The organism is Paucibacter sp. B51 (assembly GCF_027863535.1).
Taxonomy (GTDB): domain Bacteria; phylum Pseudomonadota; class Gammaproteobacteria; order Burkholderiales; family Burkholderiaceae_C; genus Paucibacter_A; species Paucibacter_A aquatilis.
Genome location: NZ_JAPIVN010000001.1, coordinates 1307384 through 1532671 on the forward strand (window position 1 = coordinate 1307384; position 225288 = coordinate 1532671).

The 225288-nt window shown below is 67.3% G+C and carries 197 protein-coding genes (2 of these 197 only partly in view); 98 read left to right on the plus strand and 99 right to left on the minus strand.

Features of this window, described 5'->3' with window-relative positions:
• The 9 genes from OOB33_RS05535 to OOB33_RS05575 all read left to right on the plus strand — a co-directional run.
• Positions 1-852: the 3' portion of a type II secretion system F family protein gene (locus OOB33_RS05535; RefSeq protein ID WP_271007965.1), read on the plus strand. The gene continues 351 nt to the left of window position 1, outside the view; 852 of the gene's 1203 nt are visible here — the last part of the coding sequence; its start codon lies off the left edge, out of view; its stop codon occupies positions 850-852.
• Positions 853-937: 85 nt separating this feature from the next.
• Positions 938-2479 carry a GspE/PulE family protein gene (locus OOB33_RS05540; RefSeq protein WP_271007966.1) on the plus strand — a complete coding sequence of 514 codons (1542 nt, stop codon included), beginning with the start codon at positions 938-940 and terminating at the stop codon, positions 2477-2479.
• Positions 2472-3959 (plus strand): hypothetical protein, encoded by a 1488-nt coding sequence (locus OOB33_RS05545; RefSeq protein WP_271007967.1) that lies wholly within the window; start codon positions 2472-2474, stop codon positions 3957-3959. The genes OOB33_RS05540 and OOB33_RS05545 overlap by 8 nt, the downstream gene beginning before the upstream one ends.
• Positions 3956-4528 carry a GspMb/PilO family protein gene (locus OOB33_RS05550; RefSeq protein WP_271007968.1) on the plus strand — a complete coding sequence of 191 codons (573 nt, stop codon included), beginning with the start codon at positions 3956-3958 and terminating at the stop codon, positions 4526-4528. The genes OOB33_RS05545 and OOB33_RS05550 overlap by 4 nt, the downstream gene beginning before the upstream one ends.
• Positions 4525-5115 (plus strand): hypothetical protein, encoded by a 591-nt coding sequence (locus OOB33_RS05555; RefSeq protein WP_271007969.1) that lies wholly within the window; start codon positions 4525-4527, stop codon positions 5113-5115. Before OOB33_RS05550 ends, OOB33_RS05555 begins: the two co-directional genes overlap by 4 nt.
• The gene (locus OOB33_RS05560; RefSeq protein ID WP_171827250.1) at positions 5112-7358 is read left to right on the plus strand and encodes a secretin N-terminal domain-containing protein; all 2247 of its coding nucleotides are present in this window, start codon (positions 5112-5114) and stop codon (positions 7356-7358) included. Before OOB33_RS05555 ends, OOB33_RS05560 begins: the two co-directional genes overlap by 4 nt.
• Positions 7359-7390: 32 nt before the next feature.
• Positions 7391-7879 carry a type II secretion system protein gene (locus OOB33_RS05565; RefSeq protein WP_271007970.1) on the plus strand — a complete coding sequence of 163 codons (489 nt, stop codon included), beginning with the start codon at positions 7391-7393 and terminating at the stop codon, positions 7877-7879.
• A gap of 12 nt (positions 7880-7891) precedes the next feature.
• Positions 7892-8299 (plus strand): type II secretion system protein, encoded by a 408-nt coding sequence (locus OOB33_RS05570; protein ID WP_102768553.1) that lies wholly within the window; start codon positions 7892-7894, stop codon positions 8297-8299.
• A gap of 31 nt (positions 8300-8330) precedes the next feature.
• Complete coding sequence (locus OOB33_RS05575; RefSeq protein WP_271007971.1) at positions 8331-8867, plus strand: type II secretion system protein; 537 nt, start codon at positions 8331-8333, stop codon at positions 8865-8867.
• Positions 8868-8892: 25 nt separating this feature from the next.
• On the opposite strand, the gene OOB33_RS05580 is transcribed toward OOB33_RS05575, so the two are convergent.
• Positions 8893-9345, minus strand: a complete 453-nt coding sequence (locus tag OOB33_RS05580) for a hypothetical protein (RefSeq protein ID WP_223696687.1) — start codon at positions 9343-9345, stop codon at positions 8893-8895.
• 75 nt (positions 9346-9420) lie between these two features.
• Here OOB33_RS05580 and OOB33_RS05585 point away from each other — a divergent pair, with 75 nt between their 5' ends.
• The gene (locus OOB33_RS05585; RefSeq protein WP_271007972.1) at positions 9421-9987 is read left to right on the plus strand and encodes a CAP domain-containing protein; all 567 of its coding nucleotides are present in this window, start codon (positions 9421-9423) and stop codon (positions 9985-9987) included.
• 16 nt (positions 9988-10003) lie between these two features.
• Here OOB33_RS05585 and OOB33_RS05590 read toward each other — a convergent pair whose 3' ends face one another.
• From OOB33_RS05590 to mnmA, 3 genes are all read right to left on the minus strand, one after another.
• Positions 10004-10723, minus strand: coding sequence for a response regulator (locus OOB33_RS05590; protein WP_102768551.1), 720 nt, complete (start codon positions 10721-10723; stop codon positions 10004-10006).
• The gene (locus tag OOB33_RS05595) at positions 10720-12030 is read right to left on the minus strand and encodes a sensor histidine kinase (RefSeq protein WP_102768550.1); all 1311 of its coding nucleotides are present in this window, start codon (positions 12028-12030) and stop codon (positions 10720-10722) included. Before OOB33_RS05595 ends, OOB33_RS05590 begins: the two co-directional genes overlap by 4 nt.
• Before the next feature lie 113 nt (positions 12031-12143).
• Entirely contained in the window at positions 12144-13271 is a 1128-nt protein-coding gene (gene mnmA / locus OOB33_RS05600; RefSeq protein WP_271007973.1) for a tRNA 2-thiouridine(34) synthase MnmA, read from the minus strand.
• A 189-nt stretch (positions 13272-13460) separates the two neighbouring features.
• Here mnmA and OOB33_RS05605 point away from each other — a divergent pair, with 189 nt between their 5' ends.
• Complete coding sequence (locus tag OOB33_RS05605; protein WP_171827248.1) at positions 13461-14336, plus strand: DUF535 family protein; 876 nt, start codon at positions 13461-13463, stop codon at positions 14334-14336.
• Positions 14337-14371: 35 nt separating this feature from the next.
• On the opposite strand, the gene OOB33_RS05610 is transcribed toward OOB33_RS05605, so the two are convergent.
• Positions 14372-14776 (minus strand): hypothetical protein, encoded by a 405-nt coding sequence (locus OOB33_RS05610; protein WP_102768547.1) that lies wholly within the window; start codon positions 14774-14776, stop codon positions 14372-14374.
• A gap of 16 nt (positions 14777-14792) precedes the next feature.
• Positions 14793-15290 (minus strand): NUDIX hydrolase, encoded by a 498-nt coding sequence (locus OOB33_RS05615; protein ID WP_102768546.1) that lies wholly within the window; start codon positions 15288-15290, stop codon positions 14793-14795.
• 115 nt (positions 15291-15405) lie between these two features.
• Here OOB33_RS05615 and OOB33_RS05620 point away from each other — a divergent pair, with 115 nt between their 5' ends.
• The 13 genes from OOB33_RS05620 to OOB33_RS05680 all read left to right on the plus strand — a co-directional run bounded on the left by OOB33_RS05620 (position 15406) and on the right by OOB33_RS05680 (position 26886).
• Entirely contained in the window at positions 15406-16536 is a 1131-nt protein-coding gene (locus OOB33_RS05620; RefSeq protein ID WP_271007974.1) for a Re/Si-specific NAD(P)(+) transhydrogenase subunit alpha, read from the plus strand.
• Between the two features lie 12 nt (positions 16537-16548).
• A complete protein-coding gene (locus OOB33_RS05625; protein WP_271007975.1) occupies positions 16549-16884 on the plus strand; it encodes an NAD(P) transhydrogenase subunit alpha in 336 nt (111 codons plus the stop codon).
• A complete protein-coding gene (locus OOB33_RS05630) occupies positions 16881-18305 on the plus strand; it encodes an NAD(P)(+) transhydrogenase (Re/Si-specific) subunit beta (RefSeq protein ID WP_271007976.1) in 1425 nt (474 codons plus the stop codon). Before OOB33_RS05625 ends, OOB33_RS05630 begins: the two co-directional genes overlap by 4 nt.
• 50 nt (positions 18306-18355) lie before the next feature.
• Entirely contained in the window at positions 18356-18841 is a 486-nt protein-coding gene (locus OOB33_RS05635) for a hypothetical protein (protein WP_271007977.1), read from the plus strand.
• Complete coding sequence (locus OOB33_RS05640) at positions 18838-19116, plus strand: hypothetical protein (protein ID WP_271007978.1); 279 nt, start codon at positions 18838-18840, stop codon at positions 19114-19116. Before OOB33_RS05635 ends, OOB33_RS05640 begins: the two co-directional genes overlap by 4 nt.
• A complete protein-coding gene (locus OOB33_RS05645; protein WP_271007979.1) occupies positions 19100-19240 on the plus strand; it encodes a hypothetical protein in 141 nt (46 codons plus the stop codon). Before OOB33_RS05640 ends, OOB33_RS05645 begins: the two co-directional genes overlap by 17 nt.
• 359 nt (positions 19241-19599) lie before the next feature.
• Positions 19600-20040 (plus strand): DUF3592 domain-containing protein, encoded by a 441-nt coding sequence (locus OOB33_RS05650; protein ID WP_271007980.1) that lies wholly within the window; start codon positions 19600-19602, stop codon positions 20038-20040.
• Positions 20041-20092: 52 nt separating this feature from the next.
• Entirely contained in the window at positions 20093-20335 is a 243-nt protein-coding gene (locus OOB33_RS05655) for a hypothetical protein (RefSeq protein ID WP_271007981.1), read from the plus strand.
• 136 nt (positions 20336-20471) lie between these two features.
• Entirely contained in the window at positions 20472-22154 is a 1683-nt protein-coding gene (locus OOB33_RS05660) for a long-chain-fatty-acid--CoA ligase (RefSeq protein ID WP_271007982.1), read from the plus strand.
• Between the two features lie 75 nt (positions 22155-22229).
• On the plus strand, positions 22230-22703 hold the full coding sequence (locus tag OOB33_RS05665; RefSeq protein ID WP_394341030.1) for a hypothetical protein: 474 nt from the start codon (positions 22230-22232) through the stop codon (positions 22701-22703).
• A 155-nt stretch (positions 22704-22858) separates the two neighbouring features.
• On the plus strand, positions 22859-25189 hold the full coding sequence (locus tag OOB33_RS05670; protein ID WP_271007983.1) for a M1 family metallopeptidase: 2331 nt from the start codon (positions 22859-22861) through the stop codon (positions 25187-25189).
• Positions 25186-26067: a hypothetical protein gene (locus tag OOB33_RS05675; protein ID WP_271007984.1), complete on the plus strand. Its 882-nt coding sequence runs from the start codon at positions 25186-25188 to the stop codon at positions 26065-26067. Before OOB33_RS05670 ends, OOB33_RS05675 begins: the two co-directional genes overlap by 4 nt.
• Before the next feature lie 69 nt (positions 26068-26136).
• Complete coding sequence (locus tag OOB33_RS05680) at positions 26137-26886, plus strand: 16S rRNA (uracil(1498)-N(3))-methyltransferase (protein ID WP_271007985.1); 750 nt, start codon at positions 26137-26139, stop codon at positions 26884-26886.
• Between the two features lie 44 nt (positions 26887-26930).
• On the opposite strand, the gene OOB33_RS05685 is transcribed toward OOB33_RS05680, so the two are convergent.
• On the minus strand, positions 26931-28451 hold the full coding sequence (locus tag OOB33_RS05685) for a hypothetical protein (RefSeq protein WP_271007986.1): 1521 nt from the start codon (positions 28449-28451) through the stop codon (positions 26931-26933).
• A 640-nt stretch (positions 28452-29091) separates the two neighbouring features.
• Here OOB33_RS05685 and OOB33_RS05690 point away from each other — a divergent pair.
• Positions 29092-30249 (plus strand): helix-turn-helix transcriptional regulator, encoded by a 1158-nt coding sequence (locus OOB33_RS05690; RefSeq protein ID WP_271007987.1) that lies wholly within the window; start codon positions 29092-29094, stop codon positions 30247-30249.
• Here OOB33_RS05690 and OOB33_RS05695 read toward each other — a convergent pair.
• The gene (locus tag OOB33_RS05695) at positions 30209-31489 is read right to left on the minus strand and encodes a THUMP domain-containing class I SAM-dependent RNA methyltransferase (protein WP_271007988.1); all 1281 of its coding nucleotides are present in this window, start codon (positions 31487-31489) and stop codon (positions 30209-30211) included. The two genes, OOB33_RS05690 and OOB33_RS05695, sit on opposite strands and share 41 nt — an antisense overlap.
• Positions 31490-31882: 393 nt before the next feature.
• Between OOB33_RS05695 and OOB33_RS05700 the strand changes: the two genes are divergently transcribed.
• Entirely contained in the window at positions 31883-32959 is a 1077-nt protein-coding gene (locus tag OOB33_RS05700; RefSeq protein WP_271007989.1) for a pre-peptidase C-terminal domain-containing protein, read from the plus strand.
• 62 nt (positions 32960-33021) lie between these two features.
• Here OOB33_RS05700 and OOB33_RS05705 read toward each other — a convergent pair whose 3' ends face one another.
• From OOB33_RS05705 to argS, 8 genes are all read right to left on the minus strand, one after another.
• Entirely contained in the window at positions 33022-34035 is a 1014-nt protein-coding gene (locus OOB33_RS05705; protein WP_271007990.1) for an SGNH/GDSL hydrolase family protein, read from the minus strand.
• Positions 34036-34273: 238 nt separating this feature from the next.
• Positions 34274-35803 (minus strand): RNA polymerase factor sigma-54, encoded by a 1530-nt coding sequence (locus OOB33_RS05710; protein ID WP_171827226.1) that lies wholly within the window; start codon positions 35801-35803, stop codon positions 34274-34276.
• Between the two features lie 98 nt (positions 35804-35901).
• Positions 35902-36711, minus strand: a complete 810-nt coding sequence (lptB, locus tag OOB33_RS05715; RefSeq protein ID WP_102768523.1) for an LPS export ABC transporter ATP-binding protein — start codon at positions 36709-36711, stop codon at positions 35902-35904.
• Positions 36708-37346: a lipopolysaccharide transport periplasmic protein LptA gene (lptA, locus tag OOB33_RS05720; protein WP_102768522.1), complete on the minus strand. Its 639-nt coding sequence runs from the start codon at positions 37344-37346 to the stop codon at positions 36708-36710. Before lptA ends, lptB begins: the two co-directional genes overlap by 4 nt.
• 188 nt (positions 37347-37534) lie before the next feature.
• A complete protein-coding gene (locus OOB33_RS05725) occupies positions 37535-38209 on the minus strand; it encodes a thiol:disulfide interchange protein DsbA/DsbL (RefSeq protein WP_271007991.1) in 675 nt (224 codons plus the stop codon).
• Between the two features lie 65 nt (positions 38210-38274).
• Positions 38275-38967: a thiol:disulfide interchange protein DsbA/DsbL gene (locus OOB33_RS05730; protein WP_271007992.1), complete on the minus strand. Its 693-nt coding sequence runs from the start codon at positions 38965-38967 to the stop codon at positions 38275-38277.
• Positions 38968-39028: 61 nt separating this feature from the next.
• Positions 39029-39778, minus strand: coding sequence for an SPOR domain-containing protein (locus OOB33_RS05735; RefSeq protein ID WP_271007993.1), 750 nt, complete (start codon positions 39776-39778; stop codon positions 39029-39031).
• On the minus strand, positions 39775-41493 hold the full coding sequence (gene argS / locus OOB33_RS05740) for an arginine--tRNA ligase (RefSeq protein WP_271007994.1): 1719 nt from the start codon (positions 41491-41493) through the stop codon (positions 39775-39777). The genes OOB33_RS05735 and argS overlap by 4 nt, the downstream gene beginning before the upstream one ends.
• Before the next feature lie 40 nt (positions 41494-41533).
• Here argS and OOB33_RS05745 point away from each other — a divergent pair, with 40 nt between their 5' ends.
• Together OOB33_RS05745 and OOB33_RS05750 are read left to right on the plus strand one after the other, a co-directional pair.
• Positions 41534-42895, plus strand: a complete 1362-nt coding sequence (locus OOB33_RS05745) for a serine/threonine-protein kinase (RefSeq protein WP_171827220.1) — start codon at positions 41534-41536, stop codon at positions 42893-42895.
• A gap of 114 nt (positions 42896-43009) precedes the next feature.
• A complete protein-coding gene (locus OOB33_RS05750) occupies positions 43010-43411 on the plus strand; it encodes a hypothetical protein (RefSeq protein WP_333780316.1) in 402 nt (133 codons plus the stop codon).
• Positions 43412-43496: 85 nt separating this feature from the next.
• Here OOB33_RS05750 and OOB33_RS05755 read toward each other — a convergent pair whose 3' ends face one another.
• The gene (locus OOB33_RS05755) at positions 43497-44408 is read right to left on the minus strand and encodes a LysR family transcriptional regulator (protein ID WP_171827219.1); all 912 of its coding nucleotides are present in this window, start codon (positions 44406-44408) and stop codon (positions 43497-43499) included.
• Between the two features lie 310 nt (positions 44409-44718).
• Between OOB33_RS05755 and OOB33_RS05760 the strand changes: the two genes are divergently transcribed.
• Entirely contained in the window at positions 44719-47490 is a 2772-nt protein-coding gene (locus OOB33_RS05760; RefSeq protein WP_171827218.1) for a TonB-dependent receptor plug domain-containing protein, read from the plus strand.
• Between the two features lie 53 nt (positions 47491-47543).
• Here the strand turns inward: OOB33_RS05760 and OOB33_RS05765 are convergent, their stop codons facing one another.
• Complete coding sequence (locus OOB33_RS05765) at positions 47544-47714, minus strand: hypothetical protein (protein WP_271007995.1); 171 nt, start codon at positions 47712-47714, stop codon at positions 47544-47546.
• On the opposite strand from OOB33_RS05765, the gene OOB33_RS05770 reads away from it, so the two are divergent.
• Positions 47713-49935 (plus strand): malate synthase G, encoded by a 2223-nt coding sequence (locus tag OOB33_RS05770; RefSeq protein ID WP_271007996.1) that lies wholly within the window; start codon positions 47713-47715, stop codon positions 49933-49935. The genes OOB33_RS05765 and OOB33_RS05770 overlap by 2 nt on opposite strands.
• A 434-nt stretch (positions 49936-50369) precedes the next feature.
• On the opposite strand, the gene OOB33_RS05775 is transcribed toward OOB33_RS05770, so the two are convergent.
• Positions 50370-53336 (minus strand): TonB-dependent receptor, encoded by a 2967-nt coding sequence (locus tag OOB33_RS05775; RefSeq protein WP_271007997.1) that lies wholly within the window; start codon positions 53334-53336, stop codon positions 50370-50372.
• A gap of 608 nt (positions 53337-53944) precedes the next feature.
• On the opposite strand from OOB33_RS05775, the gene OOB33_RS05780 reads away from it, so the two are divergent.
• The 11 genes from OOB33_RS05780 (at position 53945) to OOB33_RS05830 (ending at position 67897) form a co-directional block, all read left to right on the plus strand.
• Positions 53945-57028: a TonB-dependent receptor gene (locus OOB33_RS05780; RefSeq protein WP_271007998.1), complete on the plus strand. Its 3084-nt coding sequence runs from the start codon at positions 53945-53947 to the stop codon at positions 57026-57028.
• Positions 57029-57228: 200 nt separating this feature from the next.
• Positions 57229-58470, plus strand: coding sequence for an NAD(P)/FAD-dependent oxidoreductase (locus OOB33_RS05785; protein WP_271007999.1), 1242 nt, complete (start codon positions 57229-57231; stop codon positions 58468-58470).
• A 90-nt stretch (positions 58471-58560) separates the two neighbouring features.
• The gene (locus OOB33_RS05790; protein ID WP_171827212.1) at positions 58561-59316 is read left to right on the plus strand and encodes a class II glutamine amidotransferase; all 756 of its coding nucleotides are present in this window, start codon (positions 58561-58563) and stop codon (positions 59314-59316) included.
• 99 nt (positions 59317-59415) lie between these two features.
• Complete coding sequence (locus OOB33_RS05795; protein ID WP_271008000.1) at positions 59416-60561, plus strand: sensor histidine kinase; 1146 nt, start codon at positions 59416-59418, stop codon at positions 60559-60561.
• Complete coding sequence (locus OOB33_RS05800; protein WP_271008001.1) at positions 60558-61691, plus strand: histidine kinase; 1134 nt, start codon at positions 60558-60560, stop codon at positions 61689-61691. The genes OOB33_RS05795 and OOB33_RS05800 overlap by 4 nt, the downstream gene beginning before the upstream one ends.
• Before the next feature lie 27 nt (positions 61692-61718).
• On the plus strand, positions 61719-62873 hold the full coding sequence (locus OOB33_RS05805; RefSeq protein ID WP_271008002.1) for a sensor histidine kinase: 1155 nt from the start codon (positions 61719-61721) through the stop codon (positions 62871-62873).
• Positions 62870-64045 (plus strand): sensor histidine kinase, encoded by a 1176-nt coding sequence (locus OOB33_RS05810; RefSeq protein ID WP_271008003.1) that lies wholly within the window; start codon positions 62870-62872, stop codon positions 64043-64045. Before OOB33_RS05805 ends, OOB33_RS05810 begins: the two co-directional genes overlap by 4 nt.
• A gap of 22 nt (positions 64046-64067) precedes the next feature.
• Positions 64068-64844, plus strand: a complete 777-nt coding sequence (locus OOB33_RS05815) for a LytR/AlgR family response regulator transcription factor (RefSeq protein ID WP_271008004.1) — start codon at positions 64068-64070, stop codon at positions 64842-64844.
• A 100-nt stretch (positions 64845-64944) separates the two neighbouring features.
• Positions 64945-66648 carry a M14 family zinc carboxypeptidase gene (locus OOB33_RS05820; RefSeq protein WP_271008005.1) on the plus strand — a complete coding sequence of 568 codons (1704 nt, stop codon included), beginning with the start codon at positions 64945-64947 and terminating at the stop codon, positions 66646-66648.
• Between the two features lie 195 nt (positions 66649-66843).
• Positions 66844-67470, plus strand: coding sequence for a hypothetical protein (locus OOB33_RS05825; protein ID WP_271008006.1), 627 nt, complete (start codon positions 66844-66846; stop codon positions 67468-67470).
• Entirely contained in the window at positions 67463-67897 is a 435-nt protein-coding gene (locus OOB33_RS05830) for a GNAT family N-acetyltransferase (protein WP_333780317.1), read from the plus strand. Before OOB33_RS05825 ends, OOB33_RS05830 begins: the two co-directional genes overlap by 8 nt.
• Before the next feature lie 12 nt (positions 67898-67909).
• Here the strand turns inward: OOB33_RS05830 and OOB33_RS05835 are convergent, their stop codons facing one another.
• From OOB33_RS05835 to pyrF, 5 genes are all read right to left on the minus strand, one after another.
• A complete protein-coding gene (locus OOB33_RS05835) occupies positions 67910-68155 on the minus strand; it encodes a hypothetical protein (protein ID WP_271008007.1) in 246 nt (81 codons plus the stop codon).
• Positions 68156-68317: 162 nt separating this feature from the next.
• On the minus strand, positions 68318-68647 hold the full coding sequence (locus OOB33_RS05840) for a hypothetical protein (protein ID WP_271008008.1): 330 nt from the start codon (positions 68645-68647) through the stop codon (positions 68318-68320).
• A 210-nt stretch (positions 68648-68857) separates the two neighbouring features.
• Positions 68858-69583, minus strand: a complete 726-nt coding sequence (gene ypfH / locus OOB33_RS05845; RefSeq protein ID WP_102768502.1) for an esterase — start codon at positions 69581-69583, stop codon at positions 68858-68860.
• Positions 69584-69626: 43 nt separating this feature from the next.
• Positions 69627-72923 (minus strand): PAS domain S-box protein, encoded by a 3297-nt coding sequence (locus OOB33_RS05850; RefSeq protein ID WP_271008009.1) that lies wholly within the window; start codon positions 72921-72923, stop codon positions 69627-69629.
• 185 nt (positions 72924-73108) lie between these two features.
• A complete protein-coding gene (pyrF, locus tag OOB33_RS05855; RefSeq protein ID WP_102768500.1) occupies positions 73109-73957 on the minus strand; it encodes an orotidine-5'-phosphate decarboxylase in 849 nt (282 codons plus the stop codon).
• 73 nt (positions 73958-74030) lie between these two features.
• Between pyrF and OOB33_RS05860 the strand changes: the two genes are divergently transcribed.
• From OOB33_RS05860 to OOB33_RS05875, 4 genes are all read left to right on the plus strand, one after another.
• Positions 74031-74966, plus strand: coding sequence for a GNAT family N-acetyltransferase (locus tag OOB33_RS05860; RefSeq protein WP_271008010.1), 936 nt, complete (start codon positions 74031-74033; stop codon positions 74964-74966).
• Positions 74967-75040: 74 nt separating this feature from the next.
• Positions 75041-75733: a response regulator transcription factor gene (locus tag OOB33_RS05865; RefSeq protein WP_102768499.1), complete on the plus strand. Its 693-nt coding sequence runs from the start codon at positions 75041-75043 to the stop codon at positions 75731-75733.
• A 66-nt stretch (positions 75734-75799) separates the two neighbouring features.
• A complete protein-coding gene (locus OOB33_RS05870; RefSeq protein ID WP_171827193.1) occupies positions 75800-77137 on the plus strand; it encodes an ATP-binding protein in 1338 nt (445 codons plus the stop codon).
• 66 nt (positions 77138-77203) lie between these two features.
• Positions 77204-77851 (plus strand): Crp/Fnr family transcriptional regulator, encoded by a 648-nt coding sequence (locus OOB33_RS05875; protein ID WP_271008011.1) that lies wholly within the window; start codon positions 77204-77206, stop codon positions 77849-77851.
• A gap of 162 nt (positions 77852-78013) precedes the next feature.
• Here the strand turns inward: OOB33_RS05875 and OOB33_RS05880 are convergent, their stop codons facing one another.
• Complete coding sequence (locus OOB33_RS05880) at positions 78014-78715, minus strand: glycine zipper 2TM domain-containing protein (RefSeq protein WP_271008012.1); 702 nt, start codon at positions 78713-78715, stop codon at positions 78014-78016.
• 208 nt (positions 78716-78923) lie between these two features.
• Between OOB33_RS05880 and OOB33_RS05885 the strand changes: the two genes are divergently transcribed.
• A complete protein-coding gene (locus OOB33_RS05885; protein ID WP_271008013.1) occupies positions 78924-79826 on the plus strand; it encodes an alpha/beta fold hydrolase in 903 nt (300 codons plus the stop codon).
• Positions 79827-79853: 27 nt separating this feature from the next.
• Here OOB33_RS05885 and OOB33_RS05890 read toward each other — a convergent pair whose 3' ends face one another.
• The gene (locus OOB33_RS05890) at positions 79854-80690 is read right to left on the minus strand and encodes a ChaN family lipoprotein (protein WP_271008014.1); all 837 of its coding nucleotides are present in this window, start codon (positions 80688-80690) and stop codon (positions 79854-79856) included.
• Positions 80691-81084: 394 nt separating this feature from the next.
• On the opposite strand from OOB33_RS05890, the gene OOB33_RS05895 reads away from it, so the two are divergent.
• Together OOB33_RS05895 and OOB33_RS05900 are read left to right on the plus strand one after the other, a co-directional pair.
• Positions 81085-81408, plus strand: a complete 324-nt coding sequence (locus tag OOB33_RS05895; RefSeq protein WP_271008015.1) for a hypothetical protein — start codon at positions 81085-81087, stop codon at positions 81406-81408.
• A gap of 55 nt (positions 81409-81463) precedes the next feature.
• Entirely contained in the window at positions 81464-81994 is a 531-nt protein-coding gene (locus OOB33_RS05900; RefSeq protein WP_271008016.1) for a GNAT family N-acetyltransferase, read from the plus strand.
• A 27-nt stretch (positions 81995-82021) separates the two neighbouring features.
• On the opposite strand, the gene OOB33_RS05905 is transcribed toward OOB33_RS05900, so the two are convergent.
• The 3 genes from OOB33_RS05905 to OOB33_RS05915 form a co-directional block, all read right to left on the minus strand.
• Positions 82022-82234 (minus strand): hypothetical protein, encoded by a 213-nt coding sequence (locus tag OOB33_RS05905; protein ID WP_271008017.1) that lies wholly within the window; start codon positions 82232-82234, stop codon positions 82022-82024.
• A gap of 161 nt (positions 82235-82395) precedes the next feature.
• On the minus strand, positions 82396-82953 hold the full coding sequence (locus OOB33_RS05910; protein ID WP_271008018.1) for a GNAT family N-acetyltransferase: 558 nt from the start codon (positions 82951-82953) through the stop codon (positions 82396-82398).
• A gap of 111 nt (positions 82954-83064) precedes the next feature.
• Positions 83065-83283 carry a hypothetical protein gene (locus tag OOB33_RS05915; protein ID WP_165794611.1) on the minus strand — a complete coding sequence of 73 codons (219 nt, stop codon included), beginning with the start codon at positions 83281-83283 and terminating at the stop codon, positions 83065-83067.
• Positions 83284-83574: 291 nt separating this feature from the next.
• Here OOB33_RS05915 and OOB33_RS05920 point away from each other — a divergent pair, with 291 nt between their 5' ends.
• Complete coding sequence (locus tag OOB33_RS05920) at positions 83575-84504, plus strand: tetratricopeptide repeat protein (RefSeq protein ID WP_271008019.1); 930 nt, start codon at positions 83575-83577, stop codon at positions 84502-84504.
• 102 nt (positions 84505-84606) lie between these two features.
• Here the strand turns inward: OOB33_RS05920 and OOB33_RS05925 are convergent, their stop codons facing one another.
• Genes OOB33_RS05925 through OOB33_RS05945 form a run of 5 tightly spaced genes read right to left on the minus strand, consistent with a single transcriptional unit; the run spans position 84607 to position 90688 of the window.
• Positions 84607-84834: a formate dehydrogenase subunit delta gene (locus OOB33_RS05925; protein ID WP_271008020.1), complete on the minus strand. Its 228-nt coding sequence runs from the start codon at positions 84832-84834 to the stop codon at positions 84607-84609.
• The gene (gene fdhD, locus OOB33_RS05930) at positions 84824-85747 is read right to left on the minus strand and encodes a formate dehydrogenase accessory sulfurtransferase FdhD (RefSeq protein ID WP_442952991.1); all 924 of its coding nucleotides are present in this window, start codon (positions 85745-85747) and stop codon (positions 84824-84826) included. Before fdhD ends, OOB33_RS05925 begins: the two co-directional genes overlap by 11 nt.
• Positions 85737-88649, minus strand: coding sequence for a formate dehydrogenase subunit alpha (fdhF, locus tag OOB33_RS05935; protein WP_271008022.1), 2913 nt, complete (start codon positions 88647-88649; stop codon positions 85737-85739). The genes fdhD and fdhF overlap by 11 nt, the downstream gene beginning before the upstream one ends.
• 18 nt (positions 88650-88667) lie before the next feature.
• Positions 88668-90233, minus strand: a complete 1566-nt coding sequence (locus tag OOB33_RS05940; protein ID WP_271008023.1) for a formate dehydrogenase beta subunit — start codon at positions 90231-90233, stop codon at positions 88668-88670.
• Complete coding sequence (locus tag OOB33_RS05945) at positions 90233-90688, minus strand: formate dehydrogenase subunit gamma (protein WP_102768484.1); 456 nt, start codon at positions 90686-90688, stop codon at positions 90233-90235. Before OOB33_RS05945 ends, OOB33_RS05940 begins: the two co-directional genes overlap by 1 nt.
• Positions 90689-90951: 263 nt before the next feature.
• On the opposite strand from OOB33_RS05945, the gene OOB33_RS05950 reads away from it, so the two are divergent.
• Entirely contained in the window at positions 90952-91305 is a 354-nt protein-coding gene (locus OOB33_RS05950) for a hypothetical protein (RefSeq protein ID WP_271008024.1), read from the plus strand.
• Between the two features lie 261 nt (positions 91306-91566).
• Here the strand turns inward: OOB33_RS05950 and OOB33_RS05955 are convergent, their stop codons facing one another.
• From OOB33_RS05955 to modB, 3 genes are read right to left on the minus strand one after another with little or no spacing between them, the layout of a single operon-like run.
• A complete protein-coding gene (locus tag OOB33_RS05955; RefSeq protein WP_271008025.1) occupies positions 91567-92538 on the minus strand; it encodes a LysR family transcriptional regulator in 972 nt (323 codons plus the stop codon).
• Entirely contained in the window at positions 92535-93284 is a 750-nt protein-coding gene (locus OOB33_RS05960; RefSeq protein ID WP_271008026.1) for an ABC transporter ATP-binding protein, read from the minus strand. The genes OOB33_RS05955 and OOB33_RS05960 overlap by 4 nt, the downstream gene beginning before the upstream one ends.
• Positions 93281-93952 carry a molybdate ABC transporter permease subunit gene (modB, locus tag OOB33_RS05965; RefSeq protein ID WP_102768481.1) on the minus strand — a complete coding sequence of 224 codons (672 nt, stop codon included), beginning with the start codon at positions 93950-93952 and terminating at the stop codon, positions 93281-93283. The genes OOB33_RS05960 and modB overlap by 4 nt, the downstream gene beginning before the upstream one ends.
• A 251-nt stretch (positions 93953-94203) precedes the next feature.
• Here modB and OOB33_RS05970 point away from each other — a divergent pair, with 251 nt between their 5' ends.
• The 4 genes from OOB33_RS05970 (at position 94204) to OOB33_RS05985 (ending at position 99223) form a co-directional block, all read left to right on the plus strand.
• Positions 94204-96783: a patatin-like phospholipase family protein gene (locus OOB33_RS05970; RefSeq protein ID WP_271008027.1), complete on the plus strand. Its 2580-nt coding sequence runs from the start codon at positions 94204-94206 to the stop codon at positions 96781-96783.
• Between the two features lie 5 nt (positions 96784-96788).
• Entirely contained in the window at positions 96789-97265 is a 477-nt protein-coding gene (locus OOB33_RS05975) for a GNAT family N-acetyltransferase (RefSeq protein WP_271008028.1), read from the plus strand.
• Positions 97266-97416: 151 nt separating this feature from the next.
• Positions 97417-97995, plus strand: a complete 579-nt coding sequence (locus OOB33_RS05980) for a hypothetical protein (RefSeq protein ID WP_271008029.1) — start codon at positions 97417-97419, stop codon at positions 97993-97995.
• 289 nt (positions 97996-98284) lie between these two features.
• Entirely contained in the window at positions 98285-99223 is a 939-nt protein-coding gene (locus OOB33_RS05985; RefSeq protein WP_271008030.1) for a sensor domain-containing diguanylate cyclase, read from the plus strand.
• A gap of 16 nt (positions 99224-99239) precedes the next feature.
• On the opposite strand, the gene OOB33_RS05990 is transcribed toward OOB33_RS05985, so the two are convergent.
• The gene (locus tag OOB33_RS05990; RefSeq protein WP_271008031.1) at positions 99240-99647 is read right to left on the minus strand and encodes a hypothetical protein; all 408 of its coding nucleotides are present in this window, start codon (positions 99645-99647) and stop codon (positions 99240-99242) included.
• 26 nt (positions 99648-99673) lie between these two features.
• A complete protein-coding gene (locus OOB33_RS05995) occupies positions 99674-102520 on the minus strand; it encodes a DUF3857 domain-containing protein (RefSeq protein WP_271008032.1) in 2847 nt (948 codons plus the stop codon).
• 273 nt (positions 102521-102793) lie between these two features.
• Here OOB33_RS05995 and pepF point away from each other — a divergent pair, with 273 nt between their 5' ends.
• Entirely contained in the window at positions 102794-104692 is a 1899-nt protein-coding gene (gene pepF / locus OOB33_RS06000) for an oligoendopeptidase F (RefSeq protein ID WP_271008033.1), read from the plus strand.
• Positions 104693-105047: 355 nt separating this feature from the next.
• On the opposite strand, the gene OOB33_RS06005 is transcribed toward pepF, so the two are convergent.
• The 6 genes from OOB33_RS06005 to purB all read right to left on the minus strand — a co-directional run bounded on the left by OOB33_RS06005 (position 105048) and on the right by purB (position 110180).
• Entirely contained in the window at positions 105048-105707 is a 660-nt protein-coding gene (locus tag OOB33_RS06005; RefSeq protein WP_271008034.1) for a flavin reductase family protein, read from the minus strand.
• Between the two features lie 70 nt (positions 105708-105777).
• Positions 105778-106326 carry a GNAT family N-acetyltransferase gene (locus OOB33_RS06010; RefSeq protein WP_271008035.1) on the minus strand — a complete coding sequence of 183 codons (549 nt, stop codon included), beginning with the start codon at positions 106324-106326 and terminating at the stop codon, positions 105778-105780.
• Positions 106323-106838, minus strand: a complete 516-nt coding sequence (locus OOB33_RS06015) for a GNAT family N-acetyltransferase (RefSeq protein WP_271008036.1) — start codon at positions 106836-106838, stop codon at positions 106323-106325. Before OOB33_RS06015 ends, OOB33_RS06010 begins: the two co-directional genes overlap by 4 nt.
• A gap of 4 nt (positions 106839-106842) precedes the next feature.
• Positions 106843-107208 (minus strand): DUF1801 domain-containing protein, encoded by a 366-nt coding sequence (locus OOB33_RS06020; protein ID WP_102768469.1) that lies wholly within the window; start codon positions 107206-107208, stop codon positions 106843-106845.
• Between the two features lie 709 nt (positions 107209-107917).
• Positions 107918-108628: a VPLPA-CTERM sorting domain-containing protein gene (locus tag OOB33_RS06025; RefSeq protein ID WP_271008037.1), complete on the minus strand. Its 711-nt coding sequence runs from the start codon at positions 108626-108628 to the stop codon at positions 107918-107920.
• Between the two features lie 166 nt (positions 108629-108794).
• Entirely contained in the window at positions 108795-110180 is a 1386-nt protein-coding gene (gene purB, locus OOB33_RS06030; protein ID WP_102768467.1) for an adenylosuccinate lyase, read from the minus strand.
• Between the two features lie 454 nt (positions 110181-110634).
• On the opposite strand from purB, the gene OOB33_RS06035 reads away from it, so the two are divergent.
• Entirely contained in the window at positions 110635-114291 is a 3657-nt protein-coding gene (locus OOB33_RS06035; protein WP_271008038.1) for an alpha-1,6-glucosidase domain-containing protein, read from the plus strand.
• Between the two features lie 27 nt (positions 114292-114318).
• On the opposite strand, the gene OOB33_RS06040 is transcribed toward OOB33_RS06035, so the two are convergent.
• The 6 genes from OOB33_RS06040 to OOB33_RS06065 all read right to left on the minus strand — a co-directional run bounded on the left by OOB33_RS06040 (position 114319) and on the right by OOB33_RS06065 (position 119878).
• The gene (locus tag OOB33_RS06040; RefSeq protein ID WP_271008039.1) at positions 114319-115455 is read right to left on the minus strand and encodes a M48 family metallopeptidase; all 1137 of its coding nucleotides are present in this window, start codon (positions 115453-115455) and stop codon (positions 114319-114321) included.
• Positions 115449-116624, minus strand: a complete 1176-nt coding sequence (locus OOB33_RS06045; protein ID WP_271008040.1) for a YjgN family protein — start codon at positions 116622-116624, stop codon at positions 115449-115451. Before OOB33_RS06045 ends, OOB33_RS06040 begins: the two co-directional genes overlap by 7 nt.
• A gap of 161 nt (positions 116625-116785) precedes the next feature.
• Positions 116786-117346, minus strand: a complete 561-nt coding sequence (locus tag OOB33_RS06050; protein ID WP_165794608.1) for a GNAT family N-acetyltransferase — start codon at positions 117344-117346, stop codon at positions 116786-116788.
• Between the two features lie 28 nt (positions 117347-117374).
• Positions 117375-118265, minus strand: a complete 891-nt coding sequence (locus OOB33_RS06055) for a serine hydrolase (protein WP_102768463.1) — start codon at positions 118263-118265, stop codon at positions 117375-117377.
• Positions 118266-118346: 81 nt separating this feature from the next.
• Entirely contained in the window at positions 118347-118925 is a 579-nt protein-coding gene (locus OOB33_RS06060; RefSeq protein ID WP_271008041.1) for a cytochrome b, read from the minus strand.
• A 62-nt stretch (positions 118926-118987) separates the two neighbouring features.
• Positions 118988-119878, minus strand: coding sequence for a class I SAM-dependent methyltransferase (locus OOB33_RS06065; protein ID WP_271008042.1), 891 nt, complete (start codon positions 119876-119878; stop codon positions 118988-118990).
• A 196-nt stretch (positions 119879-120074) separates the two neighbouring features.
• Here OOB33_RS06065 and OOB33_RS06070 point away from each other — a divergent pair, with 196 nt between their 5' ends.
• Positions 120075-120704, plus strand: a complete 630-nt coding sequence (locus tag OOB33_RS06070; RefSeq protein WP_271008043.1) for a glutathione S-transferase family protein — start codon at positions 120075-120077, stop codon at positions 120702-120704.
• Between the two features lie 200 nt (positions 120705-120904).
• Here OOB33_RS06070 and OOB33_RS06075 read toward each other — a convergent pair whose 3' ends face one another.
• A complete protein-coding gene (locus tag OOB33_RS06075) occupies positions 120905-123895 on the minus strand; it encodes a M12 family metallo-peptidase (protein ID WP_271008044.1) in 2991 nt (996 codons plus the stop codon).
• Between the two features lie 330 nt (positions 123896-124225).
• Here OOB33_RS06075 and OOB33_RS06080 point away from each other — a divergent pair, with 330 nt between their 5' ends.
• The 3 genes from OOB33_RS06080 to OOB33_RS06090 all read left to right on the plus strand — a co-directional run bounded on the left by OOB33_RS06080 (position 124226) and on the right by OOB33_RS06090 (position 126982).
• On the plus strand, positions 124226-124579 hold the full coding sequence (locus OOB33_RS06080; protein ID WP_271008045.1) for a hypothetical protein: 354 nt from the start codon (positions 124226-124228) through the stop codon (positions 124577-124579).
• 207 nt (positions 124580-124786) lie between these two features.
• Positions 124787-125368 carry a cohesin domain-containing protein gene (locus tag OOB33_RS06085; RefSeq protein WP_223696683.1) on the plus strand — a complete coding sequence of 194 codons (582 nt, stop codon included), beginning with the start codon at positions 124787-124789 and terminating at the stop codon, positions 125366-125368.
• A 138-nt stretch (positions 125369-125506) separates the two neighbouring features.
• Positions 125507-126982, plus strand: a complete 1476-nt coding sequence (locus OOB33_RS06090) for a M20 family metallopeptidase (RefSeq protein WP_271008046.1) — start codon at positions 125507-125509, stop codon at positions 126980-126982.
• An 85-nt stretch (positions 126983-127067) separates the two neighbouring features.
• On the opposite strand, the gene OOB33_RS06095 is transcribed toward OOB33_RS06090, so the two are convergent.
• Positions 127068-128123: an aminoglycoside phosphotransferase family protein gene (locus tag OOB33_RS06095; RefSeq protein WP_271008047.1), complete on the minus strand. Its 1056-nt coding sequence runs from the start codon at positions 128121-128123 to the stop codon at positions 127068-127070.
• A gap of 266 nt (positions 128124-128389) precedes the next feature.
• On the opposite strand from OOB33_RS06095, the gene OOB33_RS06100 reads away from it, so the two are divergent.
• From OOB33_RS06100 to OOB33_RS06115, 4 genes are all read left to right on the plus strand, one after another.
• Positions 128390-130840 (plus strand): LPS-assembly protein LptD, encoded by a 2451-nt coding sequence (locus OOB33_RS06100; RefSeq protein ID WP_243392798.1) that lies wholly within the window; start codon positions 128390-128392, stop codon positions 130838-130840.
• Positions 130833-132152, plus strand: a complete 1320-nt coding sequence (locus tag OOB33_RS06105; RefSeq protein WP_102768454.1) for a peptidylprolyl isomerase — start codon at positions 130833-130835, stop codon at positions 132150-132152. Before OOB33_RS06100 ends, OOB33_RS06105 begins: the two co-directional genes overlap by 8 nt.
• A 67-nt stretch (positions 132153-132219) precedes the next feature.
• The gene (gene rsmA, locus OOB33_RS06110) at positions 132220-132990 is read left to right on the plus strand and encodes a 16S rRNA (adenine(1518)-N(6)/adenine(1519)-N(6))-dimethyltransferase RsmA (protein WP_102768453.1); all 771 of its coding nucleotides are present in this window, start codon (positions 132220-132222) and stop codon (positions 132988-132990) included.
• A gap of 73 nt (positions 132991-133063) precedes the next feature.
• Positions 133064-133294, plus strand: coding sequence for a hypothetical protein (locus tag OOB33_RS06115; protein ID WP_133155221.1), 231 nt, complete (start codon positions 133064-133066; stop codon positions 133292-133294).
• On the opposite strand, the gene OOB33_RS06120 is transcribed toward OOB33_RS06115, so the two are convergent.
• The 3 genes from OOB33_RS06120 to OOB33_RS06130 form a co-directional block, all read right to left on the minus strand.
• Complete coding sequence (locus OOB33_RS06120) at positions 133269-133664, minus strand: barstar family protein (protein WP_102768452.1); 396 nt, start codon at positions 133662-133664, stop codon at positions 133269-133271. The genes OOB33_RS06115 and OOB33_RS06120 overlap by 26 nt on opposite strands.
• A 60-nt stretch (positions 133665-133724) precedes the next feature.
• On the minus strand, positions 133725-134054 hold the full coding sequence (locus OOB33_RS06125; RefSeq protein ID WP_394341028.1) for a ribonuclease domain-containing protein: 330 nt from the start codon (positions 134052-134054) through the stop codon (positions 133725-133727).
• Between the two features lie 490 nt (positions 134055-134544).
• Positions 134545-136863, minus strand: a complete 2319-nt coding sequence (locus tag OOB33_RS06130) for an NADP-dependent malic enzyme (protein ID WP_207796019.1) — start codon at positions 136861-136863, stop codon at positions 134545-134547.
• Positions 136864-137191: 328 nt separating this feature from the next.
• Here OOB33_RS06130 and OOB33_RS06135 point away from each other — a divergent pair, with 328 nt between their 5' ends.
• Both OOB33_RS06135 and OOB33_RS06140 read left to right on the plus strand, forming a co-directional pair.
• Positions 137192-139285, plus strand: a complete 2094-nt coding sequence (locus OOB33_RS06135; RefSeq protein ID WP_442953037.1) for a sensor histidine kinase — start codon at positions 137192-137194, stop codon at positions 139283-139285.
• Between the two features lie 2 nt (positions 139286-139287).
• Positions 139288-139974 carry a response regulator transcription factor gene (locus tag OOB33_RS06140; protein ID WP_102768449.1) on the plus strand — a complete coding sequence of 229 codons (687 nt, stop codon included), beginning with the start codon at positions 139288-139290 and terminating at the stop codon, positions 139972-139974.
• A gap of 15 nt (positions 139975-139989) precedes the next feature.
• On the opposite strand, the gene OOB33_RS06145 is transcribed toward OOB33_RS06140, so the two are convergent.
• The 5 genes from OOB33_RS06145 to OOB33_RS06165 all read right to left on the minus strand — a co-directional run bounded on the left by OOB33_RS06145 (position 139990) and on the right by OOB33_RS06165 (position 144997).
• On the minus strand, positions 139990-141048 hold the full coding sequence (locus OOB33_RS06145) for a Kelch repeat-containing protein (RefSeq protein ID WP_271008049.1): 1059 nt from the start codon (positions 141046-141048) through the stop codon (positions 139990-139992).
• 110 nt (positions 141049-141158) lie between these two features.
• A complete protein-coding gene (locus tag OOB33_RS06150) occupies positions 141159-142484 on the minus strand; it encodes a M16 family metallopeptidase (RefSeq protein WP_271008050.1) in 1326 nt (441 codons plus the stop codon).
• 97 nt (positions 142485-142581) lie between these two features.
• Positions 142582-143748, minus strand: coding sequence for a methyltransferase (locus tag OOB33_RS06155; RefSeq protein ID WP_271008051.1), 1167 nt, complete (start codon positions 143746-143748; stop codon positions 142582-142584).
• The gene (locus OOB33_RS06160; protein ID WP_271008052.1) at positions 143745-144422 is read right to left on the minus strand and encodes a TetR/AcrR family transcriptional regulator; all 678 of its coding nucleotides are present in this window, start codon (positions 144420-144422) and stop codon (positions 143745-143747) included. The genes OOB33_RS06155 and OOB33_RS06160 overlap by 4 nt, the downstream gene beginning before the upstream one ends.
• A 44-nt stretch (positions 144423-144466) precedes the next feature.
• On the minus strand, positions 144467-144997 hold the full coding sequence (locus OOB33_RS06165) for a VOC family protein (RefSeq protein ID WP_271008053.1): 531 nt from the start codon (positions 144995-144997) through the stop codon (positions 144467-144469).
• A gap of 218 nt (positions 144998-145215) precedes the next feature.
• Between OOB33_RS06165 and OOB33_RS06170 the strand changes: the two genes are divergently transcribed.
• The 9 genes from OOB33_RS06170 to OOB33_RS06210 all read left to right on the plus strand — a co-directional run bounded on the left by OOB33_RS06170 (position 145216) and on the right by OOB33_RS06210 (position 156466).
• On the plus strand, positions 145216-148467 hold the full coding sequence (locus OOB33_RS06170) for a ligand-binding sensor domain-containing diguanylate cyclase (protein WP_271008054.1): 3252 nt from the start codon (positions 145216-145218) through the stop codon (positions 148465-148467).
• Between the two features lie 167 nt (positions 148468-148634).
• Positions 148635-149264 (plus strand): hypothetical protein, encoded by a 630-nt coding sequence (locus tag OOB33_RS06175; protein WP_102768443.1) that lies wholly within the window; start codon positions 148635-148637, stop codon positions 149262-149264.
• A gap of 3 nt (positions 149265-149267) precedes the next feature.
• Positions 149268-149501, plus strand: a complete 234-nt coding sequence (locus OOB33_RS06180) for a helix-turn-helix transcriptional regulator (RefSeq protein ID WP_102768442.1) — start codon at positions 149268-149270, stop codon at positions 149499-149501.
• 107 nt (positions 149502-149608) lie between these two features.
• Positions 149609-150553, plus strand: coding sequence for an acyl-CoA thioester hydrolase/BAAT C-terminal domain-containing protein (locus OOB33_RS06185; RefSeq protein WP_271008055.1), 945 nt, complete (start codon positions 149609-149611; stop codon positions 150551-150553).
• Positions 150554-150587: 34 nt separating this feature from the next.
• Complete coding sequence (gene thiL / locus OOB33_RS06190; protein ID WP_271008056.1) at positions 150588-151571, plus strand: thiamine-phosphate kinase; 984 nt, start codon at positions 150588-150590, stop codon at positions 151569-151571.
• Positions 151568-152122 (plus strand): phosphatidylglycerophosphatase A family protein, encoded by a 555-nt coding sequence (locus tag OOB33_RS06195; RefSeq protein WP_271008057.1) that lies wholly within the window; start codon positions 151568-151570, stop codon positions 152120-152122. The genes thiL and OOB33_RS06195 overlap by 4 nt, the downstream gene beginning before the upstream one ends.
• Positions 152123-152173: 51 nt before the next feature.
• The gene (locus OOB33_RS06200) at positions 152174-152674 is read left to right on the plus strand and encodes a CinA family protein (protein WP_271008058.1); all 501 of its coding nucleotides are present in this window, start codon (positions 152174-152176) and stop codon (positions 152672-152674) included.
• The gene (locus tag OOB33_RS06205) at positions 152671-153618 is read left to right on the plus strand and encodes a 2-hydroxyacid dehydrogenase (protein WP_271008059.1); all 948 of its coding nucleotides are present in this window, start codon (positions 152671-152673) and stop codon (positions 153616-153618) included. The genes OOB33_RS06200 and OOB33_RS06205 overlap by 4 nt, the downstream gene beginning before the upstream one ends.
• A gap of 46 nt (positions 153619-153664) precedes the next feature.
• Positions 153665-156466: an ATP-binding protein gene (locus OOB33_RS06210; RefSeq protein ID WP_271008060.1), complete on the plus strand. Its 2802-nt coding sequence runs from the start codon at positions 153665-153667 to the stop codon at positions 156464-156466.
• A gap of 15 nt (positions 156467-156481) precedes the next feature.
• On the opposite strand, the gene OOB33_RS06215 is transcribed toward OOB33_RS06210, so the two are convergent.
• The 9 genes from OOB33_RS06215 to OOB33_RS06255 all read right to left on the minus strand — a co-directional run bounded on the left by OOB33_RS06215 (position 156482) and on the right by OOB33_RS06255 (position 166594).
• Positions 156482-158920, minus strand: a complete 2439-nt coding sequence (locus OOB33_RS06215) for a putative bifunctional diguanylate cyclase/phosphodiesterase (RefSeq protein ID WP_271008061.1) — start codon at positions 158918-158920, stop codon at positions 156482-156484.
• Between the two features lie 6 nt (positions 158921-158926).
• Entirely contained in the window at positions 158927-159484 is a 558-nt protein-coding gene (locus OOB33_RS06220; RefSeq protein WP_133155219.1) for a methylamine utilization protein, read from the minus strand.
• A gap of 264 nt (positions 159485-159748) precedes the next feature.
• Positions 159749-160819: a DNA polymerase III subunit delta gene (holA, locus tag OOB33_RS06225; protein WP_102768433.1), complete on the minus strand. Its 1071-nt coding sequence runs from the start codon at positions 160817-160819 to the stop codon at positions 159749-159751.
• A 24-nt stretch (positions 160820-160843) separates the two neighbouring features.
• Positions 160844-161347 carry an LPS-assembly lipoprotein LptE gene (locus OOB33_RS06230; protein ID WP_271008062.1) on the minus strand — a complete coding sequence of 168 codons (504 nt, stop codon included), beginning with the start codon at positions 161345-161347 and terminating at the stop codon, positions 160844-160846.
• A 2-nt stretch (positions 161348-161349) separates the two neighbouring features.
• Positions 161350-163995 (minus strand): leucine--tRNA ligase, encoded by a 2646-nt coding sequence (gene leuS / locus OOB33_RS06235; RefSeq protein ID WP_271008063.1) that lies wholly within the window; start codon positions 163993-163995, stop codon positions 161350-161352.
• Positions 163996-164049: 54 nt separating this feature from the next.
• Entirely contained in the window at positions 164050-164493 is a 444-nt protein-coding gene (locus OOB33_RS06240) for an ExbD/TolR family protein (protein ID WP_102768430.1), read from the minus strand.
• 36 nt (positions 164494-164529) lie between these two features.
• The gene (locus tag OOB33_RS06245; RefSeq protein WP_102768429.1) at positions 164530-165186 is read right to left on the minus strand and encodes a MotA/TolQ/ExbB proton channel family protein; all 657 of its coding nucleotides are present in this window, start codon (positions 165184-165186) and stop codon (positions 164530-164532) included.
• On the minus strand, positions 165186-166010 hold the full coding sequence (gene dapB, locus OOB33_RS06250) for a 4-hydroxy-tetrahydrodipicolinate reductase (protein ID WP_102768428.1): 825 nt from the start codon (positions 166008-166010) through the stop codon (positions 165186-165188). Before dapB ends, OOB33_RS06245 begins: the two co-directional genes overlap by 1 nt.
• 2 nt (positions 166011-166012) lie before the next feature.
• A complete protein-coding gene (locus tag OOB33_RS06255; RefSeq protein ID WP_271008064.1) occupies positions 166013-166594 on the minus strand; it encodes an outer membrane protein assembly factor BamE in 582 nt (193 codons plus the stop codon).
• Between the two features lie 105 nt (positions 166595-166699).
• On the opposite strand from OOB33_RS06255, the gene fur reads away from it, so the two are divergent.
• Positions 166700-167128 (plus strand): ferric iron uptake transcriptional regulator, encoded by a 429-nt coding sequence (fur, locus tag OOB33_RS06260; RefSeq protein WP_171827135.1) that lies wholly within the window; start codon positions 166700-166702, stop codon positions 167126-167128.
• Between the two features lie 33 nt (positions 167129-167161).
• Here the strand turns inward: fur and hprK are convergent, their stop codons facing one another.
• The 3 genes from hprK to hpf all read right to left on the minus strand — a co-directional run bounded on the left by hprK (position 167162) and on the right by hpf (position 169311).
• Positions 167162-168124 carry an HPr(Ser) kinase/phosphatase gene (hprK, locus tag OOB33_RS06265; RefSeq protein WP_102768426.1) on the minus strand — a complete coding sequence of 321 codons (963 nt, stop codon included), beginning with the start codon at positions 168122-168124 and terminating at the stop codon, positions 167162-167164.
• 52 nt (positions 168125-168176) lie between these two features.
• Positions 168177-168647 carry a PTS IIA-like nitrogen regulatory protein PtsN gene (gene ptsN, locus OOB33_RS06270; protein WP_102768425.1) on the minus strand — a complete coding sequence of 157 codons (471 nt, stop codon included), beginning with the start codon at positions 168645-168647 and terminating at the stop codon, positions 168177-168179.
• A gap of 319 nt (positions 168648-168966) precedes the next feature.
• Complete coding sequence (hpf, locus tag OOB33_RS06275) at positions 168967-169311, minus strand: ribosome hibernation-promoting factor, HPF/YfiA family (RefSeq protein WP_102768423.1); 345 nt, start codon at positions 169309-169311, stop codon at positions 168967-168969.
• Positions 169312-169778: 467 nt separating this feature from the next.
• On the opposite strand from hpf, the gene corA reads away from it, so the two are divergent.
• Complete coding sequence (gene corA / locus OOB33_RS06280) at positions 169779-170753, plus strand: magnesium/cobalt transporter CorA (RefSeq protein ID WP_102768422.1); 975 nt, start codon at positions 169779-169781, stop codon at positions 170751-170753.
• A 19-nt stretch (positions 170754-170772) separates the two neighbouring features.
• Here corA and OOB33_RS06285 read toward each other — a convergent pair whose 3' ends face one another.
• The 9 genes from OOB33_RS06285 to OOB33_RS06325 form a co-directional block, all read right to left on the minus strand.
• Entirely contained in the window at positions 170773-171213 is a 441-nt protein-coding gene (locus OOB33_RS06285) for a nuclear transport factor 2 family protein (protein WP_102768421.1), read from the minus strand.
• Positions 171210-171995, minus strand: a complete 786-nt coding sequence (locus OOB33_RS06290; protein ID WP_271008065.1) for an SDR family NAD(P)-dependent oxidoreductase — start codon at positions 171993-171995, stop codon at positions 171210-171212. The genes OOB33_RS06285 and OOB33_RS06290 overlap by 4 nt, the downstream gene beginning before the upstream one ends.
• Positions 171996-172008: 13 nt before the next feature.
• Entirely contained in the window at positions 172009-172572 is a 564-nt protein-coding gene (locus OOB33_RS06295) for a DUF3833 domain-containing protein (RefSeq protein ID WP_271008066.1), read from the minus strand.
• Positions 172569-173870 (minus strand): MFS transporter, encoded by a 1302-nt coding sequence (locus OOB33_RS06300; RefSeq protein WP_333780318.1) that lies wholly within the window; start codon positions 173868-173870, stop codon positions 172569-172571. The genes OOB33_RS06295 and OOB33_RS06300 overlap by 4 nt, the downstream gene beginning before the upstream one ends.
• Positions 173836-174414 carry a chalcone isomerase family protein gene (locus tag OOB33_RS06305; RefSeq protein WP_271008067.1) on the minus strand — a complete coding sequence of 193 codons (579 nt, stop codon included), beginning with the start codon at positions 174412-174414 and terminating at the stop codon, positions 173836-173838. Before OOB33_RS06305 ends, OOB33_RS06300 begins: the two co-directional genes overlap by 35 nt.
• A gap of 4 nt (positions 174415-174418) precedes the next feature.
• Positions 174419-175645: an SAM-dependent methyltransferase gene (locus OOB33_RS06310; protein WP_102768417.1), complete on the minus strand. Its 1227-nt coding sequence runs from the start codon at positions 175643-175645 to the stop codon at positions 174419-174421.
• 16 nt (positions 175646-175661) lie between these two features.
• Positions 175662-176453 (minus strand): DUF1365 domain-containing protein, encoded by a 792-nt coding sequence (locus OOB33_RS06315; protein ID WP_271008068.1) that lies wholly within the window; start codon positions 176451-176453, stop codon positions 175662-175664.
• Entirely contained in the window at positions 176450-177742 is a 1293-nt protein-coding gene (locus tag OOB33_RS06320) for an NAD(P)/FAD-dependent oxidoreductase (RefSeq protein ID WP_223696700.1), read from the minus strand. The genes OOB33_RS06315 and OOB33_RS06320 overlap by 4 nt, the downstream gene beginning before the upstream one ends.
• Positions 177743-178198: 456 nt before the next feature.
• Positions 178199-178855: a glutathione peroxidase gene (locus OOB33_RS06325; protein ID WP_271008069.1), complete on the minus strand. Its 657-nt coding sequence runs from the start codon at positions 178853-178855 to the stop codon at positions 178199-178201.
• A gap of 114 nt (positions 178856-178969) precedes the next feature.
• Between OOB33_RS06325 and OOB33_RS06330 the strand changes: the two genes are divergently transcribed.
• Positions 178970-179968, plus strand: coding sequence for a MerR family transcriptional regulator (locus tag OOB33_RS06330; protein WP_271008070.1), 999 nt, complete (start codon positions 178970-178972; stop codon positions 179966-179968).
• 172 nt (positions 179969-180140) lie between these two features.
• Positions 180141-181022: an acyl-ACP desaturase gene (locus tag OOB33_RS06335; RefSeq protein ID WP_102768412.1), complete on the plus strand. Its 882-nt coding sequence runs from the start codon at positions 180141-180143 to the stop codon at positions 181020-181022.
• Positions 181023-181107: 85 nt separating this feature from the next.
• Here OOB33_RS06335 and OOB33_RS06340 read toward each other — a convergent pair whose 3' ends face one another.
• Genes OOB33_RS06340 through OOB33_RS06350 form a run of 3 tightly spaced genes read right to left on the minus strand, consistent with a single transcriptional unit; the run spans position 181108 to position 183333 of the window.
• Positions 181108-182013 carry a hypothetical protein gene (locus OOB33_RS06340; protein WP_271008071.1) on the minus strand — a complete coding sequence of 302 codons (906 nt, stop codon included), beginning with the start codon at positions 182011-182013 and terminating at the stop codon, positions 181108-181110.
• Between the two features lie 37 nt (positions 182014-182050).
• Positions 182051-182923 (minus strand): ABC transporter ATP-binding protein, encoded by an 873-nt coding sequence (locus OOB33_RS06345; RefSeq protein ID WP_271008072.1) that lies wholly within the window; start codon positions 182921-182923, stop codon positions 182051-182053.
• A 59-nt stretch (positions 182924-182982) separates the two neighbouring features.
• The gene (locus tag OOB33_RS06350; RefSeq protein WP_171827125.1) at positions 182983-183333 is read right to left on the minus strand and encodes a GntR family transcriptional regulator; all 351 of its coding nucleotides are present in this window, start codon (positions 183331-183333) and stop codon (positions 182983-182985) included.
• A gap of 248 nt (positions 183334-183581) precedes the next feature.
• Between OOB33_RS06350 and OOB33_RS06355 the strand changes: the two genes are divergently transcribed.
• Together OOB33_RS06355 and OOB33_RS06360 are read left to right on the plus strand one after the other, a co-directional pair.
• The gene (locus OOB33_RS06355; RefSeq protein ID WP_271008073.1) at positions 183582-184775 is read left to right on the plus strand and encodes an esterase-like activity of phytase family protein; all 1194 of its coding nucleotides are present in this window, start codon (positions 183582-183584) and stop codon (positions 184773-184775) included.
• A 311-nt stretch (positions 184776-185086) separates the two neighbouring features.
• Positions 185087-185479, plus strand: a complete 393-nt coding sequence (locus tag OOB33_RS06360) for a hypothetical protein (RefSeq protein WP_271008074.1) — start codon at positions 185087-185089, stop codon at positions 185477-185479.
• A gap of 322 nt (positions 185480-185801) precedes the next feature.
• Here OOB33_RS06360 and OOB33_RS06365 read toward each other — a convergent pair whose 3' ends face one another.
• Entirely contained in the window at positions 185802-186224 is a 423-nt protein-coding gene (locus OOB33_RS06365; protein WP_271008075.1) for a VOC family protein, read from the minus strand.
• 439 nt (positions 186225-186663) lie between these two features.
• On the opposite strand from OOB33_RS06365, the gene OOB33_RS06370 reads away from it, so the two are divergent.
• The 6 genes from OOB33_RS06370 (at position 186664) to OOB33_RS06395 (ending at position 193621) form a co-directional block, all read left to right on the plus strand.
• Entirely contained in the window at positions 186664-187899 is a 1236-nt protein-coding gene (locus OOB33_RS06370; protein WP_243392795.1) for a glycosyl hydrolase, read from the plus strand.
• Positions 187896-188180: a MoaD/ThiS family protein gene (locus tag OOB33_RS06375; RefSeq protein ID WP_102768388.1), complete on the plus strand. Its 285-nt coding sequence runs from the start codon at positions 187896-187898 to the stop codon at positions 188178-188180. The genes OOB33_RS06370 and OOB33_RS06375 overlap by 4 nt, the downstream gene beginning before the upstream one ends.
• Before the next feature lie 118 nt (positions 188181-188298).
• A complete protein-coding gene (locus OOB33_RS06380) occupies positions 188299-189135 on the plus strand; it encodes a GDSL-type esterase/lipase family protein (protein ID WP_102768387.1) in 837 nt (278 codons plus the stop codon).
• Positions 189136-189219: 84 nt separating this feature from the next.
• Entirely contained in the window at positions 189220-190812 is a 1593-nt protein-coding gene (locus OOB33_RS06385; protein ID WP_102769644.1) for an AbgT family transporter, read from the plus strand.
• A gap of 103 nt (positions 190813-190915) precedes the next feature.
• On the plus strand, positions 190916-192436 hold the full coding sequence (locus OOB33_RS06390; RefSeq protein ID WP_271008076.1) for an FAD-binding domain-containing protein: 1521 nt from the start codon (positions 190916-190918) through the stop codon (positions 192434-192436).
• 27 nt (positions 192437-192463) lie between these two features.
• Positions 192464-193621, plus strand: a complete 1158-nt coding sequence (locus tag OOB33_RS06395) for a serine hydrolase domain-containing protein (protein ID WP_271008077.1) — start codon at positions 192464-192466, stop codon at positions 193619-193621.
• Positions 193622-193634: 13 nt separating this feature from the next.
• Here the strand turns inward: OOB33_RS06395 and OOB33_RS06400 are convergent, their stop codons facing one another.
• The 4 genes from OOB33_RS06400 to glnE all read right to left on the minus strand — a co-directional run bounded on the left by OOB33_RS06400 (position 193635) and on the right by glnE (position 200352).
• The gene (locus OOB33_RS06400) at positions 193635-195602 is read right to left on the minus strand and encodes a methyl-accepting chemotaxis protein (protein ID WP_271008078.1); all 1968 of its coding nucleotides are present in this window, start codon (positions 195600-195602) and stop codon (positions 193635-193637) included.
• 270 nt (positions 195603-195872) lie between these two features.
• Entirely contained in the window at positions 195873-196853 is a 981-nt protein-coding gene (locus tag OOB33_RS06405; protein WP_271008079.1) for a DMT family transporter, read from the minus strand.
• A gap of 125 nt (positions 196854-196978) precedes the next feature.
• On the minus strand, positions 196979-197587 hold the full coding sequence (locus OOB33_RS06410) for a rhomboid family intramembrane serine protease (RefSeq protein ID WP_271008080.1): 609 nt from the start codon (positions 197585-197587) through the stop codon (positions 196979-196981).
• Positions 197584-200352 (minus strand): bifunctional [glutamate--ammonia ligase]-adenylyl-L-tyrosine phosphorylase/[glutamate--ammonia-ligase] adenylyltransferase, encoded by a 2769-nt coding sequence (gene glnE, locus OOB33_RS06415; RefSeq protein ID WP_271008081.1) that lies wholly within the window; start codon positions 200350-200352, stop codon positions 197584-197586. The genes OOB33_RS06410 and glnE overlap by 4 nt, the downstream gene beginning before the upstream one ends.
• 265 nt (positions 200353-200617) lie before the next feature.
• Here glnE and OOB33_RS06420 point away from each other — a divergent pair, with 265 nt between their 5' ends.
• The 3 genes from OOB33_RS06420 (at position 200618) to OOB33_RS06430 (ending at position 206938) form a co-directional block, all read left to right on the plus strand.
• Positions 200618-204829 carry a YhdP family protein gene (locus OOB33_RS06420; protein ID WP_271008082.1) on the plus strand — a complete coding sequence of 1404 codons (4212 nt, stop codon included), beginning with the start codon at positions 200618-200620 and terminating at the stop codon, positions 204827-204829.
• A 654-nt stretch (positions 204830-205483) separates the two neighbouring features.
• Complete coding sequence (locus OOB33_RS06425; protein WP_102768380.1) at positions 205484-206302, plus strand: carbon-nitrogen hydrolase family protein; 819 nt, start codon at positions 205484-205486, stop codon at positions 206300-206302.
• Between the two features lie 54 nt (positions 206303-206356).
• Entirely contained in the window at positions 206357-206938 is a 582-nt protein-coding gene (locus OOB33_RS06430; protein ID WP_271008083.1) for a hypothetical protein, read from the plus strand.
• A 62-nt stretch (positions 206939-207000) separates the two neighbouring features.
• Here OOB33_RS06430 and OOB33_RS06435 read toward each other — a convergent pair whose 3' ends face one another.
• Positions 207001-208221, minus strand: coding sequence for a M24 family metallopeptidase (locus OOB33_RS06435; RefSeq protein ID WP_271008084.1), 1221 nt, complete (start codon positions 208219-208221; stop codon positions 207001-207003).
• Positions 208222-208370: 149 nt separating this feature from the next.
• Between OOB33_RS06435 and OOB33_RS06440 the strand changes: the two genes are divergently transcribed.
• Positions 208371-208949, plus strand: a complete 579-nt coding sequence (locus tag OOB33_RS06440; RefSeq protein ID WP_271008085.1) for an NnrU family protein — start codon at positions 208371-208373, stop codon at positions 208947-208949.
• 27 nt (positions 208950-208976) lie between these two features.
• Here OOB33_RS06440 and OOB33_RS06445 read toward each other — a convergent pair whose 3' ends face one another.
• Complete coding sequence (locus OOB33_RS06445) at positions 208977-209714, minus strand: hypothetical protein (RefSeq protein WP_271008086.1); 738 nt, start codon at positions 209712-209714, stop codon at positions 208977-208979.
• A 144-nt stretch (positions 209715-209858) separates the two neighbouring features.
• On the opposite strand from OOB33_RS06445, the gene OOB33_RS06450 reads away from it, so the two are divergent.
• From OOB33_RS06450 to OOB33_RS06460, 3 genes are all read left to right on the plus strand, one after another.
• Positions 209859-210701 carry a hypothetical protein gene (locus OOB33_RS06450; RefSeq protein ID WP_271008087.1) on the plus strand — a complete coding sequence of 281 codons (843 nt, stop codon included), beginning with the start codon at positions 209859-209861 and terminating at the stop codon, positions 210699-210701.
• A gap of 224 nt (positions 210702-210925) precedes the next feature.
• The gene (locus tag OOB33_RS06455) at positions 210926-211588 is read left to right on the plus strand and encodes a cold shock domain-containing protein (protein ID WP_271008088.1); all 663 of its coding nucleotides are present in this window, start codon (positions 210926-210928) and stop codon (positions 211586-211588) included.
• Positions 211589-211662: 74 nt separating this feature from the next.
• A complete protein-coding gene (locus OOB33_RS06460) occupies positions 211663-212550 on the plus strand; it encodes a DMT family transporter (protein ID WP_271008089.1) in 888 nt (295 codons plus the stop codon).
• A gap of 19 nt (positions 212551-212569) precedes the next feature.
• Here OOB33_RS06460 and OOB33_RS06465 read toward each other — a convergent pair whose 3' ends face one another.
• Positions 212570-213682, minus strand: a complete 1113-nt coding sequence (locus OOB33_RS06465; protein WP_442952992.1) for an ABC transporter substrate-binding protein — start codon at positions 213680-213682, stop codon at positions 212570-212572.
• Between the two features lie 240 nt (positions 213683-213922).
• Between OOB33_RS06465 and OOB33_RS06470 the strand changes: the two genes are divergently transcribed.
• Together OOB33_RS06470 and OOB33_RS06475 are read left to right on the plus strand one after the other, a co-directional pair.
• Complete coding sequence (locus OOB33_RS06470; protein WP_271008090.1) at positions 213923-215230, plus strand: acyltransferase family protein; 1308 nt, start codon at positions 213923-213925, stop codon at positions 215228-215230.
• Positions 215231-215244: 14 nt separating this feature from the next.
• Positions 215245-215691, plus strand: a complete 447-nt coding sequence (locus tag OOB33_RS06475) for a lactoylglutathione lyase (RefSeq protein WP_102768370.1) — start codon at positions 215245-215247, stop codon at positions 215689-215691.
• Positions 215692-215700: 9 nt separating this feature from the next.
• On the opposite strand, the gene OOB33_RS06480 is transcribed toward OOB33_RS06475, so the two are convergent.
• From OOB33_RS06480 to OOB33_RS06505, 6 genes are all read right to left on the minus strand, one after another.
• A complete protein-coding gene (locus OOB33_RS06480; protein WP_171828112.1) occupies positions 215701-216510 on the minus strand; it encodes a hypothetical protein in 810 nt (269 codons plus the stop codon).
• A gap of 11 nt (positions 216511-216521) precedes the next feature.
• Positions 216522-217082 carry a hypothetical protein gene (locus tag OOB33_RS06485; RefSeq protein WP_207795953.1) on the minus strand — a complete coding sequence of 187 codons (561 nt, stop codon included), beginning with the start codon at positions 217080-217082 and terminating at the stop codon, positions 216522-216524.
• A 208-nt stretch (positions 217083-217290) separates the two neighbouring features.
• Positions 217291-217944: a hypothetical protein gene (locus OOB33_RS06490; RefSeq protein WP_207795952.1), complete on the minus strand. Its 654-nt coding sequence runs from the start codon at positions 217942-217944 to the stop codon at positions 217291-217293.
• 47 nt (positions 217945-217991) lie between these two features.
• Positions 217992-219260 (minus strand): FAD-dependent monooxygenase, encoded by a 1269-nt coding sequence (locus tag OOB33_RS06495; RefSeq protein ID WP_271008091.1) that lies wholly within the window; start codon positions 219258-219260, stop codon positions 217992-217994.
• Between the two features lie 89 nt (positions 219261-219349).
• Positions 219350-220834 carry a hypothetical protein gene (locus tag OOB33_RS06500; RefSeq protein ID WP_271008092.1) on the minus strand — a complete coding sequence of 495 codons (1485 nt, stop codon included), beginning with the start codon at positions 220832-220834 and terminating at the stop codon, positions 219350-219352.
• Positions 220835-220948: 114 nt separating this feature from the next.
• A complete protein-coding gene (locus OOB33_RS06505) occupies positions 220949-222730 on the minus strand; it encodes an alkaline phosphatase D family protein (protein ID WP_271008093.1) in 1782 nt (593 codons plus the stop codon).
• Between the two features lie 203 nt (positions 222731-222933).
• Here OOB33_RS06505 and OOB33_RS06510 point away from each other — a divergent pair, with 203 nt between their 5' ends.
• A complete protein-coding gene (locus tag OOB33_RS06510) occupies positions 222934-223917 on the plus strand; it encodes a potassium channel beta subunit family protein (protein WP_271008094.1) in 984 nt (327 codons plus the stop codon).
• Between the two features lie 199 nt (positions 223918-224116).
• A protein-coding gene (locus OOB33_RS06515) for a ligand-binding sensor domain-containing diguanylate cyclase (protein WP_271008095.1) crosses the window boundary here: on the plus strand, positions 224117-225288 show its start. The gene runs 2014 nt beyond the window's last position; only the first 1172 of its 3186 coding nucleotides appear in the window; it begins with the start codon at positions 224117-224119; its stop codon lies beyond the right edge, outside the window.

Below are 225288 nucleotides of genomic sequence, written 5' to 3' on the forward strand. Positions count from 1 at the left end.
CTGCGCCAGCAGCCGCAGGCTTTTGACGAGCTGATCTGCGCCATCGTCGCCGCCAACGAGCGCACCGGCCAGCTCAGCACGGCCCTGGCTCAGCATGCCAAGTACCTGGCCTGGGTGGACAACCTGCGCTCGCGCCTGATCGCCGCCTGCGTCTACCCGGTCATGCTGCTGGCCGTCGGCAGCGCTGTGATCCTGTTCCTGCTGCTGTTTGTGCTGCCGCGCTTTGCCGGCATCCTCGATGGCCTGGGCAATGAGCTGCCCTGGGCTTCGATGGTCTTGATGCGTTTTGGCCAGACGGCCGGCGCTCACCCGATGTGGGTGCTCGGCGGGCTGGGCGCGCTGGCGCTGGGCGCCGTGGGCCTGTGGCGCCACCCGGGCCTGCGCGAGCGGGTGCAGGCCTCGCTCTGGGCCCTGCCGGGCCTGGGCCCGCGCCTGCGTGTGCTGGCCCTGGCGCGTCTCTACCGCAGCCTGTCCATGCTGCTGGCCTCGGGTGTGCCGGTGCTGGCCAGCTTGCGCATCGTCGAGGATGTGGTGGCCTTGCCCTGGCGGCCTGCCGTGGCTGCCGCGGCTCAGCAGATCGAGCGTGGCGAGCGCCTGTCCGAAGCCCTCGAATCGCAGGATCTGGCCACGCCTGTCGCGCGCCGCATGGTGCGCGTGGGTGAGCGCAGCGGCGAGGTCGCCGCCATGCTGGAACGTGCCGCCGCTTTTCACGACGAAGAAGCCGTGCGCCTGACCGAGCTGCTGACCCGGGCCATCAACCCCGCCCTGATGCTGGTGATGGGCGTGCTCATCGGCGGCATCATCGTGCTGATGTACATGCCCATCTTCCAACTGGTGGAACAAGTCCAATGAAGAAGTTGGCCCCCACGCTCACCTTGTTCGCTGCCCCCCGCGGGGGCGCCGGCCTTCCTTGGGGCGGCCCGGCGGAAGGCCAATCATGACCTTGTCCACCTCTGTGTTCTCTCTGGCCGATGTGCTGCCCCCCGAGCACGGCCCCTGGACCCTCGATTTCGAGCATTGGCCGCAGGCCCAGGCGCAGCGCTGGCGTGCGGTGCTGGCCGTGGGCGCCGGTGGCCGCAAGATGCTGCTGGGCGAGCGGGCGGCCGATGAGCTGCTGCTGCAAAGCGTCGAGTCCCGCCTTCAGGCCCCCGTTCGCTGGTTGCAGTGCGAGCCGGCCGCCATCAGCCATTGGCTGGGCGCCGGTGAGGCCGATTTCCGCGCGCTCAGCGATGTCGAGGAGTCGGTCATCGACGCCGAGGCCGGCGGCGCCACCGAGGAGCTCAGCGCCCTGGTCATGTCCGAGCAGGCCAGCCCGGTGGTGCGCCTGCTCAATGCCACGCTGTATGACGCGCTGCAGGACGGCGCCAGCGATGTGCACATCGAATGCACGGCGCGCGGCGCGGTGATCCGCTTCCGCGTCGACGGCGTCATGTCCATGGTGCGCAGTGTGGACGGTGCGGCCACGGCCGAGCAGCTGGTGTCGCGGCTCAAGGTCATGTCCGAGCTGGACATCGGCGAGCGCCGCCTGCCGCAGGACGGCCGTTTCAAGCTGCGCGTGCAGGGCCGCGAGGTCGACTTCCGCCTGTCCATCATGCCCAGCGTCTTCGGAGAAGACGCCGTGGTGCGGGTGCTGGACCGCGCCCGCATCGAGCAGACCGGCGGCAGCCTGACGCTCGATGCGCTCGGCTTCGACGCCGAGGAGCGCGCCGCCATCCGCCACCAGGCACGCCAGCCCCACGGCATGTTGCTGGTCACCGGCCCCACCGGCAGCGGCAAGACCACCACGCTCTATGCCACCCTGGCCGAGATCCACACCGGCGACGACAAGATCATCACCATCGAAGACCCGGTCGAGTACCAGCTGCCCGGCGTGGTGCAGATCCCGGTCAACGAGAAAAAAGGCCTGACCTTCTCGCGCGGCCTGCGCTCCATCCTGCGCCATGACCCCGACCGGGTGATGGTCGGCGAAATCCGTGACGCCGAAACGGCGCAGATCGCGGTGCAGGCGGCCTTGACCGGCCATCTGGTCTTCTCGACCGTGCACGCCAACAACGCCTTTGACGTGATCGGCCGCTTCATGCACATGGGCTTGGACCTTTACAACGTGGTCTCGGCCCTGAACGCCGTGCTGGCCCAGCGCCTGGTGCGCCTGACCTGCAAGCATTGCGCGCGCCCCTTCGAGCCCGATGCCGCCACCTTGGCGCGTTATGGCTTGCGCGCGGGCGAACACAGTTTCATGAAAGGCGAGGGCTGCGGCCATTGCCGTGGCACCGGCTACCGTGGCCGCCGCGCCGTGGCCGAGCTGCTCAAGCTCGACGATGGCCTGCGCGACCTGATTGCCGCGCGTTCGCCCATGTCGCAGATCAAGGAGGCCGCCCGTGCTCGCGGCATGAAGCCGCTGCGCGCCCTGGCCCTGCAGGCCGTGTGCCGTGGCGACACCACCTTTGAAGAGCTGGAACGAGTGACTCTGGATGAATAGCAGCCCTTCGCCCTCTTGGCTGGGCCGCCTGCAGCGGCGCTTGCGCGCCCGCCTGGCCCGGCCCCAGCCCCTGTTCCTCGGCGTCGACGGTGTGCAGGGCGCCGCGCTGAGCCGGCCCGAGGCCTGGGCCGACTGGTGCCGCGCCCATGCCGGCAGCGCCGTGCGCTTGAGCCTGTCCAGCCGCTTGCTGCATGAGCTGGTCTGCCAGCCGGGCCTGCCGCTGGACGACGAAGCCGCCTTGCTGGGCTACGCGCGCCAGCAGTTCGGGCAGTACTTCGGCGCCGCGGCCAAGACCTGGTCGTTGGCCAGCTGGCGCCTGGAGGCCGAGCCGCAAGCCGGCCTGGGCGAGCAATGCGGCGCCATCGCCCTGCATGGCTCGGCTGCCCAAGGCTGGCGCGAATTCGCGGCCGAGCACGGCGTGCGCCTGACCCAGGTGCAGCCGGCCTGGGCGCTGGCCTTGCAGCGTCTGGCTCAAGATGAACCGGAATGGCGCTCGGCCGAGCAGGCCGCCCTGGCCTGGCTGGAGGGTCAGGTCTTGACTTGGCTGACTTTGTCCTCGGGCCGTTTGGCCGGCCTGCGCCAGCTGCGCTTGCGTGAGGCCACCCCTGAGGCACTGGCTGAGCTGCTGCAAGAGTTGTTGCAAGCCCAGCCCGGCCTGCCCGCCGCCCAGGTGCACGTGATGGGCTACGGTCTGCAGGGCACCGGCACGGCGCTGAACCTGGGCCCGGCCCTGCGTCTGCAGGGCCGCCTCGATGCCGCGGCGCCCGATCTCGCGCAGTTGGAGCCCGGTGCCGCCGCGCCTTCGCGCCGCCTGCCCCGCCCCGATTTCCTCGGCGCGCCGCGCGAGCGCTCGCCCCTGGCCTGGCCGCTGGCCGCCACGGCCGCCCTAGTGCTGGCCACGGCCGGTTGGAGCGCCTGGCAGGCTTACACCGATCGCCTTCAGCAGCAAACCCAGCTGGCCCGGCTGAAGGCCACGCAAGCGGCGGCGCCGCGTGCCAAACCACAAACGACCCCTGTGGCCGCAGTGGCCGTGCCGGCGCGCGGCCGCGATGCCGGCAAGACCGCGCCCGATGCCAGCCGCCCGGCCCAGGAGGTGCAGGCCTTGCTGCGCCAGCCCTGGGAGGCCGTGCTGGTGCAGGTGGAGCAGGCCGGCGCGGCGCTCAAGCCAGCGCCCCTGGCCTGGCTGTCCATGGATGTGAACGGCTCGCGCCAGGAGCTGCGCCTGGAAGGCCTGGCCAGCGACAAGCTGCTGCCCCTGCAGCTGGTGGATCGCTTGGCGGCCGAGGCCGGCTGGCGCGATGTCATGCTCAGCCGCCTGCAGAACGCCGAACAAGGGCTGACGGGCCAGCGTTTCGAGCTGACGGCCAAGTTCCGCGGGGATCTGCTGCGCCGCCCTGTGGCGGCAGCGCCCGAATCGCCCGATGCCGCCGCCTCGGCAACGGCCCCGGCCAAGCGCAAGGCTGGGGAGGCCCGCCGATGAAGTACTCTGCCCTGAAATCACAGCTGCGCGCTCTCGGCGCGCCCGGCCTGTTCGCCGCGCTGGCGCTTGTGCTGGCCGCCGGCCTGGCCTGGCAGGGCCAGCGCTGGGAGCGCGAAGCCGCGGCCGACGCCGCCCGGGGTGACCGCCTGCGTGCCGAGCTTCGCCTGCAGCGCGCCTTGGCCCCGGCCAGCGCGGCCTCGGCTGCCGAACTGCCCAGCACGCCCGAGCAATGGCGCGAGACCCTGCCGGCCGCCAGCCAGCGGCAGCAGCGCCTGGCTGATCTGCTGGAGATGGGTTTGCGCCTGGGCCTGGTCAGCACTCGCACCGAGCACCGGCTGACGGTGGACGCGGCCAGCGGCCTGGAGCGCCTGCGCATCACCATGCCCCTGAGCGGCGGCTATGCCCAGCTGCGCCAGTACATCGAAGCGGCGCTGCGCCACGATCCGGCGCTGAGCCTGGACAGCCTCAAGCTGCGCCGCGCCAACCCGCAGGCGGCCGAGTTGGAGGCGGAACTGCAGTGGTCGCTGCACGGCCGTATGGAAACCAGCCCGGGAGGGGTCACCCGATGAGCCGCAGCCCTGTTGTCAGCGCAGCCAGCAAACCGGCGCTGAGCCCGCGTCACTATGTCCTGGCCGCGGGCCTGGCGCTGAGCATCGCGGCCGCCCTCTGGGCCGCACAGATCGAGCCCGAGGCGGCCGATCTGGCCCAGCCGGTGGCGTCGCAGCGCCGCGCGCCCGTCGCCTTGGGTACGGTCGCCTCGGCCGCCAAGCCGGGCATGGCTGCTGCGCCGCTGCCTGCGCCTCTCCCCGTCCCCAACTGGGCCCCCGCCGAACGCGGGGCCTGGGCCCCGGCGGCCGAGAGCCAGTTCGCCGCCTGGGCGCCGCCCGCCCCGCCGCCTCCACCGCCCGCGCCGCCGCCATCGCCCCCGGCCGAGCCGGTGGCGCCACCGTTTCCTTACCAATTGATTGGCCGCCTGGTCGAGGCCGAGGGCGCCGTGGCCCTGCTGTCCAGCCCGGCCAAGACCCTGGCCGTCAAGACCGGCGAGGTGATCGATGGCCAGTGGCGCGTCGATCAAATCCATGAACGCGGGCTGAACCTGACCTGGCTGCCCGCCAAGCTCACGCAGAGCGTCAACTTCCGAGCCGCAACCCCATGAAGCTGCAAGTCTCCACCTCTTCTCTGCCGTTCACGCGCCGCGCGTGGCCGCAGCCGGCGCTCCTGGCCTTGGGCGTGGCCCTGCTGCTCGCGGGCTGCGCCCACCCGGCTCTGCGCGAGGCCGATGAGCTCAGCCGCGCCAACCAGCTGACCCAGGCTTATGCCGTGCTCGACGCCGCCGCGCAGAAGGAGCCGAAGGACCACGCCCTGCGTGCGGCCCAGATCCGCGTCCGTACCCAGCTGAGCAACCGGCTGCTGATGCAGATCGAGGGCCTGCGTGCCAGCAGCCGCTGGGCCGAGGCGCAGACGGCCATGCAGAGCCTGCGCGAGATCGACCCCAAGCACCCGCGTCTGGCCTTTTTCGAAAGCGAGCTGCAACGCGGCCAGAAGCAGGAGGCCACCTTGCTGACCGCGCGCAGCCTGCTGCGCGAGGGCAAGCTGGAGCGAGTGGAAGCGATGGCGCGCGAGATCCTGTCTGAATCACCCCAGCACCCCGGCGCTCGCCTGCTGCTCAGCCAGGTCGCGCAGGCGCGGCCGCTGGAGCAGGGCAGCCTGGAACTGGGGCCGGGCTTTCAGAAGCCCGTCACGCTGGAGTTCCGCGATGCGCCCCTGCGCCAGGTCTTCGAAGCGCTGTCGCGCAGCTCCAATATCAATTTTGTGTTCGACAAGGATGTGCGCTCGGACAGCCGCATCACCATCTTCCTGCGCAATGTGACCCTGGACGAGGCCATGCGCGTGGTGCTCAACACCCAGCAGCTGGATCGCAAGCTGCTCAACGACAGCTCGGTGCTGATCTTCCCCAACACCAGCGCCAAGCAGCGTGAGCACCAGGAGCTGATCACCCGCACGCTTTATCTGGCTAACGCCGATGTCAAGCAGGTGCAGGCCATGGTGCGCACCATCGCCAAGGTGCGTGACATCCATGTCGACGAGCGCCTGAACCTGATGGTGGTGCGTGACACGCCCGAGGTGTTGCGCCTGGTGGAGCGACTGATTGCCTCGGTCGATCTGCCCGAGCCCGAGGTCATGCTCGATGTCGAGGTGATGGAACTGGCCACCGACCGTGTCGATGAGCTGGGCCTCAAATGGCCCGAGCAGCTCAGCTTCGGCCTGCCGGGCGCGACCGGCGGCCTGGCCACCGGCCAGGTGCCGATCGGCCAGCACAACGAGTTCCGCGGCTTCGTCGCCAACCCCGGCGTGGTGGCCAATCTGCGCGGCAGCAGCGGCAATGTGAACCTGCTGGCCAATCCGAAGATCCGTGTGCGCAACCGCGAGAAGGCCAAGGTCCACATCGGCCAGAAGCTGCCGGTCTTCACCACCACCACCAACTTCACCGGACAGACCTCGGTGGCGGCCTCGGTGTCCTATCTGGACATCGGCCTGAAGCTGGATGTCGAGCCCACCATCCAGCTCGACAACGATGTGGTCATCAAGGTCGGCCTGGAGGTCAGCAACTTGATCCGTCAGGTCACCGGCCCGGGTGGCACCACGGCCTACGAGATCGGCCAGCGCACCACCTCCACCACCTTGCGCCTGAACGATGGCGAGACCCAGGTGCTGGCCGGTCTGATCAATGACGAAGACCGGCGCACGGCCAGCGGCATTCCGGGTCTTTCGGGCATCCCGGTGCTGGGCAGCCTGTTCGGCTCGCGCAATGACACACGTGCCAAGACCGAGGTCGTGCTCCTGATCACGCCGCGCATCGTGCGCAATCTGGCCCTGCCCGAGGCCAGCCTGACCCGCACGCCCGGCGGCACCGATGCCTCGCCGGGTGCCTTCAGCGGCCTGTTGCGCTCCAGCGCCAAGGTCGGGGTCGGCCCCAGCGGTGGTGGCGGTGCCGCGCCCGCCTTGGCCGCACCGCGCGATGTCCAGGCTGCGGCAGCGGCGCCGGCGGCAGCTCCTTCGGCCGAAGCCACGGTGCGGCTGGAGGTCACGCCCCAGGTCACGCCCGGCGGCACCATCTCGGTGACGCTGCGCAATGAGTCGGGCTTCAGCATCCGTGGCGAGATCGAGTACGACGCCAATCTGCTGCAGTCCATGCAGGGTGGCATGACGCCGGGTCGGGTGCCGGTGGAGCTGCCCGCGCGCGGCGACAAGGTGCTGGTGATGCGCGCGCTGCCCGCTTCGACCGGCAAGGTCGTCTCCATCGAACTGGGCAGCGTGCAAGCCACCGGCCCGAATGGCGAGAGCAGCTCGGTGCGCCTGGAAGGCTCAGGCCTGGTGACGGTGGAGGCCGCGCGCTGAGCGTGCGAGCCTCGTTGACTCGAGTCCCTGCGGTGAACACTTTGCGCACATGCCCAAACGCTCGCGGCTTCACGCTGATCGAGATGCTGGTGGTGCTGGCCATGCTGGCCGTGCTGGCCACGGCGGCGCGGCCTCTGCTGGAGATGTCGGTGCAGCGCGCACGCGAGCATGAGTTGCGTTCCGGCCTGCGCCAGCTGCGCGGCGCGCTCGATGCCTACAAGAAGGCAGTCGAAGGCGGGCAGATCCGCAGCAGCCCTGAGGACAGCGGCTATCCGCCTGACCTGGAGTCCTTGGTCAAGGGCGTGGTGGATGTCAAAACCCCGGACAGCCGCAAGCTCTACTTTTTGCGCCGTCTGCCGCGTGATCCCTTTGCCGACCCAGCCCTGCCTGCCGCCGACACCTGGGGCTTGCGCGCCGCCGACAGCCCGCCCGACGAACCGCGCTCGGGCAAGGATGTGTTCGATGTCTATTCCCGCTCCGACCGTCGCGCACTCGACGGCACGCGCTTGCGTGATTGGTGAGGAGCCGCCGAGATGAACGCCCCCCGTCACACCTCCGCCCGAGGCCGCCCCCGTGGCTTCACCCTGATCGAGCTGATCGTGGTCATGGCCATCGTCGCCCTGCTGGCTTCCATCGCAGCACCGCGTTACTTCAACAGCTTGCAGAAGTCGCGCGAGACGGCGCTGCGCAGCTCGCTCCATGTGATGCGCGATGCCATCGACCAGTTTGCCGCCGACAAAGGGCGTTATCCCGATTCGCTGGAAGAGCTGGCCACGGCCCGCTACATCCGCGAGATCCCCGAAGACCCGCTAACCGGCAGCCGCGATGCCTGGGTCACCCTGCCGCCGCCCGGCGATATGCAGGCCAATGGCCAACTCTACGATGTGCGCAGCGGTGCCGCCGGCCGAGCCAGCGATGGCCGGCTGTTTGCGGATTGGTGAACCGGGTGGCTGGCTGGGAAGGATCTTGCTGATGCGTCGCCTCGCTCGCCAGCGCGCTTCGTGCGGCTTCACCTACCTGGGGCTGCTGTTCTTTGTTGCTCTGACAGCGGCGGCCCTGGCCGCTTTGGGTCAGGCCTGGAGCACGGCGGCACAGCGCGAACGCGAGCGCGAGCTTCAGTTCCGCGGCGAGGAGATTGCGCGCGCCATCCAGAGCTACCTCAAGGTCACGGGCGGCAACTCGCCGCAGTACCCGCGCACGATCGAGGATCTGCTGGTCGACCGGCGCGGCGTCAAACCTCTCCATCATCTGCGTCGCGCCTATGCGGACCCCTTCACCGGCAAGCCCGATTGGGTGCTGGTGCCCGAGCCCAGCCAGCCCGAGCGCTTCCATGCGGTGCACAGCCGTTCGGAGCGCGCCTTGTTGAAGGAGAGTCGGCCCGACGGCATGCCTCTGGACAAGGCCAGCGATTGGCTCTTTGTGGGGCGCCCACAAGGGGCGGCAGCGTCCAGTCCGGATCCGGCGGCCAGCGAGCCCCCGGTGGATCGCAACGGCCTGCCTTTGCGCTGACTGCCTGCGGGCCGGCCGGGTGCGTTTACCGGGCGCTTGCTCCGGCCGCCGCGCGCGGGCGCAGGGTGCAGCGCCCGGCCTGGCAGCGCGCGCCCGGGTCAGCTTCGAGGGCGCAGTTGGACATCATGCCGCTCTGACTTTGTTCGGCCCGGCGCGCCGCGGCCTGTTGATCGGCCAGGGCCTGGAGCTTCTTGCCGTCGCCGCTGTGCTGGCTGGACCAGGCGAGGTAGCCCTCGGGCCCGCCGCAGGCCTTGGCGCCCACGGCCAGGCTGTGGCATTGGGCATCGCTGCTGCAGCGCGCCTCGCCGATCTCGGCCTCCAGCGATTTCAGCAGGCGCTGGCTTTCAGGCGTGTTGCTGGCGGGCGCGCTGCTGCAGGCGCCGGCCAGCAGCGCCAGGGGCAGGGCGATCAGCAGGGCCAGCGGCCGGGCGCGCGGCCAGCTAGGGGTGAGGGGGGCGAACGACCGAGGGTGTTTCATCGCGGGCTCCGAGCTGAGGAGCTTCCAGCTTAGTCCTTCGAGGCGGCCCTGGGATTGGGTAGGATGCGCTCGCCCATGAAACGCCCGCATTTTTTCTTTTCCCGCGCACGCAGCGCCTGGCGCTTGCTGGGGCGATGGAGCTTGGCCCTGCCAATGGCAGGCCTGGGCTTGGCCTTGGCCCAGGCGGCCGAAGCGGGGGCGGCGAAATCCTGCCCCAGCGAGGCCGAGCTTCGCGCCGAGCTGGCGCGGCTCAATGCCTTCCGCGCCCTGCCTCAGTCCTGCGGCAGCCACCGCCTGCCGGCTGCGCCGGCCCTGCGTTGGGATGCCCGGCTGGAGGCTTCGGCCCTGGCCTTTGCCAGCGAGCTCTCGCACGGCGACCAGATCAGCCATCGCGGGCTCAAGGGCAGCAGCCTGCGCCAGCGCTTTCATCAAAGCGGTTATGTGATGCGCCGCGCCGGTGAAAACCTGGCCGCCGGCCAGGAAAGCTTGGATGAGGTGCTGGCCACCTGGACCCTGAGCGCCAGCCACTGCGAAAACCTGATGCAGGCCGAGTTCATCGACGCCGGCCTGGCCTGTGTGGTCGGCCCGGGGCGGTATGACCGCTACTGGGTCCTCCACCTCGGCCGGCCTGTCGAGCCTTAGCGGCAGGCCCGGCGCTTCAGATCCAACCCAGGTCGATCGCCCGCAACACCGCCTGCGTGCGGTCGCGCACGCCCATCTTGGAGAAGATGGCCGAGCAGTGGTTCTTGATCACGCCCTCGCTATTGCCCAGCAGGGCGGCGATCTCGGTGTTGCTGCGGCCGCTGGCGACCAAGCGCAGCACCTGCAGCTCCTTGGGCGAGAGCGGGTCGGGCTGTTCGGTGGCCAGGAAGGCGCGTTCGGCCGTGCTGGCCGGGCGCTCCATGCGGGTGGTCAGCGAGGGGCGCAGGGCGGTGCCGCCTTCGGCCACATCGCGCAGGGCCTGCACCAGGGTGTCGGTGCTGATGGCCTTGAGCAGAAAACCGCGGGCGCCGGCGCGCACGGCCTCGTCGAACACGGCCGCGTCGTCAAAAGTGGTGAGCAACACCACGGGGATGCTGAGCGCCCGCGCGGCCAGGGCGCGGATCAGGCCCAGGCCGTCCAGGCGCGGCATGCGCATGTCGGAGAGGATCAGGTCCGGCGGCTCGCCGCCCAGGCGGGCGATCTGTTCCAAGGCATCGGCGCCGTCGTTGGCTTCACCGACGATCTGGATGTCCTCATGCAGGGCAAGCAGGCCTTTGAGGCCATCGCGCACCAGCTGCTGGTCTTCCACCAGCAAGAGGCGAATGCTGCCCTTGGCCGCGGCTTGGGCGGCGCTGCTGGGCTTGAGTTGAGGAAGAGGGGGGATGGGGTTGTTCATGCTGTCCTTGGACACCGCAATTCAATTCGGAAACCGGGCTGGCTGCGCTGCACCTCCATGCGCCCGCCCAGCTCGCTCATGCGCTCGGCCATGCCTTGCAGACCGTTGCCCGGCTTGAGGTGGGTGGCACCCAGGCCGTTGTCGTCAATGCTGACGCGGACTTCCCCTTGTGGCAAGACGTCCGTGCCAAGACTCGTTTCGTGGGACTCAATGGCCACTTCGATGCTCACCCGCGAGGCGCGGGCGTGACGAACACTGTTGGTCACCGCCTCCTGCACGCAGCGCAGCAGGGCATGGGCCACGCGCGGGCTCAGGTCGCGAGCGGTGGGGGCGATGGTCAGTTCGATGTGTGTGCTGGCAATGCCGTCGACCAGAGCCTGCAAGGCGGTGCTGAGGTCGATGCGCTGCGAGCTGCGCTGCTGGCTGACGGCCTGGCGCACATCGGCCAGCAGATTGGCCGCACTCTGCCTCGCCTTGTCCACGGCCAGGGCTGCGCCTTCGCCATCGGCGCGCTGCAGCAGGGCGCTGCTCAGCTGCAGCTGCAGGTTCAGCGCGGTCAGGTGGTGGCCGACCACATCGTGCAGCTCGCGTGCCATCAGGGTGCGCTCGTTGTAGCGCAGCTGCTCGGCCTGCAACTGCTCGGCACTCAGGCGCTCGGCCAGCATGGCTTGCAGCCAGCGGCGTTTCTCGGATTCGGCGGCGGCCATGCGGCCCAGCCCGAAGGCCATGCCATGCAGGGCCACCATGGCCATCAGCAAGCCCATATTGTCCAGCCAGTTGGGCACGCCGCTGCTGCCCGGCGTCACCACCTCGGCCAGGGGCAGCAGCCAGTTCATGGCCAGGTTGATGCCGATCTGGGCCAGAGCGAAGAGGAAGGCGGTGCGCGCGCGCAGCAAGACAGCGGCCAGGGCCGTGACCAAAAAGGGCAGGCCCGGCGTCACGGCGATGGCCAGCAGATCGATCAGCACCAGGCGCAGCAGGGTGTTTGGGGGCGGCTGGTCGGCGCGGCCTTCACGGGCCAATCGCCAATAACCCCAGGCGAACAGCAGCACCAGGCTGAAGCAGCCGATCAGGAGGATGGGGTCGTTGCTGCTGCCGCCCCAACGCAGGTAGAGGGCCGGCACGGCGCCATCGTAGGCGTCGGTGCGGTAGCCCAGCAGGCCGGCGATGGCCGCAGCCAGCTCCAGCAGGCAGATCGACAGGGCGGCCACCCGCAGCACCACATTGGGTTGCGCCACGCGGGCCAGGATGCGGTCCAGTTGCTGGTCCAGCAAGCGCAGCGGAGAGGTGTTCAGCGGATTCTGCAAGGGGGCACTTTGTTCAGCGAGTCGGCAGGGTGCCACAGCGGGGTCGCTTCTGGCATGTGTGTTTGGTCATGCAGCCGCCCCGGGGCACCGAAGCAGGGGGCGGGAGGGGCGGCTCAGCCTGCGGCTGGCGCGGCGATGGCCTCGGCAATCACGCCGCCGCCCAGGCAGACCTCCCCGTCGTAGAGCACCAGGCTCTGGCCCGGGGTGACGGCCCATTGCGGCTGGGCAAAGTCCACGCGGCAGTGGCCTGCGGCCGGCGTATCGGGGTGGAAGGCGCAGGCGGCATCAGCCTGCCGATAGCGGGTCTTGGCGCCGAAACCGCCAAAAGCGGGCTGGGCATCGGTCCAGGACAGGTCGTCGGCGACCAGGGCCTGGCTCAGCAGCAGCGGGTGCTGGTGGCCTTGCACGACGATCAAGGTGTTTTTTTCCATGTCCTTGCGCGCCACGAACCAGGGCTCATGTTCGCCACCGCCGCGCGGCGTCCCTTTCTCCTTCACGCCGCCGATGCCCAGGCCCTGGCGCTGGCCCAGGGTGTAGAAGGACAGGCCGACATGCTCGCCCAGCTTGCGGCCGCGCTCGTCCTTGATCGGGCCGGGCTGGTGCGCCAGGTAGCGGTTCAGGAACTCACGGAAGGGCCGCTCGCCGATGAAGCAGATGCCGGTCGAGTCCTTCTTCTTGGCGTTCGGCAGGCCGATCTCCTCGGCGATGCGGCGCACCTCGGTCTTGTGCAGTTCGCCGACTGGGAACAGGGTCTTGGCCAGCTGGGCCTGGTTCAGGCGGTGCAGGAAGTAGCTCTGGTCCTTGCTGTTGTCCACGCCCTTGAGCAATTCCGTCCGGCCGTCGCGTTGGCGCACGCGAGCGTAATGGCCGGTGGCGATTTTCTCGGCGCCCAGGCGCATGGCGTGGTCGAGAAAGGCCTTGAACTTGATCTCGGCATTGCACAGCACATCGGGGTTGGGCGTGCGGCCGGCCTGGTACTCGCGCAGGAAGGCGGCGAAGACGCGATCCTTGTAGTCGGCGGCGAAGTTGACATGCTCGATCTCGATGCCGATCACATCGGCCACCGCGGCCGCGTCGACGAAGTCGATGTTGGAGGAACAGTACTCGCTGTCGTCATCGTCCTCCCAGTTCTTCATGAAGATGCCCACGACTTCGTGGCCGGCTTTTTTCAGCAGGTAGGCGGTGACGGCGGAATCGACGCCGCCGGACAGGCCGACGACGATGCGTTGCTTGGAGTTCATGGCCGCGATTGTCCCGCAAGGTCCGCGCACCCCGCCCTGGTGCCGGCTTTCGCACCGGCTTGGGGCGGTGCTTGACACCCGCAAATGCGGGGCAAATCGTTGTTAACAGAACTTTACAATCCGCGCCGATCTGTGGTTTCCCTGTTTTTCCTTGAATCGGCGGCGTTCTGCGCCCCGCGAGCGCCGGCCATGAAGCTGCATCCCTTTCGAATCACCCCTCACTGCGAACGCATCAGCGCCAAAGATCGCTTCAAGATCTATCTGGGCGCTCTGCTGCACCCGACCCAAACGCAACGCTGGCTGAACTTTGTCAGCGCCCACCCGGTGCTGATGGGGGCAGTGCGCGAGCACCCCAAGCTGCTGAGCAAGATCTACCGCCCGTATTTTTCGCGTCGCCTCGGTTGCGCACGCCGGGTGGAGCTGCTGATGGATCACTACGGTTTCATGCTCGAGCAGGGCCTGGAGCCGGTTCTGGCCCGGGCGGCACGCGAGAACCTGGTGCTCTGTGAGCTGAGTGGCAAGTCGGGCGCGACCTTCCAGGTCGAGCTCTCGGCCGTTCACGAAGGCCATCGCGAAGGGGATCTCTGCCTGCGTCTGATGCTGGACGGCGAGATGGTGTTCAGCGCCTCCTTTGTCTTCATGCGCCGCCAGGGCAAGCCTTGCGTGGCCATCGGCCGCCTGCAGGGCGGGCGCTGCGAGGGCTCGCGTGAGCTGGTGCGCCGCGCCACCAAGGACTTCTACGGCTGCCGCCCCGGCGTGGTGCTGGTGCAGGCGGTGCGGCAGATCGGCGCCTCGCTCGGCTGCGAGCGCCTGATCTTGATCAGCAACCGCGATCGTGTGGCGCTCAACCCCTGGCGCCGCCGCAAGATCAGCTCCAACTACGACGCCTTGTGGGGCGAGATCGGTGCGCGACCCAGTGAGTGCGGCAGTTTCGAGCTGCGCTGCGACGAGGTGCCTCAGCCGGCTCTGGAAGAGGTGCCTTCGCGCAAGCGTACCGAGGTCAAGCGCAAGTTCGCCATGCTGGATGCCATGTACGCGGGCTTGCGGCTGCAGCCGCCGGCCTGAGCTGGTACACCGCCTTGCTCGGAGCCGAAGGTCTCTCAGGCGAGGTTCAGTTGCTGGTGCAGCCAGGCGCGCGCCTCAGCGTCCTGTTTGTGCAAGGACAGCGGCAAGCCGGTGGAGGCGAACACACGGCGAAATTGCGCCTCCACGATCCACAGCGAGCTCGGGTCTGGCCCACTCAGGGCCAGAGCGCACAGGCCGCTTTGCAGCAGGCCCGGCGCAGCGGCCTGCAAGGCCAGCTCGGCCTCCGGCGTCATCAAGGCGTCGTCGCGAGCCAGTTGCACCAGGGCGGTCCAGGATCGGCCCTGGAGTGGGGCCACATGCCCGGCCAGTTCGCGCATCACCCGGTTGATCTCCTCGACATTGGCCGTGGCTTGCGGCGCAAAAACAAGCAAGCGGTCGTCGCGGCTGATGCGGGTGTCGCCGTGGGGTTTGAAGTGCATGGCGGAAGGGTCCAGCTCAGAGTTTCTGCAAGGGTGCAAACAGTGAGGCATCGTTGTACACCGCTTCCAGCGGCAGGCGCCGGCCCGCGGCATGGTCCTCGCAGCAGCGCAGCACCAGGGGGCTGCGGTGGCGAGCGGCAGTCGCGCGCAGCTCGTCCAGGCTGAGCCAGAGCGTGCGCACGATGCCTTGGTCGAGGGCGTGGCCCGCGATCTCTTCCCCGACGCTGCCGCTGAAGGCCAGGCGCAGATAGGTGACATCCTCCTGCCGCGCTGGCCGCTGGAAGCGGGCCAGGTAGCAGCCCAGGAAGGACTCGGGTGTGAAGGCTCGCGCCGTTTCCTCCAGCGCCTCGCGCACCACCGCCTGCAGCGGCGTCTCGCCCGGGTCGAGATGGCCGGCCGGGTTGTTCAGCATCAGGCCCTCGGGCGTCTCTTCCTCGACCAGCAGGTAGCGGCCATCGCGCTCAACCACGGCTGCGACCGTGACCGAAGGCTTCCAGCGTTCGTGATTTGTCATCTGTCGTTTGCTCCGCGCTTCCAGGGGTGTCTACGGGGGTGGAGTGTCACCTCGATTGTGTAAGCTCGACGCAAGCTGAACAGTCATATGGTTTGTTTGACCCGAGGAGGGACTCATGCAGATAGGTGTTCCGCGCGAGCGCGCGGCCGGAGAGACGCGGGTGGCTGCCACCCCGGAGACGGTCAAGAAGCTGAAGGCGCAAGGCCACAGCGTGCTGGTCGAGCGCGAGGCTGGCCTGGCCGCCAGCATCACCGATGAGGCCTACCTCGCGGCCGGCGCCGACATCGTCGAGCAGGCCGCCGCGCTGGGCGCCGACCTGGTGCTCAAGGTGCGCCGGCCCGAGGCCGAGGAGCTGGCTTTGATGAAATCGGGCGCCACCTTGGTTGGCATGCTGGACCCCTTCGACCGCGCCGGCCTGCAGGCCCTGGCCGCGGCCGGCCTGACCAGCTTTGCGCTGGAAGCCGCACCGCGCACCTCGCGCGCCCAGAGCATGGACGTGCTCTCCAGCCAGGCCAATATCGCCGGCTACAAGGCGGTGATGATGGCGGCCGAGCGCTATCAGCGCTTCTTCCCCATGCTGATGACGGCGGCTGGCACGGTCAAGGCGGCGCGCGTGGTCATCCTCGGCGTCGGCGTGGCCGGCCTGCAGGCGATTGCCACGGCCAAGCGACTGGGCGCGGTGATCGAGGCCTCAGATGTGCGGCCTGCCGTCAAGGAACAGGTCGAGTCGCTCGGCGCCAAGTTCATCGACGTGCCCTACGAAACCCAGGAAGAGCGTGAAGCGGCCGAGGGCGTGGGCGGTTATGCCCGGCCCATGCCGCCGAGCTGGCTGGACCGCCAGCGCGCCGAGGTGGCCAAGCGCGTGGCGCAGGCCGATGTGGTGATCAGCACCGCCCTGATCCCGGGCCGCGCCGCGCCGCAGCTGATCAGCGAGGACATGGTGCGCAGCATGAAGCCGGGCTCGGTCATCGTCGACCTGGCCGCCGGCCGTGGCGCCGATGGCATCGGCGGCAACTGCCCGCTGACCGAAGCCGGACGCACGGTCGTCAAGCATGGCGTCACCCTGGTCGGCGAGACCAATCTGCCGGCCCTGGTGGCGGCCGATGCCTCGGCCCTCTACGCCCGCAATGTGCTGGACTTCCTCAAGCTCGTCCTCGCCAAGGACGGCACGCTCAGCGTGCCCCTCGATGACGACATCGTCGCCGCCTGCCTGGTCAGCCAGGGCGGCGAGGTCAAGCGCAGCTAACCCGAGATTGCCATGGAACTCGTCAGTCCCACCCTCACCAATCTGATCATCTTCGTGCTGGCCATCTACGTGGGCTACCACGTGGTCTGGACGGTCACGCCGGCTCTGCACACGCCGTTGATGGCGGTCACCAACGCGATCTCGGCCATCGTCATCGTCGGCGCCATGCTGGCGGCGGCCCTGACCGAGACGGACGCCGGCAAGCTCATGGGCACCCTGGCTGTGGCCCTGGCGGCGGTCAATGTCTTCGGCGGCTTCCTGGTCACACGCCGGATGCTGGAGATGTTCAAGAAGAAGGCGCCCAAGCCCGCCGACAAAAACGCCAAGGCCGCGGAGGGCCGGTCATGAGTCTGAACCTCGTCACCCTGCTCTACCTGATCGCCAGCGTCTGCTTCATTCAGGCGCTCAAGGGGCTTTCGCACCCGACCACCTCGATCCGCGGCAATCTCTTCGGCATGGTCGGCATGGCGATTGCTGCGCTGACCACGGTGGCCCTGATCCTCAAGCTGGCCGGCGGCCAGAGCCTGGGCCTGGCCTATGTGCTGGCCGGTCTGGTGGTCGGCGGCGGCATCGGCGCCTACATGGCGCAGAAGGTCGAGATGACCAAGATGCCCGAACTGGTCGCCTTCATGCACAGCATGATCGGCCTGGCCGCGGTCTTCATCGCCGCCACTGCGGTGCTGGAGCCCTGGGCCTTTGCCATCACGGCCAAGGGCGAGCCGATCCCGGGCGGCAACCGCATCGAGCTGGCGCTGGGCGCCTTCATCGGCGCGGTGACCTTCAGCGGCTCGGTCATTGCCTTCGGCAAGCTCTCGGGCAAGTACAAGTTCCGCCTCTTCCAGGGCGCGCCGGTGTCCTTCCCGGGTCAGCACAAGCTCAACCTGGCCTTGGGCCTGGCGGCGCTGTTCTTCTGCTTCGGCTTCTGGCATTCGCAGAGCTGGCTGGACTTCGGCCTGATCCTGGCCCTGGGCTTTGCGCTGGGCGTGCTGCTCATCATCCCGATCGGCGGTGCCGACATGCCGGTGGTGGTGTCCATGCTGAACAGCTATTCGGGTTGGGCGGCAGCCGGCATCGGTTTCAGCCTGAACAACAGCATGCTGATCATCGCCGGCTCGCTGGTGGGCAGCTCGGGGGCCATCCTGAGCTACATCATGTGCAAGGCCATGAACCGCAGCTTCTTCAATGTGATCCTGGGCGGCTTTGGTGGGGATACGTCCAGCGCAGCGGCCGGGGCCGCCGTGCAGCGCACGGTCAAGAGCGGCAGCGCCGACGATGCCGCCTTCATCCTCGGCAATGCCGAGACGGTGGTGATCGTGCCCGGCTATGGCCTGGCGGTGGCGCGCGCCCAGCATGCGGTCAAGGAACTGGCCGAGAAGCTCACGCACAAAGGCATCACGGTCAAGTACGCCATCCACCCGGTGGCCGGCCGCATGCCCGGCCATATGAATGTGCTGCTGGCCGAGGCCGAAGTGCCCTACGACCAGGTCTTCGAGATGGAAGACATCAACGGCGAGTTCGGCCAGGTCGATGTCGCCATCGTGCTGGGTGCCAACGATGTGGTGAACCCGGCCGCGCTGACCAAAGGCAGCCCCATCTACGGCATGCCCATCCTCGAGGCCTACAAAGCCAAGACCATCATCGTCAACAAGCGCTCGATGGCCGCCGGCTACGCCGGCCTGGACAACGAGCTCTTCTATATGGACAAGACCATGATGGTCTTCGGAGACGCCAAGAAGGTGGTGGAGGACATGGTCAAGGCCGTGGAATAGCGCCCCGGGTGTGCGCTGGGCCGGGTACGTTCAAGGTCCCGTTCTGAACCATGAGCAAGCTGTTTGTTCGGTTCCTGCTGACCGCCTTCTGCTTTTGCGCAGCAGCGGTCAGCCTGACTATGCTGTTGCGTGACCAGCTCTTCCACCCCGTGCCGGCACGCTGCCTGGAGGGCGACTGGGAGGCGGGAGCCGCTTCGCGCCGCGGCTTCGCTTACCTGCGCATGCAGTACGAATGGCAAGGCCAGATTCACGAGGTTCTCCGCACCTTTGGCCCACTTGATGACTCGCCCCGCAAGCGTGAGTGGCCCGAGGATGTTGAGCGCGGTCGAGCCTGGATTGCCGCCAACTGCCGTGACCAGCCAGCCCTGGTGATGCATGGGCTGCCCGGCATCGCCTGGTTTGGCGACCAGCGGGGCTGGAACTCCGTGATCGTCGCCGGCGCCTTGCGGGCCATCGCCCTGGCCGCCCTGGTTGTGGTGGCCTGGACATTCATACGGCGGGCCTGGCCCACTACACAAGGAACGCGTACGTCATGAAACCCATCGCCCTTCTGAGCCTGCTGCTCACCCTCGCGCCCGCCTGCATGGCGCAGGGCTTTCCCACCAGCGCGCCGAGCCAGATCACGGTGATTGAGGAGCTGGTGCACCCGGTCAATGTCTACCAGTACCAGCCGCCGGTGGACGTGGGCCGGGCCGATCTGCCGGCCGCGCCTACGCCCGAGGCGGCGGTGATCCGCTACCTCAGAGCCATGCCTGCAGGCGACGAAGAGGCCGCGTTTGCCGGAGTCGGTGCGCATGATCGAAGAGAATGAGAAGCGAATGGGCCGGAACAAGGCCCAACGCCTTGCGCAGTGGGTCACGTTGTTCAAGGACCGCGCGATGCAGCTGCAACGCAAGGCCGAGTACCGCGATCTGACTTTTTCGAGTTCACACTGACCGCGAACGGCAAGGTCGCACTGACCGATTCCGTGGCGGTGACGAAGACGCCAAACGGCTATCAACTCACCATGAAGCCCGTCGAATCGGCTGTGATGCAGGGCTGGTGCAACGAGACGAAGCGCGTGCAGAGGCTGGTCAAGTAAGTCGACCGAAGCTGATAGGCGCCGAGCTGCTCAGTCACCGATACGGATCGGGAGGAGAAACATGAGAACGAGTTTGGTCAGTATGTTTGCAAGGCAGTTCGGCAGCATGCGATGAGCGGCAATTCGCAGCCCTTGTGGGGACCGCGCCAGAGACATCGCCCGGGCAGCGTGGCCTTTCAATGCGGTGCGATCTTGTTTTCTATGGGACTGACGGTGTTCGAATGGGACCGCCGCTTGATCGAAGGGCCCCCGGAAGAGCAATTGCGGCCGGTTCAGGCCACCTTGCTGATGGTCGACTGTGAAGTGAAGCGCGGCAGCTCTCAAGGGGCTGCTCACTCAAGCGAGTACGGTCGGCCAGCTGTGAGTTTTGAGTACCTGTATGAGGGTCAGCGTTATCAAAGTCAGCGCTTTCACCGTCAGCCCAACACGGAAGTGGGCAGCATGGCGGAATGTCGGGCGCTGGTCGAAGGCTTGCGAGCGCAGCCGTCGGTTCAGGCTTGGATCGATCCGGCGCGGCCTGAGTTTGCGGTCCTCAGCAAGAACTTGCGCGACCAATCCCTAAACCATACCGTCATGGGCATCGGCATCTCGCTTGGTGCTCTTGGGGTGTATCGCTTGCTGCGCTCGCGTGGCTGGACAAGAGACAACGATTGAAGGATGTGAGAAGACTTTTGCGAAACCACTGCTTCTCTGTGGCGCGCTGCTGATGGCTGGTGTTGCCTTGGCGCAAGATCGCCAGCGGCCGCGCGCGTCGGCCAAGGCGCCCGGTGTCAGCTACATCGTCAGCGCCCAGAATCGCAGCACGCCGCTCACCGCCAGTGGCGGCTACGTGCTTGAGAACCTGCCCGGCGGCGGCATCGCCCCTTTCGGCGTTGGAGCTTATGGACAACCCTTCCGTGTGAGGGTCACTTGTGTCGACGGTTTCGATGGCGAGTCATTTCCAGTCTGAGAAACGCAGGGTTCCGTTCGCCAACCCTGAGCGAAGGGGCCCGCGCGCGTCGCTCTAGAGTCTCGTATCGAATCCCCTGATGAGACCAGGGGTCTCCATCGGTCAGAATCCGGGGCATCGAATGGAGACAAAGAAGATGGACAAGACCTGGCTCAAGAGCTACCCCGAGGGAGTTCCTGCCGAGATCCATGCCGAGCAATATCCGTCCCTGGTGGACCTGATGGACTCGGCCTTCAAGAAGTACCCGCAGCTGGCGGCCTACACCATGATGGGCCGCACCATGAAGTTCGCTCAGGTGGACGAGGCCTCGCGTGCCCTGGCCGCCTATCTGCAGAGCCTGGGTCTGGAAAAAGGCGACCGGGTCGCCGTGATGATGCCCAATGTGCTGCAGTACCCGGTGGCCGTGGCCGCCATCCTGCGCGCCGGCTATGTGGTGGTGAACGTCAACCCGCTCTACACCCCGCGTGAACTGGAACATCAGCTCAAGGATGCCGGCGCCAAGGCCATCGTCATCCTCGAGAACTTCGCGGCCACCTTGCAGCAGGTGATCAAGCAGGTGCCGACCCAGCATGTGATTCTTGCGTCCATGGGCGAGATGCTGGGCTTCCCCAAGAGCCTGATCGTCAACTACGTGGTGCGCCGGGTGAAGAAGATGGTGCCGGCCTTTGAGCTGCCCGGCGCGGTCGAGTTTGGCGAGGCGCTGGCGCGCGGCCGCGGCCTGGCGTACAAGGCGCCCAAGGTCGGCCCCAACGACATCGCCGTGCTGCAGTACACCGGCGGCACCACCGGCGTGTCCAAGGGCGCTGTGCTCTTGCACCGCAATCTGGTCGCCAATGTGATGCAGGCCGAGGCCTGGTACATGCCGGCGCTGAAGAAGGTGCCGGCCGGCGAGCAGGTGGTGGGCATCGCCGCCCTGCCGCTGTATCACATCTTCGGTTTCACTACCAATATGATGCTGGCCATGCACATGGGCGGCTGCAATGTGCTGATCCCCAACCCGCGTGACTTGCCGGCCATGTTCAAGGAACTGGCCAAGCACCGTTTCCATTGCTTCCCGGCCGTCAATACCTTGTTCATGGCTATGGCCAACCACAAGGACTTCAACACCGTGGACTGGAGCCATCTGGTCATCTCGGTCGGTGGCGGCATGGCGGTGCAGCAGGCCACGGCCAAGCTCTGGCTGGAGAAAACCGGTTGTTCCATCTGCGAGGGCTATGGCCTGAGCGAGACCTCGCCCGTGGCCAGCTGTAACCCGACCGACAGCACGCAGTACACCGGCTCCATCGGCCTGCCCCTGCCCAGCACCGAGCTGCGTCTGCTCGATGACGCCGGCAACCCGGCCGCGCCCGGCGCCACCGGCGAAATCGCCATCCGCGGCCCTCAGGTCATGGCGGGCTACTGGCAGCGCCCGGACGAAACCGCCCAGGTCATGACGGCCGACGGCTTCTTCCGCACCGGCGACATCGGCACCGTGGACGAAAAAGGTTACTTCCGCGTCGTCGATCGCAAGAAAGACATGATTCTGGTCAGCGGCTTCAACGTCTACCCCAACGAGGTGGAAGACGTGATCACGATGATGGACGGCGTGCTCGAATGCGCGGCCGTCGGCATCGCCGATGCGAAAGCGGGCGAGGCGGTCAAGGTGGCCATCGTGCGCAAGCCCGGCGCCGCCAAGGAAGTCAGCGAAGCCGATGTGCGCGCCTACTGCGAGGCCCACCTGACCGGCTACAAGCGCCCCAAGGTCATCGAGTTCCGCACTGAACTGCCCAAGACTCCGGTCGGCAAGATCCTGCGGCGTGAACTGCGCGACAAAACCTGAGCGTGTTGCGGGCGGGGTTTCTGCCTCTCGAGGCCCACTCTCCACTAGAGTCGGGCCCCTGAGGAAGGAAAAACCGTGATGCTGGAACAGGCCTACACCAAGACCGAACAAGGCCGCGCCGAGATCAAGAACCGGGCGCTGCCGCTGTCGCGCAGCCTGCGCAACCTCCTGCTGGTCATCGATGACAGCAAGAGTGCCCAGCAATGGCTGGGCCTGGTGCAGGGCATCACGGCGGCGGACATCGCCTTTCTGATCGACCAGGGCTTGATTGCGCCCACGGCCCGGGCCGGATCCGCAGCCGGGCTGGCGCCTGCCGCCCCGCAAGCCCCTGCGCTGCCGAGCCTGGACTACCAGGCCCTGTACGCCTACCTCACCGGTGCCGCGCGTGAGCACCTGGGCCTGATCAAGGGCTACCGCTGGGTGCTGGATGTGGAGCGCTGTGGCGACCTCCCGGCCCTGCAGCAGCTGGCCCTGCGCTTTGTGGATGAAGTGCGCCAGGCTCAGGGCGATGCGGTGGCGTTCAAGGTCCGCCAGTCTCTGGGCCTGTAGCGGCCATGCAGCGGGCTGGCGATGTTCGCCCGTCTGGATGGCCGGGCTGTCCCTGGCTGGCACGCCGCCCGGCGGCCTGACTCGGTGATTCCACGGGCTGGCGCCGCGCCAGCACCCGCCTACCATCGCGCGTTCGCCACTTCCGAGCGCCAGCCATGCTTGCACGTCTTTCGCGCCGATCCGGCGCTTCGCTTGCCTTGTGGGCCGGGGTCCTGGCTTCATTGCTGGCATTGAGTGCCTGCCAGAAGGGCGGGGCCAGCGACGGCGCCGCCGCGTCGGCGAGCGGGGCTTCTTCGGCCGCGTCCAGTCCTGCCGTGGCGGCCGCCGCCTCGGCCGTACCGCCCTCGCTGGACGGCATCGCCCTGGCCGCGCCCGACGCCGCCGCGGTGCGCCAGCCCAGCAGCCCGCAGGCCTGGGGCGGCCCGCGCAGCGGCCAGGAGCCGACGCTGTCCGACCGGGTGGTGGACTACCAGATCGAAGCCCGGCTCGACCCCGAGGCCCACACCATCGAGGGCAAGCAGCGCCTGAGCTGGCGCAACCGCAGCGCCGTGCCGGTGCGCTCCGTCTACCTGCACCTCTACCTCAATGCCTTTGAAGGTGAGGGCAGCACCTTCATGAGCGAGCAGCGCCGCCTGGGCTTTGCCTTCCGCAGCGATGTGCCGATCAAGAAGGGCGACTGGGGCTATATCGAGCTGAAGAAGGTGCAGCAGGCCGGCGTGGCCGTGCCCTGGTACTTTGTGCAGCCCGATGGCGGCCCGGCCACCGACCGCACCGTGGTGCGCCTGGACCTGCCGCAGGCGGTGGCACCCGGTGGCAGCACCACGCTGGACATCGATTTCTTCGACCAGCTGCCGCGCGTGCTGGCCCGCACCGGTTATTTCGGCAGCTTCCATCTGGTGGGTCAGTGGTTCCCCAAGATTGCCGTGCTGGAGCTGCCCGGCGAGCGGGGCGCGACAGCGCCGCGCTGGAACGCGCATGAGTTCCATCTGCACAGCGAGTTCTACGCCGATTTCGGGCGTTATGAGGTGCGCATCGACGTGCCCGAGGGCTACACGGTCGGCGCCACCGGCGAGCTGCAGGGCGAGCCCAAGAAGCAAGGCGGCCGTGTCATCCATCATTACGTGCAAGGCGATGTGCACGACTTCGCCTGGACGGCCGACAAGCGCTTTGCCCCGCCGCTGAAAGCGGTCTACGAAGGCGAGGGCAGCCCCAAGGTGCAGGTCCAGGTGCTGTACCCGCCCGAGTACGCCCACAACGCGCCGGTGGTGCTCAAGGCCACGCTGGATGCGCTGGCCTGGTTCTCCAAGACCTTGGGGCCTTACCCCTACCGCACGGTCACGGCCGTGGTGCCGCCCTTCAATGCCAAGGAAGCAGGCGGCATGGAGTACCCGACCTTTTTCACCGCCGACAGCTATGCCGACCAGACCCCAGGCACCCTGGCCCATTTCGGCCAGGAGTTCGTCACCATTCACGAGTTCGGCCATGGCTACTTCTACGGCATCCTGGCCTCCAACGAGTTCGAGGAGCCCTTTCTCGACGAGGGCCTGAACGAGTTCTGGGACCAGCGCATGATTCAGGCTCGCGGCCAGCGGGCGCCCATGACCACGGCTGCGCTCAAGCGTCTGGGCGTGGGCACCACGGTCGATGTGTTCGAGGGCGAGCGCCTGGGCGCCGGTCTCAAGGACCCGCCGGACGGCCTGGGCCAGAACAGCTGGCACCGCCATTCCAGCGGCAGCTATGGCACGGTGTACTCCCGCACCGCTACCGCCTTGCGCGACCTGGAAGCGCAGATCGGCCGCGAGAAGCTGGAGCTGGCCTTCAAGACCTACTACCAGCGCTGGAAGTTCCGCCACCCGAGCACGGCTGATTTGCGCGAGGTGCTGGCCGAGGTCAGCGGCCAGCCGGCCCTGGTGCAACGCCTGTTCGAGCAGCACATCTACGCCAGCCGCTCGGTCGATGACCGGGTGGAGAGCTTCAAGAGCGTGGAAGAGCTGCCCCTGCTGGGACGGCATATCTGCCCCGACGGCCGGCGCAGCGAGCTGGACAAGGACGCACAGGAAGACCTGGTCGAGAAGCTGCGCAAGCAGTGGAAGAAGGATCACCCGGCCTTGTCGTCCAAAGCCGAGGCCAAGAAGGACCCGCAGACCGGCGAGGTGCTGGCCGAGCCCGGACCCTTCCCCTACCGCACCACGGTGGTGTTGCGCCGGCGCGGCGCGGCGGTGCCGCAAACCCTGCGCGTGCGTTTTGCCGATGGCAGTGTGGAGACGGTGCGCTGGGACGACCAGCAGTCCTGGGCTCGCTTCAGCTGGGTCAAGCCGGTCAAGGCCGTGTCCGCCGAGCTGGACCCCGAACGCCTGCATTACCTGGATCAGAACCGGCTCGACAACAGCCGCGCTCTCAAGAGCGACGGCCGGGCCGCCCGCCGCATCGCCAGCGATGCCGGCAGCTTGTTGCAAACCCTTCTCGCCCTGGTGGCCACGCTATGAACATGCCGGCGCTCTTGACCCCCGCTCCCGATCTGCGCGGCCAGCTGCGCACCGGTGCCCGCCTGGCCTCGCAATGGCGCTTGCTGCTGCTCTGGCTGCTGGCCCTGGCCTTGCCCTGGTTGCTGGCCTTGGTGCCGCTCTGGCGTGCCCTGGCGGCTCAGCTGGACCAATCGCTGGCTGCAAAGCGCCTGGTGGACGGCTTTGAGCTGCCGGTGCTGGCCGAGGCCGTGACCGGCCTGGGCCCCAACGGCTTTGGCGCCTCGGCCCTGCTCAGCAGCGTGCTGCTCTTGGCCTTGCTGTTGCCCTGGCTCAGCGGCTGCCTGATTGCCGTGGTTCGCTCGCCCCAGCCGCTGGGCTTCATGGCCTTGCTGCAGGGCGGCCTGCGCGAGTACGGCCGCATGACGCGGCTCTGGCTCTGGGCGCTGTGCCTGCTGGGCGCGGTGGCAGCGCTGGGCGGCGGGTTGATGCACTGGGTGGGCGAGAAAGCGACGCTGATGCAGCTGGAGGCCGAGGCCGATCGCTGGAGCCAGGCGGTGATGCTGTTCACCGGCCTGCTGTTCCTGTTGGTGCATGCCAGCCTGGATGCGGCGCGCGCCCGCCTGGCCCTGGAGCCGCAGCGCCGCTCGGTGTTCAAGGTCTGGCGCCTGGCCACGCGTGACCTCTGGCGCCAGCCGCGCCGCATCGGCGTCTATTTGCTGATCACGGCCCTGGGCTTGCTGGCGGCGGCGCTGATCGGGCTCTTGCGGGTGCAGCTGGCGCCGGTGGGGGCGGGCAGCCAGCTGCTGGCCTTGGCGATGGGTCAGCTGCTGGTGCTGGCCCTGGTGTGGATGCGCTGCGCGCGCGTCTTTGCACTGGCGGCCGCCGGACGCCTGGACTGAATGAATGAATGAAAAAAGGCGGGCCTGAAGGCTGGCACACTGGCGACTTCTTGTCCGTCTTTGCCTGCCATGCCGCCGCGTTTTTTTGTCGACCAGCCCCTGGGCACCTCGTCCAGTGAGCCCAGCGAGCTCAGCCTGCCGCCCAGCGCGGCCCGCCATGTGCAGGTGCTGCGCCTGCAGCCGGGCAGCCCGCTGACCCTGTTCGATGGCAGCGGCGCCGAGTGGCAGGCGGAAGTGCTGGCCATGGGCCGCAGCGAGGTGCGCGTGCACGTGCAGGCTCGCCAGCTGGTGCAGCGTGAGCTGCGTCAGCACATCACCCTGGCCCTGGCCATGCCGGCCAATGACCGCATGGACGGCGTGGTCGAGAAGGCCACCGAGCTCGGCGGCAGCGCCATCCAGCCCTTGATGAGCGAGCGCTCCGTGCTGCGCCTCAGCGGCGAGCGCGCCGAGAAGAAGCAGGCGCATTGGCGCGGTGTGGCCATCGCCGCGGCCGAGCAATGCGGCCGCACCTGCATCCCCGAGATCGGCGCGGTGCAGTCCCTGGCTTCATGGTTGGCCCAGCTGGGCCCGCAGCCAGCCACGCAGCGCCGCTGGCTGCTCAGCCCCACGGCCGCCCAGCCCCTGCAAGCCCTGGCGGCCGCGCAGGCGGAGGCCAGCCACACCCTGGTGCTCAGCGGCCCGGAGGGCGGCCTCAGCCCCTCTGAAGAAGAGGCGGCCCGCGCCCAGGGTTTCGTCGCCGTTCAGCTGGGCCCGCGCATCCTGCGCGCCGACACGGCGCCGTTGGCGGTGCTGGGCTGGCTGGCGCTGTCAGCGATTTGATTGAAGCCGATGCCAGGCGGGCCTCCCGTATGCCGCCAGTCAAGTCAAGCAGCGCACAATTGTTTGAGGGTCTTGACCCCTGGCTCATTGGCAAATCGCGGCGCGTTTTCCAAGCCCCGCTTTAGCCCCTCCGCTGCAGCAGGCTGTTTGTCCTTCACGGCTTGGCTGAACAGGATGTGCCAGGACGCAATGGCGGTGTTGACACGTTGCAGAAAGCTTTGACTCGCAGCCCTTGAGGCTGTGGCCACATCCATAGCTTGGCGATCAGCTTGGTCGGCTTCGGCGCTTAGCTTGCTTTGCTCCGACGCGTCAGTCTTGATGCTGGCTAGCGTCCGCTTCTCCAATGCCTCGATCTCAAAGCGAGCAGTGCGTTCGCGGCAGGTTTTCGCCAGCTCGTCGTCGATGCCGTGACCTGCAAAATCCCGGGTCAGCCCCAGTTGCCCTGCTGTGTGACCAGCGGGCAGCATGCCCAACATGGTCGTTTGTGCTGTGCGTAGTGCTGTCACAGTCTTCGTGATCACCTCCAAAGACTCTTGCAGTTCCGTCAAGGGGCGTGTTGGCTGGCCGTTGTCTGAGTTGACCGCCAACCGTGATCCTGCGAGCAGTGGCGTAGCCGAGCTCAAGGCTGCGCTTTGCTTCAGCAGGGTCTCGCTGGACACGTTCGTGCCGTTCATCATCTGATTGGCCAGCTTCACCCGCGCGATCATGTTCACGGCTGTACCAAAGCCGGGGTCGTCATAGCTTCGGATGGCATTGGCAGCTTGTTCAAGGCCAGCAACTACGGAGCACTGGCCATGAAAGTACAGGGCATCCTTGATGGCGGCTTCGACGGGGTAGTGGCTGTATGCCTTGGTCTGACCTTCCTTTTGAATTTGGTCGTAGACATCGCGACGTCGTTTGTCTACCCCTTCTATGACCACATGCGCGGCCAGGTTCGCGAAGAAGGCTTGGTTGTACTCGGCACGCGTGCCGCTGCTGATGGCTGCGGTGCCAGCCCAGTTCTGGGCAGCTGCAGGTGAGTTGACCAAGGCGCCCGCTGTCGCGGCGACGGTGGTCAGCAAGCCCAGGCCAAAGTTGGTTCTGGAAAAATCTCTCTGCAAGCCAATCTTGAAGGCTGTGCAGCGTTGGGTCGATGACACCAGAAGCCTTTCTTGCAGGGCATTGCGGGCTAGGCGACGCGAAGCCTCATCGGATTGTGCGGCGCGGCAAGCAAAGTACTGAACCGAGCGATCGAGTCGAGTCTGATCTTTCTGGATTGCCTCACCCTCGTCCCCGCCCTTTGGATCATGGGCGACGCCTGGCGTGCCCCAACGAGGTGTGTGCTGAGATAGCGCTTCGCAGTCGTCGCGCCCCGCCATTGCGCCTGGGGCATAGCGCATCAGCAAGAAAGCCAGATCCACGGGTTCCACTACATCACGGTCGGTGATTTGGTATGCGCCACTCAGATCAAAACCCTTGTTCTCACGCCATGACAGACCCAAGGTTTGACACCCGCTCAAAGTGATGCAGGCTCCGGTGATCAGCAACTGGCGCAGCGGCATTCGGGAGGTCACGTTGAGGTTCATGAGCGAGCCTCCTGACTTTGCTCGGTATGACCTTTGAGCGAGCGAGGTGGTACGACCAGAAGGTCGAGTGAGTCCACGCTGGCGAGGGCTTCACTGCACAGCTCATCGGTGTCACGCTGTGCCAGTAAGGTGAGGTTTAGGCGCAGCACGCTGTCTGTATGGATGCGCAGCAAGGTCGAGGCGCATACAGGCTCGTCGGGACCGTCTGGCAGGAGATGGAGGCGTCGGCCATTCGCCCATGCCAGAACATGAGCGAAGGCTCGAACTCCCTGTTTGAGGCATGCGCCGCGAAGATCAACCTTGACCCAACCTGATCCACGACATAGAACTTCGCCGTCGACCCTCAGTACTTGGGGGGCTGGGTCAACGTCTGCTGAGCCACTCCGCACGGCGAGGTCGTCGAAAAGCACGGTCATTGCATTGCCGCTTTCTGTCCGTGTACCGCTGATGGTCTGTTGGCTACCTTCGAAACGGGCTGATTCCAAACTTAGAGCATGCACAGTGAACTCCTGTTTTCCAAAAGGAGCGTCCAGTGTGCAGATAGATGGAAGAGCAAGCACCCTAAGGCAGTGGGGCAGTTGGCGCTGTGATCCTCAACAGGCTTGTGGAGGCAGGGTGGTAGCAGGTCTGCGCAGAATCAATGATGAAAACAATCTCGGTCTCGAAGCGAAAGATGGCTCAGGTTCGAGAGCTCTGTCTTGCCGGCCTGTCCCCGTGTGAACTCATGCCCGCCTTGCTGGAAGCCTTGCATGAGGTACTAGGCAGCTCGCGCAATCTTTTCGACTGGACTGATACCGCGGGGCGCTTGCTTCGTTACGACATCGAAGGTCCCGTCGATCCCCAGATTGCCCGCCTGTACTTCGAGCGATTCCACAACCGACAAGAAGTTGAATGCATGCCCGCATTTGCTTCGATTCGGCATGCTCCTGCAGGCGTGCGAGGCGCGCTGGAATTGAAGACCGAGGCTTTTTTCAACTCGGCGCTGTATCACGAAGTTTGGAAGCCGCAGCATTTTCACAGCCGCATCGAGGGCGTGGTGCGTGGCTCAGCTGGTCAATTGCTCGGAAGCTTGGTTCTTTATCGAAGTGCCAAGGATAGCGATTTCGACAGCGAGGACGAGCAGGCTCTTGCGACCCTGCTGCCTTGGGTCGCACGAGGGTTGGAGAGCACAAAGATTAGCCGAGATGACGAACATTTCTTGCCTTCGCCAGAGCGCACAGAGACTCTACTGGTCGGCCCTGACGCCGAGCTTCGTCATGCTACAGCCGGAGCCTTTCGCCTGTTGCTGCAGATGGATTGCGGCCTGACCCCAGTTACGGTCTCCCGCCCATCGGACACATGGTCGTGCCTCTTGCGAAAGCTGTTCGGCTCAGCGCTGGAAGAACTGCGTGCGGGTGGTGGCGGCAGGGCCATGACGTTGATCAATGCTGCGGGGTGCTTTCTGGTCGAATTCAGTCGCTTGCATCCATGGGCGGTAGGAGACGGGTTGGTTCAGATTCAGGTGCGGCGCCTTGAGGCACACGAAGTGGCCTTGCATCGGGTGTTGCGAGAGCAGGGATTGAGCGCTGCCCAGATACGTGTCTGTGCGGCAACGTATGCGGGACGAACCAGTGTGGAATTGGCTCAGGAACTGGGTGTGGCAATCAGCACTGTGGTGGATCACTTGCGCAAGGCATACCGCGCATTGAATGTGCGCGATGGCGCCGGAATGCGCCGTGATGTGGATCGCCGCGTCGCGCAGTTGAACCTTTGCGGTGTCAGTTCGCGCTGGGCTTCTCTTTGCGCGCCGAACCCTTGATCAGATCGAAGCGGAACAGCCGGCATTCGATCGGGCCGTTCCACATCGGGAACTTGCGCGATTCCTTCAGGCGCATCTTGCTGGGCAGCTTCATGTCCGGGCAGAGCAGCCAGGCGGTCCAGCCGGCCGGGTTCTGGGTGTAGGCGCGCTTCCAGTGCGCAGCCAGGCGGGGGAAGAAGTCGTCGCCGGCGTCGCGCGCTTCGGAGCCGCCGGCATCGCGGCTCATCTGCACATTGCCGGCCTTGCCGCGCACCTCGATGCGCTCGCCGTAGGGCGGGTTCATCAGGATGGTGCCGGGCATGCCCTCGGGCAGCTCGGGGGCGGGGCGCTCGAGCGCATCACCGCCGTTGAACTGGATGTACTGGGCGACACCGGCGCGCTCGGCATTGCGGCGCGCGAAGTCGACCATGCGGAAGGCCACATCGCTGCAGAAGATGGGCACGGCGGGCGCGTGCTCGCGGTCCTTGGCGGCCTGCTTGATGGCCTGCCAGCGGCCGCGCAGGGGCACAAAGGGCAGCTGGCGCTCGAAGGCAAAGCGGCGCTGCATGCCGGCGGCCATGCCGCAGGCGATCTGCGCGGCCTCGACGGCGATGGTGCCCGAGCCGCAGCAGGGGTCGTGCAGAGCGCCGCCGGTCTCGGGCGTGCCCTTCCAGCCAGCGGCGGCCAGCATGGCGGCGGCCAGGGTTTCCTTCAGCGGGGCGTCGCCCTTGTCCTCGCGCCAGCCGCGCTTGAACAGCGGTTCGCCCGAGGTGTCGATGTAGAGGGTGGCATCGGTTTCGCTGAGGTGCAGCATCACCGGCAGGTCGGGGAAGCGGGTGTCGACGCTGGGGCGCTCGCCGGTGGCATCGCGCAGCACATCGCAGATGGCGTCTTTCACGCGCAGGGTGGCGAAGTTGAGGCTGCGCAGCGGTGAGCGCTGGGCCACGGTGTCGACGCGGATGGTCTCGGCCGGGGTGATCCACTCGTTCCAGTCGACCCGGCGGGCCAGGGCGTAGATGTCGTCCTCGTGGCGGTAGCCGCCCGAGACCAGCTCGATCAGCACGCGCTGGGCCAGCCGGCATTCGAGGTTGAGCTTCATCACGCCCTCGAGATCGCTCTTCAGCGCGATGCCGCCGCGCAGCACCTCGATATGGGTCTTGGGCAGGATGGCCCGCACTTCCTCGTCGAGCAGGCGCTCCACGCCCGAGGGGCAGGAGACGAAGAGGTGGTACAGGTCTTTGGGGGGTTCTTTGGCGGCCATGGGCCGATTGTCCCAGGAATGGCGAGGGAGGGCCGCAGCCCTCGGCTGCAGCACTTGGGCGGAATCCGGCGCGAAGTCTGTCGCCAAGTCACCCTGTCAACTCTGACAGCTCCGCCCAGAAATTCGAGATAACCCTGTATTCAGGCGGCGCGGCTGCGGTCAATCTTGTGCTGCGGGCGCTGAATAACGTGCATCTCCGACGTCAAGGACCGAAGCTGGACCTGGTCGCGGCGCATGAAGGACGTGGCCCGCGGGCGGCCGGGATCGATCTGCCGGCTCGCCTTCGGCGTTCTCCATCCACCACCCCGGCTCTCAGCGCCGGTGCGGCGCCGCACTTCACAAGAGTCCGCGCCGCTCGGCCGGAGTCACTCTGTGAAAGAAAGCCTCATCACCATGTCTCAGCACACACCCTCTCCGCGCCGCCAGGCGCTCAAGCTCATGGGCGTGGCCTCGGTGGCCGCGCTCGGCAGCAAGGAAGCCAGCAGTCAGTCGCAGACGCCCTACGGTGCCGCCGCGGCCGCCTGCAAGGCAGACACGGAATCGACCGCCGGGCCCTACCCGAACATCAGCGCCGCCGAGCGCCGCGATCTGCGCGCCAACACCAGCGGCAACACCACGCCCAAGTCCGGCGCTCCGCTGACCCTGCGCCTGCGCGTGCTCGATCTGGAGAACAACTGCGCGCCGATTCCGGGTGCCGTGGTCGACATCTGGAGCTGCGAGGCCACGGGCCTCTACTCCAGCTATGCCCCTTTCGGCACCCAGGGGCAGAACTTCTGCCGCGGCTACCAGAAGACCGGTGCCGACGGCGTGGCCGAGTTCCTGACCCTGTTTCCAGGCAGCTACAGCGGCCGGGCCCTGCACATCCATTTCTCCATCCAGAGCGCGGCGCGCAACATCCGGCCCAACGACGATGGCCGCAATCTGCCCGATGTCTTCGTGGCCCAGCTCTACTTCAACGCCGCCACGGCGGATGAGGTGTTCCGCAGCTTTCCCATCTACCAGCAAGGCGCGCCACGCACCCGCAACGAGGCCGACAGCATCTACGCCAGTGATGGCGGCGCCGGCTATATCGTGCAGGTCAGCAAGAGTGGCAATGCCTACACCGGCACCATCGATGTGGGGGTGAGGCGCTCAGCCATCGGCATGGGCAACAGCCAGAACGTCACGCCCCTGGTCAGCGGCCAGGCTCAGACCGTCAGCCTGGGCCTGCGTCAGTCGCGGCTGTACAGCATCCAGGTGCCGCCGGGCCGTCGGCAGCTCAAGTTTCAGCTTTCCGGGGGCACGGGCGATGGCGATCTCTATGCCCGCCTGGCATCGGCGCCGAGCACCACGGTGTATGACAAGAAATCCGATGGCTCGAGCAATGCAGAAACCATCACCTTCGCCTCACCCGTGGCGGGCACCTACTATCTGCTGCTCAATGCCTACGCCCCGGTCCACAACGCGCGCCTGCTGGCGACCTTGAGCTGAAGCCAGGCGGCGCTGGCCGCCAGCTTCGGGGCCGGTGCTCCAGGCGACCGGCCCTTGCCTTTTCAGCTGCGGCGCTGGCGACCGGCGCGCAGACCCAGGGCTGCCAGGCCCAGGCCCATCAGCAGCCAGGTCTGCGGTTCCGGCACGGCGGCCAGCATGCCCTGGCCGAGGTAGCTGTGGGTCAGCGTGGTCGGGTGGATGCGGTCCCAGTACATATAACTCTCGGGGCTGCTGCAGGTGCTGCCGTCGGGCTGGCCGACATAGCCGGTGAAGCAGGCTTGCGTGACATTGCTGAAGCCGTAGAGCGCCGCGTTGTCGACCAGGGTTTGCTGCGTGCCCAGGACGTCGAAATAGCGGATGTCAATGCCGGGCAGGGCCCGCAGCTGGCCGATGGCCTGATTCAGGCCAAAGTTGAAGCCCAGGGAGAGCTGGTGCAGCTGGCCCGAGAGGCCGGAGGACAGGCCGGCCGGTGTCTGGCCCAGGTCCGGCAGGCCTGGCATCAGGAAGTTGCGCGCACCCAGGCCGTAGAGGGTCTGCACCGCGCTGCTGAGGTTCTGGATGGCCGCTTGCGCCGTGGCCTGCGAGAAACCCAGGTACTGGAAATCATTGGCCCCGCCCCAGAGCACGTAAAGGGCCTGGCTGTCGGCGGCCGAGCCGGCCAGGCCGGACTGGAAGGCGCCCACTTGCGAGAGCATGCCGGTGTTTTGCAAGGCGGCTGGGGCACCTGCGGCCACCGCCGCGCCGTTGAGCCAGCCGGTTTGGGCACCGCCCCAGGCGTAATCCTGCAGGCTCACGCCCAGGCCTTGGGCGAGGTGCTCGACGGCCACCTGGCCGTTGGAAAAACGACCCTGGAAATAGTTGCCCGGCTGGGGCACGGCGCCGCTGGTGGCGCGGTAGAAATTGCCGTTGTCCGACAGGCTGTCGCCGAAGGCGATCACGCGGCTGTAGCTGGTGGCGGCACTGCTGCTTGTGGCCTGAGCCTGAGCTTGGGTGGGGGCGGCCCAGGCCAGGTTGGCGGCGAGTATCAGCAGCGCGGGCAGGCGTGCGCCGGCCGGGGAGCGGAGGGTGGTGTTCACGGCAGACCTTTCAAGTAACGATCCAAGTCAGCGGCATGATGGCATGTCTCGAAATGGGAATCACCTGAAATCGGTGTGCGTGTTCACGTTTGGGGGTGAACGGGTGAACGGGTGAACAGGTGAACAGGTGAACAGGTGAATGGTGAATGGTGAATGGTGAATGGTGAATGGTGAATCGTGGGGTGTGGTTCACCAGTTCACTGATTCACCCGTTCACTCAAGCTTCAAGCTTCAAGCTTCAAACCACCCGCCGCATCGTCGTCGTCCCGATGTGCATGCCTTCGCGGTATTTGGCGACGGTGCGGCGCGCGACCTGGATGCCTTGCTCTTCCAGCATGCTGGCCAGGGCGCTGTCGGACAGGGGTTTGGCCGGGTTCTCGGCGGCGATGAACTGCTTGATCAGCTCGCGCACGGCGGTGCTGGAGGCCTCGCCGCCAGCCTCGGTGGACAGGCCCGAGCCGAAGAAATACTTGAGCTCGAAGGTGCCGAAGGGCGTGGCCATGTACTTGGCCGTGGTCACGCGCGAGATGGTCGATTCGTGCAGGCCCAGCTCATCGGCGATCTCGCGCAGCACCAGGGGCTTCATGGCCACGGCGCCGTGGCTGAAGAAACCTTTTTGCCGCTCGACGATGGCGGTGGAGACGCGCAGGATGGTGTCGAAGCGCTGTTGGATGTTCTTGATGAACCAGCGTGCCTCCTGCAGCTGGCCGCCCAGGGCGCTGTTGCTGATGCCGCCGCGCGTCTGGCGCAGGGCGTTGGCGTAGAGCTCGTTGATGCGCAGCTTGGGCGCGACCTCGGGGTTGATGATGACGCGCAGCTCGCGGCCGACCTTGCGCACGATCACGTCCGGGATCACCGCCGGCGCCTGGCCGCGGGCAAAGCGCCGGCCGGGCTTGGGCTCCAGGGCCACGATCAGGGCTTGCGCTTCACGCAGCAAGGCATCGTCGGCGCCGGTCAGCAGCATCAGGCGGCGGCTGTCGCGCTTGGCCAGCAGGTCCAAGTGCTTTTTGCAGATCATGATGGCGATCACCTGCGGCGCGCTACGCGGCAGCTGGCGCAGCTGCAGCTCCAGGCATTCCGTCAGCTCGCGGGCACCGACGCCGGGCGGGTCCATGTGGTGCAGCCATTTGAGGGCGATGCGCAGGTGGTCGAGCAGCTCCTCGCGCTCGGCGGCGCTGTCCTCGTCACCGTCCGGCACCAGGGCCTCGGCGATGGCTTCCAGGCTGTCCTCGAGATAGCCGTCCTCGTTGAGCGAATCGATCAGCAGGCGCAGCGCCAGCTGGTCGGTATCGCTGAGGTGCATGCCGGCCATCTGCTGGACCAGATGCTCTTGCAGGCTGATCTCGGCCGATTCCTGGTCGCTGCGTTCGCCGTCTTCATCGTTGCTGCCCGAGCCGCTGCCGTTGTTGCTGGGCAGTTCGCGGATGCCGTCGAAATCGTCGCCCTCGGTGCCGTTCTCCCAGTCCTCGCGTTCGGTGCTGCCGAAGTCTTCGGCCTGCAGCTCGGGCGTGGCCTCGGCCTCGGCGCCGCCGCCCAGCTCACGGTCGGCGCCGCTGTCCTCGGCGGCGCTGGCCGGGCGCAGCTCGGGCAGCTCGGGCGTGGCGACGGAGAAGTCTTCTTCGGTTTCGAGCAGCGGGTTCTGCGCCAGCATCTGCTCGACTTCCTGATTCAGCTCCAGCGTGGACAGTTGCAGCAGGCGGATCGATTGCTGCAGCTGCGGCGTCAAGGCCAGATGCTGGCTCAGTCGAACCTGGAGTGACTGCTTCATGGCGCGGGCTCAGGGGCAGTCGTGAGATGCAGGAATCCCAGCATCAGCCCCGCGCGGGGCTGCCGTGGCAGCGGGCGTGTAGGCATCCATGGCCGGCTCTACATGCGGAAATGTTCGCCGAGATAGACCTTGCGCACATCGGCGTTGGCCACGATCTCGTCCGGCGTGCCCTCGGCCAGCACCGAGCCCTCGCTGATGATGTAGGCCCGGTCGCAGATGCCCAGGGTCTCGCGCACATTGTGGTCGGTGATCAGCACGCCGATCTGGCGCGCTTTCAGGAAACCGATGATGCGCTGGATCTCCAGCACCGCGATCGGGTCCACGCCGGCGAAGGGTTCGTCCAGCAGGATGAAGCGCGGTTGCGTGGCCAGGGCGCGGGCGATCTCGACGCGGCGGCGTTCGCCGCCCGAGAGCGCCGGCGCCGGGCTGTCGCGCAGCTTCTCGATGCTGAGGTCGTGCAGCAGCGCTTCCAGCAGCTCCTTGATGCGCGGCTCTTTCAGCGCGCGGCCCTGCTCGTCGCGCTGCAGCTCCAGCACGGCGCGGATGTTCTGTTCCACCGTGAGCTTGCGGAAGATCGAGGCCTCCTGCGGCAGATAGCTCAGTCCCAGGCGGGCGCGCTGGTGGATGGGCAGGTGCTCGACCGATTGGCCGTCGATGTGGATCTCGCCGGCGTCGGCGCGCACCAGGCCCACGATCATGTAGAAGCTGGTGGTCTTGCCGGCGCCGTTGGGGCCCAGCAGGCCGACCACCTCGCCGCTGTTGACGCCCAGATGCACGTTCTTGACCACGCGGCGCACGCCGTAGCTCTTGGCCAGGCCCTCGGCTTCCAGGCGGCTGCGCGGGCCGGATTCGAGGGCGGCCACGGGCGCGTGATGGGGGCTGGCGACGCTGCTGTTGCTGCTGCTCATGGCGCTTTGCGGGGGCTCAGGCTGGTGCTGGGCTTGAGTTGCACGCCGGAGGCCGCGGCCGCGGGTGCCGAGGCGGCCTCGGGCGCGCCGCCGCGCGGCATCATCACCACACGGACCCGGCCGCTCGGGTGGGGCGAGGTCTGGCCGCCCTCGAGGGTGAAGACCTCGCTGCGGTTGTCGAACAGGATGACTGCGCCGGTCACCTCGTCGGCCACCGTCGTGCCCTGCAGGCGGCGCACCACGGCATTGCCGATGAAGCGCACGGTGTCGCTGCGGGTGTCGTATTCGAGCTGGTCGGCCAGGCCTTCGATGGCCTCGCCCGGCACATCGCGCGCCTGGCGGAAGCTGACCTGCTTGCCGGTCTGGCCATTGGCATAGACCTGGTAGTAGCCGTCGCCGGTTTCGCGCACATCGAGCTTCTCGGCGCGCAGCACCAGGCTGCCCTTGCTCAGCACCACATCACCGTTGAATTCGGTGCGCTGCTTGGCGATCTCGACGCTGCCGCCGTTTTTGGAGCTGATGTTCAGCGGCTTGGCGCGGTCGCCTTTTTCCGCCCAGCCCGAAGTCGAGGCCCCGCCCAGCAGCAAGGCCGCCAGCAAGCCGGGCAAGACGGAAAAGCGCGGTGACAGCTTCATGGGCAGCAGCAGGAGGGATGGAGGAGGGGGCAGGCCGGGCAATCGAATCAAGCGAGCACGCGTTCGCCGCCCGTGAAGGCGGCACAAAACTTGCAGGCCATTCTAGTACGGGCCTGGGTCAGCCCGGAGCGCCCGCCGTGCGTGAAGCGTGAGCATCACGCCGCGGTGCGTCCGGTGCCATCCATTCATCAGGCCTTGCCGCCGCGCAGCTGTTGGATCAGCTGGTTGCTCAGGGCGAGGGCGGCCTGGTGGCCCACCGCGGCGCTCTGCCCCGGGCCAGCGGCCAGGCTGGGGCTGGTCAGGAAACGGCCGCCGATGCCCAGGGCTGGCACCGTCTCCGCACGGTAGGCAGCGGCCAGCTGGGCCGATTGCGCCATCCGGCTGTTGGCGGTGAAGGAGTTGAAGGCCGCCTTGAACTTGGCCTCTTCCAGGCCGAGGCTGACGGCGAATTGGGTGATGGCCTTCTCATCGCTGAGGTCCAGACGCTGGACATGGATGGCCTTGAACACGGATTCGTGGAAATCGCCCAGGCGGCCGAGACTTTCCAGCGCGAACATCAGGCGCTGGTGCAGCTTGTGCATGGCGCCCACACCCACATGGACCCGGCGGAAGCTCACATCGGCCGGCAACTGCTTGGCCCAGGCGCTGACATGAGGGTCGAAGGCGAAGCAGTGCTGGCAGGTGTAGAGGAAGAACTCGATCACCTCAATCTTGCCCGGTGTGCTCGGCAGCGGCTGAGCCAGGCGCAGATAGTGTTTGCCTTCCACCGGCGCCGCCCCCTGAGCCAGGCTCAGGGTCGGCAGGGCGGCCACGGCCAGCCCGAGGGTCGAAGAGAACTCACGGCGAGAGATCAAGGTCTTCATATCGGGGCGGGCGCTGGCGCGGTTCAGGGTTCAATGAGGTGAGGACAGCAGAACAGGAAGAACGATCAGGCCTTGCTGGCGCGGGCCAGCTGGATCAGGTGGTCGGCCACGGCCAGGGCGCGGCGGCCGTTGGCCTGCTCGTTGTCGCCACGCAGGCCGGCGATCGAGGGCGAGGTCAGGTAGCGGCCGCCAATGCCCAGGGCGGGCACGCCGTCGATGCGGTAGGCCTCGGACAGCTTGGTGCCCTGGCCGGCCTTGGTGACCACGCCGAAGGCGTTGTAGGCGTCCTTGAACTTGGCGCCGTCCACGCCCAGCTTCACCACCAGCTCGGTGATGCTCTTTTCGTCGTTGAGGTCCAAGCGCTCGACATGGAAGGCGTTGAAGATCTTGTCCTGCAGCTCCGCCGCCTTGCCCAGGGCTTCCAGGGCGTAGAACAGCTTCTGGTGCTGCTTGATCATGGCGTTGAAGCCCACGTGCACGCGGCGGAAGGCCACATCGGCCGGCAGCTGCTTGATCCAGGGCGCCAGCACCGGCTCGAAGGCATAGCAATGCGGGCAGCCGTACCAGAAGAACTCGACCACCTCGATCTTGCCCGGGGTGCTGCTCGGCAGGGCTTGCGACAGGGTTTGGTACTTGCCCGCGAAGGGGTCGGTCTGGGCCAGGGCCAGCTGCGGCGCAGCGGCCAGCGTGCCCAGGGCACCCAGGCTCAGAGGTGCGGACAAGAGGGCAGAAAACTCGCGACGTTTCATCATCTTCATCTTCTCGTTCATCTCGGTGGACAAAAGAGGCCTCGGCAGGCCCTGGGTGATGGACAGACGATCAGCGCTTGACGCCGACCAGATTGGCTTCGATGCCGGCGGCTTCGATCTTGCGCTGCATGCCCTCGGCTTCATCGCGGCTGTCGATGGGGCCGATGCGAACGCGGAACACGGTGCGCCCCGACTGTTCCTTTTCCATGACCTTGGCGCTGAAGCCCAGCAAGGCCAGGCGGGCGCGTTGCTGCTCGGCGTCCTCGTTCTTCACATAGGCGCCGGCCTGCACGAAGTAGAGGTTGGGGTCGGCCGCGGCTGCGGCGGCGCTGGCGGCAGCTGCCTTGGCCTCGGCCTTCTTGTCGGCCGGGGATTTGTCGGCGGCCTTCTCGGCAGCTTTCTCGGTGGCCTTGTCAGCAGGCTTGGTGGCCGGTGCTGCCGCTGTGGAGGCAGCTGGAGCGGGCGCAGGCGTTGTCACGGCGGCAGGGACGGCCGGAGCCACCACTGCAGGGGCGGGCGCCGGGGCGCCGCTGACCACGCCGCTGGCCACCTTGGCGCCGGCCTTGCCGGCCAGGGGGGCGTTGGGGTCCCAGTTCTTGTTGCGCTGGGCCTCGGCCGCATCCTGCTCGGCCGTGCGCTGGGGCACCTTGTCGATGAAGGGGATGGGCACCTTGGCGATGTAGAGCGCCACGCCCAATGCCACGGCCAGGCCCAGCAGCAAGCCGACAATCAGGCCGAGGACAAAACCGCCCCGTTGTTGCTTGCTCTTGTTGCCGTTTCTGCTGTTGTTGTTGCTGCTGCCAGATTGAGCCGTGCTCATGCCTTCTCCGTCGCTTCAGGGTTCGCTTCGCGGGACATCACCTCGGGTGCGCTGACCCCCAGAACCGCCAGGGCATTGCGCAGGACCTGGCGCGTGGCGGCCAGCAGGGCCACCCGGGCCGCGCTCAACTCGGGCGCCTGGTCCAGCACGCGCTCAGCCGCATAGTAGCTGTGATAGCTACCGGCCAAATCGCGCAGATAGAAAGCCACATCGTGTGGGGCCAGGCCGGCGGCCGCGCCGGACAGCATGGCCGGGTACTCGGCCAGCTTGAGCATCAGGGCCGCCTCGGTGGGCGCCGTCAGCAGGCTGAGGTCGGCCTGGGCCAGGGTGCTTTCGTCACCGCCGCGGGCCACCCAGTTGCGAATCACCGAGCAGATGCGGGCGTGCGCATACTGGACGTAGAACACCGGGTTCTCGTCGTTTTGCTTCAGCGCCAGGTCGACGTCAAAGATGAACTCGGTGTCGGCCTTGCGGCTGATGAGGAAGAAGCGCACGGCGTCGCGGCTGGTCCAGTCGATCAGGTCGCGCAGGGTGACGTAGGAGCCGGCGCGCTTGGAGATCTTGACCTCTTCGCCGCCCTTCATCACCGTGACCATCTTGTGCAGCACGTAGTCCGGGAAACCCTGGGGGATGCCCACATCGGCCGCTTGCAGGCCGCCGCGCACGCGGGCGATGGTGCCGTGGTGGTCGGTGCCCTGGACGTTGATGCACTTGGTGTAGCCGCGCTGGAACTTGTCGATGTGGTAGGCCACATCGGGCACGAAGTAGGTGTAGCCGCCTTCGGACTTGCGCATCACGCGGTCCTTGTCGTCACCGTAGTCGGTGCTGCGCAGCCAGAGTGCGCCGCCTTCTTCAAAGGTCTTGCCGTTGGCCACCAGCTTGGCCACCGTGTCTTCGACCCGGCCCGAGCTGTAGAGGCTGGATTCCAGGAAGTAGTTGTCGAACTTGAGGCCGAAGGCCTGCAGGTCCAGGTCTTGCTCGTGGCGCAGGTAGGCGACGGCGAACTGGCGGATGCCGTCCAGGTCTTCGATATCGCCCGAGGCGGTGAACTGGCGGTCGTCGGCGACCACGGTCTTGCCAGCGCGGAAGTCGTCGGCGATGTCCTGGATGTAGTCACCGTTGTAAGCGCTCTCGGGCCAGCCGGCGTCACCGGGCTTGAGGCCCTTCAGGCGGCACTGGGTCGAGTTGGCCAGCGTGGCGATCTGCACGCCAGCGTCGTTGTAATAGAACTCGCGCGTGACCTGGCTGCCCTGGGTTTGAAACAAACTGCAAATGGCGTCACCGAGTGCAGCCTGGCGGGCATGGCCCACATGCAGGGGGCCGGTGGGGTTGGCCGAGACGAATTCGACCATCACATGCTGCTCATTGGCGGGCTGTTGACCGAAGCGATCGGCGGCGCCCAGCACCTCGGCCACCACGGCCTGCTTGGCCGCAGCGGTCAGGCGGATGTTGATGAAGCCGGGGCCGGCGATCTCCAGGGCCGAGACCCAGCGCTGGAAGGCCGGGCGGCGCTGCAAGGCCTCAATCAGGGCCTGCGCCAGCTCGCGCGGGTTTTTCTTCAGCGGTCGCGCCAGCTGCATGGCGGCCGTGCAAGCGAAGTCGCCATGGGCGGCTTGCTTGGGAGATTCGAAGGCGGCAACCAGGTCGGTGCCGGGGCTGAGTTCTTGAATGGCTTCGGCCAGGGCGGCGAGCAATTCTTGCTTGGCTTGGATCATGGGCGAATTCTACGGGGCGGGCGTCAGTATGATGTTCGGCATGTCCCTGGATTCAGCCCCCGTCCTCGAGAGCGCTTCGGACCTGCCCGCCCACATCGGCAAGTACAAGGTCTTGCGCCGCCTCGGCGAGGGCGCCACCAGCGATGTCTTCCTGGCCGTCGACGAGTTCCACCGCAGCGAGGTGGCCATCAAGCGCATGCGCGCCTGGGCCGCCGTCAGCCGCGCCGGGCAGGGCAGCGATTTCAGCCTGCGCTTCTACGCCGCCGAGGCAGCGCTGGCCGGCCGCCTGCAGCACCCGAATGTGGTGCAGATCCTCGACGCCGTGCCCGAGGAAGACGCGCCCTATCTGGTGATGGAGTATGTGCCGGGCGTCACGCTCAAGCATTTCTGCCGCAGCGACCGCCTGCTGCCGCTGGACCAGATTGTCGAGCTCGGCTTCAAGTGCGCCATGGCCTTGAGTTATGTCTTCCGCCAGGGCTTGATCCACCGCGATGTGAAGCCGGCCAATCTGCTGGCCGTGCTCGATGCCCAAGGCCAGGTCACCGATGTCAAGGTCAGTGATTTCGGCAGCGCGCTGAATCTGCATTCCGACTCGACCCAGGTGCACCGGGTCGGTTCGCTCGCCTACATGCCGCCCGAGCAGATCGAGGGGGGTGATGTCGATTGCCGCGCCGACATCTACGCCCTGGGCGCCGTGCTCTACCACCTGGTCGCCGGGCGCGCGCCCTTCGATGCGCCGAGCCAGATGGCCTTGATGCACCAGATCTACCACCAGGCGCCACCGCCGCTGCAAGGCCTGCGGGGTGGGGTGACGCCGGAGCTGGAGGCGGTCATCCTCAAGGCCCTGGCCAAGCATCCGCAAGAGCGCTATGCCGATTGGGAGGCTTTTGCCAAGGCACTGTCGGAGCTGGTGTCCAAGCAGTTGGTGCCTCTGGCGCGGCTCTACGAGGTCAAGGATTCGGAGCGCTTCAATATGTTGCGCGAACTGGAGTTCTTCTCCGATTTTGGCGACGTGGAGCTCTGGGAGGTGGTGCACCGGGCGCGCTGGCGGCGTTTTCCGCTCGACCATGCGCTCTACAAGCGCGGCCAGGAAGGCAATACCTTTCACATCATTGCCCAGGGGGCGGTCGATGTCTTCCGCGATGGCAACAAGGTGGCGACCCTGGGCCAGGGCACCTCGGTCGGCGAGATGGCCTATCTGGCGCCCAACCCGGACCTGCGCCGCCACAGCACCGATGTGCGGGTCAGCGAGGTCTGCATCACCATCTCGTTCACTCCGGAATCGCTGGGCCTGCTCAGCCCTGAATGCCAGCACCGATTCGACCGCGCCTTCATCCAGGTGTTGGTGCGCCGCCTGCATGCCGCGCACGAGGCTTTGGCGCATCCGCGCCGCATCATGTAAACCCGTCTTGAGGCTGTCGCGTTGCCGTGCTGGAATCAAGTTCGAGCGGATGCCACGCGATCTTGCTTCTGACCCTGCCCCCCTTTCTTTGACGCCTTTGAAGGACATTTGCACATGAAGACGACGACGCTGAAATCCCTGCTGGCCCTGACGCTCTGCGCGGTGGCTGGTTTCGCCCAGGCTGCGGCCAGCTGCGATGCCCAGGCGACCGAGAAGAAGCTCGCCGGTGCTGCGAAGACCAGCTTCCTGAAGAAGTGCAATGCCGACAACCCTGCCGCCGCTGCAGGCAATGCCGCTTGTGACGCTGCCGCCGCCGAGAAGAAGCTGGCCGGCGCGGCCAAGAACAGCTTTCTGAAGAAGTGCAATGCCGACGGCGGCCCAGGCGCTGCGGCCGCACCGGCGGCCAACGACGCCCAAGCCAGCTGCGAAGCCAAGGCGGCCGAGAAGAAGCTGGCTGGCGCCGCCAAGACCAGCTTCACCAAGAAGTGTGTGGCGGACGCTGCGGCTGCCAAGTAAGCTGACACGCCTGCCCAACCCCGGGTGGCGCTCCTGCCTCCCGGGGTTTTCTTTTGGCCCGGTGTGGCGTGATGGGTGATGGGCCTCAGGCCTGCCGGCCCCAATAGTCCGGCCGACCGTAGTTCACCTTGAGGAAATCGATCCACAAGCGCACCCGCAGCGGCAGGTGCTTGGCCTGCGGAAACAGGGCGTAGATGCCGTTGGGCGGCGCGGCGAAATCGTCAAGCACGCTGACCAGGCGGCCGGCGGCGATGTCACCCTCAACCTCCCAGGTACTGCGCCAGGCCAGGCCCAGGCCGGTCAGGCACCAGTCGTGCAGGACCTGGCCGTCGCTGCAATCGAGTCGGCCATTGGGCCGCAGATGCTGCACCGTGCCGTCGATGGCAAAGGCCCAGCCACGGGTCTGGCTGGCATCCGAGCTCAAGGTCAGGCAGGCATGCCGGCCCAGCTCCGAGGGATGTTGGGGCACGCCGGCGCGTTTCAGATAGGCCGGGGTGGCGACGCAAAGGCGTCGGTTGTCGGCCAGACGCACGCTGATCAGGCTGGAATCAGGCAGATCGCCGACCCGCACGGCGCAGTCAAAGCCTTCGGCCGCGATGTCCACCACCCGGTCGCTGAGGTTGAGCGACACGCTCACGTCTGGGTGACTGGCCAGGAACTCCGGCAGCAGCGGTGCCACATGACGGCGGCCGAAGCCGGCCGGCGCTGTGATGCGCAAGTGCCCGCTGGCCTTGACCCCGCCCGCGCTGACACTGGCTTCAGCGCTGTTGAACTCGGCCAGCAGGCGCTGGCAGTCCTCCAGAAACGCGCTGCCCTCATGCGTCAGGCTCAGCCGCCGCGTGGTGCGCAGCAGCAGCTTCACCCCCAGCCGGGCCTCCAGCGCATCAATGCGACGCCCCATCACGGCCGGCGCCACCCCCTCCAGCTGCGCCGCTGCCGTCAGGCTTCCCTTGGTGGCGACGGAAACGAAGGATTCGATCTGTTTGAGGCGGTCCATGACGCTAGATTGTGACTTCTAAAGTTGTAATAAGGTTATTTATGCCTTTATTGCTTCTTTGTGAGTGAATCATGTCAAAAGTAATAGATCAAAAAATTTGATTAACGAGTGGGCGATATGACGACCAAGTCGTTGCTAGGGTTATACATACCGTGGAGAACCCTTACTTTTGGCTCTAGAGGGCCTTCCTAGACTTTGTTCACTTTTGTTACGCCAGACGGCACGGACCACAAGCCAGCGTCTGGCTCCCTTGTTTCAAAAGCCACAAAGCATAGGAAACGACATGTTGAGGAATTGCAAGTTCAGCGCCGTGAGCGCGGCTGTTTTGGCCATGGTGGCCGTCTCGGCTCAAGCACAAACGCAGGCCCCGTCGGAGCGCCTGGAACGCGTGGAAGTGACGGGTTCGAACATCAAGCGTGTTTCGGCTGAAACCGCCTCGCCGGTGCAGGTGTACAGCCGCACCGAAATCAAGCAGACCGGCGCCAATACCGTGCGCCAGGTGCTGGACACCATCACTGCCACCTCGACTTCCGAACTGGTGGACAACGGCAATTCGAACAGTTTTGCTGCGGGCGCATCGGGCGTGTCCCTGCGCGGCCTGGGCAAGGGCGCGACCCTGGTGCTGTTGAACGGCCGCCGCGTGGCGTACTACGCCCTGGCCGATGGCGCCAAGGAAAACTTCGTCAACGTGGACGCCATCCCCGCTGACGTGATCGAGCGCATCGAAATCCTGAAGGACGGTGCCTCCGCCGTCTACGGTTCCGACGCCATGGCCGGTGTGATCAACATCATCACCCGCAACGAGTACAACGGTATTGGCATCAGCGCCTCCTACCAAACCGGCGTGGAGCCCAAGCTGCAGAAGCAGGCGACGGCCGCCGTGGTTGCCGGTTTCGGTGACCTGAACAAGGACAAGTTCAATGTCCTGGGCAATATCGAGGTGTACAAGCGCGAGGGTTACACCATCGCCGACGTGCGGCCCTCCTTCGCTCCGTGGCACAAGGAAATCGTCAACCCTGCGTTTGGCGACCCGAGCCTGAACTCTTACCCTGGCAACCTGATCAAGGGCAAGCTGGTCGACGGTTCCTTCGTCCAGGCTTCGGGCAATCCTCGTGTGCCCACGGCTGCTTGCACCAACAAGAACGCCGCCGGTGCCTGCGTGATGGATATCAACGGCCTGAACCAGACCTATGACCCGGCTTCGCGCGTCAATGCCTTCGTCAGCGGCCGCCTGGCATTGAACAACGACCTGGAAGCTTTCGCGGAAGCCAGCTATTCGAAGACCAAGACCGAATACTTGTCCCTGCCATTCGCCATCAACGCACCGGCCACGCCTTTCCGCTGGTTTGACGGCAATGCCAAGAAGATCCAGATCGTGCCCAAGCCCGTGCTGGCGGCCAACAACCCGGCCAACACCACCGGTGATGTGGCCGGCTTGGAGTACCGCTTCATGGATCCTGGCATGAACTGGGACATCCCCGGTGACGCCAGCCAGTACCGCGTGTTGGCCGGCGTCAAGGGCTCGACCGCCGGTTGGGATTGGGAAACCACCATCGGTCGTGTGGGTGCTGATGGCACGAAGGAAGGCATCGGCGCACATCGCGTGGACTTCATCAACGCGATCAACAGCGGTGAGTACAAGATCGCCGGCAGCAACAGTGCCGAACTGCTGAACAAGATGTTCCGTAAGACCGAGCTGAAGGGTGAGAACCACCAGAACTTCATCGATGCCAAGGTCAGCGGCGAGCTCTACAAGCTGCCGGCCGGCATGATGATGGGCGCCTTCGGTGTCGAGTACCGCGCGGAAAGTGTGCTGGTCAAGTCGGGCCAGAATTTGCTGAACGCTGAGATCATCAACAACGGTTCAGTCTGGGTGGAAGGCAGCCGCAAGCTGGGCTCGGCCTTCGCTGAAATCGAAGCGCCTTTGGCCAAAGGCTTGCAAGCCAACGTGGCAGCCCGCTTTGACAAGGCATCGGGCTCGGACAGCCGCCTGTCTCCCAAGCTGGGTCTGACCTATCTGGTGGCCGACAACTTCAAGGTTCGCGGCACGGTGGCTGGTGGTTTCCGCGCCCCCAACATCCCTGAAGCCATGGGCAAGGTGGGCTTGACCGGTTTCTACAACAGCATGGTGGACCCCAAGCGTTGCGAGACGGCCACCAAGATCCGCGACATCTTGAAGAAGGGCAACGACAACGACAAGGCCGATGCCACCGCCGCCTTCAACTCGGGCTGTTTGGTGTCCATCCCCGCCATGATCTCGGCCAACCCCGGCATCAAGCCTGAGCTGTCCAAGAGCATGACCTTTGGTTTTGTGTTCGATCCGGTCAAGGACCTGTCGATCGCTGTGGACTACTACAAGATCGAACGTCGCAATGAGATCGCCAACCGTGATCCTGACTACGTCCTGGCCCGCGAAGGCCAAGCGGGCTACGACAGCATGATTGCCCGTGCGCCCGTCAGCGGCACCGACCTGGCCCGCGCGGCTCGTGCCAACGAGCTTGATCCTACGGCCAAGATCAGCTGGGCTGCCGGCGACTTGACCACCTTGTTGCTGCAGTATGAGAACTTCGGCAAGACCGAGCGCTCGGGCATTGACCTGGACGTCAAGGGTCGCATCGGTCTGGGTGAACTGGGCAACCTGAACCTGGGACTGACCACGACTTACGCCCTGACGGCCAAGGAGTGGGACATCGAAGCCAACGAGTACCGCCCGAACCGTGTTGGCCTGCGCAATGAGCCGCGTGTGCGTGCCGTGTTCAGTGCCGCTTGGAGCAATGGTCCCTGGGGTGCAGGCCTGCGCTTCAACTACACCACGGCTCGCGCGCTCAACAACGACGAGACCGATGAAGCCAACTGGGGCGAAGCTGCTTGCCGTAAGCGCCTGAACCCCACCGGCACTTACCCTTGCATCCAGCAGCGCGATCTGCGTACCGACCTGAGCGTGCGTTACAGCGGCTTCAAGAACCTGAACCTGGGCCTGAACGTGCAGAACCTGTTCGACGAGCCGGCACCGATCAGCCTGCGTGACGGCTTTGTGCTGCGTCCGCGCGCTGTGAAGGTCACCATGGACTACAAGTTCTGATCTGAACCCTGCGCTGGTTTGCGGGCTGTCTGTGGGCAGCCTTCGAACCCACTTCAAAACCCGGGCTTGGCCCGGGTTTTTTCATGCCGATTCACTTTGAATTTCATCTGTATTCCTGCAAATATCTCAAGTAATTCATAAATTTCCGGGTTCGAATCGAGCAGCCCTTTGCGGCTAAATTGCCGAGCATCCCGTTTCACTGTCTTGCCGAGGAACTCTTTCATGAACGCCCCCCACACCCCAGCACGCACGGCGGTTCACGGCCTTCAGGTCGCGACCGAGTTGTTTCGATTCATCGAAGACCGGGTCTTGCCCGGCACGGGTCTCAGCAGCGAGCGCTTCTGGACGGGTTTCGACGCCATCGTCCGGGACCTCGCCCCCAAGAACCTGGTCTTGCTGGCCGAGCGGGACCGCTTGCAGGCGGCGTTGGACGATTGGCACCGCAAGCATCCGGGGCCGATCCGCGACATGGCGGCCTACCGGGCATTTTTGGAAGAGATCGGCTACCTGGTGTCGCCGCCCGGCGCGGTGCAGGTGAGCACCGCAAAGGTGGACGCCGAGCTGGCGCTGCAGGCCGGGCCGCAGCTGGTGGTGCCGATCCTGAATGCGCGTTATGCCCTCAATGCCGCCAATGCGCGTTGGGGCTCTTTGTATGACGCGCTCTATGGCACCGATGCCATTCCTGAAACCGGCGGTGCCGAGCGCGCGGGGGCTTACAACCCGGTGCGCGGTGCCCAGGTGATTGCCTATGCGCGCCGTGTGCTGGACCAGGCCGCACCCCTGGCCGGGGCTTCGCACACGCAGGCGAACAGCTACCGCGTGGAAGCTGGCCGTCTGGTGGTCGGCTTGATCGGTGGTGCCAGCACCGGCTTGGTCGACCCCGCGCAGTTCGTGGGTTATCAAGGTGAGGCCGTGGCGCCCAGTTCGGTGCTGCTGCGTCACAACGGCCTGCATCTGGATGTGCAGATCGATCGCAGCACGGCCATCGGCGCCAGCGATGCGGCCGGCATCAGCGATGTGGTGCTGGAGGCGGCGTTGTCCACCATCCTCGACCTGGAGGACTCGGTGGCCGTGGTCGACGCCGAGGACAAGGTGCTGGCCTACGGCAACTGGCTGGGCATCTTGCAAGGCACGCTGACCGAAACGCTGAGCAAGGGCGGCAGGACCCTCACCCGCCGTCTCAACCCCGACCGTGTCTACACCGCGCCCGAAGGCGGCGTGCTGAGTCTGCACGGCCGCTCGCTGATGTTTGTGCGCAATGTTGGCCACCTGATGAGCAACCCGGCGATTCTCTACACCGACGCTCAGGGTCAAACCCGCGAGATTCCTGAAGGCATCATGGATGCCGTCGTCACGACCACGATCGCTCTGCACGATTTGAAGGGCGAGGCGGGCCGCGCCATCCGCAACTCGCGCGCTGGCTCCATCTACATCGTCAAACCCAAGATGCACGGCCCGGCCGAGGTGGCTTTTGCGGCCGAGCTGTTCGCCCGCGTCGAGCAGATGCTGGGCCTGCCGGACAGCACGGTGAAGCTGGGCATCATGGACGAAGAGCGCCGCACCAGCGTCAACCTCAAGGCCTGCATCGCCGCAGCGGCCAGCCGTGTGGCCTTCATCAACACCGGCTTCCTCGACCGCACCGGCGACGAGATGCACACCGCCATGCTGGCCGGACCCATGTTCCGCAAGGGTGACATGAAGACCAGCGCCTGGATCCAGGCCTACGAGCGCAGCAATGTGCTGACCGGCCTGGGTTGCGGCCTGCGCGGCCGGGCCCAGATCGGCAAGGGCATGTGGGCCATGCCCGACCTGATGGCCGCCATGCTGGAGCAAAAAATCGCCCACCCCAAGGCCGGCGCCAACACCGCCTGGGTGCCGTCGCCGACCGCCGCCACCTTGCATGCCCTGCATTACCACCAGGTTCATGTGCAGGCGGTGCAGCAGGAGTTGGAGCAGATCGATGCCGACGCCGAGCGTGACGCCATCCTGGACCGCCTGCTGCAGATCCCGGTGGTCGAGCAGGCGAGCTGGAGCGCGGCCGAGATTCAGCAGGAGCTGGACAACAACGCCCAGGGCATCCTGGGTTATGTGGTGCGCTGGGTGGACCAGGGCGTGGGTTGCTCCAAGGTGCCGGACATCCACAACATCGGCCTGATGGAAGACCGCGCCACCCTGCGCATTTCCAGCCAGCACATCGCCAACTGGCTGCACCACGGCGTGACCCATGCCGCCCAGGTGCACGAGACCTTCCAGCGCATGGCGGCGGTGGTGGACGGCCAGAATGCGAGCGATGCGGCCTACCAGCCCATGGCCGGCCATTTCGAAACCTCCGCGGCCTACCGCGCTGCGCTTGACCTGGTGTTCAAGGGCCTGGAGCAACCGAGCGGCTATACCGAGCCCCTGCTCCATGCCTGGCGTTTGAAGGTCAAGGCGGGTTCAGTCTGACGGACCGCCGGCCCCTCCTGAGGCCGTGAACGAATAGAGCGGGCCTGTGGGCCCGTTTTTTGTTGCTCACCTGGTGTGGGGGCGCAATGTCACAGCGTCGCGGATGTGTGCCTTGAACTGGCTTGGCCGTCGAGAGTCCGGCGTACATGTGCCCACATCAGCGCCGACAAAGTGGCCTGGTATTGGCCCGCTTGTTCTGCGGAAGCAACACCTGCTGATGGCCCAGGTCAGGCCTCGATGGCTTTGTTGGACGGCAAGGCTGGCGTCTTGATGGGCAGGGCGAGGTCGGCGGCAGGAATGACGCCTGACTGCTGCTTGGGCCGCTGGGCTGATTTCGCCTGAGGCGGGCGCAAAAATAGCCCGCAAGCTTTCACTTGCGGGCTTGTTCGACTGCTTTCGAATCCAATGGGCCGGGTAGACCGGCCCGGCATGGATTAGAAGTCGATGCGGGCGCTCAGGCGCACCGAACGCGGCGACTGGAATGCACTGGCGTTGCCGTAGTTCAGGCTGGCCCGGGTGTCATTGCGAGCGTAGTCACCCACCTCGTTGGTTTCAGTCACGCCTTGCGAGTTGAAGATGTTGAAGACATCGGCTTGCAGGGTCAGCTTGGTCTTCCCTTCCAACTTGGGCGTGTAGGCCAGCTGAAGATCGAAGGTTGACGTCCACGGCGTGCGGCCGGCACTTCCGCGATTGCTCAGTTTGCCGCCGCAGTAGTAGCTCGATGCCGAGGTGTAGTTTTTCGATTCAGCATAGTCAGCCACGGTGTCGGGCACGAAGCCGATGCAGCTCTTGGGTCGGCCCGAAGCCACGACCGCATTCATGCCAACTCGAAGCGTGTCGCTCAGGGCGTAGTTGCCGTAGACCTTGACCACGTGGCGACGGTCATTGGGCAAGGGGCCAAAAGCACCGTGGGTGAATGAGCCAAAGTCAAAGTCTTGGGTGATGCCCGCGTCTTCTTGGTTGAGGTTGGACTGGACATAGCCTTCTGCAGACCCCCGGCTCTTGGACAGTGTGTATGAGGCATTGATGCCCCACTTGCCGTCGAAGGGTCGGTCCAAGGTCAACTCTAGGCCGTCATAGATCCGTTCATACTTGGCCAGACCAAAGTAGCTGGCGGGGATGGTGGCTTCGATCAACTTGCCATCGCCATTGAGGTCCATCTTCAAGGTCACGTCGCGACCTGGATTAACCACGATGCACGGCGCAAGGCCCACAGTTCCAAATGCGTCTTTGTAGCCCTTGTCGGCGGCGTAGTTCTCCATGGCGTAGTGACCGCAGAAGTCATCCATGCCGTCGTTGATCTTGCGGTGGGTGTACTTCGCGCCCACGGTCCATTCCTTGTTCAAGGACTTCTGAATGCCCACCATGATTTCATCCTGATTCATGGGCTTGAGCTTGGTATCTGCAATCGTGCCAGGGTCCGGCAGATTGCCGCTCTGGATGATCTGCGGTGAACCAATGGATGCACCCAGGCCGATTGGCGCTTGCGTTTTCGGATCGCGGCTGGCGAAAGTGAAGAACTCCCGAATGAAGGACTCCGAACGGGTGGCGCGAATATTGGTGTTGGCTGCCACTGGGATGTAGTAGCGACCCACATTGGTGAACACCTTGGTCGAGCCGTCACCGGCCAGATCCCAGGACACGCCAAACCGCGGAGCCAACAAGTTGTCAGCCTTGACGAATGAGCTTCCGTCCGCGTTCTTGTTGTTGAACGACTCGCTGCGCAGACCGCCATACACCAACAATTGTTTGTTGATCTTCCAGCTGTCTTCCAGATAGACCGCGTTGTTCACCACTTCGAACTCGCCCGAGGTGGAGCTGTTCTGTTGGCGGCGAACGTACTGTGTTCCAGGCGTGAAGCCATCAACACCGTTGACGCGACCGCTGGCCGGCACAAGGAAGTAGCGGTAGTAGTAGCCGTCGCCTTGCCAAGCGGTACCGGCTTCGTAGGACGTGAACTTTTGATTGTCCAGACCGGCACGAATGGTGTGGTTGCCGAGGGTGTACTCCAGGTCCAGGCGGCCAGCCTTGCGCTTGTCGGTGTCCACCGGGCGAGCCAGTGGATCACGAACGCCGACAAAGTTGTACGGCGGGCCCCAGCAACCAATTTCGGTAAACGCGGTGTTGATGTCAGCGACCGGCGGGCACTTCAGTGACTCGGCATTGCCGGCACGCGCGCCAGTGGTGCTCAGGCGCTGGTTCTCCGTGGTGCCCACCAATGCGGACACCGTCAGGTTGTCGGTCAGGTAGGCTGTGGCCTTACCGATCACGACCTTGCCGCCCTGTGTCTGCTCGCTGGCCTGCGCGGTGCCGTCCAAGCTCGTGGAGTATGGGCGAGCGCTTTGATAGTCGAGGAGCTCGAATCGTTCTTTGTTGCTGATGGCAGTCAGTTCAAAGTTGAACATCTCGCTCGGTGCGAAGTCCACTTTGATCATGCCGTTGGGTTTGTTCGACACCGTGCGCGTGCCGCGTGTAGCTTCAAAATTGGTGGTGACGTCCTCACGGCCCTCAACCAATGCAAAGACAAACAGCTTGTCCTTGATGATGGGGCCGCCTGTGAAGACGTTGTAACTGAGCAAGTCACGCGTGTCGTCACGCTGGAACAAGGTGTAGCCCTCGGGGGGTAGGTTGGGCCCAGCGGGCTCCTTGTTCAAGACGTTCTGTCCCTTGGAGCGAAGTTGGGACGGGGAGAAGTACACCGCGCCGCCCGACTTCCACTCATTGCTGCCACGCTTGGTGACGAGCGACACCACGCCGCCCAGAGAGCGACCGTACTCTGCACCATAGCCGCCGGACTTCACCTGCTGCTCGGCAATTGCCTCGAAGGGCAGATTGGCATAGGACAGGAAGTTGCGGATGTTGGTGACATCAAAACCATTGATGTAGTAACCGTTCTCACCCACGGAGGCGCCCGCAAAGGACGGCAGCTTGCCGTCGCCGAGGCCATCGTCACCCTGCACGACGCCGGGAGCCAGGTAGGCCACGGCATTGACATTGCGAGAGACAGGCAAGGCAGCAATTTGCTGCGAAGTGAACACCGAATTGACTTCTGAGGTGTTCAGGTCAATCTTTGTGCGGGACGCACGTCCCTGAATCGTCACGGTTTCCAGCTGGGTCGAGTCGGCCAGGCTCACCTGTGTGCCTGAACCGATCTGCACCACCACTTCACGCGTCACGCCATTGGCGGTGACGACATAGCGACCTGGAGCGAGCTTGGAAAAGTTGAAAGCCCCCTTGTTGTCGGCCTTGACGGTCCGCGACTGGTTGGTGTCCAGATTCTTGACGACCACCGGCGATTCGGCCTTGGCGGTACCGTAGATGGAGCCTTCTGAGCTCTGTGCCATTGCCACAGAAGCCATCAGCAAGGTAGTTGCTGCGGCGATTGCGGAACGAGTGGTCAAGCGCAGTGCGCTTGTGCGATTGTGTTTTCCCATGGACGACCCTTGCTTTCTGAAATTACGACGCAGTCATGGACGGGTGCTCGGGGCACTCCATTCGTGGACTGTGTAGAGAGTTTTGCGGTTTGTGCGATTGTTGGAATCTAGGGCTATGCCTAATGGCATGTGTCGATGGTGATGGATAGAAAGTGAAAACGTACCAATCTAGTTGATTTGCCCAAGAGTCGCGCGCGTTTCGGGGCGGCATGCCCAGTCAGCGCGGGGGTGTTTTTCTCGTTCTTTGGGCGACTTGTGTGGCGAAAACCCCCTCATTCGGTGGCTGGATGCTGCCTCATGTCCCGACCTTTGGCAGCCCTGGGTGCTGTTGAGTCGGACATCCAAGCCAACTCGGTCCGGACACCTGGCCGTTCGCAGCCAAAAACGCACCCATCGCACAAGCACGCGTTTACCCCTGAATGTTGCTGCTTCGCTTCGGGGGTAGTTCCGCATTCTTGAAATGAAATGCTCTACCCAGAATTCGCCCCAGCGCCCTGTAGAGCGTGACTTTCAACACTGGGCCAAAAGTCGAGTGTTTCAACCGTTTCGAGCAATCGATAGAAAGAGGGATACACATGTCGAATACTTCATTCCGCTCCATGGGGCGTCTGAGCCTCATCGCGATCGCAGCAAGCATGGCCCTGGGCACGGGTGTCGTGCACGCTCAGTCCAACACCACGGGTCAGGTGTATGGCGTGTTGACGCAAACGCAAGGTGCGTCCGTGCTGTTGGAAAACGTTGCAACTGGTGCCAAACGGACCATCACGCCCGGAGCCGATGGCCGCATCGTGGCCGCCAACTTGGCCCCCGGCGTTTACAAGGCCAGTCTGTTGCAAGACGGCAAGGTGATCAACGTTTTGTCCAATGTGGAAGTGCGTATTGGTCAAGGTACGGCGCTGGACTTCGGCAATCGTCTGGAGACCGTGACCGTGACCGGCACCCGCAAAGTGATCGATACGTCGACTGCCGATATCGGTACCTCTTTCAATGCACAACAACTGGCCGCATTGCCGGTGGCTCGTAACTTGAATGCCATCATCCTGATGGCGCCGGGCACCACGGAAGCTGACTCGCGCTACTCTGGCGGTATCAGCATCGGCGGCGGCGCTCCGTCGGAAAATGCGTATTACATCAACGGCTTTCCCGCGACCAATCCGTTGACACAGCTGGGCTCGGCTGAACTGCCTTTTGGTGCAATTGCTGATGCGCAGGTGCTGATCGGCGGTTTCGGCTCGGAATATGGCCGTTCGGTGGGCGGCGTGATGAACGTCATCACCAAGTCGGGTACCAACCAATGGGAAGCTGGTGCGCAATATTCGATCACCCCGAACAGCTTCCGCAACAAGCCGGTGGATCTGTATTACGCCAACACGGGCAAGAATGCGGGGACTGACAGCACGCTTCGCCTGCGCCGCTCCGACAACAACCGTACGGAATACACCTACGGCGGCTATGTCGGCGGCCCCCTGATCAAAGACAAGCTGTTCTTGTTCGCTGCGGTGGAAAAACGGGAGTTCCGGGCAGAGAGCGTGAATCAGACTATCGGAGCAGGCGATAGCGTTCTGGGTCTGACGGGCTTTGCCAAGGATAGTGGCTCCACCCTACGCGCCCTGGGCAAGTTGGACTTCAATATCACCGATCAGCACCGCCTGGATCTGACTTTGATCCGAGACAAGCCCGAGATCACACGCGATTACTACAGTTACAACTACGCGACCCGCAACGTTGGTGCCGACAAGAACTTCACGGCCAAGTACAACAACGTTGACAACCAGACAGCTCAAGGTGCCGACATGGCCATCTTGCGCTATTCGGGTGAACTGACTGACAGCCTGACCGTGACCAGCCTGTACGGCAAGAGCAACACCAAGCACGAGAACCTGTTCATCGGCGGAGGAACGGAAGTGAAGGGTGTGATCTTCAGCCCGACCACCGCAGGTGCTACGCCGCCTGGACTTGCGATTCCGGTGAAGAACCCGCTCTCCAATCAACAAGTTTTGAGCCCCAACTCGAAGGACAGCGTTGAGAGCTTCCGTTTGGACCTCGAGTACCGCTTGGGTAAGCACACGATCAAGGCGGGTATCGACAACAACAAGCTGACGTCGAACAACGCAGGTGTCCAACTGGCAGCTGGGTCGACCATTCAGTACTTGAAGACCAGCGTTGCCAATGCCGTCAACCCTAACTTCCAGCCACTGGGTGGCAGCAGCGACAAGATCTGGTTGGCGAACCCGGCCTATGGTCCCTTGGCTGCTCAAGGCTATTACGGTCGTGAAACGATCTTCACCACGACCACGGACGCGTACTCCAACCAGGCCGCGCAGTACATCGAAGACAAATACCAACCGACCAAGAACCTGGCTTTGTCCTTCGGTCTGCGTCGTGAATCCTATGAAAACCTGAATGGTGACAAGAAGGTTTTCCTGGAGATGAAGAACCAGTACAACCCGCGCTTCTCCGCCGTGTGGGATCCGGTTGGTGACGCTTCGACCAAGGTGTACGGTAGTGCTGGCCGCTACTCGATCCAGATCCCTACGCACATTGCTGTTCGTGGTGCCAGCCGCTCGACCTTTACCCGTGAAATGTTCATTTACACCGGCGTAGATGCCAACGGCATGCCGACCGGTCGTGTGAACATCGCCAAGCCTTACTCGGCCAATAACGAGTATGGCCAGGCGAAAGACAACAAGGTTGTTGCTGCCATCGACATGAAGCCGTCCTACCAGGATGAGTTGACCTTGGGTATTGAGAAGGCACTGTTCCAAGACTACAAGGGCAGCGTCAAGTTCACCTATCGGACGTTGAAGAGCACCATTGATGACACCTGCGATGCCGTGCCTTTCGAGAAATGGGCCGTGGACAACAAAGTTGACACTTCTGAATGGGATGGCTTCGGTTGCGCCAGCTTCAATCCGGGCGTGACCAACAAGTTCCTGGTGGACTTCAAGAATAAGGGGGCCAACGCAGGCAAGACTTATACCGAAGTGACCTTGTCTGCAGCCGACTTCAACCTGGAGAAGACCAAGCGCACCTACACCGCTTTGGATTTCAGCTTGGAGCATCCTCTGCGCAACGGTTGGTACGGTAAGGTGACCTACACCTGGTCCAAGAACAAGGGGAATACCGAGGGGCAGACCTTGTCCGACGTTGCTCAGACTGACGTTGCGGCGACCCAGGTCTGGGACCACTGGGAACTGATGGAGCACGCCTACGGGTATCTGCCTGCGGATCGTCGCCACATGATTCGGGCTAACGGATTCGTCGACATCAGCCCGCAGTGGAGCATGGGGGGTTCGCTTTCCGTGATGTCGGGTCGGCCGATTTCTTGCTTGGGCCTCTATGGCGCGGATGAGAGCAACCCAGTTGGATATGGCTCTGCACACCACTATTGCGATGGCAAGCCTTCTCCGCGCGGCACGGTGGGTCGCTTGCCTTGGACCAATCGACTTGATCTTCGCTTGACCCACAAGCCCGAGATGTTCAAGGGCTTGGAGTTGTCGGTTGATGTGTTCAATGTGACCAACCAGCAAGTCACTCAAAACGTGATCGAGACTTACAACAATGCGGACAAGTCGGTCAGCCCCGACTACCTGCGCCCAATCAGCACCTCGGCACCTCGCCGCATGCAGTTCACTGCGGTGTACAACAAGAAGTTCTGATCAAACCTGATAGGACCTCAGCGTCTTGAGTGGCGCTGGTTCAGATCGTTACTTAGGCCCGCTACCGAAAGGTAGTGGGCCTTTTTCGTGGCAGGGAGACCTGCCTCGAGACCTCGTGCTGAATAGAATGCGAATCCTCTCTTGAAGCCCTGCTGATGATTCCCTCTGGCGCCGTTGGCGTAAGCCATACCCATGTTTCCTTGCTTCCGCCCGCTGCGTCGAACGCGCTGCCGGCGGCTTGCTCCATCCTCATCATCGGCGCCGGCCCCGCCGGCAGTGCCTGCGCGCGGGTGCTCGCACAAGCGGGCTTGGATGTGGTGCTGGTGGACCAGCAGCCGCAAGGGCGGGACAAGATTTGTGGTGATGGCTTGATTCCGGACAGCCATGCGGCGCTCAAGCGCCTGGGGCTGCTGGATCAGGTGATGGCGCGGGCGCAGCCGGTGCAGCATGTGGCGTGCATCGGGCCGCGCGGCGGGCGCATCGAGGTGCCGGGCACGCTGGCGGTGCTGCCGCGGCGTGAGCTCGATGAAATGCTGTGCCTGGCGGCGCAGGACGCGGGCGCGCGCTTTCTGGCGCCGGCGCGCTTCGAGGCGCCGCTGGAGGATGAGCAGGGCCGGGTCTGCGGGGCGCGGCTCAAGATCGGCGATCAGTTGCACGAGATTCGCGCGGACTGGGTGATTCTGGCCACGGGCGCCGTGCCCAAAGCCCTGACCGCGGCCGGCTTGTGCGAGCGCCACACACCCAGTGGCGTGGCCCTACGCGGTTATGTGCGCGCACCCTCGATGGTGGGGCGCATCAAGGCCATGGATGTGGTCTGGCATGAGTCGGTGCGCCCGGGCTATGGCTGGATCTTCCCGGCGCCCGATGGCTGCTTCAATATCGGCGTCGGTGTGACCGACAGCCACAAGGCCGTCGGCGGCAAGGGCGAGAAGAAAGAGCTCAATCTGCGCGCTATCTTCGACGCCTTCGTCGCCCACTACCCACCGGCCGCGGAGCTGATGCGCGAGGGCGAACTGGTGGGCGAGCTCAAGGGCGCGCCGCTGCGCTGCACCCTCAACGGCGCGCGCTGGAGCCGCCCGGGCTTGCTGGTCACCGGCGAAGCGGCCGGCAGCACCTACTCGTTCACCGGCGAAGGCATTGGCAAGGCCATGGAGACCGGCATGCTGGCGGCCGACGCCGTGCTGCTGGGCCGCAGCCGCGATTGGCAGGATGCCCAGGTCCGTGCGGCCTACGAGGAAAGCCTGCGTGGCCTCAAGCCCAAGTTCGATCTGTACGAGCGGGCCAACCGCGTCAACGCCCACCCCTGGCTGGTCGATCTTCTGATCTGGCGCGCCAAACGCAGCCCGCGCCTGGTGCAGCGCATGAGCGGGGTCTTGAATGAAACCAGCAACCCGGGCAATCTGATCAGCCTGAGAGGTTTCAAGCGCCTGTTCCTCGAGTGAGGTCGGGCGCTCGGCTTCCGGTCTCAGCCCTCTTCTTTTTTCTCAACCCAAGCCAGGATGGGCCGCCCGCGCGGCCCCGGGATTCGCGCCATGTGTCAACTGCTGGGCATGAATGCCAATGTGCCGACCGATGTGATGTTCAGCTTCACCGGCCTGGCCAACCGCGCCGATGAGCACAAGGACGGCTTCGGCATTGCCTTTTTCGAAGGCCGCGGCCTGCGCCATTTTGTCGACCATCACAGCGCGCGCGTCTCGCCCCTGGCCGAGCTGGTGCAGCGCTACCCGATCCGCAGCGACAACGTCATTGCCCACATCCGCAAGGCGACGCAAGGCCAGGTCTCGCTGGAGAACACCCATCCTTTTGTGCGCGAGCTCTGGGGCCGCTACTGGGTCTTCGCCCACAACGGCAACCTCAAGGATTTCCAGCCGCGCCTGCATGCCGCCTTCCGCCCCGTGGGCCAGACCGACAGCGAGCTGGCCTTTTGCTGGTTGATGCAAGAGCTGGCCAAAGCCCATTGCACCGTGCCCAGCATTGCCGAGCTGAGCCTGACCCTGGCCGAGCTGATGCCGCAGCTGAACGCCTACGGCACCTTCAATATGCTGCTGTCCAATGGCCAGGCGCTCTGGGCCCATGGCTCCACCCACCTGCACTACCTGCTGCGCCGCCATCCCTTCGGTCGCGTGCACTTGCAGGATGAAGACCTGAGCGTGGATTTCGCGCCCCAGACCACCGAGCAGGACCGCGTGGCCATGATCGCCACCCAGCCGCTCACCCGCGACGAGCCCTGGGTGGCCTTCCAGCCCGGCGAGCTCAAGGTCTTTGTGGGCGGTGAGCTGCTCACTTGATCCGTCGCCGCCCTCGGGCCGCCCGCCATTCGCCGCAAGATCCTGCCATTCGCCGCCTGAGCCCGGCCTCGCCGTTCGGCCTCGCCTAGACTGCCGCCCATGCAGCAAGCGCCGTCATCCCGCGATCACCCCGCCCATCTCGCGCTGGACTGGACCCAATGGGTCTGGCCCGGCCCGCGTCGCGTCTTCAGCGAGGAGGAGCTGGCGCGTGCCGGCCAGCAGCCCTGGCCGGTGTCGATCGATCTGTATGTGCTCAGCAATGTGCTGGTGCTGCTGGCCATCAATTTTCCGGAGCTGCCGCGCCAGTGGGCGGGCTGGATCAGTGCCGGCGTGCTCGCCGTCCTGGCTCTGGTGCTGGGACTGGCGCGCACCCTGTGGCGCCGGCCCAGCCGGCGGCGCCTGAACCTCATCAGCTATGCCGTGGTGCTGGTCTTCATGCTGGCCACCCTGCCGATCTCGCACCCCGAGCTGGCCTCGCCCGAGCTGATCGCCAGACTCAAGACACACCGCGAGGCCGTCAAGTTCGTGGCCATGTTCGGCCTGTCGGCCTTCCTGGTCACCTACACCTCTTTCCTGCTCCTCACCGTCATGCGGGTGCAGCAAATTGAAGCGCGCCTGCGCGAGCTCGACGAGCAGGCCCATGCGCTCAAGCTGGCCCGCCGCCTGGCCTCGGCGCAGATGCAGCCGCATTTCCTGTTCAACACCCTGGCCTCGGTGCAGCATTGGGTGGACACCCAAGACCCCCGCGCCGGTGGCACCCTGCGTGCCTTCACCCAGTACCTGCGGGCCACACTGCCCATGTTCGAGCGTGAGAGCCTCAGCCTGGCCGAAGAGCTGCAGATCGTGCGCAGCTATCTGGAGGTGATGCAGGCGCGCCTGGGCGAGCGCCTGCGCTGGGTGCTGGAGATCGAGCCCGGCCTGGATGGAGTGCCGGTGCCGCCGGGCCTGCTGCTGACCCTGGCCGAGAACGCCATCGGCCACGGCATCGAGCCGGCCCTGCGCGGCGGCCGCGTGGTCGTGCGCGCCTGGCGCCAGGATCAGCAGGTGATGCTGGAGGTGGAGGACGATGGCATGGGCCTGAGCTCGGTCGAGCCGGTCGAGCGCCTGGGTCTCAGCAATTCCCGCGATCGCCTGCGTCAGCTGCATGGCGAGCAGGCGCGCCTGAGCCTGCTGCCCCGCGCACCGGGCGCGCTCGCGCAGGTGCAGATTCCTTGGGCTGCGGTCGCGGGAGTGCCCGTCGCATGAGCCCGTCCGAGCTGTGGCTGACGGCCTGGCGTCGCGTGCGCGGGCGCTTCATGCCTTGTGAAGCGGCGGCGGAGCGCCTGCCCGACGAGGCCGGCATCCGTCGCCTGGGCCTGCAGCCGCTGCGCGGTCTCGCCCTGTGGTGGCCGATCGGCTTCACCTCGACCGTCTTGGCCCTCAGTTCGCTGGGCTCCTTGCAGTCCGCACAGGGCCGAGCCCTGCTTTTGTTCATGCTGGCCTGTGCCGGCTTGGGCTTTGCATGGCTGGCACGCTGGGTCTGGGCCTGGCCCAGCAGCTCGCGCGTGTTTCGCAGCTCGTTGTCGGGCGCGGTGGGCATGGTGCTGGTGGCCTTGGTCATACGCCACGGTGCATCGGCCGATGAGGCCGAGTGGCTGCGCCTGGTCTTCATGGGCCTGGGCGTGACGGTCATGGGCGGTGTGAGCTTTGTGTCCATCTACCGCCGCCATCAGATCCTGGCCCGCCAGCGCGAGCTGGCCGAGCGTGAGCTGGCCCTGGCCGCCCAGGCGCAGCTGGCGCAGGCGCAAATCCAGCCGCACTTCCTCTTCAACTCCCTGGCTTCGCTGCAGCATTGGGTGCACCAGGGCGACGCGCGCGCGGCGCCCTTGCTGGATGCGCTGACGGCTTATTTGCGCGCCACCTTGCCCCTGTTCAACCGCCGCCAGCTCAGCCTGGGCGAAGAGCTGGAGGCCGTGCGCCAGTACCTGGCCGTGATGCAAGCGCGCCTGGGTGCGCGGCTGCAGGTGGACATCGAGGTGCCCGAGGCGCTGCGTGCCGTGCAGCTGCCGCCGGCGCTGCTGCTGACCTTGGTGGAGAACGCCATCGAGCATGGCGTGGTGCCCAAGCTCGGCGCCGCGTTCCTGCGCATCGAGGCCGAGCAGCAGGGCCCAGCGCTTTGCCTGCGCGTCATCGACGACGGCCCCGGCCTGCCCGAGCAACTGCCGCCCGCGCGTGCCGGGCGCGGCGTGGGCCTGAGCAATTCGCGCCTGCGCCTGGCCCAGAGCTTTGGCGACGAGGCCAGCCTGAGCCTGGAAAACTCCGCCGAGACCGGCGGCTGCGTTGCCACGCTGCGCCTGCCGATGGCGATGGCCATGCCACCCACGCCCCTGGCGTGAGGGATGAATCAAACGACAAGGATGGGAATGACGCGGAATTGGAAGACGCGGCTGCAGCGGGCCTGGGCCGATGTGGCGGGGCTGGACTGGCATCTGGTGTTCATGCTCGGTCCGCGCCACAAGTTCAGTGAGGCGCAGTGGGCCTTGCTCGATCAACGCTCAGCCATCACCCCCAGCGTCAAGCTCTGTGCTTGGCTCAACGCGCTGTTGATGGGCGTGCTGGCCGCGTGGCAGATGCCGGCGCCGCTGCAGTTGGGTGGCTTTGTGGTCGGCGTCTTGATGGCGCTGGCTCTGCTCTGGCTGGCCGCCCGCCTGTGGCGCCGGCCGACCATGCGCACGCTGTACCTGGGCTATGTCTGGGTCTGCGTGATGGCCTTCGTCAGCACGTTTCTGATGGGCATCTTCTCCGGCGCCATGCGCCTCGAGGGGAGCATCGGCAAGGAAGAAGCCGGACAGTTGGCGCTGGTTCTGGTCTTGCTGGGCGTGGCCGGCATCTGGGTGCTGGCCATGGCTCGCAATGAGATGTTGGCCGGCTGGCTGCGAGAGCACGAGCAGCAGCAGCAGGCCTTGGCCCTGGCGCAGCAGCTCAGCAGCGCCCAGATCCAGCCGCATTTCTTGTTCAATTCCCTGGCCTCGCTGCAGCACTGGGTGCGCAGCCGAGATGAGCGGGCGGCCACCCTGCTGGATGCCCTAACGGCCTATCTGCGCGCCACCCTGCCGTTGTTCAACCGCCAGCTGCTCAGCCTGGGTGAAGAGCTGGAAGCCGTGCGCCAGTACCTGGCCGTGATGCAGGTGCGCCTGGGCCAGCGACTGCAGGTGCAGATCGAGGTGCCCGAGGCGGTGGCTTCGGTGCAGCTGCCGCCGGCGCTCATGCTGACCTTGGTGGAGAACGCGATCGAACACGGCGTTGTGCCCAAGCTCGGTTCTGCCCTCTTGCGCATCGAGACGGAGCAACAGGATCAATCGCTGCTGGTGCGCGTCATCGACGATGGCCCCGGCCTGCCCGAGGCGCCGGCTCAGCCCGTGCGCGCCGGCCGCGGCGTGGGTTTGAGCAATTCCCGCCTGCGCCTGGCGCAGACCTATGGCGAGGCCGCCCGTCTGAGCCTGCGCAATGCCGAGCAGGGCGGCTGCATCGCCGAATTGCAGCTGCCCTGGTCGCCGGAAACGAGGGCCGCATCATGATGAACAAGCCGTGGGCGACCTTGCGCGGATTCTTCCGCGAAGTGGATTGGCGCCTGGTCTTTCTGCTGGGCCCGCGCCACCGCTTCACGCCCGAGCAATGGCGGCGCCTCGATACGCTGCCGGGCATCTCGCCCACCATCAAGGTGGCGGCCGTGGTGAATGTGCTGGCCCTGGCCCTGGTGGCCGCCCTGGAGTTGCCTTGGCCCATCGCACGTCTGGTCTTTTGCGGCACGCTACTGCTGGGGCTGGTGACTTTGTGGGTCAGTGCCGATCTGTGGCGCCGCCCGACCCAGAAGCGCCTGCACCGGGCCTATGGCTTCAGCGCCGTTCCGCTCGGCGCGGTGTTCGGGTTCATGATGGCGTCCCAGCCTCAGCGGTGGCTGCAAGAGCCCTGGCACCATGAGCTGCTGATCCGCGGCTGCGCCATCGGCTTCGTCTACACCATGGCCATCTGGGCCGTGGCCATGTGGCGCAATGAGTTCATGGCCGATTGGTTGCACGACGAAGCCCTGCGCGAGCAGAAGCTGGAGCTGGCCCAGCGCCTCAGCAGCGCGCAGATTCAGCCGCACTTTCTCTTCAACTCCCTGGCTTCGCTGCAGCACTGGGTGGCGGTCAAGGACGATCGCGCCGCGCCGCTCCTGCAGTCGCTCACCTCCTACCTGCGGGCCACCTTGCCCCTGTTTGACCGGCCCCTGCTCTCGGTCGGCGAAGAGGCCGAAGCCGTGCGCCGCTACCTGGAGGTGATGCAGGCCCGCCTGGGCGGCCGCCTGCGCTTTGTGCTCGACATCGCGCCCGACGCCGCCACCGCCCAGCTGCCGCCCGGCGTGCTGCTGACCCTGGTGGAGAATGCCGTCGAGCATGGGGTGCAGCCCCAGCTCAGCGGTGGCGAGCTGCAGCTGCGCGCCTACCTGCCGGCCGAGGGCGGCTTGTGCGTCGAGGTGCTGGACGATGGCCCCGGGCCCTCGGACGCGCTCTTGCAGCTGCCGCCGCTGGACCCGGCCGCCATGCTGCGCGATGCCCAGGCCAGCCTGGGCTTGCAAAACAGCCGCCTGCGCCTGTGGCAAGCCTTTGGCGACCAGGCCGAGCTGAGCCTCAGCCACCGCAGCGAGGGCGGTTGCCGGGCGCAGGTCTGGGTGCGCCCGTCACAGCCCCAAGCTCAATCAAGAACCTGATGAAACCCTGCGAGGACTTTCGATGAATAGCACCAAACCCGCCATCACCGCCCTCATCGCCGACGATGAAGAGGGCCCGCGCGAGCAACTGCGCGCCGCGCTGCAGCGCCTCTGGCCCGAGCTGCAGATCGTGGCCGCCAGCGAGCATGGCGTCGATGCCTGGGACGACTTCCTGGCCCATGAGCCGCAGGTCTGCTTTCTGGACATCCGCATGCCGGGCCTGAACGGCATCGAGGTGGCCCGCCGCATGGCCGCCACTGCCAGCCCGCCGCAGGTGGTCTTCGTCACCGCCTTTGGCGACCATGCGCTCTCGGCCTTCGATGCTGGTGCGGTCGATTACGTGATGAAGCCGGTGGACGACGCCCGCCTGGGCCAGGCCATCGAGCGGCTCAAGGCGCGGCTGCAAAAAGACGGCGGCAACGGCCCCGATCTGAATGCCTTGCTCAAGCAGCTGCTGCCCGCCGTGGCGGCCCCCAAGCCCAAGCCCATCCAGGCCTCGCTGGGCCGCGAGATCAAGCTGATCGCCCCCGAGGACGTGATCTTTTTCGAGAGCGACAACCGCTACACCCGGGTGGTGTTCGACGGCGGCGACGCCCTGATCCGCACCCCGCTCAAGGAGCTGCTGACGACGCTGGACACCGAGCTGTTCTGGCAGGTGCACCGCAGCGTGCTGGTCAACAGCCGCCACATCGCCAGCGCCGTGCGCGTGGACGAAAATTCCATGCACATCACGCTCAAAGGCCGCGAGGAGAAGCTGCCGGTCTCGCGCCAGTTCCAGGGCTTGTTCAAGGGGCAGTGAGCCCCGGGGCGAGGTGGGTCGCCGTGGCAGGGTCAGTCCCGGGGCCAGGGCCTCGGGGCTTTCGGCACAATGGCCCGCACCCGTACCTCCACGAGCAGCCATGGCCGCCTTGCCCACCCCGAAGTTTGACGAGTTCTACCGCTACGACGCGCTGACCGAGCTGCTGTTTGCCTACGCCGAAGCCCGGCCCAATCTGGTCTCGGTGCGCTCCATCGGCCGCAGCCATGAGGGCCGCGACATCTGGGTGCTGGTGCTGACCAACACCGCCAGCGGCGCCGACATCGACAAGCCCGCCTTCTGGCTGGACGGCAACATCCACGCCGCCGAGCTGACCGCCTCGACCACCTGCCTCTACTACCTGCACCAGCTGCTCAGCGGTTTTGCGGTCGACCCACAGATCACCTACCTGCTCGACAGCCGGGTCATCTACATGGTGCCGCGCCTGAATCCCGACGGCGCCGAGCTGGCCCTGGCCGACCGGCCCCGCCACATCCGCTCCAGCACCCGGCCCTACCCCTACGACGAGCACCCGGTCGATGGATTGACGCCGGAAGACGTGGACGGCGACGGCCGCATCCTCAGCATGCGCGTGCCCGACCCGCACGGCACTTACAAGAAGCACCCAACCGAGCCGCGCCTGATGGTGGCGCGAGAGCCCGGCGAGTTCGGCGGCGACTACTACCGCCTGATCCCCGAAGGCTTCATCAAGAACCACGACGGCCTCACCGTCACCGTCAACAAGGACCGCGAAGGCCTGGACCTGAACCGCAACTTCCCCAGCGAATGGCGGCAGGAGTACAAGCAGCTGGGCGCCGGCCCCTTCCCGACCAGCGAGCCCGAGGTGCGGGCCATGGTGGAGTTCATCAGCAGCCACCCGAACATCGGCGCGGCCATCAGCTTCCACACCCACAGCGGCGTCATCCTGCGGCCCATGGGCACGCAGAGCGACGACGACATGATCCCCGAGGACCTGTGGAGCTTTAAGCGCTTCTCGGCCCTGGGCGAGAAGCTCAGCGGCTACCCTGCCGTCAGCATCTGGCATGACTTCAAGTACCACCCCAAGGAAGTCATCACCGGCACGCAAGACTGGGTCTACGAGCACTTGGGCGCCCTGTTCTGGGTGGTGGAGCTCTGGTCGCCCAACAAGGAAGCCGGCATCGAGGGCTACAAATGGATCGACTGGTACCGTGACCACCCCGTCGAGGACGACCTCAAGCTGCTCAAGTGGAGCGATGAGCAATGCGGCGGCCAGGCCCATGTGGACTGGAAGCCCTTTCTGCACCCGCAGCTCGGCCAGGTCGAGATCGGCGGCTGGGACAAGATGAACTACTGGCGCAACCCGCCGCCCGCCCTGCGCGAGCGTGAGGCCGCTCGCTTCCCGGCCTGGATGAACCAGATCGCCCTCAGCCTGCCCAAGCTCGAACTGCTGCGCACGGAAGTGCGCGCCCTCGGCCCCGACAGCTGGCGCATCCGCATGGCCGTGGCCAACAGCGGCTACCTGCCCGCCTACGTCACCAAGCGGGCGCTGGAGCGCAAGGTCGTGCGTGGCGTGATGTTCGAGATCCACCTGCCGCCGGCCGACCCCACCGTCAGCCTGGTCAGCGGCAAGGAACGCATGGAAGGCCCGCAGCTCGAAGGCCACGCGCCCAAGAGCTCGCAACTCGCCTTCCTGTCCAGCCGCGAGCTCACCGCTGACCGCGCCATCGGCGAATGGGTGGTGCGCGCCCCCAAGGGCACCCGCCTGGCCCTCACCGCCAGCGCCGAGCGCGCCGGAACGGTGCGAACCGAGGTGGTGCTTGACTGAGATCGGACCGAGGACAAGCCAAGTGGCTTGTCCGACGCCGATCGAAGGCCCGACCGCCTGCCAGCGGGCGGGCTGAGCGCGCAGCGACTCTACGACGCCCGCTCCCTCAGCTCCCGCATGGCCCGGCCGGCAGCAGCCCGGCCGTGCTCTCCCTTTTTGTTTCCTTGATCAACCCTTCTCCTGCTTTCTGTTGCGATGAAATCTGTGCGCCTTTCGTCCCTGCGTTCGCTGGCCTGCGTGGCCGGGCTGTGTTCTTTCCTGGCCTTGCCGGCGCTCGCCGCGCCGGCGGTCTGGTCGGTGTCCGTCGAACAAGGCGGTCAGGTCTTGCCTGAGGCGAGCGAGCTGCGCCTGAAGAGGGCGCCGTTTTCCCTGGTATTCAATGGCCCGGCTGATCTGGGCTATGCGGTCCTGGCCAGCCACGATTGCGCCGATTTCGCCGGCCTGAAGACCAAGGCCCAGATCGCCGCCGTGATCCGGCCCGATGCCCTGGCCTCGGAGAGCGAGAAGCCTGGGGACAATCTCTTTCTGCTTGTCAACGGACCCGGCGCCATCAAGTCGGGCGACAACAGCGCCCAGGCCTGGTCCGAAGAGCCCGAGGCCGGCACCCACAGCTTCCAGGTTCTGAAGCCCGGTGCCGACAAAACCCTGCGCGCCACGCGCGAGATCCGCGAGATCCTGCTGCACCGCAACTACAAGGACACACCCATGCTGCCCTTGGCCCAGTACCCCTACGCCTCGATCTGCCTGTTCTTCACCGGCCTGCCGCCGGTGGGCCATATGGCCCACGAATCGCCGCGCATGCTGCAGCTGCGTTTTGACTGAGCCGCATCTGCTTCGCGTGATGGAGATCCGCCCCATCCGGCTTGAAGAGCACGAGGCCGCCCGCGCCCTGCTGGCCGTCAACGGCTGGGCCTCGCGCGTGGCCGATCCGGCGCTGTTCGCCCGTTTGCTGAGCCAGTCGCAGCTGGCGCTGGTGGCCGTGCAAGGCGAGGGCGATCAGGCCCGCGTGATCGGCTTTCTGCGCGCCCTCACCGATGGCATCTTCAATGGCTACATCTCCATGCTGGTGGTCGATGCCGCCTGGCGCGGGCGTGGCGTGGGCCGGGCCCTGGTCCAGCAGGCCATCGGAGGGCGCCCGGAGATGACCTGGGTGCTGCGCGCCGGCCGCGAGGGCGTGGCCGGCTTCTACGAGAAGATCGGCTTCAGCCGCTCCGAGGTGGCGATGGAGCGGCCGGGGCAGCGCGGCTGAAGGCCTTGCGCATTAGGTGGCTAGTGCCCCGGGCTCTGTCTCATCCAACCAGGCCTGCAGCGCCTCCGGCAGGTCCTCTTGCTCCTCCGCGTCCGGCCGGGGCGCCCCAGTGGCCAGCAGCAGCTGCAGCGAGGCCAGATCGTCGCCACCGGGCTGGGGCAGGTGGGCGGCGCCATGGAGCAGGCTGCCCATCACATCGCCGCCGTAGCCATGGCGCTCGTCCCAGCGAGCGCCATGCGCCAGCAGCAGTTGAATCAAGGTCGCATCGCCGTTGAAGGCGGCCTGGTTCAGGGCGCTGGCCTCCCAATCGCCGGGCGCCGCAACCGGTCAGCCGAGAGACAGCATCAGCGCCACCGAGTCCCGGGCGCGGCGCTGCGCCTGGTCGGGCAGCAGGCGCAGCGTCTGCGCGCTCAAGCCTTGCTACAGCCCCGGCTGTTCTTCAAGCAAGGCCCGCGCCGTGGCCGCATCGGCGGCGGCGCAGGCGGCCAGAAAGCGCTCCCGCACGGCGGGCAGCTCAGGCTGCGTGCCGCGGGCAGCCAGCAGCTCCAGCGCGGCGGATTCGCCCAGCAGGGCGGCCAGGGTGGCGGGCGTTTGGCCCGTCTTCGGGTGCTGAAAATAGGGCGCGGCGCGCGCCAGGCTGTCGGCCTCGCCGGCCTGCCAGGCGCGCAGCAGTTCGCGGGCGCGGCGTTTGAGTTGCTGCAGATCGGCCCGCTCCGGGAGCTGGGGCTGCAGGGCTTGGGGTGTGTTCAAGGCAGTCCTCCATGCGAGTTCATGCCCGTGATCCGCGCGACTGGGCCGCACAAAGGGGGATGCTGAGCGCTGAAGTTCGGCGTGATTCACGCCGCACCGGGTGGCCTCGGGCCTGTCTGCGGATCCAGCAGCGCCCCGGCGGGCGCTGTGGCAGCCAGTGTGCCACGAGGCTCAGGCCTTTTGCTCCTGCCGCAGCCGCAGCTACAGCGCTCAATGCCGGGGTTGAGCGTCCTCGTCGGCCGCAGCTTGCATGGCCTCGCGCCACATGCGCGCAGGCACGAAGGTGCGCAGCTGGTGCAGGGCGCGCTCGATCAGCTCGGCGTGCAGCTCGTGGCCGGGATCGGGCAGCACATCGGCGGTGACATCGGCGCCCAGATGGACCAGGCGGCGCGCGGCCGTGACCTGGTCCTGGAAGGGCAGCACCGGGTCGCGCTGGCCATGCAGGATGTGCACGCTGACCTCTTGCGGCGCATGGGCCGGCGGCGTGGCGTAAGCACCCGAGAAGGCCAGCACGCGGCCGGCAAGCTGTGGTTCGGCCTGCACGGCTTCCAGGGCCATCACCGCGCCTTGCGAGAAGCCGGCCAGGGCCACGCGCTCCCAGGCCATGTCGAACTGCTCGGCCCAGGCGCGCACCGTGGCGATGAAGCCCGGCAGGGCCTCGGCCACGCGCTGGGCATGGTTGTCGTCGTTGGCACCTTGCAGCGAGTACCACTGGTGGCCTTGTGCCGATGCCGCGTCATCCGTGACCTGGTCAAAGGCCTCGGGCGCATTGATGGACACCACGGCCGCCTGCGGGTACTGGCCGCGCAAGGCTTGGGCCAGCGGGCGCATCTGCGAGGCATCGCCCCCGGCGCCATGCAGCAGCAGGAAGAGCAGGTCGGGCAGGCCTTTGTCGGGCAGCAGGGCGAGGGCTTGGGAGCGTTGCGGGGTACTCATGATGGGCCGATTGTCCCTCGCTCCGCGGCCGCCCGGCGGCGGCTCAGGAACGCGTCTGGTCGTTGTCCTTGTGGCCGATCAGGCGTACCAGGGTGGCGCGCAGCTTGGGGGCGTCGATCGGCTTGGTCAGGAAATCGTTCATGCCGGCGGCCAGGGCCTCGTCGCGCTCGGAGACGAGCGCGGCGGCGGTCAGGGCGACGATGGGCAGCTCTTCGGCGCTGAAGCGCTGGCGCACATGGCGGGTGGCTTCGTGGCCGCTCATCACCGGCATCTGCACATCCATCAGCACGGCGTCAAACGGCCGGCCCATGCTGGCGGCGGCAAAGATGGCCTCCACCGCCTGGCTGCCGTCGTTGGCCTGCGAGACCTCCAGCCCCCATTGTTGCAGCTGGGCCACGGCAATCATCATATTGACCGGGTGGTCTTCCACCATCAGCACGCGCAGGCCTTGCAGGTCCTGGTTGTCGCGCGCTTCGCGCGGCTGGCTGCTGATGGGGGTGGGCGCGGCGGGCAGGGGCAGCTCGGCCCAGAAGGTCGAGCCCTGGCCCAACTGGCTGTTGACGCCGACCACACCGCCCATCAGGGTGGCCAGCTCGCGGCAGATGGACAGCCCCAGGCCCGTGCCGCCGTAGCGGCGGGTGGTGGATTCATCGGCTTGCGTGAAGGCTTCGAACAGGCGCTCGTGCAGCTCGGGGGCGATGCCGGGGCCGGTGTCGCTCACCTCAATGCGCACACGCTCGCCGTCCAGGGTGCTGACGCGCACCGCCACCGAGCCCGACTCGGTGAACTTCAGCGCATTGCTCAGGTAGTTGCTGAGGATCTGGCGGATGCGCACCTGGTCGCCCACCACCCAGGCGGGGATCTCGGGCGCCACGTCGATCTTGAAGGCCAGGCCATGGGCTTGGGCCAGGGTCAGGTAGGCCATGCGCATGGTGGACAGCATGTCGCGCAGGGCAAAGGGCGAGGCCTCCAGCGTCAGGCGGCCGGCCTCGATCTTGGACAGATCGAGGATGTCGGAGATCAGGCCCGAGAGGCTCTCGGCGCTGTCCAGCATCTGGTCCAGGTACTCGCGCCGCGTGGCCTCGGGCAGGTCGGGCTGCTGCAGCATGCGGGCCAGGCCCAGCAGGCCGTTCAGCGGCGTGCGGATTTCGTGGCTGGTGTTGGCCAGGAAGGCGCTCTTGGCGCGGCTGGCGGCCTGGGCTTCGTCCTTGGCCTGGGCCAGGGCGGCTTCGACCCGGCGGCGCTCGGTCACGTCTTCCATGATCCAGATGGTGCCGCCGCGGCTGGGGTGGTTGGGGTCGACCGCGCGGGCCAGCAGGCGGCAGAGGAAGGTGCTGCCGTCGCGCCGGCGCATGGGGCGTTCGGTCTCGACCTGTTCGCCCAGGGCCAGGCGCGGGCCGAGGTCGCGGCCGACGGCGGCATAGTCCTCGGCGCTGGGCCAGACCACGCTGCCATGCTGGCCCACCAGGCCGCCGGGCGGCCAGCCGAACATGGCTTCAACCAGGCGATTGGCCTGGATGAAATGCTGATCGCGGGTCAGCGTGATACCGATCGAGGCATTCTCCAGAATCGCCTGGTGGACCAGGCGCGTGCGCTCGGTCTCGGTCACGTCGCGGGCGTTGATGACCACGTACTGCTGGCCGTCCAGCGCAAAGGGCGCGGCCGACATCAGCATGGACAGGGGCTCGCCGGACTTGGTGACAAAGGTGACCGGCAGCTCCGAGACCCGGCCCTGGCTGCGCAGCAGTTCCAGCATATGGTCACGCTCGGCGCGGTTCTTCCAGATGCCCAACTCCTCGGCGCTGCGGCCCAGCACCTCTTCGCTGCTGTAGCCGCTCAGCCGCTCGAAGGTCTTGTTGACCATGGCGTAGCGGCCCGAGCTGATCTCGGTCAGGGTGATGACGTCGGGGCTGGTGGCCACCAGATGCGAGAGCAGGCCCTCGCTGCGGCGCAGGGCCTCCTGGGCGCGCGATTGCTCGGTCTGGTCGATGAAGAAGGACAGGGTGGCCGGGCCGCTGGCGGCGTCCACGCGCACGCTGGTGGCCTGCACCAGGCGGTGGCGGCGCGACAGGGTGCGCAGGCGGAACTCGGCCATGGGCAGCATGCCGCCCACGGGCATGGCCTCGATCTTGGCGGCCCGCTGGCGGGCACGTTCGTCATCTCCGGGCTCGTAATGCGAGAACAGGTCCTGGCCGATCATGCTCGAGCGCTGGGTGTAGCCGAACATGGCCATGGCGGCCGGGTTGGCGTCCAGCACCCGGCCCCAGCGGTGCAGCACCAGGGGGCTGGGCGAGCGGCGGAACAGCTCGCGGTAGCGGGTCTCGGTGGCGTGGATGGCCTGCTCGGCCTGCACTTCGGCGGTGACATCGCGGCCCACGCCCCAGTAGCCGCGGAAATTGCCCTGCGCGTCGAAGCGCGGCTCGCCGCTGATCGACACGTACAGCACGCTGCCATCGATGGCGCGGCGGCGCGCCACCAGGCCGTGGAAGGCGCGGTGCGATTCGAGGTCGGCGCGGTGCGCGTCCATGTCCTCGTCGTTCAGGCCGATCTGCTCCACCTCCCAGGGCGTCTTGCCCAGGCGGGCCTGCAGGTCCAGGCCCGAGCTGCCAGGCTTGTCTTCGGCCAGGTGGGTGAAGCGGTAGTCGCGGTTCATCTCCCAGTACCAGTCGGCCGCCATGCTCAGCAGGCCGCGGAAGCGGGCATTGCGGTCGCTGGCCGCCTTGGTTGAGCGCTTGACCATGCGCTCGGTCGCCACACCCACCAGCAGGCCCGAGAACAAGAGCAGGCAGTGGATGGCGATGCGCGTGCCCAGGGGCTCGATGGCGGCGGTGCTGGCCGGCCAGCCCTGGTACTCGGCCCAGGCCAGGCCCAGGATGGCCGCCAGGCTCAGCGCACTCAGGCCCAGGCCGATGCGCAGGCCCAGCATGCCGGTGCCGAAGGCGGCGATCAGGCCGACCACGGCCACGGCGATGGAATACAAGCCCACGCCGCGCGAGACGGCGATCAGCACCGCCACCCCGATCACCAGAGACAGCAGCAGCACCACGGCCTTGGGTCCATGCTGGCGCGGCAGCTTCCACAGGCTCAGCAGGCTCAGGCTGCCCAGCACAAAACAGGCGGCCGGTGGCAGCAGGCCTTGCAGGGGCTCGTCGCCAGGCCGGCTCAGCATCAGGACCAGGGAGCCGGTCAGCATGATCAGCCCGCAGGTCATCAAGAACAGGCGCACCGCATGCCAGCGCACCTTGCGTTCAATCGCGGCCTGTTGCTCGGCCGGGCTCAGATCCTGGCCGACCAGGCTGCTCAAATCATCGAGGGAATCGGTACCGCTGCTGCTGCTCACGTCTGCGCCCTGGCTTGGCGGCATGAAAACGTGCCGCACACGACGGGGCCTGCCCCCGACAAACACCGCAGTCTCCCCGACTCCGCGCGGGCTGAACATCGGGACTGCACCGGTAAAGCGGCGCTATTTCGCCGCCGGGCCACGGGCGTGCGAACAGCGTGCAGGAAGTCGCGCGCGGGGGGGGCTCAGCGGCGCGCGGCGTTCAGGGTCTCGCGGGTGGCCAGGGCCACGCGGCGGGCGGCGGCGGCAAAGTCCTCACCGGCGCTGGCGTAGAGCACGGCGCGCGAGCTGCTGACGATGATGGGGCCGCCCTGGCCTTCGCGGCCACCGGCACCGGCACGCCAGCCGGCCTTGACCGTGGCCTCGGCGTCGCCGCCCTGGGCGCCCACACCGGGGATCAAGAGGGGCACGGTCGGTGCCAGCTCACGCACGCGGGCGATCTCGGCCGGGTAGGTGGCGCCCACCACCAGGCCCAGCTGGCCGTTCTGGTTCCAGTCGGTCTGAGCCAAACGGGCCAGGTGCTCGTACAGGCGCGGCTGGCCGGCCACATCGGCCAGGCGCTGGTTCTGCCAGTCGCTGCCGCCGGGGTTGGAGGTGCGGCAGAGCAGGATGGCGCCCTTGTCGCGGTAGCGCAGATAGGGTTCGATCGAGTCGAAGCCCATGAAGGGCGAGAGCGTCACCGCATCGGCCTGGTAGCGCTCGAAGGCCTCGCGGGCGTACTGCTCGGCGGTGGAGCCGATGTCGCCGCGCTTGGCGTCCAGGATGACGGGCACGCTGGGCGCCACGCGTTTGATGTGGGCCATCAGCTGCTCGAGCTGGTCCTCGGCGCGGTGGGAGGCGAAGTAGGCGATCTGTGGCTTGAAGGAGACCACCAGGTCCTTGGTGGCGTCGACGATGGCGGCGCAGAAGTCATAGATGCGCGAGGCATCGCCCTTCCAGGCGCCCGGAAACTTGCTCGGCTCCGGGTCCAGCCCCACACACAGCAGCGAGTCGTTCAGGGTTTGTGCGGCGTGCAGTTGCTGGATGAAGTTCATGGGGGCTATGACCTTGAGGAGGGGGCAGGGCAGGGTGGCATATTGTCCAATTTTTCAAGCAGGGAGCCCAAACATGCGGGTCTTGAAGACGGAAAGGCTGTGCCTGCGCTGGTTTGAACCCAGCGATGTGGACTACGTGCTGGAACAGATCAGCGAAGCGGGCTGGAAGCGCAATATCAGCGACCCCGGCGTCAACGACCTGGCCGCCGCACGCGACTGGATGGAGGCCAAGCTCTTCAACTGGTACTGGCCCCAGGGCCTGGGCCTCTGGGCCATGGAGCGGCTCAGCGACGGCGTGGTGGTCGGCATGTGCGGCCTGTTGCAGCGCGACTATCTGCAGTCCCTGGACATCGGCTACGCCTTGTTGCCGCGTTACGAGGGCGCCGGCTATGTGCGCGAGGCGGCTCAGGCCTGCCGCGCCTATGCCCATGATGTGCTGGGAGAGCCCCTCTTGTTCGGCATGACGGCCACCTTCAACGAGGCCTCGGGCCGGGTGCTGCAAGCCATCGGCATGCAGCGCCTGTCCACCGGCCCGCTGGGTGACAGCACGGAGGACAGCCACCTCTACGGCGTCGGCGAGGCCTGCCGCCTGAGCGAGGACGCGCAGGTGCGCGATTTGTTGGCCCGGTTCTTTGCCGTCTTCGACAACCGCATCGGCCGCCATGCGCCGCTGGCCGCCCTGCCTTACTTCTTCCTGCCCGAGGCGGTGATCAGCCGCGCCAGCCTGCCCGGTGAGGCGGCGGGCGTGCAGCGCATGAGCGTGCGCGAGTTCGTCGAGCCGCGCGTGCAGATGCTGGCTCCGGGTGGCCGCCTGCAGGAGTTTTCCGAGTGGGTGAGCGAGCAGCAGGTGCAGATCAGCGGCCGCGTGGCCCAGGTCTGGCTGCGTTACCGCAAGAGCGGCATCCTGGACGGCCAGGCCTTCGAGGGCGGCGGCGAGAAAACCGTGCAGCTGGTCAAGCCCGGTCGGCGCTGGAAGATTGCCGCCATCGCCTGGCAAGACCGGGATTAAACCCGCCCCAGCGGCCGCAGCGGGCTGGCTACACTTCGGGCTCTCACGACATTCTGCCCTGAAGCCTCCGAACTATGGCCTCCTCCATCCTGCTTGTGGAAGACGACGAACGCCTGGCCGAGCTGGTGGCCGAGGCCCTGCGCAAGGCCGGTTACGAGGTCAGCCTGGCCGCCACCGGCCCCGAGGGCGAGCGCCTGATGCGCGAACAGCCCTTCGATGTGGTGCTGCTGGACGGACACCTGCCGGGCAAGGACGGCTTCGACGTGCTGCGCGATGTGCGGCCGGTCTTCCATGGCCGCATCGTGATGCTGACCGCGCGCAATGACGACATCGATCAGGTCCTGGGCCTGGAGGGCGGCGCTGACGACTACATCACCAAGCCGGTGGCGCCGCGCGTGCTGCTGGCCCGCCTCAAGGCCTTGCTGCGCCGCGAGGTGGCGCCGGCCGGCGAGGCGGACGAAGACGCCGATCTGCGCTTCGGTGAGCTGCTGATCCGCCCGGCGGCGCGCGATGTGCTGCGCGCGGGCGAGCGGGTCGAGCTGACCACGGCCGAGTACGAACTGCTGCTCTTCCTGGCCGAACGGGCCGGCCAGGTGGTCAGCCGCGACGACATCATGCAAGGCCTGCGCGGCCTGGAGTTCGACGGCCTGGACCGCGCCATCGATGCCCGCGTCTCGCGCCTGCGCAAGAAGATTGGCGACGACCCGCAGGCCGCCGAGCGTATCAAGACCGTGCGCGGCCAGGGCTATTTGTTCGCCCGCGACTGATTCGAGGCCGGACATGCACGCCGCCCCTGCTGTATCCGCCGTCTCGGTCGCCCCGCTGGACAGGCCATGCCTGCACTGAGCATGCGTTCGCCCATGACCCGGGTGGCCCTGGGTCTGGGGGTGTCGGTGCTGGCCCTGGTCCTGCTGGTGCAAGGGCTGTTGATGCTGGCCGTGGACGGCGTGACCGATGACTATGTGCGCCGTTTCATGCGCGGCACCGTGGACATGCTGCAGCATGAGCTGGCTCCGCTGGCGCCCGAACAGCGCGCGCGTCGGGTGCAGGTGCTGGACCAGCTCTTCGCCTATCCGGTGACCCTGGTGCCCGCGTCCGGCCTGCGGCCCGAGGATCTGGTGACCTTGAGCCGTGGCGAGCTGGTGGTGCAGGGTTTCAATCGCCGCATCTACGCTTCATTGCCGGGCCTGAACGAGGCCGGGGGTCAGGTCTTGCTCCTGGGACCGCTGAATGCCGATGGCCACCCGGCCGGGCAGTTGCAGGTGCCGCGTGAGCTCTGGCTGCAATTGGCGGCCTCCGTGCTGCTGGGCCTGGCAGTGTTTGCCTTGGCCGCCTGGTTGTTGCGCCCGGTCTGGCGGGACATGCGGGCCCTGCAGCTGGCGGCCGAGGGCATGACGGCGGGCCGCTTTGACATCACCATCCGCGAGCCCGAGAGCCGCCTCTTCGCTCCGCTGGCCGCCGGTGCCCGCGCCACGTTGGAGCGCCTGGCCACGGCCCTGGCCACCCAGCGCGAGCTGACCGGCGCGGTCTCGCATGAGCTGCGCACGCCGCTGGCCCGCCTGCGCTTTGCCATCGACGCCCTGGTGGACGAAGACGATGCCGGCCGGCGCGAGCTGGCGGTCCAGGCCTGCGAGCGCGACATCGACGAGCTGGACGCCCTGATCGACGCCAGCCTGATGCTGGCCCGCCTGGACATGGGGGCGCTGGAGGTCAGCAAGACGCCGGGCGATCTGGCGGCGCTGCTGCAGCAGGAAGCGGCCAGCCTGGCGCCGCTGCTGGATGGCAAGCAGCTCAGCACCGACATCCGCCTCGGCAGCCAGGCCCTGCATTTCGACGCACGCCTTTTACCGTATGCCTTGCGCAATGGCCTGCGCAATGCCGCCCGCCATGCGCGTGAGCGCATCTGCCTCTCGGCCTGGCAGGACGAGGCCGGCCGCATCTGTCTGGCTGTGGACGACGATGGCGAAGGCGTGCCCGAGGCGCTGCGCGAGGCCGTGTTCACCCCCTTCAAGCGTCTGGACGGGCCCAAGGAGCGGGGCAGCCGCGGCTTCGGCCTGGGCCTGGCCATCGTGCGCCGTGTGGCAGAAGGCCTGGGCGGTGAGGCCTTGATGCAACAGGCCCCCAGCCTGGCCGGTGCTCGCTTGCTGATGCGCTGGCCTGACGGACAATAGCCACTGACCCCGAGCCCTGAACCCCGTGCGCTCTTGCACCGAGTTTTCACCTCAAGCACTGACATCATGACATTGACACTGACGCCCTACACCGATGTGATCAAAGACGAAATGCTGCGTGAAATCGCCAGGCGCGGCGATGTGCGCGCCTTCCCGGCACTCAGCACCTTGTTGCGCGAAGGTGACACCACCGACGCCTTCTACATCCTGCTCTCGGGCCGGGTGAAGGTCTTTGGCACCGACAGCAAGGGCCGCGAGGTGGTCTACAACACCATGGGTCCGGGCGAGTACTTCGGCGAGCTGAGCCTGGACGGCTCCAGCCGCTCGGCCTCGGTGCAATGCCTGGAGCCGGTCAAGTGCGTGATGGTGCGTGGCACCGATATGCGCGAGTTTCTGGGCCAGCACCCCGATTTCGCCCTGCACCTGATCCGCCATCTGATCGCCCTGCTGCGCCGCTCGACCGACAGCGTCAAGAGCCTGGCCCTGGACGATGTCTATTCCCGCCTGGCCAAGCTGCTGCAGGAAATGGCCGAACCTGATGTCAGCGGCCGCCTGGTCGTGCCCCACAAGCTGACCCAGCAGGACCTGGCCGAGCGCGTCGGCGCCTCGCGCGAGATGATCAGCCGCATCCTGCAGCAACTGGTCAAGGGCGGCTACATCGAGCGCCAGGGCCGGCGCATGGTCTTGCTGAAGAAGCTGCCGCCGGGCTGGTGATCAAGCTTCCTGTTCAGCCCCAGAGTTTGAGTTTTTTGCAGCGAGCGGCGCTCAGGCTAGGCGGACGGCGCACAAGAACCGGAACGTACTTTCTGTACGTGAGGATTCTGAGCACCGGACCAACGACGCATGAGGGTCGCGTAGCTAGAAAGGCTCAAACTCTCAAACTGGCTGGACGGTGTGGCTGATGTTCAGCTTGAGCCATTGGCCTGGTTGCTGAGGCAGTTGCACCTGGTACTCCTGACCCTGGTGCTCGTAGCGCACCGTGTAGTCGCGCACCTGTTCGCGCTGCACGCTGACCGGGCGGCAGACCTGCACCTGCTGCTGGCTGTAGCTGGGGTAGCTCGCCGTCGAGCCGGAGGGTTCGGCCATGCTTTTGCCAATCAGGGCGCCCGTGGCGCTGCCGGCGGCGATGGCCACATGCTTGCCGTTGCCCTTGCCGATCTGGCTGGCCAGCAGACCACCGGCCAGGGCGCCGAGCACCGCGCCGCCGGTGCCGCTCATGCCGGCCTGGCTGGCCACGGGCGGCTGCACCACCTGCTGGGTCTCATAGCTGCATTGCTGGCGCGTCTCGGTGATGCGCTCCAGGTTCGGGGTGGACGAGATCACCCGCACCAGGGTGCTGCTGTTCGCCTGCGGGCCCAGGGATTGGGCGCGCACCTCGGCCGGCAGGCCGGCGAACAGCACAGCGCTCAAACTCAGGGCCAGGGCGCTGGCGGCGATGTTCTGGGCCGGGCTGCGTTCGGCGATGCTTTGCTCGGCCAGGGTCGGCAGCTGCTGCAGCGGGCGAGCCTCGGGGCGGGCGCGGCGGCTGTTGAACTTGCGCTGGAAGGGGCTGAGGGTGGCGGCCAGGGTGTGTTGCATGATGTCGGTCTCCGTTGCGGATCGCTGGATGGATCTGTTGTCGATGAACGGAATTGTCAGAAACCCGGACCTCCACGTCTGTGGCGCTTGCGTGCGCCGAGTTTGACCGTCTGTGACGGCGGGCGAGGACGATATGGCTTTCGGCCCCGTCGCGACGGCCGGGCATGATGGCGCCTTGCTTGCCCACCTTGCCTTCGGAGCCCTCTCGATGTTGGTTCGCCCGGCCCTGAAACCCGCCGACTTTCTGAAACGCCTCAGCTGGACGCTGGGCCTGGCCACGGGGCTCGGTCTGATGACGAGCCCGCCCGTACAGGCGGCCGATGCAGGCCCGATGCGCCAGCGGGTTGGGGCGCATGAGCTGTCCTGGGAATGCCGGGGTGAAGGCCAGAGAACCGTGGTGCTGGTGGCCGGTATGGGCCTGGACGTGCGCGCCACTTTCAAGAACACCTACCGCCTGTTTCCGACGGAGCTGGGGCGCATCTGCCTCTATGATCGTGCGGGTGTGGGCCAAAGCAGCCCGCTCAGCCGGGCCCGGCCCTTGCAGGCCCTCAGCGATGAGCTGGCAGCTCTGGCTGAGCTGCGCCAGTGGGGTGAGCTGGTGCTGGTGGCGCATTCCTTCGGTGGGTTGATCGTGCGCTCATTCGCCCTGGACCATCCGCAGCGTGTGCGCGGCCTGGTGCTGGTCGATGCGGTCCATGAGTCCTGGTTGGCTCAGCTGCCCCAGGTGCTCAGCCCCAACGGGTGGTCCACCATGGAGCGCATCATCCGCTGGGAGAAGGAACAGCATTCGCATGAAGACTTTGTCGAAGCGGTGCAAAGCCTGCAAGCCCGTGGCGCGCCCTCGGCGGCCTTGCGGGCCTTGCCGGTGACCGTGCTCAGCCGCGGCTTGCCACACACCCAAATCCGCCAGACCCGCATGAGCTATGCCGATGTGGACGCCTACAACGCGAGCTGGGACCTGGCCCAGGCTCGACTGGCTCTCGATCACGTGGCGCCGCGCCGTGTGCGCATGACCCATGCCTCACATTTCTTCGACGAACAGGATCCTTGGCTGGTGGTCGAGGAGATTGAGGGCCTGCTGAAGCGTCTGCCGCCACCCGCGCCGCGCTGAAGCGCGGTCCGGGGCAGCCGGTTCAGTTCAGCGCCGCAGCGATTTGCAGGGGTCTTCGCGTTCGGCCGGCGCGGTCAGCACGCGGCTGTCGAAGCGGCCCGGGCCTTCCTGGCCTTGCTCCAGATAGCCGATGGTGCGGATCTCGCTCGCCGGCACGCCGGCCGCTTCCAGGTAGCGCGGCACGCCGAGCTCACGGTCGACATGGCCGTTGCCGGCGATCAGGACCACGCGTTCGGCGCCGCCCTCGCGGGCGGCCAGCATGGCGCGGGCCATGGCTGCATCGCGGGCGCGCTGGGCCAGGGCCATCGGCGCTTGCATGGCCGCAGGCAGGGCGCCGCAATGGCCTTCGTCGATGGTGCGGATCATGGCGCTCTGCTGGGCCTCGCCCCAGGGCGTCTGCTCCAGCAGGCGGCGCAGATCGGCCGGCCAGGTTTCGGCCGACACGCCCTTCATCAGCGGGCGCAGTTCCTCGCGGCTGAGGTTGCCGCCGGCCACCGTGGCGCCGGCCTGCAGGCTGGTTTCAAACAGCGGCTTGTGCAGGGGCCAGCGCCAGTTCTTCTTGTCCAGCTGGGCCAACTCCACCAGGGCCTCGGCATCGTGGCGCGCTTCGGCCGGGAGGCTGGCCAGGGCGGGCGTGCGCTGGGCCGGGATCTGCTCGAACACGACCGTGCTGCGCCGCCCGTCCTTCATCAACTCGGCCAACCAGGCCGCCCGCAGGCGGTGTTGCTCGGCGTTGTCATGCACCTCGCCGAGCAGGATGAAGCGAGCCGAAGTGGCCGGGGCGTCCGCCGCGGCAGCAGGGGCGGCGTGCAGCCCACTCAGTGCGAGCAGTAGCAGGCTCAGTGTCAGGGTCAGCGCTTTCATCGGGTTCCTTGGCTTGAGACGGTAGGCGGGCTGATCTTGCCATGAGCGAGCCGCACTCAGCCCTGACGAAACGCCGTGGGCAGCTCGCCCGACCAGCGCTTGAAGGCGCGGCGGAAGGAGCGCGGGTCGGCATAGCTCAGGGTCTGGCTCGTTCAGTTCGCGCTGCACGCGCGGGATCAGGGCTCAGGTCTGTTGGCGCGACATCGGCACCGGTGTCACCGAGGGCCGCAGACTGGCCTGGCTGCGCGGCTGGATTGGCGTTGGGTCGCAAGTGAAGCCAAGTTCTCATGCTCAAATGCCTGTGAGAGCCTGGCGCCATGCTGGCTTCATCTCAGGGATGAGTTTCGCCGTGGGAACGCCTGGCGGAGCGAGATTGCAGGATAGAGAAAGAAAGATGAGATTCTTTGAACTTTTCACGGTCATGGTTTTGGCCGGCGCGTCCTCGTTCACCAGCGCGGCACCATCCAAATTGGAGCCCGGGCGCTGCCCGGTCAAACCGCCGCCGCAGCTGAGCGACAAGCGGTTGCCGAACGGCGAGTTCTTCATGACGGCGAGGTATCTGTTGAAGGCCGACGGTGCCATCGAGCAGATCACGGTGGAAGGCAAGGGCCCCGAGAGCTTCCGTCGTGCCATTGCGGATGCCATCCGCGCCTACGACTGCGTGCCTGCAGCAGCAGACCAGGAGATCGAATCCGAGTTTTGGATCCGGATTTCCTAGTCCTCTGCACAGATCCCAAGTTCGCAGGGGGCTCCGTGGGTTCCCTGTCTCCGCCATGCAATTCATCGAGCCCGGCATGTACCCGATCCGCATCCTCACCGCCGCAGACGCCAGCGCCTACCGCAGCCTCATGCTCGAGGCCTACGAGCAAGCGCCGGATGCGTTCACGGCCACGGCGGCCGAGCGCCGCGCGGAACCCGAATCCTGGTGGATCCGGCGGATCGGCAGCGCTGACGGCCTGGCCACGAGCTTGGGGGCATGGCAAAACGAGCAGTTGGTCGGCACGGTGGCGCTTGAGTATTCGGCTAAGCCCAAGACACGGCACGCCGCGCTGGTGCTGGGCATGTATGTCCAGGCGGCGCAGCGGGGCCAGGGCTTGGGTCTGGCGCTGATGAAGGCGGCTGTGGCGGCGGCCTCGTCGCGACCTGAGATCCTGGCTTTGAACCTGACCCTGACCGAGGGCAATGAGCCGGCCCTTCGCCTGTATCGCTCGGTGGGCTTTGTCACCTGGGGTGTTCAGCCGCAGGCGATTCGCATCGAGGCGGGCCTCAAGGGCAAGGTGCACATGTCGCTGTCACTGTCCTGAGTTCGCCGCGCCGCCTGAGTTCGCGGCTCAGGGCTGCGAACTTGCTGCAAGGGCCGGTCTGTCGGCGCCTTGAGCGTCTGAAGCATGGGCCACCTTGCTGAAGAGCAAAAGGGCGCAGACGGCAGAGGCGCCCGACAAGGCCAGCCCTGCAGCAATGAGCGCCAGTGTCTTGCGGGCTGAAGCGGGCAGCTTGGCCCAGGAAAAGTCGAACTGCTTGTGGTGGGGGGTCAGGATTTTCATGTGCTGTCTCCGCACGCATGTCGCCCACGACGTGGACCCACAGCGTGCATCAGGAAAGAAGGAGACGCATTGTCAAAAGCTGGGCCGGCTTTGTCCGTGGCCCTTGTGTGCCGAGACTTTGACGAAATGTGACGGCAGGTAGTGGGCAGTGGGCAGCAGGCTCAGCGCGGCAGAGTGGCGTCCAGCGCCGCCGGCCCTTGGTGCCGGTACACCAGGCCCTCGCCGCCGCGGAATGGGATGCTGCGCTCCAGCGTGGCGCCCAGGCGTTCAGCCACCTGGACCGATGGCCGATTGCCCGCTGCGATCACGCTGACCGCCGTCTGCCAGCCGAAGTGGTGGTACGCGGCCCGCAGCGCCGCACCGGCAGCCTCGGTGGCATAGCCCTGGCCCTGGGCCTCGGGCAAAAGCGCCCAGGTGATCTCGGGCTCCAGCCAGCCTTCCGGGAACCAGAGCCCGGACAGGCCCAGAAACATGCCGTCGGATTTGCGCTCCAGGGCCCAGGGCCCGTAGCCGCGCAAGGCCCAGTGGCCGAAGTAGGCCGCGAACTTGCGCCAGGCTTCGTCGCGCCCGCAGGGCCCGCCGTAGCTGGCCGACACGGGGTCGGCAAAGAAGCGGGCCATGCCTTCGAAATCCGCCTCGGCAAACGGCCGCAGCCGCAGGCGGTCAGATTCGAAGCTGGGGATGGCGGCGATGAAGTTGCTGAAACGAGCGGCGGTCATGTGGGCTGCGGGTAAAGCTGGACGTTGTCGTGCTGCGATCGAGCCCGCATTCTGTCGCTTGGCTCAGTCGCTTGCTGCCCACAGCGGCCTACCCCTCGTTCACCTCGTCGATCAGTGGGCGCGCTGGCCGGACACCGTGCCGGTGGCCAGCGCGCTCGACCATTGCGCTTGTCGGGCCAGCTCAGAAGCCGTGGCTTCATCGGCGGTGACCAGGAACTCCGTGCTGCTGCGTTCAACGAAGTAGGCGCTCTTGAAGCGCAAGAGCAGTTCACCCAAGGCCTGGCGAGCCTGACGCGGGGCGCCGTTGAAGGTGAGGGTCAGCGTGGTCATGGTGCTTTGGCTTTCTTTCAATCAATCGTTTCTAGTCGCGAACCGCCTGCTCAAAAAAATGCGCAGGTGATGTGAGAACGCCGCAAACGACGGCCGGTTGACGAGTGCATGCTCACTGGCTTCGTGACACGGATTCGGCGTTTCGTGCGTCGTCCAGTCTGCCGTGTCGCCGAACCGGTCTCGGAGTGCCGGGGGCGTCCGCCTTCGGCTTCCTACCCTTGAGATACATTGACTGAACTGCAGTTGAGAGCCGATTCGATTCGAGCTACCAAATCAAGTACGGAGGACTGAATGTCAGTGGCGCAGAACCCAAGTAACGCAGATCTTGTCGACCAACTGCTTGACGAGGCCCATGCGCTGGACGATCTTGAAGCAGCAATGCCCTTGTACGAGCGCGTACTTGCACTCGACCCCGATAGCGCTGTTGTTCACTACAACATCGGCCTGGTACACAAGTACCGCGGCGCCTGGGCTGAATCGCTGCGGCACAACCTTCGTGCCCTTGAACTCCGTCCTGACGATGAGGCAACCCTCTGGAATCTTGGAATCGCCGCGACTGCGTTGCGAGACTGGGGCAAGGCTCGGGAGGCATGGCGCCGCGCCGGGATCCAGATCACTGAGGGCGAGGGGCCGATCACGGAGGACTTTGGCATTACGCCTGTTCGCCTGAATCCGGATGCAAACGCGGAAGTGGTTTGGGGGCGTCGAATTGATCCGGTGCGCGTGGTCATAGGAAACATTCCATATCCGAGTTCCGGATTCAGAGCCGGCGATGTGGTGCTGCATGACGGTGCACAAGTTGGGGAGCGTCAGCACCAGGGGAGAAGCTACTCGGTGTTCAATGTTCTTGAGTTGTTCGAGTCTTCGGCGAACAGTACGTATGAAGCGGAGGTTTGCACGCGCGACGAGGCACATCTTCGTTCATTGACTGCCCAGCTCGACGTGGCGCAGGTCGAACACGAGGTTTGGACCAGCAATGTTCGTATCCTTTGTCGACAGTGCAGCGAAGGCGTACCGCACGAACACAGCGGAGATGAGGGTGAGACCTTGCAAGCCTGGCCGGAAAGTCACGTGATCGGTATCAGCACGACAGAACCCGAGGCAGCGCGACGAGTGCTGGAGCGCTGGAGTTTCGGAGAGTCACACTCCCGTTCAGGTGAACATGGAGGCAACAGTTTGCGGCGATTTGAGTGCGTGCTTGCCGGTTCGGCGGTGCATTGATCGGGTCCCTCCGATCACCGAGCTGTTCCGGACCTAGCCCCGGTCGAACATTGGTCGTGGGCTCGTTCGCACTGGACTTGACCGCACGGGTCAGTGTCTAACTCAGCCAAGGCTAGCCCGGCGCAGCTCAATCGCCTCTCTGACGATCGGCAGCAGCTCGATGGCTGCCCCCGCGTCCTCCATCGCCGCCAGCAGCTCCCGCCGCATGCGCGGCTCCCAGAACTTTTGAATGTGGGTGGCGATGCCGTCCAGGGCTTCGGCGTGGTCGGGCATGGCCTGGAAGAAGGTGCCGATCTGGTTGGCCATGCGGACGAGCTTTTCAATGTCCATGGGAGGGCTTGAGCTGGGGTTCGGGGTCGTGGAGGTCGAGCCGCTCGGGGTGGCAGTACACGACCAGGTCCTGGCGGCGGGCGAAGCCGACCAGGGTCATATTGGCGCACGCGGCGGTGGCCACGGCGAAGGAGGTCGGGGCGGACACGGCTGCGAGCAGAGGCACGCCGGCGCTGGCGGTCTTCTGCACCATCTCGAAGCTGGCGCGGCTGGTGACGGCGATGAAGCCTTCACCGGCCTTGACCTCATGCCGGGCCAGGGCGCCGATCAGCTTGTCCAGGGCGTTATGGCGGCCGACGTCTTCGCGCAGCCATTTCACCTCGCCCTCGGCCGAGCACCAGGCGGCCGCGTGCACGGCGCCGGTGGCCTGCTGCAGGGTCTGGTGCTCGATGAACTGGCCCATGGCCCGGGCTATCGCCGCGCGGCTGAACAGCCGGCCTTGGCCCGGCGTGGCCAGCTCCGGCAGGTGGCGCGCCACTTGGGCCAGGCTTTCGGTGCCGCAGAGCCCGCAGCCGGTGCGCCCGGTCATGGAGCGGCGGCGGTCTTTCAATCGGGCGAAGGCCTCGCCGGCAATGCGCAGGTGCAAGGTGATGCCTTGCTCGCTGCTTTCTTCCTCGACGCTGAACAGTTCATGCGGTGCACTGAGGATGCCTTCGCTGAGCGAAAAGCCGAGCGCGAACTCTTCCAGGTCCAGCGGCGTGGCCAGCATCACCGCATGCGAGATGCCGTTGTACTCCAGGGCCACCGGCACTTCTTCGGCCACCCAGTCGTCCACCGCAAAGGCCGCGCCCGCGCGCACGCCCTGCACGGGCAGCACGCGAGCGCCCTCGCAGAATGTGGGCCGTGCCGCGCCCGCCCCGGCGCTTAGTGCTGGGGCCGGGGCTGCTGGTTTACCGCTGTGCTCACTTGCCATGGGCGCCCTCGGGCTGGCGGGCCTGTTGCAGCGCGTCTTGCTGGGCCTGGTTGAAGCGGCTGTACTCGCGCTGCCACTCCGAGGGCTGCTGCACCGGCATCACCTGCACGGCGGTCACCTTGTACTCGGGGCAGTTGGTGGCCCAGTCGGAGTTGTCGGTGGTGATGACGTTGGCGCCCGACTCCGGGAAGTGGAAGGTGGTGTAGACCACGCCCGGCTGCACACGCTCGGTGACGGTGGCGCGCAGCACGGTGTCGCCGGCGCGGCTGGCGATGCCCACCCAGTCGTCGTCCTTGATGCCGCGTTCTTCGGCGTCGTGCGGGTGGATCTCCAGGCGGTCCTCGCTGTGCCACTGGTTGTTGGGCGTGCGCCGGGTCTGCGCGCCCACGTTGTACTGGCTCAGGATGCGGCCGGTGGTCAGCAACAGCGGGAACCTCAACGTCACCTTTTCATCGGTGGGCACGTACTGGGTGATGATGAAACGGCCCTTGCCGCGCACGAATTTGTCCACGTGCATGATGGGCGTGCCGGCCTCTTCGGTGTGCTCGTTGCAAGGCCATTGAACGCTGCCCAGGCGTTCGATCTTCTCGTAGCTGACACCGGCGAAGGTCGGGGTCAGCGCGGCGATCTCCGCCATGATCTCCTCGGGATTCTTGTAATCCATCGGGTAGCCCAGCGCTTGAGCCAGCTTCTGGGTCACCTCCCAATCGGCATAGCCGGCCAGCGGCGGCATGACCTTGCGCACGCGGCTGATGCGGCGCTCGGCATTGGTGAAGGTGCCGTCCTTTTCCAGGAAGCTCGATCCGGGCAGGAAGACATGGGCGTACTTGGCGGTTTCGTTCAGGAAGATGTCCTGCACCACCACGCATTCCATGGCCATCATGGCCGCGGCCACATGTTTCGTATTGGGGTCGGACTGCACGATGTCCTCGCCCTCGCAGTACAGGCCCTTGAAGCTGCCCGAGAGTGCCGCGTCGAACATATTCGGGATGCGCAGGCCCGGCTCGGGGTTCAGCGTCACGCCCCAGGCCGCCTCGAATTGGCCTCGCACGGTGCTGTCGCTGATGTGGCGGTAGCCCGGCAGCTCATGCGGGAAGCTGCCCATATCACAAGAGCCCTGCACATTGTTCTGGCCACGCAAGGGGTTCACGCCCACGCCTTCGCGGCCGACATTGCCGGTGGCCATGGCCAGGTTGGCAATGCCCATCACCATGGTCGAACCCTGGCTGTGCTCGGTCACGCCCAGGCCGTAGTAGATGGCGGCATTCGGCCGCCGCGTGACGGCGGCCGTTCCATCGCTCGCACCCGTGGCATACAGGCGTGCCGCGCCGCGCAGCTCGGCCGCCGGCACGCCGCTCGCAGCCTCCAGCGCCTCGGGCGAGTTCTCGGGCCGGGCCACGAACTCGCGCCACTGATTGAAGCTCTTGGGGTCGCAACGCTCGGCCACATAGGCTTCATTCACCAGCCCTTCGGTGACGATGACATGGGCCAGGGCGGTGATCACCGCCACATTGGTGCCGGGCTTGAGCTGCAGATGGTGGGCGGCCTGGATGTGGGGCGACTTGACCAGGTCGATGCGGCGCGGGTCGACGACGATGAGCTTGGCACCCTCGCGCAGGCGGCGCTTCATGCGCGAGGCGAACACCGGGTGCGCCTCGCTGGGGTTGGCGCCGATGACCATGATCACATCGGCCTTCTCCACCGACTTGAAGGTCTGCGTGCCGGCCGAGGTGCCCAGGGTCTGGCCCAGGCCGTAGCCGGTGGGCGAGTGGCAGACGCGAGCGCAGGTGTCGACGTTGTTGTTGCCGAAAGCCGCGCGGATCAGCTTCTGAACCAGGTAGGTTTCCTCGTTGGTGCAGCGCGAGGAGGTGATGCCTCCGATCGAATCCTTGCCATGCTTGGCCTGGATGCGGCGGAACTCGCTGGCCGCGTGGTTCAGCGCCACCTCCCAGCTGACCTCTTGCCAGGGGTCCTGGATGCTGGCGCGGATCATGGGCTTGGTGATGCGGTCCTGGTGGGTGGCATAGCCCCAGGCAAAGCGGCCCTTGACGCAGCTGTGGCCCTCGTTGGCCTTGCCGTCCTTCCAAGGCACCATGCGCACGACTTGCGTGCCCTTCATCTCGGCCTTGAAGCCGCAACCCACGCCGCAGTAGGCGCAGGTGGTGATGACGCTGTGCTCGGGCTGGCCGAGCCAGATGACGGATTTTTCCTGCAGCGTGGCCGTGGGGCAGGCTTCCACGCAGGCGCCGCAGCTCACGCATTCCGATTCCATGAAGGGCTGGTCCTGGCCCGGTGAAACGCGCGACTCAAAGCCGCGGCCCGAGATCGTCAGCGCAAAGGTGCCTTGCGTTTCTTCGCAGGCGCGCACGCAGCGGTTGCAGACGATGCACTTGCTCGGGTCGTAGGTGAAATAGGGGTTGGACTCGTCTTTCTTCGAGTCGCAATGGTGGGCGCCTGCCGCGGCCCCAACGCCATAGCGCACATTGCGCAGCCCCGTCACGCCGGCCATGTCCTGCAGCTCGCAATTGCCATTGGCCGAACAGGTCAGGCAGTCCAGCGGGTGGTCGGAGATGTACAGCTCCATCACGCCTTTGCGCAGGTCTTGCAGCTTGGGCGTCTGGGTCTTGACCTTCATGCCGGCCTCGGCCGGCGTGGTGCAGCTGGCTGGGAAGCCCTTGCGGCCCTCCACCTCCACCAGGCAGAGCCGGCAGGAGCCAAAAGGCTCCAGGCTGTCGGTGGCGCAGAGCTTGGGCACCTTGATGCCGGCGTCCACGGCGGCGCGCATCAGCGAGGTGCCCTTGGGCACAGTGACCGGGAAGCCGTCGATTTCCAGCGTCACTTCTTCGGTCGATTCCCGGCGCGGCGTGCCGTGATCGATGTCGTGCTTGAGATGATCCAACATGGTGATTTGCTCCTGGGCTCAGGCCGCGGCCTGGTCGGGCGCGGCAAGACCGAAGTCCTGCGGGTAGTGGTTCAGCGCCGAGAGCACCGGGAACGGCGTCATGCCGCCCATGGCACAGAGCGAACCGTGGGTCATGGTGTCGCAGAGGTCGCGCAGCAGGATCACCTGCTCGGCGCGGTTCTGGTTCTTGCGGATGCGGTCGATGACCTCCACGCCGCGGGTCGAGCCGATGCGGCAGGGCGTGCACTTGCCGCAGGACTCGATGGCGCAGAACTCCATGGCGTAGCGGGCCAGCTGGGACAAGTCGGCCGTGTCGTCATGCACGACGATGCCGCCGTGGCCGACCACGGCGCCCATGGCCGCGTAGGCCTCGTAGTCCAGCGGCACATCCCATTGCGACTCGGGCACATAGGCGCCCAGCGGGCCGCCGACCTGCACCGCCTTGATCGGCCGTCCGCTGGCCGTGCCGCCGCCGAAGCCGTAGAGCAACTCGCGCAGCGTCAGGCCGAAGGCTTTCTCGACCAGGCCGCCATGCTTGATATTGCCGGCCAGTTGGAAGGGCAGGGTGCCGTGCGAACGGCCGACGCCAAAGTCACGGTAGGCCTGGGCACCGCGCGCCAGGATGATGGGCGCGCTGGCAAAGGTGATGACGTTGTTGATGACCGTCGGCTGGCCGAACAGACCCGAGAGCGCCGGCAGTGGCGGCTTGGCGCGCACCACGCCGCGCTTGCCTTCGATGCTCTCCAGCATGGCGGTCTCTTCGCCGCAAACATAACTGCCCGCCGCCTTGCGTACTTCCAGATGGAAGGCCTGGCCGCTGCCGCAGACGCTGTCGCCCAGGAAGCCGGCGGCCGTGGCGCGGGCGATGGCTTCGTTCATCGTCGCGATGGCATGCGGGTACTCGGAGCGGATGTAGATGTAGCCGCGGGTGGCGCCCACCGCCAGCGCGGCGATGGTCAAGCCCTCGATCAGCATGAAGGGATCGCCCTCCATGGTCATGCGGTCGGAGTAGGTGCCCGAGTCGCCTTCGTCGGCGTTGCAGACGATGTACTTTTGGTCGGCCTTGGCTTCACGCACCGTCTTCCACTTGATGCCGGCCGGGAAGGCCGCGCCGCCGCGACCGCGCAGGCCCGAGTGCAGCATCTCCTGGATGATGGCGCTGCCGTCCAGGCTGAGCGCGCGGCGCAGGCCGGCCCAGCCCTCGTGGGCTTCGTAGTCGGCCAGCGAGAGCGGGTCGATGACGCCGACGCGGCGGAAGGTCAATCGCTCTTGCAGCGCCAGGAAGGGAATCTGCTCGGTCACGCCCTGGCGCAGCGGGTGTTCGCCGCCTTGCAGCAGGCCGGCATCGAGCAGGCCCGGCACATCGGCGGCCTCGACCGGGCCGTAGGCGATGCGGCCTTGCGGCGTCTGCACCTCAACCAGGGTCTCCAGCCAGAACAGGCCACGCGAGCCATTGCGCACCAGCTCGATGCTCAGGCCGCGGCATTGGCACTCATGGCGCAAGGCCTCGGCCACCTCGTCGGCGCCCACCGCCAGCGCGGCGGAATCGCGCGGCACGAATACTTTCACGATGGCGCTCGTCATCACAGGCCCTCCTTGGCCAGCAGGGCGTCCAGCTTGGCCGGCGTCATGCGGGCGTGCAGGCGTTCGTTGATCTGCAGGGCTGGGGCCGAGGCGCACAGGCCCAGGCAGTAGACCGGCTCCAGCGTCACCGCGCCGTCGGCCCGTGTGTGGTGCGAGGCGCAGCCCAGGCGCGCTTCGGCATGGGCCAGCAGCGCTTCGGCGCCGCGGGCCTGGCATGCTTCAGCGCGGCAGACCTGCAGCACCTGCTTGCCCGGCGCTGAGCTGCGAAAGAAATGGTAGTAACTGATCACCCCATGGACCTCGGCCCGGGACAGGCTCAGGTGCTCGGCAATCAGGGGCACGGCGGCCGGCGGCACATGGCCCAGGGCCTCCTGCACGGCATGCAGCAGGGGCAGCAGGGCGCCGTCTCGGGGCGGGTGTGCGGCCAGCAGTTCGGACAGGGAGAGATCGTTCATGGCTAGGGGCTGTTCAGACAGAGGCGCATGGCTGTGTGGCAGCCATGGCTGCGGGCGTTGCGAGGGTCGCTCAGACCGCTCAGATTGTCCAATTCAATCCGGAAATGGGGCGATCAGTTTGGGGAATCAGGGCTGAGCGGTCTGTGCCTGCCTCCGAGCCGCCAGACTGCCGCCACCCCGGCTTGGTAAGCGCTCCGGAGCGCCATTTCCGCCGAGAAGACCGCGCGTCTGCTCAGGTGGCGGGTTCGAACAGCACCCCACGGGTGTTCGAACTGAACTGCACAGCCAAGCCGACCTCAGGTCGTGATGAGAAGAAGCCCATGGCGGCGGAGCTGATGCAGTGCCAGGCCTCCGCATTGCCTGGGCTGAGCGACTCCAGTCCCGGCGAACGGCGGAACCACATCGTTCAGAACTGGCGCTGCGGCCAGCATTCAGGAGAAAAGGCCAACTGCGAGTTCAGCCCACACCACGGCGAGGCCGAAGGCAAGGGCAAGCACGAGGGCGAGCCGACGACCCACACCCGAGACCTGTCTCAGCCCCAAGACTGCGATGGAGCCGGAAGCAAACAGAAGAACTGCGGCAGCGAGGAAATCACCGGGGCCCCACGAAACCTCTGAGCTGATTTGCATCGCGACAGCTGGCACGAGAAGCAATAGTGCAGTTCCAAGCGCGACGCCGAGAAGTGAATTCTTCAAAGTTGCCATGGACATCGCCTTTCCTGAGCAGTCAGCACGCACCGCGCCAAGTGTAGAGGGCCGCTCCTGCTTGGTGTGTGCGGTGGCCGGGTGTCGCCTTCGCTGTTGCATGCACTCCTGGTTTCACGCTTGCGGGCTTCACACGGCCATTCAACCGTTGGAAGTCGACAAGCGCTAGCGCTTTCAGCGCCCCTGCAACAAGCCGCTGTGTTGTGCCGCCTCTGCCAACCATGCCGGGTCTTCCGCCAGCGCCAAGGCCGCTTCCAGTGTGCGTGAGGGGCGGCTGCCCTGATGCAGCATTAGGGCGATGGGCACGCCAACCAGAGGGGCCACCAGGGGGCGCGCCTGCAGGCCGCATGTGGATGGGCCGTAGGCCTGGAGTTCGCCGAGCAGGGCGCCGGGCAGCACGCTGCTGACCTGGCCGGCCAGCACACAGCTGACCAGCGCAGCGGTGGAATTGGATTCGATCGCCGCCTGCACCTTGGGGACGCCGGCGTCGGCAAAGGCGCGGTCGATGATGCGGCGGTTGTGCATTTCGGCGCTGAGCAGGCACAGGGGCAGTGCGGCGGCGGCCTGCCAGCCCAGCTCTGCGCCGATGGACAGGCCGATCCCGCTGCGGCCCGGAGTTTCGGCATGCCGCTGCAGCAGGAAGTAATGTTCGATGTACTGAGGCAGCAGGCGCAGCTGGGCGCGGCTGCGCTCCAGGCGCTCGCTATAGCCCAGAGCCAGGTCGAGCGCCAGGCTTTCCAGCCCCGCCTCCAGCTCGACCGAGCTCATCGAGCGCAGCGTCGGCCGTATGCCCGGATGCAGGGCCTGCAGGCGCGCCACAAAGCGGGCCGCGATGGGCATGGCCGTGGGCACCGAGCCGATCAGCAGGTTCCCGCAGGGCGAGCCGCTGCGGCTGTCCAGCTCTTGCTGCAGCAGCTCCTGCTCGTGCAGCATGCGGCGCGCGCTGGCCAGCACGCGCTCGCCCTCTTCGGTAAAGCCGGCGAAGCTGCGGCCGCGTTTGACGATGGCCGTGCCATAGCTCTCCTCCAGCGCCCGCAAGGCGTTGGAAAGCGCCGGTTGGGTGACATGGCATGCCAGCGCGGCACGGCCGAAATGTTTGTGGTCATCGAGCGCGACCAGGTATTTGAGCGAGACGAAGAGGTTCACGCGGCCAGCCCTTGTTCGAACTCGCTGTCGATCTCGGCCTCGCCGCCCACCAGGCGGCCGGCGCGCAGCTGCAGGGCCAGGCCGCCGAAGAAGGCCAGGTCCTCGGGGTCGTGGGTGATCATCAGCATGGGGATCTGCAGGCGCTGCAGCAGGGCAGCCAGCTCCTCGCGCAGGCGGCCGCGCAGGGCCGGGTCCAGGGCCGAGAAGGGCTCGTCCAGCAGCAGGGCGCGCGGCGCACCCACCAGGGCGCGAGCGAGAGCGGTGCGCTGGCGTTGCCCGCCGGAGAGTTGCTCGGGCCGCTGCCCGGCCACGGCGTCCAGCTCGAAGGCCTGCAGCCAATGCTCGACGCGCGGGTCGCGCCAGCGCCGGCTGGGGTTGAGCCAGCCGCGGCGCAGGCCAAAGGCCACGTTCTGCCGCACATCGAGGTGCGGGAACAGGGCGTAGTCCTGGAACAGATAGCCAAAGCCGCGCTGCGCCGCCGGCACATCGATGCTGCGCACGCTGTCGAGCAAGACCTGACCCTGGCAGCTGATGCGGCCCTGGTCGGGGCGGTTCAGGCCGGCGATGGCTTGCAGCGTGAGGCTCTTGCCGGCGCCCGAGGGGCCGTAGAGCACCGTGTGCATGGCCTCGCTGCGAAAGCGCAGGTTCAGGCTGAAGCGGCTGCCCGATCGCTCGCGGCTGCGCAGGGTTTGCTGGATCTGCACATCGAAGCAGGCGCTGGGTGTGTTGCTGACTTTCGTGCTCATGCCGCGCTCCGCGAGGGTTGCAGCCGGCCGGCGGCCAGCAGCACGGCCACACAGGTCAGCGAGGTCAGGCCGACCAGCAAGCTGGCGCTGCCGTCCTGGCCCGCCTGCACCGCCTCGAAGATGGCGATGGACAGGGTTTGCGTCTGCCCGGGGATGCTGCCCGCCACCATCAGCGTGGCGCCAAACTCGCCGAGCGCGCGCGCAAACGCCAGCAGCAGCCCGGCCAGCACCCCGCGCCAAGCCAGCGGCAGGCTGACGCGGAAGAACAGCGCCCAGGGCCCCAGGCCCAGCACGCGCCCGGCCTGCTCCAGCTGGCGGTCCACGCCCTCGAAACCGGCCCGTGCCGATTTCATCACCAGCGGAAACGACACCAGGGCTGCGGCGATCACCGCACCCTGCCAGGTGAAGATCAGCTGGATGCCGAGATGGGTGTCCAGCCACTGGCCGATCGGCCCGCGCCGACCCAGCAGCACCAGCAGGTAGTAGCCCAGCACCGTGGGCGGCAGCACCATGGGCAGGGTCAGCAAGGCATCGAGCAGCTCGCGCCCCGGAAAGCGGCGCCAGCGCGCCAGGCCATAGCCGGCCGCCGTGCCCAGCACCAGATTCACGGCCGTGGCCCAGCCGGCCACTTTGAGTGACAGGGCCAGGGCGATCCAGGCGGCATCCATGGGCAGGGGCGGGGAGGGCGAATCCGGGAGAAAGTGGCGGCGGGGTGCGGCGCAATATAGCGCAGGCCTGGATGTCTGTTTTGAGCCCACCCGCGGGCGATCTGTCATGGCGCGGCACGCGGCAGCACAGCGAAGCAGGCCCAGCCAGGGCTAACCGTGATTTCCCTCAGTGAGTTCCTTGGAGACTGCTGTGGCTGTTTGCAGGCCTTACAGTCGCGGCCCGAGGAGTCGATGCATGAGCCCCACCCATCATGACTGAGCTGTCTTCTTCGCCAGATCACCCACCGCGCCACAAGCTGGGCCTGGCCCTGGCCGGCGGTGGCTTCCGTGCCTCGCTGTTTCATGTCGGCGTGTTGCGCCGCCTGGCGGAGCTGGACCTTTTGCGTTATGTCGAGGTGCTGTCCACCGTGTCCGGCGGCTCGGTGGTGGGGGCGCTGTACTTGATGCATCTGAAGGCGGAGCTGGAGCAGCCGATGCTGGCGCAGCTGCCGCCGCGTTTGGGCGGGCTCAGCCGCTATGCCTATCTGCAACTGGTGCGGCGTGTGGAGCAGGACATGCGCCGTGCCGCCCAGCTCAATCTGCGCACCCGCTTGCTGATGCATCCCTGGACCTTGTTCAAGGTGTGCCTGGGGCCCGACTCTCTGGCCACGGCGATGGCCAAGCTGTACGACGAGCATTTGCTGAATGGGGTGGCGCAGCGCCTGCGCAGCACAACGGGGCAGGCCAAGTCAGATCGTCTGCCTTTGTTGGCTTTGCGCCTGCGGGCGGAGGCATCGTCCCGCGCCGGCGGATCGGAGAACTACAACCACCAGGCCTTGTGGGAGGGGGCTGCCGACGCCAAGCCGGGCTCGGCCCTGACCCGCTGGATCATCAACGCCACCTCGCTCAACTCTGGCGCGCGTTTCTGGTTCTCGCACGCGGAGCTGGGCGAGTGGTACTTCGGGCATTTGCGCTACGGCGAGATCGAGACCGAGCTTTTGCCGCGCAAGGTGCTGCTGTATCCGGAAGACACTGCCTTGAAGCCGCGCGTGACATTGAGCGCGAAGGACAAGGCATGGGCCGAGTCGGTGCTGTCGGTTTGGAGCCGAAGTGATGCTTCTGGTTTGCGCAAGCGCTGCCGGGCTCTGCAAACGCTGATGGACCAGCTGGCACCGGGTGTGACGCTGGAGACGCTGGTGCAGTGGCTCAGCGATGCCGAATCGGGCCGATTGCGTGCGCTCAAAACGCCCGCCTGGTTTCTGCTGCGAGGCCGCCGGCTCCGCCCCAAGGTCACCGATGGGCTTTGCCTGAGCCAGCATGTCGCCAGCTTGCGCGAAGCGTTTTTCAGCCTGCTGCCGGACGGCCAACGAGATTCGCAGTTCAACTGGGACCAACTGCGCGCGCTCCATCCCATGCGTCTTGCGCGGGCGCAGCAGCAGGCCTGTCGACTGATCCTGGAAATCTACAACCTGCGAGCTGCCTGGATGGTGTCCCCGCAGGCCAGCCAGGAATGGCAGCGGCTGCCGCTGGCCCAGGCCGTTACTGCCTCGGCCGCCTTTCCGCCGGTGTTCCCGCCCTATTTGCTGTCGGACTTCTACGACGACCGCCGCGTGCGCACCCTGGGCCTGACCGATGGTGGCGTTTTCGACAATATGGGCACGACGGCGCTGCTGGATGAGCAATGCAATCTCATCATCGCCAGCGACCCCGGCGGCATTTTCGAGACCGAGCAGCAAGAGGCCTCCGTCGGCCGCCTGGGCCTGAGCGCGCGGCTGACGGCCATCTTGTCCGAGCTGCCGCTCAATCTGTTCCGCCATGAGTTGCGCGAGCGCGTGCGTCTGACGGAGCGGCTTGCGGGGGAGTCTTTGGGCACCACCGCGAAGGAGTTTCTGAGCCTGCGTGCGCTCAAGGTCTTGATCAACTTCCGCATCGATTCCGGTGTGCCTCTCTTGCGCGGGCGGCAGATGCTGGAAGAGCGGGCGCCGGGCGAGCGCTCGCCGGAGCCAGCCCTGACCCTGGCCCAGGCCGACGAGCGCGAGCGCCGCTTGCTGGCGCGCCTGCGCACCGATCTCGATGCCTTCAGCGATCTCGAAGCCGAGGCGTTGATTCGCCAAGGCTATCTGCAGGCCGAGGAGAACCTGGCGCCGCTGCGTCAGCCGGGCTCGCCGCTGGAGCATCATCCGGGCTGGCAGCACAAGGCCGCGGCGCCATACGAGCCGCCGTTTCGTGACGAGGCGGCCATGCGCCGTCGCGAGCGTTTGCTGCGCGCCGGCCAGCATCGCTTTTTGCGCCTGCTGGCTGCCGGAGGCACGGTGTGGCGGCAGGCGGCTCTGAGTTTGGCCCTGCTGGCGCTGCTGCTCAGTCTCAGCCGAGAGGGTGTGTGGGGGGGGGTGGCGGACGCTTTGCTGCCGTGGGCCCAAGAGGCTTGGCAGCAGGCTCAGCCCAGCGCGCTGCGTTGGTGCGCCGGTTGGTTGTGGGCCTGGGTCCCCTGGGCCGCGGCGGTCTTGGTCTGCGCCCTGCCCGTGCTGGTACGCTGGCGCAGCGCGGATCGTGCGCGTCGGCGTGAGTTCGGCTTGCCGCCACCGAAACCTTGGCTGTTGCAAGCTCTGTGGCGCCGCCACATGCCCACCCGCCTGCGTGTCATGGCCTACTACCGCAACACCGGGGTGTACCTCGGCATGCTGCTCTTGCTGCCCATGAACTGGGTGCCATGGGCTCTCGGCGTGACCGTGACTTTGATCGTGGTGGTTCCGCTCCTGGCATGCCTGGCCGATGCTTGCTTCAGCAAGCCCTTGCTGCGCCTTGCTCGCCGAGGCACCGGCGTGCAAGGCATTCCCGACAGTTACCCCTGAAACCGATGCCGACCCCAACACTCGAAGTCACCCTGCAGCCCGTCACCCGCGCCAACTACGAGGCCGTCTGTGACCTGCCCTTGAGCGAGGCGCAAAAACCCATGCTGGCCAGCAATACCTGGTCACTGCTGGAGGCGGCTTACAACCCGGGCTACCAGGTGCGGGCCATCCACGCCGGCGCCGAGTTGGTGGGCTTCATGATGTGGGTGCCGGTGACGGCGCAGCGCGTATCCATCTGGCGCTTCATGATCGCCCTGCCGCATCAGGGCCGGGGTCTGGGCAGCCTGGCCTTGCAGGCGGCCATCCGCGAGATCGCGGCCGACCCGGCGCTGCGTGAGGTGGAGATCTGCTACCACCCCGAGAACGAGGGCTCGCGCCGGCTCTACGCCCGCCATGGCTTTGTCGAGCAGGGCCTGGACGAGGAGGGCGAGGACATGCTGGCGGTGTTGCCCTTGCCCATGCCCTCGCCACTGGCGCGCTGAGCGCCACGCTGGCGCTCTCCGCTGAGCGCCCGGCAGGCGCTTTCCTTTCACAGCACCGTCACAGGCGCGGCAGAGACTGGCGGCCCCGTGCTGCTGGGCACGCTTGGCGGCTGATGCATGAAGCACGGCTGCCGCATCGAGCGCCACTGCCATGAAGTACCCCCGCAAGACCGATTCGGGCCGCGAGGCCCTGCGCCTGCGCGACCCCGCGCTGAACGCCCGCGACCGCCAGATCCTGGTGCTGGCCAATGGCGAGCGCGCGTTTCAGGAACTGGCCGGCATGGTCGGCCTGGGCGGCGCGGCCGCCATGGAGCGCCTGGCCGAGCTGGGTTTTTTGAGCCTGGAGCCGCCCGTGGCGCCGGCCTCGACCGCCAGTTCGGCGGCACACGCGGTCACAGTGGCCAAAGTGGCAAGACCTGCCCCCCCGCCTGAAGCGGCCGCCCTGGAGCGCCGCTCCTCTGCCGCCGCCAAGATGTACCTGATCGACATGCTGGCCATGATCCGCGGCCCCGAGGCCACCACCCTGGCCGCCCTGGTGCACGGCAGCCGCAGCGAAACGGAGCTGCTCGATCGCCTGGAACCGGTGCTTGAGCGCATCGCCCAGCTGACCCGGCCCAGCTACGCCTTGCGCATCTGTCAGCATCTGCAAACCCTGCTGCCGCAGAGCGCCCAGGCGCGCCTGACTGCCCTGGCCCAGGGTTTGGAAAGCGAGCGACTGAGCTTGCAGTGAGACCCGCCGTGGCGGGCGCAGGCGCAGGCCCGGGGTGATGAACCGCGGGTCGGGTGCCCGCAGGTGCTCGGCCTGCTGGCGCGCGGTCGGTGCTGAGACATCGGGGCGAAGCGCTCAGGGTGGTTCACGTGGCCCTGTCTCGCGCCGCTGCATTTCGGGCCGAAGTGCACAAGCAGCCACAGATCCTGGCTTGCCGCGGCAGTGTTTGCGGCGATGATGGGGCATCCCGGGCGCTCGCCCTTTGTGCTCGAATCGCCTCAAACCGCCCGCTCGCCTGCATGCTTGCCTCATGGACCCCGCCGAACTCCCCCGCGACGATGCCGAACAGGCCTTGATCGCCCAGCGCCTGCTGGCGCTGCATGAAGCCAGCCCCAAGCTGCTGGCCCTGTTCGACAACCACGATGTGCTGCGCTTTGCCAACGAGGCCTTCTGCCAGGCCTTTGATGTGCAGCCCGACGGCCACACCACCTGGCTGGACATGATGCGCCGCAACCTGGCCAGCGGCCGCGGCAGCAAGGTCAACGCGCCCGAGCCCGAGACCTGGCTGGCCGGTGCCGCCTCGCGCCGCGGCAAGCAGCCCTTCCGCGCCTTCGAGGCCGATCTGATCGATGGCCGCTGGATCTGGATGACCGAGACCATGGACGCGCAAGGCTGGATGCTTTGCAGCGCCAGTGACATCACCGCGCTCAAGATCGAAGGCCGCGCCCTGCGCCAGGAACGCGACCGCGCCCTGCGCGCCGCGCAGACCGACCCCATGACCGGCATCAGCAACCGCGCCCATGTGCTGCAGCAGATGCAGGAGCAACTCAGCCGTGTGCAGATCGGTGCCGGCCAGCTGGCTGTGGCCTTGCTGGACCTCGATCACTTCAAGCGCATCAACGACACCCTGGGCCACGGCGCCGGTGACGCCGTCATCTGCGATTTCGCCCGCCAGCTGCAAGCCAGCAGCCGCCGCGTCGATGGCTTCGGCCGCATGGGCGGCGAGGAGTTCGTGCTGCTTCTGGTCGATGTCAGCGCCGAGCAGGCCCAGGCCGTGGTCGAGCGCCTGCTCGCCCGCACCCGCCAGGCCAGCCCCCTGGCCGAACAGCCGAGCCTGCACTACACCGCCTCCGCCGGCCTCACCCAGGCCCGCCCCGGCGACACCATCGCCGAACTCTGCCACCGCGCCGACGAGGCCCTGTACCAGGCCAAGGCAGCGGGGCGGGATCGGTGGCAGTGGGCGGATTGATCGGCTGGGCTTGGCCTCAGCCGATGTATTGCTGCCGCCGGAACCTCAGCGCCGACCAGTCTTCGTCGATGGCGACCTGGCGCACGGTGTCGAAGCCGGCGGCGCGCAGCAGGGTCCAGTCGCTGTCGCGGTGGAACTCGCCGCGCAGGCGTTTGGAGCTTTGCTTGGGGTAGGCGATCCAGATCAGGGCGTCGCCCTCGGCCAGGGGCAGGAGCGCGCGGCAGGCGGCGTCCAGCTCGGCCTGGGTGATGGCAAAGGCCAGGGCAAAGTGCAGCGGCGCGGGGCCATGAGCTTCGCGCTGCAGCTGCAGGGTCGGGTCTTGCGCCCGCAGTGCAGCCAGCTCGGGCTCGAAGCTGGCCGGGGCGTTCAGCACGGTGAGCTGGCGCTGGGCGCCCAGATTGAGCTTCTTGAACAAGGGCGTCATCGGGGGGCTCCGGCGGCAGCAAAGGGTCAACGGGCGCCGATGCGATCGAGCTCGCGCTGGGCCATGCTGTACTCGTTGAACTCGACCACGCCAGTGGCCAGGCTCTTCTTCAGGTAGTTGCGGGCCTTGGGCAGGTCCTGGTCGAGCAGGGCTTTCTGCGCGGCGTAGAAGTACAGCTCGCAGTCGCGGCCGCGGTCGGCCTGGCCCTCGGGCTTGCCTTCGCGGGCCATGACCAGGGCGCTGTCCACGTCCAGCCGGTCCTGCATCATCAGCAGCACGGGGTAGGGCCAGGCCGGCTTGTCGGCGCTGGGGCGCAGATCACGGATGGCGGCTTGGCCGTCCTGGCCCAGCTTGCGGCTGGTCAGGTAGAGCCAGATGCTGCCGTAGCTGCGCTCAACCTCGCTGCCCGATTGCAGGATGTCCTGCAGCTCTTTCTGCGCCTCTTGCAGCTGGCCACCGAAGTAGCGGGCGTAGACCCGGGTGTAGCGCGCGCCGGTGTCGTTGGGCGCCAGGGCCAGGGCGCGATCGGCGTGACTGACGGCCTGTTCGTCCTTGCGCTGCATCAGCGCGTTGACGGCCATGGCCGCGTGCACCTCGGAGGACTCGTCGTGCAGCTGGGCAGCGTCGTAGAGCGAGGTCTGGGCGCGGTCGGACTGGCCCAGGTGGTCGAGCTGGATGGCGCGCTCGACGAGCGCGGCCGCGCGCAGCTTGGGCGGCAGGCGGCCGGCGGCGAGGATGCGGTCCATCATCAGCAGGCGGGCATGGGCGCTGCCCTGGTTTTCGGTCAGCACCTTGAGCGAGCCATTGCGCATGCGATCGGTCAGGGCCGTCATGTCGCGGCGCAGGCTGACCAGGTCTTCGGTGCTGAGCACAGGCACGGTGAGGGTGTTGGCCAGGCGCGGCGCCACCTTGTTGAGCTGGTCGCGGTAGGCGCTCCATTTGCCGGCGGCCACCTGCTCGGCCTGCAGGCGCAGCTCGCCCTCGATCTGCTGCATCTTGGGCTCGCCACGGTAGCGCAGGCGCAGCTCGAAATGCTCGTTACGTTCCTCGAAGCGGCTGTCGCTGGGCTGGCTGTAGAGCGACTCGGCAAACTCGTAGCGCACGGTGTGCAGGTAGCGGCCGTTCATGGCCAGGCGCATGGGCTGGGTGCGCGGGGTTTGGTCGGGCAGGCGCAGCTGGGCGATCAGGGTGGGCAGGGCGATGGGGCCGGCCAGCCAGCGTTTTTCGGGGAAGGTCCAGAAATCGCCGCTGCGGTACTTGATCTCCACGCGCAGGGCGTTGCGGCCCTCGGGGTCGCTGATCTCGGGCTCGCCCTCGACCGTCAGGCCGGGGTAGAAGCGCAGGGTTTCGGCCGCCAGCAGGTTGCGGAAATCGGCGGCCGGCAGGGCGGCGCGGGCCTCGCGCATCCACTCGGCCATGTCGCCGTGGTAGGTGCTGACGCTGCGCAGCGTGCCGGGCTGGTCCAGGCGCGGGAAGCTGAAGGTGTCCACGGTCTCCAGGCGCAGGGCCTCGCGGGCGGGCGGCAGGCGGCTCAGTTCGCTGCTGCTGGCCTTGGCCAGCAGGCCCACACCCAGGCCCACCGATTGGCGCTCGGCCGGTGCGCCCCGCTGCTGGCTGCGGGTGGCGTCGAGCCATAGCGTTTGCTCGCCCAGCTGCACGGCGGCGATGGCGTGGTCAAAAGCCAGGGGGCTGGGCAGGCGTTGGGCGGCATCGCTGCGCAGGCTTGCGGCCACCAGGGCGGGCGTGGCCTCGATGCCCAGCTTCTTGAGCAGGGTCACCAGCAGGGCGGCCTTGTCCTTGCAGTCGCCGAAGCGCTGGCGCAGCACCTGCTCGGTGGGGGCGGGCTGGTGCGAGTTGGCGCCGATCTCGGTGCCGAAGTAGCGGATCTCTTTTTGCACAAAGTCCAGGGCCAGGCGCAGGCGCTCTTCAGGCGTTGCGGCCTGGGCTTCGATCTCGCGGGCGCGGGCGTCCAGCGCCTCGGCCGGCAGCATGGCCTTGGCAAACAGCTGCTCGGCCCAGCTGGCCACCTCGGCCCAGTTGGCGAACTCGCTGAGCTGCACCTGGTCCTTGACCATGACGCCGACCGGCACGGTCTCCTCGTAATGGAACTGCGGCACCAGGCGGCGCTTGAACAAGGTCTCGCGCCAGGCGCCGTCGACGCGGCTGCTGACCTCGACGCTGGGCTCGGCGATGCGGTGCTGGATGGTGCGCTCGGCCGGGCTCAGCAGGCGCAGCTGCACCAGGCCGACCGGGCCGCCGCTGGAGCTGGTCCATTCCTGATCGACGAACTTGCCGCCGAACACGGGGTTGTCGCCGATCAGGGAGACGGCCCACTCCACCCGGTCGCCCACGCGCAGGTCTTCCAGCACGATGGAGGCGGTCATGCGGCCGTCGATGATCTGGCGCTCCAGCTGGGGCTCGCGGTGCAGCAGCTTGATGCGCTTGCGCTCCAGCCGGTCCAGGCGCTTGCCATCGCGCCAGACCTCGAGGCGGTGGAACTGCAGCTTCTGGAAGCTGGGGTCAAAGTCCAGCTCGATCTGCGCGCCTTTCTGCAGGCCCGAGGCCTCGTTGATCTGGCGCAGCACATGCTGGTAGCGCACCGTGCCGCTGGGCTCGATGCGGGTTTGCTTGTCGATCAGCAGCAGCTGCAGCGGCGCGCTGGGCAGGCCGGTGCTGGCCTCGGGCTGCAGCGGCAGCACCCAGGCGGGGGCGGGCGCGATGCTGAAGCCTTCGGCCTCCTTGGTGGCGGCGGCCGTGGCCGCGGGCTTCTTGGCCTTGGCCGCGGGCGCCTGGGCCCAGGCGATGGAGCTGGCGCTCAGCAGGGCCAGGGCGCTCAGGCCCAGCTGGATGCCGCGGCGGCGCGCGAAAGACATGAGGGTGAAACGGGGTGTGTTGCTGTGACGCATGAATGATCGAGCCTCTCCCTGGCCTGTGCCTGTGCCTGGCGCCGGCGGTTGGTTGAATCTGTGCCGGCTCGCTGTACTGGATGGCGATTATGTCGGCGCCCCGCCCGCTGGCGCCGCCCGAGCTGGCGCGCGGGCTTAGGGGTTCTCCCGCTGTGACCTGCGGCCGGCCCGGCCGCACCGCAGACAATGCGGGCCTTCGCCAGCTCCCTTGCTCCCGGCGCGCCGGGACCACCCATCGCCATGCAACCTACCGCTCTTGCTCTCGCCGCTGCCTTGCTGCTGCTGCAATCCACCGCGCCGACTCAGGCCGCCGCCAAGCCTGCGGTCCAGCAAGCACAGGCCGCCAGCAGCGCGGCCGGCACCCAGGTCTGGGACCTGAGCCAGCTCTACCCCAGCGACACCACCTGGGAGGCCGAGCGCCTGGCCTTGCTGGCCGAGCTGCCCAAGGTCAAGGCCTTGCAGGGCACGCTGGGCCAGAGCGCGCAAAGCCTGCGTGCCGGCCTGGACCAGATCTCGGCCCTGCGCCTGCGCCTGAACCGCCTGCAGGCCTATGCCTTCCAGAAGGCCGACGAGAACACCCAGCACAGCGACAACCAGGCGCGCCGCCAGCTGGCCGATGCCGTGGGCAACCAGCTGGGCGAGGCCGCATCCTTTGTCAGCGCCGAAGTGGGCGCCATCGGCCGCGCCAAGGTCGAGGCCTTCCTGGCCGCCGAGCCCGGCCTGGCCAAGCATGGCCAGGGCTTGCGCACCATGCTGCGCCTGGCCGAGCACACGCTCAGCCCCAAGGAAGAAGCCTTGCTGGCCGGCGCCGCCGAGCCGCTGCAGCAGCCCGGCGCCATCTACGGCCTGCTGAGCAATGCCGACCTGCCCTGGCCCAAGATCACGATCCGCGGCAAGACCGTGGTGCTCGATCAGGAGCAGTACACCGCCTACCGCTCGGATGCCGACCCCAAGGTGCGCGCGCAGGTGTTCAAGGCCTTCTGGCCCGTCTACAAGGCCTACGAACGCACGCTGGGCGCCGTCTACGCCGCCAATCTGCGCGGCACCGTCTTCATGGCCCGGGCGCGCAACTACCCCAGCAGCGTGGCCATGGCCCAGGGCAGCGACAACATCCCCGAGGCCGTCTACCGCAGCCTGGTGCAAGAGGCCAACGCCGGCCTGCCCACCCTGCACCGTTATCTGAAGCTGCGCAGCCGCGTGCTGGGCCTGAAAGCTCCGGGCTACCAGGACATGTATGTGCCCCTGGCCAAGCCCTCGGGCCAGTACCCGCAGGCCGAGGCTGAAGCCCTGACCCTGGCCGCCCTGCAGCCCATGGGTGCCGAGTACACCGGCAAGCTGGCTGCCGCCTTCAAGCAGAACTGGATGCACTCGGTGCCGCAGCGCGGCAAGGTCTCGGGCGCCTACATGAACGGCGCGGCCTACGATGTGCACCCCTATCTGCTGATGAGCTACAACGGCGATTACCTGGCCATGTCCACCCTGGCCCACGAGTGGGGCCACGCCATGCACTCGGTCTATTCGAACGCCAACCAGCCTTTCGAGACGGCCGACTACTCGACCTTCATTGCCGAGATCCCCTCCACCGCCAACGAGCTGCTGCTGGCCGACTACATGGTCGCCAATGCCAAGACACGCGATGAAAAGATCTTCGCCCTGAGCCAGCAGCTGGAGAACATCCGCAGCACCTTCTTCCGCCAGGCCATGTTTGCGGAGTTCGAGCTGGCCTCGCACGAAGCGGTGGAAAAGGGTGAGGCCGTCACCGGCGAGCGCCTGAGCCAGATCTATCTGGACCTGCTCAAGCGCTACCACGGCGACGCGCAGAATGTGGTCAAGATCGACCCGCTCTACGGCATCGAGTGGGCCTACATCCCGCACTTCTACCGCGACTTCTACGTGTACCAGTACGCCACCTGCATCAGCGCCGCGGCCTACTTCGCCGAGGGCATCGGCCAGGGTGACAGCGCCCTGCGTGAGCGCTTTTTCACGCTGCTGAAATCAGGCAGCTCAGCCGATGCCTACGCCCTGACCCGCGCCGCCGGCGTGGACCTGGCCACGCCCGCGCCCTACCGCGCCTTGCTGCGCCGCATGGATCGCGCCATCGATCAGCTGGAGCAGCTGCTGGCGCAGAAGAAAAACTAAGCCCGCCAGGCGGGGCGGGCGCGTTTCAGCGCGCGGGCAGCAAAGCCCTTTGCATGAAGAAGCGCGCACCGCCCTGCGGGTAGTCCGCCAGCTCGCCGAAGCAGCGGTAGCCCTGCTTCTCGTAGAAACCGCGGGCCTGCGCGGCAGGTAGAGATGGCGTGCCATCCGGTCGGGGAGCATCGCGCGGCGCAAGACCTGACCCTCGAGCCCCTGCATCAGCTGGCGCGCCGCGTGCGTGTCATCTTTGGTGCAGTTCTGCACCTGCACCCAGTCGAATTGCTCCTCGGCATGGCGAGGCCGCGAAGGTCAGAGAGAGGGCTCCGGCGATTCTTTCATGGCCGCTCGCCGCTCCTGCTCAAGAGGCAGGCCGCTGCTTCCACGGGGCGTAGCGCTCCTCCGGCCCTTGGGCCAGGCGCGAGGGCAGGGCTTCGCGTTCACCGCTGTACAGGCCACGGAACTTCATCAGCAGCGGCTGCCACTTCGCAGGGGCTATGCGCTCCAACTGCGGGTCTTGCAGAATGGCCTCGTCCACATGGGCGCGCAGCAGGCGCAGCTCGACCATGCAGCTGGCGATGGGCAGGCGTGGGTCTTGCGTGCCGAAGGGGCGGATGTCCACGACCTGGGCCTCCAGCTGCACCTGGCATTCGCGCACGCGCGGTGGCGCCACCTGCTCCGAGGGCTGGGCGCTCAGGCCGGCCTCGCCGAACTTGTCCGCCACATGGCGGTAACCCAGCCATTGCTTGTGCAGGGGCAGCTGGGGCGTGCCGGTGCACAAGGCCAGGCGGTTGACGGCCTCGGCATTGGCGGCGCTGGCCAGGTTCAGCACGCATTCGCGCTGGCGCTGCAGGTTCAGCAAGGTCTGCGAGCTGGCATCCAGGCCCAGCATGCAGCTCCAGCCCAACCACCAGGCCGAGGACATGGGTGCCAAGTTGGCACTGCCGTCTTCGTTCAGACTGCTGATCAGGACGACGGGCGTGCCCCAGTAGTGGATGGCGGGTTCGATCGTGCGGTGCATGGCTTTGGGCTCCTGGCGCGTGGGTCGGGCGGGTGTGGAGCCACCAGTCTTGCCTCGGACGGCCGAGCCGTCAGCCCGCTTCTTGCGATCCGCTCAAATCCAGCGTCATGAAGCACCAGCCCGGGTGCATGTGCTCGGGCACTTCCGCGCCCGGGTAGGGCCCGGCGTCGCGGAAGCCGTGGCGGCGGTAGAGCTGGTGGGCTGAGGCCATAAAGGGGGCGGAATCCAGACAGAGCTGCTGCAAGCCCAGGCTGCGGGCATCGCTGATCAGCTGCCTGACCAGGGCGTCGCCCAGGCCCTGGCCACGGTGGGTCGGGCGCAGGTAGATGCGTTTGAGGTCGCCCAGCGCTTGCGTCAGGGCGCGCAAGCCGCCCATGCCAGCCAGCTCATCACCGATGTAGGCCAGGTAGAAGCGACCGCCCCGTGGCTGACAGATTTCATCGAGATGCAGATCGATGTAGTCGTCCAGGGGCATGCCCAGGGCCTGCTCGGTGGACAAGGCCAGGTGCTGCTGCAACTGGCCCATCACCCAACTCATGTACTCGCTGTTCAGCTGCCGCAGGGCCGCGCGGTCGCGGGCGAGCTCGGCGGGCCGCAGCGTGATGCGGGCCGGGCTCATGGCGAAGGGCCCTCCTGCCAGGCGTAGAGCAGCAGCTCGCGGCAGCCATCGGCGCTGCGGATCCGCCGCTCGAACTGCAGGCCCAGCTTGCTCAGCAGCTTCTGCGAAGCGTGGTTGTCCTCGCGCGTGGTGGCCAGGATGCGGCGCAGGCCCAGGGGGCCGCGCGCACGCGCCATCGCCGCGCTCGCGGCCTCGAAGGCCAGGCCGCGGCCGGCGTGTTCGGGCAGAAAGGCAAAGCCGATGTCGGGCGCGTCCAGATACTCGCGCTGGGCCAGGCCGCACATGCCCACGGTCTCGCCGGTTTCGTGCAAGACCACGGCCTCGAAGCCAAAACCATGCTGGGCATAGCTGGCCAGCGCGCCTTGCTCCAGATAGCGTTCGGCCTCGGCCAGGGTGTGCACGCCCCGGTCGCCGATGTAGCGCAACCAGCTGGGCTCGTTGAGCAGGCGCAGCATGAAGCCGGCGTCTGCCAGGGTGAAGGGGCGCAGGGTCAGGCGTGCAGTTCTCAGCATCTCGTCATGATGCCTGAGCCGCTTGATGATGGGCGAGCTTCAGGTAGTGCGCCAGCTGCTTGGCCTCGATGTCGGCGAGGCGCTGCAGCTTGAGGTGGCGGCGCAGCTTGCCGCTGCCCTCGAGCAGGCCGTGCTCATCCGGCATGGCCGCGCCCTGCCCGAACTCGACCGAGACATGCGCCTTGTAGACGAACAGGCCGCAGAAATGCTGCGATCCAGACGCAAACAAGATGCCGCCGTACTTGATCTCCTCCGCCAAAGGCTTGAACTCACGCTTCATCAGGGCGCGCACGGCCAGCGCGATGCTGTGGCCGTCTTCGTTCAGCAGGCGGATGTCATTGAGCCAATGTTCGATTGATCGAGCGGCCATGGCGGAGCTCCGGTGGTCTGTGGAGTTTGAATGCTAGTCAATGGCTCTTGCCAACGGGGTGGCAGCAGCCTGATGCCGCGGCGGCATGGTCGTTCAGATCGTCCCGAAATGTGGGGTGGCCGTCGAACTGCGGGCCGCCAAAACCTTGGATCGGTCATGCCGACAGATCATGCTGCGCTTTCTCGCTGCGGCGGCTCGGCCCGCCGCCGGGCTCATGGTTCGCGGGTCGGCTCTGTGAGCCGACTCCCCTCGGTGCTCACTGCGCGGCTCAGCGGCGCCAAACTCCCTCCGTTCGCTGCGCTCACTGTGGTCAAACAGTGGCGCCGAGCCAGAGCTTGAAGCGCGTGAGTACACGCGCCTGAGCCGCTCCGCTGCGCCCTCGGCCGCGCACAAATCGCCCGTCGGCGGGCCGAGCCACCTCCGGAGGTGGCGTGTTCCACCGTTGATGGGGCACATGGATCGCGATGCAAGCGCCCTGCAGCCCGTGCCGCTGCCGGGCGATTTGTGCAGGGCCGAGCAGCACAGCGCCTCGGGGCGCGCGCGTACCCGCGCGCTTCAAGAACTGACTTGGCGCTTCTGTCTGAACGAAGCGAACGGAGTGAGCGAAGTGAGTTATGCGCCAGCCCCGAGGCGCGAGCAGCGCAGGGAAGTCGGCCCGTCAGGGCCGACCCCGGAACCATGAGCCCGGTAGCGGCACGGGCTGCAGGGCCTAGTCCATGGCATGCTGCGCGGCATGTTGGCGTCGCTGGATGCCCATGAGTCCGGCCAATCCACCCAGCAGCAGCCACACCGAAGCGGGTTCAGGCACCACGGCCACCGTCGAGAAGGCGATGCCGTCCAGGGTCACCGGTGCTTGCGGACTCAGGGCCATGTTCTGGAAGCGCAGCTCGGCGATCTGTCCGGCATAGGCCGAGAGGTCGGCGGCCCAGGCGTGGGCCGAAGCGCCAGCCACGCCCGTGAGCGCTTGGCCGTTCACGAACAGCTGCAGCGGGCCCGTGCCCAGCCATTGCAGCGAGCGTGTGTCCAGCGGAATCAGAGCGGTCTGGCTCAGGTAGGCCGGCACCCAGGCGGAGTTCGGGTCCAGGCTTGAGGCATGGCCGCTGGCAAAGGACAGGCTGTAGCGCCCCTGCAGCACGTTCGAGCCCGCCTCGCGATCGAGCAAGGCGTACCAGGGGCTGATCCCGACATGAGGCAGGTCCTGGTAGACGTAATCGGTGTCACCATTGCCGCCGCTTCCCCCGATTCCGCCGTGGCTCCAGCCCGGTGCAGCGGCAGCCCAGCTCAGCAGGCCGGGGGCCGGGCCCGGGCCTGCGGCCGGGTTCGCGGCCTCAAAGTCGAGGTTGCTGAAGCTCTGGGCCCACAGCCCGGTGCTGCACAGCAGCAGGGCAGTCAGGCTCAGACATTGGCGCAGCTGACGCATGGCGATACCTCCCGTGGTGGCGCTGTGAAGCAAGCAGACGCTGCATCATGGCACCGAGCGCGGCGACGGCACTACGGAAAGACACCCAGAAAAAAGCGCCCCGGAGGGCGCTGGTGATCGGTGAAAGCCCGGGTGGCGGGCTTGGCACGGCGCGAGCGGTTCAGGCTCAGATGCGGCGCGCCAGCTCTTCGGCCTTGCCGGTGTAGCTGCCCGGGGTCATGGCCAGCAAGCGGGTCTTTTCGGCTTCCGGCAGCTCCAGGCCGGTGATGAACTCGCGGATCGATTCGGCCGTGATGGCCTTGCCGCGGGTCAGCTCCTTCAGGCGCTCGTAGGGGTTGGGCAGGGCATAGCGGCGCATCACGGTCTGGATGGGCTCGGCCAGCACTTCCCAGGCGCTGTCCAGGTCTTGCGCCAGGGCGGCTTCGTTCAGCTCCAGCTTGTCCAGGCCCTTGAGCAGGGATTCATAGCCCAGCACGGCATAGCCGATGGCCACGCCCATATTGCGCAGCACGGTGGAGTCGGTCAGGTCACGCTGCCAGCGGCTGATGGGCAGCTTCTGGCTCAGGTGGGTCAGCAAGGCATTGGCCAGGCCGAAGTTGCCCTCGGCGTTTTCGAAGTCGATCGGGTTGACCTTGTGCGGCATGGTCGAGGAACCGATCTCGCCGGCCTTGGTGCGCTGCTTGAAGTAACCCAGCGAGACATAACCCCAGACATCGCGTGACCAGTCGATCAGGATGGTGTTCAGGCGCGTGGTCGCGTCGAACAGCTCGGCCATGTAGTCGTGCGGCTCGATCTGGATGGTGTAGGGGTTGAAGGTCAGGCCCAGCTGGCCTTCGATGACGCGTTGGCTGAACGCCTCCCAGTCGAACTCGGGCCAGGCGCTCAGGTGGGCGTTGTAGTTGCCGACGGCGCCGTTCATCTTGGCCAGCAGTTTCACCTCGGCGATGCGGGTGCGCGCCGTGCGCAGGCGGGCCACGACGTTGGCGATCTCCTTGCCCACGGTGGTGGGGCTGGCGGTCTGGCCGTGCGTGCGGCTGAGCATGGGCGTGGCGGCGGTGGCATGGGCCATCTCGCCCAGCTTGGCGATGATGCGGTCCACCGTGGGCAGCAGCACGTCCTGGCGCGCGGCCTTGAGCATCAGGCCGTGGCTGGTGTTGTTGATGTCTTCGCTGGTGCAGGCGAAGTGCACGAACTCGCCGGCCGCCTTCAGCTCGGCGCTGGCGTCGAAGCGGGCCTTGAGCCAGTACTCGACCGCCTTGACGTCGTGGTTGGTGGTCTTCTCGATGTCCTTGATCGCTTGCGCATCAGCTTCCGAGAAACGGGCCACCAGGCCGCGCAGCAGGCCGCGAGCGGCTTCGCTCAAGGGCTTGAACTCGGCAAAGCCGGCGTCGGACAGGGCGATGAACCACTCGACTTCGACCTGCACGCGGCGGTGCATCAGGCCGTACTCGGACAGCAGCGGGCGCAGCGGCGCCACGCGTGCGGCGTAGCGGCCATCCAGGGGCGAGAGGGCGCTGATCGAGGAGAGCGAGGCGTTGGACTGGGTGGTCATGGCAGTGGGCGGCTGCGGGCCGCCAGGGCTGATGAGGGGGAGGTGCAGAGGGCGCTGAGCTTCCGGCCGGCCAGACTGCTGCAGCGAAACGCGCTCACCCGTCGTCAAGCAAAGAAGGGCGCGCGCCGCCACCGGCTCAGGAAAAACCCGCAGATTTTAACCGGCGATGACAGGGCGATGAAAACCGCGTGCCCGCCGCCCGCGTGGCGTTAAGTCGCTGCAGCCGCTCGCGCTTTTGATTTCGTACTTTGACTACAAAGCGTGCGCTCATTGTGAATAAATACCGGGAAACCACCAGCTATCGAATGTAGTTTTACTTCACTAGCATCGCGCTGCCTGAACCAGCCACGCTCGTGGCCCGGTGCTGGGCGCACGGTGCGAGGGCGAGTGAGCGGCCAGATGGCGCGCCCAATGCTCTGCGCGCGGCTCTCCTCGAACGCAAGGAAGAACAGACATGGGTATGCACCTGGAATGGGCCCGCGCGGCCCGGTGGTTGGCTCATCAGGCCCGCGGCGTTTGCGTGGGCCTGGTCTGCGTGGTCTTGAGCGCCTGTGGCGGCGGTCAGGCCGAGGAGGCCGGGCCCTCGTCCATGAGCCAGGCCGCGGCCGCTGCAACGGCCGCGGCCCCCGAGGGGCTGGCCGGCGCCGGCCCGCGGGTCATCGACGCCCACACCACGGTGCTGATCCCGGTGCCCGCCACGCCCGCCGTGCAGCCCAGCAGCCGTGTCAAGGCCGCTGCCGCCCGTGTGGCCACCGAAGCCGGCACCTCGCTGCGCGTGCACTACCGCCGTGCCGATGGCGACACCAGCGGCTGGCAGCTGCACAGCTGGGGCGCGGCGCAAAGCCCGGCCTGGAACAGCGGCTGGAACGCCAGCGGCAGCGATGACTTCGGCGCCATCTACGACGTGCCCCTGGCCGCCGACAGCGGCACGGTCGGCTACCTGCTGCACAAGGGCGATTGGAAGGACTGGGGCGGTGCCGACCAGAGCTATGTGCTCAAGCCCGGCGCCAACGAGATCTGGCGGGTCGAGGGCGACAGCGTCACCTACACCAGCAACCCGCTGGGCCTGCCTGTGCCGAATCTGCACACCGTGCGCGTGCACTACCAGCGCTTCGACGGTGGCTACAGCAACTGGGGCCTGCATCTGTGGAACGGCAGCGGCCTCAATGTCGCCGCGCTGCCCGCCGGCCTGCCCATCGACCAATGGGGCGCGCCCGTGGCCTTCAACGCCATGCCCGGCTATGCGGCCGGCGCGGGCGAGATCGTCTTCGACATCCCCGTGCTCAACCCGCGTGACGATGCCAGCCGCAAGGCCCTGGAATTCATCATCCACGGCATGGCGCCGAACCAGAACGACAAGGACGGCCGCGACAACAACATCCGCGTCGATTACGCCGGCCTGAAGATCCAGAACCAGGTCGGCGAGATCTGGCTGGTGCAGCAGGACGCCACCGTCTACACCGCACCGCCCGATCTGCGCTCGGTCTCCAGCAGCGACGCCCGCGCCGTCTGGCTCAACCGCCGCCTGCTGCAATGGCCGCGTGTGTTCGCTGCCTCCGCGCCGGCCGGCACGGTGGTCAAGCTCTACCACTCGGCCACCGGCCAGATCGTGGTGGCCAAGGATGCGCCGGTCAGCGGCGCCGATGGCGCCATTACCCTCGATGCCTTCAGCGGCAATGTGCCGGCGGCCGATGCCCTGCGCTTCAAGTACGTGGCCGCAGGCGGCGTGTTTCAGGTGCGCGAGGCCGACCTGCCACGCCTGCCCCTGCTGCACACCCAGCAGCTGGTGCTGGTGCAGGAAAACGCAGTCGGCCAGGTGCAGAACGCCAGCACCGCGCAGATCGCCGGCGCGCTTGACGACCTCTACAGCGCTGCCGCCGAGGTGAACGACTACGGCGCGACGGTCAAGAACGGCCGCACCCAGTTCAAGCTCTGGGCGCCCACGGCCCAGGCCGTGCAAGTGATCGTCACCGCCCCGAGCAGCAACCCTTTCCTCAGCCGCAGCCAGACGGTGGACCTGCAGCGCGACCCGGCCACCGGCGCCTGGAGCGCCAGCCTGGCCGGTGAGCTGAACGGCCGCAGCTACCGCTATGCCGTGACGGTGTTTGTGCGCGGCGTCGGCCTGGTGCGCAGCCTGGTCACCGACCCCTATTCCCTGGCCCTGACCCTGGGCAGCCAGCAAAGCGTGGTGGCCGATCTGCAAAGCGCCAGCTTCAAGCCGGCCGGCTGGGACGCCAGCCAGCCGCCCGCCACGGTGCAGGCCACGCCGGACATGAGCATCTACGAGCTGCATGTGCGCGACTTCTCGGTCAACGACCCCACCGTGCCGGCCGACAAGCGCGGCAAGTACCTGGCTTTTGCCGAGGGCAACTCAAGCGGCATGAAGCACCTGCGCGCCCTGGCCCAGAGTGGCCTCACGGATGTGCATCTTCTGCCCGTCTTCGACATCGCCAGCGTGCCCGAGAAGGGCTGCGTGACGCCCAACCCCAGCGGCAGCGCCGACGGCGAGGCCCAGCAGGCCCTGGTCAGCGCCACGGCCGGCAGCGACTGCTTCAACTGGGGCTATGACCCCTACCACTTCACCGCGCCGGAAGGCAGCTACGCCAGCAGCGTGGCCGACCCGGCCTCGCGCATCGTCGAGTTCCGCCGCATGGTGCAGGCGCTCAACGCCGCCGGCCTGCGCGTGGGCATGGACATGGTCTACAACCACACCAGTGCCTCCGGCCTGAACAGCGCCTCGGTGCTGGATAAGGTGGTGCCCGGCTACTACCACCGCCTGAACGCCAGCGGCGGCATCGAGCGCTCCACCTGCTGCGAAAACACCGCGGCCGAGAACCGCATGATGGCCAAGCTGATGATCGACTCGGCCATCGTCTGGGTGCGGGACTATCACATCAGCTCGCTGCGCTTCGACATCATGGGCCACCATCCGCGCTCGGTGATGGTGGACCTCAAGGCCGCCGTCGAACGCGCCAGCGGCCGCCCGGTGCAGATCCTCGGCGAGGGCTGGAACTTTGGCGAAGTGGCCAATGGCGCGCGCTTTGTGCAGGCCGATATGCTGGGCCTGAACGGCACCGGCATCGGCAGCTTCAACCCCTTCATCCGCGATGCTGTGCGCGGCGGAAGCTCCTTTGACAGCGGCAACAACCAGTTTGCCAACCAGGGCTTCATCAACGGCCTGTTCTACGACGCCAATGCGTATGGCGGCGGCAAGACCCGGGGCGACCTGATGTGGCATGGCGACCAAATCAAGGCCTCGCTGGCCGGCTCCATCCGCAGCTACGAGCTGCAGACCAGCTGGGATGCAAACCTGCGCCTGGAGCAGATCAATGTTGGTGGCCTGCCGGCCGGCTATGTGCTGGAGCCCGGCGAGGTGGTCAATTACGTGGAGAACCACGACAACACCAGCCTGTTCGACAACAACGTCTTCAAGCTGCCCGCCGGAACCAGCCGAGAAGACCGCGCCCGCGTGCAGGCGCTGGGCATGGCCATCAATGCCTTCAGCCAGGGCGTGGCCTACTTCCATGCCGGCGTGGACACCTTGCGCAGCAAGTCCATGGACCGGAACAGCTATGACTCGGGCGACTGGTTCAACCGCCTGGACTGGAGCTATGCCGACAACAACTTCGGCGTCGGCCTGCCGCCGCAGCGCGACAACGGCGACAACTGGTCGCTGCTGCGCCCGCTGCTGGCCGACCCGCTGATCAAGCCTGCCGCGGCGGACATCGCCTGGACCCGCGATGTCTTCCGCGACCTGCTGGCCATCCGCAAGAGCAGCAGCCTCTTGCGCCTGCGCAGCGCTGCGGACATCAAGGCCCGGCTCAAGTTCCACAACACCGGCTCCGCCCAGGAGGCCACGGTGCTGATCGGTCAGATCGACGGCCAGGGCTATGCCGGCGCCGGCTTCCAGGAGCTGGTCTATGCCATCAATGTGGACAAGCAGGCCAAGCAGCTGACGGTGCCTGGCCTGCTCGGCCATGCCCTGCAGCTGCACCCGGTGCATCTGGCAGCGGGCGCGGCCGATGCGCGCGCGCGCCAGGCCAGTTTTGATGCGGCCAGCGGTGTGCTGAGCCTGCCGGCGCGCACGGCGGTGGTGTTCGTGCGGCCTTGAGTGCGCTTTCAGCGCGGCGCTGTTTCGTCAAGGCGCCGCGTTGAAGAAGGCGATGCGTTCGGCGTTCGCCGGATGGCTGGCGAAGGCCATGGGCAAGGGCGACTTGTCCCGGCCCTGCTGCTCTTGATAGGCATCGAGGCGCTCGAAAAAGCGCACCATCACTCTCGGTGAGATGCCGGCCGCCTGCAGCATCTGGCGGGCGTGCAGATCGGCCTCGCGTTCGAACTCGCGCGAGTAGTCAGCTTGGGCCAGCCAGGCCGGCAAGCCAGCCAGCAGGGCCGAGAAGTCACCGACCAGCAGCCCACTCACGCCGGCCACCATGCCGGCTTGCAGCACCAGGCGCATGCCGTGGCGGTGGCGCACATGGCCCAGCTCATGGGCCAGCACGCCCGTGATGATGTCGGGCTCGCCCTCGGCCAGCTCGACCAGGGCATCGGTCAGCACGATATCGCCGCCGGGCAGGGCAAAGGCATTGGGCCCCAGGGCCTTGGGGCCGGCACGGAAATGCAGGCGGTAGGCCGGCAAGGCGGCGGCCTGCGGCTCCAGCCCGGCGCGCAGGATTTCGTCGCGGCGCACGGCCGCGGCCAGGCGCCGTGTGATTTCCTCCCGCCGCGCCTCGCTCAACGTGCTGGGCTTGAGCCACATGCGGTCGACATGGTCCAGCGCCTCACTGGCGATCTGCTGTTCTATGGCGGTTGGGACCAGGGCCGCAGCTTGTTTCGCGACCCAGGGAATGCCCCAGACCCAGGCCGATGCGAGCAGGCCCGCAGTCAGAAGCACGCTCACGCCAACCAGGCGCCAGCTGCGCATGCTGCGCACGGTCAGGCTGTCGCGCAGGCCGGAGGCCTGTGCCCAGGCATCCCAGCGTTGGCGGCCCTCGTCGGCCGGGTCCTCGCAAAGCATGCTGCCGTCGGGCAGCAGGGCCTGGCGCTCGCCATGGCGCAGGCGTTCGGGCCAGACCACCTCGCGTGCGGCATGGCAGGCCAGAACGGCCGCTGGGGGCGCATGCGAAGGGTCTGCCGCCGCTTGCAGACACAGCCAGCGTCCGTCCTCGCCAAGCCAGGCCCAGACAGGCTGGGCCTGGGCGCTTCGGCCATCAAACCATTGCGCGCGCAGACGCGGCTCCCCGCGCCAGGACGGGGGTGATACGGGCGGACTCACCATCCCATGTCAAAGCCGAAGAAGTCACCGGCGGCCTCGCCGCTGGCATCGTTGTGGGCTTCTTGCGCCTGCGCGCGCCACGCTTCGATATCCCCATGCACTTCCAGGGACACGGCCTCTAGGCGCAGCCGTGCGGTGCGGATGGCGGCGAAGGGGCGGTACAGGCTCAGCGTCAGGGCGGTGAGCAGCCAGTTGACCAGGGTCAGCCAGAGCAGGCTGCGAAAGCTCAGTCGGCTGTGGAACTCCAGACGCTCGCTGCGTGTACCCGACCAGACGAGGTTCTGCATGCGGGCAGAGAAGTAGGGTCCGATCATCATGAAATAAAGCAGATAGGCCAACAGCGCGATGCCCAGGCCGATGGCTGGGTTCACCGCTCCGCTGGGCTTCAGCAGCATCACCAGGCCGATGGCTATCCCGATGGCGATGGCCAGGGGTAGCAGGGACAGCAGCAGGCCCTTGAGCACCAAGCCGTAGAACTTTCCGGTGCCCACTTGGAACTGCCCGCGCTGATCGGCGTAGCCGTAGCCCTCATGCTGGTAGCGCTTGATGCGGGCCATGAAGTAGGGGCTGAGCAGGACCATGCCGAGTAAACCCACCATACCGACCATGGCACCTGGCCCTGTTTGGTCCATGGGGTCATTCCAGGCCTGCCAGGCGCTGCCGGTCATCAGCATCATGGCCGGGACGTAAAGCGGCGCTACTGCCTTGTAGGCACCGGCCAGATCGCCCTGAAAGCTCAGGCGCAGGCCACGCCAGCGCGTGTTGCCCAGGCGGAACTGCAGGCCCGCGCGCCAGAGTGCCGGCCAGAGCGCACACAGCAGCAGATAAGCCAGCACGCCAGCGACCGGCGAAAAATGACCGGCCAGACCGTAGGCGCCGCCGAGCAGGAGCAGCAGCACAAAGCCGCGGAACATGGGCCAGGGCCGGCCATGAAAGCTCAGGGCCTGGCCGCCGACACGGGTGTTGACGTAGAAGTAGCGCAGGCGCCGCACCTTGGCGAAGGGCAGGTAGAGCCCCAGGGTCACCAGGGTCAGCAGCAGGTTGACGATCCAGATGCGGAAGTACTCGCTGCCACTGCCGGTGAACTGGATCTTCAGGGTCTGCGGCCGGGCTGCCGCGCCTGCGGCGGGCGTGGGTGCGTAGACGCAGGCGGCGTCGGGCAGTTCAAGCATGGCGGGTCCTCTCCCTCGGTGCGGCCTTTCGAGCGAAGGCGCTTGTTCCTGGTTTGCAGCCTCGCGCGCGCGAAGCGCCGGCAGTGTGCCCGGCCGCTGGCGGGGCGGCAAGCCGCTCCCTCTTCAGAGGGACAGGGTCTGCCCGAGGGCGCGCGCCAGCTTCAGCTGCGGCGCGCCAGCCATTCCGGCCGCAGCAGGCCGAAGACCTCGCTGTCGAGGTAGAGGCCGTTGATGAAGATCACGCCGCGTAGCCGGCCCTCGAACTGCAAGCCCGCTTTCTCGGCCACCCGGCGCGAAGCCAGATTGCCCGGCGCCAGCGCGGCGCAGACACGGTGGACCTCGAAGTTATGAAACACATGGTCGATCAGGGCGCGCGCGGCGGCCGTGCCCCAGCCCTGGCCACGGCGGGCGGGGTCGTCGATCTTCCAGCCCAGCTCGCGGGCGCTGGAGTAGCGGTGGGCCAGGAAATGCGAGGCAGAGCCGATCGGCTCGCCGCTCTCGGCCTCGCAGATGACCAGGCGCTCGGCCTCGTTGCTGGAGAAGCCGTCTTCGGCAAAGCGCTTCTTGAAGAACTGCGGGCTGCGCAGCATGGAGCCTTCGAACTCCGTGCGATCCCGCAGATCACCCGCCTGGGCCGCCAACCGTGGCAGGTCATCTTCGGTGACCGGGCGCAGCAGCACCCGGCGGGCGGGTAGTTGGCTGGAAGACGTGCTGGGGTTCATGCAGGGCTTTCGCTTTCGTCGGGGGTGCTCAACCGTTCTTGGGGCTTCGTTCCAAGGACTTGCGGATCTTGGCCGCGTCGGCCAGGCGCTCGGCCGAGCCATCGGCGTCCAGCAAGACCAGGGTCACATCGCGGCCCGCCTTATCCTTCATGCGCAAGGCCAGGCAGCGACCGGCTTCTTCGGTGTAGCCGGTCTTGGACAGGCGGATGTCCCAGCCCTTGCGGCCGACCAGGCGGTTGGTGTTGCGGAACTCGACCGGCCGGCCGTTGATCAGCACCTTTTCCTTCAGGTCGCTGCTGAGCTTGCTGATCTGCGGGTAACGCGCGGCGGCGGCGGTGATCTTGGCCATCTCGCTCGCCGTGGAGCGGTTGCGGGCGGACAGGCCGGTGGGCTCGGCGATTTCGGTGCGCGTCAGTCCCAGCGCGCGGATCTTGGCCCGCACTGCCTGCTCAAAAGCCGGCAGTCCGCCCGGCAGGGTGCGGGCCAGGGCGGCGGCAGCGCGGTTGTCCGAAGACATCAGGGCCAGGTGCAGCGCTGCGCCGCGTGTCATCTGTGCCCCCACCGGCACGCGTGATGGGCTGTACTTGAGGGTGTCCACGTCCTCGCGCTGGATGCGGATGCGCGCCTTCAGGTCGGCCTTGGTGTCCAGCACCACCATGGCCGTCATCAGCTTGGTCAGAGAGGCGATGGGCACCTGGGTGTCGGCATCCTTGGCCATCAAGACCTTGCCGCTGCCGTTCTCCAGCACCAGGGCATGGCGGGCGTTGACGGGTAGCTGAAAGGCCGGCGCGCTATCAGCAGCGGCCGCTGGGCGGGCCGGCTTGGCCGCAGCGGGTGTGAGGAACAGGCCTGGGGCCGCCAGGGCAGAGAACCCCCATAGCGTGAAGAGGCGGCGTCGGGCGAGGGACGAAGAGGACATGCGACAACAAATCAGAGAGGGGCGCAGAAAAGCAGCGCGTCAGCCCGCCATTCTGCGCGCGATCGCCCGCGCCGCTGGGGTTCAGCGCTCGCTGCGGCCCAGCATGCGCAGCAAGGTGGCATCGCGGTCCAGCAGATGGTGCTTGAGCGCGCCCGCGACATGGAGCAAGAGCAGGGCGATCAGCAGATAGCCCAGGGCGCTGTGCACGCTTTGCGCCAGTTGGCTCAGGCCCTCGTGCAAGGGCAAGACCTGACCCGGTCGCTGCGGATCCTCGTTGTGGTGCATCAGGGTCAGGCCGAAGATGCCGAAGCCGTGGCCGCTGGCGCCCGAGAAGGTCATGCCGCTGATGGGCATGGCCAGGGTGCAGAGCAGCAGCAGGCCATGGACCGCTTTCGCGAGGGTTTGTTCCAGGGCCGTGGCCGGGCTGGCAGCGGGCGGCCAACCTTCCTTGAGCCGCCAGGCCGCGCGCGCCAGCGCCAGGGGCAGCACCAGCAGGCCGATGGATTTGTGGATGGGATACAGCGCCCAGGCCTCGAACTCGGCCATGTAGAGGCCCACGGCGGTGAGGCCGATCATGGCCAGCGCCAGAATCCAGTGCAGGGCGCGGGTGGGGGCGCTCAGAGGCGCCGAGTTGTGTTCGTGGATCGCTTGTGGGTTCATGGCACTTGGGTCACAGGGAGGGAAGGGGGAACGTCAGGAGCGCGGTGATCTTGGGGCCGGCTTCAACCATGTGGCCGACCGATCATGGCCAGGCAGCGGTAGCTCATGGTCAGGCGACCTTGCTGCGCAAAGCGCGCGAACAGCTCGCCCAAGCGCTGGGTCAAGACCTGACCCTCCGCGCTGTCTCGGGCTGGAATGTAGGAGCGAGAGAACGCCAGGCTCAGCAAGCCCGCTGGATCCAGCTGGTGCTCGTGGTCCCAGTGTCGGCTGGCGGGCACGGGGCCTGCAAAGAAGGCGGCCAGCCCGGCGCGCTCATGGAGATCGCCCTGGCGGTTCATATGCTGCTTTTGCGCCTGTCGGCGCGCGCCACCAAATTCGTCAAACAAGGCATCGAGCGCTTCTTGCGTGGGGTCTTCGCTGCGGCGGTCGTTCCAGATCAAGGCCACTTCGGCCTTGGGTTTGAGCAGGCGCAGGCATTCCCGCCGGGCGGCTCCGATCTCGAACCAGTGGAATGCCTGGGCGGCCGTGATCAGGTCGGCACATCCGCTGGGCAGGCCGGTGGCTTCGGCCGTGCCTGCGCTCGCCGCGAATCCGGCCTGTTGGCCCAGGCGCTGTACGGCCAGAGCCCGCATGTCCGCGCTGGGCTCCACCGCTGTCACGCGCAAGCCCTGTTGCAACAAGTCGGCCGTCAACTGCCCGCTGCCCGCGCCCAGATCCACCACATGGGCCTGTTGTGGACCCAGGCCCGCGCTCGCTGCCGGCAGCCGGTCGTGCAGGTGCAGCAGCAGCTCGGCAGGGTAGTTGGGGCGGGCGGCCAGATAGTCGCCCGCCTTGCTCGAGAACACCGCAGCCACGCCGCCGGCCTGGCTGCCGAAGCTCTCTTGCAAGGCTTGCTGGCGCTCGTGCGCGGCGGTTTCGCCGGGCATGGGGTGGGGTGCGGCTGCTGCGCTCATGTCGCGCTCCCTCTCTGGTGTTGCGGCTTTTCTGGTGGCGGCATTTTTACCGTTATTTCCGAGGCTCGGTTCGCAGGCCGCGCGGCGATGCTGTGGGCCTCATGGCCTGCCTTGCCTGCCCGAGTCCAGCCGGTTTGTACAGGCTTTGCTGCAACAGTCCCATGGCTAGAATGAATCCGAGAGGCTTGTACACGCTATGAAATTGATCGGTTCACTCACCAGTCCCTACGTTCGCAAAGTGCGCATCGTGATGGCCGAGAAAAAGCTCGACTATCAGTTCCTGCTCGAAGACGTTTGGGCCAGTGACGCCATTCTGAAGATGAATCCCCTGGGCAAGGTGCCCTGCCTGGTCATGGAAGGCCAGGACTCGATCACCGGCGCGGTGTTCGACTCGCGTGTGATCGTCGAGTACGTGGACACCCTGTCTCCCGTGGGCAAGCTGATTCCCGAGCGCGGCCGCGAGCGCACCGAGGTGCGCACCTGGGAGGCCCTGGCCGATGGCGTGCTTGATGCCTGCGTGGCCGCCCGCCTGGAAGAACACTGGGCCGGCCGCACGCCTGAGCAGCGCAGCGCCGCCTGGGTCGAGCGCCAGATGGGCAAGGTTCACGCCGCCCTGGTGGCCATGAACCAGGGCCTGGGCGAGCGCGCCTGGTGCTCGGGCACGCATTTCTCGCTGGCCGACATCGCCGTGGGCTGCGCCCTGGGCTATCTGGATTTCCGCTTTCCCGCCCTCGACTGGCGCAGCGAGCATGCCAACCTGGCTCGCCACTTCGACAAGCTCAGCACCCGCCCGAGCTTTGTCGACACAGCGCCACCGGCCGCCTGACCGGCGCACTCGATTCAGGAACAACAAGGGCCTTGCAGATGCAAGGCCCTTTTTTCTTGCCCTGAGTGGGCACGGCTGTTGGCGGAGGTGAGGGCGGCATGAAGCGCGCATGAAAAAAGCCCCGCCTGAAGACAGTGCGGGGCTGGCTGGCTTGAGGCGCCGCATGCCCGAGGGCTGCGGCGCTGAGCGAGGCAGGAGACTTACTTGTTGCAGGTCTCCGACTGGGGCACGTTCTTGGACACGGCCACCATATCGCGGATGTCGACCACGCCGTCGCCGGTGATGTCGGCGCGCGGGTCGAAGCCGGGCTGACCGACGCGCTTGCCCAGGGAGGCGCGCACGATGGACAGGTCGGCGCAGCTGATGCTGCCGTCACCGTTGGCATCGCCGTACAGCTTGATGCTGAAGTCGGCGTTGGAGACGTCAAAGAAGACGTTGTCCACGGCTTCCACCTTGATGCGGGCCTTCTCTGCGGCCAGCACCGGCAGGGTGACCGAGCGGCTGCCGTTGTTGGGCACGGCAGCGGCCAGCACATGCGGGTAGGTGTAGCCGCCGTCGGTGGACAGGCTGATCTTCACCTGGCTGGCGTTGACCGGTGCCACATCGGTGTTGGCCACGCTCCAGGTCACGGTGTAGGCCGTGCCGCTGTTCAGCTGTTGCGCCGTGTTGGGCCAGGTCACCAGGAAGGGGCCAGCATTGGGTGCCAGCACCAGCTGGGTGTTGGCGCTGCTGACACCGCCGCGACCGTCACGTGCTGTCAGGCGGAAGTTCAGCGAGGCCGGGCTGGCGTTGGTGCCTGCGAAGCCGACGTACGCTGCGGTCGGCAAGTACTCCGAGTAGCAGTCGATCTGTGCGCCCGTGGCGGTGCCGGAGACCGTCGGGCAGGCGCCGGTTTCGGCATTGGTGTTGTTGGCCAGGATCTGCGCCAGATCCGGGAACACCCGGGTCGGGTTGCTCGACACCAGGTTCTCGCCAGGCGAGTTGTACTTGACCGTGTCGGCTTCGGTGACCTCGGCGCGCAGGCCGAACTGGCGGAACAGCGGGCCATTGGTCTTGCCATTGGTCAGCAGTCCGGTGCCGGTGGCGGCGCCGCGGTCGTTTTGTTCCCACAGATAGGTCAGGGTGTCGCCTTCGGCATCGCTGGCGCTGCCGGTCAGGGCAAAGGGCGTGCGCACCGGGATGGTGTAGGCCGCCGGGGCGTTGACGACCGGCGCACTGTTGCCAGTTGCGCTTTGGTTGCCGCGGCGGTTGGTTTGACCGCCCGCGGCGATCTCACCCACATAACCCGTCACACCGGCGGAGGCGTTGACCAGCTCCACGGTGGGCAGGTTGGTGCCGGCCAGGGTGCCGCCGAAACTCAGTGTGAAGGCGTTGTCGGTCAGCGAGCTGACGGTGACGGTGCCGCCGCTGGGCCAGCCCGGCATGGATTCCAGCGCTGATTTGATGCCGGAGGTGGTGAAGTTGGTACCGCGGACGATGGCGGCCGAGGTGTTGCCGGCGTAGCGCAGTTGGAATTGCAGGCCGTTGGCGTTGAAGCCACGCAGCACGGCCATCTGGCTTTCGCTGATCACGGTTTCGGCGCTGGTCGTGTAGGCCATGATTTCATCGAAGCTGCGCTGCGACCAGTAGGCGTCGCTGTGCGGCTGCAGATTGTCGGTGCTGCAGATGCCAGCGTAGGCCATGATGGAGGAGCCGGAACCCGGCTCCACCGAGGTGCCTGGGTTGCGGTTGCCGCCGGTGCAGCTGCCGCTCACGCCGTTGAAGGTGTGGTTGCCGGCGAACTGGTGGCCCATTTCGTGAGCCACGTAGTCCACGGCGAACACGTCACCCACGGGTGTTGGCAGGCCGGTGCAGCCCTGTGCCTTGGCGCTGCCGCCAACCACGCCGAGGCTGGCGATGCCGCCACCGCCGGCGCCGACGCCGATGTGGCCGATGTCGAAGTTGCTGGCACCCACAAGCAGACCGATGACTTGGCGCGTGCGCGTCAGGGTGGCCGAGGTGCAGCTGACGGCGGCCGAGGGGAAGCAGGCCGTGCCGCCGCAAGGACCGTTGGGGTCGGAGAACTGCGCGGCAGTGTTCAGGTTCAGTGCATCGTTGTTGGCGACCAGCACCAGACGGATCGCTGTCTCGTCTTCGTAGACCTGCGTGACGCGGTTGATCAGCGTGACCTTGGCGGCCGTCACATTGGCGGCGCCGTGGAAGTTGGCATAGCCGGGGTCAGACAACAGGGCCAGGCGGTAGATGCGCAGCTGAGTGCCCGAGGCGGCCGTGGGGCTCTTCGACTCATCCACCACATGGTAGGCGGCGGTGGCGGTGGTGTGGCCGTCACTGGCGCTGACTTCGTAGGCGCCGAGGTTGCGCGAAGGATCGGCTTGCACCGAGGTGCTCACCGTGCCTTCTTGATCGGCCACGACGGTCAAAGTCTGGCGGGCGCTGCTGTCGGTCTCGGGGTTGCGCACGGTGATGGTCACGGTGGCGCCAGGTACGAAGCCGAAGCCGCGCACTTCCACGGCATCGCCCGCATGGTAGAAGCCGCGGGTCAGGTCAATGTGCGCTTCATTCAGCAGGGGCTCGCGCAGGCTGTTGCTGGGCTTGGGCAGATCGCGGCTGTGATAGCTGGCGTAGACGCTGTCGTCCTGGTGGAAGTAGGGATCGATGTACCAGTTGCCCTTGGGCGTGCGCACTGAGGCGTGCAGGCCATGAGGTGTCATGTCCATGCGCACGGTGGCCTTGGGGTCATCGATGCCGCGGCCGGCGTAGGTCTTGATCTCGGGATGCTTGTCGGCCAGGGCCTGCTCCATCACCGGCGACTCGACCAGGGTGAAGCGTTGGAAGCCGCCGTTGGGGTGCGGCAGGGAGATGGTCAGCGGGCTCAGCTGGCCGGCGGTGGTGCGCTCCAGCGGCGCGCCGGCCGCGAAGGCGGCCATGCCGTTGCGGTCCAGCGTGGTGGCGCGGAACTTGGTGGGCTGGACATAGGGCACAGCGCCCTTGGCCGAGACCTTGGCCTTGCTGACCTTGGCTTCTTGCCAGAAGGCGCCGGTGGGTTGGTTGGCGCTGGCGGTCAGGCCGCTGCTGCGAGCTGCCGGGGCGGCCAAAGCGGCGGGGGCGGCAATGGTGCCGGCCAAGGCCATGCTCAAGGCCAGGATGCTGCCGCGTTGGCGGCGGAGCTGGGAAGACGGAGGCAGTTTCATGTGGTGTCCTTTTTCGGGGCAAACTGGCTGGGGTTCGTGGGGGTGATGCGCGGGTGCGATCCACCTCGAAAACTCAGTAACGCAAGATTTCCGAGGACCGGCCATGCGACAGCCCGTGAACAAGTGCACGAAGATAGATGACAAGCTCTTGAGCTGTATAGAGGGTCAATCCTCATGAGTGTGCGTATGCGCCGGCCGGGTATGCCCTGGCGTTTGTGTCTGCTGGCCCTGTGTTGCGGCGTGGTGGCCGAAGGGGCGGCCGGGGCGGGAGAAGCCCCGCGCGATGGGGCCTCCCCCCCGATTCAGGTGATCACGCTGGAACGTGATTGCATGACTTGTGCGAATAGCAGCCGCTTGAGCCTGCATCGCAATGGCACAGCCAGGTTGACGCTGATCGGCAAGGCACGCTTGGGCGGCGTGGATCGACATTCGCGTGCCACATTGGCACGGGCGGACTTCGAGGCTCTGGTTGCCATGCTCGAGGAGCAGGGCTATTTCGCTCTGTCGGACAGCTACGACGATCCTGACACCCGCGATGGCGCCTGGGTGAACTGGCAGGTGGAGCGTGGTTCCGAAGTGAAACAGGTGTTCTGCCGCAGCGGTCTGGAGCCCGCCGCCTTGCTGCGTCTGGAGGCCGCCATGCAGGCCCTGCAAGCGCGCCTGAACTTCAACCCTGAGCCTTGAACAGGGGGTGTGCGCACAGGGGCTGGGGAATCCCCCCGTATCGAAGCCCTCGCGCTGATGAAAGACTTCGGATCACGAAGAACGTCACGTTCCGTTCATCCCAATACAGTTCCGCCAGGGAGCGGTCGTGCTAGGCGAAGCCCCACCCAAGGGTACGAGCTGGTCGAACCTGCCAGAACAGTGGGCCCCAGGCCCGAGGAGAAATTGATGCTGATGAAGAAGATGAATTTGAAGAAAAGCGCCGCTGCAGCCCTGGTGCTGAGCGCCCTGGCCTCGCAGGCCTGGGCCGATCCCAGCGTGTCCATCGTCGCCACGCCGGACCCGGCCGTGCAGGGCTCGACCGTCGGCATCGACATCCTGGTCTCCGGCATCAGCGATCTTTACGGCTACCAGTTCAGCCTGAACTTCAATCCGGCCATCCTGCAAGTGCTGGGTGTGACGGAAGGCAGTTTCCTGAGCACGGCCGGTAGCACCTTTGGTAGCACTGGCACCATCGACAACACCGCGGGCCAGATCAGCTACATCGCCAACACCCTGCTCAGCGCCGTGCCCGGCGCCAACGGCGGCGGTGTGCTGGCGCATATCGATTTCAATGTGACGGCCGTGGGCAGCAGCGCGCTGAGCTTCTCGGACGCCCTGTTCCTGAACTCCAATCTGGGTGACATCACCGTGCAGCTGAACGGCCGCACCCTGGACACCGTGGCCGCCGTACCGGAACCCTCAACCTATCTGATGCTGGCCGCTGGCCTCGTGGGCCTGGTGGCCTGGCGCCGCCGCCAGCCGGCCTGAGTTCCACTCCGCTAGGTCCGCAATGCGCCTTCGGGCGCATTTCTTTTTTGGGGCGCAGGGCAGGCCCGGCGGCAGCGGGCCGCACGGCCCTTGGCCTAAACTTGCAAGCTTCTCCGCCACAAGCAGCAGGAACCCACCATGAACGCTCGCGACCCCTCCTTGCCCCTGCAGCCCGATCAGGCCAGCGCCCTGGGCGAGTTCGCCTCGCGCGTCTGGGATGAAGAGATCGTCCCGGCGCTGACCCAGTACATAGCCATCCCGGCCAAGAGCCCCATGTTCGATGCCGATTGGGCCGCCAACGGTCACATCGACAAGGTGCTGCGCGATGCCGCCAGCTGGGTGGAGAGCAAGAAAGTGGCCGGCCTCAAGCTGGAGGTGATCCGCCTCGAAGGCCGCACGCCGGTGATCTTCTTTGAAGTGCCCGCCACCAAGGCCGACTGCCAGGACACCATCGTCCTCTACGGCCACCTGGACAAGCAGCCCGAGTTCAATGGCTGGCGCAACGACCTCGGCCCCTGGACCCCCAAGTACGAAGACGGCAAGCTCTACGGCCGCGGCGGCGCCGATGACGGTTATGCCGTCTACGCCTCGCTGACCGCCATCATGGCGCTGGACAAGCAGGGCATCCCGCGCCCGCGCTGCGTCGGCATTATCGAGACCTGCGAAGAGTCGGGCTCCTACGACCTGCCGGCTTACATCGACGTGCTCAAGGAGCGCCTGGGCAATGTCTCCCTGGTCGTCTGCCTGGACTCCGGCGCCGGCGACTACAACCAGCTCTGGCTGACCACCTCGCTGCGCGGCATGGTCAGTGGCGTGCTCAAGGTCGAGGTGCTCAGCGAAGGCATCCACTCGGGCGATGCCTCGGGCGTGGTGCCGTCGTCCTTCCGCATCCTGCGCCAGGTGCTGGACCGCCTGGAGGATTCCAAGACCGGCCGCCTGCTGCCCGAGAGCTTCCACTGCGAGATCCCCGCGGCCCGCGTCGAACAGGCCCAGGCCACGGCCGCCATCCTCAAGGATGAGGTCTACAAGCGCATGCCCTGGGCTTGCGGGGCCGACGGCGGCCCGGTGCTGCCGATGACGGCCGAGCCGGTCGAGGTGCTGCTCAACCGCACCTGGCGCCCGACCCTGTCGGTGACCGGTGTGGACGGCTTCCCCGAGATGAAGAGCGCCGGCAATGTGCTGCGTCCCTTCACCGCCTTCAAGCTCTCGCTGCGCCTGCCGCCCCTGGTTGATGGCAATGAGGCGGCGCTGCGCCTCAAGGCCTTGCTGGAAGACAACGCGCCCTACAACGCCAAGGTCACCTTCGTGCCCGATGGCCGCGCCGGGGCCTACGGTGCCACCGGCTGGAACACGCCAGACCTCTCGCCCTGGCTCAGCCAGGCGCTCAACGAGGCCAGCGAGGCGCATTTCGGCGCGCCGGTCGGCTACATCGGCCAGGGCGGCACCATCCCGCTGATGAGCATGCTGCAGAAAGGCTTCCCGGCCGCGCAGATGGTGGTCTGTGGCGTGCTCGGCCCCAAGAGCAATGCCCATGGCCCCAACGAGTTCCTGCACGTGCCCTACGGCAAGCGCCTGACGGCCGCGGTGGCGCAGGTGATGGCCGCCCACCCCTGAGTTCCCGCCCTCGGGCGGACTCCAGAACAAAGGCCTCGCAGCACATGCCTCGAGGCCTTTGTCTTGTTGGGGGCTGGCGCTGGCTTCAGCGCAGGGTGAAGCCGGTATCCACCATCCCGCCCTGCAAGTCCTGCAGCAGATGGGTCAGCGGTGACAGCTGCACGTAGCGGGTGCTGACCTTGATGGCATAGGCGAACAGGCGCGGCAGGTCTTCGGCATAGCGCGGCTTGCCGTCGCGGTGCTTGAGGCGGCAGAACAGGCCGAGGATCTTGAGGTGGCGCTGCAGACCGCACCACTCGACCTGGCGCCAGAACTCGCCGAAGTCCTCGTTCACCGGCAGGCCGGCCTTGCGCGCCTGCTCCCAGTAGCGGATGGCCCAGTCCAGTTCCTGCTCTTCGTCCCAGGAGATGAAGGCATCGCGCAGCAGGGAGGCGAGGTCGTAGGCGATGGGGCCGCGCACCGCGTCCTGGAAGTCCAGGATGCCGGGGCTTTGTTCGCCACAGACCATCAGGTTGCGCACCATGTAGTCGCGATGCATGGCCACTTGCGGCTGTTCCAGCATGTTTTGCACCAGCACCTGGCAGCTGTGCTCCCACCACTTCAGCTGGATCTCGTTCCACTGCTGGCCGTGCTCCTTTTGCACGCACCACTCGGCAAAAATCTGCAGCTCGCGGCGCACAAAGGCCTCGTCGTACATGGGCAGCTGGCTGGCGTCCATCTGCAGCTGCCACTGCACCAGGGCCTGGCTGGCGGCGCGCATCAGGGACTGGATGCGGGCGCTGTCGCCCTCGCCCTGAGCCTTCAGCAGCACCGGCAGGTAGGTGCTGTTGCCCAGATCGCTGAGCAGCAAAAAGCCTTGGGCCTCGTCGGCCGCGATGACCTTGGGCGCATGCAGGCCATGGCCGGCCATCTCGGCAGCGATGCGCACAAAGGGGCGCACATCGTTGGACTCGGGCGGCGCGTCCATCACGATGTAGCTGCGGCCGGCGGCGTCGTCCAGGCGCAGGTAGCGGCGTGAGCTGGCGTCGGCATTGGCCTCGCGAAGGCTGGCAGCCTGCAGCCCGAGTTCGGCCGGCAGCTGTGTGAGCCAGCTCTGGAATGCGTCGCGGCGCTGCGGGTTGGGCCAGGCAATGGTGGTCATGGGGAGGGCGGCGCGCAGGGCGCGGGTCGGCGGTTGAAGGGCAGGGAGCGGCAGGGTGTCCGAACAGGCTTGGGCGGCGATACGGACCCGGGGCCTGCCGACCGAGGCCTGCCGCGGCAGGTGGCAGGCGGCGGCCTCATGGATAATGGATTTTACAAACCGCGAGCGCTGGCTCGGCGCCGGGCTTGCGAGCCGCCGTGCCCTGCCGGCTGCGCCGCGCCCCGATTCAGTCTTCCTGCCATCACCTAACGACGCCTGCCGACGCTGTGCCGCGCCCCCTGTCCCTGAACCCTTCGACCCTGGCGGTCGCCCGTTGCTGGCCGCGTTGGGCCTGGCTCTGCCTGCCTGCGAGCCTGTGCTTGGGGGCCGGCGCGCAAGCGCAGGCCATCGAGCCGCCCCTGGCAGCCTCTGCTCCCAAAGCGTCGGCTGCGGGCGTCAAGCTGCGCCCGACCATGGTGCTGGGCAAGCGAGGCGCAGAGGGCGCTGAAGACGCCAGCCACAAGCCGGCCCTGGTGATGAGCGCACGCAGTGTCAGCACCCGCATCGACCAGGAGTCGGTGGCCGAGGGCGAGGCCGAACTGCGCTACGGCGAGCTGCTGCTGCGGGCCGAGCGCCTCAGCTATGCCCAGGTGGATGATCTGGCGCGGGCCACGGGCGGAGTGGAGGTCAGCCGGGCGGGCAGTGTGTTCCGCGGCCCCGAGCTCAGCCTGTATGTGAACCGTTTCGAGGGTGAGTTTCTCAACCCCAGCTATTTCTTCTCGCAAACCGGTGGCAGCGGCCAGGCCGAGCGCCTGCGCTTCATCGACGCCAAGCACATGGTGGCCGAGGGCGGCAGCTACAGCAGCTGCCCGGTCGAAGAGGGGCAGCCGCAGCGCGCCTGGGAGATCAGCGCGCGCAGCCTGAGCATGGATTTCGAGGCCAATGAGGGCATCGCCACCGGTGCGGTGCTGCGTTTCTACGGCGTGCCCATCCTGCCGGCGCCCACCTTGAGCTTCCCGCTGGCCGGTCAGCGCAAATCGGGCTGGTTGCCGCCCAAGATCAGCTGGGACAAGCGCAGCGGCATCGAGATCGGCGTGCCTTACTACTGGAATATCGCGCCGCAGCGAGACGCCACGCTGATGCCTTTTGTGATGACGCGGCGCGGCGCCGGCGTGGACAGCGAATTCCGCTATCTCGAACCTCAGCATGCCGGCGAGCTGAACCTGGCCCTGCTGCCTTCCGACCGCCTGGCCAAGCGCTCGCGCTGGGCCTTTCATGTGCTGCAGGACGGCGAGCTGGGCATGAACTGGCGCTACCGTGTGCGCGCCGAACATGTTTCCGACGACGATTACTGGAAAGACCTGCCCGAGCGCATCAAGAGCCAGACCCAGCGCCTGCTGCAGGCCGATGTGCAGGTGGACCGCCGCCGCGAGTGGTCCTGGGGCGAGGCCCATGCCTACGCCCGTGTCCAGCATTGGCAGACCCTGCAGGGCCTGGATCCGCTGACCCGCTTTGATTCGCCTTACCAGCGTTCGCCGCAGATCGGCTTGCGCCTCAACACGGCGGCCGATGACTCCGTGCTCGACGGCTTCCGCCCCTGGGGGCGCAAGGCCCGGATCGAAGGCGCGGTGGAGTTTGAGTACAACCGCTTTGATTTGCCATCCTCGGCTCCCGCCAGCCAGGTGCGAGCCGGTGGCCAACGCGTCCATCTGCTGGCTCATGCCAGCGCGCCCATGGGCGGCGCGGCCTGGTGGTTGATCCCGCGTGTGGAGCTCAATGCGGCGCAGTACCTGCTCGACCAGCCCGGCACGAACGGCCTGCGCTCGACCGGCCGCTCGGTGCCCACCTTCAGCCTCGACCATGGCTGGATCTTTGAGCGCGAGACCCGTTTGTTCGGCCGTGCATTGACGCAGACCCTGGAGCCGCGCCTGCTCTACGTCAACACGCCCTACCGGGCACAGGACCATTTGCCGCGCTTCGACTCGGCCGCCAAGGATTTCAACTTCGATTCCATCTACACGGCCAATCAGTTCTCGGGCATCGACCGCGTATCGGACGCCCACCAGCTGACGGCCGGAGCGACCAGCCGCTGGGTCAACTCTAACGAGGGCGATGAAGTTTTGCGCCTGGGCCTGGTGCAGCGTTTCCAGTTCCGCGACCAGCGCATCACGCCGGACAACGTGCCGATCAAGCAGCGTTTCTCCGACCTGCTTTTGCTGGGTGCGGCCCACCTGAACCCGAAGTGGTGGCTGGATGGCGCCCTGCAGTTCAACTCCGACACCGGCCGCTCCGAGCGGGCCGTGCTGCGTGCCCGCTACTCGCCCGGCACCTTCCAGACCGTCAGCGTGGCCTACCGCCTGGCACGTCAGCAGAGTGAGCAGGTTGAGCTGGCCTGGCAATGGCCGCTGTTCGGCAAGGCCTCACGCGGCGCTGGCGGCAGCAGCTGCTCGGGAGCTTGGTACAGCGCCGGCCGCGTGCAGTACAGCCTGCGCGACCGCCGTTTGACCGACTCGGTGCTGGGCTTTGAGTACGACGCCGGCTGCTGGGTCTTGCGCGTCGGCGCAGAGCGCCTGTCCACCGGACGCGCCGAAACGAACACGCGCTTGATGCTGCAGATGGAGCTGGTGGGCTTGTCCCAACTGGGCTCCAATGCGCTCAAGGTCTTGAGGGACAATATTCCCGGTTACCGACGACTGAGCTCTGAGCGCTCGGCAAGCACTGAAGCCACCTATGACTGAACTGTCGATTCGATCCATTTCTCTTGCGCTTGCTCTGCTGTCGGCGAGTCTGCCCGGCGTGGCGCAGAACCGCGCAGCCGATCTCAAGCCCGGCGACTACATCGCCGTGGTGGTGAACCAGGACGTGGTGGCGGCCAGCGAGGTCATCCAGCGCAAGGCCCGCTTGCGCGAGGAAGCACGCCAGCGTGGCGACCGCATGCCCGATATGGATGCCCTGCACAAGCAGGCGCTGGAGGCCATGATCGAAGACCGGGTGCTGGTCACTTTTGCGCGCGAAACCGGCGCCAGGGTTGATGAGGCGGAGCTGGACCGTGTGGTGGGCAATGTCGCGGCTCAGAACAAGCTGACCATGCCTCAGCTGTTGGAGCGACTCAAAGCCGACGGCCTGGATTTCCGCACTTTCCGCGAGAACCTGCGCGACCAGCTGATGACCGAGCGAGCCCGCGAGCGCGAGGTGCCAGCCCGCATCCGAATCACCGATGGGGACATCGATGCCTACCTCGACAAGCGCCGCGAGCAGCTGACCACCTCGGGCCAGCTCAATCTGGCCCAGATCCTGGTGTCGGTGCCCGAAGGCGCCCCTGAAGCCGTGGTGGCTGAGCGGCGGGCTCGTGCCGAGGCCGCCGCTGCCCGCGTGAAGGCCGGCGAGGACTTTGCCAAGGTGGCCAAGGAAATCTCTGAGGACGGCAACAAGCAACTCGGCGGTGAGATTGGCTTGCGTCCGGCCGATCGTCTGCCCGATGTTTTTGTACAGCAGGTCAAGGGTTTGAAGACCGGCGAGGTGTCCGACTCCCTGCTGCGCAGCGGCGCAGGCTTCCATTTGCTCAAGGTGGTGGAGCGCCAGGGTGCCGAGTCGCTCAACTCCATCGTGCAAACCCGGGTTCGCCATGTGCTGCTGCGCCCCTCGGCGCAGCTGACGCCCGAAGTGGCGGCCCGCCGCCTGGCTGAGTTCAAGCGCGCCATCGAATCCGGCCGCACCAGCTTCGAGCAGGTGGCCAAGGACAACTCGGAAGACGGCAGCGCCGCCGAGGGCGGCGACCTGGGCTGGATGGCCCCTGGCGTGCTGGTGCCGGAGTTCGAGCAGGCCATGAATGCCCTGCCGCTGGGTGGCCTGTCCGAGCCGGTGCAGTCGCGCTTCGGCCTGCACCTGATCCAGGTGCAAGAGCGTCGCACGGTGCAGATCGAGCCCAAGCAACTGCGCGAGCAGGCCAAAGCGGCCCTGCGTGAAAGCAAGTACGAAGAGGCCTACCAGGAGTGGATCAAGGAGCTGCGCGCTCGTGCCTACGTCGAAGTGCGCGAGTGGCTGGACTGATCGCCGGTCGCCTTTTCCTGACGACCGATTGATTGAACGATCACCGACGAAGCGCTCCGAGAACTCCATGGCCCAACACATCGCCCGCAAGCGCTTTGGTCAGCATTTCCTGACTGACGTCCACATCATCGAGTCCATCTGCGACGCCATCGACCCGCAGGCCGGGGAGGCCCTGGTCGAGATCGGCCCGGGCCTGGGCGCCATGACCCTGCCTTTGCTGGAGCGCATCCCGTCCTTCAGTGTGATCGAGCTGGACCGCGACCTGGCCGCCCGCCTGCGGCAGCGCCCCGGTCTGGATGTGATCGAGTCCGATGTGCTGAAGGTAGATTTCGCGGCCCTGGCGGCCGCCAAGGGCCAAAAGCTGCGCGTGGTCGGCAATCTGCCCTACAACATTTCCACGCCCATCCTGTTCCACCTGCTCGGCGCGGTCGACCATGTGGTCGACCACCACTTCATGCTGCAAAAAGAGGTGGTGGATCGCATGGCCGCCTCGCCCGGCTGCAAGGACTACGGCCGCCTGACGGTGATGCTGCAGTGGCGCTACGCCGTCGAGGCGGTGTTTGATGTGCCGCCCGAGGCCTTCGACCCGCCGCCGCGCGTGATGTCGGCCATCGTGCGCATGCAGCCCTACGCCCAGCCGCCTGCCATCGACACCGTCATGATGGGCGAGATGGTGGCCGCTGCCTTCTCGCAGCGCCGCAAGCTGCTGCGCCACAGCCTGGGCGTCTGGCTGACGTCACGCGGTTTCAGCGGCCATTTCGACCTGCAGCGTCGGGCCGAAGAGGTGCCGGTGGCGGAGTATGTGGATCTGGCTCAGCAGCTGTCCAAGCCCGCCTGAGCTTTGGCCCACGGCGAGACGCCGACCATAAAAAAAGGAGCCCAGGGGCTCCTTTTTTGTGACCGGACGCTGCGTGAGCAAGTCCGGTTCTGCGTACTTTGATGTCGCTCAGGCGGCGCTCAGCCACATGGCGGTGTCGAAGGCGCTGCTCATCATCGGCATGTTCATTCCGAAGTTGGCATTGGCTGCCGCCTTGGAATTCTTCGCGGCCGGCTTGGCTGCAACGCTGGAGGCCTCTTCAGCAGCCCGCTCCCATGACCCGTTTTCTTGGGAGCGGGCTACTGAAAAGAATAGAAGCACCTGAACTGGACTTTTCGGTCGCCCCAGTAATCGGCGGCTTCTCGGAAGACATCGAGCAACTGCTCGCGCGCTTCGCGGTCGAATTTGGAGTTGTCGGGCAGCTGTTCCAGCACCACGACAAAGCCAGGCTGGGCGCCCGACTTGTGAACCAGATCGGTCATGCAGTCATGCAGCGCGTCCAGGTTCTTGCCGAAGTGGGCGGGGAACAGGAAGGCCTGGGCGATGGCTTCCAGCACATCCTGCTTGGACTGTGCCTCGCTCAGATTGGCGTACAGAAAATGCTGGCCAGCATCCTGTGCGGCGTGCATCAAGTCCTCTACGCGGTAGGCCCGTATGGCCTGCACGATATTGGGACGGACGGTCTGCAAAAGCATGGTCGCGATCCTCCTATATAGTCACAGAACTTTTTATCGCCGCCGGCTCGCTGCAGGGTTTCAAGGCTGGACGCGCTTGAAACTGCTGTAGTGGTCGTCGGTGTAGTAGCAAACATCAGGACGCGTTGGGGGCAAACCGCCACAGACCAGACGTCGGGCACCGCGATTGCGGGCACCGGGCGTGCGGACGGTGTACTCGTGGTAGTAGCCTCGGGCCTGGCGCGGCAAGATGCGCTCGCGATTGCCGAACACGGTGCCGTCTTTGGCGTAGGGGAAGGGTCCCCCAGCAAGAATCAGACGGTGCGTGGTTTGGGCTTCGCGGGGCAAGGCCGTCAAGGCCACCGATTCCAGTGACGGATTCGGCGAGGCGACCGGTTCTTTGGCCTGCACTTGAGAGCTGATCGACGCAGCAGCGAGCAAAATCGCTGCGAGGCCAGAGTTGCGCCAAGTGGGCCGCCGAGGCAGCCAAGAGAGCAAAGACACGGGTTTACCCTGTTCCTGAAAGCATGATGGTACCGAAACCGCCCGAAAACCTCAAGCGGGCAGCTCGGGGATGGGTGGGTTCGGAGCGTTTGTGAGTGTGCGCACACAGCAGCGGAGCCTCGCAAATTTCCATCAGTTTGACGTGTCAAAAACCCCTGGTGAGTTCTCACAAACTTTTGTAAAAAGTCGCGTGACAGGGCGCTGAGCGGCGCGCGTTTCAGGGCTTTCCCCTGCCCGAGTTGGGCTGTGTGCGCCAATTTGGTGCGTGCTTGGTGTCGATTTCCGGCGCGTGCGCAAGTGCGCTCCGGCTCGGCGTCGCGCCGCAGTGCCTCGGAGGGTTCGCGTTGGGCCGGGCGTTGGCAGCCGCGGCCTGGCTCGGGTCTGCTCGGGTCGGCGCTCAGCGCGCCGCGTTGGCGTCGGCCACGGTCAGCGCGGTCATGTTGACGATGCGGCGCACGGTGGCCGAAGGCGTCAACACATGAACCGGCTTGGCCGCGCCCAGCAGCACCGGGCCGATGGCGATGCCGCCGCCGGCCGCTGTTTTCAGCAGGTTGTAAGCGATGTTGGCTGCATCAATATTGGGCAGCACCAGAAGATTCGCTTCGCCGCTGAGCGTGCTGCGCGGCATGGTGGCGGCGCGGCTGACCGGGTCCAGGGCGGCGTCGCCATGCATTTCGCCGTCCACTTCCAGCCAGGGGGCTTGCTCGTGCAGTAGGGCCAGGGTCTGGCGCATTTTCAGCGCGCTGGGGTGGTCGCTGGTGCCGAAATTGGAATGCGAAAGCAAGGCCACCTTGGGTTGGATGCCGAATCGCACCATTTCCTCGGCGGCCATCACGGTGATCTCGGCCAGCTGTTCGGCCGTGGGGTCGTAGTTGACGTGGGTGTCGACCAGAAACACCTGGCGACCCGGCAGCATCAGTCCGTTCATGCAGGCATAGACGGGTACGTCCTGCGGGGTGCGGGGGCAGCCGCCTACATGCTTGCCGATCACCTGATCGATGTAGTGCAGATGGTTGGCCGTCGTGCCCCAAGTGCCGCACAGCATGCCGTCGACTTCACCCTTGTGCAGCAGCATGGCGCCGATCAAAGTCAGGCGGCGACGCATCTCGATCTTGGCCACTTGCACCGTCACGCCCTTGCGCTCGGTCATCTGGTGGTAGGTCTGCCAGAAGTCGCGGTAGCGGTGATCGTTCTCGACATTGACGACGTCGTAGTCGCGCCCCTCTTGCAGGCGCAGGCCGAAGCGCTCGCAGCGCTCGGCGATCACGGCCGGGCGACCGATCAGGGTGGGGCGGGCCAAGCCCTCGTCCACCACCACTTGCACCGCGCGCAGGATGCGCTCCTCTTCACCCTCGGCATAGGCCACGCGCTTGTTCAGCGCCCGCTTGGCCACATTGAAGATGGGCTTCATGGTGGTGCCGGAGGCGTAGACAAAGCTCTGCAGCTTTTCGCGGTAGGCGTCCATATCGGCGATGGGTCGCGAGGCCACACCCGAGGTCTGTGCCGCCAGGGCCACGGCCGGCGCGATCTTCATCATCAGGCGCGGGTCGAAGGGCTTGGGAATCAGGTACTCGGGGCCAAAGCTCAGATTGGCGCCGGCGTAGGCGGCCGCCACCACCTCGCTCTGCTCGGCCTGGGCCAGCTCGGCAATTGCGCGCACGGCAGCGATTTCCATCTCGTCATTGATGGTGGTCGCGCCGCAGTCCAGGGCGCCGCGGAAGATGTAGGGGAAGCACAGGACGTTGTTGACCTGGTTCGGGTAATCGGTGCGGCCGGTGGCCATGATGGCGTCGTCGCGCACCGCCTTCACTTCCTCGGGCAGGATTTCGGGCGTCGGGTTGGCCAGGGCGAAGATCATGGGCCGCGCGGCCATCTTGGCGACCATGGCAGGCTTGAGCACGCCGCCGGCAGACAGGCCCAGGAAGACATCGGCGCCTTCGATGGCATCGGCGAGCGTGCGCTTGTCGGTCTTTTGGGCGAAACCGGCCTTGTCCGGGTCCATCAGTTCCACGCGGCCCTCGTACACCAGGCCGGCCAGGTCGGTCACCCAGATGTTTTCCTTGGGCAGGCCCAGCTTGACCAGCAGGCCCAGGCAGGCCAGGGCCGCGGCACCGGCGCCCGAGGTCACCAGCTTGACCTGCTTGATGTCCTTGCCCAGCACCTGGAGGCCGTTCAGGAAGGCGGCGCCCACCACGATGGCCGTGCCGTGCTGGTCGTCGTGGAAGACGGGGATCTTCATGCGCTCGCGCAGCTTGCGCTCGACGTAGAAGCAGTCCGGCGCCTTGATGTCTTCGAGGTTGATGCCGCCGAAGGTGGGTTCCAGTGCAGCAATGATGTCGACGAGCTTGTCGAGGTCGTTCTCCTGGATTTCCAGATCGAAGACGTCGATGCCGGCGAACTTCTTGAACAGCACGCCCTTGCCTTCCATCACCGGCTTGGAGGCCAGCGGGCCGATATTGCCCAGGCCCAGCACCGCGGTGCCGTTGGTGACCACGGCCACCAGATTGCCGCGCGAGGTGTAGCGGAAGGCATTGGCCGGGTCGGCCACGATCTCTTCGCAGGCAAAGGCCACGCCGGGCGAGTAGGCCAGGGCCAGGTCACGCTGATTGACCAACTGCTTGGTCGCGGCGATCGCCACTTTGCCCGGGGTCGGGAACTCGTGGTACTCCAGAGCCGCTTGACGCAGCTGTGCGGATTTCTGTTCGGTGGTGGGCATGGTGCTGGCTTTCTTGGGCATTCGCGAGGAATCCGCCCCTGCGGCTGCCGCGAGCCGCAGGCAAAACGGTCGGCGATTGTAGGAGTCTCGTCCGGGAGAAGTGTGCGGGCATTTGCGGGCCCCGGGATACGCGAAACTGCGCATCTCGACGGGCGGTGCAACCGGGATACTCCCGCAAGCCCATGCTTGTACGCATTTCTCGATGCCCGGACCTCTTGTGCGGGCTTGGCCGATCCAGGAGCGGCAGCGCTTGAACGACACCCCCCACCTCCATCCTCCGCTCGCTGCTGCCGGCCGGCCGACCGCCGAAGCGTCCGCGGCGCGCGATGTGGCGGCTCGGCCCTGGAGCTGGCGCCGCGCCGTGCTCTGGGGGGCGCTGATCACCCTGGTTGTGGTGGCGCAAGGCCTCTTGGTCGCGCTGACCCTGAGCTACGAGGACGCGCGCGCGCAAGAGCATGTGGACCAGGTGGCGGCCGAGGTGGCGGCCCGGGTCAAGCAACTGGCCGGCCAGGATTTGCAAGGCCTGCAAGCCCTGCTCTGGCAGGAGCAGCAACCCCAGACCAGCGCGCCGCGCCGCCTCAACGACGCGGCCGAGCTGCTGCGCCGCACCCGCACCCTGCTGCGTATCGAGTTCCGTGACGCCAAGCTGCAGGTGCTGGACGCGGCCGAATCGCCCTATGTCTCGCCCCTGTTCCGCCAGCTGGCGCGCGGTCAGCTGCAGCTGGAAACAGAGCTGGCCTGCGCCGCCGCTCAGCGCCAGGGCACCCAGCTCTACTCGCGCAGCTATTTCGTTCCTTTGCCCGACGGCGAGGGCCTGGAGGTGGCGGATCTGTGCCTGCCGCTGATGCGCGCTGGCGTCTTGCAGTCGCATCTGGTGGCCACGCTGAGCCTGCGTCATCTGCTGGAAGAAGCCGTCACGCAAGACCTGGCACGCGGGCACGAGCTCAGCTTTGTCGAGGGTGACGGCACCCGGCTGGCTCGCACCGGCCTGGCGCGCGGCGCCGGCATCTACCTGGCCGAGCGCCTGGTCGATCTGCCGGGCCTGACCCTGCAGCTCAAGGTGGACGCCACCACCGGCCGGCCCAAGCTCATTCCCAACCTGGCCACCGCCCTGGTGCTGGGCCTGTCGCTGAGCCTGTTCGCCCTGCTGCTGCTGCTGGCGCGCGATGGCCGGCGGCGCGCGGTGGCCGAGTCGGCGCTGGCGGAATCGCTGGCCTTTCGTCATGCCATGGAGAACTCCTTGATTACCGGCCTGCGCGCCCGCACCATGGCCGGCAGCATCAGCTATGTGAACCCGGCGTTTTGCGCCATGGTGGGCTTCAAGGCCGAGGAGCTGCTGGGACGCGGTGCGCGGCCCGACCTGCCGGACGACACGCCGCCTTACTGGCCGCCCGAGTTCGTCGACGAGTACCGCCGCCGCCATGCCGACCGCAGCGCCCGCTGGAAGGCCGACAACAGCCCCGGCGGCCAGGACCCGCGTCAGGGCTTCGAAACTGTCTTCATGCGCCGCAATGGCGAACGCTTCCCGGTGTTGATCTTCGAGGCGCCTCTGCTTGACGCGCAGGGCCAGCAGACCGGCTGGATGAGCGCCGTGCTCGATGTCTCCGACCAGCGCCGCATGGAAGAGCGCTCGCGCCAGCAGCAGGAGCGATTGCAGGCCACCGCCCGCCTGGCCACCGTGGGCGAAATGGCCTCCCTGCTCAGCCACGAGCTGAACCAACCCCTCGCCGCCATCGCCAGCTACGCCACGGCTTCGGTCAACTTGCTGGCCCAGGAGTCGGCCGATCCGCAGGCCCCGGATCTGGTGCGCCAGGCCGTCTTGCGCATTGCCGAGCAGGCCGAGCGTGCCGGCCGCGTGATCAAGAGCGTGCATGACTTTGTGCGCCGCCGCGAGCAGGCGCGCGAGGACATCGGCGTCGATCTGCTGTTCGAGGCCGTGCTGCCCCTGGTGCGCCTGCAGGCGCGCAAGAGCGGTACCCGCATCGAGCTGGACCTGCCCCAGCCCAGCCCGCGCGTGCGCTGCGACCGCACCATGGTCGAACAGGTGCTGCTCAACCTCAGCCGCAATGCCATCCAGGCCATGGAAGACCGCACCGCGCCAGCCCTGCGGGTGCTGACTTTGCGCGCGGCCGTGGTGGATGCATCCTGGGTCAGCATCTCGGTGCTGGACCGCGGCCCGGGCATTCCGCCCGAAGTGGGCCGCCAGCTCTACACCCCGTTTTTCACCACCCGCGCCGAGGGCATGGGTCTGGGCTTGAGCCTCTGCCGCACCGTGGTGGAGCAACATGGCGGGGCCATGGACTATTTCAATCGCGAAGCCCCCGGGGGCACCGAGTTCCGTTTCAGCCTGCCTAATCCAGGCCATGCAGGCCATGCAAGCAAGGCGGCCCCAGCGCGCACGCCAGGAGAATCGACGCCATGAGCATGACTGCCCATCACAACAGCGGCCGCAAACTGCCTGTGGTTTATCTGGTCGACGATGAAGAGGTGGTGCGCGACGCCCTGGGCTGGTTGCTGCGCTCGCGCCGCCTGCTGTCCGAGGGCTTCGGCAGTGCCGAGGCCTTCGAGGCTATGCTCGATGCCCGGCCCGACCAGGCGCGCGACTGGCCCGATGCGCCGTCCTGCCTGCTGCTCGATGTGCGCATGCCCGGCATGAGCGGCCTGGCCCTGTTCGAGCGTCTGTTGCAGCGCGGCCTGTGCGGCGGCCTGGATCAGGGCGTGGTGCAGCCGCCGCTGCTGCCGGTGATCTTCCTGACCGGCCACGGCGACGTGCCCACGGCCGTGGCTGCGGTCAAACGCGGTGCTTTTGATTTCGTGGAGAAGCCGTTTTCCGACAACGGCCTGGTCGACCGCATCGAGCAAGCCCTGGCCTTGAGCGGCCAGGCGATCGAGGCCCGTCAGCAGCGCGGCCAGATGGCCCAGCGCGTGGCCGAGCTGACCGAGCGCGAGCGCGAGGTGATGCAGCTGGTCATCCAGGCCCTGCCCAACAAGCTGATTGCCGACCAGCTGCACATCAGCGTGCGCACGGTCGAGGTGCACCGGGCGCGGGTGTTCGAGAAGATGAACGTCAAGTCGGCGGTGGAGCTGACCAATCTGCTGCGCGAACTCTGAGGCGCGTGATGCGCCTCAAGGCCGGGTGCTGCTGGGGCTCAGGCTGAGGCGATCCAGGCGCGGGCTGGTCTGGGTCAGGCCCGGCTGGCGCGCGCCGCCGATGGCGTAGAGCTGGCCGTTCAGGCTCAGCACGCCCAGGCCGTGGCGCGGTTCGGGCATCTCACCCATCACCTGCCAGCGGCCCTCCTTGAGCGCGCGGCATTGCACCTGTCCCAGCATGCCGCCGCCGTTCTCGGCGGTCTCGCCGCCCACGCTGCAGATCAGCGGCTGGTCTGCGCCGCCGAGCAGGCCCACGCCATGGGCGGCCTGGGCAAAGGCCAGCGGCGCCTCGGCCTGCCAGCGGCCGCTGGCCGCGTCGAGGCGGTGAACGCTGCGCAGATTGGCGCCGTTGTACTGGCGGCCGCCGATCAGCCAGGCCTGTTCGCCCGTCACCAGGGCGGCCGCACTGCTCTTGATCTCGGGCCCGTCGGCCAGGGCGCGCCAGCGGTCCGCCTTGGCGTCGTAGACCCAATGCCAGGCCACATCGCCATGGTCACCCCACTGCGCATTGGCCTCGCCGCGCGGGCTGCGCCCGCTGACCAGATGGATCTGGCCTTGCTGCACAAAAGCGGTGGATTCGGTCAAGGCCTGCGGCAGGGCGCCCAGGCGCTGCCAGCGCGCGCTGCCATCGTCCAGGCGCAGCACCTCGCGGCTGGCGCACCAGTCACCGCCCGCGCAGCGCACAAAGCCGCCGATCAGGTAGAGGCTCTGGGCCAGACTCAGCAGCTGCGCATGGTGGCGGCCCTCGGGCAGGCGGGGCCCCAGGCTCCAGCGGCCGCTGGCCGGGTCGTAGATCTGCAGCGCATCGCTGAGATGGCCTTGTGCGGCCGGCAGCTCGCTGCTCAAGCCGCCCGCCACCACCAGGCGCCCGCCATGCACCGCTGGGTAAATCTCCTGCACGCCGATGGGCATGGGCGCCAGGGTCTCCCAGCGCAAGCTGGGCGCCGCGGTGCCAGAGGCCTGGGCCAGGCCGCTGAGGATCAGCGTCAGCGCAGATCCGATGACACGCAAGCCGTGAGCACGCTGTGGTTTCATGGTGGGTCCCTCTTCTCGATGCACGGTCGTCCGTGGGAATGGGGCGCTAGCTTGCCATGAACTGCAGCCCCGGGCGGGGCGCAGCATAGCGCAGCGTGGGGGCTGTGCGATCAGGAAAACAGCGCTTCGGCGCAGGCGCGTGCGCGCTGCGGAATGCTGCCCGCCAGGGCCACGGCCGGGCGCGGTCGGTTCGGCCGCAGCAGGCCTTCAAAGACTTCATGCACCTGTGCCGGTGTGACCGCCTGCAGCTGGGCCATGGCCTCCTTGGCATCGCGCAGCTGGCCAAAATGGAACAGCTCCTGGGCGGCCCCCTCCATGCGCCGCGCCGGCTGCTCCAGTGCACGCAGGGCGCGCATCTGCAACTGCTTGCGGGCGCGCGCCAGGGCCACCGGGTCCAGCGGGCCATCGGCCTGGCGTTGCAGCAGCTGCTGCACGGCCTGCAAGAACTCCTCGGCCTGGGCCGGCGCGGTGGCGCCCTCGATCAGGAACTGGCCGTAGAGCGGCAGGATGTCGGCTGAGCAGGCCACGTGGTAGGCCAGGCCGCGGCGCTCGCGGATCTCATCCAGCAGCGGCGAGCTCATGCCCTCGCCCAGCAGTGAGGCGGCCAGCACATGGGGCAGGTGCTCGGCGCTGTCCAGGCGTTCGCCCAGGCTGGGCGCTTCGAAGCCCAGCAAGACCTGGCACTGGCCGCTGCCAGCCAGGCGCCGGGCCTTGAGCCCGCCCTGCCAGGGGGGCGCCGTCAGGGCATTGGGCTGGCCGGTGGGCATGGCGCCGAAAGCGCGTTCCACCCGCCGGGTGAAGGCCTCGCCGTCGACCGGCCCGGCCACCGCCACCACCACATTGCAGGCGGTGTACTGGGCCTGGGCGTAGGCCAGCAAGTCCTCGCGGCTGAAGCGCAGGATGTTGGCGCGGCTGCCGATGATGGGGCGGCCGGCCGCATGGCGGCTGCCGTAGCAGGCGCGGTCCAGCAGCTGGAAGGCGACGCTGGTCGGGTCGTCCTCGAACTCGCTGAACTCCTGCTCGATCACGCGCCGCTCGCGCTCCAGTTCCTCGGCCGGGAAGCTGCTGTTGAGCACGATGTCGGCCAGCCAGTCGACAAAGGCCGGCAGATCGCCCGGCAGGCCTTCGATGTGAAAGGCCGTGTGGTCCTTGTCGGTGTGGGCATTGACCTCGGCGCCCAGGGCCTCGGCATCGAGGTTGATGCGCTGGCAGTCGCGCGTGGCCGTGCCCTTGAAGGCCATGTGCTCGACCACATGGCTGATGCCGTTCAGGCGCGCGCTCTCGTGCAGGCTGCCGGTGCGGATGAACACGCTCAGGCTGACCGTTTGGCGCCAGGGCATGGGGATGGTGACCGTGCGCAGGCCGTTGGCCAGGGTGGCGAGGCGCGGTGCCTGCGCAGCGTGCAGGGCAAGGGGCGAGGAGGGCGAGACAGACATCCGTTGGCAGGGGGCAGGCAAACAAGCGGGACCCGTGGCGGGCAAGTCCGCAGTGTCGCCGACTTGCCCGGTTTCCGCTGGCCCCGGTCGCTTGGGCTCAAGCCGCAGGCCGAAGTACGAGGATCTCGGCCAGGCTGGGCAGGGGCACCCGCTCGCACAGGCGCAGGCCGGCCTGTTCGAACAGGGCCTGCCATTCGCGCAGGCTGCGCTCGCGGCCCTCGGTGCAGACGGCCATCTGCAGGTCCATGCCGGCAATCGCCAGGCCCGGATGCTGCTCCGGCCGCACCACCTCCATCACCAGAACCGTGGCGCCGGCTGGGGCGGCGGCCTGGGCCACGCCGCGCAGCAGCTGCAGCGCGTCGGCGTCCGACAGGCCGTGCAACAGCGCACTCAGCCAGTAGACCTCGGCCGCGCTGCGGGCCGCGGGCGGCGGCTCCTGGCGCAGGTCGGCCGCGAGGAAGCGCAGGCGCTCGCGGGCGCGCAGGCGCTGCGGCTCGGTCTCTCCCGCGGCCAGCAGCTGGGCGGCGCGCACCGTGGCCGGGCGGTCCACCACGGTGGCATGCAGGCGCGGGTGCTGTATCAGCAGGGTCAGTGCCTTGTCGCCGGCGCTGCCGCCAAGGTCGATCAGGTGCTCGAAGCGCTGCCAGTCCAGGGCGTGCACCCAGGGCGCGCCGGTCAGGCCCTCGACCTGGGCCATGGCACGGGCGAAGGCGTGCTCCAGCGCGGGCTGTCGCTCCATGTGCTCGAACAAGGGGCGGCCGTGGCTCAGGGCGTAGGCGCAGCGCCCTTGCCGCAGGGCCGGGCCCAGGCTGTCGAACCAGGCGGCGCGCATCTCGGGCCGCTGGTGCAGCAAGACCAGCTCCCGCACGCTGTCGGGCCGGCCGGCACGCAGCGGCGCCGAGCCCTTGTTGTTGCGCCACTGGCCGGGGCGCGGTTCCTCGAACACGCCCAGGGCGGCCAGCACACGCAGCAGACGCTGCAGCAGCTCGGGCGCTGCCTGGCAGCGCGCGGCCAGGGCTTCGATGGGCAGGGTGGCCTCACCCAGCTGCTCGGCCACATCGAGCTCGGCCGCCAGGCCCAGGGCGCGCGATTGCCAGTAGGCCGAGCCAATCTGCACCAGGCGAAATGGCGCGGGTGTCAGGCCGGCAGTCCAGGCTTGCAGGCCTTGCACAGCCCGCATGAGGCGGGCGAACAGGCGCGCGGCGCGCGCCGGGCCGGGGCGGGCCAGGCGGGGCGCTTGCGCAGAGGTTGTGGCGGCGCTCATGGGCCGGCCTCCGTCGCGGCGGCCACACGGCCGGTGGACAGGCCGGCGCTGAGCAGGCGGCCATTGAAGGCGGCCAGGGCGTCCAGAAAGCTGGCGTCCATGGGGCGCTCCATCTGCTCCTCAAACAACTCGCGCAGCAGCAGCGGCGTCATGGCCAGGCTGACAAAGGCCATGCGCACCAGATCGGGGTCCAGGTCGGCCAGGGCCAGGCCTTGCTGCTTGAGGCCTTGCACACGCTGGGCGCCGCGTTGCCGGCCGCGCTCCAGCAGCTGTTGCACAAAGCGCCGGCCCGGGCCCTGGCGCAAGGCCAGCACGCGCAGGATCAGGCGCGGAAACTCGGGCGCACGCAGCATGGTGTCGTAATAGAGCTTGAGGTAGGCGCCAAAGCCCTCGGGCGTGGCCAACAGGTCCTGATCCAGCACCTCCAGCAGCGGGTTCAGGGTGGCGCGGATCATCTCTTCGTACAGCCCCTCCTTGCTGCCGAAGTAGTAGCGGATCATGGAGACATTGGCCTGCGCCAGCTCGGCGATGCGGCGGGTGCTGACCTGGTGGTAGTCCTCGGTCAGAAAGCAGGTCTTGGCGGCGCGCAGCAGGCGCTCGCGCACGGGGCTGGCCTCGGCTTCGGGCTTCTGGGCCTCAGGCGCGGCGGGGTGGGAAGAGGGTGGGTGCTTCATGCCTGCATTCTTGGTGCGGCCCGGGCTGCCGGGGCGCGCGTCTGTCAATCAGTTTCGCGGCTTTGATTGCCTGCGCGGGCCTGGCCCTCAGCCTGCGGCGCCAGGCTGGGTGAAGCAAAGGCCTGCTCGAGGAAGCGCTCCAGCTCATCGGCTTGCAGCAGCTCGATGGAGAAATGACCGAAGCGACGCGGCAGCCAGAGGATGCGGGCACCGCTGGGGTTGTGCAGCTGTTCGCGGGCCAGCGGCCGGCCCAGTTCGTCCTCGGGTTGCACGCCGCGGGCCAGCAAGATGTCGTAGGCCGCCTCGATATCGGGCGTGCTGTAGCAGTGGCGGTAGATCGTGCCTTCGCCCTGGCGATCCAGCAGCTCGCGCAAGGGCCCGGTCTCGGGTTGCACCAGCATGAATCGCTCTCCGCCCTCGCCCATGCGCACGATGGCGTAGCGCACCCGCAGGCCGTCGCGCGCCCAGAGCTGGGTCTGCGAGACCTGGGCCGCGAAGAGATGGGCGTAGTAGGCGCAGGCGCGCTCCAGGTCGTGGACCAGGATGTCGATGTGGCTGAACTTCAGAGGCGGCATGGGCACAGCTTTTTTTCTCACTCTTTCATGCGGGAATGGTTCGGTGGCTGCTCCGCAGTGTCGCCACGGGGACTGCGGGGACGCAAGTGCGGACAGGCAGGGGGTGCGAAGGCGCAGCCGCCGCAGCGCGCGGGTGTGTCATGCTGCATGCTCGATGGCGGGGCGAGGGCCGCCCGCAGGCATCGGATGCGCGGCCCCTGCTTACAATTTTCTCCACCATGCTGTTCACTTTCCGCGGCGCGTCCTGTGCGCGCCTGCTGCCCCCCTCGCTGGGCCAGGCGCTGTTCTTGCTGCTCTTGACGACCTTGACGACGCTGCTGCTTGCGCACGGGAGTGCCGGGGCCTGGGCGGGCAATTCGCCGCTGGAGGTGCAGTTCCGCAGCGTGGCCGTGCCGCAAAACACCGTGCCCAGCCTGGCCCAGGACCGTGCCGGCTTCATCTGGGTGGCCACCACCCAGGGCTTGACCCGCTACGACGGCTATCGCCTTCGCCCCATCGAACGTGACGGCGACACCAAGGCCCAGCGCAACCTCGGCTGGGTCCGCGCGCTCAGCCCCAGCCGCGATGGCCGCATGTGGATCGGCACCGAGTTTCTGGGCCTGATGGCCTTCGACCCCGCCCAAGACCGTGTCGAAGCCATGTCGCCGCCGCCGCCGGCCACCGGCCCGGCGCTGACCATCCGTTCACCGATACGTGCTTTGGCCGAAGACGCGCAGGGCCAGGTTTGGGTCGGCACCCTGGGTCAGGGTCTGCTGCGCTACCGCCCTGCCACGCGCCAGTTCGAAGCGCAGGACCTGCGGTGGCAGGGCGAGCCCGAGGCGCGCGTGCTGGCCTTGCGCGTGGCGCAGGACGGCGTGGTCTGGGTCGGCCACTGGCGAGGCCTGGCCCGGCAGTGGCCGGGTGGCGGGTGGGAATCGGTGCCCCTGCCCGAGCTGCCCGCCGGCGCGCCGGTGCTGGCGCTGGCTGAAGACCGCGCCGGCCGGCTCTGGCTGGGCACGCAGGACGGCCGGCTCGGTGTGGTCGAGCAAGGCCGGCTGCGCTGGGTGCAGCGCCTGGGCAGCCCGGTGCAAGCCCTGGCCGTGGCCAGTGACGGCCGGCTCTGGGTGGGCAGCAAGACCGGCCTGCTCTGGGTGAACCCTGCCAGCGGTGAGATCGAAGCCCATCTGCGCCACGACCCGCGGCGCCTGAGCGGCCTGGCGGGCAATGACGTCAGCGCCTTGCTCCGCGATGCCAGCGGCGCGATGTGGGTCAGCGGTTACGGCCTGGGCCTGCAACGCCACCAGCACCACCCGGCCCTGGCCGTGCGCGGCCCCGATTCGCAGGCCAGCGGTCCGCTGACTGAACCCGATGTGCGCGCCCTGCTGCGTTTGCGCAATGGCGAGGTGCTGGCTCCCACCCAGCGCGGCCCCGTGGTGCGACTGGATGGCCGACCGGGCCGGGAGCTGGCCACGCTGGGCGTCTGGCCGCGCGAGCGCGGCAGTGTGGTCGAATCCCTGGCCGAAGCGCCCGATGGCAGCCTCTGGATGGCCTCGGCGGGCCGGCTCGAGCACCGCTCCGCTCAGGGGCGGCTGCTGCGCGATTGGCCGCTCGATGGCGGCCGCGCCCAGCGCCTGCTGCTGCGCGCCAGCGGCGAGGTCTGGCTGGGCATGCAGGAGGGCTTGTACCGCCTGCCCGATGCCACGGCGCCGGCCCTGCAGCGGGTGGCCTTGGTGGGCGGGCAGGCCTTGCACGGGGGCGTCCATGCCTTGATCGAGGCACCGCCTGCAGCAGGCACTGCCGCAGCGCAGCCGCAGCTGTGGGTGGGCGGCCAGCAGGGCTTGTTCCGCGAGCCGGCTGGCGGCCTGCCGGGTCAGCTGGAGCCGGTGCCGCAGTCGCCCGGTGAATCCTTGGCCAGCCCCATCGTCATGGGCCTGCTGCAGGCCCGCGATGGCTCGCTGTGGCTGGACACGCCGGTGGCCGGCCTGCACCGCCTGCGCGGCTGGGATGCCGAGGGCCGGGCCCGCTTCGATCGCATCGGCGAACGCCTGGGCACGGAGGGCGTGTACGGCGGCAATCTGCACGAAGACTCGCGTGGCCGCATCTGGAGCCAGCTGGCCGTCTACGACCCCAAGACCGACCGCATCGACCACTTCGGTCTGGGCGAGGGTGCGGCCTTTGGCAGCTTCTGGTTCTTTGCCAGCACCGAGCTGCCGGGCGGTGCCCTGCTGTTCGGCGGCAGCCGCGGCCTGCTGCAGGTGCGGCCCGAGCTGTTCGAGCCCGCCACCGGCGCGCCGTCCCTGGTGATCAGCGCCTTGCGCGTCAATGGCCAGGCCTACTCGCCGCCGCCGGCTGATCCGGCGCGGCCCGCCGATGCATCAGCCAATCCGCTGGCCTTCAAAGATCCCCAGCGCGGCCTGCTCCAAGGCTTGCAGCTGCCCGCCGGCACGCGCACCTTCAGCGTCGAATTCGCCGGCCTGGACTATGCCGACCCCGGCCGTCTGCGCTACCAGTACCGCCTGCAGGGCCTGGACAGCGACTGGACCAGCGTCGACCCCGGCGCCCGAAGCCCCAGCTTCGGCCCCCTGCAGCCGGGGCGTTATGCCTTGCAGATGCGGGTCAGCGCCCATCCCACGCTCTGGGGCCCCACCCAGCTGGAGCTGCCCATTGAGCTGCTGCCGGCCTGGTGGCAGACCGTCTGGGCGCGCCTGGGCTTCGGGGCGGCGGTCTTGCTGGCGGTGTGGGGGTTTGTGCGCTGGCGCACCCGGCTCTTGCGCCAGCGTGAGGCCGAGCTGCAAGCCCTGGTGGACGAGCGCACGGCCAAGCTGCGCGAGGCCAGCCTCACCGATGCGCTGACGGGCTTGCGCAACCGCCGCTATCTGGAGCTGCGCCTGCAGGACGATCTGCGCCTGTGCCTGCGCCGCTTCGAGGCCGGGGAAGCCAGCCTGCTGCCCGGCCCCGACAGCGACTTGGTGCTGATGCTGCTGGACCTCGATCATTTCAAGCGCATCAACGATGTGCATGGTCACGCCGCTGGCGACGCTGTGCTGGTGACCCTGGCCGAGCGCCTGCGCCACGTCTTCCGCACCACCGACTCTCTGGTGCGCTGGGGGGGCGAAGAGGTGCTGGTGCTGGTGCGCGAAACCAGCCGCGAGGATGCGGCCGATCTGGCTGCGCGTGCGTGTGCCGCCGTTCGCGAGCAGCCCTTCGACATTGGCTTTGGCCAGACGGTGGCGGTCACCGTGTCCATCGGCTTTGCAGCCTTCCCGCTCGACCCGCAGCGCCCGCGCGCCTGGGACTGGCCGGCCACGCTGGGCCTGGCCGACGCGGCGCTGTACGCCGCCAAGGCGCAGGGCCGCGATGGCTATCTGGGCGCCGTCGAGGCCCAGGACCTGACGCCGGCCGAGGTGCCGCGCGACCTGAGCCTGTGGCGCGATGAACCGCGCTTGCGCCTGCGTGAAAGCGGCATGGCGCAACGTCCGCCCAGCCTGTAGGCAGACTGGCGTCCGCCCTTCCCATCTTTTCTGCTCTTCCCAGTCTTGCCTTTGGAGGCGGCCGGCACACCCTGCCGGCCGCTACTTCGTGATCCCGGGTGTATTGCAAAGCGAACATGATGTACGGTAAAGTTTACTTTGTGTCGGCTTTAACGGGCATTCAGGCCATGATCAAGATCTTGCTGGTTCTCCTGGGTTTTCTGGGTTTGGGCGCGGCTTTGGCGGCGGGTTGGAACCCGGTGCCCCTGCGCGACGGCTGGGTGGGCGGCTTGATCCTGCTGCTCTCGGCCTTGTGGGCCCGCTGGCGCTGGCAGCGCGATGCCGTGCAGGGGCGCGACCCTTCGGCGGCCGAGCGGCGCGCCTGGCTGTACATGGCAGGCAGCGCCCTGATTTGCGGTTTTGTCGCGGTGGTGCTGATGACGCCGGGTTCCGAAGTTCATCGCACCACCGGCGGGACGGGCGGTTATGACAGCTGGGTCATGTTCGCCTGCGGCGCCATCGCCTGGGCCTTGCTGCACGAGGGGCAGTCTCAGGCGCTGGACGAACGCGACCGCGCCATCGATGCCCTGGCCAACCGGGTCGGCTATTCCACCTTGATCGGGCTGCTGGCCGTTTTTCTGCTGGCCCTGGGCTTCGCACCCAAGCCCTGGATGGAGCGCTTCACCCACTGGCTGATCGCCAACACCTTGCTCAATCTCATCATGTTTGCCGGCCTGGCCCAGTATGCCGCCCAGCTCTTGGCCTACTGGCGCGATGCGCGCGAGCTGCAAGGCGATGTGCAGCCGGGCGGGGCTTGAGCCATGGCCGTCGGTCAACCGTCCACCCAGCCCATCGCCAACCAGATCCGCCGCCTGCGTTTCGAGCATGGCGAGATGACGCAGGAAGCCCTGGCCAAGGCCGTGGGCATCACCCGCCAGACCGTGATTGCCCTGGAGGGCCTGCGTTATGCGCCCTCGCTGGAGCTGGCCATGAAGATCGCCGAGGTCTTCGGCAAGCGGGTGGATGAGGTGTTCTTCCGCCAAGCCGGGGATTGATCGCCCGGGCCCTGGCCAAGTTGTTCATCGGCGTACGGCCGCTGCGCGGCGTCGTGCGCTGCCGTCGGCTGTGCGCCGCAAGGCGCTCGAATCATGGAGATCGAATCATGGAGATGACGAGGATGTTGCTCAAGCCCTGGCGTGTGATGCTGCCGATGCTGCTGCTGGCACAGGGGCTCGGCGCTGTGTGGGCCGGAGCGGCCGAAGCGGCCTCGCCGCAGCCCGGCACTGCGCGAGCGCCCTGGCCCGCTCATCACGGCCAAGTGCAGAGCCAGCTCTACCTTGGCGAGGCCGAGTCCTCGCGAAAGCGCCCCTTGCTCGTGGCCCTGGGTGGCGCCGAGGGCGGCAATGCCTGGGCCGGCCCGCGCGCCGAGGCCATGCGCCAACGTTTCCTGGCCGACGGCTATGCCGTGCTGGCGCTCGCCTATTTCGGTCTGCCAGGCATCCCGGCCCAGCTCGATCGCATCGATCTTCAAGGCGTGCGTGAAGCCATCGTCAAAGCCGCACACAGCAGCCCGCAGATCGAGCCGCGCTGCATCGCCGTGATCGGTGGCTCCAAGGGCGCGGAGCTGGCCCTGCTGCTGGCCAGTCGCAGCCCCGAGATCAAGGCCGTGGCCGCCGTGGTGCCGGGCAGCGCCGTGTTTGTCGGCCACACCGAGACCTTTGACACCAGCTCCTTCAGTGACCAGGGCGAGGAGCTGCCCTTCGTGCCCCTGAGCGAGGCTGCGGTACCGGCCCTGATCGCCGGTGACAAGCGCAAGGTCTTCGATCTGATGATGCAGGACAGCGCCGCCATGGCCCGCGCGCGCATCCCGGTCGAGCGCATCAACGGCCCGGTCTTTTTCCTTTCCGCCACGCAGGACGAACTCTGGGATTCCAAAGCCATGTCCGAGCAGATGATGGCCACCCTGCAGCGCAGCGGCTTCGCCCATGCCCATGCGCACGCCGCCATCGAGGGCGGCCACAGCGCACCGATGCGGCAGCTGAACCTGGCGCGGGACTTTCTGAACACGCATTTTCTGCCGCAGGTGGCTGGGGGATGTGCGCGCTGAAGCTTTTGGCGCTGGCGCTGAGACAATTCCGCCCATGGGCGAATTCGATCTGATCCAGCGCTATTTCAAAAGCCAGAGCCACCCCTCGGCCGATGCGGTGCCGGTGGGCATTGGGGATGACTGCGCGGTCATCAACCCGACGCCGGGCATGCAGTGGCTGGTGTCCAGCGACATGCTGGTCGAGGGGCGGCATTTCCTGTCCACCGTGGCGCCGGAGCGCTTGGGGCACAAGGCGCTGGCGGTCAATCTCAGCGACCTGGCGGCCTGTGGCGCCACGCCGCGGGCCTTCACGCTGGCGCTGAGCCTGCCGCGGGTGGACGAAACGTTTCTGAGCGGTTTTGCCCGGGGCCTGTTCGCGCTGGCGCAGGCGCACGGCATTGCCCTGGTCGGCGGCGACACCACGGCCGGGCCGCTGAACCTCTGCATCACCGTGATGGGCGAGGTGCCGCGTGGCCAGGCCTTGCTGCGTCGTGGCGCGCGGGTGGGCGATGACATCTACGTCTCCGGCCAGACTTTGGGCGATGCGCGGCTGGCGCTGGAGGTGTTTCGCGGCCAGGCGAGCCTGGCTTCGGGCGCCGAGTTCGAGCAGGTGCGGCGCGCCATGGAATGCCCGCAGCCACGGGTGCAGCTGGGCCTGGCGCTGCGCGGCGTGGCGCACAGCGCCATCGATGTGTCCGATGGTTTGCTGGGCGATCTCGGCCACATCCTCAAGGCCTCGGGCGTGGGCGCCCGGCTGGACGTGGACGCCCTGCCGCGCAGCGCCGTGCTGGCGGGGCAAGACCTGGCCCTGCAGCGCGAGTACGGTCTTGCGGGTGGCGACGATTACGAGCTGGTGTTCACTGCGCCCAGCGATGCGGCCGGGCGTGCGGCGGTGGCGGCTGCTGCGGCGGCCAGCGGCACGCCGGTGCAGCGCATCGGCGCCATCGAGGCCGAGCCGGGCCTGCGTTTGCACGATGCCGCCGGCCAGGCCTTGTCTGCGGCAGCCTTCAGCAGCTTTGACCATTTCAAAACCCCATGAGCGATCCTTCCGCCTCCCTCACCGCGCCCCTGGTGCCGCGCCGGGCCACGGCCCGTTTCATGTTCCCCAACCCGGCGCATTGGATCGCCCTGGGCTTCGGCAGCGGCCTCTCGCCCAAGGCGCCGGGCACGGTGGGCACGCTCTGGGCCTGGCTGGCCTTTCTGGCGCTCAACCCCTGGATGAGCGACCGCAGCTGGGCCTGGCTGCTGGCTGGAGGCACCCTGGTCGGCTGGTGGGCTTGCACCATGACGGCTCGCCATCTGGCAACACCTGACCCCGGCGCCATCGTCTGGGATGAGGTGCTGGCCTTCTGGCTGGTGCTGTGGCTGGTGATGCCGGCGGGTTTCTGGGGCCAGGCGGTGGCCTTCGGCCTGTTCCGCTACTTCGATGCCGCCAAGCCGGGGCCGGTGCGCTGGGCCGACCAGCTCTTCAAGGGCGAGCGTGGCAAAGCTGTCAGCTGGGCCCAGGGTTTCGGCATCTTGTTTGACGATTTCGTCGCCGCCGGATGTACGCTTGTCGTGATCGCGCTGTGGCGCGCATTCATGGCTTGATCCCATGCAGCAGAGCTGCTTGCTGCGAGTCGAAACTGTCGGAGGTGCCCCATGCTGTTTCCTGAAGAGCAAGAGCTGATCGACCGCATTGCCGTGGCCCTGATCCAGCGCCGCGAGCGCCTGGGCACGGCGGAGTCCTGCACCGGCGGCCTGATTGCCGCGGCTTGCACCAGCCTGTCGGGTTCCAGCCAGTGGTTCGAGCGCGGCGTGGTCAGCTACAGCAATGAATCCAAGACCGAGCTGCTGGGCGTGCCGGCGGCGCTGATCGGCCTGCATGGCTCGGTCAGCGGCGAGGTGGCCCTGCACATGGCGCGCGGCCTGCTGGCCCATGCGCCGATCGACTGGGCCCTGGCCGTCACCGGCATTGCCGGCCCCACCGGAGGCAGCGCCGAGAAGCCCGTGGGCACGGTCTGGCTGGCCCTGGTCCACGGCTGCCAGGTCACCCGGGTCTGGCAAGAGCATTTCAGCGGCGACCGCCACGCCGTGCGCATCGCCACCTTGCGCGCCGGCTTGATGGCCTTGTGCGAGGCGCTGGAGGACAAGGATCAATGACCGTCTTGCTGAGCGGGCGCTGGTCGGCCGCCGAGGGTGAGCGCTGGGCGCAGTTGCTGCGCGAGGCCATGCCCGAGGAGCAATGGCTGCTCCATCCGCCGCGCAATGCCGCCGAGGCGGCGGCGGTGGAGGTGGCCGTGGTGGCCAACCCGGAGCCGGGTGCCCTGAGCGGGCTGCCGAATCTGCGCCTGATCCAATCGCTGTGGGCGGGCGTCGATCGTCTGCTGCAGGACCCCAGCCTGCCGCCTGGCGTGCCGCTGGCGCGCATGGTGGACCCGGCCATGAACGAGGCCATGGTGCACACGGCCCTGTGGGCGGTGCTGTCGCTGCACCGGCGTTTTTTCGAGCTGCAGGCGCAGCAGCGCCAGGCGCTGTGGCAGGCGCCGCCGCAGCTGCGCGCGGCCGAATGCACGGTGCTGGTCCTGGGTCTGGGCGAGCTGGGCGGGCGCACGGCCCAGACCCTGGCCGGCCTGGGCTACGCCGTGCACGGCTGGAGCCGCCGCCCGCGTGAGCTGGCGGGGGTGCAGATCTGGCAGGGAGAGGCGAGCCTGGCCCAGGCCCAGGCCCTGGCTGCGGCCGACATCGTCGTCAACCTGCTGCCGCTGACGCCGCAGACCCGTGGCTTCTTCTCGGCCGAGCGCTTGGCCCAGATGCGCCCGGGCGCCTGCCTGGTGAATCTGGCGCGCGGCGCCCATGTCGATGAAGCCGCCCTGGGTGCGGCGCTGGACCGCGGGCATCTGCGCCACGCCGTGCTCGATGTCTTCCAGCAAGAGCCCCTGCCGCCCGATCACCCCTTCTGGCCTCACCCTCAGGTGACCGTGCTGCCGCACTGCGCGGCCCAGACCGACCCACGCACCGCCGTGCCGCAGGTGCGGGCCAATCTGGCCGCGCTGCGTGCCGGCCAGCCCTTGGCCCACCTGGTGGATCGCGGCCAAGGCTACTGACACTCCGCCTTCCCCCCTCCCTCTCGATCGAACGCAGCGTCACACCATGGAATTCTTCGCCACCGACGCTGCCGTTGCCGCCCTGGAGCAAAGCCTGGCTCAGGGCGCCGTGCTCGACACCTTGCAGGAGCGCTTGCTGCTGGCCTGGGCCTTGCGCCAGCGCGACACCCTGCGGGCGCTGGAGCTGGCGCAGGATGTCGAGGGCCTGCTCAGCGCCAGCGAGTGGCGCGAGCCCCAGCGCATGGCGGTGCGCGGCCGCCTGAGCCTGCTGCGCGCCGAAGCGCACCTGCTGTTCGCCGAGATGGACGAGGCCCAGCTGCACATGAACCAGGCCGGTCAGGTCTTCGCCGGCCTGGCCGATGCGGCGGGCCTGGCCGATCTGCACTGGCTGCGCCATTACTTTGCGGCCGATCGCGGCGATGCCGGGGGCCTGAAGGAAGAACTGCGACGCGCCATCGCCTGCGCAGGCCAGGCCCGTGACCCGCACCGCATCGCCTTGCTGGAGGCGAACCTGGCCCGGGCCGAGGTGTTCGGCGATCCCATGCAGGCCGAGCGCGACTGGGGCGGGCGCCTGCCCCTCAGCAGTGCCGACATGCCCAGCATGGAAGGCGCCGCGCTGGAGGATTTCCGTGGCCTGCTGGCGGCCATGAGCGGCCATTACCTGCCCTCCATCCAGGCCCACTCCAAAGCCTTCGAGCTGGGCTTGCGCACCGGACAGATCCGCCGCGCCATCACCCTGGCCACCAATCTTGGGCACACCTACACCAAGATGAGTGATTTCCAGACGGCCATGGAATGGCTGCGCCGCGGCCTGGACCTGGCGCGCGCCTCGCGCTGGCCGAACCTGATCGCCCTCTGCCTGGCCCACACCGGCGAGGCCTTGCGCCGCCTGGGCCAGCTGGGCGATGCGCGCGAGCTGCTGCAAGAGTGCCTGCAGCTGCAGGCCCTGCCGCCGGAGTCGCGCACGCGTGCCCTGGCCCTGTCCTACCTGGGCCGCACCGAGCTCGATTCCAAGCAAGGCGCCGCGGCGCTGGCTGCGTTTTCCCAGCTCCGGCCTTTGGCCGAGGCCTCGGGTTCGGGCGATCTGCTCACCGATGCCAGCATCGGCCTGGCCCGGGCGGCTTTGTTGCAAGGCGATCTGCTCAGCGCGCGCCAGCAGGCCGAGCAAGGCCTGGCCATGGCCGAGCAGCAGCATGAGCCCGACAAAGAGGTGGACCTGCTCTGGGCCCTGGCCGAGGTGCATCAGGCCGAGGATCAGGTCGTGCAACGCTCGCCGCAGGACAGCAGGGCCCTGAGCTGGTACCAACGTGCCCTGCAACGTGCCGATGGCCTGGAGGCCTACACGCCCCAGGTGCGCCTGCTCGATGCCGCGGCCAAGGCAGCCGCCGCCCAAGGCAGCTTTGAGCAGGCCTACCACTGGGCGCAACGGGCCAATGAGCTGCGCCAGCGCAGCTTCAGCGAGGAAACCTCGCGCCGCTCGAGCGCCCTGCAGGTGCACCACCAGATCGAGCGTGCCCGCGCCGAGAGCGAGCATCTGCGCCGCCTGGCCGAATCCGAGGCGGCGCGCTTCCAGCTGCTGCGCGACTCGCACGAGGTGCTTCAGCATCTGGGCTTGATCGGCCAGGAGATCACCAACGAGCTGGAGACCGACCGCGTCTTCAATGTGATGGAGCGCCACATCCATGCGCTGCTGGATGCGCCCTGCATGTCGGTCTATCTGCTTGACGAGAGTGGCAGCCAGCTCTACTGCGCATTTGGCATGGAAGATGGTGAGCCCTTCATCGACCCGCCGATCCCGATGAGCTCGGAGCGCTCGCTGGCCGTGCGTTGCCTGAAGGAGCGCCGCGAGTACCTGCTCAACCGCCCCTCCGACGAAGGCTTGGGTGAGCAGGTGCCGGGCACCAGCGAGCTGCAAAGCCTGTTGTTCGCGCCGCTGGCGGTGGGCGACCGGGTGATCGGGGTGATGACCATCCAGTCGCCGCGTGCCGATGCTTACGGTGAACGCCAGCAGGTGATCTTCCGCACTCTGTGCTCCTACATTGCCATCGCGCTCGACAATGCCGGCGCCTATCTGCGCGTCAGCGAGTTGCAGCGCCAGCTGATGGCGCAGGAAAAACTGGCCGCCCTGGGCGCCATGGTGGCGGGCGTAGCCCATGAGCTGAACACACCCATCGGCAACAGCCTCTTGATCGCCAGCACCTTGCTCGGCGCCACCGACGAGTTTGCCCAGCAGGTGGAGCAGAAAGTGCTCAAGCGCTCGGACTGGGAGCGCTATGCCGACCGCACGCGCGATGGCCTGGAGGTCATCAACCGCAGCATGCAGACGGCGGCCACCCTGGTCAGCAGCTTCAAGCAGGTGGCGGTGGACCGCAGCTCGGAGCAGCGCCGTGAGTTCGCCCTGCGCGAGCTGTGCGAGCAATGCCTGCAGACCCTGTCTCTGCAGCTGCGCCGAGCCAATGTGGAGTGGCAGCTGCATATCGATGCTCAGCTGCAGCTCGACAGCTACCCAGGCGCACTTGGTCAGGCCTTGATCATCCTGTTCAACAACGCCATGGCCCATGCCTTCGAGGGGCGCGAGGCGGGCCGCATCGACATCGGCGCGCAGGCGCTGGATGCCGAGCGCGTGCAGCTCTGGGTGCAGGACGATGGGGTCGGCATGGCTGCCGAGGTCTGCGAGCGCATCTTCGAGCCCTTCTTCACCACCAAGTTCGGCCGCGGCGGCAGCGGCCTGGGCCTGAGCATTGCGCACAACATCGTCACGGGTCTGCTCGGTGGCCGCATCAGCGTGCACAGCACGCCGGGGCAGGGCAGCCGCTTTGTGATGGAGTTGCAGCGCGTGGCGCCCTGAGATTCAGGTCGGTGCTCAGTCGAGCTGGCTGAGCATGGTGTCGGCGCCGATGCTGCCGATTTCGGGGGCACGCCAGGCCCTGAGCCAATCCAGGAACTGCTCTTGAGGCATGGGCTTGGCGATGAAATAACCCTGACCCTCATCGCAGCCCAGTGCAGCCAGCAGGCGCCAGGCCTTGGCGCTTTCGACGCCTTCGGCCACCACGCTCAGGCCCAGGTTGTGGGCCAGCTCGATGGTCGAGCGCACGATCTTGGCATCGCCCAGATCGCTCTCCATGGCCATGACGAAGCTCTTGTCGATCTTGAGTTCATGGACGGGCAGGCGCTTCAGATAAGCCAGCGAGGAGTAGCCGGTGCCGAAGTCGTCGATGGACATCTTGAAACCGCGCTCCTGCAGTTGCTGCAAAGTGTGCAGGGCGCGTTGCGGGTCATCCATGATGGCGCTCTCGGTGATCTCCAGACACAGCGCATCGCTGCGCGCGCCGTGAGCATCGAGCATGGCCTGGATCTTGGCCGGCAGGTCCTGGTCCAGCAGGTCGCGGGTGGACAGGTTGACGCTGATGCGCAGGGCCAGGTCTTGCGCGCGCGCCTGCGCCCAGGCGGCGGCCGAGGCTTCGATCACCCAGGCCGTCAGGGCGCGGATGAAACCGGTCTGCTCGGCAAAGGGAATGAACTGCATGGGCGGCACCAGGCCGCGCTCGGGATGCTGCCAGCGCACCAGGGCTTCGGCACTGATGATGCGGCCGCTTTGCAGGTCGACCTTGGGCTGCAGGTAGAGGCGCAGCTCGCCGGCCTCCACGGCGTGGCGCAGCTCGCTCAGCAGGGACAGCGATTCCTGACTGCCGGCGTCCAGGCTGGCGCTGTAGAAGACGCTGCCGTTCTGCCGCTTCTTGGCCTCGAACATGGCCAGGGTGGCGCGGCTGAGCAACTGCTTGGCCTCGCGGCCGTGGGCGGGCGCCAGGGCCAGACCGATGCCGGCGCTCAGATCCACGGTCTGGTCCTTGATGCGCAGCGGGCGTTCGAAATCGCGATGGATGGCATCGGCCAGGGCCAGGGCTGCGCTTTCATCGGCCTGGCTCAGCAGCAGGGCAAACTCGTCGCCGTTGAGCCGGGCCAGGGCGTCTTCGCTGGCCGGCAAGAGCGCTTGCAGGCGCTGTGCCACTTTCTGCAGCAGCAGGTCGCCGAAATCATGGCCTTGCACATCGTTGACATGCTTGAAGCGGTCCAGGCCCAAGGTCAGCACCGCGCAGGGTGCCTCGGCATGGCCGTTCAGCCAGCGCTCCAGCACCTGCACAAAACCGGCGCGGTTGGGCAGGCGTGTCAGCTGGTCCTGAAAGGCCAGCTCGTTGAGGCTGGCGTCGCGCTGCTGGATGCCCTGGCGCATGGCCTCGAAGGCGCGGGCCAGATCGCCCACCTCGTCGGCGCTGCCATCCTGGGCCACCGGCGTGGCGTAGTCGCCGGCCCCCAGGCGCTCGGCCGAATCGGCGAGGGTCTTGATCGGCCGGCTGATGCGGCGCGCCGTCAGCACGCTGCCCAGGGCAAAGGCCAGGATGCCCAGCACGGTCAACGTGCCCAGGGTCTGGCGCAGGGTGCGGTAGGACTCGAACGCCTGGTCGAAGGAGCGCAGCAGCAGGACGGCCAGCTGCTGATCACCCGAGCGCAGCAGGGGCACGTAGAGGCCGCGCATTTCTTCCTCGCCCAGTTGCAGGCTGAAGGTGGGCTCGGCGGCCTGTACCTGGCCCGCCACCTGGCCGGTGGTGGCCGCATCGAGCACGCTGCCCAGCGGTGCCCAGGCCTGGCCCTCGGCCGGGCGCAGCAGAAAGACGCTGCGCAGGCCCGAGAGGGTTTGCAGTTCGCGCAAGGGCTCGGACTGCAGGTCCACGGCCATCATCAACCAGCCACCCAGGCCGGCGGCCTTCACCGGCACAAACACCAGCTGATACGCCCGCCCGCCCACCAGGGCCAGGCTGGCGCGGCCGCTGGGCTCGTTGCCGGCGTCCTCGGCCTCCTTGGCCTGGATCAGGGCAGGCAGCAGGGCGACAAAGGCCTCGGCCTGCGGCCGGGTGGCGGTGACCAGGCGGAAATCGGCCGAGACGTAGGCGATCACACTGGCGTCGACCAGCTGGCTGTTCTTGGAATCGAGTGCGCTGAACAAGGTGTCGGCAAACTCCGTCGCCGGCATGCCGGCGGCTTCGGCCAGCACGCTGCGGATGCCGTGGTTGTTCTCCAGCTGGCGCAGCACGGCCACGCGCTGCTGCGCATCCTGAGCCAGCAGATGGCCGAGCATGCGCTGGCCGGTTTTCAGTTCCGCCTCCACCGCCACCTCGGTGCTGCGGCGGATGTTGGCGTAGGTGATCATCCAGCTGGTCAGCTGCACCAGCACCAGCAGGGCCAGGAAGAGGGCGACGATGCGGCCTTCAAGCCGACGCAGATGGAGGAAAGCAGGCAGCTTCATGGCGCTTCAGCGCAGCGGCAGTTGCAGGGGCGCTGGTTCCTGGCCGGGAACCAGGCGCAGCGGAAAGCTGCTCAGCAGCGGGCTGCCCAACCTCGGGTGCCAGACCTTGAGCACATGCTCGCCGGGCGGCAACTCCAGGCGCAGCTGGCCCTGGGCATTGCTCTTGCCGAAGAAGGGCGTGTCGACGATGACGATATGGGCGCTCATCTCATCGTGGATATTGCAGCCCAGGGTGGCGACGCCGGGCTTGTCGAACAGCACCGGATCGGTCGGGGTGCCGGTGTAGAGCTTGAGGTCGAACTTCTTGGCCGCCGAGAAGGAGTAGACATGGTGGCGCACGGTGTCGAAGTTTGGGAAGTTGACGGCCGTGCCCGTCTGCACCACCAGCACGAAAGGCTGGAACTGGCGCTGGCGCTGCTCCATCTGGGCCACGCTGCCCGCGCCGGCACGGCCGGTCTGGCCTTTCACTTCCACGGCCATGGCGACATCGCCCAATGGCTGGCCGCTGGCGTTCTGCACGCTGAGCGTCCAGCCGGCGGCTTGGGCCGCGGCTGCGGTGCTCAAGCCAAGCAAACAGCCGATGAGCTGCAGTATGGAGGGCCGCAAGCCCGGCCAAGCCATCTGTGCCGCCGGGGCCGCAGGCGGGCGCGAGGGTGAGGGGCGGCGCCTGAGCCATGAATTCATCGTGGTGCCTGGTCTTGGGGGAGGGGCTGAGTCAGCGGCTCAACGCATCGGCGCAGGGCCAAGCCGCGCCGGATGCGCCGCTCAGCGACTGTATCGGCATTGCCCTGCGCGACTTGATGCCCCGGCGCGAATGACCGGGCGCTCTCAGCCTCGCAAGGCCAGGCGAGGCGTGCGCGTGGCCGTGGTCTCCACCAGCATCAGGGCCAGGCGGCGCAGGCCAGCCCAGGGCTCCAGCGGCCACTCGGGGTGGCGCAGGCCTTTGACCAGGCCGTCGCAGATCTGCGCGGCGGCCACCAGCCGGCTCAGGTCGCCGCTGTGCAGGCTGGGCACGATGCGCTCGAACAAGCGTTCCTTGGGCCCCCAGACGCGCGCTTCGCGCATGGCCATGGGCAAGGGCTTGCCGGCATCGACGGCGTCGCGCACGCGCTTGAGCGCGCGGATGTCCTCGGCCAGGCTCCAGTGCACCAGCACGGCGGCCTCGCCCTCGGCTTCCAGGCCTTCCAGCATGCGCAGCACGCGGGCGACTTGGCCGCCGAGCACCGCTTCGCTGAGCTTGAACACGTCGTAGCGGGCGACATTGAGCACGGCCGCCTCGATCTGCTCAAAGCTCAGCAGACCCGGCGGGTGCAGCAGGGCGAGCTTTTGCAATTCCTGGTGGGCGGCGAGCAGATTGCCCTCGACCCGGTCGGCAAAAAAGGCCAGGGTGCGCTGGCCGGCCTCGCCATCTTCGACGCGCTGGCCTTGCTGGACCAGACGCTGGGCGATCCACTGCGGCAGGGCGCGGCGTTCGATCGGGTCCACGCGCACGCAGACGCCGGCACCGTCCAGGGCCTGGAACCAGGCGCTGTTCATCTGCGTCTTGTCCAGCTTGGGCAGGGTGACCAGGGTCACCACGTCCTCGGGCAGCTGGGCGCAGTAACGCTGCAGCGCCTCGGAGCCGTCCTTGCCGGGCTTGCCGCCGGGGATGCGGATCTCGATCAGCTGGCGCTCGGCAAACAAGCTCATGGCCTGCGCCGCGCCGAGCACCGGGCCCCAGTCGAAATAGGCGCCGGCAACGGTGAAGACCTTGCGCTCGCCATAGCCCTGGGCGCGCGCCGCCGCGCGGATGGCATCGGCCGCCTCCTGGGCGAGCAGGGGCTCGTCGCCGTAGACGGTGTAGATGGGCCGCAGCGCCTTGGCGAGCTGGGGCTTGAGGGCGTCAGGGCGCAGTTGCATGCGTAGAACCTGGGTCAGCCGAGCTCAGGCGGGCAAGCGCACGGCCGAGAGGCGGCGCATGATCTGCGCCACCGCGTCGGACTGCATGGCCCGGTAGAGCTGGGCTTCTTCCTGCTCCTTGGCCAGGGCCGCGCTTTCTGTGTAGTTCATTTCGCGCGTCATGCGCAGCTCGGTGCGCGGCAGCAGCAGCTCGCCCGAGGGCACGCGCAGCAGGTAGTCGAAATTGACCCGCAGCTGCCACTCACGCACCTGGCCGGCGCTGGTGGACACCACCACCGATTTCTCGCGCGCATCGCGCAGCACCTCCAGCACCACCTCGGCGCGGTTGGCGTCTTCCACCATCAGCAGCGCGGTGCGCGAGAGCTGCCGCTTCAGATCGGCCGCCAGCGGCGAGCCCGGCTTGAAGCCGCTCAGCGCCAGGCTGCGGAACAGGAACTCCGGCTCGCGGCGCAGCTCGAAGCCGCAGCCCACCAGCGGGGCAGTGGCGGCGGCCAGGAGCAGGTGGCGGCGCTGCAGCAGGGGGTTCATCGTCAGACGACCAGATTGACCAGGCGGCCGGGCACGATGATGACCTTCTTGGGCGCCTTGCCTTCGCTGAACTTGGCGAAGTCTTCGCTGGCCAGGGCCACGGCTTCGATGGCGGCCTTGTCGGCGGCGGCCGGCACCTTGATGGCGCCACGCAGCTTGCCGTTGACCTGCAGCATCAGCTCGATCTCGTCCTGCACCAGGGCAGCTTCGTCCACGCTCGGCCAGGGCGCGTCGAGCAGGTCACCCAGCTCGGCGGCATAGCCCAGGTCTTGCCAGAGGGCGTGGGTCAGGTGCGGGCAGGCGGGGTAGAGCACGCGCAGCAGCACCGAGAAGCCTTCACGCACGGCCGCATCCTGGCCCTGGGCCTTGAAGCCTTCCAGCGCGTTCAGCAACTTCATGGCACCCGAGACCACGGTGTTGTACTGCATGCGCTCGTAGTCGTAGCTGATCTGCTTCAGCACCAGATGCACCTCGCGGCGCAGGGCCTTGCCCTCGCCGTTCAGGGCGGCGTAGTCGCGGCCGCCGGCCTGGATGGCGGCCTCGTTCTTGGCGCCGAAGCCCCAGACGCGCTTGAGGAAGCGGTGGGCGCCCTCGACGCCGGCGTCGTTCCACTCCAGGGTCTGCTCCGGCGGCGACGCGAACATTACGAACAGACGGGCCGTGTCGGCGCCGTACTGGTTGATCAGCTCCTGCGGGTCGACGCCGTTGTTCTTCGACTTCGACATGGTCGTCATCTCGTACTCGAGCGCCGAGCCGTCGGCTTTCAGCGTGCCGCCGATGACCTGGCCATGCTCGTTGGTCTGGACGTTGACCTCGTGCTCCCAGAAGTAGTTCTTGCCTGCATCGGCCGGCTTCTGGAAGAACGCGCCCTTGAGCACCATGCCCTGGGTCAGCAGCTTGGTGAAGGGCTCGTCGATCTTGACCAGGCCCAGGTCGCGCATGACCTTGGTCCAGAAGCGGGCGTAGAGCAGGTGCAGGATGGCGTGCTCGATGCCGCCGATGTACTGGTCCATGGCGGCGCCTTGGCGCATCCAGTACTCGGTGCCGGCGCCGACCATGGCGTCCTGGTTTTGCGCGTCGCAGTAACGCATGAAATACCAGGACGAATCCACGAAGGTGTCCATGGTGTCGGTCTCGCGGCGGGCGGGCTTGCCGCAGACCGGGCAGGGCACGTTCAGGAAGGCGCTGTGCTTGTTCAGCGGATTGCCGCTGCCGTCCGGGATGCACTCCTCGGGCAGCACGACCGGCAGGTCCTTCTCGGGCACCGGCACCGCGCCATGCTCCTCGCAGTGGATGATGGGGATGGGCGTGCCCCAGTAGCGCTGGCGGCTCACGCCCCAGTCGCGCAGGCGCCAGGTGGTCTTCTTCTCGCCCAGGCCCTTGGCGCCAAGCAGCTCGGCCACCTTGTCGACCGCGGCCTTGTGGCTCAGGCCGTCGAGCACGCCGGAGTTGACGCAGACGCCTTGCGACTTGTCGCCGAACCAGTCGGCCCAGGTGCTGGTCGAGAAGGTCTGACCCTCGACGGCCACGACCTGCTTGATCGCTATGCCGTACTTGTTGGCAAAGGCGAAATCGCGCTCGTCATGCGCCGGCACGCCCATGACGGCGCCGTCGCCATAGCTCATCAGCACATAGTTGCCGACCCAGACCGGCACCTGCGCGCCGGTCAGCGGGTGCGTGACCACGAGGCCCGTGGGCATGCCCTTCTTCTCTTGCGTGGCCAGCTCGGCCTCGGTCGTGCCGCCCTGCTTGCATTCCTCGATGAAGGCGGCCAGCTCGGCATGGCCTGCGGCGGCGTGCGCGGCCAGCGGGTGCTCCGGCGCCACGGCGCAGAAGGTCACACCCATGATGGTGTCGGCACGGGTGGTGAAGACGTAGAGCTTGCCGTCCTGGATCAGCGCACCATCGGCACCCTTGATTTCATGGGGGAAGGCGAAGCGCAGGCCCTGGCTCTTGCCGATCCAGTTCTCCTGCATGAGGCGCACGCGTTCGGGCCAGCCGGACAGGTAGTTCTTGTCCTCGGGGTTGGCCACGGCGGCCAGCAGCTCTTCGGCGTAGTCGGTGATCTTGAGGTAGTAGCCGGGGATCTCGCGCTTTTCGACCAGCGCACCCGAACGCCAGCCGCGGCCGTCGATCACCTGCTCATTGGCCAGCACGGTCTGGTCCACCGGGTCCCAGTTGACGACCTGGGTGCGGCGCTCGGCGATGCCCTTTTCGAGCATCTTCAGGAACAGCCACTGGTTCCACTTGTAGTACTCGGGCTGGCAGGTGGCGATTTCTCGAGACCAGTCGATGGCCAGGCCCATGGCCTGCATCTGGGTCTTCATGTAGGCGATGTTGGAGTAGGTCCACTGCGCCGGCGGCACCTTGCCCTTCATCGCGGCGTTTTCGGCCGGCAGGCCGAAGGCGTCCCAGCCCATGGGCATGAGCACGTTGTAGCCCTTCATGCGCAGCTGGCGCGTGAGCATGTCGTTGATCGTGTAGTTGCGCACATGGCCCATGTGCAGCTTGCCGCTGGGGTAGGGCAGCATGGAGCAGGCGTAGAACTTGGGCTTGCTCTGATCCTCGACCACGCGGTAAGCGTCACGGGCTTGCCAGTGGGAGCGTGCGGCCTGTTCGACCTCGGAAGGGGTGTACTTTTCGTTCATGGTGGGCTCGGTGCGAAGTGCGCCGATTGTAAAAGTCGTGGGCCGGGCTGCCGCTCAGGGCTGCTTCGGTAGGGGCGTGGGCGCGGTGTCAGCGTCGGTGACGAAGGCCATGCGGTGCAGGCCGGCGGCCTGGCACCAGCCGATCAGCTGGGCCACCGCGCCGTAGGGCGCAGCCTGATCGGCACGCAGCTGCACCTCCAGCTCGGGCCGGCCGGCGCCCAGGGTCTTGAGGCGTTGTTGCAAGGTGGCGGCGTCGAGCTTTTCTTCGCCCAGGTAGAGCGCGCCATCGGGTGCCACGGCCAGGGCGATGAACTGCGGCGTGTCGCCCGGTGTGGCGGCCTCACTCTTGGGCAGGTCCAGGCGCAGGGAGTTGCTCATCAGCGGCGCGGCGATCATGAAGATCACCAGCAGCACCAGCATGACGTCGATCAGCGGCGTCATGTTGATCTCGCCCATGGGCTTGGGGCTGTCGCGGCGTTCCAGGCGGCCGAAGCTCATCTCAGGCTCCGGCGGCGCGTGGCTGGCGCTGCTCGCTCACGGTTGCGCCGGCGCATCGCTGAACATTTCGCGCAGGTCGTGCGCAAAGCCTTCCAGCTCGGCCTCGCAAGCGCCGAGCAGCTTGCCGAAGACGTTGTAGGCCAGCACGGCCGGGATCGCCACGGCCAGGCCGGCGGCGGTCATGATCAGCGCTTCGCCTACAGGGCCGGAGACGCGGTCCATGCTCAGATTGCCGCTGGCCGAAATGCTGACCAGGGCGTGGTAAATGCCCCAGACCGTGCCGAACAGTCCGACGAAGGGCGCGGTGCTGCCGATCGAAGCGAGCAGCACCTGGCCGAACTGCAGGCGCTGCAGAACGCCGTGCAGTGCGTCGCGCAGGCGGCGAGTCAGGCGGGAATGGGCGTGGCCTGCGGCATCCAGGGTGCCGCTGCGGGTGTCGCTGGTGGCCGCGTCCAGCAGGGGCAGGAGCAGGCCTTCGGCATCAAAGTTCTGCAGGGCAGTGCGGCCCGAGTCGAGATCGTTCGCATCCCAAAAAGCCGGCACGGCGCGTGCCAGGCTGCGGCGCGCACGCTGCAGGGTCCAGCTTTTCCAAAGGATCAGCACCCAGGCGCTGACCGACATCAGCAGCATGAGCAGGGCCACGCCGCGCGTGACCGCATCGCCTTGGTCCCAGAAACCTTGGAAGCCGCCCATCATCCCTTGAACCCCAGGACATCATTCATGTCGTAGAGGCCCGGGCCCTGGCTGGCCAGGAAGCGCGCAGCGCGCAGGCTGCCCTGGGCAAAGGTGGCGCGGCTGCTGGCCTTGTGGCTGATCTCGATGCGCTCGCCGATGCCGGCGAACAGCACGGTGTGGTCGCCGATGATGTCGCCGCCGCGCACGGTGGCAAAGCCGATGGTCGAGGGATCACGCTCGCCGGTGACGCCTTCGCGGCCGTAGATGGCGCAGGCCTTGAGGTCGCGGCCCAGGGCCTGGGCCACGGCCTCACCCATGGCCAGGGCGGTGCCGCTGGGGGCATCGACCTTGTGGCGATGGTGGGCTTCGATGATCTCGATGTCATAGCCTTCGCTGAGCGCGCGCGCCGCGCGGTCCAGCAGGCCCAGCACCACATTGACGCCGACGCTCATATTGGGCGCCATCATCACGCCGGTGCGTGCGGCTAGGGCGCCGATCTGCGCCTTCTGCTGGGCATCGAAACCGGTGGTGCCGATCACCAGCTTGACGCCCAGCTCGGCGCAGAGGGCCAGATGGGCCAGGGTGCCCTCGGGGCGGGTGAAATCGATCAGCACATCGCTGGCTTGCAGCGCAGCGCGCACATCGTCGCTGATGGCCACGCCGCAGATCTTGCCGAGGAAAGCGCCGGCATCCTGGCCCAGCGAGGGCGTGCCCGGCCGGTCAAGCGCCGCGCTGAGCTGGCAATCGGGTGCCTGCAGCACGGCTTCGATCAGCATGCGGCCCATGCGACCGGAACTGCCAGCGATGGCGATGCGCAGGGGTGGGGTCACGCTCGTCGTCATCTTCAGGACTTCTTTTCCAGCGGCGGGTAGGCGCGCACCGGGCCCACGGCCTCGGCGGCCGGCACGGCGGGCTTGGCGGGAATGGGCAGGGCTTTGCGCTCGGCTTCGCTCAGTTCCAGCTTGGGCGGCTCGCGACGCTCGGCCTTGGAGCTGATGGAGGCAACGAACTCGTTCTCGCCGGGCAAATCTTCCGGCGCCTCAATCGACTTCAGGACATCACCGTTGAACCAGACCACCACCTTGCGTTGCTGGTACAGCGTACCCTGGCGTTTGATGGTGAAGACATAGTCCCAGCGCTCGGCGTGGAAGGGGTCGGTCAGCAAGGGTGAACCCAGCAGATCGCGCACCTGGGCGCGCGGCATGTCCGGTTTGACGCGAGCCACCAGCTCCTTGGTCAACACATTGCCCTGCACGACTTCCAGCTTGTACGGTGTGATGCGTTCCAGCATGGTCTGGCCGCTCGACGAGCTGAGCATGTCCAGGCTCGGCATGCTGGAGCAGGCACTGAGGGCGCTGGCGCCGGCGACGACCAGCGCCAGAACTGCGGATCGGGCTGGAATTGCAAGTGTTTTGGGGCTGCGCATGGCGTGATTCTGTGGGGGCTTGGGCCGGTCGGCGCCCGTAGCTGGCTATGATCGGGCCATTCTAGCGGCAGGCCCATGGTGGGCCGCGCCGGCCCCAGCAGTGTCATGAACCGCACCGACGAGATCAAGAACAGTGGCCTGAAAGCCACCCTGCCGCGTATCAAGATTCTGGAGATTTTCCAGAAGACGGCGCAGCGCCACATGACGGCTGAAGACGTCTACAAAGCCTTGCTGGTGGAAGACGCCGACATCGGCCTGGCCACCGTGTACCGCGTGCTCACCCAGTTCGAGCAGGCCGGATTGCTTTCGCGCAATCATTTCGAATCCGGCAAGTCGGTGTTCGAACTGAACGAAGGCCATCACCACGACCATCTGGTCTGTCTGACCTGCGGGCGGGTGGAGGAGTTTTTCGATCCTGAGATCGAGGAGCGCCAGCACGCCATCGCCCGCGAGCGCGGTTTCAAGCTGCAAGACCATTCCCTGGCCCTGTACGCGGCCTGCGTGAAGACCGACTGCCCGCACCGCGGCAGCTGATCGCCAGGGCGATTCGCCCGGCGGCCGACGCGCTCAATCGTCGTTGTGCTGCCCTTGTTCGATCGCCCGCTGATGGCGCTCGACAAACTCCCGGTAGGTGTCGATGCCGCGCAGCTGCAGCACGGTGTTGCGCACGGCCGCTTCGACCAGCACGGCCAGGTTGCGGCCGGCATCCACGGCGATGATGGCCTTGCGCACCGGCATGCCCAGCACGTCTTCGTAAAGCGGCTCGTAGGGCAGGCGCTCGAAGTCGCGCTCCATGGTTTCCTTGCGCACCAGGTGCACGATCAGCTTGAGCCGCATCTTGCGGCGCACGGCTGTCTCGCCAAAGATCGCCTTGATGTCGAGCAGGCCGATGCCGCGCACTTCCAGCAGATTGAGCAGCAGCTCGGGGCAGCGGCCCTCGATGGCGGTTTGCGAGATGCGGAACAGATCGACCGCATCGTCGGCCACCAGGCCGTGGCCGCGGGAAATCAGCTCCAGGCCCAGCTCGCTCTTGCCCAGGCCGGACTCGCCGGTCAGCAGCACGCCCAGGCCCAGGATGTCCATGAAGACGCCGTGGCGGGTGGTGCGGTTGGCAAACAGCTGCGCCAGATAGGCCCGCACCACGTCGATGACGTGGCCGGCCGACTCGCGGGTGACGAAGAGCGGGATCTCGGCGCGGTCGCACATGGCGACCAGACGGTCCGGCGGAGCCTGGTCGTCGGCGACGATGATGACCGGCGGCTCCAGCGTGACGATGCGTGAGATGCGGCGGTCCAGCACCTCGCCCGAGGCCTGGCTCAGATACGCCACCTCGCGGCGGCCCACCAGCTGCACCCGGTAGGGGTGGATGTAATTGAGGTAGCCGACCAGATCGGCCGACGATTGCGCGTCGCGGACGGCGGTTTCGTCGAAGCGGCGCTCCGGATGCGCGTGGCCGGCAATCCACTCCCAGCGCAGGCGTTCACGATGTTCTTCGAAAAGCCGGTCGGCGCTGATGGAGGTGGGTTTCACTGATCGTTCGGCGGCGCGTTGCTGGGCGGGTGGGTGAGGGTGCCGTCGCCGTTCAGGCGACCGACTTCAGCGGTTCCCAGGCCGAAATCAGGCGGTGCAGATTGGCGGCCTCGGGGTCGGTCTTGAGCTGCTCGCGCAGGTCGCGGTCCGACAGCATTTCGGCGATCTCGGACAGGATTTCCAGATGCCTCTGCGTGGCTGCTTCGGGCACTAGCAGGAAGATCAAGAGGCTGACCGGTTCGTCATCGGGCGCGTCAAAACCGATCGGCTGCTGCACGCGCAGCACGGCGGCCAGCGGGTTTTTCAGGCCCTTGATGCGGCCGTGCGGGATGGCCACGCCGTGACCGAGGCCGGTGGAGCCGAGGCGCTCACGCGCGAAAAGATTGTCCGCCACCACCGCGCGCGAGATGGCGTGATGGTTCTCAAACAGCAGGCCAGCCTGCTCGAAAACGCGTTTCTTGCTGGAGGCATCCACATTCACCAACACATTGTCGGCGGGAAGGATGGCGGCGAGACGGTTCATGGTGTCGAAGCGTCGCATACGGCTGGGTGGGCCTTGGGCGGGACGCTTGGTCGGTGTCGAATCGATGAATTATAGAAAGCTCACCGGTTTCCCGGCCCCCCTGTATTCAGTGGCGGTGCACAAATACGTGAACTGCTGCGGTGCAGCAACGACTGTGCGAGGGGTGATTCAGGCCGACGAAATCGGCCACTTGATCTTCGGGCTCGGGCAATGAAAAGGCGACCCGAAGGTCGCCTTGCGTTGTGCTCACGGATGGAGCGTCTGGAGGATGCCTTGCCTGGAAGCTTTCAACAGACGGGCGATCTCCGAACAGTTCGGCTCAGGGCGCTGGCGTTTCCATCAGGCGCTTGGCCGAGGTGTGGTGATGGTCCTGCAGGCGGTCCTTGTGGCGCACCACCTGGCGGTCCAGTTTGTCCATCAGCTGATCAATGGCGGCGTAGAGGTCTTCGCTGGATTGCTCGACGAAGATGTCGCGTCCCTTGACGTGCAATGTCACTTCGGCCTTTTGCCGACGTTCCTTTTCCTTCTGCTTTTCCACGGTGAGCAAGACATTGATGTCAACGACTTGATCGAAATGGCGGGTCACTCGATCTAGCTTGGTGAGTACGTACTCACGCAGAGACGGTGTTACTTCCAAATGGTGGCCACTGATTGTCAGATTCATAAAACGGCCTTTCACGAAAAGAAAGTCGAGAGTTCGGAAATCAGGAAAAGAACGAAAAAAACGGATCGCTGGGTCTCTGTCTGGGGCTCTTGTGTAGTGAATCGGCGAATTCAGTTTGCACCTGAAGCGCCACTGTGACAAGTGCTTGACAGCCAGAACAAGGGCCTTAGTCCGTTTGACTTTGCGGCTTGGCAAAGAGCGTGATGGATTGGGCAAAAAGCGCCCCGCGGCGAGGTGATAATCATGGAATCCCAGCTACGGAGTCTTTCTTGGACAGCGATCACCCTCGGTGACCGTCCACTCCCTCGCCAAACGCGCCAGCGCCGCTTGCCTTTTGTCTTGCAGCCGCGCCCGCGTCGCTTGTCCGGAGTGAGACGGGTCCCCACACACCCACACCCGGACGGCGCTCGGCCCGTCCTGCTCGATAAAAGAACAAGAGACGGCGCTCGCGCGCTGGAGGTTTTTGCATGCTGAATGTGTTCACGCTGGACAACGGGCGCCTGAAGGGCGGACTGTTCCAGGAAGAAATCGAAACCGCCGAAGACCTGGCCCTGTCGCGGCCGGTGTGGGTGGATCTGGAGAACCCGACGGCGGTGGAAAAGGGCTGGATTCGTGACCGCTTCGGCCTGGTGATCCCGGAAGACATCGTCGACGAAGACCTGGAAGAGTCGGCCCGTTTCTACGAAGAAGACAACGGCGAACTGCACATCCGCTCCGACTTCTTGATCGATGACGACGAGGCCCCGCGCAATGTGCGCGTCGCCTTCATCCTCTACAACAATGTGCTGTTCTCGGTGCACAACGAGGACTTGCCGGTGTTCCGCCTGCTGCGCCTGCGCGCGCGCCGCATCCCGGCCCTGATCGAAGACGCCAAGGATGTGCTGCTCAAGCTCTACGACGCCGACGCTGAGTACTCGGCCGATGTGCTTGAGGGCATTTACGACAATCTGGAGAAGGTCAGCGCCCGCGTCTTGAAAAAGGACGTGAACGACACCGAGGCCGGCGAAGTGCTGGCCGCGATCGCGCGCGAGGAAGACTTGAACGGACGCATCCGCCGTAACGTCATGGACACACGGCGCGCACTCAGCTTCATGATGCGCAGCCGCATGCTCAGTGCCGAGCAGTTCGAGGAGTCGCGCCAGATTCTGCGCGACATTGACTCGCTCGATTCGCACACGGCCTTCTTGTTCGACAAGGTCAACTTCCTGATGGATGCCACGGTTGGTTTCATCAACATCAACCAGAACAAGATCATCAAGATCTTCTCGGTGGCCAGCGTTGCCCTGCTGCCGCCGACCCTGATCGCCAGCGTCTACGGCATGAACTTCAAGGCCATGCCCGAGCTCGACTGGCAGTACGGCTATCCCTTCGCCTTGGGTCTGATGCTGGCTTCGGTGGCCGCGCCCTTCATCTACTTCCGCCGCAAGGGCTGGTTGAAGTAGGCAAAAAGGCCGGCGCAGCTCAGTGCGCGCGCAAACGCCGCTTGAGCGCGCGCATCAAGGCTCCCAGCAGCGGCAGTTTTTCGTACAGCTCTTCGGCCGCGTCCCAGTAGTCACGGTGGTAGGCCACGCGGCCGTCGGGCGCGAAGCGCAGATGGCTGCTGCCGTGGATGCGCAGCGGTTCTGTCTGACCCTGGCGCTGGACGATGAAGTCCCAGGCGAGAAAGCACTGGTTCCCCTCGCACAGCGCCTCCAGCACCTCAAAGCGGGGCTGGTTCAGGGTTTCGAACATGTGCGCGAAGATGCGCCGCACCCCAGCCAGGCTCTGGACTTCGTTGAACGGGTCTTTGAAGTAAGCGTCTTCGCAGTAAAGCTGGTCGAGTCGCGCCAGGTCGGCGGGTTGCAGCTGTTCGAAGAATTTGATCACCGCCTGCACGCGCGGGTCGGGGTTGCTTGTGCTCATAGTCCGGTGGCGCGCCGCACGGCGCGAAAGTAGAGGCCGTGTCCGAGGTGGCTGAGCAGCTTGAGCCAGAGCGTGAAGCGCTTGGGGAAATGGATCTCGAACTCGCCTTTGGACCAGCCCTTGAGGATCTCGCTGGCGGCCTGTTCGGCGCTGATCAGGGCCGGCATCGCAAAGTCGTTCTGCGCCGTCAACGGCGTGGCCACAAAGCCGGGGTTGATCACCGAGACGCCAATGTGCTCGGGCGACAGGTCCAGGTACAGCGCCTCGGCCAGGTGGCTGAGCGCCGCCTTGGACGGCCCGTAGGCCAGCGATTTGGGCAGGCCGCGGTAGCCGGCCACGCTGGACACCAGGCTCAGATGGCCGGGCTTGCCCTGCCGGGATTGCTCCAGCAATTGCGGCAGCAAGGCCTGCAGCAGCTTGAGCGCACCGATGTAGTTGATGTCCAGATGACGCAGGGCGTCGCTGAGCGAGAACCGCTGCGCGCGCATGGGCTGGTAGTAGCCGGCGCAGTACATGCACAGGTCGATCTGTCCGTGGTGGCGCACGATCTGCTGCACCGCCGCGAGCAGGGACTGCTCGTTCATCACGTCGAGCGCCAGGGGTTGCGCGCCCGGATGCTGGGCGGCGAAGTCATTGAGCAGATCGGCCTGTCGCGCCGAGACGATGACCCGCGCACCGGCCGCATGCAGCTTGGCCGCCACCGCCCGGCCAATGCCGCTGGAGGCGCCGACCAGCCAGACCGTGCGGCCATGCCAGCTCTGGATCTTGGGGTTCAGGGACATGGACGCGTTCTGCTCAGAGTTTCTGGAACGACAGGGTCACTTCCCCGAGCGTAAGGCCGAATTTGCTCATCCTGGCCTTGTTCAGCAGGGTGCGCTCGTCCACCAGGTACATCCAGTCGTCGAATTGCACCTCGTAGACGCTGCCATCGACCGGCAGCTTGAGCGTGTAGGCCCAGCGCAGGGCATTGCCGGCGGCCTGGCCCTGGGCCTCGCCCAGCACATCGGCCGCGGTGCCGCTGTAGCGGCCCTGGCCCAGGTCTTTCAGGGTCCAGACGCGGCGCTCGCGCTTGCCGTCGCTGTACTCGAAGTCTTCTTCCAGCACCCCGGTGTCGCCGGTCCATGTGCCCTGCAGCTTGACGATGAAGCGGCGCTGCACTTTGCCGGCACGGTCGGTGAAGATGCCGTGGGCGATGAGGGGGCCATTGAAATAGCGGCGCAGATCCAGCGTGGGCGTTTCGCGGGCGTAGTCCTCCGGCTGGGGCGCCGAGGCGCAGCCGGCCAACAGGCTCAAGGCACCCGCAGCGGCGCTCGCCAGCAGCAGGCGGCGGTGGGATCGGGTCGTGGGGGTCGTGGTCATGGCAGGTCCTCCCCTTGCGGGCGTATCCAATGGCGGTAGAGCAGGGCTGCGGCCGCCAGCTTGAGCAGGCAGGGCAGCAGGCAGTAAGACAGGGTCAGGGCGTTCAGCGCATCGGCGTCGCGGGCGCCCGGTGTGTAGCCCAGCAACTGAAGCAGGGGCAAGGCCAGACCGGCAGCCAGCGCGAGATTGAGCTTGTTGGCGGCGTTCCACCAGCCGAAGAAGCTGCCCTCGGCGCGGGCATGCAGACCAGCGCGCTGGATCACGCCGGCCAGCATGGCGCCCGGAATAGCCAGGTCCGCTCCCAGCGCGGCCCCACTGGCCAGGCAGACCGCCACAAAGCCGATCTGGTCGCCTGCGCCCAGTACCGCCGCCCAGGCGAACGCCGCCACGGCCAGCACCATGCCCAGGCCCCAGCTGCGGGCCTGACCCCAGCGCGCCACCCCGCGCAGCCACAGCGGCAAAGAGGCCGCGGCGGCCAGGAAATAACTGGCCAAATACAGGCCTTCGGCCTGCGGCGTTTGCAGCCGGTCGCGCACAAAGAACAGCAGCAAGGTGGCCGGGATCGCCGCCGCAATGCCGTTCAGCAGGAACACCGCCAGCAGGCGGCGAAAGCCGCGGTAAGCCCACACCTGAATCGCCCGCGCGCGCACCGCCGGCCCACTGGCCAGGGCGCGCGGTGCCCAGCGCAGCAGGAGCAGGCTCAGGCCCAGGGCGGCCGCCAGCACGACGGCCGTGCCGGCCAGGCCGATCCAGCCGGGCAGCAGGCTGGCTGCGATCACGCCGGCCAGGGACAGCCCTTCACGCCAGGCCACCACCCGGGTTTGCTGGGCCGGGCTGCCGCCCAGGCGTGCCCCCCAGGTCTGGTGCATCACGCTGAGCAGGCTGTAGCCCCCATAGCAGACGAGCAGAAAGGTGCCGCACCAGAGCAGCAAGCCCTGGGGCTCGCGCAGTGGCGGAAAGAACAGGGCGTAGAAACCTGCGCCCAGGGCGGCAGCTGCCCCGGCCATCAGCGGCAGCACGCGGCGTGGGTGTTCGTTCAGCCAGCGGTCGCAAAGTCGGCCGATCCAGGGGTCGACCAAGGCATCGAGCAGGCGTGCCGCCAGCAGCAGGGCGCCCAGCCAGGCCAGCGGCATGCCGAAGTTCTGGGCATAGTGCGCCGGCAGGCTGACGTACAGCGGCAGGGCCACAAAGGCGAGCGGGAAGCCCAGACCGCCATAGCGCAGGCCGGCCGCGCGGCCGCGGCCCAGGCCGGCGCTTGGGGTTTCAGCCTTGGCTGCTTGGGCCACGGTGTTCGCCACGGGCCTGGCTGCTGTCGGCCGGGCGTTTCAAGAGTTGCTCGCGCATGCCGGGCTCCGAGCTTTGCGTCGCCAGCCAGATGCCGCTGAACAGGCGGGCGAACTCGGCGTCGGCGATCTGCCGGCGCGGCTGGCTGTTGACGAAGAACTGCACGCCGCGCCCCGGCTCGAACAGGCCGCTGATGCGGTCGCCGGCCTTGACGTCGGGGAAAGCAGCCTCCATCTCGGCCAGCCAGCGCTGGGCTTTTTCCTCGCTGATCTCGGCCTGGCGCCGCATCTCCACCAGCGAGCGCTTGGCGATCTCGCGGCCGCTCAGGCTGCGCGCGTACTCCAACTCGAGCGCCAGGGTCTGGCGCGACCAGTTGTCCGCGTTCACGTGCTCCGACACCCAAAGCCGGATGTCGTAGATGCGCAGGCCGAAGAAACGCATCTGCGCTTCCGACTGCAGGCGCAGCGCCTCCGGCACTTCGGCTGGACGCTTGCGCTGCGCGTGGGCCGGCAGGACCAGCAGGCCGGGCATCGCAAGAAGCAGGGGGCGGCGCCGCATGGTCTCAGCCCTCTCGCAGCAGGGTGAACTGCATCACATCGGTGTTGTCGGCGGCGAAGGCCGCTTCGCAGTACGCCAGGTAGAACTCCCAGAGCCGCATGAAGCGGGTGTCGAAGCCGAGTTCGCGCACCGGGCCCTCCTGGTGGAGGAAGGCCTCGCGCCACTGGTGCAGGGTGCGGGCGTAATCCTGGCCGAAGGCCAGCTCATTGACCACGCGCAGCCCGGCCTTGGCCGCGTGCGCGCGGAACTGGCTGGGGCTGGGCAGCATGCCGCCCGGGAAGATGTACTGCTGGATGAAATCGCTGGAGCGCGCATAACGCTCAAACAGATCGTCGCGGATGGTGATGGTCTGGATGCAGGCGCGGCCACCGGGCTTGAGCTTGGCGGCCACGGTCTGGAAGTATCCATCCCAGTATTCGCGGCCCACGGCCTCGAACATCTCGATGGACACCACCGCATCGAAGGCCGGATCGGCAATGTCGCGGTAGTCCTGGAAACGCAGGTCGGCCTGCGCGGCCAGGCCGGCCCCGGCCAGTCGCTCCTGTGCCCAGGCCAGCTGCTCGCTGGACAGGGTGACGCCGGTCAGGTGGGCGCCGAAGTCGCGCGTGGCTGTTTCCGCCACAGCGCCCCAGCCGCAGCCGATCTCCAGCACGCGGCTGCCCGGGCCGATCTGGCATTCCTCCAGCGCGCGGCGCATCTTGGCGGTCTGGGCCTCGGTGAGGCTGCGCTGCGAGTCGCCTGCGAACCAGGCGCTGCTGTAGTTCATGCTCGGGTCGAGCCAGAGCCGGTAGAAGGCATTGCCCAGGTCGTAGTGGGCGTGGATGTTCTTGCGGCTGCCGGCGCGGCTGTTGCGGTTGAGCAGGTGCTTGACCCGGTGCAGCAGGGCGCCCCACCAGGAGCCGAAGATCACCGCATCGAGCGCCTCGCGGTTGCGCACGAAGAGCTCGAGCAGGGCGCGCAGATCGGGCGTGCTCCAGTGGCCCGCCACAAAGCTCTCGGCAAAGCCGATATCGCCCGAGCGCAGGGCTGCGGCGCAGACCGCCCAGTCGCGGATGCGCAGGGCCGCGCGTGGGCCTTCGCTGCCGCCGAAATGGGCGCTGCTGCCGTCGGGCAGCTGCACATCGAGGCTGCCGTGGCGCAGATGCCCGAGCAGGCGGAACACGGTGCGCGCGGCGGCCGGGGCGTCGCTGGGCAGGGTGGTTCTTTGCGTGAGCGTCGTGCTTGTGTTCATTGCAGGCTTGCAACCCTCAGCGGGTCACCAGAGTTTCAGGGGCGGCAGGTTTGCCGAAGAAAGGCACCCGCTTGAGTGCCAGGCGCAGGGCCTGCCAATGGATGCGCCAGATCAGCATCAGGCTCATCGCCGGCATGGCGAAAAAGGCCGCGCGGGCGCTGGCCTCGGTCAGTGGCTGGAGCTGGCCGCTGACGCTGGTTTGCAGCAGCGGGCCGGCTTCATCCTCGTGGTCGATGCGAGCCACGGTGCGGGCGCCGCCGCGGCTGCTGTGCATGAAGCGAAAGCGGTAGCCACCGGCCACGCGGCAGAACGGCGAGACGTGGAAGACCTTGCGCGCTTGCAGCTCGCGACCGTAGGCCAAGCCCTCACCTTGCAGCAGGTAGCAGTGGCGCTCGCCGAAGGTGTTGTTGACCTCGACGACGATGGCCGCCAGGCTGCCATCGCGGCGCTGGCAGTACCAAAAGCTCACCGGTTTGAAGGCATAGCCGAGCACGCGCGGGAAGCAGTGCAGCCAGATCTCGCCGTCGGCATCCTCCACCGCTTCACGGGCCAGCAGCGCCTCCAGCCAGGCCAGGGCGTCGGGGCCGCCATCGCCGTGGTCGGCATCGTGGAAGCTCAGCCAGCCGAAGCCGTTGCGGTGCAGGGCGCTGCAAGGCTCCTGGCGCAGCCGTCGCATCGGCAGCATCAGGAAATAGCTGCCGTAGGCAAAGGCATGGTCGCTGGGGCGCAGGCGGCGGTGGCGCACGCCGCCGCGTCCGATCAGCGCCTGCTGCGGCCAGGCCTGGGTGCCGGCGGCCGTTTCGCTCATGCCGCTTGCTCCGCCCAGCGCTGAGTCAGCGCCCGGGCCACGCCCAGGCCGGACAGCAGGCCGTCTTCATGGAAGCCATAGCGCGTCCAGGCGCCGCAGAACCAGACCTGGCCCTCGCCCTGCATCTGCGCCACGCGGCTCTGCGCGGCCACCGCAGCGCGGTCGAACACCGGGTGGGCATAGTCGAACTCGCCCAGCACCTGGCTGGCCTTGGGCTCGCGCACCGGGTTGAGCGACACGACGACCGGCTGCTGCCAGGGCAGGGGCTGCAGGCGATTCAGCAGGTAGTGCAGGCACACCGCGCTTTGCTCGGCGCCGGGGCGGCTGCCGCCGTGCTCGTAATTCCAGGCGGCCCAGGCGCGCTGGCGCTGCGGCAGCAGGCCGGCGTCGGTGTGCAGAACGGCGCGGTTGCGGTGGTAGGCGATGGCGCCCAGCACCTGGCGTTCGAGTGCGCTGGGCTGATCCAGCAGGCGCAGCGATTGGTCGCTGTGGCTGGCCATCACCACCGCGTCAAAGCGTTCGCTGCCCGCTTTGGAGTGCACCAGCACGCTGCCGTCAGCCTGGCGGCTGACGGCTTGCACGGGGCTGTTCAGGCGCGCATCGGCAATGCGGGGCAGCAGCTTGTCGACGTAATGGCGTGCGCCGCCGCGCACGGTGAACCACTGCGGCCGGTTCGTCACCTGCAGCAGGCCGTGGTTGTGGCAGAAGCGGATCAAGGTGCTGATCGGGAAGCTCAGCATCTGCGCCGTCGGGCAGGACCAGATGCAGGCGACCATGGGCAGCAGGTACCAGTCGCGGAAGGCGGCGCTGAAGCGCTGCTCGTCGAGGAACTCGCCGATGGGCTGGGCCAGCGCGCGCTCCTGGCCGCTGCGGGCCAGCTCGGTACAGACGCGGTTGAAGCGCGTCAGATCGCTGAGCATGCGCCAGAAGTCCGGCCGCAGCAGATTGCGGCGCTGGGCAAACACGGTGTTGAGGTTGCTGCCACTCCACTCCAGCTGGCTGCCCGGCGCTTGCACCGAGAAAGACATATCGCTGGGCGCCACCTCCACGCCCAACTGCTCGAAGAGCTGGATCAGCAGCGGGTAGGTGCGCTCGTTGAAGACCAGAAAGCCGGTGTCCACACCGTGGCTCGTGCCCTGCAGCTCGACATCGACGGTGTGGGTGTGGCCGCCGAAGTAGTCATTGGCTTCGAACAGGGTGACGCGGGCTTGCGAGCTCAGCGCCCACGCGGCCGACAGGCCGGCGATGCCGGAGCCGACCACGGCCACGCGGCGCGCGTTCGGGGGCAGGGCGTCGGGGAACTGCGGCGCGCCGAGTTGGCGCAACCACGGCAGCAAGTCAGTGGCGTGACTGTCGGCGGCGCCCGTAGCTTGGCGCAAAAGAGAAGGGCTTCCAGCGTGGCTGGAAGCCCTGGGAATAAAAGAAGTCGCAAGACGCCTCGGAGCCAACGAGGGAGGGAGGGAGGAGGAGGAAAACGGCTCCGAGATTTCAGCCCCTACACAGGGGAGATCTTGCGACTGGAATCGGTTGCATCCTACCGAAGTATTCGTTTGCGCGAAAGCCGCAGCGCTGGTTTGCAAAGCTTTACACAAGCCTGCGTCATCCTGGGACAGGCGACTCAGAAGACCTGTAGTTTGGGTAAAAAAACCGGTAGCGCTGTCGCCCAAAAGAGGGACATGCGATGGCTTGAAGGCGACAGAGTGGGGCATGGCGGTGCGGCAAAAAAACAAACGGTCAGACGGACGTCAGGGTTTGGCGAGCAGGCGCTCGAGTTCCTGGGTGAAGGTCTGACCCAGCGGGTCGGTCATGGAGCCGAAGCTCTTGATCTCGCTGCCGTCGCGCGAGACCAGGTATTTGTGGAAGTTCCACTTCGGTGTCTGGCCGGTGCGCTTGCCCAGATCGGCGTACAGCGGGTTCAGCCCGCTCTGGCCGGCCTTGACCACCGATTTGGCAAACATGGGGAACTTCACATTGAAGGTGTTCTCGCAGAACTCGGCGATTTCCTTGTTGCTGCCCGGCTCCTGGCCGCCGAAGTCATTCGAGGGGAAGCCCAGCACCACCAGGCCGCGCGGGGCGTAGCGGCTGGACAGGGTTTCCAGTGATTTGTACTGCGAGGTGAAGCCGCAAAAGCTGGCCGTGTTGACCACCAGCACCACCTTGCCGGCGTACTGACACAGGGCCTGCGGCTTCTCGTCCTGCAGGCGTGGGAATTCGCGCTGCAGCAGCTCGGGGCAGCTGGCGCTGGCAGAAGCGGCCGGCGCCGCAGCGGGCGCCGCGCGGACGGGGGACACCCAGGCCGCCAGCGCCAGGGCGGTGGCCAGTGCGCCGCAGCTCAGCGCAGCAGCGCGGTGAGCCGGAGCAGGGCGGGCGATGGCGCGGTGCGAGCGGGAGATGTTGTCCATAGTTTGTCCTAGTCAAAACTTCGTTCTTTATCTATATTAGGGCATCTCAAGAAATTTGTCCTATGTTTGTCCAATACAAAAATCTACGCATGCGGATGAACCAGGAGCGCCTGCATGGCTGAGGTTCTGGGCCTTCCGGACCGCCCGCCCTCGGCGGCGACCGAGGCGGCGAGCGCTGGTGACGCCGCCGCTGGCTTGCCGGGCATCGCCGCGGTGGAACGTGACACCGGCATTGCCAAGGACACTTTGCGCATCTGGGAGCGGCGTTACGGATTCCCGGCGCCCTTGCGCGATGCGCTGGGCGAACGCGTGTACCCGCCGGAGCAGGTGCAGCGCTTGCGCTTGCTCAAGCGCTTGCTGGACGCGGGCCATCGCCCCGGCCGGGTGGTGGGGGCTAGCGACGAAGCCTTGCAAGAGCTGCTGCAGCTGAGCAAGGACACTCGTTCGGATGGTGGCGCTGCCGCCGCCCTGGGCGTCGATCTGGACGAGTTCTTGCAGATGTTGCGCCGCCACGAGGTGCTGGACCTGCGCCGCCAGCTGGCTCAGACCCTGCTGCGCCTGGGCTTGGGCGCGTTTGTGCGCGAGGTCGCGGCGCCGTTGACCGTGCGCGTGGGCGAGGCCTGGATGCGTGGCGAGCTGGAGGTGTTCGAAGAGCACTGCTACAGCGAGGCCCTGCAGCAGGTGCTGCGCCAGGCGATTCAAGCCATCCCGCCCTTTGCCCTGGGCGAGCGGCCGCGGGTGCTGCTCAGCACCCTGCCGGGCGAGCCTCATGGCCTGGGTCTGCTGATGGTGGAGGCCTTGCTGGCGCTGGAAGGCTGCCAGTGCCTGTCCTTGGGTGTACAGACGCCGGCCAGCGAGCTGGTCAAGGCCGCAATGGCCCATGAGACCGATGTGCTGGCCCTGAGCTTCAGCGGCCTGCTCAATGCCGCCCAGGTGCAGCGCCAGCTGCGAGACTTGCGCGCTGCGCTGCCCGAGCGTGTGGCCCTGTGGGCCGGCGGCAGCGCGGCTGCCTTGCAGCGGAAGTCCGGCCTGCCCGGGCTGGAGCATTTGACCGAGCTCGATCAGGTGGCGCCGGCCGTGGCTGCGTGGCGCAGCGGACTGACAGCCTCCTGATTTCCTGCGACAAGACCGTGAAGACCGGGGGCCGGAGCAGGGCATCCCTGCCGAGTGGCTCATGGCTTGTCATACTCAGGCCTCACATCGAACGACACCACGAGCTCTTGCGCTCGCGGCCGAGCCGGCTGGCCCGCCCGCGAACCCACACAGAAACCCAGGAGGACTGACGATGCTGTACCCCGAGCTCTTCAAGCAGCTGGAGGCGGTGCGCTGGAATATGGACAAGGACATCCCCTGGGATGCCTTCGACGCCAGCCTGCTCAGCGATGACCAAGCCCGCACCATCAAGATGAATGCCATCACCGAGTGGGCGGCGCTGCCGGCCACCGAGATGTTCCTGCGTGACAACAAGGACGACAGTGATTTCTCGGCCTTCATGAGCGTCTGGTTCTTCGAGGAACAGAAACACTCGCTGGTGCTGATGGAGTACCTGCGCCGATTCCGCCCGGACATGGTGCCCACCGAAGATGAGCTGCACGAGGTGCGCTTCGAGTTCGACCCGGCGCCGCCGCTGGAAACCCTGATGCTGCATTTCTGTGGCGAGATCCGCCTCAACCACTGGTACCGCCGCGCGGCCGAGTGGCACACCGAGCCGGTGATCCGTGCCATCTACGAAACCCTGGCGCGCGACGAAGCCCGCCACGGCGGCGCCTACCTGCGTTACATGAAGCGGGCCATGCTCAAGTTTGGTGATGAGGCGCGTGCTGCCTTTGCCAAGGTGGGCGTGCTGATGGCCAGCGCGCGCCGCACGGCCCAGGCCCTGCACCCGACCAACCTCCATGTGAACGTGCAGCTGTTCCCGCGCGACACCATCCAGAGCCGCCTGCCCGACCCCGAGTGGCTGGAGCACTGGCTGGACAAGCAGATCCAGTTTGACTCGGTCTGGGAGAACAAGGTGGTGGACCGCATCCTGCACAACATGAGCCTGCTGATGGAGCGCAGCTTCGCCAGCGTGCAGGAGCTGAACCGCTACCGCAAGGAGATGGCGGCGGCAGTGTTGAGCGGCGGGCTCAAGGACGAGGGCGCGTTGGGCGCCTCCGCAGCCGCCTGAGCCATCGCTTCGCCCATGAAAAAGCCCGCCAATCGGCGGGCTTTGTGCTTGGCGGGCGAAGCCCTCGTGTGAGCTTCGGAGCGTTTCAGTGCGAGTTGCGGCGATGCAGGATCAGCAGGCCGAAGCAAATCGCCGCCACCACCAGACCGCCGACGAAATGAGGCGAGGCGGTCTGCGCCAGCGCCGCGGCGGCGTCCTGGCCCGCCCAGTTCAGCACATCGGCAACGCCTCGAATTTCGATCTTGGCGGCCTCTTCCTCTCCGATCAGGTGCATGGCATCGAAGAAGGCCGAGCCAGCACCCTGCACTTGCTCGGCCAGCAAGGTCCAGACGATGGGGTTGAGATAGACCTTGTGCAGGATCACACCGACCGTCACCACGGCCGTGACGACGGCCGGCACGCCCCAGCGCTTGAGCCAGGCAGCGGCGACCATGAAGCTCATGAAGATCGGCGCCATCCACAGCGTGAACAGCACGGTGCCCAGCACCATGCGGGCCAGCACGGCCAGCGCCGGCAGCACCAGCTGGTACCAGGACACCTGGGTCCAGACGACAAAGCCGCCGAGCTTGAGCGTGATCGCCAAGGCCATCACCACGCCGACACACAAGCCCACGCCCAGAGCCAGCACCAGCACAAAGATGGTGTGCATGAACAGGGTGGCGATCAGGCTTTCGCTGTGGCTGGCCGGCAGAGACAGCCAGAACTCGATCGAGCGGTCTTGATGGTCGCGCCGGGCCAGGCCGGGCAGTGAGAAACCGGTCATCAGCAGCGTGATGCCCCAGACCGCCAGCATGGTCGTCGCCATGATGGCGCCGACGCCTTCCGTCGGCGGCAGATCGCGGGCCTCGCCAATCTGCACGCCGCCGAAGGGCAGGGCCAGCAAGGCGATCACGGGCAGGGCCAGCATGGCGATCAGCCAGCCCTTGTGATGCTGCATCCATTCGCGTTGCAGCAGGGTCTTGAAGCGGGTTTGGAAATGTTGGGTGGACATGGTGTGTGTTCTCCTGGGCTTGGCGGGCATGCAGCGTTCAGTCTTGACGGCCGCGCAGCTCGGGCTTGCGCGTCAGGGCCATGAACAGATCGACCAGGCTGGGTCGGAAGCGTTGGCCCAGGGCCTGCAGATGCTCGGGCGGCTCGCCATCAAACAGCGCGGCCGGGCGGCCTTGCTGGCGGTAGCGCAGCAGCGGGTGGGCCGAGGCCACCGCGTCCGCGGCCGAGGCGTCGTGGGACAGGGCGACAAAGCGCGAGTCCATGGCCTCCAGGCTGATGTTGAGCACCAGCTTGCCCTCGTCCAGCATCATCACGTCGCTGAGCAGGGTCTCGATCTCCTCGACCTGGTGGGTCGAGATGATCACGCTGCGTTCGCCGTCGCACCATTCGTCGATCAGCATCTCGTAAAAGCTCTTGCGCGACATCACGTCCAGGCCGAGCGTCGGTTCGTCCAGGATCATCAGCTTCGTGTCGATGGCGGCAATCAAGGCCAGGTGCAGCTGGGTCACCATGCCTTTGGACAGGCTCTTGACCTTGTCCTGCGTGCCCACGCTGGTGCGCTTGAGCAGGGCGCGGGCGCGCTCGGCCGAGAACTTGGGCTGCAGGCCGCTCATCAGCGTGATCAGCTCGTGCACGCGCGCCCAGCGCGGCAGCACCGCCACATCGGGGATGTAGGACAGCGATTCCAGCAGCTCGCCACGTTGATTGCGCGGGTCCAGGCCCAGCACCTTCAGCTCACCCGTGCCGCCGACCAGGCCCACCATGGCCTTCATCAGCGAGGTCTTGCCGGCGCCGTTGTGGCCCAGCAGGCCCACCACCCGGCCCTTGGGGATGTTGAAGCTGATGTTGTCGACGGCAGTCTTGCGGCCGTAGCGAAGGCTGAAGTCGCGGGCTTCGATCAAGTGGCTCATGGTGGCGGAGGGTGCAAGGGTGGATGGTGCGGGGTGGGCGATTGTGGCGGCAACGGTGCTCATGTGGCCTCCCAGTTCAGGTCTTGGGCGCTCAGGCCCAGGCGGCGCAGCTTGTCGCGCAGCTGCGGCCACTCGGTGTGCAGGAACTGCTCGCGCTTGGCTTTCAGCAAGCGCTCGCGGGCGCCGCTGCGCACATACATGCCCAGGCCGCGGCGGCTCTCGATCAGCTCGTTGTCCACCAGGGCCTGCAAGGCCCGGGTCACCGTCAACGGGTTGATCAGGTACTGGCTCGCCAGATGGCGCACCGAAGGCAGGGCCTCGCCCTCAGGCGGCGAGCCATCCAGCAACTGCACGGCCAGGCGATCGGCCAGCTGCTGGTAGATGGGGGCAGAGTCGTTCCAGGTTTGCATAACGGTCGAGGCCGAAGCCGGTGTGTTACTGATGTAGCACACCATAACAAGCCGACCGGGGCCGCCCAAGGCGGGCGCGACAGACTGCAGAAAAGGGGGGATGAAGCGGAGGGCAGGCCGGTGCCCGCCCGCAAGCCCCGACTCTTGACCCGCCCTGATCTGTTCGACCCATGGGGCGTGGCCAAACCTTCATCGGCGGTCGATAGCCTGAGTGGCATTCCTCCATCTCCACAGAAAGACTCCTCGTCATGAAGTACCGCGCACTCTTCCCCTTGGCCTTGGCATGCAGCGTGTTCAGCTGCCAGGCGGCTGACTTCCAGCTGCGCCTGATCGGCAGCACCGCCCTGCCCACGGGCACAAAGTTTCAAGGCGTGGAGTTCGGCGGCATTTCAGGGCTGGATCGCGCGGCCGATGGCAGCTACTTCGCCATCTCGGACGACCGAGGCGGTGAGCGCGGCACGCCTCGCTTCTACAAGCTGCACCTGGACTACGACGCCTCGGGCTTCAAGGCCGTGACCATTGACAGCCAGACCACGATGAAGCGCCCCGATGGCAGCGCCTTCCCGTCCAACGCCCGCACGGTGGACCCCGAAAGCATCCGCGTGGCCCCCAATGGCAACCTCTACTGGTCCAGCGAGGGCAACTGGAACGCCAACCCCCAACTGCGCTACCAGCCCTTTGTGCGCGAGATGAAGACCGACGGCAGTTTTGTGCGCGAGTTCAACACGCCCGCCATGTTCAACTACGTGGACAACGCCACCACCGGCGGCCGCAGCAACAAGCTGTTCGAGGCCCTGACCGTGGCGCCCAATGGCACGGTGTGGACGGCCAATGAAGACGCATTGATCCAGGATGGCAACATCACCTCGCTGAGCAAGGGCAGCACGGTGCGCGTCACCGCGCTGAACCCGCTCACCGGCCAGTCCGGCGCGCAATACGCCTACCAGTTGCCGCCCATCCCCGTGGATGCCGCGCCCGGCGCGCCCTTCGGCCCCGACAACGGCCTGCCCGAGCTGCTGGCCCTGTCCGATACCCGTTTCCTGGCCGTGGAGCGCGCTTTCGCCTCGGGCGTGGGCAACACCATCCGCCTGGTGCTGACCGACACCACCGGCGCCACCGATGTGAGCGGCATCGTCAGCTTGAATGGCGCCAATGGCGTCACGCCCATGAGCCGCGAAGTGCTCCTGGAAATGGCGATTCAGTACCAGGGCATCACCCTCGACAACGTCGAGGCCATCAGCTGGGGCAAGACCCTGGACAACGGCAACCGCACCCTGGTGCTGGCCGTGGACAACAACTTCGCCGCCAACCAAAGCACCCAGTTCATGGCCTTTGAAGTCAGCGCCGTGCCCGAGCCCCAGAGCTGGGCGCTGATGCTGGCCGGCCTGCTCGGCGTGGTGGCCCGCCGTCGCGCGCCGGGCCGCCATCGCGACGCGGTCTGAAGTCTTGATCTGACCCGTCGCAAGAGGCTACGGGCTCAATGACAGGGGGGCAGGTCTTGCGGCTTGGCCCCTTTTCATTTCCTCCGGAGAGATCCTCCACGCAGGCCATGGCGGTGAACGGCAGATTCAACTTGCTACAAAGCAAGGATGCGAGACGCGTTTAGGTTCCGTGTGTCTCAAACTCGGAACGTGATGAAACGGGGCCGTGCCAGATTCGATGCAGGCCCTGGCTCAGCCTCAGCGCAAAAACGAAACGAGGACAGCCTGCCCAGCTTTGCGGCAAGGTCGACCGGTCTGTGCTCGACTCGCGTGTGAACTTGGCGGCCGGCGCGGGCCTGCCCGTGGAACTGAGCGAGATGGGTCCAGCCCGAAGGCACGGCGACATCTGTAGTGTCCGCTTTGCGGTCACTGAGTTTCTGAGGGAGGTAGTCATCAAGCCAGGACGTATCGCGCTGCTGCTTTGCGCACCGATGTACTACGTGGTTTGGAAAGCCATCGTTGGCTCGCGCCAAGAGTTTCTTGATGCGCTCCGGTTCTGGTTTCAGCCCAACTGGCTGTCTTGGCTGCGTGCGGAGTTCAACAAGGACATGCATATGTCCTTCAAGCTCGGCTTGCACATGGCTCATGCTCAGCCTGTTCCAGTGACTGGGGATGACGCGCGGCACGCAGTCACGATGCCGCAAAAGCCTGCGACTTGTGAATGACAGCCTCAGGCTGTCGAGTTGCGCAAGTCGAAGGCTGCCGCTGCGCCCCGCAGGGCTGAATGCAGCGCATCAAGGTCTTCGAGAGTGCCAACCGAACGCATCCAATGCCGTCACTGACCGGTCGCCGACTCGCGCCAGCTTCTGCTTGAACTGATGGGCGAAGCATCCTGCCCACCATGTCCTGCGGCGCGTGATGATGGGATTGGCTCAGCTGTTCGCGGCCCTGCCTTGCCTTGGCAATTCAAACGGCTGATCTTGTTCGTGAGGCACGGAAATTTCGCCCCGGCTTCGTTTTTTGGGGCAACCCGACTCGGCCCCTGTTTCAGTCCTCAGCTGCTGGCGCCCCTTCCGCATTCATCCAAAACACCCCCCACAAATGCCCATCCGGGTCGGCCAGATCGCGGGCGTACATGAAGCCCAGGTCGTGCACCGGGTTCACATCGGCCCGGCCGCCTCGGCTTTGAGCCACTTCGTTCATCGCGTCCACGGCTTCGCGGCTGGGCAGCGAGAGGTTGAGCATGTGGCCGGCAGTGCCGGCGGGCGGCAGGGGCAGCTCGGTGAAGCTGCGCCATTTGCTGTGGCTGAGCAGCATGGTGTGGATGGTCTCGCTCCAGACCAAGCAAGCGCCTTCGGCATCGCTGAACTGCGGGTTCAGCTCGAAGCCCAGGGCTTGGTAGAAGGCGATCGAGGCGGGCAGGTTCTGGACCGGCAGGCTGATGAAGATCTGTTTGAGGTGCGGGCTCATGGGGAGGGGCTCCGTGGGTGAAGGGGTGAACAGGTGAACAGGTGAACAGGTGAACAGGTGAACAGGTGAGGGGCTGGTGAACTCAGACGACGAAGCGGGCTGGGGGAAATCGACAAGGCGCTGCCGCGTCATTGCATCGCGTCTCATCAGCTCTGTGTAGGCGGGCCCGAGTCTCCGCGCTTCGGCCCGGTGCGGCCCTGGCACAAACGCGCATGACGGCGAAGGCGGGCGGCGCACAGAATCGGGCCGTGGACGCGAGGGGGGGCGTTGGCGCGGCCTTGGCCTTGATCTTTTTGTGTGAGGCCTGTCGAAGAAAGCCGCCCTCGTTCGTCGTGTTTGTTGTTCATTCCATTCAGTACGCCGCGGTGTCGGCCACTCAGGTGCTCGGCCTGCCGCGCCCCATTCATCGCAATTCCCCCAGCGTCAAGGAGACCCCGTCATGAGCCCCAGCCGCACCGTCCGCGCCCCCGCATCAAGTCGCCAGACCACGCGCAAGACCTCCAGCAGCCCTGCGCGCCGCATCGTCGTGCTGGTGGCCACGCGCAAGGGCGCCTGGCTGTTCCACAGCGATGCCAAGCGTCGCAGCTGGACGGTGGACGGCCCGCATTTCCTGGGCCACACCATCAGCCATCTGGTGCTGGACCCGCGCGATGGCCGCACCCTGCTGGCCGCGGCCAAGACCGGGCATCTGGGCCCGACGATTTTTCGCTCCAGCAATTTGGGGCGCAGTTGGAAGGAGGCAACCCAGCCGCCCGCCTTTGCCGCGCCGCCGGCCGGCAGCACGCTGCCCGCCCGCTCGGTGGACCACAGCTTCTGGCTGACGCCGGGCCATGCCAGCGAGCCGGGAACTTGGTATGTGGGCACCTCGCCGCAAGGCCTGTTCCGCTCGGACGATGGCGGTGAGCGCTGGCAGCCCCTGCCTGCAGTCAACGACAGCGCGCAGTTCCGTGAATGGATGGGCTCGGCCCAGGACGGCACGCCGGACGGCCCCAAGCTGCATTCGGTGATCGTCGATCCGCGTGACCCGCAGCATCTCTACTTCGGCATGTCGGGCGGCGGCGTCCATGAGTCGCGCGACGGCGGCGCCAGCTGGAGCCCTTTGATCCAGGGCATGGAAGTGGTGGGCGGCTTTGATCCGAACACCATCACCTTCCACGACCCGCATTGCTTGCGCATCTGCCCCACGCAGCCGGATCGGCTCTACCAGCAGAACCACTGCGGCATCTACCGCCTGGACCGCACGGGCCGGGCCGAGGACGATGTCTGGCAGCGCATCGGCCGCAAGATGCCCAAGCGCGTGGGCGATATCGGCTTTCCCATGGTGGTGCACCCACGCGACCCGGACACGGCCTGGGTCTTTCCCATGGACGGGCAAGACGTCTGGCCGCGCACCGCGCCGGGCGGCCAGCCCGCCGCCTACATCACCCGCAATGCCGGCAAGACCTGGCAGCGCCTCGATGAAGGCCTGCCCGAGAGCCAGGCCTGGTGGACCATCAAGCGCCAGGCCATGACGGTGGATGCGCAGGCCAAACCGGCGCTTTACCTCGGCACCACCGGGGGCGAGCTCTGGATCGGCCGCGATGAGGGTGCGAAGTGGCAGAACATCGCCCGCCATCTGCCCGAGATCTACGCCGTCGAGGTGGCCGAGCTGGACGATCCGGCCTATCCGGCATGAAGCTCATGCTGCCCGGCGCCCTGCGCAGTTATGCGCCGCAGCTGCAGTTCGAGCTGCCGCAGGCCGAGGCGCTGAACGCTCAGGGCCTGTGCACGCTGGATTCGCTCTTCGATGCGCTCGACCGGCGCCACCCGGGCCTGCGCTTTCGGGTGGTGGATGAGCAGGGGCTGCTGCGCGCCAATATGCGCATCTTCGTCAACGGCCTGGGGGTGCGCGATCTGCAGCACGCTCTCGCGGCCGAGGATCTCGTGGCCGTGGTGCTGGCCCTCAGCGGCGGCTGAGGGCGCCGCTTCGCTGACCTGACCTCGGGAAAGCCCGTCTGGCGCCGCCATGGCGCTTGCTGGAGGCTGTGCGCTCCGAACAAACTGGGCCCCTGCGGCCCGACGAGGAGGCGTATCCATGAGTTCCGTTCTCATCAGCGGCGCGCAGTACCTGGCCCACCCCGAGCGCGTCGATCGCAAAGGCCCTTTTCAACGCACCTACCTGGCCGAGGGCGATTCCTGGATGGACGCCAGCGCCTTGGCCCAGGGCTCGCTGCCCTACTACCTGGTGCAAGAGTTCAATCGGCGCGATCAGAGCTGTCTGATCATCAACATCTCCACCTCGGGCCAGACCCTGCAGCGCATCGAGCAGACCATGCAGAGCGATTACGTCTGGTGGCTGCGCCAGCAGCGTTTTGACGGCGTGCTCTTCAGCGCCGGCGGCAATGACTTCATCGATGCCGCACGCGACCCGAACCCGGGCCAGGGCCTGCTGCGCGACATGGCCGGCCAGCCCTTGCCCAGCGATGGCTATGCCTGCGTCCGGCCCGAGGCCTTGAGCTTGCTGCGGCATTACCTGGACGTCAATTTCAGCGCCATGGTGCAGGCCCTGCGCGACAGCCCGCTCAATGCCGACACGCCGATGTTCCTGAACGGCTACGACACCCCCACCGCGCGCAATGCGCCCGCGCTGGATGGCGTGATCGGGCCCTGGCTCTACCAGGCCTATGTAAAAAACCAGATCGACCCCACGCTCTGGCCCACACTCACCCGTGGTTTGTTCCAGGACATTCAGTCGGTGGTGCAGGGTTGGGCCCAGGCGCATGCGGGCGTGACGGCCGTGCCCACCACGGGCCTGCTGCAGCCTGCGGCGCCGGGCAGCACCGGCAGCAGCGGCGATTGGAAGAACGAGATCCACCCCAATGCGCGCGGCTGGAAAAAACAGGCGGTCGTCTGGGCCGATCTGCTGGCATGATCGCCGCCGACTGCAGCCCGGCGGATTGGCCGGGCCGGCAGACTTTTTGTCTTGAACCTCAAGGGCTTTGAGCCCCTCCACATCATGACCTCACCCACGCCGCCCGCAGCGCCCACGACTGCGGCCAACCCTCCCTTGTCGCCGCTGGCGCGCGCGCTCAATGCCGTCGAGCGTCTGGGCAACAAGCTGCCCGATCCGGCCATTCTGTTTGCCTTGCTGATGGTGCTGGTCTGGCTGCTGTCCTGGTGGATGTCGAGCATGCAGTTCACCGACATCGACCCGCGCAGCCAGCAGCCCATCGCCATCAAGAACCTGCTCTCGGGTGCCGCCCTGGCCGCCTTTGCATCGGGCCTGGTCACCAACTTCACCGGCTTCGCGCCGCTGGGTGTGGTGCTGGTGGCCATGCTGGGCCTGGGTGTGGCGGAGCACACCGGCTTCATCAACGCCGGCTTGCGGGCCATCCTGGCCGTCACTGCACGCGCCTTGCTGACGCCGGTGTTGATCGCGGTGGGCATCCTCAGCCATGTCGCGGTGGATGCGGGTTATGTGCTGGTCATCCCGCTCGGCGCGGTGATGTTCTATGCCGCCGGCCGCCACCCCCTGGCCGGCATTTCGGCGGCTTTTGCCGGGGTGTCGGGTGGCTTCTCGGCCACCTTTTTCATCCCGTCCAGCCTGGACCCTTTGCTCGCCGGCCTGACCCAGGTGGCGGCCCGTCTGTCGGCTGACCCGGGCGCGGCGGCCATCGTCATCAACCCGCTCAACAACTTCTACTTCACCTCCGCCTCGGCCCTGATGATCGTGCTGCTGGGCTGGGCGGTGACCGATCTGCTGATCGAACCGCGCCTGCGCAAGAGCACGGCGGTGGATGGTGACCCGGCCGAGCTGCCCAAGATCGAGCCCCTGAGCGCCAAGGAAAAACGCGGCCTGCTGATGGCCGGCCTGGCCACGCTGGTGGCCGCGGGCCTGTTCGTGGCGGCGGTGCTGCCGGCGGATTCGGCCTGGCGCAGCCCGGCAGGCGAGCTGGCGGCGGCCGCGGCCCCGTTGATGAAATCCATCGTCGCGCTGATCTTTGTGTTCTTCCTGATCCCGGGCGTGGTCTACGGTTATGCCTCGGGCAGCATCCAGAGCCATGCCGACATCGTCAAAGGCATGAGCAAGGCCATGAGCGGCATGGGCTACTACATCGTCATGGCCTTCTTCTGCGCGCAGTTCATCTACGCCTTTGGTCAGTCGAACCTGGGGGCCTTGCTGGCCATCAAGGGCGCCAGCTGGCTCAAGGACATGGCCTTCCCCACGGGCGTGACCCTGATCGGTATGGTCTTGCTGACCAGCGTGGTCAATCTGCTGATTGGTTCGGCCTCGGCCAAATGGGCGCTGATCGGCGCCATCATGGTGCCGATGCTGATGCAGCTGGGCATCTCGCCCGACCTGACCCAAGCGGCCTACCGTGTCGGTGACAGCTCCACCAACATCATCACGCCCCTGATGCCTTACTTCCCCTTGATCGTGGTGTTTTGCCAGAAGTATGTGAAGGGCGCCGGCATCGGCACCCTGATCGCGCTGATGCTGCCCTATTCGCTGGCCCTGCTGGTCGGCTGGACAGCCTTCCTGCTGGGTTTCTGGGCCCTGGGCTTCCCCCTGGGCGTGGGCGCCAGCTACGTCTACCCCCTGCCTTGAAGTCAGGCGCCGCGTAAGCCCCGCCGGCCCGCGAGGCCTTGGCTTTCGCGCTAGTCTGCGGGGCGCTGCAGGGGTGGCATGAAGGCCGCCCCCTCAGCCCCGCATGAGGCCCCCGACCGCATCCTCCCACCCCTCCACCCCCACCGCCCTGGTCTGGTTCAAGCGCGACCTGCGCTTGCGCGACCATGCGCCGCTGGTGGAAGCCACGCAGTTCGAGCGCGCGGCGGCCCTGCTGCTGATCGAACCCGAGTGGCTGCAGAGCCCCGAGTGCGAGGCCCGGCATGTCGAGTTCCTGTTGGCCTGTGCCGAGGCGCTGCAGCAAGACCTGGCCTGCATCGGCTTGCCCCTGATCGTGCGCGTGGGCTCGGCCGTGGCGGTGCTGGAGCAGCTGCGCCAGGAGCTGGGTTTCAGCCACCTGCTCAGCCACGAGGAAACCGGCACGGGCTGGAGCTATGTTCGCGACATCGAGGTCGCCCGCTGGTGCCGCACCCGCGGCGTGGCCTGGCAGGAGTGGCCGCAGACCGGGGTGGTGCGGCGCCTGAAGTCGCGCAGCGGCTGGGCCGCGCTCTGGGCCCAGCGCATGGATGCGGCGCCGCTGCCGCGGCCCCTGGGCTTCAAGCCCTGGCTCGATCAGCCGCAAGCGCCACTGCCCCGGCTGCAGGACCTGGGCTTCGCACCCAGCACCGTGCCGGCCACGCCACCCGGCGAGCGTGCCGCCTGGCAGACCCTGGGCAGCTTTCTGGAGGGCCGCGGGCGCGACTACCGCAGCGCGCTTTCCAGCCCGCTCACCGCCACCGAGGGCTGCAGCCGGCTCAGCGCCCACCTGGCCTTCGGCACCATCTCCATGCGCCTGGTGCACCAGGCCACCGAGCGCCGCATCGCCAGCGCGGAAGACCGCAGCCTGGCCTACGGCTTGCGCGGCTTCTCCAGCCGGCTACGCTGGCATTGCCATTTCATGCAGAAGCTGGAGGACGAGCCGGCCCTGGAGTGGCGCAACTTGGCCCGCGCCGTCGATGGCTTGCGCCCCGGTGATCGCTCGCCGCTGGAGGGGGGCGACCGCGAGCGCTTCGAGGCCTGGTGCGAGGGACGGACGGGTTATCCCATGGTGGACGCCTGCATGCGCCAGCTGCGTGCCACCGGCTGGCTGAACTTCCGCATGCGGGCCATGCTGGTCAGCTTTGCCGCCTATCACCTGTGGCTGCACTGGCGCGAGCCCGGTCTGTTCCTGGCGCGGCAGTTCCTGGACTTCGAGCCCGGCATCCACTGGAGCCAGATGCAGATGCAGTCGGGCACCACCGGCATCAACACCTTGCGCATCTACTCGCCCGCCAAGCAGGCGCGCGAGCACGACCCGCTGGGCGAGTACCAGCGCCGCTGGCTGCCCGAGCTGGGCACGGCGGCCTACCCCGCGCCCATCGTCGACGAGCGCGCCGCTCTGGCCCGCGCCAAGGAGGCGCTCTACGGCCAGCGCCGCCGCCCCGAGGCGCAGGCCGAGGCCGAGCGCATCCAGGACAAGCATGGTTCGCGCAAGAGCGTCCTGCCGTCGACAGCGCGGCCCAGCAAGGCCTCGGCCCGGCGTGGAGCGACTTCGGCCGCTGAGCAGGCGCAGCAAAGCCTGTTCTGAGCGACCGGCCCGTGCGAGACTGCGGCCATGTGCTGCCGCCTGGACCTGCCCTCGCTTGCCTCCGCCCTGCGCCGTGGAATCCTGGCGTTTGGCTGGCTGCTGCTCGTGCTGAACTCACCGGCGGCGCAGGCGGCTGCCGCCCCCGATCGCTTCGAGCGCATCAGCCCGGCCGAAGCCGGCTACGACGCCGCGCGCCTGCAGGCGCTGGCTGACTTTCTGGCCCAGGCCGGCTCGCAATCGATGCTTTTGCTGCACGAGGGCCGCGTGTTCTTCGAGTGGGGCGATGTGCGCAAGCCCTTGTTGCTGCATTCCATGCGCAAGGCGGTGTTGAACGCCCTGGTCGGGCAATGCGTGGCACGGGGCCGGCTGCGGCTGGAGGCCACGCTGGCCGAGCTGGGCATCGACGACAACGCGCCTGCGCTCACGGCCGAGGAGCGCCGCGCCACCGTGCTGCAGCTGCTGCAGTCGCGCTCGGGCATCTACCACCCGGCCGCAGCCGAGAGCGCCGCCATGCAGGCCGCCAAGCCGCCGCGTGGCAGCCATGCGCCGGGCGCGCACTGGCACTACAACAACTGGGATTTCAATGCCGCGGCCGCCGTGCTGGAGCGTGCTTGCGGGCCGCTGTTCGAGGCTTTCGATCGCGACATTGCCAAGCCCCTGGGCATGCTGGACTGGCAGGCCCGCATCGGCCGCTGGAGCGAGGGCGATCCGGAGCCCGATGCGGCCTGGCTGGCCAGGCTGGATGGCTTTGTGCAGCAGGAGCCCTCGCGCTCGCGCTTCCCCGCCCAGCACTTCCGGCTCAGTGCGCATGACCTGGCCCTCTACGGCCAGCTCTACCTGCAAGGCGGCGCTTGGCGTGGCCAGCAACTGTTGCCACGCGACTGGATCGAGCAAAGCACCCAGCCCGTGTCGGTGGTGCAGCCGCAATGGGGCCTGGCCTACGGCCGGCTCTGGGATGTGCTGTTGCCGGCCCGGCCCGAGGACCCGCCGGCCTTCTTCCACACCGGCGTCGATGTGCACATGCTGGGCGTCTATCCGCTGCAGCGCCTGGTCATGGTGCACCGGGTGGACACCGAGGCGGGCAGCAGCCGCTTCAAGCCGCGCGATCTGGTGCAGGTGATCCGGCTGATGCACGCGGCGCGGCTGGCGCCGCCGCCATCGCCAGCACCGGCGACCTCGCCTTAGTGCGGGGGCGGGCTCAGGGCAGCTTGAAGGCGTCCACCGCGCGGGCCAGTTGCTCAGCCTGCTGGCGCATGCCGCTGGAGGCCGCGGCGGTTTCCTCGACCAGGGCGGCGTTCTGCTGCGTCATCTGGTCCAGCTCGTGGATGGCTTTGCCGACCTGCTCGATGCCCAGGGCCTGTTCACGCGCACCGCTGGAGATGCCTTGCAGCAGGCTGCCCACCTTGCTGGTGCTTTCGACGATGGCGCGCATGGTGGTGCCGGCCTCGCTGACGATGCGGTTGCCCACGTCCACCCGCTCGCCGCTGGCCACAATCAGTTGCTTGATCTCGCGTGCGGCTTCGGCGCTGCGCTGGGCCAGGGCCCGCACCTCGCTGGCCACCACAGCAAAGCCGCGGCCTTGTTCACCCGCCCGCGCCGCTTCCACCGCCGCATTCAGCGCCAGGATGTTGGTCTGGAAGGCGATGCTGTCGATCACGCCGATGATCTCGCCGATGCGGCGGCTGGAGTCCTGGATCTCGGACATGGTGGTGACCACCTGCTCGATCACCTGCCCGCCCTGGCCGGCCAGCTTGACGTTTTGTGCCGCCACGCCGGCGGCTTGTGAGGCGCCTTCGGTTGTGTTGCTGACGGTGGAGCTGATTTCCTCCATGGCCGAGGCGGTTTCCTCCAGATTGGCCGCGGCCTGTTCGGTGCGTTGCGACAGGTCCATGCTGCCGGTGGCGACCTCGTCCGCCGACAGCTTGATGGCATCGGCCGCCTCGCGAACCTCACTGACCGTGGCACGCAAGGACAGCTGCATCTCTGCCAGTGCACCCATCAGCAGGGCGGTCTCGTCGCGGCCCTTGGGTGTCAGGGTGTCGGTCAGGTCGCCGGCGGCCATGGCGCGCATGCGCTGAATCAGGGTGCTGATGCCGGAATTCATCACCCGGTAGAAGCAATAGAAAAAGTAGAGGCCGGCCAGCAGCAAGACCAAGGCGCCGCCTGCGCCCAGGATCGTGCCGTGCAACAGGCGCTGCTGGCGCGCTTCGAGCAGAGCGTCCAGTTGTTTTGCAAGGGCGCGCTGCATGCCGCTCAGCTCCACCAGAGCGGCGCTGGCCTCTTGCACGATGTCGGCAGCCTTGCGTTCGCCGACGCTGTCTTGCTGCAGCAAGGCTTCGCCGCGGGTGGTGAAGTCCAGGGCGCTGGTCATTTGTTCCGCCAGCTTGCTCTGTGCCAGGGCCGGGTTGAACTCTGCGGCATGGATCAGGTCGTCGCGCAGGCTGTTCAGCAGCGCCTTGTCTATGGCCACGCTGGCGGCTGCGGTGGCCAAACGCTGTGGCTTGGGGTCCATCACATAGTTCGCCAGGGCTCCTCGGCTCAAGCCCAGGTTCTCCATCAGGGGCGGCAAATGGAAGGTCGCAGCCAGCATCAGGTAGTAGCTGTCGCCTTCGGGGTCCAGGGCAAGACCGCTGGTATTGGCCACATGCTCGACCAGGTCGCCCAACTGCTTGCTGATTTCCACATAGGGTTTGCGAACCTCGGCCGCGCTCATGCCTTGGCTGGCCTGGCGCGACGCGGCCTCATGCGCGGCCATCAGCGGCTTCCAGTGCTCGTCGCCTTTGTCTTCAAAGCTGTCGAGGCGCGGCTTGGCTTCTTTGTGCAACAGTTCGAAGGCCGTTTTGAACCGGTCCTGCAAGGCCGGCAGGTCGCTTCTCTCCACCCCATTGGCTCGGTCGATCAGTCCTCGGCGCAAGAGTTGAGTGGCCTCCATGGCCGGCAAGATCGCTTGGATGGTGGCCAGGCCAGTGCGCTCCGAGGCCGTGCTTTGCCAGGCGGACTTCCGATCGGAGATCAGCACCCCCAAGGTCATGAGCATGGGCAGCACCAGAAGCACCAGGATCACGCCCGCCTTGGCCGGAAACATCATCTGGCGGAACCAGTTCACGCCGGGGCGGGCCCAGCCAGGGGTGCTGGCGATCGGTGTGGAATGCGTAGATGGGCGCATGGAGGCGTCTCGTCAGTTGGGATGAACGCGGGGGCAAGGCGGGGCATTCAACAGCCCCGCTTCATGCCTTGCGGTGAAGCGCGGACCAGAACCGGTCAGGCCACAGCGGGCGCAGCGCGTCTGCCGTGGTGCCTCGACCGAGCGCCGTCTGCGCCTCCAGGCGTCTGACGGGCGGAATCGGGTGCGTCCCTGCATGGTATTGCAATGGATTGCAATAAGCAGTATCGGCAGGGAGCCCGCAGGCCTTGAACGCAAGACGGGGCGGAAAAACTACCGATCTCCGGGCTTGCCCGTGGCAGCACCTGTGGGCGCCACGCCACGGGAATCACCGGCTTCTTCCTCGTTCGGTGCCGGTTCGGGCTTGCGGTTCACCAGGGCCACGCCCACCGCCAGGGCCAGCAAGGCCAGGCCCAGGCGCGGGCTGATCGCCTCATCCAGCAGGGCGGCGCCGGCCAGCAGGCCGAACAGCGGCGTGGCCAGGGTGAAGCTGGCCAGGCGGGTGGCCGGGTAGTGGCGGATCATCCAGAACCAGAGCAGGTAGCTGGCAAAGCTGACGATCACCGCCTGGAAGAAGAACAGGCCGCTGAGGCGCAGCGACCATTCGGCCGGCAGCGGCTCGCCGACCCAGAGCGCGGCCAGGCTCAGGCCCAGGCCGGAGATGCCCAGCTGGTAGAGCAGGGTCTTCTCGGCGCTGGCGCTGGACAGGCGGCTGCCGCGGATGGCCAGGGTGGTGCCGCCCCAGAGCAGGGCCGCCAGCACACCCAGGCTGTCACCCAGCCATTGCAAGGGACGGCTGGCCTCTTCTTGATGGAAACCTTCCGAGAAGGCCCAGGCCACCGCCGCGAAGGCCATCACCAGGCCAGCGATCTGGCGCGGCGCCAGGCGCTCGCTGGCCGAGATGAAGGGCATGCCCAGGGCCACGACAAAGGGGCTCAGGTAGATGAACACCACCATGCGCGAGGCGCTGGTGAACTGCAGGCCGATGAAGATGCAGGCGAACTCCAGCCCGAACAGCGCCCCCGCCAGCAGACCGCCGCGCAGCGTGCCATCGCGCTGGAACAGGGCGATGCCGCGCCACCACGCCCACAGCGCCACCAGCCCCGCCGCCACCAGCGAGCGCAGCCCGGCCTGCCAGAGCGGCCCCATCTCGCTCATCGCAGCCTTCACCGCCACCTGGTTCAGGCCCCACATGACGCAGCAGATCAGCAGCAGGACGATGGCGCGGGGGTCGAGGTGGGTGTGGCGGGGCATGGGGGGGAGTGGGTGAACGGGTGAACAGGTGAACGGGTGAACGGGTGAATAGGTGAATGGGTGAATGGGTGAATGGGTGAATGCGGCGTGGTGAGCGGTGGAGGGCGAGGTATTGCTTCACTCGTTCACTTGTTCACCTGTTCACCCCGACTCCGCCACCCAGCCACCAGCCCGCACAAGCCGCCTGCCACCGCCCCGCTGAAATGCGAAAACGGCACCACGGCGATGTCCCAGCCGGCCACCTCGCGCAAGGCGGGGCCGGTCCAGGCCTGTTCGAGCCAGAGCTTGGCGATCAGGCCGGCGGCGATGGCCAGGCCGATGTGGCGATCACGGCCAGGGCGCTGCAGCAAGGCGACGGTGGCCACGGCCACGCCGGCGTGCAGCACGCCCGAGAGGCCGCCGAAATGATGCAAGGGGCCGGCCGAGGTGGGCAGTAGCAGCAGCCCCCACTGGGTCAGCGGCCAGGTGGCGAACCAGGCCAGGGCCCAGGGCGTGCCGAGGCGGGCACTCAGGCCCAGGGCGCCGAGCACGGCACAGCCGGCCAGATTGGCCAGTAAGTGCAGCAGGCTCCAGTGCACCCAGGCCGCGCTCCAGGCGCGCCAGGGCTCGCTCGCGGCCAGGCTGGGCTGCCAGTCGAGCGCGGCGCTGGGCAGGGCGCCGGCCAGCAGGCCGCCGGCCGCCAGCAGGGCGCACAGGCCCAGCCAGGCGCGGGCCTGTGCGAACGCCAAGTTCAAGCGGCCTCGAAGACGGCGCGCCAGAGCGCCAGGATGGCATCCCGTTGGGCGCGCAGCCCCAGCTCGTCCAGACGCGCCTCGTCAAAGGTGGTGGCCTGCTCGTCCAGGCGGGCGCGGTGCTGGGCGCGGCGCAGCTCTCGGTAGGCATCGGCCGCGGCGCGGCCCACGCCGGCCGGCAGCAATCCGGCCGCTTCGGCCCGCTGCAGCAGGGCGATGACGCCGAGGTTGGGGATCAGTTCGGGGTGAGCGCCCGAATGGGCCAGCACCAGGTATTGCAGCGCGAATTCGGCATCCATCATGCCGCCGGCGCTGTGCTTGAGGTCGTACCAGCCGGCGCGCACCGGCTTGGCCGCGCGCACCTTTTCGCGCATGGCCTTCACTTCCTCACGCAGGGCGGCATGGTCGCGCGGCGCGGTCAGCACATGGCTGCGCACCGCTTCGAAGCGGGCCGCCAGGCTGGCGTCACCGGCGCAGAAGCGGGCGCGGGTGATGGCCTGGTGTTCCCAGGTCCAGGCGGTGTTGCTGCCGCGGCCGGTCTGGTATTTCTCGAACGAGGCCAGCGAGGTCACCAGCATGCCCGAGTTGCCATTGGGCCGCAGGGCGGTGTCGATGTCGAAGAGCTCGCCGGCGGCGGTGCGCACCGTCAGCCAGGTGATGAGCTTGCGCACAAAGGCGCCGTAGACCTCGGGCACCAGGTCTTTGTCGGCCTCGTCTTCGTCGTCGAACAGGAAGACCACATCCAGGTCGCCGCCATAGCCCAGCTCCTTGCCTCCCAGCTTGCCGTAGGCGATGACGGCGAAGCGGGGCTGCGGCCGGTGCGCCTGCTTGAGGCGGGCCCAGGTCCAGGCTATCGTGCATTGCAGCACCGCGTCGGCCAGGGCCGAGAGCTCGTCGGCGGCCTGCTCGACCGTGATCTGGCCTTCAATGTCGCGCACCAGGGTGCGGAAGACCTCGGCATGGTGGGCGCGGCGCAAGGTGTCGAGCAGGGCTTCTTCATGGGCCTCGCCGCTGCGCTCCCAGGCCTCGTGACGGGCTTGCAGATCGCTGAGGAAGCTGGGGCCGTCGAAGCGTTCGCTGAGCAAGCGGTTGTCGGCCAGCTCGTCGATCACGCCCGGGTGCTGCATCAGATAGCGCATGGGCCAGCGCGCCAGGCCCAGCAGGCGCAGCAGCCGGGTCTGCACGGAGGGGCGCTCGACCAGCAGGGCCAGATAGCTCTCGCGCCGCAGCAGCGGCTCCATCCAATCGACAAAGCGCAGGGCGGCGTCCAGGCTGCAGCCCTCGTCGCGCACCGCCATGGCGGCGCGGCCGACCAGCTTGGCCAGGCGCAGGCGAGAGTCTTCGCGCAGGTTCTGCACCCGCGGCTGGCTGGCCCAGCGGCGCACGGCCGTGGCCAGCTCGGGCTGCAGCTTGGCCAGGAATTCCTCGGCGTCGACCGGCAGGGCCGGGCCGTTGCAGCTGCGGCAGCCCCTGGGGCCGCTGGAGGGGCCGGGCGCCTGGCTGTCGTGCAGCAGGGCGTCGAACTCGTTGGCGACGGTCTCGCGCACCTCGCAGAGTCGCTCCAGCAGCTCACAGCCCTCGGGCCTGCAGACCATGCCCAGGCTGTGGGCGATCCAGAGCAGGTCTTCGTCGGCCGAGGGCAGGCAATGGGTTTGCTGGTCGTCCAGGAACTGGATGCGGTGTTCGACCCGGCGCAGGAACTCGTAGCACTCGCTGAGCTTCTCGGCCGTGTCCGGCTTCATCAGGCCCAGGCTGGCCAGCCGGCTCAAGGCCTTGACGGTGGAGCGGGTGCGGATCTCGGGGAAATGCCCGCCGCGCACCACCTGCAGCAGCTGGACGATGAACTCGATCTCGCGGATGCCGCCGCGCGAGAGCTTCACATCGTTGGCCCGCTCGGGCCGCCCCACGGCGCGGCGCTGCGCCTCGTCGCGGATCTTGCGGTGCAGTTGCCGCAGGCCTTCGAACACGCCGTAATCGAGATAGCGGCGGTAGACAAAGGGCGTCACCAGCGAGCGCAGGGCCAGGGCGCGGCCGTTCTGCACCGATTCCAGCGGCGCCACGACGCGGCTCTTGAGCCAGGCAAAGCGCTCCCACTCGCGCCCCTGCACCAGGAAATACTCTTCCAGCATGGCCATGCTGACGGCCGCCGGGCCCGAGTTGCCATTGGGTCGCAAGGCCAGGTCGACGCGGAAGACCTGGCCGTCGTCCGTCACCTCGCCGATCAGGGCGTAGAGCTTCTTGGCCACGCCGGCAAAGTACTCGTGGGCCGAGACCGGGCGCGGGCCGTCGGTCTGGCCTTCGTCTTCGTAGACGTAGATCAGGTCGATGTCGGAGGAGACATTGAGCTCGCGAGCGCCCAGCTTGCCCATGCCCAGCACCCAGAAATCGATCACCTCGCCGGCTTCGTTGCGCGGCGCGCCGGCCACCAGGTCCTGCTCAGCACGGGCGGCGGCCAGGGCCAGGCAGAGGCTGACCTCGGCCAGGTGGGTCATGGCCTCGGTGATCTCGTGCATGGCCGCGCCTTGCTCGATATCGAACACTGCCAGGCGCTCCAGCACCAGATGGCGCGCCACCCGCAGGGCGCTGGCCAGGCTGCGGCCCTGGGCCTGCAGCGCCTCGACCAGGGTCTGCATGGCTGCGCGCGAGGGCAGGCCGGCGGGCAGCAGGGGCAGCTCTTTCTCGTAACGGCGCCGCACGCGTTGCACAAAGCGGCTGTGTTCGGCGCGGGCGGAAGGCGCTGCCACCAGGTCGGTTTGAGGCTCGGTCATGGGCGGGGACGGCAGAAAGGAGCGAAAGAGTGCTGTGCTAGATTCGGCGGAGCCAGGGCAGGCGTTCCGCAGGCGAGAAGGGCTGAAGTATGCAGAAACTTCAAAGCCCGCGGAAAGCAAGCGCTTAAAGTCATGCCAGCGCGAGCGGGCGCCCTGCTGGGGCTTGCTGCGTGCGGGCTGTTTGAGCCTTGCTTTCTGCTGTGTTTTTTGCTGACCGCCACGTTCAACGCTTTGCCGTACCGCTGAGCCGCCATTCATCTTCTTCATGCCCGAGCTCAGCCGAGACCCCGCTGCCACCCCCAGCCCCGCCTCAGGCCCCTCCGGCTTGATCGGCTGGCGTCGCCCTTTGCGCTGGCTGCGTGTGGGCGGGCGCTGGTTGCTGGGCTTGCTGCTGCTGGCCTGGGGCCTGGTCTTGCTGGCCTGGCTGGCCTTGCACTGGCTGGTGCTGCCGCGCATCGACGACTGGCGCCCGCAGCTGGAGCAGCGCGCCTCGTCCGCCCTGGGCGTGCCGCTGCGCATCGGCAGCATCACCGTCACCTCGGGCGGCTGGGTGCCGGCCCTGGAGCTGCGCGATGTGCGCCTGCTCGACCCGCAAGGCCGCGAGGCCCTGCGCCTGCCGCGTGTGGCTGCGGCCCTGTCGGCCCGCTCGGTGCTGGCCTGGCAACTGCGCTTCGAGCAGCTGCTGATCGATGCGCCGCAGCTGGAGATCCGCCGCGACCGCCAGGGCCATATCTTTGTCGCCGGCCTCAACGTCGATGCCGCGCCCCAGGTGCAGACGGCCGATATGGCCGAGGCCTGGGCCGACTGGCTGCTGAGCCAGCATGAGTTCGTCATCCTCCAGGGCCGCATCCGTTGGGTGGACGAGCGCCGCGCCGCGCCGCCGCTGGAGCTGTCCGATCTGAACCTGGTCATGCGCAATGGCTTGCGCGAGCATGGCTTCCGCCTCGATGCCAGCCCGCCGCCCGAGTGGGGCCAGCGCTTCAGCCTGCAGGGCCAGTTCCGCCAGCAGCTGCTCAAGCGCCCCTCCGAGCTGCGCAGCTGGAGCGGCCAGCTCTATGCAGACCTGCCGCGCGCCGACCTGCACCAGCTGCGCCGCCATGTGGACCTGCCCTTCGAGCTCAGCGAGGGCGACGGCGCCCTGCGTGCCTGGCTGGATTACAAAAAAGGCGAGTCCCAGGGCGTGACCGTGGACCTGGGCCTGCGCTCGGTCAAGCTGCGCCTGGACCCGCAGGCTGAACCCCTGGTCCTGGCCCGCATCGAAGGCCGGCTGCAGCTGCTCAACGAGCCGCTGCAGCTCTCGCTGCAGGCCAAGCAGCTGGGCTTTGTCAGCGGCGATGGCACGGTGTGGCCGCGCTCGGACTGGGGCTTGCGCCTGCGCCTGGCCAAGGCGGCGGGCGCAAGCTCGACCGTCTCGGCAGGCGCCTCAGCCGCCGGGCTGCCGCCCCTGCTCGGTGGTGATCTGCAGGTGCAGCGTCTGGACATGGCCTTGCTGGCCCAGCTGCTGCAACGCCTGCCTGTCGGTGAGGCCGCGCGCGCGCGCCTGGCCGATCTGGCGCCCCAAGGGGTGCTGAGCGACCTGAACGCGCGCTGGGACGGCCCATTGGAGGCGCCGCGCAGCTACCAGATCAAGGCCCAGCTCGACGGCTTGCGCATGGCGGCGCGGCCTGCGCTGCCACCGGCCGATCCGGCCTCGCATGTTGCCGTGGGCCGGCCCGGCTTCGACGGCCTGCGCCTGCAGCTGGAGGCCAGCGAGCGTGGCGGCCAGGCCAAGCTCAGCCTGGCCGAGGGCGGGCGGCTGGATGTCCCCGGGGTGTTCCAGAACCCCTTGCCGCCCTTCAAGCACTTGAGTGCCCGGCTCGATTGGCGCCTGGACCCGGCCGCCAAGCCCGGCCACCGCCTGGAGCTGCGCGTCAAGGACCTGCAACTGGCCAATGCCGATCTGCGCGGCGAGTTCGACGCCGTCTGGCGCGCCGGCTCAGACACCCAGCCTTTCGGCTGGATGGATCTGAACGGCAAGATCGAGCGCATCGACGCGCGCCGGGTGGTGGCCTACCTGCCCCTGGCTGTGGGCGAGCATGCGCTGCGCTATGTGCGCGAAGCCATCCGCGGCGGCGAGGCGCGCGCCATCAATTTCAAAGTGCGCGGCCCGCTGCACGAGTTTCCCTTCGAGAGCAGCGAACGCGTGGGGCAGTTCCGCATCAGCACGCAGGCGCGTGACATCGATCTGGCCTACGTGCCGGCCGAGCCGGGCCAGGCCCTGAACTGGCCGGCGCTCGAGCGCGTCAATGCCGAGCTGGTGTTCGAGCGCGGCAGCATGGCGATCCGCCGCGGCCAGGCGCGGGTGTTCGGCTACGAGCTGAATGGCATCAGCGGCGGGATCAAGAGCCTCTTGCACGACCAGGTGCTGGACATCGAGGGCAGCGGCAGCGGCCCGGCCCAGGAGCTGCTGCGTTATGTGCGCAGCTCACCGGTCCATGGCTGGACCAGTGGCATGCTGGCCCAGACCTCGGCCAGTGGCCCGGCCGCCCTCAAGCTGCACCTCAGCCTGCCCCTGCATGACATCGCCCATAGCAAGGTGCGCGGCGCCGTGCAGCTGGGTGGCAACGAGCTGCGCATCCGCCCCGGCGTGCCCGTGCTGGGCATTGCCCGCGGCCGCATCGAGTTCGATCAGGCCAGCGTCCGGATCGTCGGCGCCCAGGCCCGTGTGGCCGGTGGCGATGCCGCCATCGAGGGCGGCAGCCTGCCCGATGGCAGCCTGCGTTTCGTGGCCCAGGGCGTGGCCACGGCCGAAGCCTTGCGCCGCACGCCCGAGTTCAGCGCCCTGGCGCCCTTGGCCCAGGCCGCCAGCGGCCAGGCGGCCTATCGCCTGCAGCTGGGGCTCAGCCACGGCCAGCCCGAGTTCCAGCTCAGCAGCAATCTGCAAGGGCTGGCCCTGGATTTGCCGGCGCCGCTGCGCAAGGAGGCCGACAGCATCCTGCCCCTGCGCGTGCAGACCGTGCTGGCACCGCTGGCCGCCGGTGCCAGCCAGTCGGCGCGCGATGAGCTGCGCCTGGAACTGGGCAACACGGTGCTGGCCCATTACCAGCGCGACCTGACGGTGGAACCGGCGCGGGTGCTGCGCGGCGCCCTGAGCGTGCAGGACAATCTGCCGCCGCTGCCGGCCAGCGGCGTGCAGCTGCACGCCAACCTCGACAGCTTCAATCTCGATGCCTGGCGCCAGACCCTGGGCCGTTGGCAAAGCAGTAGCAGCGCGGCGGGCACGGCTGCTGCTGCCGCTGCTGCTGTTGTGACCCCTTCCGCAGAGGGCGAGGGCGCCGAGCTCAGCTATCTGCCCCAGCAGATCGCCCTGCGCGCCAGCAGCCTGCATCTGGCCGGCCGCACCCTGAATCGCCTGGTGCTGGGCGCCAGCCGCCTGCCCGGCGGCGATCTGCGCAGCTGGCGCTTCAGCCTCGATGCCGATCAGTTGAGCGGCTATGTGGAGCATCGCAATGCCGGCAACGGCCTGGTGTTTGCGCGCCTGGGGCGGCTCTCCCTGCCCAAGCAGGAGGTGGAGTCGGTCAGCCAGCTGCTGGCCGGCAAGCCGCAGGCGGACACGAGCAGCAGCGACACCCGCAGCGTGCCCGATCTGGACATCGTGGTCGATGACTTCGAGCTGCGCGACAAGCATCTGGGCCGCCTGGAAGTGCAGGCCCGCGCCACCGGCCCGCAGCGCGACTGGCATCTCAACAAGCTGCAACTCAAGTCGGCCGACGCCGTGCTCAACGGCACAGGCCGCTGGATCAATGAGCCCGGCCAGGCGCAGCGCCGCAGCGAGCTGGACTGGAAGCTGGAGCTGCTGGACGCCGGCAGCCTGCTCGAGCGCATGGGCCAGGGTCGGGTCTTGCGGGGCGGCCGCGGTGAGCTGACCGGCCAGATCGGCTGGGCCGGCTCGCCGCTTTCGCCCGATTACGCGAGCATGAGCGGCCAGCTGCATGTGGCGCTGGAGTCGGGCCAGTTCCTGACCGTGGAGCCCGGTGTGGGCCGCCTGCTCGGGGTGCTGAGCCTGCAGTCGCTGCCGCGGCGCTTTCTGTTCGATTTCCGCGATGTCTTCTCGGAAGGCTTCACCTTCGACGGCATCCAGGGTGATGTGAAGATCGAGCGCGGCGTGGCCAGCAGCCAGAATCTGCGCACCCGCGGTGTGCAAGCGGCCGTGCTGGTGGAGGGGCGCGCCGACCTGGCCGCCGAGACGCAGAACCTGCGCGTGTTGGTGGTGCCTGAGCTGAACGCGGGCGGCGCCTCGCTGGCCTATGCCGCCGTCAACCCGGCCATCGGCCTGGGCACCTTCCTGGCCCAGCTGCTGCTCAGCCGCCCGCTGGCGGCGGCCAGCACGCGCGAGTTCCACATCACCGGCAGCTGGGTGGACCCCAAGGTGGAGAAGGTGGAGCACAAGGCCGAGGAGGCATCGACACCCGCCAGCGCTGCGGAGCGTCAGCCGTGAGCGGCGGCAAGCGGCGCATTGCGGACCATCGTCGTGCCGATCTGCTCACGCACGCTGCGGTGGCTCGGCCCGCCGCCGGGCTCATGGTTCGCGGGTCGGCTCTGAGAGCCGACTTCCCTCGCTGCTCACTCCGCGGCTCAGCGGCGCCAAACTCCCTCCGTTCGCTGCGCTCACTGTGGTCAAACAGTGGCGCCGAGTCAGTTCTTGAAGCGCGCGAGTACGCGCGCCTGAGCCGCTCCGCTGCGCCCTCGGCCGCGCACAAATCGCCCGTCGGCGGGCCGAGCCACCTCCGGAGGTGGCGTGTTCCACCGTGGAAGAGGCACATCGACCGCGATGCAAGCGCCCTGCAGCCCGTGCCGCTGCCGGGCGAATTGTGCCGGGCCGAGCAGCGCAGCGCCTCGGGGCGCGCATGTACTCGTGCGCTTCAAGTTCTGACTTGGCGCTTCTGTCTGAACGAAGCGAACGCAGGGAGCGGAGTGAGTTATGCGCCAGCCCCGAGGCGCGAGCAGCGCAGGGAAGTCGGCCCGTTAGGGCCGACCCCGGAACCATGAGCCCGGTGGCGGCACGGGCTGCAGGGCCTCACGAGCAAAACCAAAGGCTGCTTCGTGCCGATTGCAGCCGGTTGTTGAATGTCCGTAGAACGAAGGTGAACCGATGAAGATCGCAGCGATTCAGATGGTGTCCGGTCCTGATGTGGCGGCCAATCTCGCGCGGGCGCGCCACTGGTTGGCCGAGGCTGCGGCGCAAGGAGCCCAGCTGGCGTCTTTGCCCGAGTACTTCTGCCTGATGGGCTTGCAGGACCGCGACAAGCTGGCGGTGGCCGAGACCGAAGGCGACCCGAGTGCTCCGATCCAGCGCGCGCTGCGCGAGGCTGCGGCGGAGCTGGGCCTGTGGCTGGTGGGCGGCACCTTGCCGCTGCGCACCTCCGACCCCGAGCGTGTGCGCAATGCCAGCTGTGTCTACGCGCCCGATGGCCGGCTGGCGGCGCGCTACGACAAGATCCATCTATTCCGCTACGACAACGGCCGCGAGGCCTACGACGAGGGGCGGGTGCTGGAGGCCGGCGCGGCGCCGGTCATGCTGCAGGCCGAGGGGCTGAACATCGGCCTGAGCGTCTGCTACGACCTGCGTTTCCCCGAGCTCTACCGGGCGATGAGTTTTCAGCCGGGCCGGCCGCCCTGCGATCTGTTTTGCGTGCCCTCGGCCTTCACCTACACCACGGGCCAGGCGCATTGGGAGCTGCTGCTGCGCGCCCGAGCGGTCGAAAACCAGGCCTATATCGTGGCACCGGCCCAGGGTGGACGGCATGAAAATGGCCGCAGGACCTGGGGCCACACCATGATCGTTGACCCCTGGGGCGAGGTGCTGGGCTGCCTGCCGGAAGGCGAGGGCCTGGTGCTGGCCGAGCTGGATACCGCGCGCCTGGCCGCGGTGCGCAGCCAGTTGCCGGCGCTGCAGCACCGCCGGCTCTGAAGGTCCGGGCTCTGTTTTCATCTCCACTCTGCCGCTTCGCGCCTCATGCCTGCCATGCCCGATCACCCCATGCCGCGCCGCCGTGCCTTGCTGATGCTGCCGCTGGCCCTTGCGGCCGTGGGCTTGAGCGGCTGCGGCACGCCGGCCGATGCGCCCGCCATGCGCCTGAGCCTGGCCGAGAGCTTGCAGCTGCGCAGCTGGGTGCCGCCCGGCTTGCGCGCGCAAGTGCAGCTGATGCCGGTGTCGGGTGGCCAGCCGACCGGGCGATTCTGGGGCGCCAAGATCAGCAATGCCTCGCTGCAAGAGGCTCTGGAAGAATCCCTGCGCGACACCGGCCTGTATGCGCCGCGCCCGGCCGATGCGCGCTACGAGCTGCGCGTGACCCTGATGCTGCTGGACCAACCCATGGTGGCCGTGCTGGACGCCAAGGTGGCGGTGACGCTGAGCTACACCCTGATGGAATCGCGCACCGGCCGCACCATTTACGAGCGCAAGCTGCGCACCCAGCACACGGCCGAGTTCGGCTCCGCCATCCTCGACCCCAACGAGCGCATGCGCATGGCCAGCGAGGGCGCGATCCGCAGCAACGTCAATACCTTGCTGCGCGAACTGCTGGAGCTCAAGTGGCCTGAGTGACCGCCTGAATGACCGCCTGAGTGATGGCCTGATGGCTGCAGCCGGGCGGCTGCACCGCCTGTTCAGTCCAAGCCGAAAGGGTTGTCGATCGAATGCGCCGGCTGGCTGAACCAGCGCGGGCCGGCTTCGGTCATGTAGACATGGTCCTCGTGGCGCACGCCGAATTCGCCGGGCACGCAAATCATGGGCTCGTTGCTGAAGCACATGCCGGCGGCCAGTGGGGTGCTGTCGTTGTCGACCAGATAAGGCCATTCGTGGATGTCCAGGCCGCAGCCGTGGCCGGTGCGGTGGGGCAGGCCCGGCAGTTCGTAGCGCGGACCGAGGCCTGCGGCGGCAATGACGCGGCGTGCGGCGCGATCCACCTCGCAGCAGGGCGTGCCAATCTGCGCCGCCGCAAAGGCCGCGGCCTGCGCGGCTTGCTCCAGGTTCCAGATCTCGCGCTGCCGCGCACTCGGCGTGCCGAAGACATAGCTGCGCGTGATGTCGGACATATAGCCCTCGACCAGGCAGCCGGTGTCGATCAGCACCATATCGCCCAGGCGCAGGCGCTGTGCTTCTTTCACCCCATGCGGGAAGGCCGTGGCCGGGCCGAAGAGCACGATGCAGAAGTAGGAGCCGCGCGCGCCGACCGCGCGGTGGCCCTCGGCGATGAAGGCCTCGACCTCCCGGGTGCTGATGCCCTCATTCAGGATGCTGGCGGCGGCCTGCTGCACCGCCAGGGTCATGTCGTGTGCGCGCTGCATCAGGGCCAGCTCGGCGCTCGATTTGCGCATGCGCAGCGGCGCCGTCACCGGCTTGGCATTGACCCAGGCCAGGCCCTCGCGCTGCAGGCCGTCCACCACGAACAGCGGTGTGTCCTCGCTGATGGCCAGGCGGCTGGCGCTGGCGCCCAGGCCCAGCTCGGCCAGCACGCGCCGGCACAGCGCGTAGGGGCTCTCGTGCTCTTCCCAGGCATGCAGGGCACCGGGCAGCACCATGTACTCGCGCAGCGTGCCTTCTTCAAATGCCGGGGCGATGTACTGCGGCTCGCCTTCGGCTGGGATGATCAGGCCGACCAGGCGTTCGCTCGGGTGCCAGACTGTGCCGCTGAAGTAACGCATATTCGTGCCGGCATGGGCATACAGCGCCGACAGGCCTTGCTGCCTCAGCAGCGCTTGTGCCGCGGCCACCCGCTGGCGGTATTCGGCCAGGCCAATCGGGGCGACCGGCGCGCGGTCTTGGAACTGCCGGGCCAGATGGGCCAGGGCCTCGGATGCGGTGCTGCCGCCCACGCCTCGTGTCATGTTCTGTGCTCTCCGTGTGCAGGGGATGGGGCCATGTGGCCGGTTAAATATATTTAAAGAATACCGCATGATGCCAGCAGGCTTGCGGCGCATCGCGTACAAAGCGGGCCGAGGCAAGCCAACCATCCAACATCGAGAGGCGGAGATTCATGCTTGAACTGATCCTGGGCCTGGTGATTTTTCTGGGCGTTCATTCGCTGCGCATCGTGGCCGAGGGCTGGCGCAGCGCCCAAATCGCCCGCATGGGCGCGCAGCGCTGGAAGCTGGTCTACACCCTGCTGTCGCTGCTGGGCTTCGGCCTCATCGTCTGGGGCTTTGGCCTGGCCCGGCAGACGCCCGTCGCGCTCTGGGCCGTGCCCAAGGGCATGAACCACCTGGCCGCCTTGCTGACGCTGCTGGCCTTCGTCCTGCTGGCCGCCGCCTACGTGCCGGGCAATGCGATCAAGGCCAAGCTGCGCCACCCGATGATCCTGAGCGTCAAAGTTTGGGCCCTGGCCCATCTGGTGGCCAACAACACGCTGGCCGAGCTGCTGCTGTTCGGTGGCTTTCTGGTCTGGGCGGTGCTCTGCTTCCGCGCCGCGCGCCAGCGCGACCGCGCCCAGCCGCCCGCCGCCCTCAACAGCACGCCCATCGCCACGGCCCTGACCGTGCTGATCGGCGTTGCCGCCTGGGCCGGCTTCGCCTTCTGGGCCCATGCGGCCTGGATCGGCGTGCGCCCCATGGGCTGATGGGCAGGCATCAAGCCGGCGCGTGATTCAAGCGCCGGGCTCGGGCTGCGAAGGTGCAAGCAGCAGCGCCTTGGCGGCTTCGATGCGCAGCGCCATCGCGACGGTTTCGTCATTCATCACGCGCAGCAGAAAGCGGCGTGGCTCGCAGTCCGGGAATGCAGGGGCCGCATGGGGCTGGGGCGTCGCCGGGGCCGTGCTGGCTGAGGGTGGGTTGGGCGCGCAGCCGATGGTGTGATCCAGGGACGCGAGCGCGGCGTGCAGCTGCGTGGCTGGGATGCAGCTCAGGCGGCTGAGCACCTCGGCTTGGGCCTCGGGGCCGGGCTCGGTGTCCAGCCAAGGCTCTTCGCTGAAGACCGGGGCCAGATCGGGGGCGACAAAGGCGGACCACTGGCCGGGCGCTGCCCGCTGCGGCGGCAGGCTGGGTGCTGTTGTCTGCGAGCTCGAAGTCCACCGCAGCAGCCGTGTCGCCGGCCGGAGCTCGGCCAGGTAGGCGCGCACCAGGGCCTGGAGCAAGGCGTCGGCTTCTGCCGCCAGGCTGTCCTCGGTCAGCGCAAACCAGAGCTGGAATCCGTCGCGGCCGTTGACGGCGATGGCCGGTGCTGGCAGACCCAGATCGCTTTGCACGCCGCGCCAGAGGGCGCCCAAGGCGGTCCAGTCGGCAGGGCGGGCCAGTTCCAGCACGGCCGCGCGCGCCGGTGCAGCCACGGCGGGGTCGTGGCTGCCGTAGAGGCGTTGCAACTCCTGTTGCAGTCGGTTGTCGTTCATGGGGCGCTATTTTGCGGGTTCAGTGGCCCACCGCATACCGGCCATCGCGAGCCCTTTGGATCAAGTCCCAATCATGGGATGGTCGATCCACTGCGCGATCCCGACACTGCGCCGGTCTTGGCTTTTGGGGGGTGAACGATGGGCATGACCGCAACGATTGAATCCACGGATTTCGAGTCCGCAGTTCTGAATCCGGACTTGCAACTGCGCTGCTTGAACGAGGCGGCGCTCAAGCATCTGGTGCAGGAGCTGAATACCCGGGCCTGGAGTGAGCACAAGCTCGATCTCAAGGCCTTGCAGCGCCAGGCCGACGAGATCGGTTCCGTGCTCGGTCAGGAACCAACGCCGGCCGAAGGCAGCACCGCGCAGGCTCAGGCGGCCCAGATCCAGGCTTTGTGCAAGCAGGCGGTGGCCGAAGACGTGGCGTACTCCGAGCTTGTGCTGGGGCACAACCCCACCTTGTTTCCACCGTTCTTCGATGGTGGGCGGCAGGGCGCCGCCGGAGGATTCTTCGGCATCGCGCGCAATGAGAAGTTTCCGAATCTGGGCCGCGTGGGGATCAGCGTGGCGGCCTACAACCCCGGCGGCCATGTGGAGCACAGCTCCTTTGTCAGTGCCTTGACCGTGGCCCCGTCAAGCCGCACGGTCAGCTTCCGGGCCACGGCCGGGGTCAGCGGTGCCTTGACCGCCTTCGGCCTGCTGGGCTATGGCCGAGCCAGTGCGCAGGTGCTCGGTCGGCTGTCGATCTTCGACATGGCCACCCAGTCCTTTCGCAGCGTGGAGGCGCGCAGCAGCATTGGCGAGATCTCATTTGGGCGCCTGGAGTTTCGCGGTCATCAGTTCACGGCCAGAGGCAGCGCCGTGGTCCGCGCAGGGGAGATTCTGCTGCTCTCTGGTGGCCTGCGCGTCACGGCCGGCTGTGGCGGGTTGGGATGCGGTGCGGTGTCCAATCTGCGGCTGCAGTTTGACAGCATGGCGGTGGATTGAGCCGCTGTCGGTTTGGCGCCCCACCGCCTGGCCGGGAAAACCCGTGGGCAACTGGGTTCATGCTGGGACAGGGCGCTGCTATGCTCAGCGCTAACGCCGCAGCACAGCGGCCCGAACGTGATCGCAGCGGCCCTCTGCCAGCTCGCAAACATGCGTGAATGAGGCCAGGCTCGATCTGATTTGCAAGCTTGAGCGCCAACCGGTGCTGACAGAGGCAGCGCACCATGTCCAGCGGCATTCTCAGAACCTGGAACGACGAACGTGGCTTTGGCTTCATCGCGCCCACTCAGGGTGGGCGCGAGTTGTTTGTGCATATCAGCGCCTTTGCGCAGGATGGCAGCCGGCCCACCGTGGGCGAGACCCTGCACTTTGATCTCGGCACTGGCAAGGATGGCAAGCCGCAAGCGCTGCATGTCAGGCGCCTGGCTTTGGCTGCGGGTAGGGCCCGAGACAGGGAACTCGAGGCGCCGTTGCCGGGCGAAGCCGCGCAGCGGCTTGACCGCAAGGCGGCGGTGGGTCGGCATGCTGGACTTGGCGCTGCTCTCGCCTCGCCGCCTGCGCTCAGCGGCAGTTCGACCTTCTTGCGCGCCCTGGTCTTTGTCGTTTTGATGGCTTCGCTCGGAGCATACGGCTACAAGCACTACCGCCAGAGCCTGAGCGAACTGCAACGCATCAGTGCCGCTCCGCCCGGCGCAGGGCAAAACACAGAGCCGGCTTCAGCGCTCGCGCCTTCTTCCGAGTCCTTTCGCTGCGACGGCCGCACGCATTGCAGCCAGATGCGTTCTTGCGCGGAGGCGAGCTACTTCCTGCGTCACTGCCCCGGGGTGCAGATGGACGGCGACCAGGATGGTGTGGCCTGCGAGGAACAGCACTGCGGCAAGGGCTGAGGCAAGGGCTGCGGCGGCCGTCTGAATACCCGCTCGGTTGCGGTCTCGCTCGGGCCTGGCGGCGATACTGCCGCATGCCTGATGCCGCCCGCCTCGTTCCTCCGCAGTTCTATCCCTGTTTGTTTGTGGCCCTGTGGAGCACCGGCTTCATCGGCGCCAAGTACGGGCTGCCTGATGCGCAGCCGCTGACCTTCTTGAGCCTGCGCTATGTCCTGGTGCTGCTCTTGATGGGCGCCGTGGTGCTGTGGACGCGAGCGCCCTGGCCGGCGCGGGGCAGCCGGGCCTGGATGCACATCGCGGTTTCGGGCCTGCTGGTGCATGGTGTCTATCTGGGCGGGGTGTTCACGGCGATTGCCCAGGGCTTGCCGGCTGGCATCACGGCCTTGCTGGTGGGACTGCAGCCGCTGCTGACGGCGCTGGGCGCCGGCTTGTTCCTGGGTGAACGGGTGCGGCCAGCGCAATGGCTGGGCCTGGCGCTGGGCCTGATCGGTGTCGGCCTGGTGCTGGCCCACAAGCTGGGCTCTGGGCTGGCCACGCCGGCCTTGCAAGCCATGCTGCTGCCAGCGTTTGTCGCCCTGCTGGGCATCACCGCGGGCACGCTGTATCAAAAGCGTTTTTGCCCGGCGTTTGATCTGCGCACAGGCTCCCTGATTCAGTTTCTGCCCTGCCTGCTTCTGACCGCCTTGGCGGCCTGGGCTGGGGGGGAGAGCCTGGAAGTGCGCTGGAGCGGCTCGTTTGTGTTTGCCCTGGCCTGGCTGGTGTTGGTGCTGTCGCTGGGGGCGGTCAGCTTGCTCCACATGCTGATTCGCCAGGGCAGCGCCGTCCATGTGGCCAGCCTGTTCTACCTGGTGCCGCCGACGACGGCGGTGTTCGCCTGGGCCTTGTTTGGCGAGACCCTGCACGGCCTGGCCCTGGCCGGCATGGTGGTGGCGGTCACCGGGGTGTGGCTGGCGCGGCGCTGAACTGAGCGGCCTCAGCCACTCAACGCCAGAACTTGCCGTCGGGTCCGATGATGGCCAGATCGGCATAGTCCATGCCGGTGTGGTCGCTGCTGCTGAAGCGCAGTTCCAGGCCTCCGAGATCGAGCTTGCCCAGGCCGTCGAGTGCGCGCAGCAGGCCGGCGCGGTTCAGGTCCTTGCCGGCCTTGCGCAGGGCGGCCACCAGCACCTTGGCGGCGGCAAAGCCCTCGACATTGGAGGGCGTCAGCTCCTTCAGGCCCGCGGCCTTGGCCAGCTCCTGGGCCTCGCGGATCATGGCGGTGTTGAGCGAGCGCTCGGACGGGAAGACCTGGCTGACGATGATGCCGCGGCCCAGGGTGTCCAGCTGCTTGATGAAACCCGAGGAGGCGTTGTTGGACAGGGTCACGACCTGGGCGGCCGAGCCTGCGGCGCGCAAGGCCTTGATGCCATCGGCCACGGCCGCGCCGGCGCCGATGAAGAGCAGGGCCTGGGCATCGGCCTTGGCCAGCTGGGCCATCAGCGGCGCCATCTCGGGCTTGTCGCGTGGGAATTTCAGGTGGGCCAGGGGCTGCAGCTTGGCGGCCTGCAAACCCTTGAGCGCGCCGGTGGCCGCATCGGCACCAAAGCTGTCGTCCACCTGGACCAGGGCGATGCGGGCCATGCCCATGCCGGCCAGGTGCTGGATGGCGCGCTCGGCCTCGCGCTGGTAGGTGGCGCGCACATTGAACACATACGGGTTGACCGGCTTGTGCAGCAGCATGGCGCCGGTCGAGGGCGCCACCAGGGCCAGCTTGTGTTCGGCCAGCAGGGGCAGGATGGCCTGGCTGTGCGGCGTGCCGCGGTTCAGGAACAGGGCGATCACGCCCTGGTCGATCAGCTTCTTGGCGTTCTCGGCGGCCAGGGCGGGCTCGAACCGGTCGTCCAGCGAGATCAGCTCGATGGCCTGGCCGTTGACGCCACCGGCGGCGTTGATCGCGTTCAGGTAGAGCTTGGCGCCCTCGGTGGTCTCCTTGACCCCGGCGGCCACCGGGCCGCTGAAACCCGCCGTTTGGCCGATCTTGATCTGGGCCATGGCGGTGGCCGTCAGGCCCAGGCTGCAGCACAGGGCCAATGCAAGGCGACGCAAGGGGATCATGGTGGGCACGCTTTCTCGTTGAGCTCGGTGTTCCTTCGGGAACGGCTGCGATTGTGGCAAAGCCCGTCCGACTCGCCCGGGCCGAAACGCGGCCTGTGTGTGAGCAAATGATTCAGATCCCGGGTTTCGTGACCCGCGCGGCGCCTGGGGGTGAAAGAACCGCTGCCAACTCGCCCCAGACCAAGGCCCGCTCACCCCATTTGCTTGGCGCTCGCGGGGGAGGGCGGCGATGCTTCGGCCATGAACACACCCAGCCCCTCCATCACCCCGCCGAACACGCCCGCGACCGAATCGCGGCTGTTCTTCATCGACTGGTTGCGCATCCTGGCCTTTGGCCTGCTGGTGCCCTATCACGTGGGCATGTACTACGTGAGCTGGGGCTGGCATGTCAAAAGCCCCGCCGCCAGTGAGACGCTGGAGCCGCTGATGCTGATGAGCTCGCCCTGGCGTCTGGGCCTGCTGTTCTTCGTCGGCGGCGTGGCCCTGGCCCAGGCCTGGGGGCGCGAGCAGTCGCAGCGGCCGGGCCAGCCTTCCGGCCTGCTGCGCCAGCGCAGTGCCCGCCTGCTGCTGCCCTTGGTCTTCGGCATGCTGCTCATCGTGCCGCCGCAGAGTTATTTCGAGGTGGTGCAGAAGCTGGCCTACCCAGGCTCTTACCTCGAGTTCATGCGGCAGTATCTGCAGGGCTTTGATGGCTTTTGCTTCGCGGAAGAAGGCCGCCGCAAATGCCTGAGCCTGCCCACCTGGAACCACCTCTGGTTCCTGCCTTATCTCTGGGTCTATGGCTGGATCGGCATCACGCTGCTTCGCCGCGCGCCGGCCTGGCTGGCGGGTCTGGGCCAGCGGCTGGCGGGCCTGGGACCCTGGGGTCTGCTGCTGGGCCTGGCCCTGCCGCTGATGCTGGCGCGCCAGCTGGTCGGGGCATTCCCCTCCACCCACAACCTGACCTGGGATTGGTACAACCACGCCCAATACCTGAGCCTGTTCCTGATGGGCATGGTGGCCTCGCAGGCCGGGCGGGCGTTCTGGCAGCGCCTGAGTGCGCTGCGCTGGCCGGCCCTGGTCGGCGCCGTGCTGGCCTGGGCGCTGCTGATGGTCTATTTCGAGGCCTATGCCAAGGCCACGCCGCCGGAGGGCCTGCGCGCCCTGATGCGCTGTGTCTGGGGTCTGCTGCAATGGTGGGCCACGGCGGCGGCTTGCGGCTTTGCCTTCCGGCATCTCGATGTGGACTCGGCCTGGCGCCGCCGGCTCAGCGCTGCCGTGTTCTGCGTCTACATCCTGCATCAGACGGTGATCGTGCTGCTGACCCAGGCCCTGGCGCCCCTGCACCTGGCGCCGCTGCCCGAGGGCCTGCTGCTGATCACTGCCACCTGGGCACTCTGCGCGCTGGCTTATGGGGTGGTTCGTGCATGGCTGCCAGCGCCGCTGGCCTTGCTGCTGGGCGTGGATCGCCCCAAGACCCCGGCCGTGCAGGCCGGCCGTTCCGCCGCGACAATCTCAGGCCCTGTCCCCCACACCACCACCGCCGAGCTGGGCCCGGAGGCCCGCTGAGCACGAGGAAGTCGATGAAATACCTGCACACCATGGTCCGCGTGACCGACCTGGACCTTTCGCTGAAGTTCTACCGCGATGCCCTGGGCCTGGTCGAGGTGCGCCGCAGCGAGCACGAAGCCGGCCGCTTCACCCTGCTGTACCTGGCTGCGCCCGGCGATGAAGCGGGCAAGTACCAGCCCCAGGTCGAGCTGACCTACAACTGGCCCGATGCCAATGGCCAAGGCGAGGTCTACACCGGTGGCCGCAATTTCGGCCACCTGGCCTTTGCCGTGCCCGATATCTATGCCGCCTGCCAGCGCCTGGCCGACCACGGCGTGACCGTGCTGCGCCCGCCGCGCGACGGCCGCATGGCTTTTGTGCGCTCGCCCGATGGCATCTCGGTCGAGCTGCTGCAGGACGGCCCGGCCCTGGCGCCGGCCGAGCCCTGGGCCTCCATGGCCAACACGGGTTCCTGGTAACCCCCGTTCTCAGCCCGTGCCGCTGCTCTTCTTGCGGCTTTGCTCCAGCTGCGCCCACAAGGCCTCGGCCTTCTGGGCCGCTTCCTGGCGGGCCGCTTCGCCGAGCTGCTGGTAGTCTTGGGTGCGCACAAACCAGTCGGCGCTGAGCTCATCGCCGGAGCGGCGGGCGATCAGGTTCCAGGCGGCCGCATCGAGCGGCCGTTTTTCCAGCAGATAGGTCTCCGAGATCATGGCCGCGGCATGCAGATTGCCGCGCAGGTAGGCCTCGGTCAGCGCCGTGCGGGCCGCTTCGCGGTAGGGGAAGCCGGGCTCGTGCTCGGGGTCTTGGGGCTTGCCGTCGAGGGCAAACAGATAGCGCTCGGCCAGATGGGTCAGGGCTTGCACATCCTTGGCGGCGGCAGCCTGACGCAGCTGGGTCAGTGGCATCTGGTAGTAACGCTCGTGGATCTGGTAGCCCAGGCGACGCAGGTTCTCGTTGATGGCCTTGTCCTCGGCACTGAGCTCGCCCTGGGGTGACAAGGCATCGGCCGCTTCGGTGGACGCGCCGGCCATCTGCCAGGGGTTGTCATGGCTGTGATCATGGGCCGCGTGCTCGTGCCCGGGCTCGCTGGCCTTGGGACCGCGCGGCAGGGGCTGATCCACGGCGCCAAACAGATCGCGCAAGGCATTGCCGGGTTCGGCCGGCTGCGAGGCGGCGGCGGCACGGGCCGCTTGCTCGGCCGCTCGAGCTTGTTCCTGGGCGGCCTCGTCCTGCTGCCACCAGACCATCAGTCCGCTGGCCAGCAGGGCGGCGGCCATGCCCCAGCGGGTGGGAGTCATGGCCGCTTTCATCAGATGCGGGTCAGGCAGGCGTTCAGACCGTTGGCATAGCCGTAGCGCGAGTAGTAGTCGCGCTGCGAAGGCGTGCCATGGGTCGAGTAGTCCGCCGCGGCCCGGGCCGAGCGCACGGCCGACTCGATGAAGCTGGGGTAGCGCAGCGTGGTCTGGGCGTACTTGGCGAAGGTGCCGCCGACGCAATCGGCCTGCAGCTCTTGCATGGGCGCGCGCTTGTTGATGCCGCGGGTGAACTGGATCGAGTGGCCCCACTCGTGGGCGATGATGAACTTGGCCACGTAGTTGCCGTAGCTGTTCTCCTGGCCTTGCAGGAAGGAGGTGCCGACGCTGATGGTGTAAGGGCCGCAGGCAAAGGCGCTGGGCGAGGGCTCGCCGCAGGCGCGCTGGTTCACATACACCGTGGGGCGGGCATAGCCGCCCAGCTGGCCGCGGATCTCGGTGGCCGAGTTCTGGATGTAGGTGTTGTTCACCGTGGCGGCGCCGGCGGGCATCAAGCCCAGGGCCAGGGTCAGGGCAGCGGCCGCTTGGGCCAGGCCGTGAATGCGTGCAGTTTTCATGGCTGTTGTTCTCTCAGGCTGTGTTGAGATGAGGAAGAAAAGAAGGCCTCACCGGGTGAGGTGGGGCCGTCGCTGCGCACACGTCAACAGCTTGTGCGCCTGCCTGAAAGTATGGGGAGGCCGTCAGCCTCCCGGCTGAGGGTTTCCATGGCAAACCCGCGTTAACCCGCCTGCAAGCTCTTACAGGGCGAGGCCGCAATGAAACAGTTCAGTCGCTGTAGCCCCAGGGGGCCGGCGGCGGCGGCACCGGCTGGCTGAGGTCGAAGTCGACGCGGAACTCGCGGCTTTCGCGCAGCAGGCGGTAGCTGAAGCTCTTGAGCTCGGTGTGGATCATCAACTGCCAGATATTGCCGACCGAAGCGGCCATGCCCTGGCGCAGGAACAGCTCCTGGCTGTAGGGGTCGGCCGGGAAGGACTGCAGTTGCGGCCAACCGGCCTCGCGGGTGTGGCCGCCGTACATGGTCGATGCATCGCTGCGGCCATCGGCTTTGCGGTGGTCATGCTTGAGGCTCAGGCCCGAGCCGGTCTGGCTGATGATCCAGGTGCGGGAATGGTCCTCTCCGACATGGAAAGGGATCTGGATTTCGCGCTCGCTGCAGCGCCGCACATGCATCAGCAGACGGCCTTCAAAGCCGCGGCCGCTCTTGGGCTGGTCTTGCACCACACGGCCTTCGAAGGCCTGGCCGCAGAGGCTGCGCAACTGGTCGAAGAATTGCTGATGGGCCTGCGCCGAGACCAGGGGTGCCGCTTGCACCACCGGGCTTGTGGCCGGTGCCGGGCTCGCTGCCGGGGCCAGCGTGTGGCTGCAAGCCAGCAGCAGGGCGGCAGTCCAGGGGCCGGTCGATCGGGGCAGGGCAGGCATGGTGGGCTCGTTTTCCTGGGGTTCGCTGCGGAGGGGGGAAGGCGCGCTCAGCGCCGGCCGAACATCATCTGCCGCGCCAGCGCCTTCTTCAGCGGCGGGATCTGCTGCAGCCCGGCCAGGGCCAGGCCGCGCACGGCAGGCAGACCCGGCCAGCGCCAGGCGAAGCTGCGGGCCAGGAAGTCGGTGGCCGCGATCATGCTCCAGCGGTCGGGGGCGCGCTGCCACTCGACCCGGCGCAGCGCCTGGCTGACCCAGAGTGCCGGCAGCCCCGGCTCGCTGCTGCGGGCCTGGCCCTGCACCAGGGCCTCGACAAGCGCATAGGCATCGCGCAGGCCCAGGTTCAGGCCCTGGCCGGCGACCGGGTGCAGGGTCTGGGCGGCATTGCCGATGCGCACGACCTGACCCTCGACCAGGCTGCGCTCGGCGTTCAGGCCCAGGGCAAAGCATTTGAGCGGGCTGATGCCCTGCAGCGTGCCCACGCGCGCCGGCAGCAGGCTCTGGATCACGGCCAGGCGCTGCGCGTCGCTGAGCGAGGCGATGTCATCGTCGGCCTGGGGCATGCACCAGACCAGGGCCGCGCGGCGCTGACCGTCGCGCGGGCGCAGCGGCAGCAGGGCCAGCGGGCCGTTGCGGGTGAAGCGTTCGAAGGCCAGACCCGGCGGGCTGTCCTCGGCCAGGATGACGCTGCCGACCCAGGCGTTCTGCTGGTAATCGTGCGAAACGGCCTTGCGCGCCTGCTCGGCAAACACGCCGCCCTCGGCCACCACCGCCAGATCGAAGCTCTCGGCCACGCCGGCATCGATCTCCACCCCGGGCGAGAGCGGTTTCAAGCCCTGCACCGGTGTGCCAAAGCGGCTGAACAAGCGGCCCGGCTCGGCCTGCACGCGCGCCTGCCAGGCGGCCTGCATCGGCGCCACCAGCTGGCCATAGCTGAGCACCGCGCCCAGCTGCGGCACGCCTTGCTCGGCCGCGCTCAGGCGCACCTCGGGCTCCTGGCTGGGGCCGAACAGCGGGTGGCTCAGCGTGGGCGGCGCCTGGCTGACGCTGACCTCGAGAATCGCCTGCGCGGCCTCCGCATCCCAGGCCTGCAGGCGCTGCAGCAGCTGCACGCTGCCCAGGGCCAGTGCCAGGGTGCGCGGGTCGCCCGACACATCCTTGTCCAGCGGCCGCGCGTCGAACAGCGTCACCTGGGCTTGCGGCAGGCGCTGCGCGGCCAGCAAGGCCAGGCTCAGGCCGGCCGGGCCGGCGCCGATGATGGCCAGGCGCAGCGGTGTGGCGTCGGGGGCCGAGGAATTGGAGGCAGAAGAGGCGGGCATGGGTGCAGCATCGGGGCGAGAAGAGGCCAGCAAAAGCGGGCAAGTTGGCACTATAGCCAGCGCCGACCCGCCCGCTGCCCGGATGGTCTTCAGCCGCCGCAGCTGCCCCAGGTCTTGCCCTGGTCGGCGCTGCACTCCTTGCGGCTGGTGCCGTCGGCCAGGGTGCTGGTTCGAGTCCAGGGGCCGGTGTTGCTCTTCTCGATGGTGATTCGCAGCTGGCTGTCGTCGGTGGAGCGCTTGAGCCAGCTGAACACCGGGAGCTTGACCTCGTCCTCGAAGCGGTAGCCGCTGGCCGCCATGCGCTGGATCACGCTGGCGAAGTCCAGCTGGGCGCTCTTGCCCTGCAGCCGCTCCCAGTCCTTGAGCAGGGCGTGCTCGGGCTGCTCGGCATAGAAGCGCAGATTGCTCAGATAGGACACCTGGCCCACCCGGTAGTCGGTGTAGTACTCGCGCAGGCCCACGGGGCCGGGGCTGGCCGCATGGGCCGCGTTGAAGCAGGCTTGCGGGTCGGCCTCGCGCTTGGGGTCCTCGTAGTGCACCACCAGCTCGTATCGCACGCCGTCCTTGCTCTGTTCCACGGCCTCGTTGAGCTTGCACAGGTAGTCGCTGCCATCGTTCTGGAAGTTGTAGGCGGTGCGGGTGGTCTTGAGCGTGGCGGCACCCCAGGGCTGGCTGTCCTGGCGACGCAGATTGAGCACGCGCTGGATCTTGCTCAGGTTCTCGTCCAGCACCACCCATTCGTTGAGGTAGCCGCTGGGGCGCCAGACCGAGGCGTTGCGATACCAGACACCGGCTTGGTCATCGAACTGCCGCGTGCCGCGGCCGCGGTAGACCTCGGCGCGGATGAAGGTGGCGTCGGGGTACTGGGCGTGCAGCTGGCGTTTGTAGGCGTAGCCGGCCTTCAGACCCTTGACGATGTCCTGGGCCAGCTTGTAGCTCTGCTCGTCCTTGGACTTGATGAAGTCGTCATGGATGCGTGCTTCCGACAGGTTATGTCGGCGCACCAGATCGCCCATCACGGTCTTGATCTCGTGGATCATGGTTTCGCGCAGGCTCTGGTTCTGGCGCAGCTGCTCGCAGCTGTTGAGCTTGGGGTCGCTGGCAGTGATGCGGGTGCGCACCTGGTCCCAGATGGCGGTGGTCAGGGGCGAAATGTTCAGCACCTGATCCACGCTGATGGGTTGGAACTGCGGGGCGATGGCCATCTGGTAGGCCTCCTTCACCGGGCCGCTGTCTTCGTCCACCGCGCCCACGGGCACGTCCACGTAGAGCGTGGAATACGGCAGGCAGGCGCGTTGCGGCTCGCTCAGCTCCAGCTGGTAGGCTCCGGCGGCTTTGGAGACGGTGGAGGGCTCATCGGCATCCTTGAGGTGGTTGCCGTTGATGTCCAGCCAGACGGTGGCGCCGCTGACATAGCCGTCGATGACCTTGCCGCCTTGCACCGACAGCTTGGCCGGCGGCGGCGGCGGCGGTGGCGCGGTTTCGCTGCCGCCACCACCGCCACAGCCCGTTGCCGTCAACGCCACCAGCCCACTGGCGCATAGCGCGCCCCAGCTCAAGCCTGCTTTTTCCATCGTCCCTCGTCCTTGTTTTGATCGAAAAAGGCGCGAGTCTAGGCTGGGGCTTCCCGCACGCGCCTCAGGGTTCCCCCTGGGTTTGTGGCGCGCTCCCCCGACAGAGGGGGAAATTCAGACTGCCACGAGGCGGCGCTGGCCTTGGCCCGGCAGCACCTTGAGCGATTTGCCCACGCTGGCCGTGTACTCGCGGCTGGTGATGGTGCTGACGTAGACCCAGTCCGAACGGCATTCCTGCGCGGTGGCGGTGATGACCATGAAGCCGCGGCGCGAGGTGTCGGCATATTCCAGCGGGCCGATCAGCTGGGTCAGCGCGCCGGCCAGCACCTGGGGCGTTTCCTTGGGCAGGTAGACCTCGAAGCCCGGCGAGGTGACCGACGAGGTGGCGAACTCCACGCCCACTTGGTTGCCGGCCAGGTCTTGCAGATCGCTGGCCCAGGCGTTGTGCGTGTCACCGGCCAGCACCACCAGGTTTTTGTTGAGCTGGCGGGCCGTGGCGAGCACGGTCTCGCGTGCGGCGGCGTAGCCGTCCCAGGCATCGAGGTTGTAGGGGATGGAGGGCTGGGCCAGCACGGCGCGTTCTTGTGCTGTCAGCGTGGCCGGTGCCAGCTGCGACTTGGCCACCATGGCGGCGTAGGCCGAGACGCTGACGCCGGTGCCGGGGTAGTTGGCCTCGAACAGGATGGGCGCAGGGATGTTCATGCGGCCCATCAGCACCTGTTGGCCCAAGACCTGCCAGGTGGCGCTGGAGGCGGCCAGTTGCTGCTGCAGCCAGCCATTCTGCGCCGCACCTAGCAGCTGGCGGTCGGCCCGGGCCATGTCCTTGCCAAAGCTGACGGCGTCGAAGCCGTTGGCGCCTGTGTACTTGGCATAGTCCAGCGGCTCGTCGCGACCGACGATGCGCGTGTCAAGCATGTGCAAGGCCAGCAGATTGCCGAAGGCAAAGCTGCGGTAGATCTGCTCGGGGTTCGTCTGGCTGCGGATCGGCATCCACTCGTGGTAGGCCTGAATGGCCGCTGCCTTGCGCTTGGCGTAGTCGCCTTCGGTCGCGGGCTGGTGGTTCTCGGCGCCGTTCATCCAGGCGTCGTTGGTGATCTCGTGGTCGTCCCAGACGGCGATCATCGGCAGCTTGGCATGCAGGCGCTGCAGGTCGGCATCGGCGCGGTACTGGGCGTAGCGACGGCGGTAGTCGTCCAGGGCGATGGTTTCGCCGGCAGGCTCGACCTCGCGGCCCAGGGTTTTGGCCTGCTCGCTGGCATAGCCGCCACGGCCGTATTCGTAGAGGTAATCGCCCAGGTGGACGGCCACATCGAGGTCGTCGCGCTTGGCGGCCTCTGCGTAGACGTTGAAATAGCCGGCCGGGTAGTTGGCGCAGGAGAACACGGCCATCTTCACCTGGCTGATGGCGTCGCCGCTGGGCAGGGTCTTGGTCTTGCCGACCTCGGAGTTGCGGCCGTTGCAGCTGAAACGGTAGTAGTAGCTTTGGCCGGCTTGCAGGCCGGTGGCGTCCACCTTGACGGTGTGGTCGCGCGTTGCCGCGGCCTGGGCCGTGCCCGAGGCGACCACGGTCTTGAAGTCGGTGTCGCTGGCCACTTCCCAGCGCAGCGTCAGCTCACGCAGATCGCTGCTGTCGGCCGCGCGCACGCGGGTCCACAGGATCACGCGGTCGTTCTGCGGGTCACCGCTGGCCACGCCGTGGGTGAAGACCACGGGCAGCGCCGGCGGCTCCTTGCTCTCCGGGCTGCTGTCGCTGCTGCCGCAGCCGCTCAGGCTCAGGGCGCCCAGCAGGCCGCTGCCGCTGGCGGCCAGGGCCACGGAGCCGCGCACGAAATGCCGGCGGCTGCTGTCGCCGAGGGCGGGCTGGAGGAGGTTGTGTTGCTTGGTGGGCGTCGTCATGGTGCGGTGGCGAGGGTTGCGGCAGTGTCTGCGAAGCGGCGCATTCTGGGCAGGCTCGGTGACAGCGTCGCGAAAAATGCGACTCTAGAGTGCCCTCCCCAGTTCCTCGGGCAATGCCGTGCGCACAGCGCAAGCGATCCAGCTCGGCTACCCTCCGTCCTTTGTTGACAAGATGCCGCCTGTGGCGGCCGGAGAACCCATCCATGCAATACCGTCGTCTGGGCCGCAGCGGCCTGCAAGTGTCCGAGCTGTCCCTGGGCTCCTGGGTCACGTACCACAACCAGGTGGACACGCATGCCGCCACCGAGATGCTGGCCGCCGCCTTTGATGCCGGCGTCAACTTCTTCGACAACGCCGAGGTCTATGCCCTGGGGCAAAGCGAACGCGTCATGGGCGAGGCCTTCAAGGCCTTGAAGTGGCCGCGCCTGCAGTACGTGGTGTCGACCAAGTTCTACTGGGGCCTGGGCGGCGAGGGCAACAACACCGTCAACCGCAAGGACACGCTCAACCGCAAGTACCTGATGCAGGCCATCGACGGCTCTCTGCAGCGCTTGCAGCTGGATTTCATCGATCTGGTCTATTGCCACCGCCCTGATCCGCACACGCCGATCGAGGAGACCGTGCATGCGATGAGCGACATGATCACCCAGGGCAAGGCCTTGTACTGGGGTACCAGCGAGTGGTCGGCTGCCGACATCCGCGCCGCCTGGGAGATTGCCGAACGCCACCATCTGCACAAGCCGGTGATGGAACAGCCGCAATACAACCTGTTCCACCGCCAGCGCGTCGAGCAGGAATACGCCCGCCTGTACCAGGACATCGGCCTGGGTCTGACGACCTGGAGCCCCCTGGCCTCGGGCCTGCTGACCGGCAAGTACAAGGCCGGCATCCCGGAAGGCAGCCGCGGTGCGCTGGAGAACATGGCCTGGATGCGTGAGCAGCTGCAGGATGCGGCCAAGAACAAGGCCGTGGTCGAGCTGGAGCAGGTGGCGGCCGATCTGGGCGGCAATGTGGCCCAGCTGGCCATCGCCTGGGCCAATCGCAACCCGCTGGTCAGCACCGTCATCCTCGGTGCCAGCAAGCTGCCGCAGCTGCAGGACAACCTGGGCGCCCTGGCCTTGACGCCCAAGCTCACGCCCGAGGTGCTGGCCCGCATCGACACCATCACCCAGCCGCTGTCGCGCTGACGCTGAAGGTGGCGGAGTGTCCGGTATTTCCGGGCATGCGCGGGGCGGCCATGCCCTACCATCCGGCGTGATGGAAGACGAAGCCTGCCGTATCCGCTGCCCCAGCCCTGCGCGGCCTGAGCCCCTGCGGCAGCGGGCGCAGCTTGTGGCGTGGCTGCTGGGCTTGTGCTGCTTCCTGCTGCCCGGGTTTCAGGCCCGAGTGAGCGCGGCGCCTGGCACCGGCATCGAGCTGCCCCTGCGTTTCGAGGCGGTTGGCCAGAACGGAGTGATCCCCAACAATGTGCTGTCCGCTCTGGCCCAGGATCAGAAGGGCTTTCTCTGGGTGGGCTCGGCGGCGGGGCTCTTGCGCTTTGATGGCTACAACTTCCGGCAGTTGCAGCTGCCGGCGCTGCAGGCGCAACAGCGCGGAGGGGCGTCGATCGACAGCCGCAGCCTAGGCTTTGTGCGTGTGCTGCTGAGCGGGCGCGACGGCCGGCTGTGGATCGGCAGCGATTCTGGTGGGCTGGTCGTGCACGATCCGGTCAACGAATCCACCACCCTCTACCGCCACGACCCGGCCCAGCCCGAGCGCACGGTGCCCAGCGGCACGGTGCTGGCCCTGGCGGAGGCGCCCGATGGGCAGATCTGGCTGGGCACGGCCTTGCAGGGCTTGAGCCGCTTCGATCCGGTGGGACAGACTTTTGAGCATTTCCGCCATGAGCCCGGCCGGGCCGGCAGCCTGCCCGACAACAGCGTGCAGACCCTGCTGCTCGATCGCCAGGGCACGCTCTGGATCGGCGGGCTCGGCGGTCTGGCCCGCAAGGCCGCGAACAGCGATCGCTTCGAGCCCGTGCCCCTGCCCGGCTTGGGGACGGGGACGGCCATCGTGCTGCGCCTGCATCAGGCCGAAGACGGCCAGATCTGGCTGGGCACCCAGCAAGGCGATCTGGCCTTGATCGACCCGGGCAGCCGGCGGCTGCGAGTGATCGACGCAACAGGGCCGCGGGGCGCGGTCTATGCCATGGCTCAGGCCGGGCCCAGCCAGATCTGGGTGGGGCGAGCTGGGGGGCTGGAGCTGCGCGCCGTGTCCGACGGGCGCTTGCTGCAGACCTTGCGACACAACCCGCGCAACCCCAGCAGCCTGGGCGGCAACGAGGTGCGCTGCCTGCTGCAGGACCGTGGCGGCTGGATGTGGGTGGGCGGTTTCGGCGGCGGCCTGCAACGCCATGACGCCGACAACCAGAGCATCGGCGTGCGCAAGCTCGATGAGGATGGCGACGCGGTCTTCGACGACCCCAATGCCCGCAGTCTGCTGGAGCTGGACAGCGGCGAGGTCTGGGTGGGTACCACCTCGCAAGGCATCGGCGTGCTGGACGCGCAGCTGAAGGTGCG

Bases quoted from the DNA above. Each gene is read 5' to 3' on its own strand.
- OOB33_RS06495 (WP_271008091.1), bottom strand. From the start codon at position 219,260: ATGCCCGCCTCTTCTGCCTCCAATTCCTCGGCCCCCGACGCCACACCG.
- OOB33_RS06160 (WP_271008052.1), bottom strand. From the start codon at position 144,422: ATGAAGCACCCACCCTCTTCCCACCCCGCCGCGCCTGAGGCCCAGAAG.
- mnmA (WP_271007973.1), bottom strand. From the start codon at position 13,271: ATGAACTCCAAGCAACGCATCGTCGTCGGCCTGTCCGGCGGCGTCGAT.
- OOB33_RS05645 (WP_271007979.1), top strand. From the start codon at position 19,100: ATGATCGAAGAGAATGAGAAGCGAATGGGCCGGAACAAGGCCCAACGC.
- OOB33_RS05545 (WP_271007967.1), top strand. From the start codon at position 2,472: ATGAATAGCAGCCCTTCGCCCTCTTGGCTGGGCCGCCTGCAGCGGCGC.
- OOB33_RS05800 (WP_271008001.1), top strand. From the start codon at position 60,558: ATGAGCCCGTCCGAGCTGTGGCTGACGGCCTGGCGTCGCGTGCGCGGG.
- OOB33_RS05685 (WP_271007986.1), bottom strand. From the start codon at position 28,451: ATGAACCTCAACGTGACCTCCCGAATGCCGCTGCGCCAGTTGCTGATC.
- OOB33_RS05995 (WP_271008032.1), bottom strand. From the start codon at position 102,520: ATGTCTTTCGCGCGCCGCCGCGGCATCCAGCTGGGCCTGAGCGCCCTG.
- OOB33_RS06420 (WP_271008082.1), top strand. From the start codon at position 200,618: ATGCCCGAGCTCAGCCGAGACCCCGCTGCCACCCCCAGCCCCGCCTCA.
- OOB33_RS05725 (WP_271007991.1), bottom strand. From the start codon at position 38,209: ATGAAGACCTTGATCTCTCGCCGTGAGTTCTCTTCGACCCTCGGGCTG.
- OOB33_RS06095 (WP_271008047.1), bottom strand. From the start codon at position 128,123: ATGACCACCATTGCCTGGCCCAACCCGCAGCGCCGCGACGCATTCCAG.
- OOB33_RS06120 (WP_102768452.1), bottom strand. From the start codon at position 133,664: ATGCTTTTGCAGACCGTCCGTCCCAATATCGTGCAGGCCATACGGGCC.
- OOB33_RS06350 (WP_171827125.1), bottom strand. From the start codon at position 183,333: ATGCAAACCTGGAACGACTCTGCCCCCATCTACCAGCAGCTGGCCGAT.
- OOB33_RS05540 (WP_271007966.1), top strand. From the start codon at position 938: ATGACCTTGTCCACCTCTGTGTTCTCTCTGGCCGATGTGCTGCCCCCC.
- OOB33_RS06075 (WP_271008044.1), bottom strand. From the start codon at position 123,895: ATGAAACTGCCTCCGTCTTCCCAGCTCCGCCGCCAACGCGGCAGCATC.
- OOB33_RS06065 (WP_271008042.1), bottom strand. From the start codon at position 119,878: ATGAGCGCAGCAGCCGCACCCCACCCCATGCCCGGCGAAACCGCCGCG.
- OOB33_RS06355 (WP_271008073.1), top strand. From the start codon at position 183,582: ATGAAGTACCGCGCACTCTTCCCCTTGGCCTTGGCATGCAGCGTGTTC.
- OOB33_RS05610 (WP_102768547.1), bottom strand. From the start codon at position 14,776: ATGCACTTCAAACCCCACGGCGACACCCGCATCAGCCGCGACGACCGC.
- OOB33_RS05670 (WP_271007983.1), top strand. From the start codon at position 22,859: ATGCTTGCACGTCTTTCGCGCCGATCCGGCGCTTCGCTTGCCTTGTGG.
- OOB33_RS05755 (WP_171827219.1), bottom strand. From the start codon at position 44,408: ATGGACCGCCTCAAACAGATCGAATCCTTCGTTTCCGTCGCCACCAAG.
- OOB33_RS05865 (WP_102768499.1), top strand. From the start codon at position 75,041: ATGGCCTCCTCCATCCTGCTTGTGGAAGACGACGAACGCCTGGCCGAG.
- dapB (WP_102768428.1), bottom strand. From the start codon at position 166,010: ATGACGACGAGCGTGACCCCACCCCTGCGCATCGCCATCGCTGGCAGT.
- OOB33_RS06425 (WP_102768380.1), top strand. From the start codon at position 205,484: ATGAAGATCGCAGCGATTCAGATGGTGTCCGGTCCTGATGTGGCGGCC.
- OOB33_RS06295 (WP_271008066.1), bottom strand. From the start codon at position 172,572: ATGACCACGACCCCCACGACCCGATCCCACCGCCGCCTGCTGCTGGCG.
- OOB33_RS05945 (WP_102768484.1), bottom strand. From the start codon at position 90,688: ATGAACGATCTCTCCCTGTCCGAACTGCTGGCCGCACACCCGCCCCGA.
- OOB33_RS06145 (WP_271008049.1), bottom strand. From the start codon at position 141,048: ATGAAACCACAGCGTGCTCACGGCTTGCGTGTCATCGGATCTGCGCTG.
- OOB33_RS05550 (WP_271007968.1), top strand. From the start codon at position 3,956: ATGAAGTACTCTGCCCTGAAATCACAGCTGCGCGCTCTCGGCGCGCCC.
- OOB33_RS06050 (WP_165794608.1), bottom strand. From the start codon at position 117,346: ATGAACCCCAGCACGTCTTCCAGCCAACTACCCGCCCGCCGGGTGCTG.
- OOB33_RS05710 (WP_171827226.1), bottom strand. From the start codon at position 35,803: ATGAAGCAGTCACTCCAGGTTCGACTGAGCCAGCATCTGGCCTTGACG.
- OOB33_RS06025 (WP_271008037.1), bottom strand. From the start codon at position 108,628: ATGCGTCAGCTGCGCCAATGTCTGAGCCTGACTGCCCTGCTGCTGTGC.
- OOB33_RS06165 (WP_271008053.1), bottom strand. From the start codon at position 144,997: ATGCCGCCTCTGAAGTTCAGCCACATCGACATCCTGGTCCACGACCTG.
- OOB33_RS05555 (WP_271007969.1), top strand. From the start codon at position 4,525: ATGAGCCGCAGCCCTGTTGTCAGCGCAGCCAGCAAACCGGCGCTGAGC.
- OOB33_RS05940 (WP_271008023.1), bottom strand. From the start codon at position 90,233: ATGACGAGCGCCATCGTGAAAGTATTCGTGCCGCGCGATTCCGCCGCG.
- OOB33_RS06055 (WP_102768463.1), bottom strand. From the start codon at position 118,265: ATGTCCTCTTCGTCCCTCGCCCGACGCCGCCTCTTCACGCTATGGGGG.
- OOB33_RS05920 (WP_271008019.1), top strand. From the start codon at position 83,575: ATGTCAGTGGCGCAGAACCCAAGTAACGCAGATCTTGTCGACCAACTG.
- OOB33_RS05745 (WP_171827220.1), top strand. From the start codon at position 41,534: ATGTCCCTGGATTCAGCCCCCGTCCTCGAGAGCGCTTCGGACCTGCCC.
- OOB33_RS05700 (WP_271007989.1), top strand. From the start codon at position 31,883: ATGTCTCAGCACACACCCTCTCCGCGCCGCCAGGCGCTCAAGCTCATG.
- OOB33_RS05970 (WP_271008027.1), top strand. From the start codon at position 94,204: ATGACTGAGCTGTCTTCTTCGCCAGATCACCCACCGCGCCACAAGCTG.
- OOB33_RS05590 (WP_102768551.1), bottom strand. From the start codon at position 10,723: ATGAACAACCCCATCCCCCCTCTTCCTCAACTCAAGCCCAGCAGCGCC.
- OOB33_RS05805 (WP_271008002.1), top strand. From the start codon at position 61,719: ATGACGCGGAATTGGAAGACGCGGCTGCAGCGGGCCTGGGCCGATGTG.
- OOB33_RS06465 (WP_442952992.1), bottom strand. From the start codon at position 213,682: ATGATCCCCTTGCGTCGCCTTGCATTGGCCCTGTGCTGCAGCCTGGGC.
- OOB33_RS05810 (WP_271008003.1), top strand. From the start codon at position 62,870: ATGATGAACAAGCCGTGGGCGACCTTGCGCGGATTCTTCCGCGAAGTG.
- OOB33_RS06450 (WP_271008087.1), top strand. From the start codon at position 209,859: ATGACCGCAACGATTGAATCCACGGATTTCGAGTCCGCAGTTCTGAAT.
- OOB33_RS05640 (WP_271007978.1), top strand. From the start codon at position 18,838: ATGAAACCCATCGCCCTTCTGAGCCTGCTGCTCACCCTCGCGCCCGCC.
- OOB33_RS06500 (WP_271008092.1), bottom strand. From the start codon at position 220,834: ATGGAAAAAGCAGGCTTGAGCTGGGGCGCGCTATGCGCCAGTGGGCTG.
- OOB33_RS06405 (WP_271008079.1), bottom strand. From the start codon at position 196,853: ATGCCCCGCCACACCCACCTCGACCCCCGCGCCATCGTCCTGCTGCTG.
- OOB33_RS06440 (WP_271008085.1), top strand. From the start codon at position 208,371: ATGCTTGAACTGATCCTGGGCCTGGTGATTTTTCTGGGCGTTCATTCG.
- ypfH (WP_102768502.1), bottom strand. From the start codon at position 69,583: ATGAGTACCCCGCAACGCTCCCAAGCCCTCGCCCTGCTGCCCGACAAA.
- OOB33_RS06435 (WP_271008084.1), bottom strand. From the start codon at position 208,221: ATGACACGAGGCGTGGGCGGCAGCACCGCATCCGAGGCCCTGGCCCAT.
- OOB33_RS06070 (WP_271008043.1), top strand. From the start codon at position 120,075: ATGAAATTGATCGGTTCACTCACCAGTCCCTACGTTCGCAAAGTGCGC.
- OOB33_RS05560 (WP_171827250.1), top strand. From the start codon at position 5,112: ATGAAGCTGCAAGTCTCCACCTCTTCTCTGCCGTTCACGCGCCGCGCG.
- OOB33_RS06230 (WP_271008062.1), bottom strand. From the start codon at position 161,347: ATGAACCCCCTGCTGCAGCGCCGCCACCTGCTCCTGGCCGCCGCCACT.
- OOB33_RS06490 (WP_207795952.1), bottom strand. From the start codon at position 217,944: ATGCCTGCCCTGCCCCGATCGACCGGCCCCTGGACTGCCGCCCTGCTG.
- OOB33_RS05795 (WP_271008000.1), top strand. From the start codon at position 59,416: ATGCAGCAAGCGCCGTCATCCCGCGATCACCCCGCCCATCTCGCGCTG.
- OOB33_RS06445 (WP_271008086.1), bottom strand. From the start codon at position 209,714: ATGAACGACAACCGACTGCAACAGGAGTTGCAACGCCTCTACGGCAGC.
- OOB33_RS06345 (WP_271008072.1), bottom strand. From the start codon at position 182,923: ATGAGCCACTTGATCGAAGCCCGCGACTTCAGCCTTCGCTACGGCCGC.
- OOB33_RS05975 (WP_271008028.1), top strand. From the start codon at position 96,789: ATGCCGACCCCAACACTCGAAGTCACCCTGCAGCCCGTCACCCGCGCC.
- OOB33_RS06455 (WP_271008088.1), top strand. From the start codon at position 210,926: ATGTCCAGCGGCATTCTCAGAACCTGGAACGACGAACGTGGCTTTGGC.
- OOB33_RS05870 (WP_171827193.1), top strand. From the start codon at position 75,800: ATGCCTGCACTGAGCATGCGTTCGCCCATGACCCGGGTGGCCCTGGGT.
- OOB33_RS06395 (WP_271008077.1), top strand. From the start codon at position 192,464: ATGTGCTGCCGCCTGGACCTGCCCTCGCTTGCCTCCGCCCTGCGCCGT.
- OOB33_RS05730 (WP_271007992.1), bottom strand. From the start codon at position 38,967: ATGAAGATGATGAAACGTCGCGAGTTTTCTGCCCTCTTGTCCGCACCT.
- OOB33_RS05960 (WP_271008026.1), bottom strand. From the start codon at position 93,284: ATGAGCACGAAAGTCAGCAACACACCCAGCGCCTGCTTCGATGTGCAG.
- OOB33_RS05825 (WP_271008006.1), top strand. From the start codon at position 66,844: ATGAAATCTGTGCGCCTTTCGTCCCTGCGTTCGCTGGCCTGCGTGGCC.
- OOB33_RS06285 (WP_102768421.1), bottom strand. From the start codon at position 171,213: ATGAGCACAAGCAACCCCGACCCGCGCGTGCAGGCGGTGATCAAATTC.
- lptB (WP_102768523.1), bottom strand. From the start codon at position 36,711: ATGAGCAGCAGCAACAGCAGCGTCGCCAGCCCCCATCACGCGCCCGTG.
- OOB33_RS05735 (WP_271007993.1), bottom strand. From the start codon at position 39,778: ATGAGCACGGCTCAATCTGGCAGCAGCAACAACAACAGCAGAAACGGC.
- OOB33_RS05990 (WP_271008031.1), bottom strand. From the start codon at position 99,647: ATGACGCCCTTGTTCAAGAAGCTCAATCTGGGCGCCCAGCGCCAGCTC.
- OOB33_RS06040 (WP_271008039.1), bottom strand. From the start codon at position 115,455: ATGGTGAGTCCGCCCGTATCACCCCCGTCCTGGCGCGGGGAGCCGCGT.
- OOB33_RS06370 (WP_243392795.1), top strand. From the start codon at position 186,664: ATGAGCCCCAGCCGCACCGTCCGCGCCCCCGCATCAAGTCGCCAGACC.
- corA (WP_102768422.1), top strand. From the start codon at position 169,779: ATGCTGAATGTGTTCACGCTGGACAACGGGCGCCTGAAGGGCGGACTG.
- OOB33_RS06255 (WP_271008064.1), bottom strand. From the start codon at position 166,594: ATGCGCAGCCCCAAAACACTTGCAATTCCAGCCCGATCCGCAGTTCTG.
- OOB33_RS05660 (WP_271007982.1), top strand. From the start codon at position 20,472: ATGGACAAGACCTGGCTCAAGAGCTACCCCGAGGGAGTTCCTGCCGAG.
- OOB33_RS06175 (WP_102768443.1), top strand. From the start codon at position 148,635: ATGATCAAGATCTTGCTGGTTCTCCTGGGTTTTCTGGGTTTGGGCGCG.
- OOB33_RS05780 (WP_271007998.1), top strand. From the start codon at position 53,945: ATGTCGAATACTTCATTCCGCTCCATGGGGCGTCTGAGCCTCATCGCG.
- OOB33_RS06335 (WP_102768412.1), top strand. From the start codon at position 180,141: ATGCTGTACCCCGAGCTCTTCAAGCAGCTGGAGGCGGTGCGCTGGAAT.
- OOB33_RS06380 (WP_102768387.1), top strand. From the start codon at position 188,299: ATGAGTTCCGTTCTCATCAGCGGCGCGCAGTACCTGGCCCACCCCGAG.
- OOB33_RS05985 (WP_271008030.1), top strand. From the start codon at position 98,285: ATGGACCCCGCCGAACTCCCCCGCGACGATGCCGAACAGGCCTTGATC.
- OOB33_RS05910 (WP_271008018.1), bottom strand. From the start codon at position 82,953: ATGACCGCCGCTCGTTTCAGCAACTTCATCGCCGCCATCCCCAGCTTC.
- OOB33_RS06005 (WP_271008034.1), bottom strand. From the start codon at position 105,707: ATGCACCGCACGATCGAACCCGCCATCCACTACTGGGGCACGCCCGTC.
- OOB33_RS06080 (WP_271008045.1), top strand. From the start codon at position 124,226: ATGACTTGTGCGAATAGCAGCCGCTTGAGCCTGCATCGCAATGGCACA.
- leuS (WP_271008063.1), bottom strand. From the start codon at position 163,995: ATGAACGAAAAGTACACCCCTTCCGAGGTCGAACAGGCCGCACGCTCC.
- OOB33_RS05585 (WP_271007972.1), top strand. From the start codon at position 9,421: ATGAAACGCCCGCATTTTTTCTTTTCCCGCGCACGCAGCGCCTGGCGC.
- modB (WP_102768481.1), bottom strand. From the start codon at position 93,952: ATGGATGCCGCCTGGATCGCCCTGGCCCTGTCACTCAAAGTGGCCGGC.
- OOB33_RS05860 (WP_271008010.1), top strand. From the start codon at position 74,031: ATGCGGGTCTTGAAGACGGAAAGGCTGTGCCTGCGCTGGTTTGAACCC.
- OOB33_RS05605 (WP_171827248.1), top strand. From the start codon at position 13,461: ATGAAGCTGCATCCCTTTCGAATCACCCCTCACTGCGAACGCATCAGC.
- OOB33_RS06015 (WP_271008036.1), bottom strand. From the start codon at position 106,838: ATGCTGAGAACTGCACGCCTGACCCTGCGCCCCTTCACCCTGGCAGAC.
- OOB33_RS05620 (WP_271007974.1), top strand. From the start codon at position 15,406: ATGCAGATAGGTGTTCCGCGCGAGCGCGCGGCCGGAGAGACGCGGGTG.
- OOB33_RS05635 (WP_271007977.1), top strand. From the start codon at position 18,356: ATGAGCAAGCTGTTTGTTCGGTTCCTGCTGACCGCCTTCTGCTTTTGC.
- OOB33_RS05905 (WP_271008017.1), bottom strand. From the start codon at position 82,234: ATGAAAATCCTGACCCCCCACCACAAGCAGTTCGACTTTTCCTGGGCC.
- OOB33_RS06060 (WP_271008041.1), bottom strand. From the start codon at position 118,925: ATGAACCCACAAGCGATCCACGAACACAACTCGGCGCCTCTGAGCGCC.
- OOB33_RS05790 (WP_171827212.1), top strand. From the start codon at position 58,561: ATGTGTCAACTGCTGGGCATGAATGCCAATGTGCCGACCGATGTGATG.
- OOB33_RS05880 (WP_271008012.1), bottom strand. From the start codon at position 78,715: ATGCAACACACCCTGGCCGCCACCCTCAGCCCCTTCCAGCGCAAGTTC.
- OOB33_RS06315 (WP_271008068.1), bottom strand. From the start codon at position 176,453: ATGAGCGAAACGGCCGCCGGCACCCAGGCCTGGCCGCAGCAGGCGCTG.
- OOB33_RS05900 (WP_271008016.1), top strand. From the start codon at position 81,464: ATGCAATTCATCGAGCCCGGCATGTACCCGATCCGCATCCTCACCGCC.
- OOB33_RS06010 (WP_271008035.1), bottom strand. From the start codon at position 106,326: ATGAGCCCGGCCCGCATCACGCTGCGGCCCGCCGAGCTCGCCCGCGAC.
- OOB33_RS06105 (WP_102768454.1), top strand. From the start codon at position 130,833: ATGACTGAACTGTCGATTCGATCCATTTCTCTTGCGCTTGCTCTGCTG.
- OOB33_RS05925 (WP_271008020.1), bottom strand. From the start codon at position 84,834: ATGGACATTGAAAAGCTCGTCCGCATGGCCAACCAGATCGGCACCTTC.
- lptA (WP_102768522.1), bottom strand. From the start codon at position 37,346: ATGAAGCTGTCACCGCGCTTTTCCGTCTTGCCCGGCTTGCTGGCGGCC.
- OOB33_RS05875 (WP_271008011.1), top strand. From the start codon at position 77,204: ATGACATTGACACTGACGCCCTACACCGATGTGATCAAAGACGAAATG.
- hpf (WP_102768423.1), bottom strand. From the start codon at position 169,311: ATGAATCTGACAATCAGTGGCCACCATTTGGAAGTAACACCGTCTCTG.
- OOB33_RS05750 (WP_333780316.1), top strand. From the start codon at position 43,010: ATGAAGACGACGACGCTGAAATCCCTGCTGGCCCTGACGCTCTGCGCG.
- OOB33_RS06290 (WP_271008065.1), bottom strand. From the start codon at position 171,995: ATGTCCCTGAACCCCAAGATCCAGAGCTGGCATGGCCGCACGGTCTGG.
- OOB33_RS06195 (WP_271008057.1), top strand. From the start codon at position 151,568: ATGAGCGATCCTTCCGCCTCCCTCACCGCGCCCCTGGTGCCGCGCCGG.
- OOB33_RS06325 (WP_271008069.1), bottom strand. From the start codon at position 178,855: ATGGACAACATCTCCCGCTCGCACCGCGCCATCGCCCGCCCTGCTCCG.
- glnE (WP_271008081.1), bottom strand. From the start codon at position 200,352: ATGACCGAGCCTCAAACCGACCTGGTGGCAGCGCCTTCCGCCCGCGCC.
- OOB33_RS06430 (WP_271008083.1), top strand. From the start codon at position 206,357: ATGCCCGATCACCCCATGCCGCGCCGCCGTGCCTTGCTGATGCTGCCG.
- OOB33_RS05615 (WP_102768546.1), bottom strand. From the start codon at position 15,290: ATGACAAATCACGAACGCTGGAAGCCTTCGGTCACGGTCGCAGCCGTG.
- OOB33_RS06340 (WP_271008071.1), bottom strand. From the start codon at position 182,013: ATGTCCACCCAACATTTCCAAACCCGCTTCAAGACCCTGCTGCAACGC.
- OOB33_RS06045 (WP_271008040.1), bottom strand. From the start codon at position 116,624: ATGCTTGAACTGCCCGACGCCGCCTGCGTCTACGCACCCACGCCCGCC.
- OOB33_RS05765 (WP_271007995.1), bottom strand. From the start codon at position 47,714: ATGAAAGAGTTCCTCGGCAAGACAGTGAAACGGGATGCTCGGCAATTT.
- OOB33_RS06200 (WP_271008058.1), top strand. From the start codon at position 152,174: ATGCTGTTTCCTGAAGAGCAAGAGCTGATCGACCGCATTGCCGTGGCC.
- OOB33_RS05580 (WP_223696687.1), bottom strand. From the start codon at position 9,345: ATGAAACACCCTCGGTCGTTCGCCCCCCTCACCCCTAGCTGGCCGCGC.
- OOB33_RS05895 (WP_271008015.1), top strand. From the start codon at position 81,085: ATGAGATTCTTTGAACTTTTCACGGTCATGGTTTTGGCCGGCGCGTCC.
- pyrF (WP_102768500.1), bottom strand. From the start codon at position 73,957: ATGAACTTCATCCAGCAACTGCACGCCGCACAAACCCTGAACGACTCG.
- OOB33_RS05625 (WP_271007975.1), top strand. From the start codon at position 16,549: ATGGAACTCGTCAGTCCCACCCTCACCAATCTGATCATCTTCGTGCTG.
- OOB33_RS06185 (WP_271008055.1), top strand. From the start codon at position 149,609: ATGGAGATGACGAGGATGTTGCTCAAGCCCTGGCGTGTGATGCTGCCG.
- fdhF (WP_271008022.1), bottom strand. From the start codon at position 88,649: ATGTTGGATCATCTCAAGCACGACATCGATCACGGCACGCCGCGCCGG.
- OOB33_RS06310 (WP_102768417.1), bottom strand. From the start codon at position 175,645: ATGAACACAAGCACGACGCTCACGCAAAGAACCACCCTGCCCAGCGAC.
- OOB33_RS06485 (WP_207795953.1), bottom strand. From the start codon at position 217,082: ATGAAAACTGCACGCATTCACGGCCTGGCCCAAGCGGCCGCTGCCCTG.
- OOB33_RS06035 (WP_271008038.1), top strand. From the start codon at position 110,635: ATGGGTATGCACCTGGAATGGGCCCGCGCGGCCCGGTGGTTGGCTCAT.
- OOB33_RS06470 (WP_271008090.1), top strand. From the start codon at position 213,923: ATGAACACACCCAGCCCCTCCATCACCCCGCCGAACACGCCCGCGACC.
- OOB33_RS06240 (WP_102768430.1), bottom strand. From the start codon at position 164,493: ATGAGCTTCGGCCGCCTGGAACGCCGCGACAGCCCCAAGCCCATGGGC.
- OOB33_RS06170 (WP_271008054.1), top strand. From the start codon at position 145,216: ATGCTGTTCACTTTCCGCGGCGCGTCCTGTGCGCGCCTGCTGCCCCCC.
- OOB33_RS06330 (WP_271008070.1), top strand. From the start codon at position 178,970: ATGGCTGAGGTTCTGGGCCTTCCGGACCGCCCGCCCTCGGCGGCGACC.
- OOB33_RS06085 (WP_223696683.1), top strand. From the start codon at position 124,787: ATGCTGATGAAGAAGATGAATTTGAAGAAAAGCGCCGCTGCAGCCCTG.
- OOB33_RS06155 (WP_271008051.1), bottom strand. From the start codon at position 143,748: ATGAGCGCCGCCACAACCTCTGCGCAAGCGCCCCGCCTGGCCCGCCCC.
- fdhD (WP_442952991.1), bottom strand. From the start codon at position 85,747: ATGGCAAGTGAGCACAGCGGTAAACCAGCAGCCCCGGCCCCAGCACTA.
- OOB33_RS06460 (WP_271008089.1), top strand. From the start codon at position 211,663: ATGCCTGATGCCGCCCGCCTCGTTCCTCCGCAGTTCTATCCCTGTTTG.
- OOB33_RS06385 (WP_102769644.1), top strand. From the start codon at position 189,220: ATGACCTCACCCACGCCGCCCGCAGCGCCCACGACTGCGGCCAACCCT.
- OOB33_RS06480 (WP_171828112.1), bottom strand. From the start codon at position 216,510: ATGACTCCCACCCGCTGGGGCATGGCCGCCGCCCTGCTGGCCAGCGGA.
- OOB33_RS06390 (WP_271008076.1), top strand. From the start codon at position 190,916: ATGAGGCCCCCGACCGCATCCTCCCACCCCTCCACCCCCACCGCCCTG.
- OOB33_RS05915 (WP_165794611.1), bottom strand. From the start codon at position 83,283: ATGACCACGCTGACCCTCACCTTCAACGGCGCCCCGCGTCAGGCTCGC.
- OOB33_RS05890 (WP_271008014.1), bottom strand. From the start codon at position 80,690: ATGAAAGCGCTGACCCTGACACTGAGCCTGCTACTGCTCGCACTGAGT.
- OOB33_RS05695 (WP_271007988.1), bottom strand. From the start codon at position 31,489: ATGGCCGCCAAAGAACCCCCCAAAGACCTGTACCACCTCTTCGTCTCC.
- OOB33_RS06510 (WP_271008094.1), top strand. From the start codon at position 222,934: ATGCAATACCGTCGTCTGGGCCGCAGCGGCCTGCAAGTGTCCGAGCTG.
- OOB33_RS05690 (WP_271007987.1), top strand. From the start codon at position 29,092: ATGATGAAAACAATCTCGGTCTCGAAGCGAAAGATGGCTCAGGTTCGA.
- OOB33_RS05815 (WP_271008004.1), top strand. From the start codon at position 64,068: ATGAATAGCACCAAACCCGCCATCACCGCCCTCATCGCCGACGATGAA.
- OOB33_RS05575 (WP_271007971.1), top strand. From the start codon at position 8,331: ATGCGTCGCCTCGCTCGCCAGCGCGCTTCGTGCGGCTTCACCTACCTG.
- holA (WP_102768433.1), bottom strand. From the start codon at position 160,819: ATGCAACTGCGCCCTGACGCCCTCAAGCCCCAGCTCGCCAAGGCGCTG.
- OOB33_RS06150 (WP_271008050.1), bottom strand. From the start codon at position 142,484: ATGTCTGTCTCGCCCTCCTCGCCCCTTGCCCTGCACGCTGCGCAGGCA.
- OOB33_RS06090 (WP_271008046.1), top strand. From the start codon at position 125,507: ATGAACGCTCGCGACCCCTCCTTGCCCCTGCAGCCCGATCAGGCCAGC.
- OOB33_RS05820 (WP_271008005.1), top strand. From the start codon at position 64,945: ATGGCCGCCTTGCCCACCCCGAAGTTTGACGAGTTCTACCGCTACGAC.
- pepF (WP_271008033.1), top strand. From the start codon at position 102,794: ATGCAACCTACCGCTCTTGCTCTCGCCGCTGCCTTGCTGCTGCTGCAA.
- purB (WP_102768467.1), bottom strand. From the start codon at position 110,180: ATGACCACCCAGTCCAACGCCTCGCTCTCCTCGATCAGCGCCCTCTCG.
- OOB33_RS06305 (WP_271008067.1), bottom strand. From the start codon at position 174,414: ATGCGGCGCCGCCCCCTGCTTCTTGCGATGCCCGGCCTGCTGGTCCTG.
- OOB33_RS05675 (WP_271007984.1), top strand. From the start codon at position 25,186: ATGAACATGCCGGCGCTCTTGACCCCCGCTCCCGATCTGCGCGGCCAG.
- rsmA (WP_102768453.1), top strand. From the start codon at position 132,220: ATGGCCCAACACATCGCCCGCAAGCGCTTTGGTCAGCATTTCCTGACT.
- OOB33_RS05770 (WP_271007996.1), top strand. From the start codon at position 47,713: ATGAACGCCCCCCACACCCCAGCACGCACGGCGGTTCACGGCCTTCAG.
- OOB33_RS06400 (WP_271008078.1), bottom strand. From the start codon at position 195,602: ATGCGCCCATCTACGCATTCCACACCGATCGCCAGCACCCCTGGCTGG.
- OOB33_RS05630 (WP_271007976.1), top strand. From the start codon at position 16,881: ATGAGTCTGAACCTCGTCACCCTGCTCTACCTGATCGCCAGCGTCTGC.
- OOB33_RS06210 (WP_271008060.1), top strand. From the start codon at position 153,665: ATGGAATTCTTCGCCACCGACGCTGCCGTTGCCGCCCTGGAGCAAAGC.
- fur (WP_171827135.1), top strand. From the start codon at position 166,700: ATGAACCGCACCGACGAGATCAAGAACAGTGGCCTGAAAGCCACCCTG.
- OOB33_RS06505 (WP_271008093.1), bottom strand. From the start codon at position 222,730: ATGACGACGCCCACCAAGCAACACAACCTCCTCCAGCCCGCCCTCGGC.
- OOB33_RS06020 (WP_102768469.1), bottom strand. From the start codon at position 107,208: ATGGCCGCTCGATCAATCGAACATTGGCTCAATGACATCCGCCTGCTG.
- ptsN (WP_102768425.1), bottom strand. From the start codon at position 168,647: ATGAACCGTCTCGCCGCCATCCTTCCCGCCGACAATGTGTTGGTGAAT.
- OOB33_RS05570 (WP_102768553.1), top strand. From the start codon at position 7,892: ATGAACGCCCCCCGTCACACCTCCGCCCGAGGCCGCCCCCGTGGCTTC.
- OOB33_RS06375 (WP_102768388.1), top strand. From the start codon at position 187,896: ATGAAGCTCATGCTGCCCGGCGCCCTGCGCAGTTATGCGCCGCAGCTG.
- OOB33_RS06215 (WP_271008061.1), bottom strand. From the start codon at position 158,920: ATGAAGCTGCCTGCTTTCCTCCATCTGCGTCGGCTTGAAGGCCGCATC.
- OOB33_RS06365 (WP_271008075.1), bottom strand. From the start codon at position 186,224: ATGAGCCCGCACCTCAAACAGATCTTCATCAGCCTGCCGGTCCAGAAC.
- OOB33_RS05655 (WP_271007981.1), top strand. From the start codon at position 20,093: ATGGCTGGTGTTGCCTTGGCGCAAGATCGCCAGCGGCCGCGCGCGTCG.
- OOB33_RS06205 (WP_271008059.1), top strand. From the start codon at position 152,671: ATGACCGTCTTGCTGAGCGGGCGCTGGTCGGCCGCCGAGGGTGAGCGC.
- OOB33_RS06475 (WP_102768370.1), top strand. From the start codon at position 215,245: ATGAAATACCTGCACACCATGGTCCGCGTGACCGACCTGGACCTTTCG.
- OOB33_RS06245 (WP_102768429.1), bottom strand. From the start codon at position 165,186: ATGGGCGGCTTCCAAGGTTTCTGGGACCAAGGCGATGCGGTCACGCGC.
- thiL (WP_271008056.1), top strand. From the start codon at position 150,588: ATGGGCGAATTCGATCTGATCCAGCGCTATTTCAAAAGCCAGAGCCAC.
- OOB33_RS06180 (WP_102768442.1), top strand. From the start codon at position 149,268: ATGGCCGTCGGTCAACCGTCCACCCAGCCCATCGCCAACCAGATCCGC.
- OOB33_RS05885 (WP_271008013.1), top strand. From the start codon at position 78,924: ATGTTGGTTCGCCCGGCCCTGAAACCCGCCGACTTTCTGAAACGCCTC.
- OOB33_RS06130 (WP_207796019.1), bottom strand. From the start codon at position 136,863: ATGCCCACCACCGAACAGAAATCCGCACAGCTGCGTCAAGCGGCTCTG.
- OOB33_RS06140 (WP_102768449.1), top strand. From the start codon at position 139,288: ATGACTGCCCATCACAACAGCGGCCGCAAACTGCCTGTGGTTTATCTG.
- OOB33_RS05680 (WP_271007985.1), top strand. From the start codon at position 26,137: ATGCCGCCGCGTTTTTTTGTCGACCAGCCCCTGGGCACCTCGTCCAGT.
- argS (WP_271007994.1), bottom strand. From the start codon at position 41,493: ATGATCCAAGCCAAGCAAGAATTGCTCGCCGCCCTGGCCGAAGCCATT.
- OOB33_RS05980 (WP_271008029.1), top strand. From the start codon at position 97,417: ATGAAGTACCCCCGCAAGACCGATTCGGGCCGCGAGGCCCTGCGCCTG.